Origin of the sequence: Streptomyces kaniharaensis (assembly GCF_009569385.1) — a bacterium.
Taxonomy (GTDB): Bacteria; Actinomycetota; Actinomycetes; order Streptomycetales; family Streptomycetaceae; genus Kitasatospora; species Kitasatospora kaniharaensis.
In genome coordinates this window covers 111,676-338,424 of record NZ_WBOF01000003.1, presented here as the reverse complement: position 1 = coordinate 338,424, position 226,749 = coordinate 111,676, and the positions used below count along the sequence as shown (strand labels likewise).

202 protein-coding genes and 8 pseudogenes (2 of these 210 cut by a window edge) are annotated in these 226,749 nt (G+C 71.9%); 120 read left to right on the top strand and 90 right to left on the bottom strand.

The window, feature by feature from the left end:
- Positions 1-345 carry the end of a CapA family protein gene (locus tag F7Q99_RS32710; protein WP_153468415.1) on the top strand. The gene continues 639 nt to the left of window position 1, outside the view, so only the last 345 of its 984 coding nucleotides appear in the window; its start codon lies beyond the left edge, outside the window; it ends in the stop codon at positions 343-345.
- Positions 346-413: 68 nt separating this feature from the next.
- Here the strand turns inward: F7Q99_RS32710 and F7Q99_RS32705 are convergent, their stop codons facing one another.
- The gene (locus F7Q99_RS32705; RefSeq protein ID WP_153468412.1) at positions 414-1,442 is read right to left on the bottom strand and encodes an MBL fold metallo-hydrolase; all 1,029 of its coding nucleotides are present in this window, start codon (positions 1,440-1,442) and stop codon (positions 414-416) included.
- 118 nt (positions 1,443-1,560) lie between these two features.
- Complete coding sequence (gene bla, locus F7Q99_RS32700) at positions 1,561-2,472, bottom strand: class A beta-lactamase (RefSeq protein ID WP_153468409.1); 912 nt, start codon at positions 2,470-2,472, stop codon at positions 1,561-1,563.
- A 183-nt stretch (positions 2,473-2,655) separates the two neighbouring features.
- Between bla and F7Q99_RS32695 the strand changes: the two genes are divergently transcribed.
- Both F7Q99_RS32695 and F7Q99_RS32690 read left to right on the top strand, forming a co-directional pair.
- Positions 2,656-3,603, top strand: coding sequence for a LysR family transcriptional regulator (locus tag F7Q99_RS32695; protein ID WP_153468406.1), 948 nt, complete (start codon positions 2,656-2,658; stop codon positions 3,601-3,603).
- An 86-nt stretch (positions 3,604-3,689) separates the two neighbouring features.
- A complete protein-coding gene (locus F7Q99_RS32690) occupies positions 3,690-4,544 on the top strand; it encodes a serine hydrolase (protein ID WP_326847480.1) in 855 nt (284 codons plus the stop codon).
- 73 nt (positions 4,545-4,617) lie between these two features.
- On the opposite strand, the gene F7Q99_RS32685 is transcribed toward F7Q99_RS32690, so the two are convergent.
- Complete coding sequence (locus tag F7Q99_RS32685; protein ID WP_230211119.1) at positions 4,618-5,034, bottom strand: Hsp20/alpha crystallin family protein; 417 nt, start codon at positions 5,032-5,034, stop codon at positions 4,618-4,620.
- 250 nt (positions 5,035-5,284) lie between these two features.
- Here F7Q99_RS32685 and F7Q99_RS32680 point away from each other — a divergent pair, with 250 nt between their 5' ends.
- The 4 genes and pseudogenes from F7Q99_RS32680 to F7Q99_RS32665 all read left to right on the top strand — a co-directional run bounded on the left by F7Q99_RS32680 (position 5,285) and on the right by F7Q99_RS32665 (position 10,424).
- Positions 5,285-6,253, top strand: coding sequence for a hypothetical protein (locus F7Q99_RS32680; RefSeq protein WP_153468403.1), 969 nt, complete (start codon positions 5,285-5,287; stop codon positions 6,251-6,253).
- Between the two features lie 210 nt (positions 6,254-6,463).
- Positions 6,464-6,628 (top strand): annotated as a pseudogene (locus F7Q99_RS32675) (Ku protein); the annotation flags it as partial.
- 65 nt (positions 6,629-6,693) lie between these two features.
- Positions 6,694-7,989 (top strand): tyrosine-type recombinase/integrase, encoded by a 1,296-nt coding sequence (locus F7Q99_RS32670; RefSeq protein ID WP_230211118.1) that lies wholly within the window; start codon positions 6,694-6,696, stop codon positions 7,987-7,989.
- Complete coding sequence (locus F7Q99_RS32665) at positions 7,986-10,424, top strand: tyrosine-type recombinase/integrase (protein ID WP_326847417.1); 2,439 nt, start codon at positions 7,986-7,988, stop codon at positions 10,422-10,424. The genes F7Q99_RS32670 and F7Q99_RS32665 overlap by 4 nt, the downstream gene beginning before the upstream one ends.
- Here F7Q99_RS32665 and F7Q99_RS40615 read toward each other — a convergent pair.
- The gene (locus tag F7Q99_RS40615; protein ID WP_195911354.1) at positions 10,421-10,840 is read right to left on the bottom strand and encodes a DUF4145 domain-containing protein; all 420 of its coding nucleotides are present in this window, start codon (positions 10,838-10,840) and stop codon (positions 10,421-10,423) included. The two genes, F7Q99_RS32665 and F7Q99_RS40615, sit on opposite strands and share 4 nt — an antisense overlap.
- 475 nt (positions 10,841-11,315) lie before the next feature.
- Here F7Q99_RS40615 and ku point away from each other — a divergent pair.
- Positions 11,316-12,224: pseudogene (gene ku, locus F7Q99_RS32655) on the top strand (non-homologous end joining protein Ku); the annotation flags it as partial.
- A 127-nt stretch (positions 12,225-12,351) separates the two neighbouring features.
- Here ku and F7Q99_RS32650 read toward each other — a convergent pair.
- Both F7Q99_RS32650 and F7Q99_RS32645 read right to left on the bottom strand, forming a co-directional pair.
- Positions 12,352-12,717: a DUF488 domain-containing protein gene (locus tag F7Q99_RS32650; RefSeq protein WP_153468394.1), complete on the bottom strand. Its 366-nt coding sequence runs from the start codon at positions 12,715-12,717 to the stop codon at positions 12,352-12,354.
- Positions 12,718-12,942: 225 nt separating this feature from the next.
- A complete protein-coding gene (locus tag F7Q99_RS32645; protein WP_153468391.1) occupies positions 12,943-13,989 on the bottom strand; it encodes a YihY/virulence factor BrkB family protein in 1,047 nt (348 codons plus the stop codon).
- 193 nt (positions 13,990-14,182) lie between these two features.
- On the opposite strand from F7Q99_RS32645, the gene F7Q99_RS40610 reads away from it, so the two are divergent.
- From F7Q99_RS40610 to F7Q99_RS32630, 3 genes are all read left to right on the top strand, one after another.
- Positions 14,183-14,506 (top strand): STAS domain-containing protein, encoded by a 324-nt coding sequence (locus tag F7Q99_RS40610; protein WP_195911353.1) that lies wholly within the window; start codon positions 14,183-14,185, stop codon positions 14,504-14,506.
- Positions 14,499-16,901 (top strand): SpoIIE family protein phosphatase, encoded by a 2,403-nt coding sequence (locus F7Q99_RS32635; protein ID WP_195911352.1) that lies wholly within the window; start codon positions 14,499-14,501, stop codon positions 16,899-16,901. Before F7Q99_RS40610 ends, F7Q99_RS32635 begins: the two co-directional genes overlap by 8 nt.
- Before the next feature lie 128 nt (positions 16,902-17,029).
- The gene (locus tag F7Q99_RS32630) at positions 17,030-18,025 is read left to right on the top strand and encodes an iron-containing redox enzyme family protein (protein ID WP_153468381.1); all 996 of its coding nucleotides are present in this window, start codon (positions 17,030-17,032) and stop codon (positions 18,023-18,025) included.
- On the opposite strand, the gene F7Q99_RS32625 is transcribed toward F7Q99_RS32630, so the two are convergent.
- The 3 genes from F7Q99_RS32625 to F7Q99_RS32615 all read right to left on the bottom strand — a co-directional run bounded on the left by F7Q99_RS32625 (position 17,999) and on the right by F7Q99_RS32615 (position 20,047).
- Positions 17,999-18,235, bottom strand: coding sequence for a CDGSH iron-sulfur domain-containing protein (locus tag F7Q99_RS32625; RefSeq protein ID WP_326847416.1), 237 nt, complete (start codon positions 18,233-18,235; stop codon positions 17,999-18,001). The two genes, F7Q99_RS32630 and F7Q99_RS32625, sit on opposite strands and share 27 nt — an antisense overlap.
- Positions 18,219-18,875 carry a HemK2/MTQ2 family protein methyltransferase gene (locus F7Q99_RS32620; protein ID WP_153468379.1) on the bottom strand — a complete coding sequence of 219 codons (657 nt, stop codon included), beginning with the start codon at positions 18,873-18,875 and terminating at the stop codon, positions 18,219-18,221. Before F7Q99_RS32620 ends, F7Q99_RS32625 begins: the two co-directional genes overlap by 17 nt.
- A 284-nt stretch (positions 18,876-19,159) precedes the next feature.
- Positions 19,160-20,047 carry a Rieske (2Fe-2S) protein gene (locus F7Q99_RS32615; RefSeq protein ID WP_153468376.1) on the bottom strand — a complete coding sequence of 296 codons (888 nt, stop codon included), beginning with the start codon at positions 20,045-20,047 and terminating at the stop codon, positions 19,160-19,162.
- A 248-nt stretch (positions 20,048-20,295) separates the two neighbouring features.
- Here F7Q99_RS32615 and F7Q99_RS32610 point away from each other — a divergent pair, with 248 nt between their 5' ends.
- The 3 genes from F7Q99_RS32610 to F7Q99_RS32600 all read left to right on the top strand — a co-directional run bounded on the left by F7Q99_RS32610 (position 20,296) and on the right by F7Q99_RS32600 (position 22,226).
- Positions 20,296-21,024, top strand: a complete 729-nt coding sequence (locus F7Q99_RS32610; protein WP_153468373.1) for a GAF and ANTAR domain-containing protein — start codon at positions 20,296-20,298, stop codon at positions 21,022-21,024.
- A gap of 59 nt (positions 21,025-21,083) precedes the next feature.
- Positions 21,084-21,809 (top strand): GAF and ANTAR domain-containing protein, encoded by a 726-nt coding sequence (locus F7Q99_RS32605; RefSeq protein ID WP_195911351.1) that lies wholly within the window; start codon positions 21,084-21,086, stop codon positions 21,807-21,809.
- A 180-nt stretch (positions 21,810-21,989) separates the two neighbouring features.
- Complete coding sequence (locus F7Q99_RS32600) at positions 21,990-22,226, top strand: DUF6296 family protein (protein ID WP_153468367.1); 237 nt, start codon at positions 21,990-21,992, stop codon at positions 22,224-22,226.
- A 6-nt stretch (positions 22,227-22,232) separates the two neighbouring features.
- Here the strand turns inward: F7Q99_RS32600 and F7Q99_RS32595 are convergent, their stop codons facing one another.
- Entirely contained in the window at positions 22,233-22,457 is a 225-nt protein-coding gene (locus tag F7Q99_RS32595; RefSeq protein ID WP_153468364.1) for a hypothetical protein, read from the bottom strand.
- Positions 22,458-22,621: 164 nt separating this feature from the next.
- On the opposite strand from F7Q99_RS32595, the gene F7Q99_RS32590 reads away from it, so the two are divergent.
- A complete protein-coding gene (locus F7Q99_RS32590; RefSeq protein WP_153468361.1) occupies positions 22,622-23,080 on the top strand; it encodes an SRPBCC family protein in 459 nt (152 codons plus the stop codon).
- Positions 23,081-23,582: 502 nt separating this feature from the next.
- On the opposite strand, the gene F7Q99_RS32585 is transcribed toward F7Q99_RS32590, so the two are convergent.
- From F7Q99_RS32585 to F7Q99_RS32565, 5 genes and pseudogenes are all read right to left on the bottom strand, one after another.
- Positions 23,583-24,203 carry an NmrA family NAD(P)-binding protein gene (locus tag F7Q99_RS32585; RefSeq protein ID WP_407697898.1) on the bottom strand — a complete coding sequence of 207 codons (621 nt, stop codon included), beginning with the start codon at positions 24,201-24,203 and terminating at the stop codon, positions 23,583-23,585.
- A 165-nt stretch (positions 24,204-24,368) separates the two neighbouring features.
- A complete protein-coding gene (locus tag F7Q99_RS32580; RefSeq protein ID WP_153468355.1) occupies positions 24,369-25,013 on the bottom strand; it encodes an HAD-IIIA family hydrolase in 645 nt (214 codons plus the stop codon).
- A gap of 60 nt (positions 25,014-25,073) precedes the next feature.
- A complete protein-coding gene (locus tag F7Q99_RS32575; RefSeq protein ID WP_195911350.1) occupies positions 25,074-25,634 on the bottom strand; it encodes a hemerythrin domain-containing protein in 561 nt (186 codons plus the stop codon).
- Positions 25,635-25,738: 104 nt separating this feature from the next.
- Positions 25,739-27,202: pseudogene (locus tag F7Q99_RS32570) on the bottom strand (aminotransferase class I/II-fold pyridoxal phosphate-dependent enzyme).
- Between the two features lie 35 nt (positions 27,203-27,237).
- A pseudogene (locus F7Q99_RS32565) lies at positions 27,238-27,647 on the bottom strand (DUF6098 family protein).
- Between the two features lie 222 nt (positions 27,648-27,869).
- Here F7Q99_RS32565 and F7Q99_RS32560 point away from each other — a divergent pair.
- From F7Q99_RS32560 to ctaF, 4 genes are all read left to right on the top strand, one after another.
- The gene (locus F7Q99_RS32560) at positions 27,870-28,382 is read left to right on the top strand and encodes a hemerythrin domain-containing protein (protein WP_153468349.1); all 513 of its coding nucleotides are present in this window, start codon (positions 27,870-27,872) and stop codon (positions 28,380-28,382) included.
- A 47-nt stretch (positions 28,383-28,429) separates the two neighbouring features.
- Positions 28,430-28,987, top strand: coding sequence for a hemerythrin domain-containing protein (locus F7Q99_RS32555; protein WP_195911349.1), 558 nt, complete (start codon positions 28,430-28,432; stop codon positions 28,985-28,987).
- Positions 28,988-29,278: 291 nt separating this feature from the next.
- Entirely contained in the window at positions 29,279-30,982 is a 1,704-nt protein-coding gene (gene ctaD, locus F7Q99_RS32550; protein ID WP_153468343.1) for an aa3-type cytochrome oxidase subunit I, read from the top strand.
- Positions 30,979-31,374, top strand: a complete 396-nt coding sequence (gene ctaF / locus F7Q99_RS32545; RefSeq protein WP_153468340.1) for an aa3-type cytochrome oxidase subunit IV — start codon at positions 30,979-30,981, stop codon at positions 31,372-31,374. The genes ctaD and ctaF overlap by 4 nt, the downstream gene beginning before the upstream one ends.
- Here the strand turns inward: ctaF and qcrB are convergent.
- Together qcrB and F7Q99_RS32535 are read right to left on the bottom strand one after the other, a co-directional pair.
- Complete coding sequence (gene qcrB / locus F7Q99_RS32540; protein WP_153468337.1) at positions 31,340-33,031, bottom strand: cytochrome bc1 complex cytochrome b subunit; 1,692 nt, start codon at positions 33,029-33,031, stop codon at positions 31,340-31,342. The genes ctaF and qcrB overlap by 35 nt on opposite strands.
- A 321-nt stretch (positions 33,032-33,352) precedes the next feature.
- Positions 33,353-33,520 (bottom strand): hydrophobic protein, encoded by a 168-nt coding sequence (locus tag F7Q99_RS32535; RefSeq protein ID WP_153468333.1) that lies wholly within the window; start codon positions 33,518-33,520, stop codon positions 33,353-33,355.
- Between the two features lie 156 nt (positions 33,521-33,676).
- On the opposite strand from F7Q99_RS32535, the gene F7Q99_RS32530 reads away from it, so the two are divergent.
- A complete protein-coding gene (locus F7Q99_RS32530; protein ID WP_326847415.1) occupies positions 33,677-34,006 on the top strand; it encodes a helix-turn-helix transcriptional regulator in 330 nt (109 codons plus the stop codon).
- 138 nt (positions 34,007-34,144) lie between these two features.
- Here the strand turns inward: F7Q99_RS32530 and F7Q99_RS32525 are convergent, their stop codons facing one another.
- The 6 genes from F7Q99_RS32525 to F7Q99_RS32500 all read right to left on the bottom strand — a co-directional run bounded on the left by F7Q99_RS32525 (position 34,145) and on the right by F7Q99_RS32500 (position 38,226).
- Positions 34,145-34,651, bottom strand: coding sequence for a cupin domain-containing protein (locus F7Q99_RS32525; RefSeq protein ID WP_153469452.1), 507 nt, complete (start codon positions 34,649-34,651; stop codon positions 34,145-34,147).
- Positions 34,652-34,777: 126 nt separating this feature from the next.
- Positions 34,778-35,200, bottom strand: coding sequence for an SsgA family sporulation/cell division regulator (locus F7Q99_RS32520; protein WP_153468329.1), 423 nt, complete (start codon positions 35,198-35,200; stop codon positions 34,778-34,780).
- Between the two features lie 171 nt (positions 35,201-35,371).
- On the bottom strand, positions 35,372-35,788 hold the full coding sequence (locus tag F7Q99_RS32515) for a VOC family protein (protein WP_153468326.1): 417 nt from the start codon (positions 35,786-35,788) through the stop codon (positions 35,372-35,374).
- A gap of 10 nt (positions 35,789-35,798) precedes the next feature.
- On the bottom strand, positions 35,799-36,218 hold the full coding sequence (locus F7Q99_RS32510) for a helix-turn-helix transcriptional regulator (protein ID WP_326847413.1): 420 nt from the start codon (positions 36,216-36,218) through the stop codon (positions 35,799-35,801).
- Between the two features lie 238 nt (positions 36,219-36,456).
- On the bottom strand, positions 36,457-36,864 hold the full coding sequence (locus F7Q99_RS32505; RefSeq protein WP_326847412.1) for an Imm7 family immunity protein: 408 nt from the start codon (positions 36,862-36,864) through the stop codon (positions 36,457-36,459).
- Positions 36,865-37,005: 141 nt separating this feature from the next.
- Positions 37,006-38,226 (bottom strand): esterase/lipase family protein, encoded by a 1,221-nt coding sequence (locus tag F7Q99_RS32500; protein WP_153469443.1) that lies wholly within the window; start codon positions 38,224-38,226, stop codon positions 37,006-37,008.
- 434 nt (positions 38,227-38,660) lie between these two features.
- Here F7Q99_RS32500 and F7Q99_RS42855 point away from each other — a divergent pair, with 434 nt between their 5' ends.
- From F7Q99_RS42855 to F7Q99_RS32455, 10 genes are all read left to right on the top strand, one after another.
- On the top strand, positions 38,661-38,783 hold the full coding sequence (locus tag F7Q99_RS42855; protein WP_268267690.1) for a hypothetical protein: 123 nt from the start codon (positions 38,661-38,663) through the stop codon (positions 38,781-38,783).
- A 114-nt stretch (positions 38,784-38,897) separates the two neighbouring features.
- Positions 38,898-40,955, top strand: a complete 2,058-nt coding sequence (fusA, locus tag F7Q99_RS32495; RefSeq protein WP_153468323.1) for an elongation factor G — start codon at positions 38,898-38,900, stop codon at positions 40,953-40,955.
- Positions 40,956-41,384: 429 nt separating this feature from the next.
- Positions 41,385-42,287, top strand: coding sequence for a KPN_02809 family neutral zinc metallopeptidase (ypfJ, locus tag F7Q99_RS32490; protein ID WP_153468320.1), 903 nt, complete (start codon positions 41,385-41,387; stop codon positions 42,285-42,287).
- Positions 42,288-42,404: 117 nt separating this feature from the next.
- On the top strand, positions 42,405-42,770 hold the full coding sequence (locus F7Q99_RS32485; RefSeq protein WP_153468317.1) for a hypothetical protein: 366 nt from the start codon (positions 42,405-42,407) through the stop codon (positions 42,768-42,770).
- Between the two features lie 976 nt (positions 42,771-43,746).
- A complete protein-coding gene (locus tag F7Q99_RS32480) occupies positions 43,747-44,841 on the top strand; it encodes a sugar ABC transporter substrate-binding protein (protein ID WP_153468314.1) in 1,095 nt (364 codons plus the stop codon).
- A 45-nt stretch (positions 44,842-44,886) separates the two neighbouring features.
- The gene (locus tag F7Q99_RS32475; RefSeq protein WP_326847411.1) at positions 44,887-45,672 is read left to right on the top strand and encodes an ATP-binding cassette domain-containing protein; all 786 of its coding nucleotides are present in this window, start codon (positions 44,887-44,889) and stop codon (positions 45,670-45,672) included.
- Between the two features lie 518 nt (positions 45,673-46,190).
- Positions 46,191-47,417: a sugar ABC transporter permease gene (locus tag F7Q99_RS32470; protein WP_407697906.1), complete on the top strand. Its 1,227-nt coding sequence runs from the start codon at positions 46,191-46,193 to the stop codon at positions 47,415-47,417.
- Positions 47,418-48,528: 1,111 nt separating this feature from the next.
- Complete coding sequence (locus F7Q99_RS32465) at positions 48,529-48,795, top strand: hypothetical protein (RefSeq protein WP_153468308.1); 267 nt, start codon at positions 48,529-48,531, stop codon at positions 48,793-48,795.
- A 770-nt stretch (positions 48,796-49,565) separates the two neighbouring features.
- Complete coding sequence (locus F7Q99_RS32460; protein WP_326847410.1) at positions 49,566-49,949, top strand: hypothetical protein; 384 nt, start codon at positions 49,566-49,568, stop codon at positions 49,947-49,949.
- A 933-nt stretch (positions 49,950-50,882) separates the two neighbouring features.
- Complete coding sequence (locus tag F7Q99_RS32455) at positions 50,883-51,302, top strand: hypothetical protein (protein WP_153468305.1); 420 nt, start codon at positions 50,883-50,885, stop codon at positions 51,300-51,302.
- A 259-nt stretch (positions 51,303-51,561) separates the two neighbouring features.
- Here F7Q99_RS32455 and F7Q99_RS32450 read toward each other — a convergent pair whose 3' ends face one another.
- From F7Q99_RS32450 to F7Q99_RS32440, 3 genes are all read right to left on the bottom strand, one after another.
- On the bottom strand, positions 51,562-52,176 hold the full coding sequence (locus F7Q99_RS32450) for a hypothetical protein (RefSeq protein ID WP_153468302.1): 615 nt from the start codon (positions 52,174-52,176) through the stop codon (positions 51,562-51,564).
- A gap of 806 nt (positions 52,177-52,982) precedes the next feature.
- Complete coding sequence (locus F7Q99_RS32445; protein WP_153468299.1) at positions 52,983-55,850, bottom strand: AfsR/SARP family transcriptional regulator; 2,868 nt, start codon at positions 55,848-55,850, stop codon at positions 52,983-52,985.
- Between the two features lie 611 nt (positions 55,851-56,461).
- The gene (locus F7Q99_RS32440; RefSeq protein ID WP_326847409.1) at positions 56,462-57,427 is read right to left on the bottom strand and encodes an alpha/beta hydrolase; all 966 of its coding nucleotides are present in this window, start codon (positions 57,425-57,427) and stop codon (positions 56,462-56,464) included.
- Between the two features lie 446 nt (positions 57,428-57,873).
- Here F7Q99_RS32440 and F7Q99_RS32435 point away from each other — a divergent pair, with 446 nt between their 5' ends.
- The gene (locus F7Q99_RS32435; protein WP_326847408.1) at positions 57,874-58,602 is read left to right on the top strand and encodes an MBL fold metallo-hydrolase; all 729 of its coding nucleotides are present in this window, start codon (positions 57,874-57,876) and stop codon (positions 58,600-58,602) included.
- 7 nt (positions 58,603-58,609) lie between these two features.
- On the opposite strand, the gene F7Q99_RS32430 is transcribed toward F7Q99_RS32435, so the two are convergent.
- Together F7Q99_RS32430 and F7Q99_RS32425 are read right to left on the bottom strand one after the other, a co-directional pair.
- On the bottom strand, positions 58,610-58,849 hold the full coding sequence (locus F7Q99_RS32430) for a DUF397 domain-containing protein (RefSeq protein WP_153468296.1): 240 nt from the start codon (positions 58,847-58,849) through the stop codon (positions 58,610-58,612).
- Between the two features lie 418 nt (positions 58,850-59,267).
- Positions 59,268-59,843 (bottom strand): TetR/AcrR family transcriptional regulator, encoded by a 576-nt coding sequence (locus tag F7Q99_RS32425; RefSeq protein WP_153468292.1) that lies wholly within the window; start codon positions 59,841-59,843, stop codon positions 59,268-59,270.
- 130 nt (positions 59,844-59,973) lie between these two features.
- Here F7Q99_RS32425 and F7Q99_RS32420 point away from each other — a divergent pair, with 130 nt between their 5' ends.
- Together F7Q99_RS32420 and F7Q99_RS32415 are read left to right on the top strand one after the other, a co-directional pair.
- Positions 59,974-60,819, top strand: coding sequence for an SDR family NAD(P)-dependent oxidoreductase (locus F7Q99_RS32420; protein ID WP_153468289.1), 846 nt, complete (start codon positions 59,974-59,976; stop codon positions 60,817-60,819).
- Between the two features lie 104 nt (positions 60,820-60,923).
- The gene (locus tag F7Q99_RS32415) at positions 60,924-61,124 is read left to right on the top strand and encodes a hypothetical protein (RefSeq protein ID WP_153468286.1); all 201 of its coding nucleotides are present in this window, start codon (positions 60,924-60,926) and stop codon (positions 61,122-61,124) included.
- A gap of 70 nt (positions 61,125-61,194) precedes the next feature.
- Here the strand turns inward: F7Q99_RS32415 and fabV are convergent, their stop codons facing one another.
- The 3 genes from fabV to F7Q99_RS32400 form a co-directional block, all read right to left on the bottom strand.
- Positions 61,195-62,394 (bottom strand): enoyl-[acyl-carrier-protein] reductase FabV, encoded by a 1,200-nt coding sequence (gene fabV, locus F7Q99_RS32410; RefSeq protein WP_153468283.1) that lies wholly within the window; start codon positions 62,392-62,394, stop codon positions 61,195-61,197.
- Between the two features lie 495 nt (positions 62,395-62,889).
- Positions 62,890-63,099, bottom strand: a complete 210-nt coding sequence (locus tag F7Q99_RS32405; RefSeq protein ID WP_153468280.1) for a DUF397 domain-containing protein — start codon at positions 63,097-63,099, stop codon at positions 62,890-62,892.
- Positions 63,084-63,923 (bottom strand): helix-turn-helix domain-containing protein, encoded by an 840-nt coding sequence (locus F7Q99_RS32400; RefSeq protein ID WP_153468277.1) that lies wholly within the window; start codon positions 63,921-63,923, stop codon positions 63,084-63,086. The genes F7Q99_RS32405 and F7Q99_RS32400 overlap by 16 nt, the downstream gene beginning before the upstream one ends.
- 116 nt (positions 63,924-64,039) lie before the next feature.
- Between F7Q99_RS32400 and F7Q99_RS32395 the strand changes: the two genes are divergently transcribed.
- The 4 genes from F7Q99_RS32395 (at position 64,040) to F7Q99_RS32380 (ending at position 66,126) form a co-directional block, all read left to right on the top strand.
- The gene (locus tag F7Q99_RS32395) at positions 64,040-64,243 is read left to right on the top strand and encodes a hypothetical protein (protein ID WP_153468274.1); all 204 of its coding nucleotides are present in this window, start codon (positions 64,040-64,042) and stop codon (positions 64,241-64,243) included.
- Positions 64,243-64,491, top strand: a complete 249-nt coding sequence (locus tag F7Q99_RS32390; RefSeq protein WP_153468271.1) for a hypothetical protein — start codon at positions 64,243-64,245, stop codon at positions 64,489-64,491. Before F7Q99_RS32395 ends, F7Q99_RS32390 begins: the two co-directional genes overlap by 1 nt.
- 62 nt (positions 64,492-64,553) lie before the next feature.
- Entirely contained in the window at positions 64,554-65,015 is a 462-nt protein-coding gene (locus F7Q99_RS32385) for an NUDIX domain-containing protein (protein WP_153468268.1), read from the top strand.
- A 355-nt stretch (positions 65,016-65,370) separates the two neighbouring features.
- Positions 65,371-66,126 carry an alpha/beta hydrolase gene (locus F7Q99_RS32380; RefSeq protein WP_153468265.1) on the top strand — a complete coding sequence of 252 codons (756 nt, stop codon included), beginning with the start codon at positions 65,371-65,373 and terminating at the stop codon, positions 66,124-66,126.
- Positions 66,127-66,136: 10 nt separating this feature from the next.
- Here the strand turns inward: F7Q99_RS32380 and F7Q99_RS42850 are convergent, their stop codons facing one another.
- Positions 66,137-66,259 (bottom strand): hypothetical protein, encoded by a 123-nt coding sequence (locus F7Q99_RS42850; RefSeq protein WP_268267689.1) that lies wholly within the window; start codon positions 66,257-66,259, stop codon positions 66,137-66,139.
- Positions 66,260-67,097: 838 nt separating this feature from the next.
- On the opposite strand from F7Q99_RS42850, the gene F7Q99_RS32375 reads away from it, so the two are divergent.
- Complete coding sequence (locus F7Q99_RS32375; protein ID WP_153468262.1) at positions 67,098-71,099, top strand: Pls/PosA family non-ribosomal peptide synthetase; 4,002 nt, start codon at positions 67,098-67,100, stop codon at positions 71,097-71,099.
- A gap of 136 nt (positions 71,100-71,235) precedes the next feature.
- Positions 71,236-71,448 (top strand): DUF4287 domain-containing protein, encoded by a 213-nt coding sequence (locus F7Q99_RS32370; RefSeq protein ID WP_153468259.1) that lies wholly within the window; start codon positions 71,236-71,238, stop codon positions 71,446-71,448.
- Positions 71,449-71,610: 162 nt separating this feature from the next.
- Here the strand turns inward: F7Q99_RS32370 and F7Q99_RS32365 are convergent, their stop codons facing one another.
- Together F7Q99_RS32365 and F7Q99_RS32360 are read right to left on the bottom strand one after the other, a co-directional pair.
- Positions 71,611-72,123 (bottom strand): DUF2247 family protein, encoded by a 513-nt coding sequence (locus F7Q99_RS32365; RefSeq protein WP_153468257.1) that lies wholly within the window; start codon positions 72,121-72,123, stop codon positions 71,611-71,613.
- A complete protein-coding gene (locus tag F7Q99_RS32360; protein ID WP_153468254.1) occupies positions 72,120-75,710 on the bottom strand; it encodes an ALF repeat-containing protein in 3,591 nt (1,196 codons plus the stop codon). Before F7Q99_RS32360 ends, F7Q99_RS32365 begins: the two co-directional genes overlap by 4 nt.
- Positions 75,711-76,146: 436 nt before the next feature.
- Between F7Q99_RS32360 and F7Q99_RS32355 the strand changes: the two genes are divergently transcribed.
- Positions 76,147-76,623, top strand: a complete 477-nt coding sequence (locus F7Q99_RS32355; protein ID WP_230211116.1) for a hypothetical protein — start codon at positions 76,147-76,149, stop codon at positions 76,621-76,623.
- 73 nt (positions 76,624-76,696) lie between these two features.
- Positions 76,697-78,157 (top strand): trypsin-like serine protease, encoded by a 1,461-nt coding sequence (locus F7Q99_RS32350; RefSeq protein ID WP_195911347.1) that lies wholly within the window; start codon positions 76,697-76,699, stop codon positions 78,155-78,157.
- Positions 78,158-78,442: 285 nt separating this feature from the next.
- Here F7Q99_RS32350 and F7Q99_RS32345 read toward each other — a convergent pair whose 3' ends face one another.
- Positions 78,443-78,721, bottom strand: coding sequence for a hypothetical protein (locus F7Q99_RS32345; protein WP_153468248.1), 279 nt, complete (start codon positions 78,719-78,721; stop codon positions 78,443-78,445).
- Between the two features lie 73 nt (positions 78,722-78,794).
- Here F7Q99_RS32345 and F7Q99_RS32340 point away from each other — a divergent pair, with 73 nt between their 5' ends.
- Together F7Q99_RS32340 and F7Q99_RS32335 are read left to right on the top strand one after the other, a co-directional pair.
- Positions 78,795-79,664: a helix-turn-helix domain-containing protein gene (locus tag F7Q99_RS32340; RefSeq protein ID WP_230211115.1), complete on the top strand. Its 870-nt coding sequence runs from the start codon at positions 78,795-78,797 to the stop codon at positions 79,662-79,664.
- On the top strand, positions 79,657-79,860 hold the full coding sequence (locus F7Q99_RS32335) for a DUF397 domain-containing protein (protein ID WP_407697897.1): 204 nt from the start codon (positions 79,657-79,659) through the stop codon (positions 79,858-79,860). Before F7Q99_RS32340 ends, F7Q99_RS32335 begins: the two co-directional genes overlap by 8 nt.
- A gap of 105 nt (positions 79,861-79,965) precedes the next feature.
- On the opposite strand, the gene F7Q99_RS32330 is transcribed toward F7Q99_RS32335, so the two are convergent.
- Positions 79,966-80,790, bottom strand: a complete 825-nt coding sequence (locus F7Q99_RS32330) for a BPL-N domain-containing protein (protein ID WP_195911345.1) — start codon at positions 80,788-80,790, stop codon at positions 79,966-79,968.
- A 263-nt stretch (positions 80,791-81,053) separates the two neighbouring features.
- On the opposite strand from F7Q99_RS32330, the gene F7Q99_RS32325 reads away from it, so the two are divergent.
- Positions 81,054-81,785, top strand: a complete 732-nt coding sequence (locus F7Q99_RS32325; protein WP_153468242.1) for an alpha/beta hydrolase family protein — start codon at positions 81,054-81,056, stop codon at positions 81,783-81,785.
- Positions 81,786-81,850: 65 nt separating this feature from the next.
- On the opposite strand, the gene F7Q99_RS32320 is transcribed toward F7Q99_RS32325, so the two are convergent.
- The gene (locus F7Q99_RS32320; protein WP_230211114.1) at positions 81,851-82,648 is read right to left on the bottom strand and encodes an NAD(P)-dependent oxidoreductase; all 798 of its coding nucleotides are present in this window, start codon (positions 82,646-82,648) and stop codon (positions 81,851-81,853) included.
- A 65-nt stretch (positions 82,649-82,713) separates the two neighbouring features.
- On the opposite strand from F7Q99_RS32320, the gene F7Q99_RS32315 reads away from it, so the two are divergent.
- A complete protein-coding gene (locus tag F7Q99_RS32315) occupies positions 82,714-83,604 on the top strand; it encodes a LysR family transcriptional regulator (protein WP_153468238.1) in 891 nt (296 codons plus the stop codon).
- Between the two features lie 60 nt (positions 83,605-83,664).
- On the opposite strand, the gene F7Q99_RS32310 is transcribed toward F7Q99_RS32315, so the two are convergent.
- Both F7Q99_RS32310 and F7Q99_RS32305 read right to left on the bottom strand, forming a co-directional pair.
- On the bottom strand, positions 83,665-84,045 hold the full coding sequence (locus tag F7Q99_RS32310; protein ID WP_195911344.1) for a hypothetical protein: 381 nt from the start codon (positions 84,043-84,045) through the stop codon (positions 83,665-83,667).
- Positions 84,046-84,073: 28 nt separating this feature from the next.
- On the bottom strand, positions 84,074-85,750 hold the full coding sequence (locus tag F7Q99_RS32305; RefSeq protein ID WP_153468235.1) for a nickel/cobalt transporter: 1,677 nt from the start codon (positions 85,748-85,750) through the stop codon (positions 84,074-84,076).
- A gap of 497 nt (positions 85,751-86,247) precedes the next feature.
- On the opposite strand from F7Q99_RS32305, the gene F7Q99_RS32300 reads away from it, so the two are divergent.
- The 6 genes and pseudogenes from F7Q99_RS32300 to F7Q99_RS32275 all read left to right on the top strand — a co-directional run bounded on the left by F7Q99_RS32300 (position 86,248) and on the right by F7Q99_RS32275 (position 92,812).
- Positions 86,248-87,900: a DUF4331 domain-containing protein gene (locus F7Q99_RS32300; protein WP_153468232.1), complete on the top strand. Its 1,653-nt coding sequence runs from the start codon at positions 86,248-86,250 to the stop codon at positions 87,898-87,900.
- Entirely contained in the window at positions 87,897-88,664 is a 768-nt protein-coding gene (locus F7Q99_RS32295) for a class F sortase (RefSeq protein WP_153468229.1), read from the top strand. Before F7Q99_RS32300 ends, F7Q99_RS32295 begins: the two co-directional genes overlap by 4 nt.
- Positions 88,661-89,992, top strand: a complete 1,332-nt coding sequence (locus tag F7Q99_RS32290) for a tetratricopeptide repeat protein (protein WP_153468226.1) — start codon at positions 88,661-88,663, stop codon at positions 89,990-89,992. The genes F7Q99_RS32295 and F7Q99_RS32290 overlap by 4 nt, the downstream gene beginning before the upstream one ends.
- 466 nt (positions 89,993-90,458) lie before the next feature.
- Positions 90,459-90,602, top strand: a pseudogene (locus F7Q99_RS43450) (zinc ribbon domain-containing protein); the annotation flags it as partial.
- 211 nt (positions 90,603-90,813) lie between these two features.
- Complete coding sequence (locus tag F7Q99_RS32280; RefSeq protein ID WP_153468224.1) at positions 90,814-91,797, top strand: aldo/keto reductase; 984 nt, start codon at positions 90,814-90,816, stop codon at positions 91,795-91,797.
- Between the two features lie 169 nt (positions 91,798-91,966).
- A complete protein-coding gene (locus F7Q99_RS32275) occupies positions 91,967-92,812 on the top strand; it encodes a PE-PPE domain-containing protein (protein WP_153468221.1) in 846 nt (281 codons plus the stop codon).
- Positions 92,813-93,173: 361 nt separating this feature from the next.
- Here F7Q99_RS32275 and F7Q99_RS32270 read toward each other — a convergent pair whose 3' ends face one another.
- From F7Q99_RS32270 to F7Q99_RS32245, 6 genes are all read right to left on the bottom strand, one after another.
- A complete protein-coding gene (locus F7Q99_RS32270) occupies positions 93,174-93,497 on the bottom strand; it encodes a DUF1330 domain-containing protein (protein WP_153468218.1) in 324 nt (107 codons plus the stop codon).
- A 102-nt stretch (positions 93,498-93,599) separates the two neighbouring features.
- Complete coding sequence (locus F7Q99_RS32265) at positions 93,600-94,493, bottom strand: NAD(+)/NADH kinase (protein ID WP_326847407.1); 894 nt, start codon at positions 94,491-94,493, stop codon at positions 93,600-93,602.
- The gene (locus tag F7Q99_RS32260) at positions 94,490-95,497 is read right to left on the bottom strand and encodes an SPFH domain-containing protein (RefSeq protein WP_195911372.1); all 1,008 of its coding nucleotides are present in this window, start codon (positions 95,495-95,497) and stop codon (positions 94,490-94,492) included. Before F7Q99_RS32260 ends, F7Q99_RS32265 begins: the two co-directional genes overlap by 4 nt.
- A gap of 83 nt (positions 95,498-95,580) precedes the next feature.
- Entirely contained in the window at positions 95,581-98,298 is a 2,718-nt protein-coding gene (locus F7Q99_RS32255; RefSeq protein ID WP_153469419.1) for a penicillin acylase family protein, read from the bottom strand.
- Positions 98,299-98,518: 220 nt separating this feature from the next.
- Positions 98,519-99,061: a hypothetical protein gene (locus tag F7Q99_RS32250; RefSeq protein WP_153468209.1), complete on the bottom strand. Its 543-nt coding sequence runs from the start codon at positions 99,059-99,061 to the stop codon at positions 98,519-98,521.
- Positions 99,062-99,199: 138 nt separating this feature from the next.
- The gene (locus tag F7Q99_RS32245) at positions 99,200-99,607 is read right to left on the bottom strand and encodes a hypothetical protein (RefSeq protein WP_153468206.1); all 408 of its coding nucleotides are present in this window, start codon (positions 99,605-99,607) and stop codon (positions 99,200-99,202) included.
- Between the two features lie 280 nt (positions 99,608-99,887).
- Between F7Q99_RS32245 and F7Q99_RS42845 the strand changes: the two genes are divergently transcribed.
- Positions 99,888-101,117, top strand: coding sequence for a helix-turn-helix domain-containing protein (locus F7Q99_RS42845; RefSeq protein ID WP_153468203.1), 1,230 nt, complete (start codon positions 99,888-99,890; stop codon positions 101,115-101,117).
- 512 nt (positions 101,118-101,629) lie between these two features.
- On the opposite strand, the gene F7Q99_RS32235 is transcribed toward F7Q99_RS42845, so the two are convergent.
- From F7Q99_RS32235 to F7Q99_RS32215, 5 genes are all read right to left on the bottom strand, one after another.
- The gene (locus F7Q99_RS32235; protein ID WP_326847406.1) at positions 101,630-102,625 is read right to left on the bottom strand and encodes a methyltransferase domain-containing protein; all 996 of its coding nucleotides are present in this window, start codon (positions 102,623-102,625) and stop codon (positions 101,630-101,632) included.
- Positions 102,626-103,106: 481 nt separating this feature from the next.
- Positions 103,107-103,328, bottom strand: coding sequence for a hypothetical protein (locus tag F7Q99_RS32230; protein WP_153468200.1), 222 nt, complete (start codon positions 103,326-103,328; stop codon positions 103,107-103,109).
- 69 nt (positions 103,329-103,397) lie between these two features.
- Positions 103,398-104,615, bottom strand: coding sequence for a putative PEP-binding protein (locus F7Q99_RS32225; protein WP_407697896.1), 1,218 nt, complete (start codon positions 104,613-104,615; stop codon positions 103,398-103,400).
- Positions 104,616-104,650: 35 nt separating this feature from the next.
- Positions 104,651-106,501 carry an FAD/NAD(P)-binding protein gene (locus tag F7Q99_RS32220; protein WP_326847405.1) on the bottom strand — a complete coding sequence of 617 codons (1,851 nt, stop codon included), beginning with the start codon at positions 106,499-106,501 and terminating at the stop codon, positions 104,651-104,653.
- Positions 106,502-106,662: 161 nt separating this feature from the next.
- Positions 106,663-107,661, bottom strand: coding sequence for a helix-turn-helix transcriptional regulator (locus F7Q99_RS32215; RefSeq protein WP_153468191.1), 999 nt, complete (start codon positions 107,659-107,661; stop codon positions 106,663-106,665).
- Between the two features lie 467 nt (positions 107,662-108,128).
- Between F7Q99_RS32215 and F7Q99_RS32210 the strand changes: the two genes are divergently transcribed.
- The 16 genes and pseudogenes from F7Q99_RS32210 to F7Q99_RS32135 all read left to right on the top strand — a co-directional run bounded on the left by F7Q99_RS32210 (position 108,129) and on the right by F7Q99_RS32135 (position 131,454).
- Positions 108,129-108,791 (top strand): LysE family translocator, encoded by a 663-nt coding sequence (locus F7Q99_RS32210; protein WP_326847404.1) that lies wholly within the window; start codon positions 108,129-108,131, stop codon positions 108,789-108,791.
- 264 nt (positions 108,792-109,055) lie between these two features.
- The gene (locus F7Q99_RS32205) at positions 109,056-110,588 is read left to right on the top strand and encodes an AMP-binding protein (protein WP_230211112.1); all 1,533 of its coding nucleotides are present in this window, start codon (positions 109,056-109,058) and stop codon (positions 110,586-110,588) included.
- Position 110,589: 1 nt separating this feature from the next.
- A complete protein-coding gene (locus tag F7Q99_RS32200; RefSeq protein ID WP_153468188.1) occupies positions 110,590-110,853 on the top strand; it encodes an acyl carrier protein in 264 nt (87 codons plus the stop codon).
- 2 nt (positions 110,854-110,855) lie between these two features.
- On the top strand, positions 110,856-111,866 hold the full coding sequence (locus F7Q99_RS32195) for a hypothetical protein (protein WP_326847403.1): 1,011 nt from the start codon (positions 110,856-110,858) through the stop codon (positions 111,864-111,866).
- A complete protein-coding gene (gene trpA / locus F7Q99_RS32190) occupies positions 111,859-112,719 on the top strand; it encodes a tryptophan synthase subunit alpha (RefSeq protein WP_326847402.1) in 861 nt (286 codons plus the stop codon). Before F7Q99_RS32195 ends, trpA begins: the two co-directional genes overlap by 8 nt.
- The gene (locus F7Q99_RS32185; protein WP_153468185.1) at positions 112,700-113,074 is read left to right on the top strand and encodes an ectoine synthase; all 375 of its coding nucleotides are present in this window, start codon (positions 112,700-112,702) and stop codon (positions 113,072-113,074) included. The genes trpA and F7Q99_RS32185 overlap by 20 nt, the downstream gene beginning before the upstream one ends.
- Before the next feature lie 29 nt (positions 113,075-113,103).
- The gene (locus F7Q99_RS32180; RefSeq protein ID WP_153468182.1) at positions 113,104-114,243 is read left to right on the top strand and encodes an acyl-CoA dehydrogenase family protein; all 1,140 of its coding nucleotides are present in this window, start codon (positions 113,104-113,106) and stop codon (positions 114,241-114,243) included.
- A gap of 35 nt (positions 114,244-114,278) precedes the next feature.
- On the top strand, positions 114,279-114,965 hold the full coding sequence (locus F7Q99_RS32175; protein WP_230211111.1) for a transglutaminase-like domain-containing protein: 687 nt from the start codon (positions 114,279-114,281) through the stop codon (positions 114,963-114,965).
- A 50-nt stretch (positions 114,966-115,015) separates the two neighbouring features.
- Entirely contained in the window at positions 115,016-116,377 is a 1,362-nt protein-coding gene (locus F7Q99_RS32170) for a TrpB-like pyridoxal phosphate-dependent enzyme (RefSeq protein WP_326847401.1), read from the top strand.
- Between the two features lie 28 nt (positions 116,378-116,405).
- Entirely contained in the window at positions 116,406-117,743 is a 1,338-nt protein-coding gene (gene trpF / locus F7Q99_RS43445; protein ID WP_153468177.1) for a phosphoribosylanthranilate isomerase, read from the top strand.
- Positions 117,740-119,191 (top strand): UbiD family decarboxylase, encoded by a 1,452-nt coding sequence (locus tag F7Q99_RS32160; protein WP_153468173.1) that lies wholly within the window; start codon positions 117,740-117,742, stop codon positions 119,189-119,191. Before trpF ends, F7Q99_RS32160 begins: the two co-directional genes overlap by 4 nt.
- Positions 119,192-119,235: 44 nt before the next feature.
- A pseudogene (locus F7Q99_RS32155) lies at positions 119,236-128,094 on the top strand (amino acid adenylation domain-containing protein); the annotation flags it as partial.
- Positions 128,095-128,109: 15 nt separating this feature from the next.
- Positions 128,110-128,331: an MbtH family protein gene (locus F7Q99_RS32150; RefSeq protein WP_153468167.1), complete on the top strand. Its 222-nt coding sequence runs from the start codon at positions 128,110-128,112 to the stop codon at positions 128,329-128,331.
- Positions 128,328-129,791: a DHA2 family efflux MFS transporter permease subunit gene (locus F7Q99_RS32145; RefSeq protein ID WP_153468164.1), complete on the top strand. Its 1,464-nt coding sequence runs from the start codon at positions 128,328-128,330 to the stop codon at positions 129,789-129,791. The genes F7Q99_RS32150 and F7Q99_RS32145 overlap by 4 nt, the downstream gene beginning before the upstream one ends.
- Before the next feature lie 47 nt (positions 129,792-129,838).
- Entirely contained in the window at positions 129,839-130,897 is a 1,059-nt protein-coding gene (locus F7Q99_RS32140) for a MupA/Atu3671 family FMN-dependent luciferase-like monooxygenase (RefSeq protein ID WP_326847400.1), read from the top strand.
- Positions 130,894-131,454 carry an NADPH-dependent FMN reductase gene (locus tag F7Q99_RS32135; RefSeq protein WP_195911342.1) on the top strand — a complete coding sequence of 187 codons (561 nt, stop codon included), beginning with the start codon at positions 130,894-130,896 and terminating at the stop codon, positions 131,452-131,454. Before F7Q99_RS32140 ends, F7Q99_RS32135 begins: the two co-directional genes overlap by 4 nt.
- A 79-nt stretch (positions 131,455-131,533) precedes the next feature.
- Here the strand turns inward: F7Q99_RS32135 and F7Q99_RS41950 are convergent, their stop codons facing one another.
- Entirely contained in the window at positions 131,534-132,223 is a 690-nt protein-coding gene (locus F7Q99_RS41950; protein ID WP_326847399.1) for a GntR family transcriptional regulator, read from the bottom strand.
- 192 nt (positions 132,224-132,415) lie between these two features.
- Here F7Q99_RS41950 and F7Q99_RS32125 point away from each other — a divergent pair, with 192 nt between their 5' ends.
- The 4 genes from F7Q99_RS32125 (at position 132,416) to cas3g (ending at position 137,112) form a co-directional block, all read left to right on the top strand.
- Positions 132,416-133,126, top strand: a complete 711-nt coding sequence (locus F7Q99_RS32125; RefSeq protein WP_153468158.1) for a DUF969 domain-containing protein — start codon at positions 132,416-132,418, stop codon at positions 133,124-133,126.
- Positions 133,123-134,091 carry a DUF979 domain-containing protein gene (locus tag F7Q99_RS32120; RefSeq protein ID WP_326847398.1) on the top strand — a complete coding sequence of 323 codons (969 nt, stop codon included), beginning with the start codon at positions 133,123-133,125 and terminating at the stop codon, positions 134,089-134,091. Before F7Q99_RS32125 ends, F7Q99_RS32120 begins: the two co-directional genes overlap by 4 nt.
- A gap of 70 nt (positions 134,092-134,161) precedes the next feature.
- Positions 134,162-134,803 carry a pyroglutamyl-peptidase I gene (gene pcp, locus F7Q99_RS32115; RefSeq protein WP_153468153.1) on the top strand — a complete coding sequence of 214 codons (642 nt, stop codon included), beginning with the start codon at positions 134,162-134,164 and terminating at the stop codon, positions 134,801-134,803.
- 26 nt (positions 134,804-134,829) lie between these two features.
- A complete protein-coding gene (gene cas3g / locus F7Q99_RS32110) occupies positions 134,830-137,112 on the top strand; it encodes a type I-G CRISPR-associated helicase/endonuclease Cas3g (RefSeq protein WP_153468150.1) in 2,283 nt (760 codons plus the stop codon).
- Here cas3g and F7Q99_RS32105 read toward each other — a convergent pair.
- On the bottom strand, positions 137,093-137,650 hold the full coding sequence (locus F7Q99_RS32105; RefSeq protein WP_153468147.1) for a YceI family protein: 558 nt from the start codon (positions 137,648-137,650) through the stop codon (positions 137,093-137,095). The two genes, cas3g and F7Q99_RS32105, sit on opposite strands and share 20 nt — an antisense overlap.
- 201 nt (positions 137,651-137,851) lie before the next feature.
- Between F7Q99_RS32105 and F7Q99_RS40605 the strand changes: the two genes are divergently transcribed.
- From F7Q99_RS40605 to F7Q99_RS32095, 3 genes are all read left to right on the top strand, one after another.
- Entirely contained in the window at positions 137,852-138,175 is a 324-nt protein-coding gene (locus tag F7Q99_RS40605) for a hypothetical protein (protein ID WP_195911380.1), read from the top strand.
- A gap of 152 nt (positions 138,176-138,327) precedes the next feature.
- Positions 138,328-138,627: a GNAT family N-acetyltransferase gene (locus tag F7Q99_RS32100; RefSeq protein ID WP_230211110.1), complete on the top strand. Its 300-nt coding sequence runs from the start codon at positions 138,328-138,330 to the stop codon at positions 138,625-138,627.
- Positions 138,628-138,903: 276 nt separating this feature from the next.
- Positions 138,904-139,545, top strand: a complete 642-nt coding sequence (locus F7Q99_RS32095; protein WP_153468144.1) for an RICIN domain-containing protein — start codon at positions 138,904-138,906, stop codon at positions 139,543-139,545.
- Positions 139,546-139,713: 168 nt separating this feature from the next.
- On the opposite strand, the gene F7Q99_RS32090 is transcribed toward F7Q99_RS32095, so the two are convergent.
- The gene (locus F7Q99_RS32090; protein WP_153468141.1) at positions 139,714-140,022 is read right to left on the bottom strand and encodes a hypothetical protein; all 309 of its coding nucleotides are present in this window, start codon (positions 140,020-140,022) and stop codon (positions 139,714-139,716) included.
- 384 nt (positions 140,023-140,406) lie between these two features.
- Here F7Q99_RS32090 and F7Q99_RS32085 point away from each other — a divergent pair, with 384 nt between their 5' ends.
- Both F7Q99_RS32085 and F7Q99_RS32080 read left to right on the top strand, forming a co-directional pair.
- Positions 140,407-142,041 (top strand): hypothetical protein, encoded by a 1,635-nt coding sequence (locus tag F7Q99_RS32085; protein ID WP_153468138.1) that lies wholly within the window; start codon positions 140,407-140,409, stop codon positions 142,039-142,041.
- A gap of 62 nt (positions 142,042-142,103) precedes the next feature.
- On the top strand, positions 142,104-143,234 hold the full coding sequence (locus F7Q99_RS32080; protein WP_153468135.1) for a hypothetical protein: 1,131 nt from the start codon (positions 142,104-142,106) through the stop codon (positions 143,232-143,234).
- Positions 143,235-143,301: 67 nt separating this feature from the next.
- On the opposite strand, the gene F7Q99_RS32075 is transcribed toward F7Q99_RS32080, so the two are convergent.
- The gene (locus F7Q99_RS32075) at positions 143,302-143,919 is read right to left on the bottom strand and encodes a TetR/AcrR family transcriptional regulator (RefSeq protein ID WP_153468132.1); all 618 of its coding nucleotides are present in this window, start codon (positions 143,917-143,919) and stop codon (positions 143,302-143,304) included.
- 159 nt (positions 143,920-144,078) lie between these two features.
- Between F7Q99_RS32075 and F7Q99_RS32070 the strand changes: the two genes are divergently transcribed.
- Positions 144,079-144,987, top strand: coding sequence for an NADP-dependent oxidoreductase (locus tag F7Q99_RS32070; protein ID WP_153468129.1), 909 nt, complete (start codon positions 144,079-144,081; stop codon positions 144,985-144,987).
- A gap of 91 nt (positions 144,988-145,078) precedes the next feature.
- On the opposite strand, the gene F7Q99_RS32065 is transcribed toward F7Q99_RS32070, so the two are convergent.
- The 3 genes from F7Q99_RS32065 to F7Q99_RS32055 form a co-directional block, all read right to left on the bottom strand.
- Positions 145,079-148,048: an amidohydrolase family protein gene (locus F7Q99_RS32065; RefSeq protein WP_230211168.1), complete on the bottom strand. Its 2,970-nt coding sequence runs from the start codon at positions 148,046-148,048 to the stop codon at positions 145,079-145,081.
- A gap of 396 nt (positions 148,049-148,444) precedes the next feature.
- Entirely contained in the window at positions 148,445-148,867 is a 423-nt protein-coding gene (locus tag F7Q99_RS32060) for a carboxymuconolactone decarboxylase family protein (protein ID WP_153468126.1), read from the bottom strand.
- 444 nt (positions 148,868-149,311) lie between these two features.
- A complete protein-coding gene (locus tag F7Q99_RS32055; protein WP_153468124.1) occupies positions 149,312-149,587 on the bottom strand; it encodes an isoamylase early set domain-containing protein in 276 nt (91 codons plus the stop codon).
- A 502-nt stretch (positions 149,588-150,089) separates the two neighbouring features.
- On the opposite strand from F7Q99_RS32055, the gene F7Q99_RS32050 reads away from it, so the two are divergent.
- Positions 150,090-150,530, top strand: coding sequence for a hypothetical protein (locus F7Q99_RS32050; RefSeq protein WP_153468121.1), 441 nt, complete (start codon positions 150,090-150,092; stop codon positions 150,528-150,530).
- A gap of 34 nt (positions 150,531-150,564) precedes the next feature.
- Here F7Q99_RS32050 and F7Q99_RS32045 read toward each other — a convergent pair whose 3' ends face one another.
- Positions 150,565-151,596, bottom strand: coding sequence for a S1 family peptidase (locus F7Q99_RS32045; RefSeq protein WP_230211109.1), 1,032 nt, complete (start codon positions 151,594-151,596; stop codon positions 150,565-150,567).
- 426 nt (positions 151,597-152,022) lie between these two features.
- On the bottom strand, positions 152,023-153,120 hold the full coding sequence (locus F7Q99_RS32040; protein ID WP_153468115.1) for a YncE family protein: 1,098 nt from the start codon (positions 153,118-153,120) through the stop codon (positions 152,023-152,025).
- A 302-nt stretch (positions 153,121-153,422) separates the two neighbouring features.
- Here F7Q99_RS32040 and F7Q99_RS32035 point away from each other — a divergent pair, with 302 nt between their 5' ends.
- Positions 153,423-156,230 (top strand): response regulator, encoded by a 2,808-nt coding sequence (locus tag F7Q99_RS32035; protein ID WP_153468112.1) that lies wholly within the window; start codon positions 153,423-153,425, stop codon positions 156,228-156,230.
- 31 nt (positions 156,231-156,261) lie between these two features.
- Here F7Q99_RS32035 and F7Q99_RS41945 read toward each other — a convergent pair whose 3' ends face one another.
- Complete coding sequence (locus tag F7Q99_RS41945) at positions 156,262-156,681, bottom strand: peptidoglycan-binding domain-containing protein (protein ID WP_326847397.1); 420 nt, start codon at positions 156,679-156,681, stop codon at positions 156,262-156,264.
- Between F7Q99_RS41945 and F7Q99_RS43440 the strand changes: the two are divergent.
- Both F7Q99_RS43440 and F7Q99_RS32020 read left to right on the top strand, forming a co-directional pair.
- Positions 156,578-157,197 (top strand): annotated as a pseudogene (locus F7Q99_RS43440) (trypco2 family protein). The gene F7Q99_RS41945 and the pseudogene F7Q99_RS43440 sit on opposite strands and share 104 nt — an antisense overlap.
- Before the next feature lie 519 nt (positions 157,198-157,716).
- On the top strand, positions 157,717-158,496 hold the full coding sequence (locus tag F7Q99_RS32020) for an SAM-dependent methyltransferase (protein ID WP_326847396.1): 780 nt from the start codon (positions 157,717-157,719) through the stop codon (positions 158,494-158,496).
- A 91-nt stretch (positions 158,497-158,587) separates the two neighbouring features.
- Here F7Q99_RS32020 and F7Q99_RS32015 read toward each other — a convergent pair whose 3' ends face one another.
- From F7Q99_RS32015 to F7Q99_RS32005, 3 genes are all read right to left on the bottom strand, one after another.
- On the bottom strand, positions 158,588-158,725 hold the full coding sequence (locus F7Q99_RS32015) for a hypothetical protein (RefSeq protein ID WP_153468106.1): 138 nt from the start codon (positions 158,723-158,725) through the stop codon (positions 158,588-158,590).
- A gap of 313 nt (positions 158,726-159,038) precedes the next feature.
- Positions 159,039-159,347, bottom strand: coding sequence for an antibiotic biosynthesis monooxygenase family protein (locus F7Q99_RS32010; protein ID WP_153468103.1), 309 nt, complete (start codon positions 159,345-159,347; stop codon positions 159,039-159,041).
- Positions 159,348-159,554: 207 nt separating this feature from the next.
- Positions 159,555-159,944 carry a VOC family protein gene (locus F7Q99_RS32005; protein ID WP_153468100.1) on the bottom strand — a complete coding sequence of 130 codons (390 nt, stop codon included), beginning with the start codon at positions 159,942-159,944 and terminating at the stop codon, positions 159,555-159,557.
- A gap of 94 nt (positions 159,945-160,038) precedes the next feature.
- On the opposite strand from F7Q99_RS32005, the gene F7Q99_RS32000 reads away from it, so the two are divergent.
- From F7Q99_RS32000 to infA, 3 genes are all read left to right on the top strand, one after another.
- Positions 160,039-160,809, top strand: a complete 771-nt coding sequence (locus F7Q99_RS32000; protein WP_153468097.1) for a TetR/AcrR family transcriptional regulator — start codon at positions 160,039-160,041, stop codon at positions 160,807-160,809.
- 368 nt (positions 160,810-161,177) lie between these two features.
- A complete protein-coding gene (locus F7Q99_RS31995; protein ID WP_153468094.1) occupies positions 161,178-161,975 on the top strand; it encodes a GNAT family N-acetyltransferase in 798 nt (265 codons plus the stop codon).
- A 139-nt stretch (positions 161,976-162,114) separates the two neighbouring features.
- Positions 162,115-162,339 carry a translation initiation factor IF-1 gene (gene infA / locus F7Q99_RS31990; RefSeq protein ID WP_153468091.1) on the top strand — a complete coding sequence of 75 codons (225 nt, stop codon included), beginning with the start codon at positions 162,115-162,117 and terminating at the stop codon, positions 162,337-162,339.
- A 144-nt stretch (positions 162,340-162,483) separates the two neighbouring features.
- Here the strand turns inward: infA and F7Q99_RS31985 are convergent, their stop codons facing one another.
- Positions 162,484-162,972, bottom strand: a complete 489-nt coding sequence (locus F7Q99_RS31985; RefSeq protein ID WP_153468088.1) for a MarR family winged helix-turn-helix transcriptional regulator — start codon at positions 162,970-162,972, stop codon at positions 162,484-162,486.
- Positions 162,973-163,125: 153 nt separating this feature from the next.
- On the opposite strand from F7Q99_RS31985, the gene F7Q99_RS31980 reads away from it, so the two are divergent.
- A complete protein-coding gene (locus F7Q99_RS31980) occupies positions 163,126-163,500 on the top strand; it encodes a DoxX family protein (protein WP_153468085.1) in 375 nt (124 codons plus the stop codon).
- A gap of 500 nt (positions 163,501-164,000) precedes the next feature.
- Here the strand turns inward: F7Q99_RS31980 and F7Q99_RS31975 are convergent, their stop codons facing one another.
- Together F7Q99_RS31975 and F7Q99_RS31970 are read right to left on the bottom strand one after the other, a co-directional pair.
- Positions 164,001-164,414, bottom strand: coding sequence for a nuclear transport factor 2 family protein (locus F7Q99_RS31975; RefSeq protein WP_153468082.1), 414 nt, complete (start codon positions 164,412-164,414; stop codon positions 164,001-164,003).
- A 909-nt stretch (positions 164,415-165,323) separates the two neighbouring features.
- Positions 165,324-166,055 carry a DUF7873 family protein gene (locus F7Q99_RS31970; protein WP_326847395.1) on the bottom strand — a complete coding sequence of 244 codons (732 nt, stop codon included), beginning with the start codon at positions 166,053-166,055 and terminating at the stop codon, positions 165,324-165,326.
- A gap of 169 nt (positions 166,056-166,224) precedes the next feature.
- Here F7Q99_RS31970 and F7Q99_RS31965 point away from each other — a divergent pair, with 169 nt between their 5' ends.
- From F7Q99_RS31965 to F7Q99_RS31955, 3 genes are all read left to right on the top strand, one after another.
- On the top strand, positions 166,225-166,776 hold the full coding sequence (locus F7Q99_RS31965) for an Imm21 family immunity protein (RefSeq protein ID WP_195911341.1): 552 nt from the start codon (positions 166,225-166,227) through the stop codon (positions 166,774-166,776).
- A 160-nt stretch (positions 166,777-166,936) separates the two neighbouring features.
- A complete protein-coding gene (locus tag F7Q99_RS31960) occupies positions 166,937-167,251 on the top strand; it encodes a hypothetical protein (protein WP_153468072.1) in 315 nt (104 codons plus the stop codon).
- Positions 167,248-168,927, top strand: a complete 1,680-nt coding sequence (locus F7Q99_RS31955; RefSeq protein WP_153468069.1) for an MFS transporter — start codon at positions 167,248-167,250, stop codon at positions 168,925-168,927. Before F7Q99_RS31960 ends, F7Q99_RS31955 begins: the two co-directional genes overlap by 4 nt.
- Positions 168,928-169,166: 239 nt before the next feature.
- Here F7Q99_RS31955 and F7Q99_RS31950 read toward each other — a convergent pair whose 3' ends face one another.
- Positions 169,167-169,739: a potassium channel family protein gene (locus F7Q99_RS31950; protein WP_230211107.1), complete on the bottom strand. Its 573-nt coding sequence runs from the start codon at positions 169,737-169,739 to the stop codon at positions 169,167-169,169.
- A 384-nt stretch (positions 169,740-170,123) separates the two neighbouring features.
- Here F7Q99_RS31950 and F7Q99_RS31945 point away from each other — a divergent pair, with 384 nt between their 5' ends.
- Positions 170,124-171,035: a YhjD/YihY/BrkB family envelope integrity protein gene (locus F7Q99_RS31945; RefSeq protein ID WP_326847394.1), complete on the top strand. Its 912-nt coding sequence runs from the start codon at positions 170,124-170,126 to the stop codon at positions 171,033-171,035.
- 316 nt (positions 171,036-171,351) lie between these two features.
- Complete coding sequence (locus F7Q99_RS31940; protein WP_153468066.1) at positions 171,352-172,593, top strand: FAD-dependent monooxygenase; 1,242 nt, start codon at positions 171,352-171,354, stop codon at positions 172,591-172,593.
- Between the two features lie 111 nt (positions 172,594-172,704).
- Here the strand turns inward: F7Q99_RS31940 and F7Q99_RS31935 are convergent, their stop codons facing one another.
- The 4 genes from F7Q99_RS31935 to F7Q99_RS43435 all read right to left on the bottom strand — a co-directional run bounded on the left by F7Q99_RS31935 (position 172,705) and on the right by F7Q99_RS43435 (position 177,780).
- On the bottom strand, positions 172,705-173,613 hold the full coding sequence (locus F7Q99_RS31935) for a hypothetical protein (RefSeq protein WP_153468063.1): 909 nt from the start codon (positions 173,611-173,613) through the stop codon (positions 172,705-172,707).
- Between the two features lie 8 nt (positions 173,614-173,621).
- Positions 173,622-173,981, bottom strand: a complete 360-nt coding sequence (locus F7Q99_RS31930; RefSeq protein WP_153468060.1) for a peptidase inhibitor family I36 protein — start codon at positions 173,979-173,981, stop codon at positions 173,622-173,624.
- 318 nt (positions 173,982-174,299) lie between these two features.
- On the bottom strand, positions 174,300-175,967 hold the full coding sequence (locus F7Q99_RS31925; RefSeq protein WP_326847393.1) for a phospholipase D-like domain-containing protein: 1,668 nt from the start codon (positions 175,965-175,967) through the stop codon (positions 174,300-174,302).
- A 202-nt stretch (positions 175,968-176,169) separates the two neighbouring features.
- The gene (locus F7Q99_RS43435) at positions 176,170-177,780 is read right to left on the bottom strand and encodes a C40 family peptidase (protein WP_195911340.1); all 1,611 of its coding nucleotides are present in this window, start codon (positions 177,778-177,780) and stop codon (positions 176,170-176,172) included.
- 368 nt (positions 177,781-178,148) lie between these two features.
- On the opposite strand from F7Q99_RS43435, the gene F7Q99_RS31915 reads away from it, so the two are divergent.
- The 4 genes from F7Q99_RS31915 to F7Q99_RS31900 all read left to right on the top strand — a co-directional run bounded on the left by F7Q99_RS31915 (position 178,149) and on the right by F7Q99_RS31900 (position 181,655).
- Positions 178,149-179,039, top strand: coding sequence for an SDR family NAD(P)-dependent oxidoreductase (locus F7Q99_RS31915; RefSeq protein WP_153469376.1), 891 nt, complete (start codon positions 178,149-178,151; stop codon positions 179,037-179,039).
- Between the two features lie 66 nt (positions 179,040-179,105).
- A complete protein-coding gene (locus tag F7Q99_RS31910; protein ID WP_153468051.1) occupies positions 179,106-179,681 on the top strand; it encodes a TetR/AcrR family transcriptional regulator in 576 nt (191 codons plus the stop codon).
- Positions 179,682-179,887: 206 nt separating this feature from the next.
- The gene (locus F7Q99_RS31905; RefSeq protein ID WP_153468048.1) at positions 179,888-180,343 is read left to right on the top strand and encodes an SRPBCC family protein; all 456 of its coding nucleotides are present in this window, start codon (positions 179,888-179,890) and stop codon (positions 180,341-180,343) included.
- A gap of 247 nt (positions 180,344-180,590) precedes the next feature.
- Entirely contained in the window at positions 180,591-181,655 is a 1,065-nt protein-coding gene (locus F7Q99_RS31900; protein ID WP_153468045.1) for a class I SAM-dependent methyltransferase, read from the top strand.
- 139 nt (positions 181,656-181,794) lie between these two features.
- On the opposite strand, the gene F7Q99_RS31895 is transcribed toward F7Q99_RS31900, so the two are convergent.
- A complete protein-coding gene (locus F7Q99_RS31895) occupies positions 181,795-182,457 on the bottom strand; it encodes a DUF4097 family beta strand repeat-containing protein (RefSeq protein ID WP_153468043.1) in 663 nt (220 codons plus the stop codon).
- Between the two features lie 237 nt (positions 182,458-182,694).
- On the opposite strand from F7Q99_RS31895, the gene F7Q99_RS31890 reads away from it, so the two are divergent.
- The 5 genes from F7Q99_RS31890 (at position 182,695) to F7Q99_RS31870 (ending at position 188,686) form a co-directional block, all read left to right on the top strand.
- A complete protein-coding gene (locus tag F7Q99_RS31890) occupies positions 182,695-183,450 on the top strand; it encodes a helix-turn-helix domain-containing protein (protein ID WP_153468040.1) in 756 nt (251 codons plus the stop codon).
- 277 nt (positions 183,451-183,727) lie between these two features.
- A complete protein-coding gene (locus F7Q99_RS31885; protein WP_326847392.1) occupies positions 183,728-185,560 on the top strand; it encodes a flavin monoamine oxidase family protein in 1,833 nt (610 codons plus the stop codon).
- A gap of 971 nt (positions 185,561-186,531) precedes the next feature.
- Complete coding sequence (locus F7Q99_RS31880; protein ID WP_153468037.1) at positions 186,532-186,879, top strand: PadR family transcriptional regulator; 348 nt, start codon at positions 186,532-186,534, stop codon at positions 186,877-186,879.
- The gene (locus F7Q99_RS31875) at positions 186,876-187,964 is read left to right on the top strand and encodes a hypothetical protein (protein ID WP_153468034.1); all 1,089 of its coding nucleotides are present in this window, start codon (positions 186,876-186,878) and stop codon (positions 187,962-187,964) included. The genes F7Q99_RS31880 and F7Q99_RS31875 overlap by 4 nt, the downstream gene beginning before the upstream one ends.
- 272 nt (positions 187,965-188,236) lie before the next feature.
- A complete protein-coding gene (locus F7Q99_RS31870; protein ID WP_153468031.1) occupies positions 188,237-188,686 on the top strand; it encodes a hypothetical protein in 450 nt (149 codons plus the stop codon).
- A 696-nt stretch (positions 188,687-189,382) separates the two neighbouring features.
- On the opposite strand, the gene F7Q99_RS31865 is transcribed toward F7Q99_RS31870, so the two are convergent.
- On the bottom strand, positions 189,383-190,270 hold the full coding sequence (locus F7Q99_RS31865) for an endo alpha-1,4 polygalactosaminidase (protein WP_153468028.1): 888 nt from the start codon (positions 190,268-190,270) through the stop codon (positions 189,383-189,385).
- A gap of 655 nt (positions 190,271-190,925) precedes the next feature.
- Here F7Q99_RS31865 and F7Q99_RS31860 point away from each other — a divergent pair.
- On the top strand, positions 190,926-191,432 hold the full coding sequence (locus tag F7Q99_RS31860) for an HIT family protein (protein WP_230211106.1): 507 nt from the start codon (positions 190,926-190,928) through the stop codon (positions 191,430-191,432).
- Between the two features lie 134 nt (positions 191,433-191,566).
- On the opposite strand, the gene F7Q99_RS31855 is transcribed toward F7Q99_RS31860, so the two are convergent.
- The gene (locus tag F7Q99_RS31855) at positions 191,567-192,022 is read right to left on the bottom strand and encodes an Lrp/AsnC family transcriptional regulator (protein WP_153468025.1); all 456 of its coding nucleotides are present in this window, start codon (positions 192,020-192,022) and stop codon (positions 191,567-191,569) included.
- Between the two features lie 131 nt (positions 192,023-192,153).
- On the opposite strand from F7Q99_RS31855, the gene F7Q99_RS31850 reads away from it, so the two are divergent.
- The 3 genes from F7Q99_RS31850 (at position 192,154) to F7Q99_RS31840 (ending at position 195,361) form a co-directional block, all read left to right on the top strand.
- Positions 192,154-193,170: an asparaginase gene (locus tag F7Q99_RS31850; protein WP_326847390.1), complete on the top strand. Its 1,017-nt coding sequence runs from the start codon at positions 192,154-192,156 to the stop codon at positions 193,168-193,170.
- 32 nt (positions 193,171-193,202) lie between these two features.
- Positions 193,203-194,669, top strand: coding sequence for an aspartate ammonia-lyase (gene aspA / locus F7Q99_RS31845; protein ID WP_195911339.1), 1,467 nt, complete (start codon positions 193,203-193,205; stop codon positions 194,667-194,669).
- A 278-nt stretch (positions 194,670-194,947) separates the two neighbouring features.
- Complete coding sequence (locus F7Q99_RS31840; protein WP_153468017.1) at positions 194,948-195,361, top strand: hypothetical protein; 414 nt, start codon at positions 194,948-194,950, stop codon at positions 195,359-195,361.
- A gap of 194 nt (positions 195,362-195,555) precedes the next feature.
- Here F7Q99_RS31840 and F7Q99_RS31835 read toward each other — a convergent pair whose 3' ends face one another.
- From F7Q99_RS31835 to F7Q99_RS31810, 7 genes and pseudogenes are all read right to left on the bottom strand, one after another.
- Entirely contained in the window at positions 195,556-196,254 is a 699-nt protein-coding gene (locus tag F7Q99_RS31835; RefSeq protein WP_153468014.1) for a formyltransferase family protein, read from the bottom strand.
- On the bottom strand, positions 196,251-196,820 hold the full coding sequence (locus F7Q99_RS43925) for an AMP-binding enzyme (protein WP_456114942.1): 570 nt from the start codon (positions 196,818-196,820) through the stop codon (positions 196,251-196,253). Before F7Q99_RS43925 ends, F7Q99_RS31835 begins: the two co-directional genes overlap by 4 nt.
- Before the next feature lie 33 nt (positions 196,821-196,853).
- A pseudogene (locus F7Q99_RS43920) lies at positions 196,854-198,221 on the bottom strand (amino acid adenylation domain-containing protein); the annotation flags it as partial.
- Between the two features lie 1,193 nt (positions 198,222-199,414).
- The gene (locus F7Q99_RS31825; RefSeq protein WP_153468011.1) at positions 199,415-200,452 is read right to left on the bottom strand and encodes an NAD-dependent epimerase/dehydratase family protein; all 1,038 of its coding nucleotides are present in this window, start codon (positions 200,450-200,452) and stop codon (positions 199,415-199,417) included.
- On the bottom strand, positions 200,449-202,419 hold the full coding sequence (locus F7Q99_RS31820; RefSeq protein ID WP_153468008.1) for a fatty acid CoA ligase family protein: 1,971 nt from the start codon (positions 202,417-202,419) through the stop codon (positions 200,449-200,451). Before F7Q99_RS31820 ends, F7Q99_RS31825 begins: the two co-directional genes overlap by 4 nt.
- Positions 202,416-203,384, bottom strand: coding sequence for a beta-ketoacyl-[acyl-carrier-protein] synthase family protein (locus F7Q99_RS31815; protein ID WP_153468005.1), 969 nt, complete (start codon positions 203,382-203,384; stop codon positions 202,416-202,418). The genes F7Q99_RS31820 and F7Q99_RS31815 overlap by 4 nt, the downstream gene beginning before the upstream one ends.
- A gap of 2 nt (positions 203,385-203,386) precedes the next feature.
- The gene (locus F7Q99_RS31810) at positions 203,387-204,436 is read right to left on the bottom strand and encodes a 3-oxoacyl-ACP synthase III family protein (protein ID WP_326847388.1); all 1,050 of its coding nucleotides are present in this window, start codon (positions 204,434-204,436) and stop codon (positions 203,387-203,389) included.
- Between the two features lie 845 nt (positions 204,437-205,281).
- Here F7Q99_RS31810 and F7Q99_RS31805 point away from each other — a divergent pair.
- Both F7Q99_RS31805 and F7Q99_RS31800 read left to right on the top strand, forming a co-directional pair.
- A complete protein-coding gene (locus F7Q99_RS31805; RefSeq protein ID WP_195911338.1) occupies positions 205,282-206,028 on the top strand; it encodes an alpha/beta fold hydrolase in 747 nt (248 codons plus the stop codon).
- Between the two features lie 475 nt (positions 206,029-206,503).
- Complete coding sequence (locus F7Q99_RS31800) at positions 206,504-207,268, top strand: alpha/beta hydrolase family protein (protein ID WP_153467999.1); 765 nt, start codon at positions 206,504-206,506, stop codon at positions 207,266-207,268.
- Positions 207,269-207,462: 194 nt separating this feature from the next.
- On the opposite strand, the gene F7Q99_RS31795 is transcribed toward F7Q99_RS31800, so the two are convergent.
- The 5 genes from F7Q99_RS31795 to F7Q99_RS31775 form a co-directional block, all read right to left on the bottom strand.
- Positions 207,463-207,627 (bottom strand): hypothetical protein, encoded by a 165-nt coding sequence (locus F7Q99_RS31795; RefSeq protein WP_153467996.1) that lies wholly within the window; start codon positions 207,625-207,627, stop codon positions 207,463-207,465.
- A 762-nt stretch (positions 207,628-208,389) separates the two neighbouring features.
- Positions 208,390-208,620, bottom strand: a complete 231-nt coding sequence (locus F7Q99_RS31790; protein WP_153467993.1) for a DUF6458 family protein — start codon at positions 208,618-208,620, stop codon at positions 208,390-208,392.
- A gap of 16 nt (positions 208,621-208,636) precedes the next feature.
- Positions 208,637-208,906 (bottom strand): GlsB/YeaQ/YmgE family stress response membrane protein, encoded by a 270-nt coding sequence (locus tag F7Q99_RS31785; protein ID WP_153467990.1) that lies wholly within the window; start codon positions 208,904-208,906, stop codon positions 208,637-208,639.
- A 241-nt stretch (positions 208,907-209,147) separates the two neighbouring features.
- On the bottom strand, positions 209,148-210,158 hold the full coding sequence (locus F7Q99_RS31780) for a YihY/virulence factor BrkB family protein (RefSeq protein ID WP_153467987.1): 1,011 nt from the start codon (positions 210,156-210,158) through the stop codon (positions 209,148-209,150).
- Positions 210,159-210,404: 246 nt separating this feature from the next.
- Positions 210,405-210,737 carry a helix-turn-helix transcriptional regulator gene (locus tag F7Q99_RS31775; protein WP_153467983.1) on the bottom strand — a complete coding sequence of 111 codons (333 nt, stop codon included), beginning with the start codon at positions 210,735-210,737 and terminating at the stop codon, positions 210,405-210,407.
- Between the two features lie 219 nt (positions 210,738-210,956).
- Between F7Q99_RS31775 and F7Q99_RS31770 the strand changes: the two genes are divergently transcribed.
- The 11 genes from F7Q99_RS31770 (at position 210,957) to F7Q99_RS31720 (ending at position 217,175) form a co-directional block, all read left to right on the top strand.
- A complete protein-coding gene (locus F7Q99_RS31770; RefSeq protein WP_195911337.1) occupies positions 210,957-211,283 on the top strand; it encodes an STAS domain-containing protein in 327 nt (108 codons plus the stop codon).
- A 430-nt stretch (positions 211,284-211,713) separates the two neighbouring features.
- Entirely contained in the window at positions 211,714-212,085 is a 372-nt protein-coding gene (locus F7Q99_RS31765; RefSeq protein ID WP_407697905.1) for a gas vesicle protein GvpO, read from the top strand.
- Positions 212,086-212,087: 2 nt separating this feature from the next.
- Positions 212,088-212,513, top strand: coding sequence for a gas vesicle protein GvpJ (gene gvpJ / locus F7Q99_RS31760; RefSeq protein WP_407697904.1), 426 nt, complete (start codon positions 212,088-212,090; stop codon positions 212,511-212,513).
- 3 nt (positions 212,514-212,516) lie between these two features.
- Positions 212,517-213,230 carry a GvpL/GvpF family gas vesicle protein gene (locus tag F7Q99_RS31755; RefSeq protein ID WP_153467973.1) on the top strand — a complete coding sequence of 238 codons (714 nt, stop codon included), beginning with the start codon at positions 212,517-212,519 and terminating at the stop codon, positions 213,228-213,230.
- A 38-nt stretch (positions 213,231-213,268) separates the two neighbouring features.
- Positions 213,269-213,532 carry a gas vesicle protein GvpG gene (locus F7Q99_RS31750; protein ID WP_326847478.1) on the top strand — a complete coding sequence of 88 codons (264 nt, stop codon included), beginning with the start codon at positions 213,269-213,271 and terminating at the stop codon, positions 213,530-213,532.
- A gap of 35 nt (positions 213,533-213,567) precedes the next feature.
- Complete coding sequence (locus tag F7Q99_RS31745) at positions 213,568-214,149, top strand: hypothetical protein (protein ID WP_153467967.1); 582 nt, start codon at positions 213,568-213,570, stop codon at positions 214,147-214,149.
- Between the two features lie 31 nt (positions 214,150-214,180).
- The gene (locus F7Q99_RS31740) at positions 214,181-215,218 is read left to right on the top strand and encodes an SRPBCC family protein (protein WP_326847387.1); all 1,038 of its coding nucleotides are present in this window, start codon (positions 214,181-214,183) and stop codon (positions 215,216-215,218) included.
- A 30-nt stretch (positions 215,219-215,248) separates the two neighbouring features.
- The gene (locus F7Q99_RS31735) at positions 215,249-215,725 is read left to right on the top strand and encodes a gas vesicle protein (protein ID WP_326847386.1); all 477 of its coding nucleotides are present in this window, start codon (positions 215,249-215,251) and stop codon (positions 215,723-215,725) included.
- Between the two features lie 3 nt (positions 215,726-215,728).
- Positions 215,729-216,544, top strand: a complete 816-nt coding sequence (locus F7Q99_RS31730) for a GvpL/GvpF family gas vesicle protein (protein WP_153467961.1) — start codon at positions 215,729-215,731, stop codon at positions 216,542-216,544.
- On the top strand, positions 216,541-216,777 hold the full coding sequence (locus tag F7Q99_RS31725) for a gas vesicle protein (protein WP_326847385.1): 237 nt from the start codon (positions 216,541-216,543) through the stop codon (positions 216,775-216,777). Before F7Q99_RS31730 ends, F7Q99_RS31725 begins: the two co-directional genes overlap by 4 nt.
- Entirely contained in the window at positions 216,774-217,175 is a 402-nt protein-coding gene (locus F7Q99_RS31720; RefSeq protein WP_153467959.1) for a gas vesicle protein K, read from the top strand. Before F7Q99_RS31725 ends, F7Q99_RS31720 begins: the two co-directional genes overlap by 4 nt.
- Positions 217,176-217,388: 213 nt before the next feature.
- Here F7Q99_RS31720 and F7Q99_RS31715 read toward each other — a convergent pair whose 3' ends face one another.
- Entirely contained in the window at positions 217,389-217,562 is a 174-nt protein-coding gene (locus F7Q99_RS31715) for a CsbD family protein (protein WP_153467956.1), read from the bottom strand.
- Positions 217,563-218,059: 497 nt separating this feature from the next.
- Here F7Q99_RS31715 and F7Q99_RS31710 point away from each other — a divergent pair, with 497 nt between their 5' ends.
- Positions 218,060-218,872, top strand: a complete 813-nt coding sequence (locus tag F7Q99_RS31710; protein WP_153467953.1) for a hypothetical protein — start codon at positions 218,060-218,062, stop codon at positions 218,870-218,872.
- Between the two features lie 195 nt (positions 218,873-219,067).
- Positions 219,068-221,152, top strand: a complete 2,085-nt coding sequence (locus tag F7Q99_RS31705) for a HEAT repeat domain-containing protein (protein WP_153467950.1) — start codon at positions 219,068-219,070, stop codon at positions 221,150-221,152.
- Between the two features lie 56 nt (positions 221,153-221,208).
- On the opposite strand, the gene F7Q99_RS31700 is transcribed toward F7Q99_RS31705, so the two are convergent.
- Positions 221,209-221,967, bottom strand: a complete 759-nt coding sequence (locus tag F7Q99_RS31700; protein WP_153467947.1) for a class I SAM-dependent methyltransferase — start codon at positions 221,965-221,967, stop codon at positions 221,209-221,211.
- 161 nt (positions 221,968-222,128) lie between these two features.
- On the bottom strand, positions 222,129-226,196 hold the full coding sequence (locus tag F7Q99_RS31695; protein ID WP_153467944.1) for an nSTAND1 domain-containing NTPase: 4,068 nt from the start codon (positions 226,194-226,196) through the stop codon (positions 222,129-222,131).
- A gap of 9 nt (positions 226,197-226,205) precedes the next feature.
- Between F7Q99_RS31695 and F7Q99_RS31690 the strand changes: the two genes are divergently transcribed.
- The gene (locus F7Q99_RS31690) at positions 226,206-226,403 is read left to right on the top strand and encodes a hypothetical protein (protein WP_153467942.1); all 198 of its coding nucleotides are present in this window, start codon (positions 226,206-226,208) and stop codon (positions 226,401-226,403) included.
- A gap of 83 nt (positions 226,404-226,486) precedes the next feature.
- On the opposite strand, the gene F7Q99_RS42830 is transcribed toward F7Q99_RS31690, so the two are convergent.
- Positions 226,487-226,749, bottom strand: partial view of a DUF4232 domain-containing protein gene (locus F7Q99_RS42830; protein ID WP_326847477.1) — the final stretch only. It continues 346 nt past the right edge of the window; only the last 263 of its 609 coding nucleotides appear in the window; the start codon falls outside the window, past its right edge; it ends in the stop codon at positions 226,487-226,489.

Genomic DNA, 226,749 nt, shown 5'->3' with positions numbered 1-226,749 from the left:
GCCGCCGGAGCGACGCTGGTCGCCGGGCACTCCGCCCACGTCTTCCACGGCATCGCCGACCGCATCCTGTACGACCTTGGCGACTTCATCGACGACTACGCCGTCGACCCGGTGCTGCGCAACGACCTCGGACTGCTGTTCCTGGTGACCCTGGGCGGTCCGGACCCCGCGCACCCCGTGCCGGTCCGCCTGGAGGCGCTGCCGCTGTTCCTCGACTTCTGCCGCACCCGCCTCGCCCGGGGCAGGGAGCGGGAGTGGATCCGCGCGCGGTTCACCACAGCCTGCGCCGAGCTCGGCACCGACGTGGGCCAGCGGGATGGACGGCTGACGGTCGACTGGCGGTGAGGGAGGATGTCGCCCGCACGGCCACGACCAAGGCGCGACCGCTCCACGGTCGGCCGGTCGTGCCGTACTCACGGCGTGAACGACTCCAGGTGGTCCAGGCGGATGAACCGAGCGGACGGGCTGGCCTGCCGGACGGCCGTCTCGAGTGCGGTCAGGCCGCCCCAGTCGCGGGCGGGCTCGGTGAGCGCGTGGTCGAAGTCGTCCCAGTGGGTGGGGATGACGTACGGAGGGTGGTCCAGGACGTCCAGGAGCCGGGGAACGTAGTCGGGAACCGAGGCTCCGCCGGGCTGCACAAGGAGCACGTCCGGGGCGAGTCCGGCGAGTTGGCGGGCGTCGTAGTTGGCGCCGCCGTTGTCGAGGATGCTGAGCCGGTCGCCGATGGTGATGAGGTAGGCGAGCGTGCCGCCCTCCACCAGGTCCGAGATCACCTGCGGCCGGGGCGGCGGTGAGCCGGGCCGGGTGCCGGGAAAGGGCACCTTCTGGCGGGGCCCGGTCATCGAGTGCAGCGAGTTGAGCACCTGGATGGTGTAGCCGTCGAACTGCAGGTACTCGCCGCCGCGCACCACCGACAGCTGGTCCTTCGGTGCGCCGAGCGCGGTCAGCAGGTTGGCGTGGGTCTCGGTGCCCAGCACCGTCGCGCCGGTGCGGGCCGCGATGTACGGGATGTCGGGCAGGTGGTCGTAGTGGCCGTGGGTCACCAGGATCTGGGCGGCCCGCAGTCGGAGGCTGTCGATGAGGCCGGTGTCCACGGTGATCGGGGTGGCGGGGTCGGCGCCCTGCGGGGTGTAGGTGCCGGTCCGGAAGCGGGTGATCCACGGGTCGATCAGGATCGTCGTGGGCTTGTCCGGATCGCCGAAGGAGATCTCCCAGCCGTTGTTGCCCAGCCAGCGCAGCTGCACCCCGGAGGAACCCGGCGGGCCGAGCCGGCGTCGTGGACCGCCGGCCACCTGCGGGGTGGTGGTGCCGGACGACGCGCCGATCAGGGCGGCGGCACCGGCGAGGGTCGCCGTGCCCGTCGCGGAGGCCGCGAGCAGGTGCCGGCGGGACAACCGGCGTGCGGCGGGCCCGTCCTGACGTGATTTCCTGAGCGGTGACATTCGCGGCGATCTCCTTGAGCGGTACGGGAACAGCCACTTCGGCGGCTGGGCTGGTGAGAGGTGGTGGCGGGTGGGCTGGTTCGGGTTGGGCGGACGGCCTGCTGCGTGCCGGTGTGGATCAGCCGAGGGCGCCGACGGCGGCCCGCGTCGCCTGGGCGATCAGGGCGTCGTCGGAGGTGGCGTCCGGCTTTCCGCGGTCGGACAGGACGACGATGACCAGCGGGCTGCGGCCACCGGACGGCCAGACGACGGCGATGTCGTTCCGGGTGCCGTAACCCGCGTTGCCGGTCTTGTCGCCGACCTTCCAGTCGGCGGGGAGGCCGGCGCGGATGTACGGGCCGCCGGTGGTGTTGGCGACCAGCCAGTCGGTGAGCAGCCGGCGCCGGTCGTCCGCCAGGACGTCACCGAGCACGTAGCGGCGCAGGTCGGCGGCGAGGACGCGGGGCGTGCTGGTGTCGCGGGGGTCGCCCGGGGTGGCCTCGTTGAGGGTCGGCTCGGTGCGGTTGACGTTGGTGGTCGCATCGCCGAGGTCGCGCAGGGCCTGTTGAATGGCCGCCGGGCCGCCGAGCTCGGCCGTGACGAGGTTGGCCGCGGTGTTGTCGCTGTACTCGATGGCGGCGGAGGCCAGGTCGCGCACCCGCATGCCAGTGGCCACGTGCTGCGAGGTGATCGGCGCCCACTTCAGCAGGTCCTCCGTGCGGAAGGCGACCACCTTGTCCAGTTGTTCGTCGGAGGCGTGGCGCAGCAGGGCGCCGGTGGCGAGCGCCTTGCTGGTGGAGGCGAACGCGAACCGCTCGTCGGCGCGGTGGACGATCTCCCTGCCGCTGCCGGTGTCCAGCGCGTAGACGCCGAGGCGGGCGCCGAAACGTTGTTCAAGTTCGTTGAAAGAAGCCGTGATTGGAGCGGTTGCCGTGGGGGAGGGGGCGCTCGCGGGGCTGCTGCCGCTCGGGGTGCACCCGGTCAGCAGCGTGGCCGCGAGCAGGGCCGCGGTCGGTAGCGCGGTACGGGAGCGCCGGAGCGCAGTCGTCATCGGTGATCTCCTCGATGTCGTTGGTCTTGCGTGGGGAAAGCGCTTCGACGCCTCAGGAATCGAGCCGGATCCGTCGATCCGGCAACGGGCCCGGCGCTCGCCCAGCTAAACAGGACGTCAGGAGTCCAGTCCAAGACCATGATGGTGAAGAGATCAATATCGAAATGCCTATGATGGCTGGTCATGGACCTGTTAGGGCATCTTCGCCACTTCCGCGTCGTTGCCGAGGAACGTCACTTCGGCCGCGCCGCCGAACGTCTGCGGATCGCCCAGCCCTCGCTCTCCCAGCGGATCCAGCGCCTGGAACGCGAACTCGGCGTGACTCTGTTCGACCGCGGTCCGCGCGGGGCCGCCCTCACGCCGGCGGGCAGACTGCTGCTCGCGGAGGCCGAGGAACTGCTGGAGTGCTCCGCCCGCCTGCTGGCGACCGCCGCCGACCTGCGCACCGGCCGGGCGGGCACCCTGCGCGCCGCCGTCCCGCCCGACCTCGGGCCGGCCGCCCTGGCCGCGCTGCTCACCGGCTTCGAGACCGCCTCCCCGGGCACCCGGCTCGACCTGCGGGAACTGTCCGTGGCCGCCGTGGTGCGCGAACTCGCCCAGCACACCGTGGACGTCGCCGTCGTCCGTCACCCGTGCCCGGCCCTCGGACTGGCCTTCGGACCGCTGCTGCACCAGCCGCTGGGCGTTCTGCTCGCCGCCGGGAGCCCCCAGGCCGACCGACCGGAGCTGGCCGTGGCCGAGCTGACCGGCCGGCGCCTGGTGCTCTTCCCCCGCCCCACCGCTCCAGCGTTGTACGACGAGATGCTCACCACCCTGACCCGGCACGGCTGCACGCCGGAGGCGGTCGTCGACCCGCCCGGACCGGACGTCGCGGGAGCACTCGTGCTCACCGGGACCGCCGTCGCCCTGGTACCGCGCACCGTACCGCCACCCGGTACGGTTTGGCGTCCGCTGACCGGTACCCCGCTGACCTGGCGCACCTCCACGGCCTGGCCGGCCGGGCGCGGCGGGCCGGCCGTGCGGCTGTTCACCGAGGCCGCCCACCAGGCGCTGACCGAACACGGCGGCCTGCTGCCCCAGTTGCCCGACCGCCCGCTCTTCCCCCGGCCCGCAATGGAGTTCCCGCTGTGACCAGCAACCGCACCGCCAGGACGGGTACCGCGAGCACGGGTACCTCCGGCACGCGCGCGGCCGGCACGCGCGCGGCGCGCGCCCGCATCGCCGCCGCCTTCGCCGATGCCGGAGTCAGCGGATGGCTGCACGCCCGCGACCTCGACACCGGCGCCGACATCGCCCTCGGCGCCGACACCCTGGTCAGCACCGCCAGCGTCCACAAGCTCTGCCTCCTGGTCACGCTGTTCCGGGAGGCCGCCGCCGGACGGATCGACCTCACCCGGCAGCTGGACATCCCCGCCGCCGGCCGCACCGCCGGGCAGACGGGACTGGCGGCCATGCTCGACGCGGCCCGGCTCTCACTGCGCGACCTCGCCTACCTGACCGCCGCGGTCAGCGACAACGCGGCCGCGGACGTGCTCTGGGACGAGGTCGGCCTGGACGCCGTCAACCGCACCATGGCCGAACTGGGCCTGACCCGGACCGTCGCCGTCCACGGGTTCCGCGATCTGATCGCCGCCCTCGCCGACGACACGGGCACCGACTCCCCGGTCGATCCCGCCGTGGTCGCCAGACTCAGGGTCCTCGACCCGACCTTCACCAACCGCAGCACCGCCCGCGAGATGACCGCCCTGCTGGCCGCCCTCTGGAGCGGCGAAGCCTGCCCCGGCGAACCCGGCACCGCGCTGCGCCGCCTCCTCGGCCTCCAGGTCTGGCCCCATCGGCTGGCCGCGGGCTTCCCGTTCGACGACGTCCGCGTCCACGGCAAGACGGGCACCCTGCCGACCCTTCGCCACGAGGTCGGCGTCGTCGAGTACCCCGACGGCGGCCGCTACGCCCTCGCCGTGTTCACCCGCGCCGCCGCCACCAGCATCACCCTCCCCGCCGCCGACGCCGCCATCGGCACCGCCGCCCGCCTCGCCGTCGATGCCCTGCGCGTCATCGCCAACCAAGTCTGAGTCGATCGCGATGCCCGCCCCCGTAGCGGAGGGCGGGCAGCTCTGGGGCCCTTGCGGGCCTTCGCCGGGTTGCTCAGCGGTTGATCTTGATGCGGCGGGCAGCCGGCCGTTCGGTGTCCATGGGCACCGTCACGGTGAGCACGCCCTTGTCGTAGGTCGCGCTGATGTCCTCTTCCTTGGCCTCGGCCGGCAGGCCGATGGTGCGGACGAACGTGCCGTAGTGGAACTCGCTGTGCTGCTTGTCCTTCTTCTCCTCGCTGCGCTGAGCCCGGATGGTGAGGGTGTGGTCCCGGACGGTGATCTCGACGTCCTCGTCGGGATCGACGCCAGGCAGCTCGGCCTGGACGACGTACGCACCGTCCTTCTCGTACTCCTCGATCCGGATCATGTGCTGCCCGGCGCGCGCGCCGAAGGGGAAGCCTTCGAACAGCTCGGACAAGTCCGACCGCCAGGGGGACATGGGCATCCGTCGCATGATGTCGGCAGGCATCGTCGCCTCCTCACGCGGATCACAAGACTGCATATGGGCGGCTACCCTTCCGCGCGCCATCCACACATCGCCTGGCGACGAGGCCGGCCGTGGTCGCACATGGGCGCCAGTGCCGCACCGGACAGTGTTGGTGAAGCACGGGATGCTTCTCTCGTCGGAGAGCGTGGCTTTCGGGGTGTGAGGTGCAGGCAGACGAGGAACTCGACGACCGACAGGCCCAGCGACCAGGCAAGCCGTAGAGTCCGTAAGCGTGGCCGACAAGCCGCCCGACTTCGACGCGATCGCCGGCGAGCTCTACGTACTCGCCCCGCAGGGCTTCACCGCGGCTCGCAACGATCGCGCCGACAAGCTCAAGGAGACCGACCCGCAGCTCGCGAAGCAAGTCCGTGCGCTGCGCCGCCCCACTCTGGCCGCCTGGGCCGCCAACATCCTCACCCACCGGCACCATGACCTGGTCGGACGGCTGCTCGAGCTCGGACAGGCGCTGCGGGACGCCCAGGAACACCTCGCCGGCGAACAGCTGCGCGTCCTCGCGGAGCAGCGCCGCGAACTGGTGCGGGCCCTGACCGGGCAAGCGGAGCGGGACGCAGCGGCGGCCGGTCACCCGCTCGGCGCGGAGGCGGTCGCCGGCCTGGACCGGACACTGAGTGCTGCGCTCGCGGACCCCGACGCGGCACGGGCCCTGGCCGAAGGCCGGCTGACCGCTGCGCTCGAGCCGCCGATCTGGCCGGTCGCCCCGGCCGAGGTCGAAACGGGGCAGGGAGCAGGTGCGACAACAGACGGGCCGCGACGGGCAGCGGGACGGCGGGCGCCCGGGACGGCCGCGAAGCCCGGCAAGCAGGAACGGTCCACGGACCGGGCCGAAGCCGACCGCCGGCATCGACGCGAGCGGGACCAGGCCCGGGAGGCGGTGGCCGCGGCGAAGCGGACCGAGCGGGAGGCGGCCAGGCACGCCGCCGAGGCCGAGCAGGCGCTCCGCGACGCCCGGTCGGCCCGGCGGCGGGCAGGGGACGAGGTCGAGCGGGCCCGGGCCGCGCTCGCCCGGGCGCGGGAACACGAGGCCGACGCCCAGGAGGACCTCGCACAGGCCGGGGAGCAGGTGCGGGCCGCTGAGGACGCCGCGCGCACGGCCCACGACCAGGCTTCCCGGGCAGGGGAAGCCGTACAGCAGGCCGCAGCGAGGCTGCGGGAGCTGGAGGCCGCCGGCCGTGGCGGCTGAGCACGGGCCGGGTGCTGCGGGTTTGAGCGTGCGGATGTCTGTCCAGGAGCCCGGTAGGGCGTCGTCGCCGCCTCCGAGCGGGGCCCAGCAGGCGACGGCGCCCATCAGCCCAGCACCGCGTGCGGAACGGCGGCCCGGCGGCCACGCTGGCGGTGACCCGTCCCGTACCAGCGCGACGGCCGACGTGGTGCGAAAAGGGAGGTGGCCGCCATGACCCGACCCGTATGGACAGGAGTGCTGGCCTTCGGGCTTGTCACCGTGCCCGTGGCCCTCTACACGGCGACCGAGGACCACTCGGTGCGCTTCCACCAGTTGCAACGCGGCACCTCCGACCGGGTCCGCAACAAGCGGGTGAACGAGCGCACGGGCAAGGAGGGTGTGTTGACTGAACTAAAACCGCTATTTGTGCAGGTCAGGGGCGGTTCTGCTACCTTCCCGGCATGGCTGACATGGGGAGTCCCGAGAGGGATCTGAAACGGCTTGTGGTGCCCGATTTGGGGCGGTTATTTGAGACGGGTGATCCTTGGGAGCCCTACTGGGTGCTGGGTCGTGACGGGGGTCGCATCGAGCCCGTCACGGCGTACTTCAAGGACCTTCAGGCGGCTGGGAGCCCAGCAACGACCTTGCGCTCGTACGGAATGGACCTGCTGCGCTGGTGGCGATTCCTGTGGGCGATCGAGATCGAGTGGGACCGGGCGGTCCGCGAAGATGCCCGTGACTTCGCGCTGTGGATGCAGCTTGCGGACAAACCCAAACGGGTTCACTGGCGACACCGCGGCAAGGACCCATCTCAAATCCAGTCGCCAACAACGAAGTTGAGGATTCCTTCGCCCGGAGCGCCGAACCCGGTGACCGGCAAGCCGACCATCGGCACGAAGTACGCGGCCCGCACCCGAGCCCATTGCGAGACGGTCGTACGAGGCTTCTACGACTTCCACCTTGAACGCAACACCGGATCCCTCCTGGTCAACCCATTCCCTCTGGCCCGCCGGCGAGGCACGTACCGCCCGAACGCGCACCACAACCCGGAGCATGACCATCGGCGCGAGCGAACCGGGCGATACCGGCCGAAGATCCCTGAGGGGGCACCGCGGCGGATTCCGGACGAGAAGTACACCGAGATCTTCGCCGGCCTGCGCTCTGACCGTGACCGAGCGTTGCTGGCCTTCTGGGTCGCCTCTGGCGCCCGCGCCGAGGAACTCCTCAGCTCCCGCCAGGACGACGCGTCAGTGGGCCAGCAGGTCATCGGCGTGATTCGCAAGGGAACTCGCGCCCATCAGCAACTGCCAGCCTCGCCTGACGCATTCGTGTGGCTGCGGCTCTACCAGGAGGAGGCCTGGCGCAAGGGGGTTCCCCGAGGCCGCAATCAGCCCCTGTGGTGGACGCTTCGGCGCCCCTGGCGGCCTCTGAACTACCACGCGGCCCGCGCCATGTTCGGGCGCGCCAACGAGCTCCTGGGCGCCAACTGGACCCTCCACGACCTCCGGCACACCGCGTCATTCCGCATGGCCAACGACCCCGAGATGTCGCTGCTCTACGTCAAGGAAATCCTCGGACACCGCCAGCTCTCGACTACTCAGCGTTACCTATTGCCCGCCTTGGACGAGGTGATCGCAGCCGGACTTGCCCACCTGGCCCGCCGGCGGCAGCTCCAGGAGAACCCACCGCCAGCCCCGTCGCCCCCGGCCTACAACCCTGGCGCCCTCGACATCCTGTTCGGAGGTCCGCTCACGTGACGACGCTGGTCAGCATGCCCGCGCCGCCCGTCCCTGCCACGCACCGGGGAGGAGAAGCAGCAGCCCTGCTGCAGTCCTTTCCGCCTCGGACTCCGTCGATCTCGTGGCCACAGACCGAGGCGTCCCGCGAGGAGGTCGTCGACCGGCTGCGGAAACCACCCCTGCGGCCCGCGCGAAAGGAAGCGCACATCCAGAGGATGGTCGGCGTTCACCTGCTGCTGGGATGGCTGGAGAGCCTCCCAGGCACCACCTGGCAGCAGCGGTGGAACGCCAGCCCCGCCTCCGTCTCCTACGACGGCTGGCGGGAGCCGGTCTTCGCATGGGCCGCCGCCCACGGCCGACCCCCGGGCCGAGCCTGGAGTGATGCAGGCCTCCTGGCCCTGATCTGCGCGGACGTCATCCGCCCGAGCATGCAGTGGCTTGCCGGCAACCCGTCGCGACATCTGCGTCCGGCCCTCGCTGCCACCCGCGATCCAGGGGGCTTCGCCCGCCTGGAGTCCGACATCCCTGCGCACGAACGTGCGACCCCAAACGGCTCTCGGGCGATGAAGTACATCGCCCAGATCGTCGCCGCCTGCGGCGGCGTCGACGACATCGTCGTAGGCGATCTACTCGCGCACCCCAAGCTCCAGGAACGAAGTCACGGTGGCTCCGGGCCAGTTCGGCTTGCCTACACCTGGCTGCGAAACCGCGGCCAGTTCCCTCCCACCGCTCCCGTCACTCTCCACAGCATGACCGCCCGCACCGGGCCGATCAGCCCGGCCGGACTGATCGACCGCTATCGGATGCGATGCCGCCCCATTCGCGACCTTCTGGTCGACTACCTCACCGAACGTCAACCATCCGTCGACTTCACCACGTTGAACACGATCGCTTCGCACCTGGGCGGCCTTTTCTGGGCGGACTTGGAACACCACCACCCTGACCTCGACACCCTTCGACTCCCGACCGAGATCAGCGACGCTTGGAAGGCACGTGTCGCGGTGAAGACCGTCCGCCGGCGGGACCCTAACGGCACCATCCAGACAGTGACAGAGCCCCGTCGAAGTGCACCGGGGGTGAAGTCGACAGTGCGGTCCTTCTACCTCGACCTCGCGCAATGGGCTCTTGAGGAGCCCGAACGATGGGGGCAGTGGGCGGCACCCTGCCCGATCAGCGAAGCCGAGTGTGGGACGAAGAAGCTCGAACAGCGGCAGAAGTCATGGTCAGACCAGCGCACCCGCGAACGCCTGCCCGTGCTCCCTGTGCTCGTCCGCACAGCCGAACGCCGGCTCCGAGAGGCCCGAGCGCTCCTCGACTCCGTCGACGCAGTTCCTCCCGGCTCCACCATCACGGTCGACGGCAAGCACTACACCCTCCCGAAGGCCTCCTATCGAGTCGGAGGGCCGGCCTACATCTACGACACGAACGGAGTCCGACGCAGCCCCCGCACAGAAGAAAAGCATGCCTTCTTCGCATGGGCCACCATCGAAATTCTCCGCCATACGGGCATCAGGATCGAAGAGCTGCAGGAACTCAGCCACCACAGCATCATCCGCTACAAGCTTCCCACCACCGGCGAAGTCGTACCTCTCCTGCAGATCGCCCCTTCCAAGACCGATAAGGAGAGGCTCCTGCTCGTCAGCCCCGAACTCGCCGACGTGCTCAGTGCAATCGTAAGTCGCGTCAGGCAGGCGGACGGAGCAATTCCCCCTATCGCGACCTACGACGGGCAGGAGCGAGTCTGGAATGCTCCAATGCCGGTTCTCTACCAATGGGCCGTCAGCGGCGAGCGCCGTCCAATCTCCAGTAACACCATTCGGCGGGCCCTGAATGCGACACTCGAAGCCTCAGGGCTTGTCGACAAGCACGGCAAGCCGTTGCACTTTGAGCCGCACGACTTCCGGAGAATCTTTATCACCGACGCCATCCTCAACGGCCTTCCCCCGCACATCGCCCAGGTCATCGCAGGCCACGAAAGCCTCAACACCACAATGGGATACGCAGCGATCTACCCAGCTGATGCCATTGAAGCTCACCGGGCCTTCATCGCCCGACGTCGGCAGGCCCGACCTGTCGAAGAGTATCGGGTCGTCACGCCGGAAGAATGGGACGAGTTCCTTGGCCACTTTGAGCGCAGAAAGCTCGCTCTCGGAGAGTGCGGGCGAGCATACGGGACGGACTGCATTCATGAGCATGCTTGCGTCCGATGCCCCGTACTCATTGTGAGCCATTCCGAAAGGAGCAGGCTTGAAGAAATCGAGATTAACCTGAGCGATCGGATTTCCGAAGCTGAGCGCGAAGGGTGGCTCGGCGAGGTCGAAGGTCTCCGGGTGAGCCTGGTCGCCCTACAGGAGAAGCTAGCGCAGCTTGACGCACGTCAGCAGCGCAGAGGCTCTCCTGTGTTCCTGGGAGTCCCCACGTTCGACCAGCTTCCGGGGCGTGCAACCATCTAGAAGTTCCATTGCTCCGGAACCTCGGTCAGAACATCGACAGGCTTTCCCTTCCTTGCCGTAATCATGGCGGCCTTATCTAGAATTGCCCGGCTGGAGTTATCGTAGAGCAAGGTGAGTGCCTGATCGAAAATCTCAACCCCGTCCAGGACGCTATGCATGTCCAGGATGCTCTCATGGCTGCCTACATTGCCGATGAATTTGACAGCCAGCAGAAGGTCTCCGACCTCCTTGAGGTTCGGCTTTGCCTTTTGGAAGAGCTCGATTCGGCTGTGAAGGTTCAAGTCGGTTGTCTTGCCCTTCCTGTCGAGGCCCTTGCGCATGATCCCCTGATCGTCCATTAGGGCCTCTGCGGCCGACCTCAGCCTGTTAGCCGCTGAGCTTGGGTCGGCCCACAGCACTGCCGAAGCGATCTTCACTCGCTTTCGGACTTCCTCTGGGCATAGATCGAAACTCTCGATTAGCGGCAGCGAGGGATAAAAGTGAGTCGGGTTATAAAACTCGCAGTACGGGGATTCCTCATAGCTGGATATGGTTGACTTATATCCATAGCTCATCGCCCCGACGACTCGAACAATCTCGCAGGATCGGCCATTGCATTGCAAGATGCAGTGAAAGGCGCCCGAAATACAATCCGGCTCCCAATTGGGATCCGAGTGCAGCGACTCGCTGTCTTTTGACTCCTCCCTGACTAGAGAGTTCTCGACCAGCGTAAGGCCTTTCCTTTTACATGTTGGGCAAGGAATATGGGGCCACAGTGTGACGTCTTCGGGAAGGCCGTGAGAGATGACCCGAAGGTCCTTGATCAACATGTTCGCCATGGCCGCCAGTCTGCCACTCTCGGCGACACGCCGTCAGGCCCCTTTGCTCGCTTAGTTCAGAGAAGTCCCGTTCGGGGAGATCGTCAAGGGGTACGAGCTCACCGAGGGCGAGTACGTGATCGTCGAGCCGGACGAGCTGGAGCAGATCTCGCCGGGCCGGTCGAAGACGATCGACATCTCCGCGTTCGTCGACCTCGACCAGGTCGATCCGATCTTCTTCGACCGCACGTACTACCTCGGGCCGCGCTCGCCGGAGTACGCGAAGATCTACGCGCTGCTGGCGACGTCGCTGGAGCGGACGAACCGGGCCGGGCTGGCGATGTTCGCGATGCGCGGCAAGGAGTACCTGACGGCCGTGCGGGCCGACGGCGGGCTGCTGGAACTGCACACGATGCACTTCGCCGACGAGGTCCGCGACCCGAGGAGGGAGATCGACAGCCTGCCGGGCGAGGACGTGAAACTCACCGCGAAGGAACTCGACACGGCCCAGCAACTGATCGGCATGCTCGAAGTCGACTGGGATCCGGACGCCTATCGCGACACCTACGCCGAGCAGGTCCGCAAGCTCGTCGAGGACAAGGCCGCCGGCCGCGAGATCGCCGTCTCCGAGGGCCCGCCGGCCGAGGCCACCAACGTCGTCGACCTCATGGACGTCCTGCGCCGCAGCCTGGAGGGGGCCCGGGGCGGCAAGGGCGAGGCCGAGCCGGCCGCCGCCGGCGGGCGGAAGCAGAGCCGCAGAGCCACGAGCCGCACGCCCAAGGCCGCGACCGGCACCAAGAGCACGTCGGCGAAGACCGCCAAGGCCGCACCCACGGCGAAGAAGCGGATCACCGCCAAGGAGGACCTCGACCGGCTCACCAAGGCGGAGCTGTACGAACGGGCCACCGACCTGGACATACCGCACCGCTCCACCATGAACCGCGACGAACTCCAGAGCGCTGTGCAGAAGGCCGGCCGAAAGCGTCTGCGCGCCGCGTCCTGACTGTCCGGCGCAAGGCCCTGAGGCTGGGCAGATGTGTCGGTGGCCGTAGGCCAGGTAGGTCGCGCCGCCGGGGCACGACCATACCTGGAGATCCGTCCCGTCCGAGCCGTCGCTGTTGCAGCGTCGATCACTGCTTCTTCCCGGTCAGCCACTCGGCGAGTACGGCGGCCTGGCTGTGGTCGACGTCCTTGGTGGCGGTCAGGAGCGTGAGCCTGTCGTGGGAGGCGAGGTCGCGCAGGTGCCCGGCGGCCTCGTGGTGTGCGGCGTCCCGCAGCTCGGCGCGGTAGCGGCGGCGGAACTCGGTGAAGCGGCTCGGCTCGTGGCTGTACCAGCGGCGCAGTTCGGTCGACGGGGCGACGTCTCGAAGCCACTCGTCCAGGTGTGCGTCCTCCTTGCGCAGGCCGCGAGGCCAGACCCGGTCGACGAGCACCCTCTGCCCGTCCTGCGGCGACGACTCTTCGTAGACTCGCCGGTAGGTGATCTGTGCGGCCATGACGGCGCCCTCCCAGATCGATCGGCTGGTCCGGTTCAGAACCGGCGGGACGGCTCCCGGTACCCCGTAGAAGACGCTTTCGACGCGCCCATTTTATCGAGGGCCGCGGGTCACGTACCCGGGACGTGCGTGAATCGACACACCGTCGAACTGGTTCGAGGAGCGGACCAACGCCGTTACCTGCCAAGGGCGTTGGGAGTTAGGCTGTCGCTCTTCTGTCCACGGTCACGGCTCCGGGCCGGAGCGGCGGTCGGTCTTGCCACCGTCGGCCTGTTCGGCCTGTTCGGCCTGTTCGGCTTGGTCGGGCGGAGCCGTGTCGCCGTCCGTGAACGCGACTTCGACCTGCTCCTCGGGCCGGCGTTCCTCCTGCCGCGCGACCGACTCCAGGACCTGCTCGTCGGCGTCGGTGAGCGGCGGCTGGCGCAGGCTGCGCGGCCACAGGTGCCGGGCGAGCACGACGTTGGCCTCGGCGGCGTACACCGTGATCTGCGCGGCCAGGTAGAGCCAGAACAGCAGGCCGATGACCGTGGCGAAGAAGCCGTAGACCTGACCGGCGTGGCGCAGTTCGTGGGTGACCAGGACGGATCCGAACGCCTGGAGGAGGGTGAAGAGCGGTCCCGCGAGCAGGCAGCCGGGCCACAGGGCGCGGGTCGGGATCCCGCCGGGTGTGAGCACGCGGAAGCAACCCAGGCACAGGGCGGTGTTGAGCATCGCGGAGACGAGCAGGCCGCCGATGCGGGCGGGCAGTCCGGTCAGCGACGTGGCCACGAGCGAGGCCGTTGCGGTGGCCAGCAGCAGCCCGGTGCCGAGAACGGCCAGCAGCAGGAGGCTGCGGACCAGGCGCGGCCAGTAGCCCGGCCGCCGAACGCCCGGGACGTTCCAGATCTCCGCCATGGCGTGCTGGAGCACCTGGGCGATGCCGAGCGCCCCGTAGAGGAGGCCGAGCGCGCCGATGGCCACGGCGAGGCCGTTGCCCTGCAGGGAGTGGACGTTCTGGCGGAGCTGGTCGCCGATGATCGGGAAGTCGGCGAGTGCGGAATCGAGCACGGCCCGCTGCGCGCCGGGGCGGCCGTGCAGGACGAAGCCGAGCGCGGTGCTGAGCAGGAGCAGCAACGGGATGAGCGCGAGGAACCCGTAGTAGCAGATGAGAGCGGCGAGCAGTCCGCCGCGGTCGTCGCCGTACTTCTTGACCACACCGAAGACCACGGCCGTCGGCGTGTGGCGCTGCTGGAAGCGGTCCAGCGAGCGCAGGGTTCGTTCGACCCGGTTCATGCCATCCTCCCTCCAGCGCGGGACGGCCCGGAGGACGCGCCGGGCCGGGCCCGCGTGGTGCGTCTGCCCGCCGAGGCGACGGCTACCACCCCTCGACGGACAGGTTCGCTCCGAGTGGCCTCCCGGACCTAGCCTGGAGAAGGGCCCGGGGCTCACCGGCGAGCGGCCGGGCCGAAGGGCGAGAGTGACCCAGATGAAGGACTTCCCGCAGGTCAACGGCTGGACGGTGATCGCGCTCAGCGGGGACCTCGACGACTTCGCGGCGCACGACGTCCGGCGGCTGCTCGACGCCCTGGTGGACGGTGGAGAGGCCCGCGTGGTCGTCGATCTCGCCGCCGTCGGCTTCGTGGACTCCACCGGCCTCAACGCGCTGCTGAGCGCGGCCAGGCGGGCGCGCGACGGGCGGGGTGCGGTGCGGCTGGCCGGTGCCGTGCCGAGGGTCCGGGACGTGGTGGAGCTCAGCGGCGTGTCGGCGGTGCTGCCGCTCTACCCGGATGTGGCGGCGGCCTGTGCCTGAGCACCCGACCTCCGACCGCGCTGCCCGCGTCGACGAGACGGCCGTACTGCGGGAGGCCGTGGACCGGCTGCGCGCCGAGGCGGAGGGGCTGCGCCGGGCGATGCGGACCCGGGGCGTCATCGAACAGGCGAAGGGCATGCTCACCGAGCGGCTCGGCTGCACGCCGGACGAGGCCTTCGGCCACCTGGTGCGGCTCTCTCAGGACACCAACCGCCGACTCGCGGACATCGCGGCCGGGCTGGTGGGCCTCGCGGTGCCGATCGAGGACACCGCGGGCGACCAGGAGGTTCCGCCCCGCGCCGTCGAGCAGACCCGCCCGGCGCCGCATCCGCCCACCCCGGCGCCGCCGGGTTCGGCGCCCCTCACCCCGGTCCCCGGCCTGGCTGCCCGCTATCACCTGGCCGCCTCGGCCCTGGCCAGCGCCGACACGCCCGAGGAACTGGCCCGGCTGCTGCACGAGGTGGCGATGGCGCCACTCGGCGTCGTCGCCGTGGTGCTGGGCCTGCTGGAACCCGACGGCGCCCTCGTGCTGGTCGGCAGCCACGGGGTGGAGTCCCGCCGGATCAGCCAGTGGCAGCGCATTCCGCCGGAGGTCGGGGTGCCGCTGGTGACGGCGGCGCATGGCGGCGGCCTGGTCTGGGAGTTCGACCCCGACGACGTCGGCGGCCGGCCGCCCGAGACCGGCCGGATCGTCCCCGGCCGGATCGCCTGCGCCGTGCCGCTGCGCCGCGGCGACCGGATCATCGGGGCGATGAGCCTCGGCTGGGGCGGCCCGGCCGACCGGGCCCGCGCGGCCACCCGCTACCTGGACGCGCTGGCCGGCCTCGTGGCGGCACACCTGCTGCGGGTCACCGCCGCCGACAGCACCGAGCCGGGGCTGGTGGTGCCGGGCGGCGAGTACTGGTTCCGGGACGTCCTGGACGCGATGTTCGAGCCGGTGCTCGTGCTCTCCTCGGTCCGCGAGGGCGTCAGCGCCGGCGCGATCACCGACCTGCGGGTCGGCTACGCGAACGCCAGGGCCGCTGCGGGCCCGACGGTCGGCCGTCGGCTCAGCGAGCTCTTCCCCGGGCTGGTCGCGACCGGCGCCTTCGCCGGGATCCTGGACGCGGTGGCCACCGGCGTCCGGTACGAGGGCTGGGCCGAGGACTTCACGGGCGCGGGGAGCGCCGTGATCTTCTCGGTGCGGGCGGTGCCCTTCCTCGACGGCGTGCTGCTCACCTGGCGGCCCCGGAACGGCGCCGCGGAGCGTGCGGCCCGGCTCGGCGAGGTGCAGCGGCTGGCGGGCGTCGGCAGCTTCCAGTGGACTGCCGGGTCGCGGGGCGTCGAGCTGTCGGACGAGGCGCTCCGGCTGCTCGGTCTGGATTCCGGACGCACGAGCCCGGTCACCTCGGCCGAGGCGCTGGCGTGCGTGAGCCCGCCGGACCGCGCCGCCGTCCGGCTGTTCGCCGGTCGGCTGCTGGGCGGGCGGCGATCGGCGGCCCTGGACTTCGACGTCGGGCCGGCGGACTCGAGCGCCCGCACCGTGCGGATCACCGCGGAGACGGTCGTCGATCCGGGCACCGGCCGCCTGCGCGCCGTGCGGGGCGTCCTCCAGGACGTCACGGAGTGGCACCGCACCGAGCAGGTCATGGCCGGGATGCGGGCCCGGCTCGCCGAGCAGCGGCGCCGGGCCGCCGCCGAACACCGCACGACGCGGACCCTGCAGACGGCCCTCATGGCCGCGCCGAGCGAGCCGGAGCCGTCCCGCTCCGGTCTGGACCACGCCGCACGCTACCTGCCCGCCGCGGACCGCCCCCGGGTGGGCGGCGACTGGTACGACCTCGCCGAGCTGCCGGACGACCGGGTCCTGCTCGCCGTGGGGGACGTCAGCGGCCACGGTCTCACCGCCGCGGTGGGCATGTCGGAACTGCGGCACGCCCTGCGTGGCCTCTGCTACACGGGCGAGGGCCCGGCCGGAATGCTCGGACGGCTCAACGCCATGCTCTGCCACCAGGGCAGCCACCGGATCGCCAGCGTGCTGTGCGGCCTGTTCGACCCCGCCGCCCGGGCGCTCACCTGGAGCGCGGCCGGGCACCTGCCACCGGCCGTGATGCGGGACGGCGCCGCTGCCCTCACCGAGGGGCCGACCGGCAGCGTCCTCGGAGCGCTGCCGGAGACCCGCTTCCGCGACACCGTGCTGCCACTGGGGCCCGGCGACACCGTGCTGCTCTGGACGGACGGCCTGCTGAACCGCCGCGGAGGCACCGGCCGTCCGGACCACCTCCTGCGCGCGGCCGAGGAATGCGCCGCATCCGATCTGGCGGACTGCCTCGACCACATCGCCACCCGCCTCGGCGGGCCCAACCCCGCCGACGACAGCTGCCTGCTCGCCGTACGGCTGCGCCCCGGGCGTTAGGCGGCGCCCGTACGGGGAAGCCGCACCGGCGGATCGGGGGACGGCCCTGCGAGGGAGGCGGGCACGATGGACCGACGGGGAGCAGGCGTACGGCGGTGCGGCTGTACCGAGGGCTGTTGGAGCGGACGATGAGCGGCCTGTTCGGCCCGCGCGGGCCGCTGTCGGAGGCGGTCCTGGGCCTGGTGACGGCCGGACCGCCCGGCGCCGGACGGCTGCTCGCACCGCCCGGCCCCTTCACCGATCCGTGGGGCGAGGACCACCAGCTCGCGCTGTACCTCTGCTACGAACTCCACGACCGGGGCCTGCCGGGTGTCCACCCTGGCTGGGAGTGGGAGCCCGAACTGCTGGCCCTGCGGCGCGCGTTGGAGCGCTCCTTCCTTGCCGCGGTGCGCGCCGAGGCGGAGCCCGTGCGGCCGCTGTCCGACGCGCTGGGGCGGCTGTTGGTGGAGCCGTCCGAGGGCACCGGTCCCTCGCACTTCCTGTTGGCCGAGGGCGAGCGCCGGCACGCCCGCGAGTACCTGGTGCACCGCTCGGTCTACCACCTCAAGGAAGCCGACCCGCAGGTGTGGGTGCTGCCGAGGATCCATGGGCCCGCGCAGGCGGTGCTGATGGCGATCGCGTACGACGAGTACGGCGCCGGGCGCCCGGAGCGGGCCCATGCCCTGCTGTTCGCCCGGATGATGGCTGCTTTCGGCCTCGATCCCGGCTACGGGCACTACCTGGACCTGGTTCCCGCGCCGTCCCTGGCTGCGGTCAACCTGATGATGCTCTTCGGCCTGCACCGGGCGCTGCGCGGCGCGGCCGTCGGGCAGTTCGCCACGATCGAGGTCACCTCCTCACCAGGAGCCGCCCGCCTGGCCGACGCGCTGGAGCGGCTGGGCGGCGGGCCCGACGGCACCCTGTTCTACCGCGAACACGTCGAGGCGGACGCCGTCCACGAGCAACTGGTCCGCCGCGGAGTCATCGAGGAACTGGTCGCCGCTGAGCCGGAGTTGGAGCCGGACATCGCCTTCGGCGTGGCCGCCGCCGAGGTGGTGGACGGCCGCTTCGCCGACCACCTGCTCGGCCACTGGCGGGCCGGACGCACGTCCCTGCGCTCACCCCTGCCGGACGGCCGTCCCTGAGTCGCCGCCCGGACGGCCGCGCCGCCGGTGGCTGGTGTCGCAGAACGGGTAGCGACGGCTGCGGCGGCAGGCGCACAGCGCCACCACCGGGCGTTCGCAGACCCGGACCGTGCCGTCCGGCAGAACGATCTCGACAGGACCCTCGATCAGCAGGGGACCGCCCGGGACGACGACGATCCGGGTCGCGGCCCGGTCAGCGTTCCCGGACACCGCGCACCACCACCAGCTCCTCCTCGCGCTCGCCCGGCGCGATCAGCCGCAAGCGTTCGAACAGCGTGGCACGCGCCGTCATCACCGGCCCGAAGGCCTGCCGTCTGCGGGCCACCACCGTCGTTCGCAGTCCGGCGGCACGCAGCGTCGTGAGTGTGGCCGGCACGTTCGCGAGCGAGGACTGCACGACAAGCAGCACGCCGCCGCGGGCCAGCAGGCGAGGGGCCGTCCGGCAGATCCGGTCCAGGAGCAGCCGCCCGTCCGGTCCGCCGTCCCAGGCCAGTGCGGCGCCGCAGCCCGGCGCGCTCGTGCCGGTCCCGGCCGGGACGTACGGCGGATTGGCGGTGATCAGGTCGAAGCGCTGCCCGGCCACCGGAGCCAGCAGGTCGCCCCGGCGCAGCCGGATCCGGCGGTGGTGGAGCCTGGCGTTGAGCCAGGCCGTGGCGACCGCTCGGGCGGACAGGTCCACCGCCGTGACCTGTGCCCCCTTCCCCGAGGCCGCGAGCGCGACGGCGCCCGTCCCGGTGCAGAGGTCCAGCACGCGGCTGGAGGCGTGCAGCGGCTCGCGGCACACACAGGAGACCAGCAAGTGGGTGTCGCCCTGCGGCGCGTACACGCCCGGCGGTCTGATCAGCAGCATGCCGGGCGGCTGCCCCGTGTGGCGCCCTCCACACCCGTCAGGCCCGTCACACCCGTCAGGCCCGGGCGGGCAGCCCGGGTAGATTCCGCGGTCACACCTCGAGGACAGGTACCGCACGTACACGTGTCCAGCGGGGACGGCCGCCACCCGGATCCCGGTGCCGTACGGGTGCTCCGGGACGGCGTGATCGGCCGGTGGGACGACGGCGGTCATGCCTCCTCCTGCGGTGCTCCCGGGCGGCTGCCCGCGCCCGCGGAGGCGGGACGCGTGCCGGGGACGGCCGGTCAGCCGGCCCCGGGCAGCCGCACCTCCAGGTGCCCCGAGAGCACCCGGGTCTCGAACACCGGTTGCGGCGCCGTGGCCGGTCCCTGCACCACCTCGCCGTCCCGCAGCCGGAACTCGCTGCCGTGCCACGGGCAGCGCAGGCAGCCGTCGGCCACCGTCCCCTCGGAGAGCGGACCGGACAGGTGGGCGCAGCGCTCCGCGAGCACATGGCAGCGCTCCCCGTCCCGGACCACGACGACGGCCAGTTCGCCCGCCATCCTGCGGGTGGGCTCCCCGACCGGGAAGTTCTCGACCGGGCCGAGCCCGACCCAGTCCGCCGGTGCCAACCGGGGCACCGCGGCCGCGCGGTCGGGGCCGGCGGCCTGCCGGTAGGACAGGTGCCCACCGAGCGCCGCCCCCGCCGAGACGGCGGCCAGCCCGGCCAGGCCGAGCACCCGGCCGCGGACACGGCGCCCTCGGCTGCGGGCCAGCAGCGAACCGGCGTACAGCAGCACACCGGTGATGTTGGCGGTGGCGTGGACCAGGCCGGTGCGGCGGCGGGGCGGGTCGAGCCGGGCCCAGTCCACCCAGCCGGCGAGCGCGGCGGGCCCGGCGGTCAGCAGTCCTGCCGCCACCAGGACGTCGGCCGACCGGCGCCCGCCCGGGGTGAAGTCCAGCAGACCCGCCGACATCCAGCAGCCGAGCGGCAGCTGGACGAGAGCCGGGTGGAGGGGGTGGCCGAGCCACACGCCACGCAGCGCGTCGCGGTACGGCCCGAGCGGAAGGGATTCCACCGCGTCGGCGAGAGGCCCGGCCGGGATGTCCAGGATTTCCCAGTGCGCCGGTGCGTCCAGCGCGCCGCGCAGGCGCCGGGACCACGGGCGGGTGTGCAGAGATGTGGTGTCCATACCCGTCGGCTAGCCGGGCACCGGCCCCTCCAAACCCGGTTCCGGCCGTGTGTGACGAGCCGATCCGGGTAGACGCGCATCGATGGACGAGCCGTGGCGGCGACGGGGCCGTCAGGTCGCGGCCGGCCATCCTCCGGCACCTATACTGCGATGATCACGCTGCGACGCGATGTGACGTGGTGTGACCACCACGACAACCAGCCACCGCCCGAGGGCGGCGGGAGACGAAAGAAGAACGAGGCGCGGAGATGGCCGATCTGACGCGGATCGCGCAGATCATGGCCGAGGCCGTCAACGGCCCGGGCCGACCGTCCCTGCCCGAACGGCTCTGCCTCGCCTGCGTCGAGGCCCTGACCGTGGAAGCCGCCGCGATCACGCTGATGGCCGACACCGGCCACCGCGCCGGCGTCTGGGCCAGCGACGGACGCGCCCGGCGGATGGAGGAGCGGCAGTTCAGCCTGGGCGAAGGCCCGGGCGTGGACGCTTTCCGCAGCCGGCGCCCGGTGTCGGTCGCCGATCTCCTGTCGCCCGCCGAGATGCGCTGGCCGGTGCTGACGGTCGACCTCGCCTCGGCCGCTCCCGTCCACCACGGGCTGCGCAGCGTCTACGTTTCACCGCTCCACCTCGGAACCTCCAGCATCGGCGTCCTGAGCCTCTACCGTTCCGATCCGGGTGTCCCCGGCACCGAGGAGGTCGCCGACATCCAGGTCGCCGCGACCACCGTGACCCTCGCGATCGTCGGCTCGTTCATGGGGCCGTCCGGCGACGTACCGGCTCAACCCTGGCTGGACGATCCGCCGCTCAACGGCGTGGAGGTGGACCAGGCGGTCGGCATGATCATGGTGCAACTGAGCGTGTCCGCCACGGAGGCCCTGGACCGGCTGCGCGCCCACGCCTTCGCGCAGGACCAGGAGATCGACCAGGTCGCGCGTGACGTGGTGCGGCGGCGGCTGCGCTTCACGGAGGAGGACCGATGACGGATGACCGAGGGCAGGGGGCGGGCGTAGCCTGGCCTCGAGGGGACATGGAGGCTGCCATGACGCGCGAGGCCCGCGTGAACGAGGCGTTCGCCGGGCTCACCGAGACACTGATCGGACCGGGCTACGACACCGTCGAGTTCCTGCACCGGCTCACCGAGGTCTGCACGGGACTCAGCGGGACGGCGGGCTGCGGTCTCGTCGTGGCGGACCGCCGCGGCAACCTGCGCGACATCGCCTACTCCGGCGACCGGGTCCGCCACCTGGCAGCGCTGCAGATCGCGATCGGCGAGGGGCCCTGCCTGGACTGCCACCGCACCGGCGAGCCCGTCGTCGAACGGGATCTCGGCCAAGCGCAGGATCGCTGGCCCCGGTTCGTCCCTCAGGCGCTCGCCCTCGGCTTCCGTTCGGTGCGCGCGGTACCACTGCGCCTGGACGGCCGGACCGTGGGCGCGCTGAACGTCTTCGACGTCCGTACCGGGGTCGAGCCGGGCCAGGACGGCCCGGACATCGTCCAGCCGCTCGCCGACCTCGCCGTGATCGCCCTGCTCCAGCGCAAGCACGGACGGGAGCAGACCGCCGCGGAGGAGATCAGCACCGCGCTGGTGGACCGGACCGCCATCGAACGGGCGAAGGGCGTGCTCGCCGAGGCCGGCGGGCTGGACATGGACACCGCCTTCGAGGTGCTCCGCTCACACGCCCGCCGCTCCGGCACCGGCGTGGCCGACGTGGCCCGCTCCCTGGTGGAGGGAGCCCTGGAGCCGGTCACCGTGCTGGCGGGCTGACCGCCCGGACGTCCGGCCCGCGCTCCTGATCGTCTTGCCGGCCCTGGCCGTCTCGGCCATGCTGGTCGAAATGATCACCGTTCTGGCCTGGTCACGAAGCCCCCGGTTCCCACTACTCGTGTACAAGGAGCCAGGTGGGGAGGACAATTCAGCCAGAGGGTGGGGAGAAGGAGGCCTGTCATGAGAAGCCTCAATCGCCGCTATGCGGTGACCCTACCCGGCCCGATCGGCGGGCACGCTCCGCTGTCCGTCGTCGTCGTTCACGCGACCGACGCCGTGGGGCCCGGTGGAGGCCTTGTCTGGGAGAACGTGGACGGCGACCTCCGGGTCGAGATCTTCGGCGAGGTGGCCAACGTCCTCACCGCTCCCGCGGGCGGCAGCCGGCACCCCTGCCTGCAGGCAGTGCCACTGCCGTGACGGATGTCAACCGTCGGTCGCCGCCATCGCCTCGCGGACGGTGACGAGACAGGGATCGCAGTACCGGTCCGGCAACGCCGGGCCGGTACCGTCGGTCGGGGGCACGACACGCTGGGACGGTTCGAGGAACCGCCCGCACAGGGACGCCGTCGCGTCGTCCTTCGCCACCACGTGCCACACCACGGCGGGCGGGGAGACCGCCGGGTCGTGCTCGGCCCACATCTCGTACACGGCACAACCTCCGGATCGCTGGGGACTCGGTCACTCCATGCAACCCCGGGGCGTCCCGATCGGCCACCGGGCCGGGCCCGGTGGGATGGTTACGCCCACGCTGAGCGGGCAGACGCGCGGTCGGCCGGGAAAGCGCCCGGCCGCAACCCGCGAGGAGGCCCCGGATGAGCATGGTGAAGGAATCGGTCGACGTCGGTGTGCCGCTGCACACCGCCTACAACCAGTGGACGCAGTTCGAGGAGTTCCCGCGCTTCATGGAGGGCGTCGATTCGGTGACCCAGCTGGACGACCGCCACAACCACTGGCGCACCAGCATCGGCGGGGTCACCCGGGAGTTCGACACCGAGATCGTCGACCAGCTGCCTGACGAGCGCATCGCCTGGCGGACCACGGACGGCGACGTCGAGCAGAAGGGCGTCGTGACCTTCCAGCGTCTCGACGACCGGCACACCCGCGTCAACATGGCCATCGACTTCCGGCCCGAGGGCATGGCCGAGAAGGCCGGCGACATGCTGGGCATGGTCGACCGGAGGGTGAAGGGGGATCTGAAGCGCTTCAAGGAGTTCATCGAGCAGCGCGGCCGGGAGGAGGGCGGCTGGCGGGGCCGGATCAGCCCCGGCTGAGCCCGCCTCCGGGCAGGCCCGCCCACGGCCCCGGTCCTGGTCCTCAGGGCCGGGGCCGCGTTCGCTCCGGCCCGGTTGACCCCGGTCGCATGGGGTAGACGCGCGGCATGGAGGACATCGGACCCCCGTCGGACGACCGGTTCGGCTTCGACGCCGAAACGCTCGATCTGTGCGACCACTGCGGCCAGGCCGTCGTCGGCGCGGACCTGCTCAGCGCGCTCGTGCCGGACTCCTCCGCCCTGCACGCCACCGACCCGGACCTGGACGGCAAACGCGTGCTCACGGCCTGTTCCGTCGACCACCTGGCCGCGCTGATCGAGGAGTACCGCCGCCGGCCCTTCGTCCCCGAGGAACAGTGGGCCGCCAAGGTCTGCCGAGCACTCGCCGGCCACGACGAGCCCGTCCCGCTCAGCACGGTCGCCCAGCTGTGCGGCCTCTCCGAGCGCCAGGCCCAGCAGGGTGTCGAGTGGCACAACGCCCGCGCCCGCGAGTGGCGGGCACGCTACGGCCCAGGGCGGGAACTGATCGGAAGAACGAACCCGCGCCGAGCGGGGCTACCCGGCCACGGCGGCGCGCCGTCCTCGCCGCGCACGGGGCCGAACCGGCCGAGCAGGTTCTCCCAGTAGAACGTCGCACGTAGGAACGTGGTCGGCACCCCGGCGTCGGTGAAGTAGCGATCGGCCTCGGACTTGGCATCGAAGTGCGGCACCTTGTAGCGGCCCTGGAGGGTGGGCATCCGGTCGTCGTCGAGCGGGATGCACTCGCGCGTGTCCTCCAGGGTCGACCAGACCGCGTGCTGGATGCCCGCGTGCTCGGCCGCCAACGCCAGCGCAGCAGCCTGGGCCTTCTCCCGCTCGGCCGACATGTGCTCCCAGAAGTTCGTCACGAGGTAGGCGCCGTAGGCCCCGTCGAGCGCCCGCTCCAGGCTCGGCGGGTCGTCCATGTCGGCCTGGACCACCTCGGCGCCACTCTGCTGGAGCGCCCGTGCGGCGGGCGACTCCGGGTGACGGGTGACCGCGCGGACCGTCAGCCCGGCCTCCGGCTCGGTGAGGATCGCCCCGGCCAGGGCACCGCCCTGACGACCGGTGGCGCCGAACACGGTGATGGTTCTGGACTCTGCCACGGTTCTTCCCTCACGGTGCGGCGGGGGGCTCCGGCTCGTCCCGATCGTCCTCGTCACGACCCGCAGCCTGCGCATCGGCGAGCGACGGGCCGGCGTGCGGCGGTGGGCGTTCTCCGTCCTGGGGGGTCGGGGCGGCCGCGCGTTCTGGTGCCGAGACGGCGGGAGTCAAAGGTGCAGCAGCAGATCGGCGGCCTGCGCCGGGCCGTCCGCGGCGCGGCAGCTCGTCAGGGTGCAGGGCGGGCACGGCCCGCTTGCCGGTCGTGCGGCCTCGGGGACCCGGATCGCGTGGACACCGGCCGCCAGGGCGGCGGCGATCACGGCGTCGCTGCAGCCGATCACCGTGACCCGGGCGGGCGGCAGGCCGAGTGCCCGGCAGGCGGCCGTGAGCAGGGCGGGGGCGGGCATGCGGCAGAGGCAGCCGTCGTGCGATCCATGCGGGCAGACCGCCCATACGTCGAACGGCCCCAGCAGTGCCTCGGCCCGGGCCTGGACGGCTTCGACCTGCCCACGCCCGATCAGACCGCGCGCGACGCCCGGCTGGTTGCTCACCACGCCGAGGGCGAAGCCGGCCCCGCGCAACGCCGCGAGGGCGGCCCGGATCCCCGCCATCGGGTGGACCATGGCGGGATCGCCGTTGCAGGAGACGTCCTGGATGAGTGTGCCGTCGCGGCCGAACAGCACGGCACCTGCCGGGCCGTCAGCCGCGACGCAGTCGGGACAGGCGAACAGCCACGGTCCGGACCGGTCCGTGCTGTCGCCGGACGGGCGGGGCTGCGGAACGGTCGGTACGGGATCTCCGAGGTATGCCATACTCCTGCGGGTTGCCGCCGTGCGGAGCGCCAAACGGCCGACGGGCCGGCAGGCCGCCGCTCATGGCGAGTCCCGGCGCAACGAGGTGTCGTGCCCGGTGAGGTGGTCCCGGACCGCGGCGATGGCCCCGGTACCGGGCGGAAGCTCCCAGACCGGCTCTCCCGGCCTCGGCGGCCGGGCCTGGCGCAGGCGCCGGGAGCACCGCCGCAGCTCCTCCGGCGCGACACGGGCGCGCAGCGCGGGAAAGAGCCGCTCCTCCTCACCGCGCAGATGGGCGCGGAGCACGACCAGCAGCGCGGCGGCCGAGCGGCCGCGATCGAGGGAGGCCAGCCGCGTGTCCGTCGCACGGTCGAGCAGCCGGCGGATCGTGGCGTGGGTGCGGGCGGCGGCGTCCGCGAGAGCACCGCCGGACGGGAGGCACCGGCGAACCAGCGGATACAGGTGGTCCTCCTCGGCGGCGAGATGGGCGTCTAGCAGCAGGCGCAGGGAAGTCAGCAGCCGCAGCTCCTCGTCGGGGGAGGGTCCGCCGTGAGCGCGGGCGCAGTCGAGCCGTCGCATCAGGGCCTCCATGGTCCTGTGCTCGGCGCGAAGCGCGCTCGGGAACCCTTCCGCGCCGTTCATGGCCATCTCCGTCCGAAGGTGCGTGGGGGACCGGCGAGGGGTGCGCCTGCCCGGTTCGCGCCCCGGATAACGCACCGACGGCAGTCGACCGGTCGGCGGCGGGATCAGGCGGCCACGACGCGCAAGGAGTCCAGGGTCTCGTCCGCGGCGTCCGGGACGACCATCCCGGCGGCTACGCCCGAACGCAGGTAGTCGACCACCGCGCGGTCCAGCCGCTCGCCGGGCAGGGCGACCGGTACACCCGGCGGGTAGGGCGTCAGTACCTCGGCGGCGATCCGTCCGGCCGCCTGCGTCACGGGCACCGCCTCGGTGGCGCCGAAGAAGGCCTCGCGCGGCGACAGCACCTGGTCCAGCCGCAGCTCGGCCGGGTCGGGGACGTCGATCTCGGCTGCGGGCCGGAGCTCGCCGACGTGGTCGACGAGGTCGCGGAGCGCGGCGACGAGGGCGCCGACCGTGTGGCGGTCGTCGGCGTGGCTGAGCTGCGCGCTGATCCGCCGGTGGTCGGCGAGGTGGAGGTTCATCCGGTGATGGGCCAGCAGCCAGTCGGCCGCCTGGTAACCGTCGGTGCCCAGTGCCGCCACGTCCATGACCAGCTGGAGCGGGTCGAAGTCCGCTGCCCGGTGCAGCGCGCAGAACTCGGACCGGCCGTAGAGCCGCAGTCCCGGGATCAGCGCGATCCGTTGCCGGGTCGTGCCGGCCAGCCGCAGGGCGTGGTCGTACAGCTCGCGGCCGTGCTCGACCATCTGGCGCCGCCAGCCGTCCAGTGCGGCGTACACCAGCACGGAGGGGCTGGTGGTGCCGAGCAGGTCGGCCCGCGCCTTGAGCTCGGCGGGATCGACGAGATCGCCCTGCAGGTGGTACACCGAGCTCTGTTCCAGCCCGGCGCCCATCTTGTGCACCGAGGTCACACAGAGGTCCGCTCCCACGTCCATCGCCCAGGCCGGCAGGCGCGGATGGAACGGCAGGTGGGCACCCCAGGCCTCGTCCACGATCAGCGGCAGGCCGCGGTCGTGGCAGACCTGGACGGTACCGGCGAGGTCCGCGCAGCCGCCGTAGGGGGTCGGGCTGGTGATGAGGGCTCCGGTCGCCTCGGGATGCTCGGCGAGGGCCTTGGCGTACGCCCGCGCCGACGGAGGGTGGGCGAAGTGCAGCCGAGGGTCCCACTCCGGGTCCACTCAGACGGGGTGCACTCCCGAGAGGACGAGCCCGGAGGCGACCGACTTGTGCACGTCGCGGCCGATGAGCAGCCGCTCCCCGGGCCCGGCCACGGCGAGCATGGCGGCCTTGACGGAGAGCGAACTGCCGCAGGTGGAGAAGAAGGTGAGGTCCGCGTGGACGGCATCGGCCATCAGCTCCTCGGCCTGCTGGAGCACCTGGTTGGTCGAGCGCCGGTCGTCGAGCCCGGCGGTCGCGAGGACGTCGGCCCGGAACAGGGCGTCGCCGAGGACGGCCCGGACGCGTGGATCGGCGCCCCGGCCCTGCTTGTGGCCGGGCGGCGTGAACGACAGCCGGCCCTCCTCGTGGTAGGCGCCGAGGGCGTCGAGGACGGGTGCGCGTGAGTGGTCCATGACTCGGCGGCTGCCCGGGCGCAGGGCCGGGAAACTCAGTCGGTGGAGTCCCGGCCCGGGGTGAACCGCGCGCGGTAGCGCCGTGCGGCCTCGTCGAGGACCTCGGGAGCGAGCCAGGCGAGTGGCAGCGGGTCGGCGATCAGCGGCTCGTGGTCCGGTCCGACGCCGACCACCCGGCCGGTCAGCACCCACGGCCGCCGGTCGGGCAACTCGCTGCCAGATCCGCGTACTTCACGACCCGCCGGGCCACCCAGTCGGCGGCCGGGCGGGGCCACCAGGGCTCCGGCCGCAGGGACGTCACGGACAGGCCGGGCAGCCGGACGTCGGCCTCGTAGTCCCGGCTGCCGGCCCGGTCCGCCCGGGGTCCCTTCGAGTACCGCAGGTAGACGTCGAGGTCTCCGGTCGCGAGCGCGGTCAGCAGGGCCAGGTCGTCGATCAGGCCCATTCCGCCGTCGCCGGTCCCTCCGGCGGTCGCATCGCGCATCGCCCGTCCAGCCTCGGTGACGTTGGCGGTCCCGGTGGTCGTTCCGGAACCGGGACGTACCGGGCGGATGCCCGGAACCGGCGGCGCCAGTCCTGCCGAGGGCCGTGGCCCGGCGTTTGGCCGGGGGCCGCCCGGGGACACGCCCGGTCGGGCGGGGAAGCCGTCGACCAAAGGAGACGAGTGATGTCGAACGATGCCATCGTCCTGCTGCGGGAGGACCACAAGGAAGTCCGCCGCCTGTTCCGCGAGTACCGGGGGCTCGCAGGGGGTGACGGGCGCGGCGGCGACCGAGCGCGGCGCGAGACGGTCGAGAAGATCGTGGAGGCGCTGACCGTCCACACCTACCTGGAGGACGAACTGGTCTACCCCCGCATCCGCCAGGAGGTGCCCGGCTTTGCCGCGGACATGGACCGCGCCAAGGAGGAGCACCACGTCGCCGACCTGCTCTGCGAGGAGCTGAGCCGGATGAGCCCCGACGACGAGGGCTACGACGCCAAGACCGCCGTCCTGATCGATGCCGTCGAGCGTCACATCGAGGAGGAGGAGGGCACCTGGTTCCCGAAGGTCCGGGCCGCGTTCGGCCGCAAGGAGCTCCGGGAGATGGGCGAGCGGATGCAGGCCGTGCGCGAGACCGCGCCGCGCCGTCCGCTCGGCGCCGGCATGCTGCACCGCATCGCCGACGCGTTGGAGGGCTGACCGCAGTCCGGAGGCCGGCGCCCCGTGGACCGGAAAGGAAGACGATCGTGCACGACGAAGACCTGCTCGACCAGCTCACCGCCGACCACCAGTCGGTGCTGCTCCACTTCAGCGAACTCAGCGGCCTGCCCAGCGGGGACCCGCAGCGTAAGGAACTGGCCGACCTCGTGGCCGACCAACTGGTCCGCCACGCGCGCGCCGAGGAGGAACACCTCTACCCGCTCGCCCGTGACCGGCTGGCCGACGGACCGGCGGTGGTGGCACGTGAACTCGCCGACCACCACGCGGTGGAGGCCCTCCTGGGCGAACTCCGTCATATCCGTGTCGGGTCGCCGCACTTCGACCGCCTGGTGGCCCGCCTGGCCGAGGAGGTCACCCGGCACGCCGGCGACGAGGAGGCCCGGCTCTTCCCGGCCGTACGCGCCGTGGCCACCGAGGGCGAACTGCGCGTCCTGGCCGCCCGCGCCCGCGAGACCAAGGAGCTCTCCTCCGGGCGTCCCCACCGCCAGCTCCCGAAGGCACGCCCGGCCGACCGCCTGCCGCCACCCGAGCGCTCGCTCGTCGAACGGTTGCGGGACTTCCTGACCCCGGGCGGACCGCACTGACACCGCGGTGCCCGCCGGCTGTTCGGCTCATGACCGGCGCTCAGAATGCCCTCCACCCATGACGTCGGCCGCCCGATCGGCGTGGCGGAGCAGCGCGTCCACGGCTGCCGGAGCCGCGGTGGGCGTCGCCGGATGTCGGCCGGTCGAGGGTCGTGCAGCGTGGCAGCCCGGCGGGCGGGCCGGCCACCGCTAGGGTCGCGATTGGCGTGCGAGGGCTTGTGATCCGCTCGGGAGGGCGACGTGCCGGAGCCGTCTTCGGGGGTGCGTCATCGGCTCCGTCGCGGAGGTTCCATGAGTGTTTCGACCGCCGCGTCGCGGCGTGCCCAGGTCCGGCTCCACCAGGGCAGCACGGTGCTGCGATGGCTGTTCACCACGGACCACAAGGTGATCGGGAACCTCTATCTGGCGACGGCGTTCGGCTTCTTCCTGTTCGGGGGCGTGCTGGCGCTGTTGATGCGCGCTCAGCTGCTGGGTCCCGACACGGGCTTCCTGTCGAACCACCAGTACAACCAGATGTTCACCATGCACGGCACGATCATGCTGCTGCTGTTCGCCACCCCGACGTTCGCCGGGTTCGCCAACGCGATCATGCCGTTGCAGATCGGGGCGCCCGACGTCGCCTTCCCCCGCCTGAACGCCTTCACCTACTGGGCCTTCCTGCTGGGCGGGCTGCTGGTCGTGAGCGGCTTCCTCACGTCGTACGGGGCGCCCGCGTTCGGCTGGTTCGCGTACGCGCCGCTGAACGGACCGGTGTTCTCGCCAGGGGCGGGCGGCGACCTGTGGTCGTTCGGCCTGGTGGTGGCGGGTATCGGCACGATCCTGGGCTCCGTCAACTTCGTCACCACCATCACCTGTCTCCGGGCACCCGGCATGACCCTGTTCCGGATGCCGATCTTCACCTGGAACGTGCTGTTCACGTCGATCATGGTGCTGCTGGCCTTCCCGGTACTCACGGCGGCGCTGCTGTGCCTGGAAGCGGACCGGAAGTTCGGCGCACACGCCTTCGACGCGGCGAACGGCGGGGCGATCCTCTGGCAGCACCTCTTCTGGTTCTTCGGCCATCCTGAGGTCTACATCGTCGCGATCCCGTTCTTCGGCATCGTCAGCGAGATCATCCCCGTGTTCAGCCGCAAGCCGTTGTTCGGCTACTACGGGATGATCGGCGCGACGATCGCCATCACGGCCCTGTCCATGTCGGTGTGGGCGCATCACATGTTCGTCACCGGGCAGGTGCTGCTGCCGTTCTTCTCGATGATGTCGTTCCTCATCGCGGTGCCCACCGGGGTGAAGTTCTTCAACTGGATCGGCACGATGTGGAACGGCTCGCTGTCCTTCGACACACCGATGCTGTGGTCGATCGGGTTCCTGGTGACCTTTCTGTTCGGCGGGCTCAGCGGGGTGCTGCTGGCCGCGCCGCCGATCGACTTCCACGTCACCGACAGCTACTTCGTGGTGGCCCACCTCCACTACGTCCTGTTCGGGACGGTCGTGTTCGCCACCTTCGGCGGCTTCTACTTCTGGTGGCCGAAGCTGACCGGGAAGATGCTCGACGAGCGGCTCGGCAAGGTGCACTTCTGGATCCTGTTCGTGGGATTCCAGGCCACCTTCCTGGTGATGCACTGGCTGGGGGCCCAGGGGATGCCGCGCCGCTACGCGACGTACCTGGACGTGGACGGATTCACGGCCCTCAACGTGCTCGCCTCGGCCGGGGCGTTCCTGCTGGGGATCTCCAACCTGCCGTTCTTCTACAACGTCTGGACCACCACCCGGCACGGCACCCGGATCACGGAGGACGATCCGTGGGGCTGGGGCCGGTCGCTCGAATGGGCCACGTCCAGCCCTCCGCCGCACCACAACTTCCGTGTGCTGCCCCGGATCCGTTCCGAGTCGCCGGCGTTCGACCTGCACCACCCGGAGGTGGCTCCCGCCGAGTCCCGGGGAAGCGCCGCCGACGTGCCGCCCGGCGGCCCGGGCGAGCGGGGAAGTGCGCGATGAAGGCCGAGGGGTGGCTGTTCGGCATCATGACGGTGTTCTTCGCGAGCACGGGACTCGTGTACGGACTCTGGGCCCGGGACCCCGCCGGAAAGGCGATCCTGACCGTGGCGTTCCTGATGTCGGGGCTGATCGCCCTGTTCTGGTTCGTCCAGCATCACCGGCGGGGCGGCGGGCGGGCTCAGGACCGGAAGGAGGCCGAGATCGCGGAGACCGCGGGGCCGGTGGGATTCTTCCCGGCCCGCAGCGGATACCCGGTGCTCGTGGCGGTGGGTGTGACGATCTTCGCGCTCGGCCTGGTGTTCGCCCGGTGGCTGATCGTCCTCGGCGGCCTGGTGCTCGCACTGGCGGTGTTCGGCTTCATCTTCCAGTACCGCGACGACGGCGACGCATGATCCTGCGGACCAGACGACGGACCGGGCCGGTCGTGGTCGGCCGAGGAGGTCGCTCTGCCGGAGTGCGGGGGTGGGCCGGGGCGGTGAGGACGCCCGCGACGCGCTCCAGCTCCCGTTCGGTGGCGGGTAGTTCGACCCGGTCACCGTAGAACCAGGAGCTCACGGCGGCCCGCACCCGCTCCCGGCGCGGCGCCCCGTCCGGGGCCTGCTGGGGCACCGGCACCTCGCGTACGAGCATCACCACGCGCTCGTACTGCCGCACAGGGCGGTGGCGGCCGGTGAAGCCGCCGTCGGGGGACTGATCGATCCGGCCGGTCCGGTCGCCCTCCAGGAGGCGGGTGCGGTCCCTGGCCTGCAACGCCAGGCAGATCCGCCGGGCCAGCATGAACGACACGGGTGGCAGGACGATCAGTGCCGCCCGTAGCACCTCGGTGAGCGTGTTGACGGAGACACCGAAGGTGTACGCGATCACGTCGTTGCCGCCGGCGATCAGCAGCACCGCGTAGAAGGCGATCCCGGCGGCACCCAGCGCGGTGCGGGTGGGCTTGTTGCGCGGCCGGTCGCACAGGTGGTGCTCGCCCGGATCGGGATCGAGCCACCGTTCGGCGAAGGGGTAGGCGTACAGCACCGCGAACAGGAGACCGGGCACGACCAGCGACGGAACGAAGGCGCTCCACGACACCGTGTGCCCGAGCACACGGGTCTCCGCGGCCGGCATCAGCCGCAGGGCGCCCTCGATGAAGCCGATGTACCAGTCGGGCTGGGCGCCGGCCCCGGCGACGTCGGGCCGGTAGGAGCCGTATCGCCAGATCGGGTTGATCTCCGCGAGGAAGGCCGACAGCGCCATGATGCCGCTCAGCGTGAACAGCAGGCCCAGCGTGCGGGTCATGAACTGCGGGAAGAAGGGCATGCCCACAACGTTCCGGTTGGTGCGGCCGGGTGCTGCCCACTGCGTGTGCTTCAGGACGACCACGAGCGTCAGGTGGGCCCCGATCAGGGCCAGCAGCAGGCCGGGCACCAGCAGGATGTGCAGGCTGAACAGCCGAGGGACGATCGTGTGCCCGGGGAACTCGCCGCCGAAGGCGAAGAAGGTGAGATAGGAGCCGACCAGCGGCACCGAGAGCAGTACTCCCTCGGCGATCCTCAGCCCGGTGCCCGAGAGGGTGTCGTCGGGCAGCGAGTAGCCGGAGAAACCTTCGAGCAGCGCGAGGTTGAACAGCGTCACGCCGATGACCCAGTTGAGCTCCCGCGGGCGGCGGAAGGCCCCGGTGAAGAACACCCGCAGCAGGTGCACGCCGATCGCCGAGACGAACAGCAGCGCCGACCAGTGGTGGACCTGACGGATCAGCAGGCCGCCGCGCACGTCGAAGCTGATGCGCAGGGTCGACGCGTACGCCTCCGACAGGCTCACGCCGCGCAACGGCAGGTAGGAGCCGTCGTAGACGATCTCGCGCATGCTCGGATCGAAGAAGAACGTGAGGTAGACGCCGGTCAGCAACAGGACGACGAAGCTGTACAGCGCCAGTTCGCCCAGAAGGAACGACCAGTGGTCCGGGAACACCTTGCGCAACAGTTCCCGGCCCCCCTCCATGACCGGCAGCCGCCCGTCCAGACTGATCGCGGCGCGTTCACCGGCCGACGGCTTCCGCCCGCTCATCGGTTCCGGCCTTCCGCCCGCGTGACGACCTGCCGGTCGGCCCGTGTCGTACGGACGGTGCTGCGCAGGGCCCCTGCCCTGCGCAGAGAACCGGATGGGCGGATGACGCGGCCACGAGGCGAAACCTTGGTTACCTCCACGCCAGGCAACCTAGTGCGGCCACCCCCGTGCAGGGCGGCCGAGCAATGCCGGTTGCTCCTTCACGCGGCGGCAGAACACTCCAACGGCGGAACGTGCAGGGCCGTTCCGTCACCGGCCGGGCGCTACCCGACGACGCCGGGGCCGGTCACAGCCGGCCCCGGCAAGGGATGTGGGTGGTGGTCACCACCGGTACCACCGCCGACGGCCGCCGGCGCCGCCCGCGGTGAAGACGAAGCCGAGGACCCAGACCACCAGGACGGCCAGCGCGATCCACCACAGGACGTGCACGGCGAATCCGGCGCCGCCCAGGATGAGGGCCAGCAGCAGGATGAGGACGAGTAGCAGCATGGGAATCGACCCTCTCATGCGGGTAAACGGGACGTTCGGACACTGCGTGTGCCCGGCTCCGGCGGTTCCATGCGGGCTATCGGGAATCGATGTCGCGAATCTGCTTTCGTGTATTTCCTGACTCCTTCGACGAATCCGGCGCCCTATCCTGGACGGGTGGAAGAGCAGCCGTTGGCCGGGCATCAGTGGACGTTCCTGACCAACCACGCACGCGTCCTGGTGCAGATCGCCCGGGACCCGGGGATCAGGGTGCGCGACATCGCCGCCCGTTGCCTGCTGACCGAGCGCGCCGTCCAGCGGATCATCGTCGATCTCGAAGAAGCGGGATACCTCACCCACCACCGGGTCGGCCGGGCCAACCAGTACCGCGTCATCGCCGCCAAGCAACTGCGCCACCCCGCCGACAGTGGCCCGACCCTGGCGGAGCTGCTGGCTGTCCTGCTGCGGCAACAGGTCGGCGCGAGCTCAGAACAGGATCTCGGCTGAAAGGTCTCGCCTCGTCGGCGAAGGGGCGGGTCCTGGGGCGTAGTCCGGATCACGTAGTCCGTCGCGAGCCAGTCCGTCGAGAGCCAGTCCGTCGAGAGCCTCCGCCACCCGCAACCGCGAGCGCGGGCCTGGTGGCGCTCAGCGGCCGGGCCCCGCAGCCGTCGGCAGGCGCTCGCCGCACTGGCTGCAGAACCGTGCGTCCGCCTCGCCCGCAAGCCGCCCGCAGCGGGCGCAGACCTGGCCGGGCGGAGCCGCCGCCTCGCTGCCCGCCGGTCCGACGGGAGCGGAGCGGATGGCAAGGCCGGGCCGCCGGCGGTGCACGGTGAGGTAGAGCAGACCGGTCGGACCCGCGGAGAGCGACCGTTGTGCACCGTGCGGCAGCCACGCCGTGCACCCCGGCGCCAGGTCCTGCGGAATGCTGTCCGTCTCCAGTCGGCCGCTCCCGCCGAGCACGTGGATGAGGACATCGAGGTCCGGCTCCACGTGCTCGGCGACCGCGGCGTTCGGCAGCAGGCGGATCACGTTCGCGTCCAGTTGCCGCCCCGCCTCCGCGAGCCTCCACAGCGCTCCGCTCCGGTCGGCGGGAGCCTCGCGGACCAGAGTCTCCAGGCGGGCGAGCACTCCTGGCCCCGAGGTGGGAGTCAGCACGGCCTCCTACAGGCGGACACGGCGGGATCGGCCCGTGGATTCTACGGAAGAGCGCACGGCGAGCCGGGTAGCCCGGTCGAATCGCGCCGCACCTCGTCCTCGCCCGTGTGCCCGTGCGCGCGGTCAGTCGGTGGCGAGAAGCCGGTCGAGCGCGGCGTCGACGTCGAGGTGGTCGGACTCCGACCCGGCGGGTACCAGCGCGAAGGAGTCCGAGAGGAAGGCGGTGACGGCATCCTCCGGGGCGCTGAGCACGGCCTCGCCGGTAGGCCCCCGCAGGGTGATGAGGACCTCGCCCTCGGACCCCGGGCAGACTTTCACGTCGCCACTGCCGGTGGGGACACAGCGGCCCTCGCGCAGCAGTTCGCGGCTGAAGTACCAGCACACCTGGGCATCGCGGCCCGTGCACTCGCACGGGGCCAGCGGAAACGCGAGGCATGCCGCGTACGGAAGGCTCGTGTCGAAGCGGAGTTCCGCATCGACCGGGACATCGGGCAGTGCACTGTCGGGGAACGTGACGGGCACCGGGCGGACAGCAGACATCTGCATCGAATCGCCCTCCTGCGATCCTGACGCGTCGACCCCGGGCGGGCCGACGTACCTGACCGCCGCCTACCCGTTGCCCCACCTGCCAGTCGGCAGGTCCGAAAATCTCCACAACTCCCTTGCATACCAGTTGCGTTGCTGCGGGAGCACCCGGTCTGCCGCAGAACGCTCCCGCTACCTGCCGCGCGGCTGGTTGAACCGCAGCATGTTCCCGGCCGGGTCGCGGAAGGCGCAGTCGCGTACGCCGTACGGCTGGTCCATCGGCTCCTGCAGGACCTCACCGCCCGCGGCGCGGATGCGCTCGAACGTCGCGTCGCAGTCGTCGGTCCGGAAGATGACCCCGCGCAGCATGCCCTTGGCCAGCAGTTCGGCGACCGCCTGCCGGTCGGCGTCCGAGGCGTTCGGGTCCGCGAGCGGGGGCTCCAGGACGATTTCCACGTCGGGCTGCGACGGCGAGCCGACGGTCACCCAGCGCATGCCCTCGAAGCCGACGTCGTTGCGCACCTCGAGGCCGAGCACGTCGCGGTAGAAGGCGAGCGCCTTGTCGTGGTCGTCGACGGCGATGAAGCACTGTGAAAGCGTGATGTCCATGCCCCTCACGCTACGGTTCGGGGCTGTCTTTCGCTTCTCCGTTCCTGACCGGCCGGGTGTGGATCTTGGCGATGCAGGCCGGGACGGCGGCGCCGTTCTCGTGGTCGCGGGCCCGGTACGCGCTCGGGGTCTCACCGACCAGCTCCGTGAACCGCGAGCTGAACGAGCCCAGCGACGTACAGCCGACCGCCATGCACACCTCCGTCACCGTCAGGTCGCCACGCCGCAGCAGTGCCTTGGCCCGCTCGATCCGGCGCGTCATGAGGTAGCTGTACGGCGTCTCGCCGTACGCGGCGCGGAAGCTGCGCGAGAAGTGGCCCGGCGACATGAGGGCGACCCGCGCCAGCGCCGGGACGTCCAGTGGCTGCGCGTAGTCGCGGTCCATCGTGTCACGGGCCTGGCGGAGCCGGACGAGGTCGGAGAGGGGCACACGAGGCACGTTACAAACCGTTCGGGTGGGTGCAGGAGGCCGGAACCGGGCCCTGCGCGGCAAGCTTCTCGGCGGCACGGCCGGCCGGGGTGTGGGGGTTCTGGTCGCTCTTGGTCATCGAGGGTGTCTCCCGGGTGCGCGTCCCCTGACTGTGCGGGGTTGCGCCATGGCCGACGTTACCGGGTCGCGAGCGTTTGGTGCCGCCCCAGGGGCGGCGCGCGTGGGGCGGCACGGGCAGCTACTCCGGGAGCGGATCCTCCAGAACCGGGATGCAGGGCGACAACAGCGGCTCCGGGTGCTCGCTCACCCGGCCGCGGACCATCCTGACGACGCGGACCTCGTTCCCGTGAGCGGGGTCTTCGTCGTCGCGCACATGCAGCAGGCCGTACGACCCCGGGGCCCGCTCGCCGACCTCCCGGAAGAAGTCGAGGATCTGATGATCGGGGTGATTCGGCTGACCCCCGAAGTGGATGAAGACCGCGCCGTTCATCCATCGCAGATCGAGGAGATGCGGGCTGTCGACCTCCCGGATCCGCCGCTCGATGCCCTCGGCGATCTGCCGGAGACGAGCATCCACGAGGTGGATGTCGTCGTCATCGTCGGCGGCACTCTCCAGGGCCCTGATCCATCCGTGGTATTCGAACACAACGCCGCAGCCTACCGGCTCGCTGCAGGCCTTTCCGCGTCGCTTCTTGACGATCCATCATCCGGGACCGTCTGCAACCGCACCGCGGCGGCGGGAAGTCCCGCCGCCGCGAATCGGATCACGCGAGTCGGATCAGAGGGTTCAGTCGGGGAGGCGGTCCAGGAGCCACTCGCCGAGTTCGGCGGTGACGGCGGTGTGCGCGGTGTTGGCGCCGGAGCAGACGAAGTCGTCGAGGTCGCTCTCGTCCGGGGCGAGGTCGTCGATGTTCGCGTAGAGGTCCTTGTTCTCGTCGAGGTCGCGGATGGAGACCGCGCTGACGGAGGGCACGAAGCAGACGTGCTCGTGGCGCAGGTCGACCTCGGCGCCGAACTTCTTCAGCATGTCGGCGAGGATGCCGTAGGAGCGCAGCATGCCGCCGGGGGCGGCGTCCAGCTCCGGGAAGCCGCTGGTGGTGATCGTCTTCTCGGCCTTGGGGAAGCGGCGCTTGAGTTCGGCGACGACCGCGTTGTTGCCCTGGGACTGGACGTAGAAGGTGGTGCCGGGGTAGATGCGGCGCACCTCCATCGTCATGGAGCCGGGCTCGATGCCGAGCCCGGTGCCGTCGCCGCGGCCGTTGGCGAGGCCGATCAGGCGCGGAATGCGCGGCCAGCCGCCGGCCTCCTCCAGCTTCTGCAGGAACGCGGTGCGCTCGGGGGCCACGCCGATCTGGCCCGTCTTCGGGTCGTAGTGGCGCCAGAGCATCTGCCGGGCGGCGGGGCTGTTCATCTGCCGGGCGAAGTCGTTCGGCAGCGGGATGAAGTGGGCGAACGCCTGCAGGCCGATCGGCACGACGGCGCCGCGGTGCGGGGTGTCGTAGGAGAAGTAGACGCGCGTGCGGTGGTCCATGCGCATCATCTCCAGCCGGGCGAGCGCATAGCGGGTGACCATGCCGCCCATGCTGAAGCCGCCGACCGTCAGCGGGGCGTCGCCGAACTGCTCGGCGAGGGTGCGCTGGATGGCGGCGATGGCGGCCTGCGCGTTGTCGAGGATGGAGGCGGAGCGCTCCTCGAAACCGAGCAGGATGACGTCGCGGCCGCGCCGGCGCAGCTCGCTCAGCAGCGGGAAGTCGCGGTCCAGGCCCGCGTACAGCCACTGCAGGTCGCTGCGGCCGAGGTTGAAGCCGTCGGCCATGATGACCGGGCGCGTGATGCCCTGGTTGCGCTCGCCGTAGAAGACGTGGGCGAAGCCGTTCGGCAGCTGCCACTGCTCGTCGGGCTCGGGTACCGGGTAGGGGAGCGGGGTGGGGGCGACGATGTCCAGGGGGCCGGCGAGGGTGAACGAGCCGACGCTCTGCTCCGCCTTCTCGGCCTGCTTGTCGTCCAGTTCGGACACGGGGGTCTCTCCTCTGGTGGGGATGCGCGCCCCCGGGCGGCCGGATGGTCCGTGCTCGCGCGGGCGGGCGCGGCGTATACGGGCATCATCGGCGAGCGGGCGCCGGGCGTGCGGTATCCACTCGAGCTGTTCGCTCCAACGGCGGACTGGTCGGCTTGCCGCTGATCGCACCGCCGGCCCCGGCCCGCGCCGCGTCGTCGACCGGGCGCCGGCAGGCAGGGCTCCTGCCCAGCCTGCTTGAGCACCGGCCGCGTCACGGAGTGGGCCGCTGTCATTCCCGTGGCCGGCCGCCCTTCCGCAGGAAAATCCCGGTGCGGGGTGGACGTTGTCGTGCCTAGACTCACCCGCAGACGCGCGCCGCCGCCCCGAGAGGGGGCCCCGGGCGCGCACCGTGACGCCGAAAGAGGAGAGGGAGGGCAAAGGCCATGGTCGTGCAGCGCATCGCCGTGCCCGTCTCTCCCGCGTCCCGGTACGAGGTGATCCTGGTGTCCCCGTCCTTGCGGTGCCCGCTGCGCGGCCGGCACCGCTGGAGTACGACGACCGCCTGACCACCGGTGCGGCGCACGGGCAAGCCGTGTCCCCGCACACACTTCTGACGTGTCGTCAGTGAATCGCGCGCCCCTTTTCGATCGCCGGATCATCTCCGAAAGGCATCTCGGGCCATGCGCACCGACACCACCAGCAGCACCATCGCCGCCGTCCGCAACCTCGGCATCCTCGCCCACGTCGACGCCGGCAAGACCACCGTCACCGAGCGGATCCTCTACCTCACCGGTGCCATCCACAAGCGCGGCGAGGTCCACGACGGCACCACCGTCACCGACTTCGACCCGCAGGAACGCGACCGCGGCATCACCATCTTCGCCGCTGCCGTCAGCTGCGCCTGGGCCGGGCACCGGGTCAATCTCATCGACACCCCCGGCCACGTCGACTTCGCCGACGAGGTCGAGCGCTCGCTGCGTGTGCTGGACGGCGCGATCGCGGTGTTCGACGCGGTCGCCGGCGTCGAGCCGCAGAGCGAGTCGGTGTGGCGGGCCGCCGAGCGCCACGGCGTGCCGAGGATCGCGTTCGTCAACAAGCTGGACCGCTCCGGCGCCGACCTGGATGCGGCGCTCGCCTCCATCCGCGAGCGCCTGCACCCGCATCCGCTGGCCGTGCAGCTGCCGATCGGTGCCGAGGGCGAGTTCGTCGGAGTCATCGACCTGCTGCGCCTGCGCGCCCTCACCTGGAGCGGCGGCGAGGAGGGCATGCGGGAGGGCCCGGTGCCCGTGCACCTGGCCGCTGAGGCCGCGGCGCGTCGGCGCGTTCTGGAGGAGGCGGTCGCCGAGCTGCACCCCGGCGCGCTTGAGGAGTTCTGTGCCGACGGGACGCTCAGCATCGCCACCCTCACCGCCGTCCTGCGGGAGCTGACCCTCAGCGGCGAGGCAGTGGTGGTGCTGTGCGGATCCGCCTACCGCAACCGCGGCATCGAACCGCTCCTGGACGCCGCCATCGCCTACCTGCCCTCCCCGCTGGACGTTCCGGCGGTCCGGGGCGCCGCAAGCCTGGCCGACGACACGCCGCAGCAGCGCGCCGCCGACCCCGAACAGCCCTTCACCGCCCTGGCGTTCAAGGTGAACGCCGCCCCCACCGGACGCCTCACCTACCTGCGCGTCTACGCCGGCCGACTGGAGAAAGGAGACACCGTGCTGGATGCCACCACCGGCCGCACCGAGCGCATCGCCCGCATCCTGCGCGTACAGGCCGACCGGCACAGCGAGTTGCGCCACGCCCTGGCCGGCGACATCGTCGCCGTGATCGGCCCCAAGGCCGCCCGCCCCGGCGCCACCCTGTGCGCACCCGCCGCCCCCATCCTGCTGGAGGCCCCGGTCAGCGCCGAACCGGTCGTCACCGTCGCCGTCGAGGCCCGTCGCGCTGCCGACACCGACAAGCTGGCCCAGGCCCTGGCCCGCCTGGCGGAGGAGGACCCCTCGCTCAGGCCCCGCACCGACCCCGAGACCGGGCAGCGCACGCTGTCGGGACTGGGGGAGCTGCACCTGGAGGTCGCGGTGGAGAAGATCCGCCGCGACCACGGGGTCGACACGGTGGTGGGCCGCCCGCAGGTCGCCCACCGCGAGCGCCTGGTGGAGGGCGTCTCCGGCTTCGTCCACCGGCATGTGAAACAGGAGGGCGGCGCGGGCCAGTTCGCGCACCTGGTGCTCGATGTCCAGCCCCTCGAAGACAGTTGTGAGGAGGATTTCGTGTTCACGTCCACCGTCACCGGCGGACGGGTGCCGCGCGAGTACGTGCAGGCCGTCGAGGAGGGATGCCGCGAGGCTCTTTCCACGGGCCCGCTCGGCGGCCATCCGGTCACCGGCGTGCGCGTGACCCTCACCGACGGGGCCACTCACTCCAAGGACTCCTCCGAGCTGGCCTTCCGCACCGCCGCACGCCAGGGTCTGCGTGAAGCGCTGCGCGCAGGCCGGCTCCAGCTCCTGGAGCCGCTTGCGCAGGTGACGGTGAGCGTGCCCGAGGATGCCCTGGGCACAGTGCTCGGCGACCTCGCGGCCCGCCGCGGCAGCGTCCAGGCCACCGCCATCGCGCAGGCCGCCGCCACGGTGACGGCCCTGGTGCCGCTGGCCGAGCTGTTCGGCTACGCGACCCGTTTGCGCTCGCGTACCCAGGGCCGCGGCACGTTCACCACCCGCCCGGCCGGCTACGCCCCTGCGCCTATGGTGTGACCCACCCGCCTGCCCCTGCCCGGCAACCCCGGCAGGGGCAGGCGCCGCCGCTGCGGGTCACAGCGCGCCCGCCTCCGCGGCAGCCCACGCCGACGGGTACAGCGGACGCCACCCCAGATCCCGCCGTGCCGCCGCCGTCGACATCTGACCCTCCCACGGGTCGAAGTCATCCTTCCCCGAACCCCTGGGGTGTGTGAGCCTGTTGAGGACGTGCAGGTCCCAGGCCGTCAGCGGCGCGTCATCGCATACGTTGTAGGTACGACCCTCGATCCCCGCCGTCGTCACAGCCCGCCACAGCGCCTGCGCCACGTCGGCGTGGTGGACGACCGCCAGACGCTGGTGAGCCGGCCACCGCCGGCCCCGTAGGCTGTGCGGGCCGTCAACCGGCGCACCAGGACAATCTTGAGACAGAAGCGGGCAGGCAGAGGTATGCAGTTCGACGAGCAGGCCGATCTCGACACCTCACAGGTGGAGGACCGGCGTGGGATCCCGGGCGGGAATCTCGCCATCGGCGGCGGGGCGGTGGGCCTGATCGTGGTGCTGGTCGCCGTCCTGCTGGGCGTGGACCCCAAGCTGCTGGGCCTGTCCTCCGGTGGTGGCACCAGTTCCTCCTCCAGCGGCGTGCACACCGCGGGCGAGGTGCAGTCGGCCTGTAAGACCGGCGCGGATGCGAACAAGCGCCAGGACTGCCGGATCGTGGCGGTCACCAACAGCCTGCAGGAGTTCTGGCGTGCCGAACTGCCCAAGCGGAGCATCGCCTACAAGCCCGCGGACACGGTGCTGTTCACCGGCCGGGTCAACACCGCCTGCGGCCTGGCGACCTCCGCGGTGGGCCCGTTCTACTGCTCGGGCGACCTGAAGGCCTACTTCGACCTCGGTTTCTTCGACGAGCTGTCGACCCGCTCCGGCGCCAAGGGCGGCCCGTTCGCCGAGTCCTACGTCGTCGCCCACGAGTTCGGCCACCACGTGCAGACTCTGACCGGCGCGATGCAGAAGGTCGGCGGCGACCGGCAGGGTGCTGCGAGCGCGTCGGTGCGTCTGGAGTTGCAGGCCGATTGCTACGCCGGGGTGTGGGCGCACCATGCCACCACCACCCCGCAGCCGTCCACCGGGCGGCCGCTGATCGCCTCGATCACCGATCAGGACATCGCGCAGGGCCTGGATGCGGCTTCCGCAGTGGGTGACGACCGGATCCAGAAACAGGCCACGGGCAAGATCAACCCCGAGGCGTGGACGCACGGTTCTTCCGAGCAGCGCAAGGCCTGGTTCACCACTGGCTACCGGACCGGTGACATGGCTCAGTGCGACACCTTCTCCGCGACCAGACTCTGAGCCACCGACGGTGTGGCTGTGGTCCCTGTCGGGTGTCAGGGACTGGTGTGGTTGGTGTGTTTCTAGGCTGGTGTGTGTTGGTGGTTGGTTCAGCGCTTTGGTGAGGGAGGACGATTCATGCGTGGGTTGGTGCGTGCTGTTGCGGTGGTGGGTTTGGCGGTTGGGGTGGTGGCGGGTGTCGGGGTTGGTGGTGCGGGTGCGGTGGGTGGTTCGTGGGCGGGTTGTCCGTGGGGTGCGGTGTGTGTCTATCCGCAGGGTCAGGATCCGGCGGTGAGTCCGAGTGAGGTGTTCTGGAGCTACGGTGCTCACAATCTGAGTAATCAGTTCGGGAGTCACTGGGTGCTGAACAATCAGTCGGGTGGTGCTCATGCGCGGCTGTGTCGGGGGTCGGGTGGTGTCGACTGTGTCTATGACATGGCGGCGCAGAACGGGGTGTGGTTCGACCTGGGTCCGGTCAATTCGATCACGCTGGATCGTCCTTGATATTCGGCAACTCGGTGTTGCTGAATGGTTTCTGACGTTTCATCACTGAGGCCTGGTGGCTGTGGTTGAGGGGTGTCCGTCGCTCGGGGGGGAGCGGCGGGCGCCCCTTGTTTCGTGTGTTCGGGCGCGTGTCTGGGTGTGTGGGCCGGGTGGTGTCGTGTGATCTGACGTTCCGTCAGGTTGTGAAGGGGTGTCCCGGGCTGTTCCTGCAGCCTCCCTTCCGCCTCCCGGTCGCCCCTTTCGCCTCCGTCTCTCTTCCCCCTCTTTCGTGTCCGGTCGCCTTCCGTCGCGCTGTCCTGTCGGTCTTTTCGTCCCTTTGGTCTGTCTTTCACGGTCTTGTGGCGTTCCTTGTGTCTCGCTGTGCTCTTCGCCCCTCCTCCTTCCGTGGTCCTGTCGTCTTTCTGTGTCTTCCTGTGGTCTCTGTCCCGCCGCCTCCGTGTGTTGTCCGGTTGTCCTGGTGCCCGGTCGTCTTCCTGCGTCTTCCTGCGTCTTCCTGCGTCTTCCTGCGTCTTGTTGTGTCTTGTTGTGTCTTGTTGTGGTTGTCGTGTGTCTTGCGGCGGTTCCCGCTGGCCCTCTTCTGTTGTGCTGTCGCGGTTCTGCTGGTGTCGTGTCGTGGTGCTTCGGTGGTCGTCGTCGCCGTCCTTGTGTTGTCGTGTTGTCTTCCGCTGGCGCTGCCCTGCCGTCTTGCTGCCCTGCTGTGCTGCTGTGTTGCCGTCTTGCTGTGTTGCTGTGGTGCTGTGTTGCTGTGGTGTTGCTGTCTTCTTCCTGCTTGTCGTGTCGTGCTGGTGGGGTGGTGGGGGGTGGGTGTTTGGAGGTTTCTCCAGGTTTGGGTTTCGGGTGAGCGTTCGGGAAGATAACGAATGGAGGTGGATTGGGGGCTGGTTGGTTTTACTTGTTGACGTCATGGGTGTGGGCGGGTTTAACTCCCCCCACTCCGCCGCAGTGTCGCGGCGATGTCTGGGAGAGGGACCTGTTCATGAACGCTTCGATGCGTCGTGCTGTTATCGCCGTTACGGGTGTTTCGCTGGCGTTGTCCATGGCCGCGTGTGGTAAGGCGGGGGGTGACAAGGCGGGTGCGGCGGCTTCGGGGGACAGTAAGTCGATTGGTCTGCTGCTGCCGGAGAACGCCTCGTCGACGCGGTATGAGTCGTTCGACCGGCCGTTCATCGAGGCGAAGGTGAAGGCGCTGTGTGCGGACTGCAACGTGTTGTACAACAACGCGGAGGGTAGTGCCGCGAAGCAGAAGCAGCAGTTCGACACTCTGATCGCGCAGGGTGTGAAGGTGATCGTGCTGGATGCCTTCGATGCGAAGTCGACGCAGAGCTGGGTGCAGGAGGCGGCGGCGAAGGGTGTGAAGGTGGTCTCCTATGACCGTCTGGCCACCGGTCCGGTCGCGGCCTACGTGTCGTTCGACAACGAGAAGGTCGGCGAGCTGCAGGGTCAGGCGCTGGTGGACGCGCTGGGCGCGCAGGCCGCGGACGCGAACATCGTCATGATCAACGGTGATGAGGCGGACCCGAACGCGGGGCAGTTCAAGGCGGGGGCGCACAAGGTCCTCGACGCGAAGGTGAAGAAGGTCGTCTACGAGCAGTCGGGTGAGTGGAAGCCGACGGTCGCGGGTCAGAAGATCGGGGCTGCGGTCACCCAGCTCGGTAAGACGGGTTTCCAGGCGGTGTACTCGGCGAACGACGGTATGGCGGGTGCGATCATCACGCAGCTGCAGGCCGCGGGGATCAAGGTTCCGGTCGGTGGGCAGGACGCGGGTCTGGACGCGATCCAGCGGATCGTGAACGGTGACCAGGCGTACACGATTTACAAGGCGTACCGGCCGCTGGCGGACAGTGCCGCGGAGCTGGCGGTGGATCTGCTGCAGGGCAAGGACGTGAAGTCGGTCGCCTCGGCGAGTGTGGACAGTGCCACCGACAAGGGTATTGCGGCCAAGCTCCTGGAGCCGAAGGTCGTGACGAAGGCGAACATCAACGACACTGTCGTCGCCGACGGCCTGTACAAGGCGGCGGACATCTGCACGGCCGACTACGCGGCCGCGTGTGCCGGTGCGGGTCTCAAGTAGGGCCGTCCGGCCTTGAAGTCCCCCTCCCCCGAGAAGAAGGTTCATGTGACAGGCGCACCCGTCCTGCAGCTGCGCGCGGTCTCCAAGCGCTTCGGTGCCGTTCAGGCTCTCACCGATGTGGATCTCACGGTCCACGCGGGTGAGGTCGTTGCCCTGGTGGGTGACAACGGTGCCGGGAAGTCCACTCTCGTCAAGACGATCGCGGGTGTTCACCCGATCGACGAGGGCACCATCACCTGGCACGGTGACCCGGTGCGTCTGACGCGTCCTCAGGACGCGCAGACGCTCGGTATCGCCACCGTGTATCAGGATCTCGCCCTGTGTGACAACCTCGATGTGGTCGCCAATCTGTTCCTCGGCCGTGAGAAGCGGTCGCGGGGTCTGCTGGACGAGACGGCGATGGAGCAGCGCGCTCGTGAGCTCCTGGACACCCTGTCGATCCGGATTCCGAGTGTGAGGATCCCGGTGGCGGCGCTGTCCGGTGGGCAGCGTCAGGTGGTGGCGATCGCGCGGGCGCTGGTGGGCGACCCGTCGATCGTCATCCTCGACGAGCCGACCGCGGCGCTGGGTGTCGAGCAGACCGCTCAGGTCCTCGATCTCGTGGAGCGGCTGCGGGCCCGGGGGTTGGGGGTCATTCTCATCAGTCACAACATGGCCGACGTGCGGGCGGTGGCCGATACGGTCGCCGTGCTGCGTCTGGGCCGTAACAACGGTGTGTTCTCCGTTGCCGACACCACTCAGGAACAGATCATTTCCGCGATCACCGGTGCGACTGACAATGCTGTCACCCGTCGCCAGGCCCGCCTCACCGAGGAGGAGGACGCCGCATGAGCACTCCCGCCACTCCCGCTGGAGCCACCACGGCGGCCGAGGCCGCCACTTCGGCTGAGGCCACGGCCTCCGTCCCGGTCCAGGCTGCCACCTCCGCCGAGGCCACCACCTCTGCCGAGGCCGCCGCCTCCGCCGAGGCCGCCGCCTCCGCCGAGGCCGCCGCCCCGGCTGGGGCCACCGCCCCGGCTGGGGCCACCGCCCCGGCTGAGGCTGCTGCTTCTGCCGAGGCGGGCGTCGCGGCGCCTGCTGGCGCCGAGGACACCTCCGCGACGCTTGCTGCCGAGGCCGCCGCCCCGGTGGAGGCCGGTGCCTCCGCTGAGGCTGCCGTCTCTGGTGAGGTTGCTGTTCCGGCTGAGGCTGCCGTCTCTGTTGAGGCCGGTACGTCGGCTGAGGCCACCGCCTCGGTCAAGGCTGCTGTCCCGGCGAAGGCCGGCGCCTCCGCGGCGCCCGCTGCCGCCTCCGCTGAGGCTGCTACCTCTGTTGAGGCTGCTGCTTCGGCTGGGGTTGCTGGTTCTGGGGTGTCTGCTGCTGATCCGCGTTTGTTGGTGCGTTCGGCGGGTCTGAAGGGTTATCTGGATGAGCTGCGGCGGCGTTTGTCGGGGGGTGAGCTCGGTTCTGCGCCGGTGGTGATCGGTCTTGCGCTGATCGCGGTCATTTTCCAGAGTGTCACCGGGCATTTCCTTCAGGCTGACAACCTTACGAACATCACGAAGTACATTGCCGGGCCGGGGTTGATCGCGGTCGGTGTGGTGTTCGTTCTTCTGCTGGGTGAGATCGATCTGTCGCTCGGTTCGCTGGCCGGTGTGTGTGCGGCGGTCTCATCGGTGCTTGCGGTGCGTCAGGGTGTGAACGAGTGGCTTGCGGTTGCCGCGGGCCTGGCTGTGGTGTGTGCGATGGGCGCGCTGCACGGTTTCTTCTTCGCTCGTGTCGGTGTGCCGGCTCTGGTGGTCACGCTTGCCGGCATGCTCGCGTGGAGTGGTCTGCAGGATTACGTTCTCGGGGATCTCGGCACGATCAACAACCGTCATGACGGTCTCATCGCTTCCCTCGACACCGCGTTCCTCGGCGATGGTGATGTCGCCTACGCGTGGGCGTTGGCGGTCCTGGCCCCGGCCCTGTACGTGCTGGCGCAGCTGCGGACCGCTCGCCGGCGTGCGGCGGCCGGTCTCACCGCCCGCCCGGTCGGTGACATCGCGCTGCGGACGGGGGCGCTGGCGGCGCTGACGCTGCCGCTGGCCTACACGCTGAACCAGGACCGCGGTCTGCCCCTGCCGCTGGTCGTTCTGGTCGGTGTCGTCGTCCTCACGGACTTCGTGCTGCGGCGTACCGCGTACGGGCGGCAGGTTTTCGCGGTCGGTGGTGGTGTGGAGGCGGCTCGTCGTGCGGGTATCAACGTCGCGTGGGTGCGGATCTCGGTCTACATGATCTCCGCGGCGCTGGCGGGGCTGGGCGGTCTGTTCATCGCCTCGCAGCAGGGTTCGGCCGACAAGATGCTGGGTGGTGGCAACGTGCTGATGAGCGCGATCGCCGCGGCCGTGATCGGCGGCACGAGCCTGTTCGGTGGGCGCGGCAAGACGTGGTCGGCGCTGCTGGGCATTCTGGTGATCCAGTCGATCACCACCGGTCTGGACATGGTGCATGCCGCGCAGGCCATCCAGTACATGATCACCGGCGCTGTGCTGCTGGCCGCGGTCGTCCTCGACTCGGTCTCGCGCCGCACCCGCGCCAGCGCCGCCCGCACCTGAGGCACCAACACCTGAGGCACCTCGCCTGAGGCGCCTGGCGTCTGGATGGTGCAGCGGTGGCGTAGTGGGCCCGTCCGATCTCTCGTGGATCGGGCGGGCCCGGTTGCGTTTTCGCGCTTTGGCGGGTGTCTGCTGTTCGTGTTCCCGGCGGCTTCTGGGAGCGCATGGCCCGGCTGCTTTCGGAGCGGTCGTCCCGCGGTCGTCGTCGTCCCGGGTGGCTGCCGGTGCCGGACGGGTGGCTGCCGGTGGCGGACTGGGTGGCTGCCGGTGGCGGACTGGGTGGCGCTGGCGGGCATTGTGTGCGTGCTGCGCGGGGCAGTGGTCTGGTGTGACGGTCCCGGTTTAGGTGGTGGGCTGCTCGGGGGTGAGCGTCTGGCGTGGGTTGCGGGACTGGGCCGGGGCCGGCCAACGGTGGCGCTCGATGTGACATCGTCGCCCGGGGTGATGCGTCGGGCGTTCCTGTGATGCGGGGCGCCGCGCACTCGCGGTGGCACGTTGGCTGGTCCCCGCTGCGCGCTTGCTGGCTCGACCGGGTCGAGCTGTTCTTGGGTCGTCCGAGTAGGCCTTGAGCCGACCACGGGTGGTGACGGCCTGTTGACCGCCTCGCGGAGTCCGTGTCCGGACCATATCGGGTTGTTGACGCCCGCTGCCGGGCCGTGCTGGCGTCCGGGGACGCCTGATGGGTCACCAGGGCGCTGGTGGGGGCGGCGGTGTGCGGGTCGGGCGTTGACCTGTCATCCGTCGGCGTGGAATCCCGGCGTGGTACGGCTCGTCGACAGGCGGTCAATGCGGCTCGGTGCCGCGTGGAGGTTCACCTGGTTCCAGGCCCGCGCGGGGCAGCAGGGCGCCGCGCGGCCTGGCATCGCGTCGGGTGGGCGGCCGTCGCGGTATCCGCTGGGATGATTGTCGCGAAGGACGTCGAACGCTGGAGCGTGTCTGGCAATTGATCGTGTGCTCCAGTGCGGGACGGGCCGGCAGGTGACGGCCGTGGCACGTCGGTTGAGCCGTGCGGCTCTGCGGAAGGAGCGGTGAGGTGGCGCGTGTGGGTCCGGGGCACTCTGAGGTCCTTTGGTCGGGGCAACTCGGCCGGCTGCCCGCAGTGCTACGAAATGTGGACGGTCAACAGGTCCTGCAGATCGCAGACCGGTCCGTGGTCGTGGACGCCCGGACCGAGGTCCGCCACCGCAGCGATCTGCTGAGCCGGTGCATTACGGTTCGCCGGCCCGGCCGGCGCCCGTTCGTGCACCGCTACCGGCTGCCGTGGATGACCCAGTTGGCCCCACTGTGGGAGGCCGCCTACGACCGATGGTCGGCCGAGGCCGATGATCCCGGGCTGGACCTTGTCGCACTGCTGGGTGGAACGGACGACTGGACATAGTCGATCGTGTGACTGGTCGGGGTGAGTTGACAGGCGCGGCGTGGGGAGGCGGATTGGGTCCCCGCTGCGGATGCTCCGACCGGCGACGTTCACCGGCGTGCGAGCCGCGCTGGGACCTGAGCTACGGTGAACGCCGGGCGGTGGTAGTGGTATTCGGACGGGAGGCCGGCATGGCGGCCGTCACCGTTTTGGGACCTGAGCCGGACGGGGAGACAGCTCCGTCGTACCAGGGCGGGAAGCGCGACCTTGTGTTCCAGCACGGCATGGGGGAGTTCGCGGCCGGCTCGTTTCATGTGGTGGCGGGTTGCAGCCGTTGCTGGAGGCGCTCGCGGCGTGGTGGCGACTGACCGTCGAACGAGGCCGGGATGACATGCCGGGGCGTTGACGCCCGTTGCAGAGCCGTGTCGGCGTTCGGGACGCCCGCTTGGTCACCGGGGGCCGCCGGTGGGGGCGGTGTGCGGGTCGGGCTCGGCCCGTCGTCCGCCCGGCGTCAAAATCCGGCGTGGTACGGCTCGTCGACATACGGCTCGACATACGGCCCGGTGCCGGAGGTGGAGGTTCACCGCGCCGTGTCGCTGGCGGGGTTTGCTTGTCGCCGGTCAGGTCCGCCCCCGGATTCGCCACGGTTCCCGGGGGTTTCGGCCGTGGATCCGGCTCCTGCCGGAGCCACCCGCCGCCGGTGGTGGCGGCTTGCTGGGGGCGTGCCTCGGTAGCAGTGTCTGTTCCGATGCCTGTTGGGTCGGCCGTGGCGTGTTCGGAAGGGGTGTGACGTGGCAGGGGCGATTTCGGGACCGGAGGCGGCGACGCCGGCTGATGTGGTGCGGGCGCGGGCCGAGACCGGGATGGGTTTTCCGGCTCCGCTGGTGGCCTTGTGGGGTGTGCAGGGCGGCCTGCTCACCGAGTCCGGTGTCGCGGTGTACTCCACGGGGTGTATCGGCGAACGCAACGCCACCTATGAGGTCGCGCAGTGTGCGCCGGGTTTCGTCCTCGTCGGCGATGACAGTGGTGGCCGTGGATTTCTCGTGCGTGCCGGTGATCCGGACGGCGCCGTGTTCTCCTCCGATCTGGGTGATCTGGATCCCGCGGACTTCGAGTTCGTGTCCGCGCACTTCGCGTCCTGGCTCGAGTCGCTTTCCCCTGACTCCTCCTGCTGACCTGCACCCCTTGGGGCCGACGTCCTGTCCCTGGGCGGCCGGGCGGGCGGGCGGTCGGTCGGGCGGGCCGGCTGAGGCGAGCCGGTCGTAGGGCTACGCGCAGAGGCGAACATCTCGCCCAGTGCGGGTCTTCTCGGTGGGGATGGTGCTGAGACGGTCGTACGTGACGCAGGTCCAGGCGCGGGCGTTCTCGCACCAGAAGCCGCTCGCCGGGGGCTGCCGCCGTTCTGACCCGCGAAACGGCCCGCAAACGCGGGCGAGGCCCGGCACCCCTGGTGGGTGCCGGACCTCGCCCGACGGTGGAGCGCCAGGCCCGGGTTGCACGGACTCTCCCTACTGAAAGTAGGACGTGCTCTGGTAGCACCGCTGACGCCTGGCGAGGAATCATCTCCCTCGCGACGAGAAGAATATTAGCAGGTCAGCGGACCGCCCTCGACGCCGGCCCGCAAGTCCCGCAAGTCCCGCGCCCGGCGGCCGGGCGTCTTGCCCTCGAGAGCCGTCCACGGCATCTCGGCCGAGATGCCGTGGACGGCCTTGTCCCGTGATGCGGTGTCGTGGCCGTGTGCGAACCGTCGTGTGGTGGAGGGAAGTTCATCGCGGAGGTGCTCACCGGGGGGCCTGGTCCATGCGTCCCTCAGCCAGGTGGCGGCAGGGGCGGGGCCCTCCCTTCGTTCCGCTCTCCGACACCGCTGTCCGGCTCGCCGCGTTGTTCGGCTTGTCCACCCTTGAAGCGGGCGGATCGACGCTCTGCATTGAGCGTCACCCTGATCATCGACGGCGTGATCAAGCACGCGTCTACTATCCGATCTTCGTGGTGAACGGGCATGCCCGCCGGGTGTGCGCCGGCTGACGCACCGTCCCGCCTGACCCGGTTCAAGGGCAGGCGGAAAATTGCGTTCGCCGGCGGCGGCGGCCGCCGTTAGGCTGCGCGCTGTGACGGGGGAACATGAGCTGCGGACGTTTCAGGTGCGGGACATGTGCGTGGAACTGCGCGAACTGTGCATGTCGGACGACCTCGAAGGGATGATCGAGGGGACGCCCCACCTGCATCGCCGGTTCAGGATCATGCAGTTGGACAAGCAGCTCGCCACCAGGTCCGGTCTGTACATCCATGACCTGGACGGCATCCGGGCCGATGCGGCCGCGCGGGTGGACACCTGGCTGCCTCGGGCCAGGGTGCATGCCCGGCTGAGCGCGTCCTGGCGCCCCGCGGGAGTGACCGATCCCGGCCACAGCGAGCTGTCCGTGGTGTGGTTCCAACAGCCGAGTGAGGACCCCTTCGGCCGGCTGGCCGAGATCGTTAGACCGCTGGACTGGACTGCCCTCGCCCGGTTCGAGCCGGACGATGACTAACGGCCCGACCCAGAGGCGGAGTCGGCACGAGCGCGCTCAGCCGACAAGCGGACCCTCGACCGGGCCGGACCCTCGACCGGACTTGCCGCCGGCGCCGCCGGGCCCCCTTGCGGTCGATTGCCGTGCGGCCGGTCCGGCACGGTGTCGAGGGCCTGCCCGGGGCTGCGCCGAGGGTTCGGGTTCCCGGCTCAGCACAAGCCGCCCCCTCACCCTCACCCCACCCCTCATTCGTTACGCGTCGGATGTCACGCGTCGGATGTCACCCGTCGAAGTTGGACCAGAAGATCCCCACGCCCGTGCCGTTGTCGTCCCGGCCGACCAGGATGCTGCTCGCCGTGAAGTCGCAGGTCGGGAAGACCAGGGCGTTCGCGCCGCTGGCCGGGTCGACGACGACATCGAGCAGCGGGGTGCGGGAGCCGGCCTCCTGCTGCGCCTCGAACTCGGCGACGGCATGGGCCACGGGGTCTTCGGCCTGCGTGAACCCGGCGCTGCGGTGGAGGGCTGCGCCGATGGCCAGGTTGTCGGGGGTGCTGGAGTAGATCGCCGAGGCGTCCTCGCTCAGCTGGTTGACGTCGTCCGACGCCTCCTCCCAGCTCGCCTCCACCAGCGCCTGCGCGGTGGTGGCGCCCGCGACCAGCGCGACCGCGCAGACGGTGGCGCCCCGCTCGTCGTCCCAGTCGTACGCCAGATACACCTCGTGCAGTCCGTCGGCGACGTCGTCGAAGGTGTAGTGGTCCCCGCCGTCGAGTCCGCACACCGCGATCTGCCCGCGGCTCAACAGCCGCCCTGCGAGCGTGAACTCGCCGAGGTACCCGGGCTCGCCGTCCGGATCGTTCGCCTTCAGGACCGCTTCGATCGCTTCGATCATCGTCATGCCGGCGAGTGTGCCACCCCCCTACGACAGGCCCGGCCCCGCCATCCCCCCCGGGTGCGGGCGACGCCATGACCCGGGTCGTCACGACCGCCCTGTGCACGCACCGAGCCGCCCCACACCCCGGTGGCCCTGCGCTCCTTCCCCCTCGGGGCGAGCGCCTCGCTGATGCCGGCACCCAAGGCAGCCGCCCCCGGGCCGCGAGCCGGCCCCGATGGCCCCATGACGACCGTGATCGCGGCCATGACGGTGGCCGCTTCGCCGACCCGCCCGTCCGGCCTGCGGGCGCGGGCGATCATCCACCGTCGACCGCGCGCCGCCCAGGACAGCAGGGGGTAGGCGTCCACAGGCCACGTTCGGAAAAATGAACGCCTTGATCCAAGGGCCGATCCGGTGGCCCCGCCCGGCCCCGCCCGGCCCGGCCCCGCCCAGCCCGGCCCGGTCCGGCCGGGCATGCTCGCCGTCGATGTCCTACCCGGTCACCCGGTTGTTGCGCTCGCGCCACTGCACCGCGCCGGCGTCGTCGAGCAGTTGCTCGCCGGCCCGCCGGCGCCGCTGGGCACCCAGCTGCCCCCTTGGGGCGAAAGCGCGGCTTGCCGTGGCCGCGTGACGGGCCTCGGTCACGCGGATCCCGGCGCAGCGGGCGAGGCGCTGGGTGGGCGGGACGCCGGGCTTGTGGAGGTCATGGGTGAAGGCGGCGCCCGCCGGGACGACGCGGGCGAGGGTCAGCGCGGGACCAGGCCGGGGGGCGGCTGCATAAGCGACTCTTCACAGATCTGACTGTTCGTCACATTGCGGCCCCTGTCGGGCTACCTGTGGCGGCTCGTGTCCTCAGGGCGGCGCCCGCGCAGCCGGTCGATTTCGGCGAGGCCTTCGCGGGCCTGCGCGCTCAGCGCGCGCAGGTCGTGTTCGCGGGCGAGGTCGGCGGCCCGCTGGAAGCAGACCGCCGCGTCGTCCCACTCGCCGAAGTGGCGGTGGGTGCGGCCGGTGACGACCAGGCAGTCCGCGAGGGCTTCGTGGTTCCTCGTCCGCTCGTGGATCTGGCGGGCCTCCTCCAGCGCGGCGAGGGCTTCCTCGCGTCGGTCCAGGCCCCGCAGGGTGTCGCCGAGGTTGGCCAGGGTGACCGCGGTGTTGTGAAGGTTGCCGTGGTCGCGCCAGATCTGCAGTGCGCGCCGGAACCCGGGCTCGGCCGCGGCGTAGTCCTGCATGTGCAGGTGGGAGAAGGCCATGGTGGCCACCGTGAAGCCCTCCTGCGCGATCGCGGGGTCGTATTCGATGGCTCTCTGCGCGTAGGCGAGGCCTGCCGCGCCGTCCAGCGCGTGGTTGTGGGCGACGGCGAGGTTTCTCAGGATGTCGGTGACGAGGTCCGTGCGGTGGGTCCTCTCGGCCGCTTCGAGGGCGGCTTCCAGTGCCTCGATGGCCTCCCGGTTGCGGTAGGCCATGCCGTGGACGACGCCGATCCGGGCGAGCATCCGGGTCTGGCCGACCAGGTCGCCGTGCTCGCGGGCCGCTCTCAGCGCCATGGCCTTGAGGTCGTCGGTCTCACCGGTCCAAAAACACAGGGTGTCGTATCCGGAAAGGCCGAAGGTGATCCGCCAGGCGAGATCGGGCCGCGACGATGTGGCCGCCTGGCGCACCACCTCCTTGATGTTGGCCAGCTCCCGGGTGCACCACCACGTGGCCTCCTGCGCGCCCGCGAAGACGGGCAGCGGCGCGGCCGGGGTGTCCTCCAGGACGGCGCTGAGCGTGTGGCCGGAGAGGATCGCCGCCCTGCTCCGCTCCAGCGCCCCGAGGTACCAGACCATGAGCCTGACCCGTGCCGCATCACGGTCCTCGGGCCTCTCCTCCTCACCGGCGCGTTCGGCCGCGTACTCGCTCAGCAGGTCGTGGAAGCGGTAGCGCCACGGCTGCGGGCTCTGAAGCAGGTGGTAGTCCACCAGCAGCTCCAGCAGATCGGCCGCGTCCGCAGTGGAACGCTGCACCAGCGCGGCGGCCTGCTCCACGCCGAACACCAGACCCGGCCACAGACCCAGCAACCGGAACAACCGGGCCGCCTCACGCTCCACCACATCGCCGCCGTCGCGCAACGCCACATAGCTGGACGCGAAGGTGTCCCGCACACTCAGACGCCCCGCCGCCAGCGACCGCAGCCGCCGGCCGTCATCGCTCACGCACTGCGCCAACGTGTCCAGGGACCACACCGGACGGGCGGCCAGCCGGGCCGCGACGATCCGCAACGCCAGCGGCAGCCCGCCACAGGCCGCCAGCAACCGCAGGGCGCTGTCCGGGTCGGCACACACCCGCTCGGCGCCGCACACCGCCGACAGCAGACGCCGCTGGTCCTCCACATCCAGCGGCTCCAGCCGGATCTGAACCGCGCCCGGCAGGTCACCGAGCGTGTTGCGGCTGGTCGCCAGCACGGCACTGCGCCCGTCGCCGGGCAGCAGCGGCAGCAGGTGCTGCGCGTCACGGGCGTTGTCGAGCAGCAGCAGGACCCGCTGGTCGGCGAGGGCGGCGCGCAGCTGGGCGGCCCGGTCGTCGGTGTGTGCGGCCGGCAGTTGGCCGTGCTGTTCGGCGCCGAGGTCGGACAGGAAGCGGGCCAGGACCTCGTGGGCCTGGCGCGGCTCGCCGTTGCCGAAGCCGCGCAGGTCGACGTAGAGCTGCCCGTCCGGGAACAGGTCCTTGGCCTGGTGCGCGGCCCGGACGGCGAGTGCGGTCTTGCCGACGCCGCCCATGCCGCAGACGGCCAGCACGGACGGGCCGCTGCCTGTGGCGGCTGCCGCGAGGTGGTCGCGGAGTTGTCCCAGTTCTGCCTCGCGTCCGGTGAAGTCGGTTGTGTCGGAGGGGAGTTGTCCAAGGCGCGCGGGTTCTGGTGCGGACGGGGTCTGCGGCGCCGGTTCGGGCGCAGGTTCGGGCGTCGGTGTGGGTGCCGGTTCGGGCTCGCCGGCGGAGAGGATGTCCTGGTGGATCTTCTGGGCGGCGCGTCCCGGTTCGACGCCGAGTTCGTCGCGCAGGGTCCGGTGCAGGCGCCGGTAGGCGGCCAGGGCCTGGGCGCGGCGGCCGGCGCGGTGGAGGGCGAGCATCAGCTGCTGGTGGAAGGTCTCGCGCAGCGGGTGTTCGTCGACGAGCCGGGTCAGTTCGGGGACGAGCCCGGTGGATCGGCCCAGGTGCAGATCCGCGTCGAGGCGCCATTCGAGGGCCTGCAGTCGCGCCTCCTGCCACCGCTCGCGCGCCGGGCCGGCGTCGGCGAGGTCGGGCAGTTCGGCGAGCGGGGCGCCGCGCCACAGTGCCAGGGCGGCGGACGTCTCCCGGTGGACGGACTCCCAGTCGCCGCCGAGTACGGCGTCCCGGGCCGCATCGAGGTGGCCTTCGAAGAGCCGGCTGTCGAGTTCGTCGTCGGCGACGTCGAGCCGGTAGCCGAGCGGTGTGGCCGTGAGCCGGCCGCCGTCGCCGTCGGACAGCGTGCGGCGTAGCCGCGCCACCAGGTTGTGCACCGCCGCCGCCCCGGACTCGGGCGGTTCCTCTCCCCACAGGGCGTCCTGGAGCCGGTCGGTGGTGAGCGGCTGGTTCGGGTGCAGCAGCAGGACGGCCAGGAGCGAGCGCAGCCGCACACCCCGGACGGCGCGGTCCCCGGTGCCGTCCTCGACTTCCAGCTCGCCGAGTACGCGAAAAAGCATCTGTTTCCCCCCGGTCGGCCGTGGCTGACAACCCCGGCCGGAAATGATCTTCGGTCGATGATAGGGCCGCGACGGGCGCCACCGTGATGCTTGTCCACGGCGCGGCGCGAGGGGAATTGTGGCGAAGCCTCCGCCTGCCGGTCACGTCCTGGCGGCGGTCCGGCGAAGCGCCGGGCCGCGCCAACGCGCCGTCACATCGACCGCGCCGCACCCGTATCCCGCGAACCCGGACGTGTTCGGGAAGATCTTCTTCATCGACGTCCAGGGGAGGCGACATGTGGGCTCCGGGACGGTGGTGGCGCTGCCCGGGTGCCGCGAACAAGGTCAACCGCGGTCCGTACCTCGACGAGGTGGCCGCCGGTGCCTACGAGTTCATCGCGACGAAGGGCTGACCGGCGCCAACCCGCACCAGGGGAAGCGAGCGTGGATGGATGGACGGGGCGGGACGGAGCCGTGGGTGCTCGGTCCTGACGAGGTGCGGGATGCTTCGGGCTTCCTGAACCCCGTCGTGGTAGTCGACCTGACGAACAGTGCGGACGCCGCGCTGGCGCGCGAGGATGTGTCCCTCTGTACGTGGCTGCCACCCCGTGGGCCGCCGGCCCGGGGCGGGGTCAACGTTGGAGGATGCGCCGCAGCCAGCGGGTGCGGGCGTCGTGGGCGTCCTGGGTGATGACCGCGTGCGGGGCGAGGGTGTCGAAACCGTGGCAGGCGCCGGGCCACACGTGCAGTTCGGCCTCGCCGCCCGCCCGCCAGATCGCGTTGGCGTAGGCGACGGCCTCGTCGCGCAACGTCTCCGCGGACCCCACGTCGACGTACGCCGCAGGCAGCCGGGACAGGTCGGTGGCGCGGGCCGCAGCGGCGTAGGGCGAAACGTCGGCGGCGCCGTACCGGCTGCCGAGCAGGGCCCGCCAGGCGGTGGCGTTGGAGGTGCGGTCCCAGGTGTCGTGGCCGGCCATCTGGTGGCTGGAGAAGGTGTCGCCGCGGTCGTCGAGCATCGGGCTCAGCAGCAGCTGACCGACCGGCGCCGCAGCGCCGCGATCACGGGCCAGCAGGGCCAACGCCGCGGCGAGCCCGCCACCGGCGCTCTTGCCGCCGATGACCACGCGCCGCGCGTCCACACCCAGCACGCCCGCGTGCCCGGCCGCCCACACCAGTGCGGCGTAGCAGTCCTCGACGGCCCCGGGGAAGCGGGTGCGCGGCGCCAGCCGGTACTCGACGGACACGACCGCCAACCCCAGTGGCAGCGCCCACGCGCGCAGCAGCCGGGGCAGGACCGACCACGCGTTGCCCGTCACCATCCCACCGCCGTGCAGGTAGTACAGCAACGGCAGTGCCTCGCGAACCCCGGCGGGCCGCGCGCTGACGAGCGTCACCTCGCCCCCGCCGCCGGCCCGCGGCACACGCACCTCCTTCACCTCGAACCGGCCGCCATCGCGCAACTGGTCGAGCGTCGGGCGGGGCCGGGCGGCGACGTCCCGCTCCTGCCACGCCGCCAGGCCCTGCGGGGTGAGCACCTCCCGCGCCCGCTCACCGGCCGCCGCCACCGCGGCCCGCACCTGCGGATCCAGGGCAGGCACACGACGAGCCGCCGATCCCCCCACCACCACAACCCCCTCGCCCAGAGGCACCCGGCAGCGCCCCGACCGGCCCAGCTTGCCAGCCCCACCCGTGCCGGCGCGCAGCGCCCCCGAGTTCTGATCCAAGATCAGGGCCACGCCCGCAGCTCGGTGCCGCGATCAACCTGACACTGCATCAGCTGTCCGACAACGACACCAATCCGGCCGCGAGTCCGCGCACCGTCGGACAACCCCGGCCGAACAGCCTCACGGACTCCCGGCAGCAAGAGCCGCGCACCAGCCGCACCGATCCGGGCGACAACAGGAACAGCCGGTTTGCCGGCGGCCTCTGAAAGCCTGGCCGAGGGACCTGACAGCACCCGGTCGTGCGGCAAAGACGCCACCCACGCACCCGCCCCGGCTCCGGGCCCCTGCCCGCGCGCGGAAGGGCATGCGATCATCACCCGGTGCGCACGCTCACCGTCCTCGGAACCTGCGGAGCCTGGCCGGAGCCCGGACGCGCAGCCAGCGGCTTCCTGCTCGACTACGACGGATTCCGCCTCGCCCTCGACCTCGGCTACGCGACCTTCCCGCGCCTGGCCGCCCACGGCGACCCCGCCCTCCTCGACGCCGTCGTGATCACCCACGAACACCCCGACCACTGCGCCGACCTCAGCGCCCTCGCCCGCTCCCGCTACTTCGCCCCACAACGCGGCCCACGCCTGCCGCTGTACTGCCCACCCGGCGTCATCGCCCGCGTCCAGGCGATGGAACCCACCGAGAACCTGAACGACGTCTTCGACATCCACCCGCTCCCCGCCGCCACACACCGGATCGGACCGCTGCGCCTGGACACCGCGCGCCTGCCCCATCACGTCCCGCACGCGGGCGTGCGCCTGAGCGCCCCGGGCCTGGTCCTCGCCTACAGCGGCGACGCCGGCCCGGCCCCGGCGCTGGCCGAACTTGCCGCCGGAGCCGACCTGTTCATCGCCGGCACCACCCTCCCGGACCAGAGCGACCCCGATCTGCTGAGCGCCGCCGACGCCGCCGCATGGGCCGAGCGCGCCGGCGCCCGCCGCCTGCTGCTGACCCACTTCTGGCCCGGCAGCGACCGCACCCGCCCGCTCGCCCTCGTCCGCGCCCGTTTCACGGGTGAGGTGCTCGCCGCCGAGGAGGACATGACGCTCGCCCTCTGACGTCCGGCTAGCGCCCGGCCGGGGTGTCGAACTCTCCGGCGCGCACCGCGGCCACGAACGCGCGCCAGGCGGGGGAGGGGAAGTGCAGGACGGGCCCGCCGGGGTCCTTGGAGTCGCGCACCGGCAGCACGCCGCCGACACCGCAAAGGCCGGCGGCGCCAGGGTCGCCGGCGACCTCCACGCAGCCGTCGGACCCGCCGCTGTAACTGCTCTTGCGCCACGCCCCGGCGCCGGCCGTCACGTCCATCACCCACTCCTTTGAGAGGACACGGTCAACCGGCCACCACCGTACGGCCCCACCGCGAAACCGGCGAGACCACCGTTCCTCAAGCCCGAGCGGGAGTGATTCCTGTTGCCAGAACTCATGCTCAGCCGAACACCCCGAACGGTCTTGGGCGTTCTGGTTCGGCGTGCTGACGGGGCGCCCGGAAGAACCGCACGTCAGCCGATCCCGGCAACCACGGGGAGACCCCGGCGTTCGAACCGGACAGCTCCGTGCGGTTCTTCACCCGCCGCCTGGGCTGACACCTTCGGTCGTTCGCGGCGCGCGCCGACCGGGGACCCGCTCCCGATCGATGCGCCGCGGCGCAGCGTCGGCCGCCCTCGGCGGAGCCGGGGGCGCCCACCACCGGTACGGGCCGCAGCGCGGAAGCCGGCGAGGCGGGTTATCGGTCCGCTCCGAAGCGGAGCCCGTCGAGGAGCAGGTCGAGGAGGCGGCCGGCCCGTTCGTGTTGGGCGGGGGCGCTGGTGATCAGTGCGACGCCGCTGAGGCTGAGGCCGACGTCGATGGGGTCGATGTCCGGGCGCAGGAGACCGGCCTCGGCGCCGGCGCGCAGCAGCGTGTCGACTGCGGTGGCGAGCTTGTCGAGGGTCTCGGCGAAGGGGTCCGCGCCGGAGGCGACGGCGGCCCGCAGGGCGTCCGCCATGCCCTGCTTGGCGGCCAGGTAGTCGATGAAGTCGTCCATCCACAGGCGCATCGCCCGGTCCGGCGGGTTGTCGGCCAGCAGTTCGGCGGCGCTGTCGCAGACCCGGGCCAGCTCGTTGCGGTAGGCGGCCTCGACCAGTGCCTCGCGGGTGGGGAAGTGGCGGTAGAGCGTGGCCGAGCCGACGCCGGCGGCCTTGGCGATCGCGTCGATCGGCACGTCCGCGCCCTTCTCGGAGAAGGCGCGGACGGCCGCTTCGAGGATGCGCTCCCGGTTGCGGCGGGCATCGGCGCGCAGCGGGCTCGGCTGGGTGGTCAAGGTTGCTCCCTTCGTCGGGGACCAGTCTAGCTGGACAACCGGGGAGTTCCCCGATTACGGTGGAAGGGAACCGGGGAACTCCCCGCTTACGGGTTGCGCCCGTTACGCCCCACAGGCAAGGAAGACCCGCATGACTGCCCCGAAGACCGTCCTGATCACCGGCACGTCCTCCGGCATCGGCCTGGCCGCCGCCCTTGGCGCCGCGCGGGCCGGCTGGAGGACCATCGCGACCATGCGCGACACCGGCAAGGCCGAGGCCCTGCTCAAGGCCGCCGCCGAGACGGGTGTGGCCGACCGCATCCACGTCCGGCGCCTGGACGTGACCGACCCCGAGAGCATCGCCGCCTGCCTGGACGAGGTGATCGCCGAGCACGGCCGCCTCGACGCGCTGGTCAACAACGCCGGCGCCGCCCAGGTCGGCACCATCGAACAGAGCAGCCTCGACGACGTCCGCACCGCCATGGAGGTCAACTTCTTCGGCGTGGTGGCCACCACCCGCGCCGCCCTGCCCCACCTGCGCGCCGCCCAGGGCCGGGTGATCACCGTCACCAGCGTCGGCGGCGTCGTCGGCCAGCCCTTCAACGAGGCCTACTGCGCCGCCAAGTTCGCCGTCGAGGGCTTCATGGAGTCCCTCGCCCCCGTCGCCGCCACCGTCGGCGTCGACGTCACCGTGATCGAACCCGGCGCGGTCGCCAGCGAGTTCGTCGCCAACCTCGGCCTGGACGTTCCCGCCCTGCTCACCGCAGCCGGGCCCTACGCCCCCGCCCTTCAGGCCTACATCGCCCGCACCCAGCAGTCCTTCGGCAACGCCCAGACCCCGGCCGAGGCCGCCGCCCCGATCATCGACGCCCTGAGCGCCGAGCGTCCCGCCTTCCGCGTCCAGACCTCCCCGTGGGCCCGCGACTTCGTCGCCACCAAGCTCGCCGACCTCGACGGCTCCGCCGTCCAGGACCTCACCCGCGCCTGGGTCCGCTGAACCGGCCCGGAACAGGACCACCGACCGTGCCCGAACCCACCGCACTCGACACCCTCCGCGCCGCCCTCGCCGCCGACTCCTAGGAGCACCGCGCCCTCACCGTGGTGCACCGCTGGTACGCCGGCCACGAGAGGGACCACCGCACCCTCGACCACCACGGCGAACTCGTCACCGAGGACTTCGTCCTCCACCGCCCGCCGCAGGGCCAACTGCCCGACGTCCACGGCCGCCAGGCCTGCCTGGACGGCCTCGCCACCGCCTTCCAGGGCACCACGGCCGCCGCTTCCCCCGGGCGCCCGGCATGAGTCTCCGGGGCCCCGGGCGTGGCAGTCGCCGCGCCCGGGGCCCCACCGCCACCGGCCAGCACGTGCCGGCTCAGCTCGTGGCCGGCCAGGCAACCGTGGTCCGGGCCGGGGCGTCGTAGTCGGTTCCGGGCACGTCCCACCCATAGAGCCGGCCGACCTGCGCCCGGAACCAGTCGGTGTCCGCGAGTTCGGCCAGCGTGTCGGTGGTCGCGGCGGCCCAGCGTTCGTGGACGGCGCCCTGAACCTTCTCGTCCATCTCCCAGCCGTCGAGGCGGATCCGCTGCTCCTGGTCGAGCTGGAGCGGCACCGCGCCGGTGAGCTGCTGCCACAGGGCGGCGGCCTGCCGGTCGGTGCTCTGGAAGTCGTCGCCGAGGACGGCACGCAGCAGGCTGGTGTAGAGGGCGATGGACGGGATGGCGGTCGAGGCCTGGGTGACGGCCGCGCCGGCGACCACGGTGTGGGCCTGTCCGCCGAGCGGGGCCAGGTCCCGCTGAAGGCGGCGCGCGGTGTCCTCCAGGTGCTGCTTGGCCGCGCCGATGGTGCCGGCCCGGTAGATCGGCGCGGTCAGGTCGGAGCCCACGTAGGAGAGCGCCACCGTGTGGAAGCCGTGGCGGACGAGGCCACGGTCCGCCAGCGCGTCGATCCACAGCTTCCAGTCGGCGCCGCCCATGACCTGCACGGTCGCCTCGCGCTCCCCGTCGTCGGCGGGCTCGAGTTCCAGGGAACCGACGAGCGGGGTGTCGCCGTCGAACTGCAGGGTCTTGGCCCGGTAGGCGGATCCCAGGGGCTTGATCACCGAGTGGTGGACCTCGCCGGTGACGGGGTCGGTGCGGCGGGGCGCGGCGACGCTGTAGACGAGGTAGTCGACCTTGCCGTACCGGGCGGCGAGGTGGTCCAGCGCCTGCTCCTTGGCCGCGACGGAGAAGGCGTCGGCATTGAGGAACGCGAAATCGCCGGCCGGTCCGGCGAGTTCCGCGGTGCGGGCCGTCCGGTACCAGCCGCCGGAGGCGGTACGGCGCTCGGTCTCGGGAGCCTCGAATGCGATACCGAGTCCGCGCATGCCGTAGGTGCGCAGCGCGGCCACGGTGGCGGCGAGGCCGTAACCGGCACTGGAGCCGATGATCAGGGCAACCGGCCCCGCCGCGACGGCCGGGCCGGTGGGTGCGGGGGTGCGCTGCCACAACTCGTCGACGACGGCAGCGCAGCCCTCGGGGTGGGAGTTGACGTAGAGGAAGCCACGGTTGCCGGGCTTGATCTGACGGAGAGTCATCGATTTCCTTCGTGCTGGGGAGTCGTCGCCCCGGTGAAGAGCGTGCGCCACCGACGCCGGGCGGCGCTCCGACGGCTTCGTCGGGGGCGACGACGCCACGAGCCGCTCCAGGCCGGCCAGGCCTCCATCCTTGTCCGGTCAACCCGTAGGGGGATGTGGCGACATGTGCCAGGGTCCGCTCGGGAATCTTGTCGATGTCGTCCTCACCCACGCGGGACCTCCGCACAGCGGGTGCCGGGCACGGGACGGGTGCGCGCCGGCAGCCCACGGCTCCGGCGATCTGACGCGGCAAGAGTGGGGAGTCGCCAAGCTATGCGGGTCGCAGAACGAGTACGCGTCTTTGCGAGATCGATGACGAGGGGCAGCACCTGCTGCCGATCGTTCGGAGGGGCACCGGGTCGGTGGTGCCTGGCCCGGCTCCCGCCCGAGCGGCGGGTCCGCGACAAGGCTTACGGACCCGCCACCGACCAGCCGCCTACAGGGCCACCAGCAGCCCTAGTTGGCGTCGAACTCGCCGGTGCGGACGGCGGTGACGAAGGACTGCCAGGCGGAGGAGGAGAAGAGGAGGGCGGGGCCGTGCGGGTCCTTGGAGTCACGGACGGGCATGACGCCGGTGAAACCGTCGGCGACCTCAACGCATGCGCCGCCGCCACCGCCACTGTGTGAACTCTTCCGCCAGGAAGCGTTAGTCAGGTCGACATCCATTCAAAATCCCTCCGTGCCGAGCGGATCAAAGTAAGCGATTCGGCCTGGCCAAGGGCCTCGACCGCGAGCCGATCGTAGCTCTTGGTCAGCGCGGCAACCGACTGGGAATCACGGTCGATGTAACCGCGCTGCTCAATCTCGCCGTACGCGAGAATTTTGCGGTTGGGCATGGTAAGGAGGTGCGCCACGCGAGTGAACGGCCGGTTCTCGCCCAAGGAGTACGGCGCCACCTGGATGACCACGTTGGGTCGTTTGGCCATCTGTTCAAGGTGGAGCAACTGCCCGACCATGACGTCCCGCCCGCCGACGATCCTCCTCAGGCAGCTCTCGTCGAGCACCGTATGCAGAAGCGGAGTCGGGATCCGTTCCAGGACCTGTTGCCGGGCGAGTCTGAACTCGATGCGCTCCTCGGCTTGTTCCAGCGTTGCACCACCCTGCCTGGCGTATCCCATCTCGATCGCGGTCGCGTATGCCCGGGTCTGCAGGAGCCCGGGGATGACGTCGATCTCGAAGATCCTGATCTGCTCCGCGAGAGCCTCGTAGCGGGCGTACTCCGGGAAGCCCTCCAAGATCGCGGTGTGCTTGAGCTGCCACCACATCAGCATGAGGGTGCCGCCGGTCTGGAGCGCCTTGTCGGCGAGTTCGGCGAGGCTCCGGCTCGGAGGCCGATGCGCAAGTTCGACGTAGGAGAGGTGCGACGGGGAGCATTCGCACAGCGGCGCCAGCTCCTCCTGCTTGAGGCCGGCGGCCTCGCGTGACCTGCGGAGTTGGATCCCGAAAGGGGCCCAGGGAGATGACGTCGGGTCAACAGTCTTCTTGTTCATGAAAACCCTCAACTTCCGGCTGCCCCAATGGCAAGTCGCAGCTCGCTTCCGATCCTAGGTGACGTTGCGCCACTATGAGCACGGAACGTAAAAGCTCGATTGCGGAGGGTTCTCCCATGGCCCATGCCCAACTCCCTGCCGGCCGGCTCCACGGCTACGGGGTGCGGTGGGACTCCGACGCCCGGTGCTACCGGGTGCGGAACGAGATCACGGGGGAGTGGCTGCACACCTCCCCCGGTGAACTCGCCTCGTTCAGCTCCTTCTGCGCGGCCTTCTCGGCGTGGCGGGGCTTCGAGGTGCACCCGCGGTTGGGGGAGTGATGGGCACGATGCTGAACCGGGCCACCGCCGAGCAGCGCCGCGAGGCGGCCTCCGTCGTCGACGACCTCACCACCGTCCTCGCGCTCGGCGGGGCGAAGTTGCCCTCCCTGGAGGTGGATTGGGAGTACGGGCGGCTGACCGGATGCTACCTGATCAACCTCGGCTCCGCCCGCACCCGCGAGGTGCTGCGCATCGTCGACCTGCTCCGCAAGGGGCTGCGCTACGAGCGTCTGACCTATGACGACTGACCTCGCCGCTGCCCTCCTCGCCGGTGTCAACTGGCGTGCCAGGAACAGGAAGTAGCCCCCCGATGCGCGATGCCCGTCTGCTCGCCAAGCCGCCCGTGTGCCGGCTCGGCTGCCTCGTCCTCGTCCGCAACCCGCGTGGCGAGGTCCTGCTCGTCGACCCCGACCACCTGGACGGCCTGATCCTGCCCGGTGGTGCCGCCCGTGCGAACGAGCCGCCGCACGAGGCCGCCGCCCGGCACCTGTTCTTCGAGACCGGGTTCAACTTGCGCCTCACGCACCTCCTCGCGGTCGACTTCACCCCCGCCGACCGCTACCTGGAGCGGCTGAACCTCGTCTTCGACGGCGGCACCGTCACCGGCCACCCCACCGTCCCGCCCCGGCGCCGCAGCGGCCTGTTCGGCGCCCACTTCGTCCCCGTCACCGAGATTCCCGCCGTCATGGCGCCCGCCCAGGCCGCCCGCGTCAACGAAGCGCTCACGAAAAGGGCCGTCCCGCTGCTCCTCCACGGCCAGCGCGCAGCCTGACCCGGTCTGACCAACCGTGAAGGGAAAGCACATGCCCGCGTTCGACGACGGCAAGCACGGCGGGGCTGCGGCTCCGGTGGCGGCCAGGTCCCGGGCGGCGGGTCGCCGACGAGAGGGTGAGCAGCGCGAAGCGGGGGCCGGCTGAGCGTGACCGCCTCCGCGGCGGGCCGCGGAGCCTGCGCAAACCCGTTGGCCGACCACGGCGACCACTGCTACTTTTCCGCAGGCCGTGCGAGAGAACGAGGAGGTGGTACCCGTGAACGCAGTATCGACATGGGTGCTCCCCTCCGGGGTCACGGTCGGGCGATAGGTCGTCCGGGAGCGCCGTCTCTGAGCACTCCCGAAAGGCACGACCATGCACTTCACTTCCGAACAGCGCCTCGACGACGGCGTCCTCGAACGCGAATTCACCCTCGGCGAGATCCCCGGCATCCTGTGGACGCCCGCGCCCGCGCCCGCGCCCGCGCCCGCGTCCGCACCGGCGCCGCTAATCCTGATCAGCCCTCCCCCGCTCGGCCTGCGCAAGGTGTACCCCCGGCTGGCGGGGCGGGCCCGGTACTACGCGGCGGAGTACGGCTTCGCCGCGGCCACCATCGAGCTCCCCGGCAGCGGTGACCGGCCCCGTTGGGCCGCCGCCGAGCAGGCCCGCGCCGACCTGCGCCGGGTGATGGAGGCCGGCGAGCCGGTCGGCGACGAGATCATCGACGCCCTCATCCTCCCGCTCGTCGAAAAGGCGGTCCCGGAATGGCAGGCCGCCCTCGACGCCCTCCTTGCGCTGCCCGAGATCGGCGGCCCCGTCGGGTACGAGGGAGGAGTGATCTCCATCGGCATCCGGCTGGCGGTGGTCGAGCCGCGCATCGTGGCCGCCGGCTTCTTCGCCGGGAGCCTCGTGCCGGCCGCCATGTTCGAGGAGGCCCGCCAGGTCACCATTCCGCTGCACGTCCTGCTGCAGTGGGACGACGAAGGGAACGACCGGCAGGCGGCCCTCGACCTGTTCGACGCCTTCGGCACCCAGCAGAAGACGCTACACGCCAACATGGGCGGGCACACCGGCGTCCCGCAGTTCGAGCTCGACGCCGGGGCCCGGTTCTTCGCCCGGCACCTGAAGTGACGGCGGGCCGTCAGACCGGCAGTAGACGGTAGCGGTCGGCCAGGATGCCGCTCATCGAGGACAGGTCCCGGCCCTCCTCGACGGCGGTGGCCGGCAGATGCACGACCGCCCCGATCGCGGCGGCACCGGCCATCGGCGGTACCGGCCGGTCGGGGCGGCAACGATCACGGGTCCGGCGCGGTCGGGGCGGTGTCGTGAGCCGTAGGCAGACACCCAACCCGCCAACTGAAGCGCTCAGCGTGGGTGGAACAGACCCGGCCCGGGGAGTGATCGTCGCACCGCGGGGGCCCGAGTACGGCGGGGAGACCGTGGTCCGGCTCACGGCCGGCGATAGTCGCACGGCGAGCGGGCGCTTCGCCGGGCCGCCTCGCCCCGGGGGCGGGGAAGCGCCGAGGCGTGACGCCGTTCGAGTGAGGACGGCCGGCACACCCGCGCACACCTCGACGGCGGTCCAGACCAGGCGGATGACGCCGTCCACGGCACCGGCGACGGTTCCCACGCCGAATACACGTGCGCCCACCAGGACCGCACGGCCCCCGAACCCGCCGCCCCCACCGTCGAGCACACGCCCCGCCCCGAGCCGCCCTGGCCCCGACCCGGCGCCTCGGCCGGGCGGCGCCGCACGGCTGCTGCCGGTAGCGTTCCGGTCGCATGGCGTTCATCACTCTTCCCACGGCCGTCACCGCCGCGACCCCCCTGAGCCCGCTACGCCCGCTACCCTTCACCAGCGAAAACTTCCCCAAAGCCCACATCGGCATACGAATCATTCCTCTGCCGGTCCCAACGGCACAGATCATGAGAATCTCCTTTGACTGCACCCCCACTGCATCCACCGGCCTCCTGGCCGAGTCATGGTGGGTGGGCGCATCACCCCAGGTGACACCCGTCCGCGCCCCCACGTGCCGATGCGCACGCATCACCCCCTGACCAGGAACCCCGCCCAGGACACCGGAGCCGAGGAACAACCCCCCATGGACGTACGCCAGGACACGGCCGGCCCAGGCACGCTGCACCGCCCCCATCCGGGGTGGGCGGCCGGCTGGCCGGTGGCCCAGCCCGCCCACCCGCGCACCCTGCTCGACATCATCGCCGCCACCGCCGACGCCCACCCCCACGCGCCCGCGCTGGACACCGGCACCGCCGTGCTCGACTACCGCACCCTGCTGCACGAGGTCGACACCCTCGCCGGCGTCCTCGCCGGCCACGGCATCGGCCCCGGCGACCGGGTCGGCGTGCGCATCCCCTCCGGCACCGCCGACCTCTACGTCGCCATCCTCGCCGTGCTGCGCTGCGGCGCCGCCTACGTGCCCGTCGACGCCGACGACCCCGACGAGCGCGCCGAGATGATCTGGAACGACGCCCGGGTCTGCGCCGTCATCGGCGCCAACCTCCAGCTGACGGCCGGCCCCGCCGCCCGCCCCGGCGGCCGCCCGGCCTGGCCCGCCCCGACCGACGACGCGTGGATCATCTTCACCTCCGGCACCACCGGACGACCCAAGGGCGTGGCCGTCACCCACCGCAGCGCCGCCGCCTTCGTCGACGCCGAGGCCCGCCTGTTCCTGCGCCACCGCCCCCTGGGCCCCGGCGACCGCGTCCTGGCCGGCCTGTCGGTCGCCTTCGACGCCTCCTGCGAGGAAATGTGGCTGGCCTGGCGCCACGGCGCCTGCCTGGTGCCCGCCCCCCGCTCCCTCGTCAAGGCCGGCACCGACCTCGGCCCCTGGCTGGTCGAGCGCCGCATCACCGTCGTCTCCACCGTCCCCACCCTGCTCGCCCTGTGGCCCCAGGAATGCCTGGACGCCGTACGCCTGATCATCGTCGGCGGCGAAGCCTGCCCCGCCGAACTCGTCGAGCGCCTGGCCACCGGCCACCGCGAGTTCTGGAACACCTACGGCCCCACCGAGACCACCGTCGTCGCCACCGCCGCCCGCATGCTCCCCGGCGAACCGGTACGCATCGGCGCACCCCTGGACGGCTGGGAGATCGCCGTCGTCGACGCCACCGGCCAGCCCGTCCCCTGGTACGAGACCGGCGAACTGCTGATCGGCGGCGTCGGCTGCGCCCGCTACCTCGACCCCGCCAAGGACGCCGAGAAGTACACCACCCACCCCTACCTCGCCTCCCCCCGCGTCTACCGCAGCGGCGACCTGGTGCGCAACGACCCCGAAGGCCTGGTCTTCATCGGCCGCGCCGACGACCAGATCAAACTCGGCGGGCGCCGCATCGAACTCGGCGAGATCGACGCCGCCCTCCAGGCCCTGCCCGGCATCCGCGCCGCGGCCGCCGCCGTCCGCAAGACCCCCGCCGGCGCCGACCTGCTCGTCGGCTACCTCGTCCCACAGCCCGGCACCCGGCCCGACCTGGCCGCCGCCCGCCACCAGCTGCTGGAACACCTGCCCGCCCCGCTCGTGCCGGTCCTCGCCCTCCTCGACTCCCTGCCCACCCGCACCTCCGGCAAGGTCGACCGAGGCGCCCTGCCCTGGCCGCTGGCCACCACCGGCACCCAGGAGAGCGCCGACCGCACCCCGCTGGAAGGCACCGCCGGCTGGCTCGCCGGCCACTGGGAACGCCTGCTCGGCATGGCCCCCGGCCCGGGCGACGACTTCTTCGCCCTCGGCGGCTCCAGCCTCACCGCCGCCCGCCTCGTCTCCGAACTGCGCACCCGCCACCCGGGCGTCTCCGTCGCCGACCTGTACGCCCACCCCGTCCTCAGCGCGCTCGCCGCCCACCTGGACACCCACACACCCCCACAGCCCGGGACCGGCCCCCGCGAACAGGCCCCCGCCGCCGAACGCACCGTGCGCCGCACCCCCGCCAGTGCCGGCCTGTGGCAGACCCTCGCCCTGCTCGCCCTCTTCACCCTCGCCGGCCTGCGCTGGGTCCTCGTCCTGACCGCCCTCGACAACCTCACCGGCGCCCACCTGCCCTGGGCCCCCCACTCCCCGTGGTGGCCCGTCGCCGCCGGCCTCCTCCTCTTCTACAGCGCCCCCGGCCGCACCCTCCTCGCAGCCGGCGCCGCCCGCCTGCTCACCACCGGCATCCGCCCCGGCAGCCACCCCCGCGGCGGCCACGTCCACCTGCGCCTGTGGGCCGCCGAGCGCACCGTCGCCCTCTTCGGTGTCGGCGCCCTCACCGGCACCCCCTGGGCCACCCGCTACGCCCGCGCACTCGGCTGCCGCGTCGGCCCCGGCGTCCACCTGCACACCCTGCCCCCCGTCACCGGCCTCGCCCGCCTCGGCGCCGGCGCCGTCCTCGAATCCGAGGTCGACATCGCCGGCTGGTGGCTGGACGGCGACATCCTCCACCTCGGCCACACCGAGGTCGGCGAAGGCGCCCGCGTCGCCACCCGCGCCACCCTCATGCCCGGCGCCCGCATCGGCGCCGGCGCCGACATCGCCCCCGGCTCCTGCGTCACCGGCACCGTGCCCCCGCACGAGCACTGGCACGGCTCCCCGGCCCGCCCCGCCCCCGACACCCCCACCACCCACTGGCCCGCCCCCGGCACGGCACCGCGCTCGCGCGGCTGGGGCCTCGCCTACGGGATCGGCCTGACCCTCTTCGGCCTCCTGCCGATCATCGCCGCCCTGCCCGCCCTCGCGATCATCTACCCGATGATCGACACCGACCACAGCCTCGGCCAGGTCCTCTTCCAGCTCCTGCCCGCCACCGTCCCCCTCACCGCCCTCACCCTCGCCTGCCACGCCGCCCTCATAGCGCTGACCGTCCGCCTCCTCTCCCTGCCCCTGCGCCCCGGCCACCACCCCGCCCACGGCAAGGTCGCCTTCTGCGCCTGGGCCGTCCACCGCCTCAGCGACACCGCCCGGCGCACCCTCTTCCCCCTCTACGCCAGCCTCTTCACCCCGCTGTGGCTGCGCCTGCTCGGCGCCCGCATCGGCCGGCGCGTCGAGGCGTCCACGGTCCTGAGCCTGCCCGGGTTCATGCGCGTGGACGACGGGGCGTTCCTCGCCGACGACACCCTCGTCGCCCCCTACGAGGTCCGCGGCGGCTGGCTGCACCTGGGCCCCTCCCACGTCGGACGGCGCTCCTTCGTCGGCAACTCCGGCATCGTCGGCCCCGGCCGCCACCTGCCCGACAACTCCCTCGTCGGCGTCCTGTCCGACACCCCCGCCCACGCCCCCGAAGGCTCCTCCTGGCTCGGCCGCCCCGCCTTCGCCCTGCCCCGCGTCGCCGACGCCGGCGGCGAGGCCCGCACCTACGACCCGCCCCGGCGCCTGATGTGGGCGCGCGCCGGCGTCGAACTGTGCCGCCTGCTGCCCGTCATACTGGCCGCCCTCCTCGGCGACCTCGTCCTGCTCGCCCTCCAGGAACTGCGCGACGACTACGGCCTCGCCGCCGCCCTGGCCGCCGCCGGCCTCATCCTCGGCGCCGCCGCCGTCATCGCCTGTGCCGTCACCACCGCCGCCAAGTGGCTGCTCGTCGGACGCTTCCGCACCGCCGAACACCCGCTCTGGTCGTCCTTCGTCTGGCGCAACGAGCTCTACGACACCTTCGTCGAAGAACTCGCCATGCCCTTCGGCGGCTCCAGCATCACCGGCACCCCCTACCTGAACGTCTGGCTGCGCAGCCTCGGCGCGCGCATCGGCCGCGGCGTGTGGTGCGAGACCCACTGGCTGCCCGAGAGCGACCTGGTCACCGTCGAGGCCGGCGCCAGCGTGAACCGCGGCACCGTCCTGCAGACCCACCTCTTCCACGACCGCGTCATGCGCCTGGGCACCGTCCACCTCGGCCCCGGCTCCACCACCGGCCCGCACTCCATCGTCCTGCTCAACTCCTCCCTCGGCGCCGGCACCACCGTCGGCCCCGCCTCCCTGGTCATGCGCGGCGAGAACGTCCCCGGCGCCACCCGCTGGCTCGGCAACCCCGTCGCCGCCTGGAGCGCCGACCCCACCCCGCCCGCCGGCCGCCGCGCCGCCCGGGCACGACGCCGCGCCGCGGCGGGGCGCACGACGGTGTGACGCACGTCACCTGCGCGGAGCGATGAGTGCGCGGTGCGGCCACGGTCTCAACCCGTGACCGCACCGCGCACTCGCGTGTGCGCTCCGAAAGAGCCGCGAAGATCATCGCGGACGCGACCGATGGGACACTGTGATCATGACCGCACCCGTGAAGGGCCCCGCCAGCTACTTCCCGTCCATCGAGAAGAAGTACGGCCGCCCCATCGCCGAGTGGAAGGACCTCATCTGCTCCTCCCCGCTCACCAAGCACATGGAACTCGTCGCCTGGCTCAAGACCGAACACGGCCTCGGCCACGGCCACGCCAACGCCCTCGTCGCCCACACCCTCGCCGAGGACACCACCCCCTGACCCGCCGGCCCCGGCGTTTTCAGGCAGCGGGGCTTTCGGGGGGACGGGACGTCACGCCCGGGCGGGCTCCTGAGCCCACAGGAAAGGGCTGCTTCCGCAGTCCTGCGGAAACAGCCCAGACCTGACCGATGTCGGATGGACCGGTGTCAAAGACCGGTGGCCTCAGCCGGTTTCGGACTCCCGATCACGACCTCGGTAGAACTCTCCCTCGCTGCGGACGAATTCCTCCCACCGCGACATCAGGGCGTCGATGCCCGTCTTCTGCCCGGGCTGCGCCGGCATGTAGCGAACGAAGCCGTCCATCTCGGACGGGTAGTCGAAGTCCGCGTACAGCATCTCGACCACCCCCAATGCGTCACCCAGACCCTCGCGGTTCTCGTAGGCCCAGGCGAGCGCCAGATATCGCCACACCGGCCGCACGTCGTCCACGGCACGGCCCGCGTCAGCGCCCTCCAGAATTCCGGCCACCTGATCGGCCTCGTCGGACAGCAGAAGCGCGATCGTCTCCTCCAGCTGCGATGCGTGGCCCGCAACGAGGCGTCGCGTACAGAGACCGATGACGCCGTCGGCGTCGATCCAGCCCTCGCGGTGCCCGTACTCGAGCTCCGCAAGGCTCAGATGGACATGCGGTTCGATGAAATCCGCCGGGATCTTGAATTTCAGTAGGTCGCTCATGGCTTATTGGGAATACCGTTGATCGTTCCGCCGTCGATGAATCCTTGGTGGGATACTACCTGGGTTCCGTCCTGGTCTTCAATGAGCCACTCAAAGCGTCCCGCCTTGCCGTTCACCTCACCGGGCATCTGGACGAGAACACGGTGCTTTCCGTCACCGCCGGTGATCGTGAAGACCTTGCCCTTGGCGGATATGTCCTCGGTCACCAGGTTGGGTGCCAGGTGCCTCACGTCCCGCTTCGCCCCGGAGCTCCAGCGCGGGAGGTTCTCGATCGCCAGCTGCGCTTCCTTTGGCGTGGGCAGGCAGTCGATCTTTCCCACGCATTTGATCGCAGAGCTCGTTACCCTGGCAATCTCCTCGATGGTTTTGGCTTTGTAGGCAATTTCTGCGAGCTTGGCGGCTTTCCCGGCCGGGAAGAAGGTGACGGCGAGTTCTGCGCAGGCGCCGACGTTCTTCTGCTTGATGCACTCTTCGGCGCTGTCCACGCCGAGGATGGACTTGGTGACATTCTTTAGGAGCTGCACCTCATCGAGGGACCCCCAATAGCTGAGAGTTCCGATTATGGTGCCGGGTGCGAACACGCCGCCTGGCCCGTATGTGCCGTTCACCTTGGCCATATTGCATCGGGCGATGAACTCCCGCGGCGTGTCGGGAGTGATGAAGAAGCAGTTGAACTGGCTAAAGTATATTTCCTTCTGAATTTCAGCCCGGATCTGTGCTTCCAGCTCCTTCGTGAATTCTTCCTCGAGTTTCTTGGCATCGGCCTGGATGCCCGGATCCTCGGCGTTCAGTTCGGCCTGGCGTTCCTGGATCTGCTTCTCCGCGGTGATGCTCCAGGCTTCGTCGGCGGCCTGCTGGGCAGCTCCGGCGTCCTGTCCCGCCGCGACGGCGGAGGTGTAGGCCTGGTTCGCGGCGTCGCGGGCCGTGTTGGCGGACCGGCGGGCCTGGGCGGCGGAGGCCTGTGCGCGGTTGGCGGAGGCGGTGGCCTTGCCGGCGTCGTGGGCGGCGGCCTGGGAGGCTGTGCGGGCGGTGGTGGCGGACTGGGCGGCGCGGGTGGCGGAGGCTTCGGCGTCCTGGGCGGACTTGCCGGCGTCAGCGGCGAATCCGGCCGCCTGGTCGGCGGAGGCGCGGGCCTGGTTGCGGGCGTTGTCGGCGTCGCCGGAGGCGCCGGCGGCGACGGCCGCGGCCTCGGTGGCCTCCCAGGCGTCCTGCTGGGCCTTGGCCGCGGTCTGGGAGGCCTCGGCGATCAGGCGGCGCATCTGCGCGGCGTGGGCGGTGGCGAGTTGGTCCTTGCGGTCGGCCATGTACTGGCCGGTCTTGAGGAAGGAGCTGACGAGATCGGGCGTGCCGGCGAGTGCGAACTTGGCTGCGGCCTGGACCTCCGGGCCGCCGCTGGCGAGCAGTTGGGTGGCCTGGACGCGTTCGTCGATCTGGCGGGCCGTGTACTGGCCGGTCATCAGGAAGGCGGCGACGGCCTTGGGCGAGCCGTCCCGCAGGGCCTTCTCGCCGGCTTCCTTGACGCTGGTGCCGCCGGTGGCGATCAGCTGATAGGCGCGGACGCGGTTGTCGGTGACCGCGGCCTCGTGCTGGCCGGTGGTGTAGAAGGCCTCGATCTGCTGGGCGTCGCCCTTGAGCGCGGCGGTGGCGGCGGTGCGGACGGCTTCGTCGGGGCTGTCCTGGGCGATCTCCTGCACGTTCTGGCGCATGTCGTCCAGCTCGGCCTTGTGCCGGCCGGTGCGCACCCAGTTCAGGACGGCGTCGTCGGTGCCGGCCAGGGCGACCGTGGCGGCTTCCTGGCTCCAGGGGCCGCCGGTCTTCATGGCCTGGAGTGCGGCCTTGCGGCCCCTGGCGGCAAGTGCTTTCGGGTCCGCGCCGGGGCGAGCGGCCTCGGCGGCCAGGGCGGCGGCTTCCTGGTCCTGGGCCCGCCAGTTGGCGAGGAGGGTGCCGATTCCACCGATGGCTTCGTCGTCGGCCTTCTTCGTGTCCCGGGCGGTCTCGACGGCAGCGGCGGTGCGGGCGGTCAGGTCCTCGGCCTCGGTCTTGCGGGCGAGTTCGTAGACGCCGCTGGCGGTCTTCACCGCCTCGCTCGCCGCCGCCGCAGCCGTGCGTGCTTCGCCGGCCTGCCGGGCGGACTCGGCCGCCGAGACGGCGGACTGGCCTGCGTGCTCGGCGGCCTGGTCCGCGGCCGTCGCCGCGTTCTGGGCGTGCGTGGCCGCCGTGTGCGCGGCGTCGCGGGCCTGGAAGGCGGCCTGGGCGGACTGGCCGGCCAGCGCCGCGGACGCGTCCGCGGCCCGGTTGGCCTCGTTCGCCTGGCGGCGGGCCTGTTCGGCCGCGGCCTGCGCACGGTTGGAGCCGGCACCGGCGGCGCTCGCCAGACGGCCGGCCTTCTCCGCGGAACCGGCGGCCGCGTTCGCGTTACCGCTGGCGCTCTTGGCCGCAGCCGAGGCCTCGCCCGCCGCTTGGGAGGCGGTGCCGGCATTGTTCGCGGCGTCCGCGGCCCGCTGGGCGTCGTTCGCGGCGTTGCGTGCTTCTTCGGCTCGCTGGCGGGCCTCGGCGGCCTTGCCCGCGTCCGAGGAGGCGGCGGCGGCGGCCTTGCGGGCGTTGCCCGCCGCGAGGGCTGCGCCACTGGCCGCGCTGGCGGCCTGGGCCGCGGCGCTGGAGGCGATGCGGGAGGCCTGGTTGGCGGCACCGGCTGCGGCGACTGCCTGCTGGGCGGCGGTCGCCGCGCCCTGGGCCGCATCGGCCGCGCGCGTGGCGGCTTCCGTGGCGCGGGTCAGGTCCTGGCCGGCTGCCTCGGTCTCCTTCGCCGCGGTCTCCGCGGATTCCTTGGCCTGCTGTGACGCGTCGACTGCGCGCGCGGACGCGGCCTTGGCGGCGTCCTTGGCGGCCTGCGCCTGGGCGCCGGCCTGTTCGGCCTGGTCGGCCAGCTGGGAGATCGTGGCGCGTTCCTGGTCCCGGGCGCGGGCGACGAACTGGCCGATGTTCAGGAACTCGGCGATGTCGGAGGGCGTGCCGCGCAGAGCGACCTTGGCGGCTTCCTTCATGGCCGGGCCGCCGGAGCCGAGGAGCTGCATCGTTCGTGCGCGGTTGTCGACCTCGAGGGCGTCGTACTGGCCCTGCTCGAGGAACTTCTTCACGTCCTCGGGCGTGCCCTTGAGCGCGGCGGTGGCCTGCTCCCTGACGCTCACGCCGCCGGTGGCGACGAGCTGGAAGGCCTCGACCCGCCGGTCCTGCTCCAGCGGGGTCCGCCAGCCGTCCCTGAGGAAGGCGCGCAGGTCGTCCGTGGAACCCTTCAGCGCCTTGGTGGCGGCCTCGCGCACCCCGGGCCCGCCGAGGCTGAACATCTGGAACGCCGACACCCGGTCGTCGTGGTACTCGGCGTCGCCCTTCTCGACCTCGAGGAAGCGCTTGACGTCCTCGTCCGAGCCAGTCAGCGCGGCCTCGGCAGCCGCCTTCACGCCGGGACCACCGATGGTCCACAGGCCGACGACACGGCCACGGTCCGTCAGCACGGGCATGTCCGGGTCGGCGTCAGAGTCTGCCGCGAACGCGGGCGTTGTGCCGAGCATGCCGGCAGCGAGGGCCACGGGCAGCAGGACCGCGCATGCACGGCGCAATCCCGCTATCCGGCTTCCCGGGGGTCGCTTCTTCCCGGCGGTTCCCGGCGCTCCCAAGGAGCGCAAGGGGTGTTTCACAAGACATTCCTCTCTCTTGGGACATGCGTCATCGCGCGTCCCGGATCACCTGGCGCCCTGGCACCGCACACGGACGCGCGAGGGACATTCGTGACCACGCGATCCGGTCGCGGGAATGTCCTTGTCGCAGCTCGCCGCAAAGTTGATCCCGTGCGAACGGCGATTGGTTCGCAGGCGAGTGATTGCTGCTATCTTACGCATGACTTACTCGTGAGTAGTAGTCATGCAGTCACTCAACAAGCTGTGTTGATGCAGCATCAGGAAGAAGGGTCCACCCGTGCTGATATCCCGCTCCCGGACGGCAGTTCTGGCCTGTGCCGTCGGCGCCTTGACTGCGGCAGGCATCGGATTCGCGTCCCTCACGACCGCACAGGCCGCCTCCGGCGCGGCATCGGCGGACGCCGCCATGCCCTCCGCCGTCGAGGACTTCCAGCACCCCGGGGCCGACCGCATCTTCAAAGAACGGAAGATCTCGCTGAAGCAGGGCGACGGGCACATCCGGCTCAAGGAGGGCCCGGACAACAGCGTGCCGACCGACTGTCAGGCATCGAACGAGATCTTCATCGAGTCCCGACTCGACAAGCGCGGCTACTGCTTCACCGTCTCCGGCACGAGCGGCTACCTTGCCATGGAGCTGCCGGACGTCTACGGCATCTGGACCGAGGAACGCGCCGTCAGCGCCAGGCTGGTCGCGGGCGGCGAGGAGAAGAAGGTCGACGTCAGCCCGAACTCAACCGCGCCCGTCGGTGAAAGCCTGCCCGGCGGAAAGCGCTCCGTCCTCGTCGAACTGCGTGTCACCGGCTGAGCCGGACACTCGGGCCCAACTCAACGACAGGATTCGAGCAATGCTTCACAGAACTTCGTCCCGCTCCCGTCGGGTGGGCGCGCTGACTGCGGCTGCGGCTGTCGGCGCGCTGACCCTCTTCTCCACCGTCCCGGCCGGCGCCGTCGTCGGGGACGCGGCCACCGACGGGGCGTACGCGTTCACAGCCAAGCTGACCATCGGCGACACCTTCCGCACCTGCACTGGTGCACTGGTGGACCGCAACTGGGTGATAACCGCCGCGAGTTGCTTCGCCGATGACCCCGCCCAGCCGCAGGCGCTCGCTGCCGGGGCGCCGAGGTGGAAGACCATCGCCACCATCGGGCGCACCGACCTGACCGGAACGGCCGCCGGCCGGGAGGTCGGCGTGACCGAGCTGGTGCCGCGTCAGGATCGCGACCTGGTGCTGGCCCGCCTGGCCACGCCGGTCGACGGCATCGCCCCGCTCGCGGTGGCGACAACGGCGCCGACGGCGGGTGAGAAGCTGCGGGTGCCCGGGTACGGGCGCACCAAGGACGAGTGGCTGCCGGCCAAGCTCCACTCGGGCATGTTCACCCTGGATGCGGTCGCGCCCGGTGGCATCGACACCACCGGCATCGCCGGCGCGGCGATCTGCAAGGGCGACACCGGCGCCCCCGCCGTCCGCGAGACCAACGGCCGGGCCGAACTCGTCGCCGTCGCCTCCCGTTCCTGGCAGGGCGGGTGCCTGGGCAGCCCCGAGACACGCACCGGCGCGTCCAGCGCGCGGGTCGACGACGTGGCCGCATGGGTCAACGGTGTCGTCCACCGTCGAAGTGTGCGCGGCGATGCCAATGGTGACGGGCGGGCCGACGGGCTCATGGCGTACTACCACGCCGACGGTTCGATCGGTTTCTTCACCTCGCTGACCGATACCAGCGGTCAGTTGGGCGAGTTCACGAGCGGCTATGTCGTCCCGCCCGGTGGCGGTTGGGACCGTAACTCGATGAAGCTGGTCGCGGGAGATTTCAACGGTGACGGTCGTACTGACCTTGCCATGCTCTACCGGCGTGCCGACGGTTCGATCGGCTTCTTCACTGGTCTTGCCGACGCCAGTGGTCACATCACCGGTTTCCAGAGCTCTCCCAAGTCCGTTCCCGCCGGCGCCAACTGGGACTGGAACGCCATCCAGCTCTTCTCCGGCGATGCCAACGGCGACGGTCGTGACGATGTCATCATGGCGTACTACCACGCCGACGGTTCGATCGGTTTCTTCACCTCGCTGACCGATGTCAGCGGTCAGTTGGGCGAGTTCACGAGCGGCTATGTCGTCCCGCCCGGTGGCGGTTGGGACCGTAACTCGATGAAGCTGGTTGCGGGAGATTTCAACGGTGACGGTCGTACTGACCTTGCCATGCTCTACCGGCGTGCCGACGGTTCGATCGGCTTCTTCACTGGTCTTGCCGACGCCAGTGGTCACATCACCGGTTTCCAGAGCTCTCCCAAGTCCGTTCCCGCCGGCGCCAACTGGGACTGGAACGCCATCCAGCTCTTCTGACCCACTGAGCGGCGATCCTGCACCTGCGGCCGCCTACCGCGCTGGCCGGTCAGCAACTCCGACACCGACGGTGTCCAGAACTCGCCCCGCCACGTCCCCCAGCTGATCCCGGACCACATCCGCCCCGCCGCCCCGGTCGCCACACAGGCTGCCGGGCGGCGGGGCGTCCTCTTGTCCCTTAGGGGCCTCCCGCAGTCGCGCCGAGCTTCGAGGCCCCAGCGGGTGGGCCCGACCTGGCCGTACTGGCGGGCGGCCGGGCCGGGCGTCCGACGTCCGGCGGAAGGTTCAACCGGTTGGTCCGCCGGCGCGGTAGCGACCCGACGTGCGGGGCTCGGACGGCACCGAGACGATGGCCACCGTCGGGTGTTCGCCCGGGAGGCATTCGACATCGGCGGGCCTGGCCGACCACTCGATGCCGCCCTCGGGCCGGCGGAGGTAGTACTCCCCGCGCACTTCGCCCATGTAGGCGCCGAGCCGGCCGGTGGCGCGGTCCTTGACGATCTCGCCGACCCGCGGGCGATACGGCCTGCCGGCCGGGGACTTGGGTGATCTCTGGCGCGCCAACGTTCGCTCCACTCCGTAGTGCAATGACGACCCGCGGCAGCCAACTGTCCTCTACGCTCGGAGGCTCTTCAACTTGTCGATCAGGAAGGAAGAGTCACCGGCGATCATGAACCGCAAGGAACTCGACCCCGACGCCTCGCGTACTGCCGAGTTCGGCGTGTGTCTACGCGCGGCTCGCATGGACCATGGGTGGACGCAGGAGGGCCTGGCGGAGCGGATCGGGTACTCGGGTGTCCATGTGTCGGCCGTCGAAACCGATCGCAAGCCTCCAACTCTTCTCTTGGCCAGAAGGATTGACCTGGCGTTCGGAACGCCCGGGCGCTTCGAACGGATGTGGCGCAGGTCTCGACGGGGCGTCCTGTTCGAGGGGTTCGAGGAGTACCTGCGCAGTGAGGCCGAGGCCGTGGCGCTGCGCCTGTTCGAGATCAACATCATTCCGGGTCTTCTCCAGATCCCCGCCTACGTGTGCGCCTATCAGGGGGCGTTGGTGCGCCGGGGCGCCTCGACCCGGCAGCAGGCCGACGAGCGGACGGCCGTTCTGCTGCGCAGGCAGAAGTGCCTCGCGGAGAAGGACCCGGCACCTCTCTTACACGCCGTCATGGACGAGGGATGCCTGCGGCGATCCATAGGGGACCGGGAGGTGATGATCGAGCAGCTCCTGCATCTGGAGGCGCTTGCCGCGCAGCCGAGGGTCATTCTCCAGGTCAGCCCCTTCTCGCTCGGTGAGAACCGGCCGTTCGCTCACCCGATGACGTTGCTGACCATGCCGAACAGGGCCATGGTTGGCTATAGCGAGACCCAGAAGCGGGGGTTCCTGGAGCGTGAGCCGGATACCTTGGCGGAGTGGGCAAATGAGTACGATCAACTACAGGTCGAGGCGTTGCCGCGGGCGGCGAGCGTCGAGTTCATTCGAGACGTGCGAAGAGGGATTGAGCATGGATGACCTGAGCGGCGCCACGTGGCGCACCAGCTCGTACACCGCCCAGCAGGGGCAATGCGTCGAGGTGGCGGACGGGCTGCCCGACACCGTTCCCGTGCGTGACTCCAAGGACCCCCACGGGCCGGTGCTGGTCTTCGCGGCGGACGCCTGGTCGGCGTTCGTCACGTCGGTCCGGGCCGGCGAGTTCGGCACCGTCTGACACCTCCCCAGCAGGCGAGAGCGCCCCTGTGCCGGCCGCGCGCCGGTACAGGGGCGCGGCGCTGTCCGGGCTCGGCCTCGGGGACGCGGACGACGAGGGCGCTCGTCAAGACGCCTGCATCAGGGTGCGGAGCAGGTCGTCGCCAAGGCTCAGGCCGGTCTGGGAGACGTCGGTCAGGTGGTAGCCGGCGTACCAGTCGGCGGGGGCCTCGGGGTGGGGGCCGCTGACGGCGACGCGGCCGGTGCCGTAGGGGGCGACGACGGCGGCGATGCGGTCGTTGGTGTAGCGGGCCAGGACGTCGGCGCCGGGGGCGTCGACGTCGAAGTAGGGGCCGTCCTGGAAGTACATGGGCTGGGGCTGGCCGCGCCAGGTGACGGGGACGAGGTGGTCCTGCTCGTCGGTGACGCTCGCGCCGTCGGTCTTGATGTACTCGCCGGAGTCGCCGGGCAGGAGGTCGTAGCCGGGGTTGCCGGCCAGGTAGCCGCCCATGCACAGGCCCAGGTAGCGGCCGCCGCCGCGGACGTAGTCGCGGACGAGTTCGGGGCGGAAGCCGCTTTCGTGGCGCAGCAGGTTCCAGGCGGTGGTCACCTCCTGGCCGTTGGTGCCGCCCGGCTGGACGTACAGGGCGGCGCCGGCCAGGGCGCCGGGGCCGAAGTGCAGCGGCTCGTCGGGGCCGATGAAGCGGACGGTGAAGTGGTTGCGTTCCAGCAGGTCCTGCGCGGCCTCGGGGCAGCCGTCGCAGGCGGCGGGGCCGCGGTAGACGACGGCGAGGGGGTGGGACGGGTCGACGGCGGCCGGGGCGGCCGCCCCGGCGGTGTCCTCGGGGCGGGACTGGGAGGCCGACGGGCCGCAGCCGGCGGTCGCCGCCAGCAGCACCGCCGCCAGCCCCAGCACCGCCGCACCCCGGACCGGGCGGCGCCCGCGCGTCATGACCGGAACTCCTGCATGGCTGCTGCTTTCCCCCAACGCTCCTGTGCCCGGCGGCCGATGCGACCGGCCGCGCGGTGTGCGACGACGACGCTACGGGGTGATCGGCTCGGGCGCACAATCCGCCCGGCCGCGCGGCCGACCGGCCCCGCCATGCAGCTGTGCCGGCGCGGACCCGGTGGCGGCGGCGGGCGCCGTCGGCTAACGTCGCCGGACGCCGCGCACCCGGAGCGCGCCGGGAGCCGCCTACCTGTGTGAGGGATCAGATGCAGACACGCGAGGTCGTGCGCTACGGAGACGCGCCGAGCCAGTTCACGCAGATGTGGGAGCCCGAGGGCGGGCGGCCCGCCCGGGGCCTGGCGGTGAGCGTGCACGGCGGCTGGTGGCGCGACCGCCACGACCTGCACCTGATGGACGCCCTCGCCGCCGACCTGGCCGGGCGCGGCTGGTGCGTGGCCAACGTCGAGTACCGGCGCACCGGCCACGACGGCGGGGGCTGGCCGCAGACCCTCGCCGACGTCCTCGCCGCGGTCGCCGCCGTCCGCGGGGCTCGCCCGCACCTCGCCGACCTGCCGTCGGTGGCCGTCGGGCACTCCGCGGGCGGGCAGCTGGCCCTGCTGGCCGCGGAGGCCGGCGCCGTGGGCTCCGCCGTGGCGCTCGCCCCGATCACCGACCTGGCCCGCTGCGCGGCGGAGGGCCTGGGCGAGGGGGCGACCCCGCTGTTCATCGGCAGCCCGTACGAGGACGACCCGGCCGCCTACCGCGACGCCTCCCCGCTGAACCGCCTCCCGCTCCACCGCCCGTACCTGGTCGTCCACGGCGACCGGGACCAGCGCGTCCCCGTCACCCACAGCCGCGCCTACATTGAGGCCGCCACGGCCGCCGACGACCGCGTCGCCTACGCCGAGCACCCCGGCGCCGACCACTTCGACGTCATCGACCCCGCCCACGCCAGCTGGGCCCATGCCATCGCCTGGCTGGAGACCCCGGCCGGCTGAGCCGCCCGGGCCTACCCACCGGCCCGGGCCCGCCGAGCAGGCCCGGGCCGGCGCCCCGCAGGCGCTCAGCCGCGGATCGCCGCGACCACCCGCGACAGGTCCTCCTCCGCGATGCCCGGGTGTGCCAGCAGCACCTCACGCGCCGCCGTGAGCACCGGACCGCCGCCGCCCAGGGCGAGGTCCTTGGCCGCCAGACGCACCGGGAAGTCCGACTCCTCACTGCGGGCGCGGGCCACCACCCCCGCGAGCGGCCCGCCGCCCAGGGCGCCCAGCGCCAGCTCCTCCGGCACACCCAGCGCGTCCGCCACCGCCAGCGCCTCGCCCACCACCGTCACCCCGGCCACGACCGCGCCCATCACCACCACCTTCAACGCCGCGCCCAGACCCGGCCCGCCGCAACGCAGCACCCGCCCCAGGTGCTCCAGCACCGGCTGCGCCCGGTCCAGGTCCTGCGGCTCACCGCCCGCGTAGACGACCAGGTCGCCGGTGGCGGCGGGGCCGACGCTGCCCAGCACCGGGGCGTCCACCAGGCCCACCCCGTCCGGAAGTCGGTCACGCAGGGCGGCCACCGTCTCCGGTCCGACGGACGACATGTCGATCCACAGCGCGCCCGGCGCCAGGTGCTCCAGGAACTGCCCGGCCACCTCCTGCACCGCCGCCGGATCGGACAGCATCGTGATGACCACCTCCGCACCCGCGACGGCCTCGGCCGGGCTCGCCTCGAAGGCCAGGCCCGCCGAGGCGGCCCGGGCCCGGCTGCGGTTCCAGACGGTCAACGGCAGGCCGGCGGCGGCGAGGCGACGGGCCATCGGCAGACCCATCCGGCCCAGCCCGAGAAACGCGATCTTGTTCATGGGTTCCATGGGCACCACGCTAGGCAGCCCGAAGCCACGCGACAAACGAATGTCTCGCATGATAGCCATGCCATATGGACATGGTTTGGCTGGACGTCTTCCGCACCGCCGCCCGTCTGGGCTCCTTCACCGCCGCCGGCGAACACCTCGGCTTCACGCAGTCCGCGATCTCACGTCAGATCTCCACCCTGGAAGCAGAACTCGGCGCCCCGCTGTTCGACCGCCTCGCCCGCGGCGTCACCCTCACCGAACACGGCCGCACCCTGCTCCCACACGCCGAAGCCCTGCTGGAACGCCTCGACTCCACCCGCCGCGACCTCTGCGCCCTCACCGAACTGAACGCCGGCCGGCTACGCGTCGGCGCCTTCGACAGCGCCAACGCGGCCCTCGTCCCCGGCGCCCTCGCCGCCTTCCGCACCGCCCACCCCGCAGTGGCCGTCTCCCTCACCGAAGGACTGTCCGCCGACCTCCTGACCCGCCTCGCCGACGCCACCATCGACCTCGCCGTCGTCGCCTCCTACCCCGAACAGCCCCACGACAGCGACCAGTTCGACCTCCACCCCCTCGTCGACGACCCCATCCTGGTCGCCCTGCCCCGCGACCACCGCCTCGCCCGCCGCCGCCGCGTCCGCCTCGTCGAACTCGCCGACGAACCCTGGATCGCCGCCAGCCGCACCATCGAGACCACCCTCCTCGCCGCCTTCGCCCGCAACGGCCTACGGCCACGCGTCGAGTACGAGGTCGCCGGCTGGACGGCCAAACTCGGCCTCGTCGCCGCCGGACTGGGCCCCGCCCTCATCCCCTCCCTCGCGGCCCGCGCCGCCCGCCCCGACATCGCCCTCGTCGCCCTGCATCCCGACGACACCCCCGTACGCCGGGTCTGCACCGCGCTGCGCCGCGGCCACCGCCCGTCCCCGGCCACCACTGCCTTCCTCGGCCACCTGCGCGAGGCGGCACACGCCTAGCGGCGGGCGGGCCCGTCGGGGCGGAAACCGTTGCTCTGGGCGGAAGTTCGCGCCGCCGGTTCACCGCACCGGCCGGGCGCCGCTGCGATGCGAGCCTTCTCGGTCCGACGAGGTGACCGGGGTGCCGAGGTGGGTGGGATCGCCGCCGAGGGTGGTGTAGAGGCCGGTCCAGTGGCGGTCGGTGCCGGTGGGGGGTTGGCCGTCGCAGTAGGCCTTGGTGCCGTTGGCCGTGTAGTAGCGCATCATCTCCAGGACGGCGCGGGGGGCGGCGCTGTTGCCCGCGGTGTAGCGGTTGCCGGGATCGCGGGTCTGATGGACCAGGCACGTCGGCGACGGGGTGGCGCTCTGGGCGTCGAACCCGGCGTCCGACGGGTGGGAGCATCCGCTCAGGAGGACGGCCCCGAGCAGCGCGGCGGCGGTGGTGAGCGTGAGGCGGTTCATCGGTCGGGGCTCCCGTTCGGAGAGTTCGTCAAAGGACTGTCGGCAGGCTACGGACGATGAGGCCGAGGCCGACGAGGAGCACCAGGACCGCGGTGAGCGCGGCCGTGTGCGGGGCGATGCGGCGGGCCAGGACGAAGGCGGGGCGGTCGGCGGCCCTCGCCAGCCGGTCCTGGAGGCGGACCAGGAGGAGGCCGATGGCCGTGAGGGTGATGGTCATGCCGAGGCCGTAGGCGACCACGAGGGCGACGCCGAAGACGGTGCGCCCCAGGGCGACGGCGCCGAGGAGCACGACGAGCGCCGACGGGCTGGGGACGAGTCCGCCCGCGATGCCGAGGCCGACGAGGCCCTTGGTGGTGAACGGCTGGTCGGCCACGTCGTGGTGGTGGGTGTGGTGGTGGCCGAAGAGCCCGTGGCGGTGCGGCTGGGCGTGGTGGTGCCCGTCCCCGTCCGCGTGGGGATGCTCGTGGTGCCCGTCCCCGCCGCCCGCGTGGGGACCGGGGTGAGCGTGGGAGTGGTGGTCCGCGCCGGCCCGGGCGGCGGCCGTCAGGGCAACTGCCGGTTCGGTCACCGCCGTCGGGCCGGTCTCCGGGCGGCCGCGGCGGCCTGGGCGGGACGAGGCCGCGTGGCGTGAGCGGCGGACGGCGTCGGTGAGCAGGTTGACGCCGATGGCGGCGACCAGGGCGCCGCTGGCCACGCCCAGCCAGCCGAGCAGGGTGTCGCCGGCCAGGGAGGAGAACGCGCTCAGACACAGGCCGACGACCAGGACGCCGGCCGTGTGGGTGAGGGTGACGGTGGCGCCGACGGTGACGGCGTCGCGGGTGCGGCCGCGCCGTCCGGCGAGATAGGCGGCCATGACGGTCTTGCCGTGGCCGGGCAGCACCGCGTGGCCGGCGCCGAGGACGGTGGCCAGCGCGACGGCGAGCAGGCCGACGGGCAGGGTGAGCCGCCCGGTTCCGACGAGCGCGGCGAGTTTCCCCGACAGGGCCTCGATACGGGCCGACAGTCCCGTGCCGGGGTTCGCCGCAGTGGTGGTGACGCCGGCGGGCGCCGGTCTGCCGTCGTCCGGTGCGGCCGTGATCTCGGCCCGGGTGTCTCCGCGCGGGGTGGTGAGCATGTCGCGGGGGTAGTCGCGCAGTTCCTTCGAGGAGGAGACGTCCGGGACGGTGGAGCGGTCGAGCCGCACCCCCTGGCCCCGGGCGGTGATCTCGTTCCAGCCGACGCGGGTGGGATCGGCGCCGGTGTCGACGTGCAGGGTGAGCCGACCGGCCGTCAGGTCCACCGGCGCCTCCAGGCGGCATTCGAGGCGGCTGGTGCGAAGCCCGGCCTGGCCCGGCTGGTAGTCGAACGCGGCCGAGCGGACGGTGAAGGCCAGGCGCTCGGGCACGGTGACGGCCAGGTGGGCGGCGGTGTCGGCGCACCGGGCGTTCGCCCAGGCAGCCCGCTCGGCGTCCCCGGCCGGGTGGCCGTCGGCGACGCGCGGGGCGTCCTGGAGGGTGGGGATCTCGGCGGCGTCGGTGACGGCGAGGACCTCGACCCGGTCCGGGTGGAGCGTCAGGCCGGTGTAGTGGTTGACGGAGAAGTTGCCGAGCGGGTGCGCCCGGGCCTGGGGCGCCGCGGCGACGAGCCACAGGACGCTGCCCGCCGCGGCCGCCCACCGGGCGGGGCGGGGACCGGCGGATCGGACGCGTCCGAGTACGGCGTTCATCGGTCTCGCTTCCTGTCGGGCGGCAGTACGCGCACACGGTCCGGCACTCGTCGCGGACCCTCCAGGACGATGGCCGCACCGCCGACCGGATTCCCCGCCCGCGCGCGGGGCACCAGGGCGCGGCCACCCGCACGGACCACCGCGCTCACCCGCTCGGCCCCGCACGGCCCAGGCCGAGACCGAGGCCGAGACCGAGGGCGGCGCCGGCGTCGGATGCGCCGCGCGCGCCGTCGGTCCGTCCCGGCGGCCGGGCGGCCGCCCAGCGCCCACCCGGACGAACGGCGACCCCGGTCGGCCGAGCCCACCTCGCGATCTTGTCCCGGTTCGTGGTGATTCTCATGAGAGCTCACGTCGCACGACGGACGGGCCGGCGGAGCACCGACCGCACCGCCGGGTGACCCCCGGTCCTCCGCGTGGGACCGCGAGCGCACACACCGCTTCCCTCTGCCCCGGCCCCTGACGGCGCAGAGCGGATCTCACCCGGAAACGGATGGCAGATGCAGCATCTCCGCTCGCCCCGCCGAAGGACCGCCACTCGGGCGGCCGAGCGCGCCCTCGCGGCCCTCGGAACCCTCTCCCTGGTGTCCGTCGGCGTACTCACGGGCCTGGCGCCCCAGGTCGGTTCCGCCTCCAGCCACCGCGAGGCCCCGCTCATCGCGGGCGACCCCAAGGCGGACAACACCGACGTCTACGCCTTCACCAGCCCCGACAAGCCCGACACCGTCACCCTCGTCGCGAACTGGATCCCCTTCGAGGAACCCAACGGCGGCCCGAACTTCTACCCGTTCGCCACCGACGCCCGCTACAACATCAAGATCGACGGCAAGGGCGACGGCAAACCCGACCTCACCTACACCTGGCAGTTCACCGACCACATCCGCGACGACGCCAACCAGTTCCTCTACAACACCGGCGTGGTCAAGTCCCTGGACGACACGACGCTGAACTTCCGCCAGACCTACACGCTGACCGTCACCGACGGCGGCGGCACCACGAAGACCCTGGTCAAGGACGCGCCCGTCGCACCCTCCAACGTCGGCAAGGCGTCGATGCCCGACTACGGGGCGCTACGCCAGCAGGCCCTCGTCCAACTCCCCGGCGGCGGACAGAGCTTCGCCGGACAAGCCGCCGACCCGTTCTTCCTCGACCTGAGGATCTTCGACCTCCTGTACGGCGGAAACCTCAAGGAGACGGGCCACGACACCGTCGCCGGCTACAACGTCAACACCATCGCCCTCCAGGTCCCCAAGAAGGACCTGGCGCTCAACGGCGACCCCCAGCACAACCCCGTGATCGGCGTCTGGTCCACCACCGACCGCAAGGGCGCCGTCGTCGGCGACAAGGGCGGCGAGAGCAAGGGCGGCGAGTCCGGTCACGACAAGGGCGGCGAAGGCAAGGGCGGCGAGGCCGGGTTCCACCAGGTCTCCCGACTGGGCAACCCGCTGGTCAACGAGGCCGTCGTCCCGCTCAAGTTCAAGGACGCCTTCAACGCCCTGCCGCCCGACCAGGACCACACCGTCACCCCGGTGGTCGACAAGGTCAAGGACCCGATCGTGCCCAAGCTCATCCAGAGCATCTACGGCATCCCCGCCCCCGCGGCCCCGCGCAACGACCTCGTCGAGATCTTCCTGACCGGCGTGTGCAAGACCTGCGGACCGATCCAGGCCGACCTCAACTCCCAGCTCCTGAACGCCGACGTGAACAAGGAGAAGTTCACGCCCGCCGAGGAACTGCGCCTCAACATGGCCGTGCCCCCGGCCGCCAAACCCAACCGGCTCGGCGTGCTCGGCCAGGACCTGGCCGGATTCCCCAACGGCCGACGCCTCAACGACGACGTCGTCGACATCGCCATCCAGGCCCTGGAAGGCGCCGCCCAGACCGGCAAGCTCGTACCGGCCCTCGCCGCCGGCGACGGCGTGGACAAACCGTTCCGCCAGCCCGGCGCGAACTTCCCCTACGTCGCCCTGCCCAACACCGCGGCGGTCAACCAGGCCGACTCCGACAACCCCAGCGGCGGCATCGGCGCAGGCCTCGGCGGCACCGCCCTGGCCGGCCGCTTCCCCGTGGTCGCGGCGACCGCCCTCGGCGGCGGCGTCCTCCTGGCCGCCGCGGGCATCCTGGCCCTGCGGCGCCGGCGCGCCGAGCGGTGACCAGCCCCACCACACCCGGCCGTCCGCCCTCCTCCAGCGAGGAGGGCGGACGGCCGGCGTCCACGCCGGCGATCCGGCCGGCGCCGCCACGGCGGCCCGCCGCACTCCTCGCCGTCGCCGCCGGCCTGGCCCTGGCCAGCGCGGGAAGCATCGCGCTCACCACCTCCGAGCCCGGCCCCCGCCCACGCACCGACATCGGCACACTCCCGGCGCTCAGGAACACCGCCAGCCCACCCGCGCAGACGGACAGCACCGCCGCCGAACCCGAAGGCATCCACATCCCCGCGATCGCCCTCGACAGCCCCCTGACCGACCTCCAGGTCACCCCGGACGGCCACCTGCCCGCACCCGACGACCCCGACCAGATCGGCTGGTGGAGCGCGGGCCCGCGCCCCGGCGGACCGGGAGCCGCGGTCGTCGTCGGCCACGTCGACTCCCGCACCGGCCCCGCCGCCTTCTACCGCCTCTCCGACCTGCGCCCCGGCGACCTCATAACCATCGACCGCCAGGACCGCACCCACGTCGACTTCACCGTGAAGGCCCTGCGCCAGTACGACAAGGACCACTTCCCCGACGACCAGGTCTACACCACCGCCGGCACCCCGCAGCTGCGCCTCATCACCTGCGGCGGCACCTTCGACCAGCAGCGCCACGAGTACCGCGACAACCTCGTCGTCTACGCCACGCTCACACCCACCACCGCCGCGCAGCCGTCCACCCCACCCCCACCCCCACCACCCCCGACCGACCGGAGCGGCAATTGAACCTCCCCGGACACCGCCGCACACTGCTGCGCGCCGCCGTGGTCACCGCCCTGGGGCCCGCCCTGCTCCTCGCCGGCGGCCTCGGCCTCGCACCCTGGCCCGCGCAACGCACCGACCCGGCCCCGCCGATGCCCCGAACCGCCGCTTCCGACCGCGCAGATGACGCGCTGTCCGCCGACATCGCGGCCCTCCAACGCCGCCTGCACGAGACACCCGAGGACGCGCAGGCCCTCGCCAGGCTCGGCCTCGACTACGTCCAGCAGGCCAAGAACACCGCCGACCCCACCTACTACCCCAAGGCCGAGGAGGTGCTGCACCGCTCGCTGCAACTCGACGGCGAGGACAACTTCACCGCCATGGGCGCCATGGCAGCCCTCGACAACGGCCGCCACGAATTCACCCGCGCCCTCGACTGGGCGCAGCGCGCCATCGCCGTCAACCCGTACAACTCCACGCTGTACGGCACACTCGCCGACGCCTACACCCAGCTCGGCCGCTACCCCGAAGCCGCCGACGCCGTCCAGCACATGGTGGACCTCAAACCCGGCACCCCCTCCCTCGCCCGCGCCTCCTACGTCGCCGAACTGCGCGGCGACACCACCACCGCCCGCACCCTCATGCAACGCGCCCTGCAGGACGCCGCAGGCCCCGCCGACCAGGCCTTCGCGCACTACTACCTCGGCGAACTCGCCCTCAACACCGGCGATGCGGCCACCGCACTGCAGGAAGCCGAACACGGCCTGGCCGCGGCCCCCACCTACACCCCGCTGCTCCAGGCCAGGGCCCGCGCCGAGGCGGCCCTCGGCGACACCGACGCCGCCGTCGCCGACCTCGCCCTGGCCGTCCAACGCCTCCCGCAACCGGAGTTCGTCCTCCAGCTCGGCGAGCTCTACCAGCGCCTCGGCCGCAGCCAGGACGCCGAGCAGCAGTACCAGCTGTTCCGGGCGGAGGAGAAGCTCCTCACCGACAACGGTGTCGCCCTGGACGCGGATGCCGCGCTCTTCGAGGCCGACCACGGCGACCAGGCCCTCGCCCTGACCATCGCCGAGAACGGCATCCGCAGCCGGCCCTTCCTCGACACCCACGACGCCCTCGCCTGGGCCCTGCACGTCAACGGCCACGACCGGGAGGCACTCGCCGAATCCGACGAGGCGCTCGCCCTCGGCACCCGCAGCGCTCTGTACCACTACCACCGGGCGATGATCCAGACGTCCCTCGGCGACGCGTCCGCCGCGCGTGCGGACCTGACCACCGCGCTCGCGATCAACCCCCACGCTGGGGCCCTGGTCGCCGGGTTCCCCTCCGAGATCCCCTCCGAGGTCCCCTGACCGAACCGCCCAGGACCGGGGCGGGCGCTCTCGGCGGGCCGGGGGCGGCGGGGTGTGGAACGGTGGGACGAGGGGGTGCCCCCGGAAGGAGAGGAGTGGCCATGTCATCGAAGCGGCGCCGCAAGAAGAAGGCGCGGGCCAGGCGCGGGGCCAACCACGGCCGCCGCCCTCAGTGCTGAGAGCCGGTGACGACGGCCCCGCCGCGGCCGAAGCGGCCGCGGCGGGGCACTCTGGGGCTGAGCCCGAGAGCCGGAAAGCGGCCTGGAACCGTTCCCCCGGTGGCTGTTGAGCGCGCGCGGGCGGCGACATGGTGTTCGGCCTCAGCCCGCCGGTGTGCGCGGTCGGCGTGATCACCTGCATCGTCCTGTTCGTCCGCTACCGCCTGTACTACCGCCGTTGAGGCTCGCCATCTGAACGTGCGCGGCCTCGCCCGAGGCCGACTCGCCAAGTGCGTCCACGACGCCAGATGGGCCACCTTCGCAGGCTGCTCGAAGAGAAGGCGGCCCGGTACGGGCGCCACGTCGGCATCGTGCACCGCACGTACCCGTCCTCCCAGCTCTGCTCGGAGTGCGGACACCGCGACGGACCCAAGCCCCTCGCGGTCCGCGAGTGGACCTGTACGGCGTGCGGTGTCCTCCATGGCCGTGACCTCAACGCTGCTCGCAACATCCTGGCCGCCGGGCAGGCGGACCTGACGCCCCGTTGCCCCTGCGCCGCAGGGCGTCGGGGCCCGGTCAGCTGGCCGGATAGGGTCCCGGGGGAGCGGGACGCGCCCCTGCTCCCGCCGTCGCGCCGACCCCGACCCCGAGGAGTGCCCCCCCATGCCGAACCCGTTCTTCACCGGCCCGGCGATCACGAAGTTCGGCCTGGGCACGGCCGCCGTCGGGCGGCCCGGGTACATCAACCTCGGGCGCGACGGCGACCTACCCGCCGAGCGCACCGTCGAGGCACTGCGCGAGCGTACCTACCGCCTCCTCGACGCCGCCCACGCCGCCGGGGTGCGCTACCTCGACACCGCCCGCTCCTACGGGCGCGCCGAGGAGTTCGTCGCGCAGTGGCTGACGGAGCACCCCGAGGCCGCGGCCGACACGGTGGTGGGCAGCAAGTGGGGCTATACCTACACCGCCGACTGGCGCACCGACGGGGTTCCCGCACACGAGGTGAAAGAGCACTCGACCGCGGTGTTCGACCGTCAGATCAAGGAGACGAGGGCCCTGCTGGGCCGCCACCTGGACGTGTACCTGGTGCACTCCGTCACCCCGGACAGCCCGGCACTCACCGACCCGGCCCTGCACGAGCGCCTGGCCGCGCTCGCCGCCGAGGGCGTACGGGTGGGCCTGTCGACCAGCGGCCCGGCCCAGGCCGCCGCCGTCCGCGCCGCCCTGGAGGTGACGGTCGACGGCCGGCCGCTGTTCGCGGCCGTCCAGGCCACCTGGAACGTGCTGGAACCCTCCGCCGCACCGGCCCTGGCCGAGGCCAACGCGGCCGGGTGGCTGGTGGTCGTGAAGGAGGCCATGGCCAACGGCCGCCTCGCCGACCGCAACGCCACCGGCCCCGACACCGCCGCGCTGCGCGCCCTCGCCGCCCGCACCGCCGCCTCCTGCGACGCCCTCGCCCTGGCCGCGGCCGCCGCCCAGCCCTGGGCGGACCTGGTGCTCTCCGGCGCCGCGACCGAGCGGCAACTGGCCTCCAACCTCACCGCCGCCACCCTCGACCTCACCCCCGCCGACCTCGCCGCCCTCACCCCGCTCGCCGAGCCCGCCGACACCTACTGGCACACCCGGGCCGCCCTGCCCTGGTCCTGAGCCGGCGACGCTTTCCATCCCGTCAGATCCCCGGCAGAACACGGATTCCGGCGACCGGCCACATATGGCCGGTCCCTGACCTGGTCCGCTGACCGGCGCGAACTCCACGATGGGCACCGGTCGCCGTACCCGATGCGGCGCTCACCCCGACCCGAGGGAGCTGACCGGAATGTCCGCGCAGAACGTTCAGAACGTGCAGAACCTGCCGAACACCGAGAACGCCGAGAACGCGCCGCAGCCGAAGCAGGGCAGGTTCGCCCGCCGCCTCAAGGCCGTCCTCGCGTCGACGGCGCTGGCGCTGGGGGCCGGCGTCGCCGCCGTGCCGACCGCCGCGCACGCCGACACGGCCGCGCCGCACCACTACTACATCGAGATCGGCGGCACCGGGACGGCCCTGGACGCGCCCAGGTGCACCTACACCTTCGACCTCGCCAACCAGCGCCTCGCCGCCGGCAGCACCGCGATCCCGGTCTGCTACCCCGCCAGCGGCGGCCCGTTCGTCGGCAGCCACAACGAGATGCCGGCCCCGCTGTTCACACCGAGCTTCGGCGACAGCGTCAACGCGGGCTACTGGAACGCCAAGGCCGCCTTGGAGAACGCATACAAGGCCGACCCCACCGCCCGGTTCACCATCGCCGGCTACTCGCAGGGTGCCTGGGTCGGCGACCTGCTGCTGCAGACCATCGCCAACAACGGCACCGCCGTGCCCCGCGAGCAGGTCGACGGCATGCTCTACTCCGACCCGATGCAGCCGGGCACCGGCTTCTGGCGCCTCGTCCCGCAGGGCACCCTCATCCCGTTCGTGGCGTACTCCCCGGGCACCGGCCCGGAGAACTTCCCCGGCGGCATGCCGGTCCAGCGGTTCTGCATCAAGACCGACGGCGTCTGCGACGCGACGTCACTGGACTCCTTCGGCGGCTTCCTCGCGCAGCACCCGCGCTACCCCGCCACCGTCATCGCCGACACCCTCGCCGCCACCGGTGGCAACGGCACCGTCTGGTACCCGGCGGCCTGACCCGGCCGCCCGACAAGGGGGAAAACGGCGTCGCGGCCCGGTCGGGGGACGGGCCGCGGCGCCACACCCGCATCTGTGACATCAACTCTGACGCCCACCACCGGGACGCGGCCGCCCCCTCGCGAGAAACAGCGAGGGGGCGGCCGCGCATCAGGGGCGGGCGCGGCGCTCAGGCCGTAGGGTGGGCGACTCATCGCCCGACCATTACGGTTTGCTGACGTTTCCTCCTCAAGATGCCCGCACACCTGAGGCCCGCCTCCACACCGCCGACACCACCCTGCCCGCCCCTGGGATCACCGACCACGCTCGCCACCCTCCGCAGCCGTACGCTCTCGGCGATCCCCTTGAATCCCGGGCCCGCTCAATGCGCGAGCGCGTCCGCACCCCGGTAGCCCGCCGGCACCCCGCGGGCGAACACCACGTCGGCGGCCATGTGCCGGGTGCGCAGCGGCAGGATCTCCCGGTATGCGGGGGAGTCGTACCAGGCGCGCACCCGCTCGTCGTCGGGGAACTCGATGACGATCACGTCCTGCCCCCAGGAGCCCTCGACGGCTTCCACCTGTCCGCGGTGCACCAGGAACCGGCCCCCGAACGGTTCCAGGGTGGCGTCGATGCGCTCCAGGTACTCGACGATGTCCGGCCCGAACTCCACCGAGTGGACGTGGGCGATCGCGTACGCGGTCATATCTGCTGCTCCCTGGGCTCGCTGCGCTGTCGTCGCCTCCGACGGTAGGGCGAGCCGGGGCGCGCCCGAATCAGTCACGGATCGGTAGCCCCGACCGGCCCGTCAGCCCAGCAGCCGCAGACGAGTCGCGGCCACGCCCACGCGCACGCTCTGGCCCCAGGCGAGTTCCAGGACGTCCGTCTCGATGCCGTCGCCGAAGGCCACCAGGTGCTCGGACTCCACGGTCAGCGCCAACTGCCGCCCGCCGCCCAGCAGTCCGTGCACCCGGCTGGTGCCGGTGGCCGGCGACGGCCACGCCTCGCGCACGAACCAGGCCAGCGCCGGGACGTCCGGGGCCGGCAGTGCCAGCGGGGCGCCGCGCTCCAGCCACGCCGAGCGGCACCACCCGGTGGCGCCCGTCCCGGTGCCCACCAGCACCCCGGACGACGCCTGCGCCTCGGCGCCGTCCTCACCCACTGACAGCCGGTAGCGGGCCGTCTGGTGGCCCGGCTGCCCGACGTACACCTCGTTGAGCGCCAGCAGCCGCTGGCCGTCGTCCGCGACCGCCTCGACCATCGTCCGTTCCTCCACGGCCCCGCCTTTCGCGGCGGCCGCCTGCAGCAGCGCCGGCAGCGCATCCACCCGGTGGCGCACCAGCACACCCGGATTGCGCCCCGGCTCGGCGTCCACACCGATCACGGGCTGCCCGTCCAGGTACTTGGCGGCGTTCGCCACCAGCCCGTCCTGACCCACCACCGCCACCACGTCCCCCGGCTCGAACAGGAACCGCGGCAGATCCGCCCGCTCCACCCGGCTGCGCCGCCAGTCCAGCGGCACCGCGGCCGCCGCCTCGGCCAGCGCCGCCGCCTGCCGTCGGTGGCGCCCCTCCACCTCCGCCGCCGAACGGCCCCGCGAGGCGAGGAAGAACGCCGCCTGCCCCGGCGTCCCGTGACGGGCCACCAGCTCCTCGTACTCGCTGCGCCGGTACACCAGCACCACCCGCGGCGCGAGCGTCACCGTCCCGCCCCCGGAGCGCCGAGGCGGGCCAGCAGCCCCGTCAGCACGTCCGGGGTGAGCGTCACGCTGTCGATCCGTGGCAGGTGCTCGGCCAGCCGCATCAGCGCCAGCGCCCGCAGCACCGCCGGATCCGCCTGCTGATGCGCACTCAGCCATGCTGCCTCCGCAGCCGCCCGCGCCTCACCCAGCTCTCGCGCGGCCTCGGCCTCGGCGGCGGCCAGCCGGGTGCGGCGCTGCGCCTCGGCGTCCGTGCGGATCCGGTCGGCGACCGCCTCCTCCTCTGCCTGCAGCCGGCCGTTGGCGCCCTGCTGGGCGAGCAACTGCTCCTCGCGGCGGGCGAGTTCGATGCGGTTGGCGAGCTCGTTCTCGGCGATGCCGCGCTCGTGCTCGACGGCGACCGCGCGGCGCTCGAACGTCGCCCGGTCGGCATGCTGCTGCACCAGCTCGCGGGCCGGGGTGCGCAGCGCCCGCTCCACCTCCGGCTCGGGCCGCAGCGCCACCACCCGCACGGCAATCACGGCGAGCCCCGTTTCCGTGATCCGTGGCTCGCCGGCCAGCCCGTTCGCCATCTGCTCGCGCACCGCGTTCACGCCGTCCGCCAGTGCGGTGGCGAGCGGGGTGCGGGCGAGCAGGCCGAGCGCGTGCTGCTGGGCGGTCTCGGTGAGCAGCGTGGCGAGCTGGTCCAGCGGTGCCGCGCGCCAGGCGCCGGTGTCCGGGTCGATGCCGAAGTCGACGCGGGTGGTGGCGGTCGCGGGCTCGGTGATCCGGTACGTGAGCGTGGCCTGGACGGTGACGTCCTGGAAGTCCGAGGTGCGGGCGTGGAACAGCATCGAGAGTTCCCGGTCGTCCACCGGCACCTCGGAGATCGCCGCGGTGAGCGGCCGGAACCAGAACGCCAGCCCCGCCCCGTCGTGGGCGACCCGGCCGCGTCGCAGGTGCCGGATGTGCGCGGTGGGCACGGCGCGCAGGTGACGCAGCCCGAACCGCCTGGTGATGTCGGCCATCATGAACCCCTTCTCGTCGGGTTGACGATATAGAGCCGCCCCACTTTTCGTCAAACGGACGAGAAGTGGGGCGGCGGGGCCCGTCAGCGATGGGAGGGGAACTGGACCACCTGCTGGTACGTCGGCCGGTTCTGCCAGGTGGTCTTGGCGTCCGTGATGCCGCCGAGGGGACGCTGGACGATGGTGTCGGCGCACCACTGGTCGCCGGCGGCGCAGTCGCCGTCGCCCGGGTAGACCTGGGCGGTGGTGAGGGTGGTGGCCTGCTTCAGGGTGGCGAGCAGGACGCTTCGGCAGGCGGCGAGGTCGCCGGCACCGCAGAAGGGCCGGGCCAGGGGGCCGGCGACGGGGTCGCCGAGAACGGCGCGCAGGTCCTTGTCCAGGTAGCTCCACCAGCCGTACTGGAAGGCCGAACCCTTGTGCGGGATCGACTCGTTGGCGCTGGCCGGGCCGGTGCCGCCGGTCTGGCCGGAGGGGGACTCGTTGATCTGCAACGCCCCGGTCAGCGCGGTGAACAGCGCATCGCCCAGGCCCGGCCGCATCACGCCCTCCGCCAGCAGCGGCCACCAGGCGTCCATCACCCGGATCGCGTCCGCGTCGGCGTAGGCATGACTGCCGGCCGACGTCTCGTGCCGCCCACCGCCGTTGGCGAGCCACGCCTCCAGCTGCTGGAGGGCCGTGAGGGCGGCCGGGTCGGTGACCGGGGCGCTGCGCAGGACCCGGATCAGGTCGGGTAGTACGTCCTCGGCGCGCAGGTCGGCGAGCGCGGCGCTCTCCATGGCCCGGGTGAGGGAGACCCGGCTCGCCTTCCCGCCGTCCTTGAGCAGGGCCTTGACCCGGTCGTCGAGCAGGTTGCCGCGGTGCACCGAGCCGTTGCCGAAGCCCGCGGTGGTGTATGCGGTGGCCTGCTTGTTGTTCCAGGAGATGTAGTAGTCCTGGTTGACGGACTGCGGGTGCTCGGCGGCCGGGGTGTAGCGGGCGGTGTTGGCCGCCGGGTCGAAGTCGGCCCACTCGTAGGCGGGTTCGGCCCGTACCGGAAGCCCGGGGTCGACGCCGGGGGCGCGCACCGGGTTGGTGCCGGAGTTGTAGTACGCGATGTCGCGGGAGTCGGCGTAGAACCAGTTGAACGTGTAGTTGATGTCCTGCGCCGCCTGCTGGAAGCTCGCCGCGTCGTGCACCGCCGTCGGGTCGTTGAGCTCCTGGAAGCCGATGATGGAGTCGGCCTCGTGCCGGTAGGTGGAGCGCAGCGAGGTGAACGCCACCGGCGCGCCGCCGACGGTGCCGCGGGCCGTCACCAGCCCGTACTTGGAGCGGTACATCACCAGCGTGTAGGAGCCGGCCGGTGTGGAGTCGGCGGTGGTCGGGCTCCACGCGTTCTTGCGCTCCAGCCGATCGAACGGCACGCAACTGCCGTGCCACATGTACGCGTTGGCGGCCGTCGTCACGGGCGAGCCGTCGGTGGTGCACAGTGGCACGGTGTAGGTGTCGGTGATGTCCTGCCCGGCCGAGGTGGCGCTCCACGCGTAGTCCTGCCCGCGCCCGAGCTGCACGTAGAAGCTCAGGCCCGCGAACGCCGCGCCGCGCGCGCTGATCCCGGGGCCCTGCAACTCCTCCAGCATCAGCAGCTGCGGCGCGAAGTACCCGGTCTGCGGCCCGAACACCGCCACCGGGTGGCCGTCGTCGGTGTGCGCGCCGGAGACCAGCAGCGCGTTCGACATGCCGTGCCGGGCGCTGAGCAGGTTGCCGGGCAGCACCCCCGGCGCGCCGGTGGCGACGGAGCCGGCCGAGCCGGTGGCGTCGTAGACCATCCGCTCGGGCACCACCGACCCCGGGTCGGGCAGTGCCGCGCCCTGCGGGTCGTCGGGCACGCTCGCGTATGGGAAGCGCTGCCCGTCGTGCAGGGTCTGGACGGCCTCCGGGTCGTCCGCCTCGCGCAGCGACTTCCACACCGCGTCGCCGGCCTCCTTGCCGTAGCGCGCCTCGGCGGCCGATCTGACCTGGGCGGAGGCGAGTTCACCGCCGCCGCCGGAGCCGAACAGCGCGCCGACCACGGAGGCGAGGGCGACCAGGTCGGTGAGCTTGAATGGCTCGATCGTGCCCGCGTTGGTGATCGGGTCGATGTGTCCGGTCAGGTCGTACTCGCCGGGGAAGTACCGGCCGTCGTAGGCCGCCTTGACGTAGCCGTTGACGCCGTCGAGGTAGGCGGAGGCGTCGGCGAGCGCCTGCGCGGCCCGGCCGCCGTGCCCCGCGAGGACGTCGATCTGCTGCTGGAGCTCGGCCTCGGTGTACGGCGCGGCCTGCCAGGACGTCTGCTCCAGCTGCCGGTTGGCGGCGGCGCCGCCGGCGAAGCCGGACAGCTGCCCGCGCCCGACGTGCCGGAACAGGTCCATCACCCACAGCCGGTCCTGCGCGGCGGCGTAGCCCGCGCCGAACTCGGTGCCGTAGCGGGTGGTGCCGGTGATGTGCGGGACACCGGTGGCCTTGTCGCGCACGATGGTGACGTCGGCGCGCGGGCTGGTTGTGCTCGCCACCTGGTCGGCCGGCACGCCGAAGGACGCGTCGTTGAAGAAGTCGCGCAGCCCGGCCTCGGTGAGGCCCGGGTAGCCGGCCGCGAGGGCGGCGTAGGGCCCGAGTTGGTCGTCGGTGTGGGCGGGGCGGGTGCCGAACATCCGGTTGAGGATGATCTCGGCGAGGGTGGCGTTGCCGTTCTCGCCGGGCGGCAGGATGTCGAGGCAGCGCCCGCCGCAGTAGTCGTTCGCGGCGGCCGCCGAGGCGGGCCCGGTGGTGGTGAACGTCGCGGTCATGAGAAGGGCCGCCGAGAGGACGGCGGCCGCGAGCCTGGGGGAGTGGGGGCGTCGTTGCACGGCGTGCTCCTCCGTAGAAGCCACGGGGAGTCGACGGTAGAGGGGCTACCGGCCGGTTGCCTAGGGGCGTGCATGACACTTCCCGTACAGCAGGCGGGATATGACGTGACGCCAGGCCGATCGGCCCGGCCCGGGTGGGCGTGGCAGCGGCGGCCGGTCGTCAGTCCTCGCCGGTGGCCACGATCACCACGGCGTGCCCGCTGCCGATACCGACGACGGCGGCGTCGAAGGTGGCCTCGGTGACCGGCTTCCAAGAGACGTTGCCGCGGGCGCCCTCCCGGTAGGCGGCGCACCCGTTGGCGCGCCACCGGGCATCCGGGCCGAGCAGGTCCACGAGGGCGTCGCCGAGGGCGTCGGCCACCGGACGCATCGGGCCGTCGCCGCTGCGGAAGACGAGATCGCGGATGAGGGTGGCGGCGATCCACGGCGACGCCTCCTGCGGCGGGACGGGGCTGCCCAGGGCGGCTGCCATCTCCCGTGCGTCCCGCGGGCCGCCGTGCCCGTGTGTGCAGTGGCCGCAGTGCGGGCGCAGCAGGCCGGTGGGCTCCAGCACGTCCCAGCACAGCTGCCCGTGGTCACGGCCGTCGTCCGGCCCGAGGTGGACGATCCGGTCCGTCTCCCGGGCCCACTCGGTCAGCCACAGCCCGAGGTCCGGGTCCGGCCCGAGGTCGTACGGGGGTGGCGGTTCGAACGACAGGTTCACGGCTCTCCCGGCGGTTCCTGCCGGCCGGTCGGCCGACGGGCCGTCACCTTACGCGGTGGCCGGCAGGTCGAAGCCCCCGGCCGCCGGCGCGCTGTGGCCCGCCCCCCGAGGCGGGCCACAGCGCGGGTGCCCGTCAGCTCAGCACGGGCGGATCTGGCCGCTGTGGAAGAGCCAGTTGCCGTCGGTGTACGCCCCGTACACGTAGGCCGTTCCGCTCGCGTAGCCGTAGCTCGCGGAGTCCACCGCGGCGACCTGGTACCAGACGTTGCCCTGGTTGTTGATGTTCTCGCCGCGCGTCCAGCACGTGTAGTAGATCGAGTCCCCGGACCAGGAGAAGGACCAGAGGTCCCCGGCCGTCTTGCCCGACCACGAGTAGGGGCTGGCGTATACGCCGACTCCGTGGCTGGTGGGGTGGGAGTTGAGGTAGTACCACCCGTCGGCGGACGCGCTGCCGGTGGCCAGGACGACGCCGCCGGCGGCCATCGCCACCACGGCCGTCGCGGTCGCCCCGCGGCGTCCGAGCCTGCGGAGGATGCCCTTGCGCATGCTGATTCTCCTGTCGAGGTCCAGCTGTCGGTGCGCCGTCGCCACGGCGGCGGACGGCGTGGACAGCTGACCCGACCGCCCGGGCCGTCCGCTACCGCCTGACGGAAACCGACAACACCCGACAGGTGGGGCAACGGGCGTCTGGACAGTTCCCCGGCCCGCCACCCCCGCCCATCGCTATGATCCGTACGCGACAAGCGCGTTGGGGTCGGCGCGGGATCTGACACCGTCCGACCGGCCTGACAACGACCTGACACCGTCCGACAGCAGGGGGAGCGTCATGGCGGAGCGAGAACCGCGACCAACCGGGCCCGAGACGGACGCCACCCCGGCCGCGGCCGAGCTCTTCGCCGCCGACCTTCGCCGGCTGCGGCGCGACGCGGGCCAGCCGTCCTTCCGGACCATGGCGAAGACGGCCGGCTCCATCTCCCACACCACCCTCCACGAGGCCGCCTCCGGCACCCGGCTGCCGTCGTGGCCGACCACCAGGGCCTACGTGCAGGCCTGCGGCGGCGACGAGGAGGAATGGCACCGCCGCTGGCTCGCGACCACCGGCCACGCCGACCCGGCCCCGGCGGCAGCGGCCGCCGACCACCGGTCACCCGCGCACACCCACACCCACACCGACACCGAGGCCCGCACCGCACGACGCACGCGCCCCCTGTGGACCCACGCCGTCGCCCTGCTGATCGGCGTGCTCCTCGGGGCCGTCGCGACGCTGGGCACCCTCTCCTTCCGCACCGCCACCGCGGCCCCGCCGCAGCTCCAGGAGTGCCCGGCCGGCGACGGCCCCGCAGCCCAGTCGGCACCCCGCCTCGCAGCCCACCCCGCCGCCCTGGCCCACCCCGCAGCCCTGGCCCGCCCCGCCGCCGCCCAGGCGGAGCCGCCCGCGGCCGCCCCCGCCTGGATCAGCCGCCCGGCCTCCGACCAGGAGATCGTCACCGGCACCGGGTTCGTCCTGCCGATCACCACCCCGGTCACCCAGGGCGACGCCCTGATCGTGACCCTCATGCTGACCAGCACCTGCCCCGGCGCCGTCACCGTCAACGACTCCCGGGGCGACCACTACGAGACCGTCGGGGACGAGACCGACACCCGCCGCCACCGCGTCCTCGTCCTCGCCTCGTACCACACCAAGCCCCTGACGACCGCGGACACGATCCAGGTCTCCTACACGCACGCCAGCAAGTACCACATCGCCGTCGACGAGTTCCGGGGCGTCACCGCCGTCCGCGGATCCGCCCGCGCCCACGGCGAGTCCGGCGGCACCGCCTTCACCACCGCCACCACCCCCCTCACCTGCGACGCCGGCGACCTCCTGGTCGCCGCCGTGGGCACCAACACCGGCACCGGCCCCGAGTTCGGCACCGACTGGACCACCCTGCCCCAGCTCAAGATCTCCTCCTACCGCCTCACCACCGCCTACCAGATCGCCACCGCCACCGCGCCCTGCGCCGCCACCGGCCAGACCACCGCCCAATGGGGCGCCGTCCTCGCCGTCTTCCACTGACCGTTCCTAAACAGTGTCCAGAAGTGACATTTGCTGCCGGCTCCCGGAACTGCGCGCATTCCGAACGGCCGCCGTTCGTGGAGGAACTCGCCGCAGACATCTTCCTGGGCAGCTTCACGCCGAAGTACCTCGCGGCCGCACGCATCGCCGCCGAGCTGCTCGAAGGGACGCTCTACGCACGGTACTTCGGCATCGACTACGCCGCCGTGCACACCCTGGAGAACGGTTCGCCCTTCTCCGACCTGTGCGCGCAGCGGGCCGCACGGACCGGCCCGGGCTGGTCGGTGGCCGGCAACGGCACGGTGATCGAGCAGGCGCAGATCCTCACCACCCACAACCTCGCCACCCTCGCCGGCCCTCTCGCCATCACGCCGCCCGACGGCTGGGACGCCCTCGCCCTGCGCTCCTTCGCCACCGTCTGCCGCCTGACCACCCAGGCCGAACACGTGCCCCGGCCGCCGCCATCGCGCGCCGCACCCCCCTCGGCAACCGCCCGGTCCGACTTTCGGCGGTCAGCGCCGGGCGGGGGAGAGTCCTCCGACAGGCCAACGCACGCCGTCCGGATTGCCCAGCCACACCCACTGATCGAAGCGCGTGACGGTGATCCCGTAGTCGTACGGCGTCGGCCGGCCGCGGGCCTCCCAGTCGGACCAGGCGGTCAGGATCTCGTCGCCGACGCACCGCGGACCGCCTTGGTGCAGCACGGCGGTTCCGTCGCCGCGGGCCGACAGGGCCGCCCAGGACGAACAGCCGTCGTGCACCCACGCCGATGTGCCGTCCTCGTCGCGCCCGGTGATGACGACGGCGTCCGGCACGGCGACCCGGACGGCGAACCTCAGGTCCCAGTCGTCGCCGAGGGGGGCCAAGTCGCGTTCAACGATCCGCTCCGTGCCGGGGGAGCCGGTGCCGCGCACCCCCGCGTAGCCGTCGAAGTCGGCCGACGCCGGGACCGGGCCGGAGCGGTCGGCCATGAACTGCCCAAGGCCCTGCACCCAACCGGTCGCACTGCGCCCGTCGGCCGCCACGGTGAGGGCGACGTGCCCGAGCCGACCCCACGGGTAGACGATCCGCCCGCCCGGCCTGACGGCCTCGATCCACTCGAACGGGAGCGTCTCGACCGCGTAGGTGACGTGGACGCGGTCGAACGGGCCGCCGGGCGCCACACCGCATGTGCCATTGGCGACGAGCACCACCGCGTCGATGCCCGCGGCGGCCAGCCTGCCGCGGGCGAACGCTGCGAGGCCTTCGTCGATCTCGGTGGAGACGACCAGACCGGCACCGGCCCGCCAAGCCGCAAGCGCCGCCGTCCAGCCCTGCCCAGTACCGATGTCCCACACCCGATGGCCCGGCTCCAGCACCAGGCTGTCCAGCATGTCCGCCACGACCCCGGGCGCCGACAGACTCGACGACGGCAAGCCGCCGGTGACCTGGGTGACCGCCGCCGCGTCCGGGTCGGCGTACAACTCGCCCGCCCACGCGGCCGGATCGGTCCCTCGATCGACGGGCACGTACTCCTGCCCGCCCCACCGCCACAACCGATCCGGCGCGAACGCATCCCGCGGCAGCTCGACCATGGCCCTGCGCACCCACGGAGAGTCCTCCGGCCACACCCCGCGCCGCTCCATCACGGCATCGAGCTGTGCCCGGCGACCACCCAGGTCCTCAGCTGTCACTTCTTTTTGTGCTTTCCGTTCGACGCACCCTGGTCAGGGACCTTGCCGTCGGCGTTGCCCGGCGGCGGGTTCCCCTGGCCGGGGTCCGGTGGTGGCTTCTCGTGCTCGCCCCTCGACGGCATGCTGCTCCCCTTTCGCGTACGGGACATGACCGGCCGTTCATCCTGGCGCGGCCCCGGCTCGGGCGGAAGGCGGCGCGGGGGGCGGTTTCGAGGCGTGCACCAGCCGCGCACAACCTGGTCGGGGGAACGTGCCGGTTCCCCTGGGCCGGCGACCCAGGGAAACGGTTCGCGCTTTCTCCGCTCGTGGTGGACAGTCAGGCGGCCGGGGCGGAGGCCTCGCGGCCCCGGCGGGTGCGCCGGTGGAAGGTCTCCGTGAACGTCTCGCGCCTACCGCTCGGGTCGTTGTAGGACATGGAGATCGCGGCCGCGATGATGGCACCGACCAGGTCGTTCTGGACCTGGTTCCAGTTGTGCGGCTCCGGCCCGCACTCCTCGGCGCAGGTGGTGAGTCCCTTGAGGCCGTGCAGTGCGTGCATGGCCTGGACGGATACGCGCGACTGTCGAGGTTCTGCGCACGCACCCTCTCTCGCTCGCCGCGGCCCTGTTCACCCGAAAGCGACTGAGGGATTCCGCCCGGCGAGGAGTACCTGCCGCAGTTCGGCGGTGCACATCATGTAGCCGTCCGGGGCCGGCAGGCGTTCCAGGTAGTGGGCGAGGTCCTCGCCGAGCGCGAACACCCTCACCGGCGTGCCCGCGGCGCGTGCGGACTCCACCACCCTCTGCACCCCGTCCAGGACGGCCGGGTGGCGGGTCCGGTAGGAGCCGGCCACCAGGTGGTTGCTCCGGTCCGCGGCGAGATAGAACTGCACCAGGTCCTTCGTGCCGAGGAACAGCTCGCTGGCGCCCGCGGCGCAGATCGCCGTGGCGGCGTGCACCGCGGCGGGCGTCTCGATGAACGCGGCGAGGGGCACGCCGACCGGCAGCTCCAGGTGCGCCCTGAGCCGGGTGAACTCCTCCTCGTCGTTGAGGAACGGAACCGAGAGGTGCACCAGTCGGCCCGCATCGTCCGCGAGCCGCTCCTGAAGGGCCCCGAGCACGGCGTGCAGCGCGTCCCGGTAGGTGGTGGAACGCAGTAGCCAGCGCGCGCCGTGCAGGCCCAGCTCGGGGTTGGGCTCGACCGCGACCGGGGCCAGCTCGGTCACGCCGGCGGCGTGGTCGGAGCGCAGGTCGAGGAGTCTCAGGACCAGTCGCTGGCCGGGCAGGAGCGCCTGCGCGAGTGTGCACAGCCGGTCCGCGACGGCCCGCCCGTAGGCTGCGATGTCGGCCGGGCCGCCGGCCAGGGCGTCGAGCGGACGCAGGCCCGCCGCCAGACAGAGGAACTCCTCCCGGATGAAGAAGCAGTCGACCCGCTGTGCGTTCGGCCCGCACGAGTTGACCGTGTGGATGTCCTGGAGGTCGGCGATGACCGCACACGCCGAGCCGAGATCGGCCGGCGAGGGCTGCCCGGCCGAGGGTCCTCGCTCCCCGGCAGCCGCGTCGGACCCGATGACGATCGACTCGCTCTCCAGGTGCAGCGTCACCTCCCCGACCAGGTCGGCGAGATCCGCCTGGTCGACGCGAAGCACCGGGATGCCCCGGCCGCGGCACAGGGACTGCATGTGGCCGGTCGCCCCGCCCATGCCGCAGACGACCGCGCGGGCCGCCACGATCGCGTCGTACAGGCCCGCTTCGAGGGAAGGGACGACGAGGATGGATCCCGCGAGTGGCCTTCTCGTGCGGTTGCAGGTGCCGCGCAACACGCTCTGCGTCCCACCGGTCAGCAAGGAACCCTGAATCCGTCGCCCGTTCAACTGGCCTCCTATTCCTCGGCGTTCGCTAGTCCCAGGTGTCGACGCAGCTGCCGTGGCGTCACGGAGACGTCGGTGAGCCGCTGGACGGCGGCCCGTCCGACGAGCGCCCTCATCACGCCCTCGTGCCGGGAGGCGTCCGCGGGAAGGACCGGAGGTCCGCCCATGGACCGGATACGGGCGTCCAGCCGGGAACCGAGCAGTTCCCTTTCACGCCGGGCCCGCGCGGCCAACCTCCTCACCTCCAGGACCACAGCCTCCTCGAATCCGGCCCGGCCCGCTTCCTCGGCCTTGCTGACATGGCCACGCTCTTGGGCCGTACCGAGAGCCAGGTCGCCGTCGCCCAGCTCCAGTTGCTCGATCACGTGGGCGGCGACTGCGATCGACTGGTTCTTGATGGCGGCGAGATTGAACGCGAACGCGCCGGTGCGGCCGTTGCGCACGATCTCGTCGCCCTCCCTCGGTACGCCGACCGCGAAGACCGGGCCGGCCGGCTTCCCGTCGGGGCCCAGCAGCGCCCCCTGCCCGTCGACCTCCACACCGCGCCCCGTGCGTTCATGGGGTACCGCGATTCCCCGCCCAAGGAGGTTCCTCCAGAGCGGCCGCTCGACCCTGCTGTAGTCCCACTCCCTGGCGACGTTGCACACCACCAGGTCTGCCTCGATGGCGTGCCCCTGCCCCGGTTCCCGCGGGGCCGTGACCGAGACGGTCAGCCGCCCCGATGTCGCCGGCGTGACCTTCTCCACCTTGCCGACGACCAGGCCCACCATCCCGTCCGGCGGCTGCATCGCACGCTCGATGACCGCCATCGTGTACTCCACCGCGCCGACCCGCAGAGAGGCGATGGCGGTACCGAAATCGTCCAGAAGGCACCGTAGTTCAGCGGAGGGAATCCGCTCGATGGCCTCGGGAAGATGCGGCTCCCACGCCTTGGCCACCCGCTCCGCGACCACCCTCGGGTCGACGTCGGGGTGGTCCCGGACGACCACCGCGCACGCCCGCTCCCATTCGGCCCACACTCGGGCGAGAAACTCCTCGCGGTTGCGGTACGGTTCCAACAGCGATGTCGGGCAGGGAAGTTGCAGCACTCCGTGTGCGTGGCCGGCCGGATACGCGCGGAAGATCGTCCCGGTCCCGGAGATCAGGTGGATCTTCCCGGTGTGGCCTCGGCGCAGCAGGAGGCCTGCCGAGTCGTACGCGCTCAGTACGGAGCCGACGATCGTGACGGTGGCCTCGGGCGGGAGCGCCAGGAGCTTGCGGACGCCGGCGGCTGAGTACGGGTTGCGCACGAAGGACGGGTGTTCCAGGACCTCGGAGGCGAAGGGCGGCTGTCCGAGTTCGAGGCCGGTCGCGAGAACGACGTGGTCGGCGGACAGCGTCGCCGGCCCCGGGCCCCGCACCGTCACCTCGACCCCTGCGGAGTGAACCTCCAGGTCGACCGCCTCGCCGTCCGCCTCGACGAGCACGACACCGGGACAGGCCTCCCGTCCGGCCTCGGCCAGGCGGTCGGTCAGGTAGTCCTGGAAGATCCGCCGCGGTGCCGGGCCCTGCTCGACGAACTCGAACTCCTTCCAGGGCGCCGGCCACTTCCGTCGGTCGGCCTCGCGATTGGCCCAGCGGACGAAGTCGAGGACGTCCTCCCGGAACACCGACATCCGGCCCGCCTGGATGTTGAACACATGGTCCCAGGGGTTGCCGTCCCGGTGATAGGCGATGCCGGCGGACCGGTAGTCGTAGCGCCGTTCGAGCAGGACCACCTCCAGCGGCCTGCGTGCGAAGCGCAGCAGCCGGATCGCCGTGGCGGTGCCGGCCAAGCCCGCTCCGACGATGAGCACTCTTGGGCACGTACCTGTTCGACTCACGGTGAGATCCTCCCCGGTTGAGCGATGGGAACCCGGACCTGCTGACTCGCGCCGGGGCAAGCATTTCTGGCGGATCGTCACTCGGAACGAACGGGTCGTCGTAGGTGGACCCCGTCCTCAGGGGCGCACCTGGCCTTCTCGGTACGCCCTCGACCCCGAGGCTAGTTCAGCCAGCCCAGCTGGCCGGCGCGCACGCCGGCCTGGAAGCGGTTGTCCGCTCCGAGCTTCTCCATCAGGTCGTAGATCAGCCGTCGCAGCGTGCGGATCGACACGCCCAGTTCGCGGGCTATCGCCTCGTCCTTCAGGCCTGCGTTCATGAGCCGCAGGATCCCCGACTGCTGGCGGCTGAGCGGGCTTTCGGCGGGTTCGCGGCGGGGCGGGGTGTCGGCGCCGAGTTCGACGGCGGACTGCCAGCAGTGCTCGAAGACGCGCCGCAGCAGCCGGGTGATCACCGGGCCCCGGGTGACGAGCGCGGACGGCTGGGAGTGCTCCGGGTCGAAGGTCGGGGTGAGGGCCATCACGTCGTCGATGACGATGAGGCGGAAGGGGATCGTCGGGGCCAGCCTGACCCGTACCCCGCCGGCCTGCATGTCCTCCAGCAGGGCCAGGCCGTGCGGCATTCGGGCCGTGGAGGCGAGGTGGATGGTGCGCATCCCGACGCCGCGGTCGACGACGCGCTGGTTGCGCTCCAGCCGCGCCTTGGAGCGGCTCTCGACCACCGGCCCCGGGTGCATGCTGAGGATCTCGTCGCGCGCGAGGTCGGTGCAGTCCTCCAGGATGGCGGAGATCCGGTCCAGGCCGACGATCACCTCGACGGGGGCGAGGCTGGCCTGCTGCTGGTACTGGTCGGCGAGTTCGGTGGCGAGTAACCGGATCGCCTTGCGCAGCCACACGGCCTCGTGCGCCCAGCGGGAGGCGGCCTGTTCGGCGCGGGTGGCGAGGTCGTTGAGGGCCCGTTCGGTCGAGGTGACGGTTAACTGGTCGGCCGAATCGGGCGAGTTGGCGACCAGCCCGATCGCGACCAGCAGGTCTCTGGCCTCCTCGTACTGGGCGGGGTCGAGCCCCGCCTGGGCGCCGAGACTCGCCGGTTCGAGCTCGGGTTCCTTGCGGAGTCTGCGGTAGAGGTCGGCGATGACCTTTCGGTCCGATTCAAGATCCATCCCTGGCTCCAGGCACACTTCAGCTGCTCGGTGGTGGTGCTTCGTGGTGCTGACCGCTCGATGCCGCGCATCGTCCGCGTTCCGTGTGGAGGGGAACTCGGCGACGTCAACTGGCCCATTCCTGTCACGGCACTGTTGGGACAGGTGGGTTTACTTTACAGGTTTCCGCCCCCCAAGCAGGATCGGGGTAGTCGCTGAACAGGGCGAAGACCGCAAGGCATCGCACAGCATCGACTACCCAAAAATCGGTCAATACTGGGGGGACGTACGCAAATGGCTGACCTCAAGCATTCTTTACGCCGCGAGCCCGCTGTTCAGGGCCTCCTTCCCGCCACTTCCCTGACGCGCGCCTGCCGGCTTGCTAGGGTGGCAACGCCCGACGGAACGTCAGAAGTGTTCCCGTGGGAGACGGATGACGACCTGGAGTGGGGCTGAGCCTCGGCTTCGCGTCCAGAGGGGGAGGCTCGGTGGAGCTGACGTTTCCATCCGGGGCGGCGCTCGGGGTGTTCGTACCGATGGTGATGGCCCTGGTGGCCGTTCCCGGCCCGAACATGCTCTTGATCCTCAGCCGTGGGATCGGGCAGGGCCGCCGGGCCGCCTTCGCCTCCGCCGTCGGAGTCGAACTGGGCACCATGGTCCACGTGTTGGGCACGGTGATCGGGGTGTCGGCGCTCATCGCGACGTCCGCCCTCGCCTTCAACGTGGTCAAGTACGCGGGCGCCGCCTACCTGGTCTACCTGGGGGTGCGCACGCTGCTGGCCAAGGCGGAGGGACCGGCCGGGCCGGCCGCCGCCACCGAGCCGCTGCGCGTGCTGACGCTGCTGCGCCAGGGCGTGCTGGTCAACGTGCTCAACCCCAAGGTGGCGCTGTTCTTCCTGGCGCTGCTGCCGCAGTACGTCAACCCGTCGCGGGGTTCGGTGGCGAGCCAGACCCTGGTGCTCGGGCTGGTGTTCTTCGTCATCGCCCTGGCCATGGACCTGGTGTACGCGGCGGCCTCCGTGGGGGTCGGGGCCTTTCTGGCACGGAGTGCACGCTTCGTGAGCGCACAGAAGTACGTCACTGGCTGTACGTATCTCGTGCTGGGTGCCAGCGCGGCGTTCGCGCAGCCTGCCGGGCACCGGGCGAACTGACCGGCGCATTCCGCTCCGCTTCTCTTTTTTGTTCACCACTCAACTCACGCTGAGTGTTGTCCGGCGCTGCTGCCCGACTTCCATCAGGTTCACGAATCAACCTTTTTCAGGTCGATCCAGCGGTGTTCGGTGCGCGGTGGTGCGAATTCACCTGCCCGCGTTGAAACCGTCCGCTGATGCGACATCGGCCGTTCACGGTCATCCCCCGTTCACACTGCCCTGGCGCCGTGCTGTTCCGGCACGGTGAGAAGGAAGGCGTGTCCGTTGTTATCGAGTTCCCTTTCCGACCGCATCGCCGAGCAGGCGCGAATGCGCCCGGAGGCCGCGGCCCTGCTCTGGCACTCGGGCGAGGTGAGCTACGCCGAGCTCCACGCCCTGGCCGGCGCCGCCGCCGCCCGGCTCACCGCGCTCGGGCTGCCGCACGGCAGACCGGCGGCCCTGGTCGCCAAGAAGTCGCCCGAGGCGATCGCCGTGGTGCTCGCCTGCCTGAGGCTCGGTCAGCCACTGCTGCTGCCCTCGCCGGAGCTGGGCGCCGAGACGCTGTCCGCCCTGCTGGAGCGCTGCGACGCCGTCCGGCTGCCGGCCCCGGCGGAGCTGACCGGCGGCGAAACCCAGGCCGACACCCAGGCCGGCAGCCAAGAGGCCGACAGCCACACCGCCGGCAGCGGGCCCGACCCGCAGCAGGTCGCGCTGCTGCTCACCACCTCCGGCTCGACCGGCCTGCCCAAAGTCGTCCCCCTGACCACGGGCGCGGTGGACCGCTTCACCGACTGGGCCGCCGGCCACTTCGGCATCGGCCCGGACACCACCGTCCTGAACTTCGCGCCGCTCAACTTCGACCTGTGCCTGCTGGACATCTGGACGACGCTCAGCCGAGGCGGCTGCGTGGCCCTCGTGGACCAGGACCTGGCCACCAACCCGGCCCACCTGCTCGCGCTGTTCCAGCAGCGCCCGGTCGACGTGGTCCAGGGCGTCCCGATGCTCTACCAGCTGCTCACCCGGGCCGCCCGCACCGACGCGGCGACGGCGGCCCTCGCCGAGGTCCGCCACGCCGTCGTGACCGGGGACGCGATCAGCGAGCAGGCCTTCGCCCCGCTGCCCGCACTGCTGCCGAAGGCGAGCTTCCACAACGTCTACGGCTGCACCGAGACCAACGACAGCTTCATCCACCCGATCGACCCCGCCGACCCGATGCCGCACGGCGCGATGCCGATCGGCCGGCCCATCGACGGCGTCACCGCGCTGCTGCTCGCCGAGGACGGCAGCGAACTCGCCGGCCCGGGCCTGGGTGAACTCGTCGTCCGCACGCCCTTCCAGACCACCGGCTACCTGGACGCCGACCTCGACCGCGGCGTGTTCACCGAACGCGCGGACGGCCGCTACTACCGCACCGGCGACCTGGTGCGGCGCCACCTCGACGGCGTGCTGACCCTGGAGGGCCGCCGGGACTTCGTGGTGAAGGTCCGCGGGGTGCGGGTGAACACCACCGAGGTGGAAGCGGCCCTGTGCAGCCACCCCGAGGTCGTCGAGGCGGCCGTCCTGGCGGTGACGGACGAGGCGGCCGGCACCCGGCTGCACGCCGTGGTCCAGCGCGCCGCCGGGAGCCCGCTGGACGGCCTGACGCTGCGCCAGGCAGTCGCCGCCCTGCTGCCCAGGGCGGCCATCCCGACCACCGTCGAGCTGGTGGACACCGCCCTGCCCAGGACCGGCACCGGAAAGCTCGACCGCAAGGCCGTCCTGCGCGCCTCCAAGTACGCGCAGGGCCAACGCCCGACGACCACGCCCGCAGGAGGCTGACATGGCGCGCACCGACGACATCAAGAAGTACCTGATCGAGCAGTTCCTCCTCGAGACCACGGTGGAGGACCTGGCCGACGACTACGACCTGCTGGCCAACGGCGTGGTCGACAGCCTCGGCCTGCTGACCCTGGTCAGCTGGCTGGAGACCGAGTACCGGCTGGACATCGACGCGCTGGACATCGCGCCGGAGAACTTCCGCACGGTCGCCGCCATCGACGCCTTCCTGAAGCAGGCCGACGCCGTCGCGGACGGGACGCGGTAGCCGTGTCCGACGTGCTGCAGACCCTGGTCCGGCGGGACGCCCCCGTGGACCGGGCGGCCTGGGCCGACTTCTGGGACCGGCTCCACGGGCGCCGCCTGCGCGGCGGCGAGGCCCTGGCCGTGCTCGCCTCGCTGTCCACCCGCATCCCCGACACCGCCACCGTGGCCGCCTTCCTCGGCTCGCTGGAGGACCGCGCCGAACCGCTGCCGGCCACCTGGCCCGCGACGGTCAACCCGGTCGGCACCGGGGGAGGCCCGGCCACCTTCAACCTGACCACCGCGGCGGTCCTGGTGGCGGCCGCGACCGGCGTGCGGATCGTCAAGACCGGCTCGCGCGGCTACCGCAGCCGCTACGGCTCGATCGACATCCTGGAGCGGCTCGGCATCCCGACCGCCCGCTCCTACGCCGCGTGCGAGGACCACCTGGACCGCTTCAACGTGGCCTTCGCCGGCGGCTTCGTCTACCCGGTCGAGCTGACCGAACTCGCCAGGGCCGTACTGCCGTACGGCTTCAAGCAGGTCGGACGGTTCGTGAACCTGCTCGGCCCGTTCCTGGCCGCCGTCCCCGCCCAGCGCCGCCTGATCGGGGTGTCCGACCACGAAATCCTCGGCCCGTTCCAGGAGTTGGCGCTCACGCGGCCGGTGTGGCTGCTGCACAATCCGCTCGGCATCGACGAACTGGTCAGCTTCACCGAGAACACCGTCCACACCGGCGAGACCGAACTGACCATCGGCCCCGGCGACCTGGCGCTGACCGGGCGCGGCACCCTGGCCGACCTGCGGCCCGCCGCAGTCGACGAGGACCCCGCCGAGCACCTGCTCGCCCTGCTGGGCGGCCGCGGCCCCGAGGCCGCCGTCGAGAGCATCTGCCTCAACGCGGCCTGCGCCGCGCTCGCCTCGGGCCTGCGCACCGACTGGGTCCAGGCCTACCGGGCGGCCCGGGAGGCCGTGGCGGCGGGCGCGGCGCTCGACCTGGTCGAGCGGCTGCGGCGCGAGGTGCCGGCCGGTGTCTGAGTTCTTCCGCGGCCGCGGCCCGGCCGACCCCGGCCTGGCGCTCTTCCTCAATGCCGGCGACCCGGGACTCGACCTGCTCGCCGACCTGGTGACGGCGCTGGACGAGGCAGGCGTGGACTGCCTCGAACTCGCCGTCCCCTTCCCCGACTCGCCGACCGACGGGCCCGTGGTGCGCCGCTCGGCGAGGCGGGCCCTGGACACCGGCGTCGACCTGGACGCCGTGCTGGCCTTCGTGGCCAGGGTGCGCCCCGCCCTGCGGCACACCCGCATCGCACTGCTGGCCGACTGGGGCCACTCGGTGCGAGCGGTGGGCCTGGAGGAGTTCCTGCGGCGGGCCCAAGGCGCCGGCGCGGACGCCACCTTGCTGCACGGCCTGCCGCCGCTGGCCCGGCCCCGCTACCTGGAGGCCGCCGAGCGGATCGGCCAGCCGGTGGTCACCACCTGCTACCCGGGATCCGCCCCCGAGGTCCTCGCCGAAAGCGCCCGCTACGCCTCGGCGTACCTCTACCTGGTCGCCCACTACGGCCGCTCGGGCACCGCGCCGCCCGACCGGGCCCACCTGGCCCCGGTGCTCGCACGGCTGCGCGAGTCGGCCCGGGCACCGCTCGCGGTCGGCTTCGGCGTGCGCACCGCCGCCGACGTCAAGGCCATGGGCGCCCTGGGCGCGGACGCCGCGATCGTCGGCAGCGCGCTCGTCGCGGAGGTCGAGCGGTCGCTGGACAGCGGCCGCGACCCGATCGAGGCGCTCGTGTCGTTCACCGGCGGGCTACGACCCGCTCCCGCCGGCCGGGGCGACGAACAGTCACTCACGCACACACACCAAGGAGAAAGCGATGCTGGTTCGCAAGCTTGAGGACGTCAAGACGGTCGAGTGGGGCAACGGCCTCAGCCGCCGGTTCCTGCTCGCCAAGGACGGCATGGGCTACTCGGTGACCGACACGGTGGTCAGCGCCGGCACCAAGTCCCTGCTGGAGTACAAGCGCCACCTGGAGGCCTGCTACTGCATCTCGGGCCGCGGCGAGGTCGTCGACATGGCGGGCAACAGCCACGTCATCGAGCCCGGCACGCTGTACGCGCTCGACCAGCACGACGCGCACTGGCTGATCGCCTGGCCGGAGGAGGACCTGCGCCTGGTCTGCGTGTTCACCCCGGCGCTGGACGGCGACGAGGTGCACTCCCTCGACGGCGACGGCTCCTCCCACTACTGAGCCGACCGAACCGACCGGGGGATGACGAGATGATCGACTGGTCGGCCGACCAGCGCGACCTGCGCGACGGCCTGGCCCCGTGGTTCGAGAAGTTCGGCGCGGACCACCTGCGGCACGACAAGGCCGCCAGCTTCCCCGAGGAAGCCTGGCAGGCCGTCAGCGAGTCCGGACTGCTCGGACTGCCCTTCGACGAACAGTACGGCGGCCTCGGGCAGGACCTGCCCACCACCATGTACGTCCTGGAGGGCCTCGGCCACGGCTGCCGCAACGGCGGACTGAACTTCTCCGTGACCACCAGCATGGTCGGCGTCGGGGCGCCGCTGCACCGCTTCGGCTCGCCCGAGCTGAAGGAGCGCTACCTGCCCGGGATCGCGACCGGCACCCTCATCGGGGCCCACGCGATCAGCGAACCGGACGCCGGCTCCGACGCCCTGGCGATGCGCACCACGGCCGTGCCCGACGGCGACGCGTACGTGCTGAACGGCAGCAAGACCTTCGTCAGCAACGGCCCGATCGCCGACGTGATCGCGGTCTACGCCAAGACCGACCCGAGCGCAGGCCCGCTGGGGGTGACCACCTTCCTGGTGGACCGCGACACCCCCGGACTCGGCGTCGGCCGACCCGTCGAGAAGATGGGTCTCAAGTCCTCTCCCATGACGGAACTGTTCTTCGACGACTGCCGCATCCCGCGCAGCCAGGTCGTCGGCCGCGCCGGCACCGGCTTCCTGATCCTCGACCACGTGATGAAGTGGGAGATCCTCCTCTCCTTCGCCGTCACCCTGGGCGAGATGCAGCGCCGCCTGGAGGACTGCCTCGCCTACGCCAAGCAGCGCTCCGCGTTCGGCAAACCGATCGGATCGTTCCAGGCGGTCGCCAACCGGATCGTCGAGATGCGCATCGGCGTGGACACCTCCCGCAAGTGGCTCTACGACACCGCCGAGAAGCTGACGGCAGGGCAGAACATCACCGTCGACCTGGCCGCCGCCAAGCTCGTGGTCAGCGAGGCCAGCCTCGCCTCCGCCCTGCACGCCGTGCAGATCTTCGGCGGCAACGGCTACATGTCCGAGTACGGCATCGAGCAGGAACTGCGCAACGCGGTCGCCGGGACGATCTACTCCGGCACCTCCGAGGTCCAGCGCGTCCGCATCGCCACCATGCTCGGCCTGTGACCATGGCCGACACCCCTTCCCGCAATGGAGCAGCCATGCCCGAGTCGCTGGAACACGCCCTGGCGGCAACCGAGTTCATCGACCACGCGAGCGCCGAGGTCGGGCAGTTCGTCGCCGACGTCCTGCCCGACGGCGGCCGGGACGACAAGGACCGGGCCGTGCGCCTCTACTACGCCGTCCGCGACAAGATCGGCTACGAGATCTACGGCGCCGACCTCTCCCGCCGCGGCCTGACCGCCAGCCGGACCCTGCGCCTCGGCCGCGGGCTGTGCATCCACAAGTCCCTGGTGTACCTGGCCGCGCTGCGCTCGGTGGGCATCCCCGGCCGCCTGGTGCTCACCGACGTGCGCAACCACCTCGCCTCGGACCGCATCCGCACCTACATCGGCGGCGACGTCTTCCACTACCACGCACTGACCTCCGTCCACCTGGACGGACGCTGGGTGCGCGCCACCCCCGTCTTCAACAAGCTGATGTGCCGCCTGTACGGGATCGAGCCGCTGGAATTCGACGGCACCGCCGACAGCGTCCACCACCCCTACCGCGGGGACGGCGCCCGGCACATGGAATTCCTGCACGAGCACGGCGAGTTCGACGACCTGCCCCACCAGCAGGTGCTCGACGGGATGCGCCACCACCACCCCGACATCATCGTCGGCCCCGACCGGGACCGGTTCGCCCCCGGCTCCCTGGTCGCCGACGCCACCGGCCGCAGCGCCTGAGCCGCCCACGCACCGCCCACCTCTTCCGTCCGTCACCCGGAGACGACACCGTGGACACCATCAAGTACCAGCTGACCGACAACCAGATCCCGACCTCCTGGTACAACCTGGCCGCCGACCTGCCCGAGCTCGCCCCCGCCCTGCACCCCGGCACCGGGCAGCCCGCCACCGTGGCCGACCTGGTCGCCATCATGCCCAAGGAACTCGCCGAGCAGGAGCTCAGCACCGAGCGGGAGATCGAGATCCCGCCCGTGGTCCGCCAGATCTACGCCCAGTGGCGCCCCTCGCCGCTGTTCCGCGCCCGGCGCCTGGAGCAGGCCCTCGGCACCCCCGCCCGCATCTACTACAAGTACGAGGGCGGCAGCCCGGCCGGCAGCCACAAGCCCAACACCGGCATCGCTCAGGCCTTCTACAACAAGGAAGCCGGCATCCGCCGCCTCGCCACCGAGACCGGCGCCGGCCAGTGGGGCTCCTCGCTCTCACTCGCCGGAGCGTTCTTCGGCCTCGAGGTCAAGGTCTTCATGGTGAAGGTCAGCTACCACCAGAAGCCCTACCGCCGCGCGCTGATGCACACCTACGGCGCCACCTGCGTCGCCAGCCCCAGCACCGAGACCGCCGCCGGGCGGGCCATCCTCGCCGACGACCCGGACTGCCCCGGCAGCCTCGGCATCGCCACCTCCGAGGCGATCGAACTGGCGATGAACGACCCGTTCACCAACTACGCCGGCGGTAGCGTCCTCAACCACGTCGCCCTGCACCAGACCGTGATCGGCCAGGAGGCGCTGCGCCAGCTCGACATGGCCGAGGACTACCCGGACATCGTGATCGGCGCCGCGGGCGGCGGCAGCAACCTCGCGGGCCTCGCCTTCCCGTTCCTCGGCGAGCAACTGCGCGGCGGCCACCGGGTGCGGGTGATCGCCGCCGAGCCGGAGGCCTGCCCGAGCCTGACCAAGGGCCGCATCGCCTACGACTTCGGCGACACCACCGGCCTGACCCCGCTGCTCAAGATGCACACCCTGGGCCACTCCTTCATCCCGCCGGCCATCCACGCCGGCGGCCTGCGCTACCACGGCATCGCCCCGCTGGTCAGCCAGGCCCTGCAGGACGGCCTGCTGGAGGCCCGCGCCGTCGCGCAGACCCGCTGCTTCGACGCCGGACTGACCTTCGCCCGCACCGAGGGCATCGTGCCCGCGCCGGAGTCCACCCACGCCATCCGGGTGGCCATCGACGAGGCACTGCGCCTCAAGGAGGAGGGCCGCTCGCAGGCCATCCTGTTCGGGCTCTCCGGGCACGGCCACTTCGACCTCGGCGCCTACGAGCGCTACCTGGCCGGGGAACTCGCGGACGAGGGCTACGACCAGGAGCGGGTGGAGCGCGCACTGGCCGACCTCCCGACACCGGCAGGGAGCTGATCCGACCGTGCGGCTGAAGGTGTGCGGGGTGACCCGCGAGGATCAGTTACGGGTGCTCGGCCAGACCTCGATCGACCTGGTCGGCCTCTGGTACGGCGTGCCGGGCGGGGCGTCCGACCTCCCGATCGGCGCACTCGCCCGGCTGGCCGCCGCCGCCCGGGCGGCCGGCGGCCCGGCCCCGGTGCTGGTCACCCTGCTCGCCGACCCGGCCGCGCTGCGCGAGGCAGTGGACGCGTCGGACATCTCCCGGGTCCAGCTGCACGGCTACACGACCCCCGCGCAGGTACGGGCGATCCGGGACGCACTGCCGGCGGTCGAACTGATCAAGGTGCTGCACGTGCGCCAGGGCAAGGTCCTGGAGGCACCCCTGATCGGCGCCTACGAGAAGGCCGGCGTGGACGTGTTCCTGTTCGACTCGGTCGGCGCCGACGGCCGCATCGGCTCCACCGGGATCCCCCTGGAGGCCGCCCCGGTGGAGGCCCTGCTCGGCCGCATCGAGCGGCCGTTCATGCTCGCCGGGGGGATCGGCGCCGACCAGGCCGCGGTGCACCGCACGGCCCGCTGCCACCCCGACTTCCTCGGCATCGACGTGGACAGCGGCGCCAGGGGCGGGGACGGCCGCTTCGACTCCGGCCTCATCGACGAGATCCGCACCGCCTGGGAACACCCGCCCTGCGGACTGGTCTCCGCGCTGCTGGCCGCCCGCCGGCCGGTCATCATGGAACTCAAGGCCCGCAGCGCCCACGGCACGGACCTCTTCCAGGACCGGCCGGTCGCCGAACTCGTCGACCACTACACCCGGTTGGGAGCCCCGGCGCTGTCGGTGGTGACCGGCTCCTGGTTCGGCGGCAGCCGCGCCCTGCTGGACGACGTCGCCGCCTGCACCCAACTGCCGATCCTGGTCAAGGACTTCTTCACCAAGGAACGGCAGCTCGCGGAGATCCGCGCCGCCGGCGCCACCGCCGCCCTGCTGACCGCGACCGTGCTGCCGCGCACCGCCCTGCCCCAGCTCATCGAAGCCGCCCTCAGCCACGGACTGACCCCCTTCGTCGAGATCACCCGCAAGGAGGAACTCGCGAACCTCGTCCACCCGCAGTCCTGCGTCATCGCCGTCAACAACAAGGACATCCGCCAGCGCGAGCAGGACACGCCCGACCTCGGCCGCAGCCTGCGCCTGCTCACCGCCGTCCGCGCCACCGGCACCCCGACACCCGTCAGCGCCAGCGGCATCGAAACCCCGCAGGAGGCCGCCCGCCTGATCGGCGCCGGATACCGCGGCCTGCTGATCGGCACCGGCCTGCTGCGCTCGGCCGACCTGGACGACTGGTTCACCACCCTGGACCGCACCCTGGCGGGCAACCGATGACCGCCCCGGGCCTGTCGCTGCGCGCCGCCCTGGCCCACCTCGCCAAGGCGCACCCGCACGCCACCCTGACCAGAACCGACCCGATCGCCCGCGATCAGGTGGCGGCCGACTTCGCCCAGCGCTACGCCGGCATCCCCGCCGTCCCCGCCGCCCGGCCCGAACCGGCCGTGCGCTACACCGCCGTCGGCGACTCCCCACTACCCGTGCTGCTCGGCCTCTACGGGGACGAGTCGCGGCTGTACGACTGGCTGCCCGGACTGCCCGCACGCACCGCCCCCGACACCGTCGCCGCCCTGCTGACCGCCGCCGCCCAGCCTCGCACGGCGCCGCACCCGCCCTGCCGGCAGGTGGTCGCGGCCGGGGACGAGGTGGACCTACGCCACCTGCCGGTGCTCACCGTCACCCCGCGCGACGCCGGACCGTACCTGACGGCGGCCCTCATCCACGCCCACGACCCGCACACCGGCCTCAGCTCCCTGTCCTCCCACCGGATGCTGGTACTGGACCGAAACCGGCTGACGGTCTGGATGGTGCCCGGCCGCCACCTGGAACTCATGCACCGCCAGGCCCTCGCACGGGGAGAACGACTGCCGGTCACCGTCAACATCGGGGTGCCGCCGGCGGCGATGGTGGCCTCCGCCGTCAACAGCCGCTTCCTGCCGCCCGGGGTGTCCAAGCCCGCCCTGGCCAGCGCCCTGGCGGGCGAGCCGCTGACCCTCGCCCCGGCCACGACCCAGCCCGCCCAGGCGCTGGCCGAGGCCGAGATCGTCCTGGAAGGCCACCTCGGCGAGGAGAGCGCCGACGAGGCGATCGGCACCGCCGAACCGCACCTGTCGCTGCCGGAGTTCCTCGGCTACGACGGCCGGGCCAGGGCCGGCCTGCCGGTCCTGACCGTCACCGCCGTCACCACCCGCCACAACCCCCTCTACCAGGCCGTCCTCGGCCCCGGCCGGGAACAGTCCCACATCCTCGGAGCAGCCGGCGCCCTCTCGGTGGCGCTGTCACTGCCCCCCACCCCCGGCCTCGACGTGCACGACCTGCACTTCTCGCCCGCGGGCGGCGGCATGCTGCTGCTCGCCGTCGCCGTCCGCAAACACCACCCGGACGCCGACCGGGCGCTGGCACCACTGGCCCGCCAGATCCTCCACCAGCACCCGTTCGTCAAAACGGTCGTCCTCACCGACGACGACGTGGCGATCCGCTGCGCCGAGGACCTGCTGTGGGCCGTCACCACCCGCTCCAACCTCGCCCGCGACTGCACCGAATGGACCGACCTGACGCCCGTCCCGATGGACCCGTCCCAGACCCCGGCCTGGGCCCGGGCCCGGCACGGCCAACCGGACCCGCCCGGCCGCGTCGTCGTCGACGCCACCACGCCCTACGCGCTCCGCGCCCACACCACCCGCAGCCTGGCTGCGCACCATGCCATTTCGAGGGGAACGTCTTGACCGGACACGGGACACAGCAGACCACCGGGCGTCAGGACGTCCCGGCGCAGTGGAACGACACCGGGCACCCGCTGCCCGACCCCGAGGCCACCCTCACGGCGCTGCTGAGCGCCCGGGCCGCCGAGCACCCGCAGCGCACCGCCCTGGTCTTCGACGGCCACACCCTCAGCTACGCCGAACTCGACGACCGGGCCGGGCGACTGGCCGCCCTGCTCGCCCGCCACGGCGCCGGCCCCGACCGGATCGTGGCGCTGACCGTGCCCCGCTCGCTCGACCTGGTCATCGCACTGCTCGCCGTACTCAAGGCCGGCGCCGCCTACCTCCCGGTCGACCCGGACTACCCCGCCGACCGGATCGACTACCTGCTCCAGGACGCCGCCCCCGTCCTGCTGCTCAGCCACAGCTCGGTCACCCACCCGACCGAACACCCGATCCCCACCCTCGTCCTCGACACCCTGACGCCCGACACCCTGACGCCCGACGGGCCGGCGCAGCAGAGCGACCTGCCCGCGCCGCGGCCCGACGACGCCGCCTACGTCATCTACACCTCCGGCTCCACCGGCCGCCCCAAGGGCGTCGTCGTGCCGCACCGCGGCATCGTCAACCGCCTGGAGTGGATGCAGGCGCAGTACCGGCTGACCGCCGACGACCGCGTGCTGCAGAAGACCCCCTCCGGCTTCGACGTGTCGGTCTGGGAGTTCTTCTGGCCGCTGATCACCGGCGCGACCCTCGTCGTGGCCCGGCCCGACGGACACCGCGACCCCGCCTATCTGGCCGAGGTGATCCGCGCCGAGCGCATCACCACCGTCCACTTCGTCCCGTCGATGCTCCAGGCCTTCGTCGACGAGCCCGCCGCCACCGGCTGCACCAGCCTGCGCCGGGTGATCTGCAGCGGCGAGGCGCTCCCGGTGGAACTGGCCGCCCGCTTCCGCACCGTCCTGCCCGGCGTGCCGCTGCACAACCTGTACGGGCCGACCGAGGCCTCGGTGGACGTGACGTACTGGGAGTGCGTCGCCGAGCCCGGCGCGCTGTCCGTGCCGATCGGCCGGCCGGTGTGGAACACCCGCCTGCACGTCCTGGACGCCGACCTGCGGCCCGTCGCGGTCGGCGAGACCGGCGAACTCTACCTGTCGGGCCTCCAGTTGGCCCGCGGCTACCTCAACCGGCCCGCGCTCAGCGCGGAGCGCTTCGTCGCCGACCCCTACGGCCCGCCCGGCAGCCGCATGTACCGCACCGGCGACCTGGCCCGCTGGCGCGCCGACGGGGCCCTCGACTACGCCGGGCGCGCCGACCACCAGGTGAAGATCCGCGGCCTGCGCATCGAACTCGGCGAGATCGAGGCCGTCCTGGACGCCCACAGCGGCGTCGGCCAGTCGGCCGTCCTGGCCCGCGAGGACCGGCCCGGCACCAAGCAACTGGTCGCCTACCTGCTCCCCGCACCCGGCGGGCGGATCGACCCGGACGCCGTCCGGGCCGGCGCCGCCGCCACCCTGCCCGACTACATGGTGCCCGCCGCCTTCGTGGTGCTGGACGCCTTCCCCCTCACCCCCAACGGCAAGCTCGACCGCAAGGCGCTGCCCGCACCCGCGCTCACCCCCTCCGGCGAGCGCACCGCCCCCCGCACCCCGCGCGAGGCCCTGCTGCACGACCTGGTCGCCGAACTGCTCCACCTCCCGCAAGTCGGCGTCGACGACAGCTTCTTCGACCTCGGCGGCGACAGCATCCGCTCCATCCAGCTGGTCAGCCGCGCCCGCCGCCACGGCCTGACCTTCACCCAGCGCGACGTCTTCACCCACCGCACCATCGCCCGCCTCGCCGCCGCGGCCCACGAGCAGGCGCCCACCACCCAGGCCCTGCCCGCCCTGCCCGCCGAGCGCCTCGCGACGCTTCGCGCCGCCCACCCCGACGCCGTCGACTTCTGGCCCACCACCGCCCTCCAGCAGGGCCTGCTGTTCCACTCCGAACTCGCCAAGGACTCCCTCGACGTCTACGCCGTCCAGGTCAGCTTCGAACTCGACGCCGACCCCGCCGAACTGCGCACCGCCGTCCGCGCCCTGATCGAACGCCACCCCAACCTGCGCGCCGCCTTCACCCAGGACGGCGCCGACCAGCCCGTGCAGTTCGTCACCGCCCAGGCCGAACCCGAGTTCACCGTCGTCCAGTTCGTCGGACCCAACGCCAGGCGCAAGGCGGCCGAGCACTTCGAGGCCGAACGGATGCGCGGCTTCGACCTGTCCGCACCACCCCTGCTGCGCACCACCGTCGCCGACCTGGGCCCCCAGGGCCGCCGGGCCGCCCTGACCTTCCACCACATCGTCGTGGACGGATGGTCGCTGCCGATCCTCCTGGACGACCTGCAGACGCTGCTGCGCGGACAGCAGCCGGGCCCGGCCGCCCCCTACACCGACCACCTCGCCTTCCTCGCCAACCACGACCACGAGGCCTCCCGCACCGCCTGGCAGGGCCTCCTGGACGGGCTGGACGAACCCACCCTGCTGGCCCCCGGCGCCCACACGACCACCACCCTGCCGGCCGACCACTGGCTGGAACTGCCCGGGCACCTCACCGCCGAACTCGAAGCCCGGCTGCGCGAACGCGACCTGACCCTCAACACGGCCGTGCAGGGCGCCTGGGCGCTGCTGCTGGCCCGCCAGAGCGGCCGCACCGACGTCGTCTTCGGCACCGCCGTCTCCGGCCGCGCACCCGAGGTCCCCGGCATCGAGGCCATGGTGGGCCTGTTCATCAACACCGTCCCGGTCCGGGCCCGCGTGTCGCCGACCACACGGCTGGCCGACCTGCTCGCGCAGGTGCAGGACCAGCAGACCACCATGGCCGCCCACCAGTACACCGGCCTGGCGGACATCCAGCAGGCCGCCGGCCACGGCGAACTCTTCGACACGCTCGCGGTCTTCGAAAGCTTCCCGACCGCGCTCGCCGCCGGCGCTGAGACCCACTACGCCGTCCACTACCCGCTCGCGCTGTTCGCCCACCCCGGCGAGCGGCTGCGGCTGCGGCTCAGCTACCGCCCCGAGCGCTTCACCATCGGCGAGATCGAGCGCCTGGGCGAGCGCCTGCTGCGGGCGCTCACCGCCCTGGCCGAGGACCTCGACCAGCCGATCCACGAAGCGGACCTGCTCTCCCCGGCCGAGCGCGCCCAACTGCTGCACGGCTGGAACAACACCGACCACCCGCTGCCCGAACACGGCCTCGTCGAACGCTTCGAACACCTGGCGGCCGCCACCCCGGACGCCGCCGCCGTGATCGCCGAGGACGCCCGGCTCGGCTACCGCGACCTCAACGAGCGGGCCAACCGCCTCGCCCACCTGCTGGCCGCCGAGGGCGTCGGGCAGGGCGACCTCGTCGCCGTCGCCCTGCCCCGCACCAGCGACCTCGTCGTCGCCCTGCTCGCCGTCCTCAAGGCCGGCGCCGGCTACCTCCCGCTCGACCCGGACTACCCCTCCGAGCGGATCGCCTACATGCTCGCCGACGCCGCGCCCGCCGCGGTCATCACCACCGCCGACACGCCCACCGGCGAACAGATCCCGCGCCTGCTGCTCGACGAGACCCGCCTGGCCGCCCAGCCCGCCACCGACCCGGGCATCCACGTCCCGCCCGCCACCGCGGCCTACGTCATCTACACCTCCGGCTCCACCGGCCGCCCCAAGGGCGTCGTGGTGCCCCGCTCGGCCCTCGACAACTTCCTCGCCGCCATGCGCGAGCAGTTCCCGATGACCCCCGAGGACCGGCTGCTGAGCGTCACCACCGTCGCCTTCGACATCGCCGGCCTGGAGATCCACCTCCCGCTCACCAGCGGCGCCGCCGTCGTCCTCGCCGCCAAGGAGACCGTCCAGGACCCCGCCGCCCTCGCCGACCTGATCACCGGCACCCGGGCGAGCATCCTGCAGGCCACCCCCTCGCTGTGGCAGTCCCTGATCGCCGGCCACCCACAGGCACTCGCCGCACTGCGTACCCTCGTCGGCGGCGAGGCCGTACCCGCCGCCCTGGCCGAGCAACTGCGCACCCTGTCCACCTCGGCCACCAACATGTACGGCCCGACCGAGACCACCATCTGGTCCACCACCGCCCGCCTCACCGCCCGCCCCGGCGCCCCCACCATCGGACGCCCGCTGCACAACACCCAGATCCGCATCCTCGACAGCCACCTCGGCCTGGTGGCGCCCGGCGTGACCGGCGAGCTCTACATCGCCGGCGAAGGCCTGGCCCGCGGCTACCTCAACCGCCCCGGCCTCACCGCCGAACGCTTCACCGCCGACCCCTACGGCCCGCCCGGCACCCGCATGTACCGCACCGGCGACCTCGCCCGCTGGGGCGCCGACGGCAACGTCGAATACCTCGGCCGCGTCGACCACCAGATCAAGCTCCGCGGCTTCCGCATCGAACTCGGCGAGATCGAGACCGTGCTCACCACCCGCCCCGAGGTCGCCCAGGCCGTCGTCCTGGTCCGCGAGGACCGGCCGGGCGACACCCGCCTGGCCGCCTACCTCGTCCCGGCCGCCGGCCACCGCATCGACACCGCCGAACTGCGCCGCCACGCCGCCACCGAACTGCCCGACTACATGGTGCCCTCGACGCTGACGGTGCTGGACAAGCTGCCGCTGACCCCCAACGGCAAGCTGGACCGCGCCCAACTGCCCGCCCCCGCCTTCGAGGAGGAACCGGGCCGCCGCACCGGCCGATCCGCCCGCACCCCCCAGGAACAACTGCTCGCCGAACTGTTCGCCGAAGTCCTCGGCGTGCCGTCCGTCCCGCTGGAGGAGAGCTTCTTCGAACTCGGCGGCCACTCCCTGCTCGCCATCCGCCTCATCAGCCGCATCCGCGCGACCTTCGCCACCCAGCTCAAGCTGCGCCACCTCTTCGACCACCCGAGCGTCGCGGCGCTGTCCGGCCACCTGTCCGGAACCGACGGATCCCGCCCCGCCCTCACCCGCCGCACCCGCCCCCACCTGCTGCCGCTGTCCTACCAGCAGAGCCGCCTGTGGTTCCTCAACCGCTTCGAAAGCGACTCCGCCCTCTACAACATCCCGCTGGCCCTGCACCTGGACGGCCCCCTGGACCGCACCGCGCTCACCGCGGCACTGGCCGACCTGACCGACCGCCACGAGATCCTGCGCACCGTCTTCCCCGAACGGGACGGACAGCCCCACCAGCTCGTCCTCGACACCGCACCACCCCACCTGAACGAGCGGACCGTCACCCGCGACGAACTCGACGCCGCCCTGCGCACCGCCTCCTGCGCCGGCTACGACCTCACCGCCGAACCACCGCTGCGCGCCCACCTGTTCGAGCTCTCCGAGCACGAACACGTCCTCCTGCTCGTCCTGCACCACATCGCCGGCGACGGCCCGTCCACCACCCCGCTCACCCGCGACCTCTCCCGCGCCTACACCGCCCGCACCACCGGAAAGGCCCCCCAGTGGGCCGAACTTCCCGTCCAGTACGGCGACTACGCCCTGTGGCAGCGCGAATCGCTCGGCGGCGACGACGACCCGAACAGCCAGCTGTCCCAGCAACTCGCCTTCTGGCAGCAGACCCTCGGCGACCTGCCCGACCAGCTCGACCTGCCCACCGACCGGCCCCGGCCCGCGATCGCCTCCTACCGCGGCGGCGCGGTGCCCCTGCACATCGACGCCGAACTGCACCGCCGCCTCCACGAGACCGCCACCGCCCACGGCGCGACCGTCTTCATGATGCTCCAGGCGGCCCTGGCCACCCTGCTCACCCGCCTCGGCGCGGGCACCGACATCCCCATCGGCAGCCCCATCGGCGCCCGCACCGACGAAGCCCTCGACGACCTGGTCGGCTTCTTCGTCAACACCCTGGTGCTGCGCACCGACACCTCGGGCGACCCGACCTTCGCCGAACTCCTGGGCCGCATCCGCGAGACGGACCTCGCCGCCTGGGCCCACCCCGACCTGCCGTTCGAGCGGCTGGTCGAGCTGGTCAACCCGACCCGCTCGCTGGCCCGCCACCCGCTGTTCCAGGTGATGCTGGCCTTCCAGGAGACCCTGCGCGCCGAACTGGACCTGCCCGGCCTGACCGCCCGCGCCCAGACCCCCGCCCTCGACCTCGCCAAGTTCGACCTGGCCGTCGACCTGCTGGAGCGGCGCGGATCGGGCGACACCCTGGACGGCATCGACGGCATCGTCGAGTACAGCACCGACCTGTTCGACCGCGCCAGCGCCGAACGCTTCGCCGCCCAACTGCTGCGCCTGCTCCAGGCCGCGGTGACCGACCCGACCCAGCCGATCGGCCGGATCGACCACCTCGCCCCCGCCGAGCGCGAACAACTGCTGTACGGCTGGAACGACACCGCACACGAGGTCCCGGCCGCCACCCTGCCCGAGCTCTTCCAAGCGCAGGCGGCCCGCACCCCCGACGCCGACGCGGTCGTGTTCGGCGACACCGTGGTCTCCTACCGGGAACTCAACGAGCGCGCCAACCGCCTCGCCCACCACCTGATCGGCCTCGGCGTGGGCCCGGAACAATTCGTCGCCCTCGCCGTGCCGCGCTCCGTCGAGATGGTGGTCGCGCTGCTCGGCGTGGTGAAGTCCGGCGCCGCGTACCTGCCGATCGACCCCGGCTACCCGGCCGACCGCATCGCCTACATGCTCGCCGACGGCGCGCCCGCCCTGGTCCTCACCACCACGGCGGCCGCACCCCACCTGCCGCCCACCGACCGGCCGGTCCTGGCCCTGGACGACCTCGACCTCGCCCACGGCCCCGCCACCGACCCCACCGACACCGACCGCACCGAGGCGCTGACCCTGGCCCACCCCGGCTACGTCATCTACACCTCCGGCTCCACCGGCCGCCCCAAGGGCGTCGTCGTCTCGCACGCCGGCATCGCCTCGGTCGCCGGCGCGCACATCGACCGGCTCGGCCTCGACGGCGACAGCCGCTTCCTGCTGGTCGTCTCCATCAGCTTCGACGTCTCGATGGCCGACATCACCATGACCCTCGCCGCGGGCGCCGCGCTCGTCCTGCCCGGCCCCGACCAGCAGGCCGCCGGCCAGGAACTGTACGACCTGATCGACCGGCACCAGGTCACCCACACCGACCTGGTGGCCCCCATGCTGATCTCCCTGCCGGACGGCGACCTGCCCTCCCTGCGCGGCTTCGTCGTCGGCGGCGAGGCACTGCCCGCCGAGATGGTCGAACGCTGGTCGCCCGGCCGCCGGGTGATGCAGGTGTACGGACCCACCGAGGCGACCGTCGTCGCCACCATGAGCGACCCGCTCGCGCCCGACCCGAAGGCACCCCCGATCGGACGGCCGATCTGGAACACCCGCACCCACGTCCTGGACGCCGCCCTGCAACCGGTGCCCGTCGGCGTCGCCGGCGAGCTCTACATCGCCGGCTCAGGCCTCGCCCGCGGCTACTGGCAGCGCCCGGCCATGACCGCCGAACGCTTCGTCGCCGACCCCTACGGCCCGCCCGGCACCCGGATGTACCGCACCGGAGACCTGGTGCGCCGCCGCGCCGACGGCAACCTGGAGTTCCTCGGCCGCGTCGACCACCAGGTCAAGGTACGCGGCTTCCGGATCGAACTCGGCGAGATCGAGAAGGCCCTGGCCAAGCACCCCGCCGTCGCCGCGGCCGCGGTCGTGGTCAGCGCCGGCACCGGCGGCGTCAACCGCCTGGTCGGGTACGCCGTCCCCGCACCGGGGCACATCCTCGACCCCGGCGAACTGCGCGGATTCCTCGCCGGCCTGCTGCCCGACTACATGGTCCCCACCATCGTCGTCGTCCTCGACGCCCTGCCGCTGACCCCCAGCGGCAAGCTCGACCGCAAAGCCCTGCCGGCACCCGACTTCGCCACCCAGGCCTCCTCCCGCAGCCCGCGCACCCCCGCCGAGGCCGTGCTCTGTGAACTGTTCGCCGAGGTCCTCGACCTGGACCGGGTCGGCATCGACGACAACTTCTTCGACCTCGGCGGCCACTCCCTGCTCGCCGCCCGCCTGATCGGCCGCCTGCGGGCCGCCACCGGCACCGAACTCGGCATCAGGGCACTGTTCGAGGCCCCGACCGTCGCCCGCCTCGCCGAACTCACGGCCACCGGCGGCAGCCACGGCGACGACTTCGCGACCCTGCTCCCGCTGCGCGAGGACGGCGACCTGGCACCACTGTTCTGCGTCCACCCCGCCGCCGGCATCGCCTGGGTCTACTCCGGCCTGCTGCGCCACCTCGAACCGCAGCGACCGCTGTACGGCCTCCAGGCCAGGACCCTGACCCAACCGGACACGCCACCGGCCGGCCTCGGCGAGATGGCCGCCGACTACCTCGACCTGATCCGCAAGGCCCAGCCCGAGGGCCCCTACCACCTCCTCGGCTGGTCCCTCGGCGGACTGGTCGCCCACGAGGTCGCCGTACGCCTGCGCGAACAGGGCGAACAGGTCGCACTCCTGGCCCTGCTGGACTGCTACCCCCAATCGGACGGCTCCGCCGGGCCGCTGACGGACCAGCAGGCGCTGGCCGCACTCCTTGACTCCCTCGGCCACCCGGTGCAAGCTGACGAAGTTGAAGCGATCACGCCAGAACGCGCGGTGGAACTGCTGGGAGACGGCCCGCTGACCGGAACCACACCGGAACGCCTACGGGCCCTGGCCCGGGGATTCGCCCACCACCTCCACCTGGCCGAGGAGTTCACCCCCGGCCGGTACGACGGCGACCTGCTGTTCTTCACCGCCACGGCCGGCAAGGCCCCGGCCGACCCCACCGCCCTCGCCTGGACACCGCACGTCACGGGCCAGATCCACGACCACACCGTGGACTGCGCCCACGGCGCCATGACGCGCCCCGAACCGATCGCGCACATCGGCGAGGCCCTGGCCACGGCGCTGCGCCGCACCACGGGCGACCGACCCGGCCCGCACCACCTCTGAGAGGACCAAAAAGCCATGAGCACCAACCCGTTCGAGAACGCCGACGCCAGCTACCTCGTCCTGGTCAACGGCGAGGGCCAGCACTCGCTGTGGCCGGCCGCCGTCGCCGTGCCGGCCGGCTGGGACACCGCCCACGGGCCCAGCCCCCGGCAGCCGGCGCTGGAGTACATCGAGGCGAACTGGACCGACATGCGCCCGCGCAGCCTGGCCGCGGCGACCGAGACCGGGACCCGATGAGCGCCGGCACCACCGACCTGCGCACCCGCCTGCAGAGCCCCTGGGCGGCGATGTTCGCGATCTGCTTCACCCAGGCGGTGGTCCTGCTGGACACCACCGCGGTGAACGTCGCCGTCCCCTCGCTCGGCACCGGCCTGAACGCCAGCGTCGACCAGGTGCTCTGGATGATCAACGCCTACCTGCTCTCCTACGCCGTCCTCCTGGTCACCGGAGGACGGCTGGGCGACCTCTACGGGCCCCGCCGGATCTTCATGATCGGCCTGGTGGTGTTCGTGGCCGCCTCGGCGGCCTGCGGTCTCGCGCAGACCCCCGGGCAGGTGATCACCGCCCGGGTGGTCCAGGGCATCGGCGGCGCGCTCCAGACCCCCCAGGCGATGGCGATGATCACCCGGATCTTCCCCGCCGAACGGCGCGGAACGGCCATGGGCGTCTGGGGCTCCTTCGCCGGGATCGTCGCCGCCGCCGGACCGACCCTGGGCGGATTCCTCGTCTCCTGGTTCGGCTGGCGGGGCATCTTCTACCTCAACATCCCCGTCGGGGTCCTCGGTTCGGTGCTGACCATGGCCCTGGTGCCCCGCCTGGAGTCGGGCGTCAAACAGCGCCTCGACGTCCTGGGATCGGTGGTGCTCACCCTCGCCATGCTCGGCGTCGTCTACGCCCTCCAGGAAGGCGAGTCCCACAACTGGGGCACGCTGTGGGGCCCGGTGAGCGTGCCCATGCTGGCCGTCGCCGGCATCGCCCTGATCGGCGTGTTCCTGCTGGTCGAACGCGGCCGGCAGAACCGCGACCCGCTGGTGCCGTTCGTCATCCTGCGCGAGCGCAACTTCACCGTGATGGCCGTCGTGGTCGCCGCCCTTCCCTGCGGCCTGGGCGGCATGCTGCTGCTCACCCCGCTCTACCTCCAGCAGGTCCGCGACTTCAGCGCCTTCCAGGCCGGCCTGCTGATCGCCGTGGCGCCCCTGGTGTCGATCTTCGTCGCGCCCTACTCGGGCCGGCTGTGCGACCGTCTCGGCGGCAAGTGGGTCATGTTCGCCGGCCTGCTGCTGTTCGCCGCCGGCATCGGACTGCTGGCCGCGCTCATCAGGCCCGACTCCCCGTGGTACGCCCTGCTGCCGGGCCTGTTCTTCCTCGGCCTGGGCATGGGCGTCGCCTACGCGCCGGCTGGCGTGGTCGCGTTCGAGAAGATCGAGCCGGCCATGTCCGGCGCCGCCTCGGGCCTGTTCAACACCACCCGGCTCTGCGGCAGCCTGCTCGGCAGCGCCTCGGTCGGCGCCGTCCTGCAGACCCGGCTGGAACACGGCACCGTCACCGACGCCGTCCGCTTCACCTACCTGCTTCCGCTCGCCGTCCTGCTCGCCGGGGCACTCGGCACCCTCCTGGCCCGCCACCGGCCCGCCGACCGGATGCCCCGGGCCAGCACCGCACCCGAGCGCGAGGCCTCCGCCGCGGCCAAGTCCTGACCGCCCCTCGACCTGACCACACCTCAACACCCGATCGGGGACACGACGTGCACTTCAGTCTCTTCTACTTCGCCGACGGCCGGGGCGAGGGCCGCGACCAGTACCGGCTGCTGCTGGAAGGCGCCCGCTTCGCCGACACCCACGGCTTCAACGCGGTCTGGACCCCCGAGCGGCACTTCCACGAGTTCGGCGGCCTCTACCCCAACCCCGCCGTCACCGGCGCCGCCCTGGCCGCCCTGACCGAGCGGGTGGCCATCCGGGCCGGCAGCGTGGTCGGCCCGCTGCACCACCCGGTGCGGATCGCCGAGGAGTGGTCGGTGGTCGACAACCTCTCCGACGGCCGGGTGGGCCTGTCGTTCGCCCCCGGCTGGCACGCCAACGACTTCGTCCTGCGCCCGGAGAACTACGCCGACCGCCGCAAGCTGCTGATCGACACGATCGAGACCGTCCGCACCCTGTGGCGCCGCGACAGCGTGGAACTGCCCGACGGCGAGGGCAACCCCGTCCAGGTGCGCAGCTTCCCGGCCCCGGTCCAGGCCGACCTGCCGATCTGGCTGACCAGCGCTGGCAGTCCCGACACCTTCCGCCAGGCCGGCGAGCTGGGCCTCGGCCTGCTCACCCACCTGCTCGGCCAGGAGGTGGAGGACCTCGCCAAGAAGATCGGACTCTACCGCGACGCGCTGCCGGTCGGTGCTTCTCAGGGCGCCGCCGGAAACGTCGTCCTGATGATGCACACCTTCCTCGGCACCGACCGCGACAAGGTCCGCGAGACGGTCCGAGAGCCGTTCTCCGACTACATCCGCAGCTCCATCGGCCTGATCATGAAGGCCGCCGGCGACATCCTGCCGGGCGTCGACCCCGACGAACTGGACGAGGACGACCTGGAGTTCCTGGTCGCCCGCTCCTTCGACCGCTACTTCGAGACCAGCGGACTGTTCGGCACCGTCGAGGACGGCCTGAACACCCTGGAACGGCTGGAGGGCCTCGGCGTCGACGAGGTGGCCTGCCTGATCGACTTCGGCGTCGACCCCGACGAGGTGCTCGCCGCGCTGCACCACCTCGACGAGCTGAAGAACGCCTGGCAGGCCCGCGGAGCGGGAGCGTGAACCTGCTGCTGGTCGCCGGCACCACCGCCCGCGCCTCCAGCTGCCGCCGCCTCACCGCCCTCATCGCCGAACGGGCCGACCAGACCGGCCGGTTGACGGTCGGCGAGCTGGACCGCTCGCTGCTCGCGCTGCCCGTCCTCGACCCCGACCGCTACGTCAGCGGCGAACTGCTGGAGGACCCGGCGGTCGCCCATCTCCTCAAGGAGGTCGCCGCCGCCGACGCCGTCGTGCTCGTCACCCCGGTCCAGCACGGCAGCCTCTCCGGCGCGCTCAAGAACACCCTCGACCACCTCCCGGACACCGCGCTCGCCGACCGGCCCGTCCTGATCGCCGCCACCGCCAGCGCCCTGCACAACGCCTCCGGCACCTGCGACCACCTGCGCGCGGTGGTCAGGGCCCTCGGTGGCTGGGCCGTCCCGACCCAACTCGTGGTCCAACGCGCCGACTTGACCGAACCCGGCAGTCTCACCGCGCTGACCTCCCGGATCGACCAGGCCCTGGACGAAGTGCTGCGCTTCGCCACCGCCCTGGGCCCGGCCGCGCACCTGGGCTCCTGACCGCCCGAACCCCCGCCGGTGCCCCTGCGGGCACCGCGCGCCGGCGGGGGAGGGGGACGGTCAGGCGGCCCGGCCCCTGTCACCACCCGTCCTGCGTCATCGCCCGGACGATCACCGCGCGCGCGTCGTCCAGATACCGCGTCAACTCGACCTCGGCGTCGTCGATCTCGCCGGACTCCAGCAACCCGGCCAGCGTCTGGTTGCGGCGAAGGAACGGCTCGTGGAGCCCGCGCGCCGAGGCCACCGCCGCGAACGCCAGGCGCAGCTCCGCCACCAGACGCGCCATGCACTCGTCGATCCGCTCGCTGCCGGCCAGTCCCGCAACCGCCTGGTGGAAGTGCAGGTCGGCGGTGCCGACGGCGACCCAGTCGCCGAGCGCCTCGGCCGCCTCCGCCCGCGCGAGCGCCGCCCGCAGCGCGGCCAGGCGCTCCGACGCCGCACTGCGCAGCGCGCGCACGCCGGCCATCTCCAGCGCGAGGCGCAGCGTGTAGATGTCGGCGACGTCGCCGGGGTCCAGGATCTTGACGAACACGCCGCGGTTCAGCTCGTGCACGACCAGGCGTTGGTCGGCCAGCAGCCGGAACGCCTCGCGCAGCGTGTTGCGCGAGACCGAGAGCGCCTCGCCGAGCGACTCCTCCGACAGCCGCGTGCCCGGGGCGAGGCGGCCCTCGGTGATGTGGTCGCGCAGCACCTCGGCCACCCGCTGGGCGATGCCGGCGCGTTCGAGCCGGCTCCGATCGGCCGCGAGTGCGTCGAAGACTCCCGTCACCGTCGCGTGCACCTCCTGCCGTTGCGTCAGAACCTCACGCCGTATGTGCTCTTGTCGGATTGTTCCACAATCCCCTAGCCTCGCGGCAATCCCCGCACGGTCGCGGCCCAACCCGGCCGGGACCTCGTCCACCCCGGGGCGTGGCAGACGGCCACCCGCGAGGCGGACACCCTGCGAAAGGCGGCCCGGAGCATGATCGTTCTTGTCGGCATCCTCGTCGTGGTGGCCGGATTCGCCACCCGGCGACATCCGCTCCTCGTCGTCGGCGCCGCCGGCGTCATCACCGGCCTCCTGGGCGGACTGAGCCCGACGAAAGTCCTGGAGGCGTTCGGCACGGGCTTCGCCTCCAGCCGCTCGGTCACCCTCTTCGTCGTCGCCCTGCCCGTCATCGGCCTCCTGGAACGCCACGGCCTGCAGGACCAGGCCCGCACCCTGATGAACCGGCTCGCGAAGGTCAGCGCCGGCCGCCTGCTCGCGATCTACCTGGTGATCCGTCAACTCGGCGCCGCCCTCGGGCTCACCGCCCTCGGCGGGCACGCCCAGGCGGTGCGGCCCATGATCGCGCCGATGGCGGAGGCCGCCGCCGAGCGCCGCCACGGCCGCCTGAGCGACCGGGCCCGCGAGCGCCTGCGCTCCTTCGCCGCGAGCACCGACACGGTGGGCCTGTTCTTCGGCGAGGACTGCTTCCTCGCCGTCGGCTCGATCCTCCTGATCACCGGCTTCGTCAACGCGACCTACCACACCGATCTCGAACCGGTCCGCCTCGCCCTCTGGGCCGTTCCCACCGCGATCTGCGCCACCCTCGTCCACGGCGCGCGACTGCTTCACCTGGACCGTGCCCTCGCCCGGGACCTGCCCGCCCCCGGCGCCGCCGACAGCCGCGTCGCGGAGGTGGGCAAGTGATCAAGGTGGAGTGGCTGTACTGGCTGCTCGGCGCCGTCTTCCTGGCGATGGCCGCGCAGATGGCGGCCGACCGCAGCAACCCCAAGCGACTGGGCAGCGCCGCCTTCTGGGGCCTGCTCGGCGCGAGCTTCGTCTACGGCACGTGGGTCGCCGACAAGAGCGCACCCGCCGCGCCGCTGGGCGCCGCCGTCCTGGCCATGATCTGCCTGGCCGGCTTCGGCTTCACCGGACGCGGCACACCCGCGACCACCACCCCCGAGCAGCGGGCCGCCTCCGCCGCCCGCCTCGGCAGCCGGCTGTTCATCCCCGCGCTGATCCTCCCGCTCGTCGCGCTCGCCTGCGCCACCCTCCTCAAGGGCGTGCACCTGGGCGCCGGCCCGCTGCTCCAGCCCGGCAGCGAGACGCTCCTCGGGCTCGGCCTCGGCGTGCTCGCCGCCCTGGCCGTCGCTCTGCCGCTCACCCGCGAGCGCAACCCCGCCGTCGCCCTGCACGCCGGCCGCGCACTGGTGGAAGCCATGGGCTGGACGCTGCTGCTGCCCCAACTCCTCGCCGTGCTCGGCTCGATCTTCCAGAGCGCCGGCGTCGGCACCCAGGTCGGCAGGCTCACCACCCACTTCCTGCCCGACGGCAGCCGGTTCGCCGCGGTGGTGCTCTACTGCCTCGGCATGGCCCTGTTCACCGTCGTCATGGGCAACGCCTTCGCCGCGTTCCCCGTCATGACCGCCGCCATCGGCTGGCCCGTCCTGATCACCCGGCTGCACGGCCACCCGCCGGTCGTCCTGGCCGTGGGCATGCTGGCCGGCTTCTGCGGCACCCTGGCCACCCCGATGGCCGCCAACTTCAACCTGGTCCCGGCCGCCCTGCTCGAACTCAAGGACCAGTACGGGCCGATCAAGGCCCAACTGCCCACCGCGGGCGCCCTGCTGGTCTGCAACATCGCCATCATGTCGCTCTTCGCCTTCTGACCGCCCGACAGGTTCCGACCGGCCGGCAGACCCCTTCGACCACCACCGACCGCGAAAGGCGCCGCCGCTGATGACCAGGATCCTGCTCACCGGCTTCGAACCCTTCGACGGCGCCACCCGCAATCCGTCCTGGGAGGCCGCCCGTCTCGTCGCCGACCACCCTCCCGCCGGACTGGAGGTCACCCCCGCCCGGCTGAGCTGCGTCTTCGGACGGGCGGCCGACGAACTGCGCGCGGCGGTCCGCGACACCGACCCGGACGTGGTGGTCTGCCTCGGCCAGGCGACGGGCCGCCCCGACGTCAGCGTCGAGCGCATCGCCGTCAACATCGACGACGCACGCATCCCCGACAACGCGGGCCGCCGACCCGTCGACTGGCCCGTCGTCCCCGGCGGCCCCGCGGCCTACTTCGCCACCCTGCCGGTCAAGGCCTGTGTGGCCGCCGTCCGGGCGGCCGGACTGCCCTCCTCCCTCTCCCACACCGCCGGGACGTTCGTCTGCAACCACGTCTTCTACGCCCTCATGCACCTGATCGCCACCGAACGGCCCACCACCCGCGGCGGCTTCGTCCACCTGCCCGCCCTGCCCGAGCAGGTCCTCGACCGGGCCGAACCCGCCCTGCCCGCCGCCACCGCCGCCCGCGCCCTGCGCGCCCTGCTCACCGCCTCGACCCGCCCCACCGACCTGCACACCCCGGAGGGAACCACCCACTGACCGGCCATCCGTCGTACGTTGGCCCGATGACGGCCGACTTCGAGACCTTCGTACGCACCGCGACCGGCTACACCCCCTACCCCTACCAGTCGAAGCTGGCCGCCGAAGGCCTGCCCACCCTCCTCAAGGCCCCCACCGGCGCCGGCAAGACCGTCGCCGCGGTCCTGCCCTGGCTGCACCGCCGCCTGGTCACCGCGCCCGAGGCCACCCCGCGCCGACTGGTCCTCGTCCTGCCCCGGCACAGCCTCGCCGACCAGACCTCCGCCCGCATCCGGCAGTGGCTGGACCGCCTCGCGCCCACCGGCGAGGTCGGGCTGCACCTGCTCGCCGGCGGCGCCGCGCAGGACGGCGCCTGGCGGCGCGGGCCCGAGCAGACCGCGATCCTGGTCGGCACCCACGACGTGCTGCTCAGCCGTGCGCTGATGCGCGGCCACGCGGAGCGCCGGACGATGACGCCGGTCTCCTACGCCCTGCTGCACACCGACACCCAGTGGGTCTTCGACGAGCCGCACCTGCTCGGCCCCGCCCTGTCCACCGGCGTCCAACTCCAGCGGCTGCGCGACCGGTTGGGGACGGCGGCGGCGACCCGGACGATGTGGATGTCGTCGACGTGGGACGGGGCCGGCCTCGACGGGCCGGTGCTGCACGCCTCGGACGGCCCCGCGACGCTTCGCCGGATCGCCCGCCTCCACCTCGGGCCCGGGCACTACCCGGCCGCCCTCGCAGGCGCCGCCACCGCCGCGCACGTGCCCGGCACCCGGACCGTCGTGGTGCTGGGCTCCCTGGAACGGGCCCGGGCCGTGCACGCCGCCCTGGCCGCCACCGGGCGCGAGACGATCCTGCTGCACCCTCACTTCCGCGCCGCCGACCGCCACCGCGTCCTGCGCGCCGCCACCGAGGACGAGCGCGACCTCCTCGTCGTCGCCACCGCGGCCGTGGAAGCCGGACTCGACCTCTCCAGCCGCACCCTGGTCACCGAACTCGCGCCCTGGGCCTCGCTCGTGCAACGCGCCGGCCGCTGCAACCGGCACGGCGAGCACCCGGGCGGCGGCGACCTGCTCTGGTGCACGCCCCCGGAGGGCGGCGACGCGGCCACCGCGGCATGGCTCACCGCCCACGAGGGCCGGGCCGTCACCCCCGCCGAACTGCAGGCGGCCCGCATCGACGAGCCACTCCCACCGCCCGGCCCGGGCCGCGAGGACCTCCTCGCCCTCTTCGACTCCGCCCCCGACGACGACACCCCGGCCGCCACCGCCGACCGCTGGATCTGCGAGCCGTCCGAACACGCCACGCTGCCCGCGCTGGTCGCCTGGCGCACCTGGGAACCCGCCCATGTCGGGCCGGGCGATTCCGTCGGGGCCGCCGATTCCGTCGGGCCCGCCGAGGACGAGCCCGATCCGGCGAGCGACGAGCTCTGCCCGGTACCACTCGGCGACCTCCGCGCGCTGCCCGCCGGCCGGGCCTGGCTGCGCGAGGAACTGGACGGCCGGTGGCGACCCGCACGGCCCTCAGACCTGCACCCCGGCACCCGCCTCCTGCTCGACGCCCGCTACGGCGGCTACCTGCCCGACCGCGGCTGGACCCCGGCCAGCACGGCCCCCGTGCCACCCGAGGCCGCCGCCCCCGAACGCCCGCCCTACGGTTGCACCTCCTGGATCGGCCTCGACCAGCACCTCCAGGAGACCGCCGAGGAGGCGCGCCGGCTGCTCGCGGCCCTGCCCGAACTCCCCGCCGACCTGCGCGAGGCCGTCATCCGGGCGGCCCGCTACCACGACCTCGGCAAGTGCCACGACGCCTTCCAGGCGAAGCTGCGCGCCGGCCGGGCCGACCCGCCGGACGGCCTGCTCGCCAAGTCGAGGAACGGCGCAGCACCGCTACCGCCCCACCGCCCGGCCCGCCCCCACTTCCGGCACGAGCTGGTCAGCGCGCTCCTGCTCCGGCACGGCGGCCACGACGCGCTCGTGACCTACCTGGCCGCCGCGCACCACGGCCACGTCCGGATCACCGTGCACCCGCGCGGCGAGGAGGCGCCCCTGCTGCTCGGCGTCGCGGACGGGGACCGCACCCCGCCCGTCGAGCTGTCCACCGGCGAGCGCTTCCCCGCCCTGACCCTGCACACCGCGGCCTTCCCGGCGGCCTGGACCGAACGGGCGCTCGCCCTGCGCGACCGCCCCGACCTCGGCCCGTTCCGGCTCGCCTTCCTGGAAACCCTGGTCCGGGTCGCCGACTGGCGCGCCAGCGCCCGCCACGACGGCCCGCTGCCCCCGGTCCCGGTCCCGCCCGATGGGCCTACTCCTGGCTCTGCCTGATCGCCGAGACGTCGAACTCCAGGACGACCTTGTCGCCGACCAGGACGCCACCGCCCTCCAGCGCCGCGTTCCAGGCCACGCCGAAGTCCTTGCGATTGATCGTCACCGAACCCTCCAGGCCCACCCGCAGGTTGCCGTAGGGGTCGACGGCGTTGCCCGTGTACGCGAAGTCGATGACGACCGGGCGGGTGGTGCCCTTGATGGTGAGGTCGCCGGTGACCCGGAACTCCGAGCCCCCCAGCGGCTCGACCGCCGTCGTGGTGAAGGTGATGTCCGGGTGGTTCGGCGCGTCCAGGAAGTCGTTGGTGCGCAGGTGCTGGTCACGCTGCTGGACGCCGGTGTCGATGCTCTCGGCCCGGATCGTCACCCGGGCGGTGGAGCGGGCCGGGTCCTCGCCGTCCAGATGGGCGATGCCCTCGAATTCGTGGAAGGAGCCGCGGACCTTGGTCACCATGGCGTGGCGTGCCACGAAACCGATCCGGGTGTGGGCGGGGTCGAGGACGTAGTCCCCGGTGAGCTCGGAGAGTTCGGCGGCCATGGTCGGCGGGCCTCCTGCGGGGTCGCGGACCCCGGGCGGCGGTCCGCCCGGGTCGTTCCCGGACCACGCTAGGACGGTGGTCGCGCCCCCGCCCGTCGGGCCGCGGCCCACCCCCGGACGGACGCGTCGGGGGAGTGCCGCCGAGGCGCGCTGGGAAGGCTCAGCCGGACACCTGAGACGGCACACGACCAGAGGGCCGAGATGGACACCGACATCGCAGCGATGGCCTACGCCCTTCGCGAGGCCGCCACCCGGATCCGCGAGAACGCCCTCCCGTGTGCCCGCGCGCGCCGCGACGAGGTCGGACCGGGCGACGAGGCCGCGCTGCTGGGCGCCCTCGCCGCCATGGTGGAGAACGCCGGGGAACTCGCAGAGGCCCTCCACGACCGGATGACCACGCCCGACGCCCGCGCGGCGTACCGCTGGGCCGGCAGGCGCCTGCGCGAGCAGGCCGAGAACCTGCGCGTCGACGAACGCAAGGTCGCGGCGAACGCGGCACGCCGGCAGGCGTCGAGGACACCCTGACACCCGTTCGGCCGGCCTCACGGGGCGGCCGGGGCGCTGTCGGCGGTGCGTGCGACGGGAGCGGCGGCGATCCGACGGCGCCGGAGCTCGTCCGCGAGCGCCACCTGCCGAACATCCTTGCCGGCTACGAGAAGTGCGGCGGCGACCTCGGATTGTTCGCCGCGCACGAGAAGGACGGCGGAGCGTTCATCGGCTGGTTCTGCCTGCGTCCCGAGCCGGAGGGCCCGCGGGCCCTGCTGGGCAAGGCGTTCACGGAGCTCGGTGTGCGCATGGTCTGGGCTGCGACGATGTCCGTGAACCTCGGTTCGCGCAACATCATGGAGAAGCTCGAAATGACGCTCGCGGACACCATCCCTACTCCCTCCGACATGTTGATGGCCGAGGGCTCCGATCACGGAGGCGTACGGTATGAGATCACCAAGGAGCAGTGGGAGCAGCGGCGGCGGCGCTGACAGTGGTTCGGCCCGGTGAGAGGCTCGTAGACAACCTGGCGCCCGACTCCGGGAATCATCAACTCGGGCAGCAGCGCGCGAAAGTGCGACGTGACGATGCTCGAGATCAATGTCGAAGAATCCCTCGCCGTCGCGGTAATTATCTGCCGGTCCCATCATCGTTAGTTCTCATACTGTCGTTCTTTTTTGGAACGTCTTGCCGTGCTCCTCTCCGAGCCAATAAGGTCGCGCACGGATCGCCATTGTGGCGGAGTGTCAAGGAATCGAGGAGAGCGCATGCGTCAGAACCGTATCGGATTCGCCGTGCTCGCCGGGTTGAGTGCCCTCGCCCTGAGCACGGCGGCCCAGGCCGCCCCGTACGAGGCCCCCGCGGCGGCCGGTGCCGGCGCCGGGCCCGCGGCCGGCCGGCTCGTCGTCGACCTGGACTCGCCCTCCCAACTCCCGCACGCAGGCCAGAGCGGCCCGCCCGTCTTCACCCAGGCGGCGCCCATGGTGACGTACCGCACCCCGGCCTTCACCAACAACCACGGCGGCAAGTGCCTGGACGGGGACCTCAACACCATCAACTACGACGGGGCGAAGGTCCAGCTCTGGGGCTGCAACGGCTGGGACAACCAGAGCTGGTACTGGACTCCGGCCCCGGGCCTGCCGGTCGGCTACTACACCATCCAGAACGGCCACGGCTGGAAGTGCCTGGACGGGGACCTCAACACCATCAACTACGACGGGGCGAAGGTCCAGCTCTGGGGCTGCAACGGCTGGGACAACCAGACGTGGGTCTGGTCCGGCAGCACGCTGCAGAACTACCACGGCTGGAAGTGCCTGGACGGGGACCTCAACACCATCAACTACGACGGGGCGAAGGTTCAGCTCTGGGGCTGCAACGGCTGGGACAACCAGAGCTGGACCTGGCACTGAGTCACGTCCGGTCGGGGCCGGAGGATGCCCCGCCCGCTTGGCCGGCGAGGAATCCGGTTCACCGCCGGCATTGAGTGCGCAGGAGCTGGCCGCCCGTAGGGCGGCCATGCGGCACGAGTCGGAATTCGCCAGACGAACCTGGAATCCAGCCTTCACCCGGGGGATCAGTCACTCGCCCCAGCCTGCGGCGATCCGTTCGTCCCAGGTCGACACCGGCACGGACGACGCCTTCTCCCTGACCACGTCGCCGACGGCCGAGCCGAGGACGCGCTTGCGCCGGTCGCCCTTGACCTGGTCGACGATGGCATCGGCCAGCGCGGTGCCGAGGCCGAGCCGAGGCAGCTCCTGGTGGGCCTTCTCGGCGTATCCGGGCGGCAGCTGCTCACGGTTGATGGCGAACACGTCGGCGACGATGCCGGCCTGGGCCAGGGCGACCTCCGGCCGTTTGCGGTTGGCGATGCCACCGCTGGTGTGCAAGTTCGTCGTCGTAGTCGATTCCCGCGTGGACTCCGCGATGCTCGCCGAGTGCCCGCGCGAAGGGGTAGCCGCGCACGCTGTGGTTGAAGAGGAAGGCCGGCTGCCTGCATTGGGCGAGGTCGAGTGCCGCACGCGCCGATTCGGTGGCAGGCAGGTACCACGTTTCGAAGCGGTCGGACATGGTCCGACCGTAGGCGATCCCGGCGGTGTGCGGTGCCAGGCGCGGCCCGGGAGTGAACGCGCTCCGAACGCGCAGGTCGTTGTAGCTGGGCCGTGCGAGTGGTGTGCGGTGGCGCTCCGGCGAGGTGATGCGGCAGCGGCGGGGACCCACCTAGCTTCGTAGGCGTCCTGTTGCACGTGCCTGCCGGAGACCTGGGTGTGGTGATGGACTTTCACGAGCGTCGGCGTGCCACGGCCTGGATGAGGCCGTCCTTCGAACACGCCGCGGCCGCGGCCGACGACCTGCAGCCACGGAACGAGGAGCCGGACGACGGGTGCGGCGCGGGGCCGACGACGCTGGAGGCCGGGCGTCTCTATCGCAGGGTCGGTGGTGTCGACGAGCAGGCACGCCCGGTCACCCCCGAGGAACTGGCCGCCCTGGGCGACCCGATGGCGGTGCTGTTCTTCCGCCGGGGCGTGTTCCCCATGACCGTCCACGACCTGCTCGCCCGCCTGCCCCAACCCCCGGGGGGCCTGCCGAACGCGGTGTACCTCATCGGCGAGGCCGGGCAGATCCCGCTGGACGCCTCGCCCGCCCCCTTCCGCGACTTCCGGTTCGCCATCACCCGCACCGCACTCCAGAACAAGGACGTGGACCTGCTGGTCAGCACCGGCGCGGGCGACGATCCCACCACCACGTTCCTGCAGGTCGCGGCCTGGGACCCGGTCGCCGGGGTGTTCAACTACTACTCGCGGATCAGCCCGAGCTGGGTGTGGGCCGGGGACTCGTGGCGGGCGCTGGCGCAGGAGTCACGGGGGAGGGGCTGCTTCGACAGCCACATCAACGGCAGCGTCGTGATGAAGGAACTGAACCTGCCGTGGAGCAATTGGCAGTCCCAGGCGGCGACGATCCACCTCGCCCCGGACAGCCCGGTGCGCTCCGATCCGCTGTTCGCCCAGGTGGTGGGGGCGGAGAACCTGGAGCTGACGGTGCGTGCGCTGGTCTCCCGGTGGACGGCGGCACGCCTCAAGGCGGTCACCGGGACGGGGACGGTGGAGCAGCCGGACCACCTCATGCGGCAGTTGTTCACGACGACCTCGGTCAACCTGGCGAGCAGCGCCGTCCAGAGCGCGACCGTCACCGCGACGAGCGGCGACTTCGCCCTGCCGCTCGGGTTCTGGCTGAACCGCGAGGCCCTGATCGACGACCTGGCGCTGCCGGTCACGGCGTCCCTGCCGCGGGTCCCCGCGGCCGAGTACGTGGCCAGCCTGACCGAGTTCGGCTTCCGCCTGGAGGAGGGTGCCAGCGGTTTCTCCCAGCCCGGCGACACGTTCTTCGCGTTCACGGCGCCGGAGGCCGCCTTCGAGGACAACGACGTGATCCGCCAGATGGTGCAGACCGGGCTCGTCCCGGCGAAGTTCGCCGCCTGCGCGTTGATGGTCGACTTCACCAACCCGGTGTTCAGTGCCGACCGGGCCCGGCTGATGGCGTACGTGCCGACGGGGGCCACCGCGGTCGGCGCTCTCGCCGGGCAGATCGCCCAGGCGATCACGGAGGCCGCCGAGAAGCTGCCGGCCACCAGCCCGGAAGCGCGGTTCGCGGCGGACTGGGCCCTGGCCGACACCGACTGGCCGAAGATCTTCGCCGAGCGTATCGACGCCTATCTGGGGCGGGTGGCCGCCCGCATCGGCACGCCGTCGGGTTTCCGGGACTACGTGCGGCTGGCGGAGTCCCGCCGCCGGGACTTCAAGCGGATGAGACTCGACGAGTTCGAGCTCACGCTCCCGGCCACCGACATCCCCGCCGACGCGCCCCGCCTGAAGATGCTGGACGACGCCACCGTCGTGCCCGCTCCCTGACTCCGGCCCGCCGTCCGGCGAAGCGCCGCCCCGGGGGCCGGATCACCGGAAAGGAACCGCCCATGAGCAAGCTCACCACCTACGCTCCTCCCGGCAACCTCACCGACCTGGACCCGACCGGGAAGAAGGCCTGGGACGCCTTCATCAGCGAGAGGGTCGACGAGGCCGTGCAGGGCCCGGATCCCAGCCAGGTGCGCCACGACAGCCCGCGCAGCCAGTTCTACAACCTCACCAAGACCGACACCGCCGCGGACGCCACCGAGGCCACCGTCACCTGGACGGGGTTCCCCCGCATCATCAAGATCAACTCGATCTCGGACGTCCAGCGGTGGCAGCGCGCGGACGCCAGCCGCGACGTCCAGGACGAGTACTGCGAGTGGAGCGTCACCCGCGACACCGCCGGGAAGATCACCAGGGTCACCTTCACCTGCGAGGGCCCCGAGTACTGGTCGCTCCTGGCGCAGACCGACCCGGACACCGTCCTGAGGCTCTACCAGACCTTCGTTAGCCCCGACGTCCAGCGCGGCGACCTGTTCGGGCTGGACGGCACCTACCAGCCCCGCAACCGGTGGAACGACTCCACCTCGCACGGCGCGATGCACCTCATCCAGATCAACAACACGCTCGCCGCGGAGATCGAACTCGCCGCCGCGGCCACCATCGTGCGGGTGATCAACGGTCAGGAACTGGTCACCGAGCAGCAGCTGATCCAGTGCAGCAAGTACGGCCAGCCGGAGCGCAACAGCGACCCGCACATCGGCGGCGCGGTGAACGCGCTCGCCCGCCAGAAGGCCGACATCTCGCTCGTCGACCCGGTCGGCCTGTACTTCAACGACCTGTCCACCGATGGCTGGGCCACCCCCGACGGCTCCGACCCGAAGAGCTACTGGACGTACGTGCGCGGCGACGCCGGCCACCCGGTGCGCGCCGTCTACGAGGTGCCGCAGGGCCGGGGCTTCACCGTCGGCGACATCACCATCGGCGGCAAGCCCATCCAGTACGGCGCCCAGATCGCCGACTTCATCACCATCAAGCTCACCGCCGTCGCCTGCCGCTTCGGCCAGAGCACCACGGCGCCGCAGAGCGCGTGCGTCGAGTTCGCGCAGACCGCCGCTGCCGCGGATGCCGTGTTCAGCGCCGGCCGGCCGGCCGGATACCGCGCGGCGCCGCCCACCTCCACCGTCCGCCGCTGACCGGCACCCGGTGCGGGCGGGCCGCGGCGCCGAGGTCGGCGCCGCGGCCCGCCCGTTGTGCTTCGGGTCAGCTGCCGGCCGGGTCGTCCGTCGCCGGCAGGGTGCCCGTGTGCCGCAATGTGGTGAGCCACTGGGTGACGACGGTGTCGATGAAGGCGTCGGTGGCCTGGCCGCGGTCGAGGAACAGGCGGGCGAGGACGGGCCCGTAGAGCAGGGTGTGCTCGTCGCCGGTGATCTGGACGCCGGAGGGTTCGAGGAGCTCGTTCAGGGCGGCGCGGCGGTCCTCGCCGATGCGGACCAGGGCCTGGGCGCTGTCGGGGTCGTGGTCGGCCTGGGCGGTGACGGCGAGGACGGCGGTGCGGATGGCGGGGTCGCTGATGCCGTCGCGCAGGCTCTTCAGCCAGGCGGTGGCCACGGCGCGCACGTCGCTGCCGGGTCGGGGGTAGGTGCCGAGGTCGGGGCCTTCGAGGATGAGGTCGAAGAGCAGGGCGGCGCGGCTGGGCCAGTGCCGGTAGAGGGTCTGGCGGGTGACGTCGGCCCGTTCGGCCAGCAGCGCGTACGTCAGCCCCGCGGGGCCGACCTCGGGCAGCAGTTCGCGCGCCACCGTGAGGATCCGGGTGCGGGTGCGCTGGACGCGCGGGTTGCTCAGGGCCGGCTGGCGGCGATGAACGGGCGTGGGCGGCATGCGGCCCATCCTACCCAAAAATCATACGCAATGTGTGATGTGCGCCACGGTTGCCGCCGTTCGCGAATCACACTCTCTGTGTGATACACCGGAAAGGGTAATCACACGTTCTGGATGATTCAGGGCCGTGTGCGGTTCCCCTTCCTCCTGGAGTTCCCGATGTCCACTGCCATCACCTTCTCCGAGTACGGCGCGCCCGAGCTGCTGCGGCTGTCGGACGTCGCCACGCCGCAGCCGGGCCCCGGCCAGGTCCGGATCAGGGTCCGGGCGGCCGCCGTGAACCCGATCGACGTGCGGATCCGCGCCGGGATCATGCAGGGCTTCTTCCCCGTGGAGTTCCCGCACGTGCCGGGCTGGGACGTGGCCGGTGTGGTCGACGAGGCCGGCGAGGGCGCGGGCTTCGCGGTCGGCGACGAGGTGTTCGGCGTCGCCTCGGCCGGCGGCTACAGCGAGTACGCGCTGCTCGACCACCCGGTGGCCAAGCCGCAGGGGCTGTCCTTCGAGACCGCGGCCGGCATGATCACGGTCGGCGAGGCCGCCTACCGCGGCCTGCAGCACCTCGGCGCCGAGGCGGGCCGCACGCTGCTGGTCCACGGCGCCGGCGGCAGCGTCGGCACCATCGCCGTCCAACTGGCCGTCGCCCGCGGCATCACCGTGATCGGCACCGCCGCCGAGCAGGACCTGGAGCGGCTGGGCGGCCTCGGCGCCACCGCCGTCCGCTACGGCGAAGGCTGGGTCGAGCGGGTGAAGGCCGCCGCCCCCGACGGGGTGGACTTCGTCTTCGACGCCTCCGGTGCGGGCGTGCTCGCCGACTCCGTCGCCCTGGTCGGCGACGCGGGCAGGGTCATCACCATCGCCGACCCGTCGTTCGCCCAGTACGGCGTGCGGTTCACCGGCATGGACCCCGAGGACCGCTTCCCCGAGGCCCTGCCGCAGCTGGCCGACCTGATCGTCGCCGGCAGGCTCGACGTCCCCGTCTGGCGCGCCTACCCGCTGGCCGAGGCCGCGACGGCCCACGCCGACATCGAGGCCCGCCGCAACCAGGGCAAGATCGTCCTCCTGCCCTGACCCCGATGCCGCCACCTCGCGCCGCCGGGCGGTACCGCGGCGGCCCGGACGCCGAGGAACGGCATCCGGGCCACCCTGCCGTGGCGGCCGGTCAGAGCGCGCAGCAGCCGTCGCGCCGCATGGCCTGGCCCACCGCATGCCAGTCCTCGGCTCGGACCGCCGACCGCCCCGCCACCGTGGCGGCCTGGTCGCCGCCCACCAAGTCCTGGCGGCGGTGGACGACACCGTCGCGCATCACCCACGACGTGCGGACCAGATCCGCGAAGTCGCGGAACGGATCACCGTCGACCACCATCAGGTCGGCCAGCTTGCCGGGCTCCACGGTGCCCAGGTCGTCCTCGACACCGAACAGCCGGGCCGGCGCCACCGTCGCCGTGTGCAGCGCCTGGGCCGCGGACAGGCCGGCGTAGCGGTGCAGGGCGCGCAGTCCGAGGTGGACCTGCAGGCCGATGGGGGTGAGCGGGGCGTCCGTGCCCAGGGCCAGGGCTCCGCCGTCGGCGAGGATCTTCCGGTAGACGGCCATCTCCCTCTGGACGGCGCGCAGTTGCTCCGGCGTGGCCGCGGCCTTGGCCTGGCGCTGCACGGTGGCGCTGTCCCACGGGGGCATCAGCACGGTGACCCGGGAGTCCTCGGCCAGCGACGGGTCGTCACCGAGCAGGCACAGCGCGGAGAACGGGGTGATGATGATGGCGAACTCGCCGCCGCGGTAGATCTCGTGGACGTCCTGGTAGGCGCGCCCGGTGGGGGAGACCGCCCGGCCGTACTCCTGCCGCTGGGTCGCCGACAGATGGGTCGTCAGGTCCTGCCCCAGCTGGACCCCGGGCGTCAGCAGGTGGCTGCCCGTCGGGACGCCGAGGCGCTCGTGCGCCGTCCGGGCCGCCTGCGCCATGGTCCGGCCGGGCGCGCGGACGTAACTCTTGACGAAGTCGTAGTCCAGCGCCACGGCGCGCTCCAGGCTGCGCCGCACGCCGTCCTCGGTGCGGTGGGCGCGGCCCATGCTGTAGGCGACGCGGCTGCCGTCGATCAGCTCGCCGGTCGTGAGGAAGCGGGGCCCGTCCATCACGCCGGCGTCGACGGACTCGCGGAGGCGCGCCTGCTCGTAGGCGAAGCCTCCCAGCGAGACGTTGCCGGTGATGCCGTAGGCCAGGTTCAGTCGGCTCTGGCGGCCGCCGTAGGTGTTCTGGTACGGGTGGGTGTGGGCGTCCCACAGGCCCGGCAGGACGGTGCAGCCGGTGGCGTCGATCAGCCGTTCTCCCGCGCGGCGTGCGCCCGAGCGGTGCGGTTCGACGGCGGTGATGCGGTTGCCGCTGATCACGATGTCGACGTCCTCGCGCACGCCCTCGCCGGTGCCGTCCCAGAGCCGGGCGGCGTGGATGCGGGTGACGTCGGAGCGGGGCGGCAGGCTGCGGAAGGTGCGCAGGGGGACGGGGACGGTGCGGCGCTCGGTGCCGTCGCGGCCGATCAGCCGCAGCTGCCCGTTGGAGAGGTGGAGCAGCCGGAGGGAGTCGCCGGACCAGGACGGGTGGTCGGCCGCCTCGTCGGTGATCTGCCGGGGCTCGCCCGCGGGCGAGCCGTCCGGGGCGACCGGTAGGACCCACAGGGCGGATTCCACGACGAGCGCCAGCCACGCGCCGTCGGGCGACCAGACCGGTCCGCTGTCGCAGCGGTCGGCGACCGAGGTGTCGGGCAGCGGCAGGAAGGCCCTCGAAGAGCCGTCGCGGGTGTCGATCACGCGGATGACGTTGTAGCCCTCGCGGAAGCGGTGGTTGAGGCGGTTGCGGTCGCACAGTGCGAGGTAGCGGCCGTCGGGTGACCAACTGGGCCTTCCCGGAAGGCCGTTGCCTCCCAGGGGCGTCGCGAGTTTGGTCTCCGTCCCGGTGGCGAGGTCGACGACGAGGAGGTTGCCGGTGACGTCCTGGCAGGCCAGCCTGGTGCCGTCGGGCGAGAGCGCCGGGTTGAAGCGGCCTCCCCTGGCGAGGACCGTGTCGGTGCCGCCGTCGGGCGTCAGACGGTGGACCGCGGCCAGGCCGTCGCCGTCACCGTCCCCGTCGTACACGTAGAGGATGCTGCGGCCGTCCCTGCTCCACGAGGGCATCTGCACGTAGTGGGAGGGGGCCGCCTGGAGGAGCTTGCGCGGCTGCCCGCCGATCGGCATCAGCCACAGGGCGTTGAGCGCGCAGAAGGCGATGGAGCGCCCGTCGGGGGAGAGTGCGGGCAGGTGGACGCCGCGTACGTCCCGCTCGGCGGTGGAGCCGAAGTCCCGTGCCTTGCGCCGGTATCGGGGCCGCGGCACGTCGAGCCGGGCGGTGAACGGGATCGTCTCGGCCGTGTCCAGCGTGGGGGAGCGGTCGGTGATCCGGCCGTCGGCGAAGTAGACGATGCCGCCGTCGGGAGTCCAGCAGGGCGGCAGCGGTGAGACGTCCTCGCCGCCCGATACCACCTGGCCGTCGACGACCAGCGAGGCGCTTCCCGCCGTGTAGGAGTTGGCGGCGGACGTGTCGCCGACCCACACGTAGGCCAGCCGGCCGTCCCGGGACACCGCGGGGCAGACCACCGTGCCGCTGTCCACGGTGCGTTGGACGCTCACCTGGCCGCCCGCGGCGGGCACGGAGGCGACGGTCCGGCCGCCCGCGGTATCCGCCCGGACGAAGAGGATCCGGTCGCCGTCCGGGTGCCACGAGGGGTCGTAGTCCTCGACCCCGCTCCGGTCGGTCAGGCGCGTCAGCCTGCCGGTGGCGACCTCCACCGTCCAGATGTCGTACGAGCTGCCGGACACCGCGTCGCCCGCGCGCTCGGAGGAGAACGCGAGGTGCCCCCCGTCCGGGGACCAGGCCACGCCCCGGTCGTCCCACGGCCCCGAGGTCAGCTGACGCAGGTTCGACCCGTCCGGGGCCATCGCCCACAGGTGGAATCCGCCGTCCTGGTAGGAGCAGAAGGCGATGGTCGAACCGTCCGGCGACCACGCCGGGCGCGTCGGCTCCAGCCCGGGGGCGGTCAGCGCGGTCGCCGTACCGCCGCTGCGCGGCAGCGCCCACAGGATGCCCTGGACCTCGACGACCATCCGCTCACCGTCGGGCGAGAGGGCCACGGCGGCATTGGTGCCCTCCGTGAACTCCACGGTCCTTAACCGGTGACCGGCCGGCGCGTCCCCCTCCTCGGCGGCCGCGGCCGCCGGGACCGGCCCGAGCGCGGCCCCGGCGCCCGCGAGCGCCGCCGCCCCGATGAAACCCCGCCGACTGAACTCCCGTGCCTGCCCACTCCTGGGAATTGACACGCCCTCTCCTTCCAACAAACGTGATCGGAACCTTTCACCGACGCGACCGGAACCGCCCCCCACACGGCCGAGCAGCAGCCCCCGAAGCCCCGGCACTCGAAGCTTTCCACACCGGTCCGGGCCGCCCGTCGCCTCACGTCCCCACCAACGCGGCGAGCCGCACCCGCCGGGCGTGACGGATCGTCAGTCGGCCGTGACCGGCAGGAGGCCGCGCTCGCCGAAGACCTTCTTGGCGACGAAGGTGGCATTGAGGGCCTTGGGGAACCCGCAGTAGGCGGAGGAGTGCAGCAGTGCCTCGACGATCTCCTCGGGGGTGAGGCCGACGTTGAGGGCGGCGTTGATGTGGACGTCCAGCTGGGGCTTGCAGCCGCCGAGCGCGGTGAGCATGCCCAGGGTCACCAACTGCCGGTCGCGCGGCGCCAGTCCGGGCCGGTGATAGATCTCGCCGAAGCCCCACGAGACGATCTGGTGGGCGAGCTCGGGGCTGATGTCGGCCAGCGAGTCGACCACCCGCTGCCCGGCCTCGCCGTCGACGCGGGTGAGCACCTCCATGCCGCGGTCGAAGCGGTCCTGGCGGGTCTCGGCGCTGTTCGTGGGGGTGTTCATGGTGGTGATCCGTTTCTTCCGGCCGTGCGTCAGCGGCTTCTCGTCGTGACCGGTCGCCCGGTCCTGTCCTGACCGCCGACCCGGCGGCCGAAGATCATGACAGGACCGTAGACCTTCGAGTGCACTCAAACTCAAGCCCGGCGCCGCCCCGCGATCCTCGACATCCGACATCCGACAGCCGCCGGTCGCGGCCGCCTGCCGCCGGCACGCGGGGTCACCTGGACCGATGCACCGGAGCCGGCCCGCCGGTCAGCGCCCACCACCGCTGCGCCGTGGAGTCCGCCGCCGTCGCCGCCGAACTCGCTCCCCACCGCACCCGCGTCGCCCGCCTCCTCCTCGCAGGCTAGGGCCCCCTCCTCGCGGATCAGTCCTGTGACGGACACACCGCCGCGCCGCTCCCGTGGTGTTGTGCGGAGGGAGCGGCGCGGCCGGGGGAGTCGGGTGTCAGGTGTGCAGGACGCTGTTGCGGCCGTCGTGGGAGTCCGCCGTCTCCTCGTCGAACCACCAGCCGTCGTGCGCGAGGTAGCGGAAGGCGACCTTCTCGCCGGGCGGCATGGCGATCGTGACCGTCCGGGCGCCGTCCCCACGGGCGACGAGCGGGTGGGCGCCGGGCTCCCAGTTGTTGAAGTCTCCGACCACGCTGGTCTCGCCGGCCGGGTGGCCGGCCGGCAGCATGAACGTGATCTCGGTCATCTTCTTGCTGCGGGTGCGTTCCAGCATGGGTGTCGGCTCCTTCACTGCCAGTGGATTGGTCTCTGTCTGGGCCGATCCTGGCGTCACGGACCGGCGGTATGCGGGCGGCGGGGCGACATTGCCGCCCGTGCTCACCCGAACGGGCCACGGGCGGCGGTGCCGGGGCCCGGCGGGCGCGGTCGGCCGCCGCGACCGTGGATCTACCGTGGGGGCGGACGGGGCAACGGGTCCGGCCCGGCCGTCTCCCGTGGTTCCCACGACTGGTTCTCGCGGTCAGGAGCAGGCCGTGTCGCCGCGCTCGGATAGCCTCGGAACGAGCCCCGGTGCTCGGCCGGAACCCGGTGGGCGCCTGCCGCGTCGAAGGCCCAGAGGTCGGATCCCCGAGAGGGTGGTGACCATGGCGGATCGCCGAAGGAACGCCGGCTGGGCCGTGCCGCTCCTGCTCACCGCAGTCCTCGCCGCCGGTTGTGGTTCCGGCGCTCCGGGTGGAGCGCCGGAACCGGAGGCGTCACCCCAGAAGAAGGTGACCGTGAACCCCACGCCCAGCACCGGTACCACCGCCGTCGAGTGCGGGCGGCCGTTCCGGCCGCCGGCCTCGGGCGCGCTGGGCCTGACCGGGAGTTTCCCCTCGACGGCGGAGGCCGGCGCACGGGTGGTCGCCGGCACCGTCGAGGCCACCAGCCGCGTGGCCCTGCGCGGCGTGGTGACACCGGCCGCCGAGGTGTTCCTGGTCCGGCAGGGCCGCGTGGTGACCGTGCCGGTGCCGCAGGACTCGCTCGGCGTGCGGTGGGACCTCTCCCCGGGACAGACCGAGAGGCTGCCCGGCGAGGCCGCACTCACCTCGTGCGATCCGGGCGGCGGGCCGGTGCCCCCCGGGAGTTACGAGCTGTACGCACGGGTGGTGGTCAGGCCGGACGACGGGCCGGCGGTGGAGTCCTTCGGCGGGCCCTGGCCCCTTGAGGTGCGGTGACACCGCGACAGGGCCCGCCGCAGCGACGGCCGGATCAGCCCGTCACGATGCTGACCCCGAGCGTGGGGGCCACCACCGTCCACGGCTCGACGTAGCCCGTGGTGCTGTTGCTCGCGATGACGTGCCCGCGGATCCACGCGCCCGAGGCGTTCTTCGCGTAGAAGGTGCCGCCCGAGTCACCGCCCTGCTGGATCACGCCGCCCGTGTAGACGATGACGGGCGACTTGCAGCCGGTCTGGGTGCACACCTGGCCGTTGATGCTGGTGGCCGTGTGACCGCACTGCTCGCCGGTGGTCCGGCCGCTGTGGCAGTAGTCGCTGTAGCCGACGTACGCGGTGCCCGCCGCCACGACCGGGATGCTGGTGCTGCTGTAGACCCCGCCCGTGTAGATGCGGCCCGCGTAGGACTGCCCGCCGATCGCCTCCATGTCCACGGGCTCACCGGTGACGGTGGGCAGGTGCCGGTTGGAGACGCTGCCGACCGTGTACGCGCCGGACTCGGTGGTCACGGTCGAGCCGGTGGAGAAGCAGTGGCCGGCCGTGACCGTGAACCTCGTCCCCGAGCCGTTCGCCACGGCGTACCCGGTTGAGCACAGGGCGCCCCCGGACTGGATGCCGGCGCCGCCCCAGAACGGCGGCGAGTCGTCCCGGCGGTTGAACGCGTCGGTCGTGGTCCGGGGGCGCACCTGCACCTTGCCGGCCGCCTGGACCAGCGCGGACTCCGTACCGGAGAGGTCCGTCAGCATGGCGACGACGTTCGCGGGCGCGTCGGTGTCGAGAACGATCCGGTCGGTGGCGGGGTCCAGGTAGCTGCCGAACGTGTGCGCGGTGCCGTGCGACGCGACGTAGCCGGCGATCCGCTCCTGGATCATCGCGAGCGCCGCCCGCGAGGCGGACGACGCGGGGACCTTGTCCTCGGCGGCCCAGTCCGGGGCGGCGGTGTTGTCCTGCGCCGCGATCGCCCGCACGGTCTCGTTGCCCTTGCCCCCGCCCGACGCGCTCTGAGCCGGAGCGGCGCTCAGGACCGTCAGGGCGACGACGACCGCGCCGACCACGGTTCTCTTCATCTTGGGCATTGTGGATCCTTTCTGCGCATGTCCACGGCCTCGCCGTGGACATGCGATCTGACAGTCAGACAGGAAACGCCCCACCCGGACCCATTGCGCTTCTTTGCGAGTGGAAATCCGAGGAACCAGCACGGACACGGAACGGGCGCGAGCACATTCTCCGCAGCCGAGACCCAGGACTGCGGGACATGTGTGTTCGCGCCCAAATCAAATGGAAGCACTGGGGGCGCACGGGATCTTCACATGCCGTCCCCAGCCTGTTGCCTCGAATCCGCCGCCGAAACGGTTCGTCAACCTCCGCGGACAGTCGCCCTTTGCGGCCCGCTCACGCCGGTGCGGGAGCCTGGCCGTCGCCGCCGCTCAGCCGGCGATGTCCAGGTGCGCCACCGTCAGCGGGCCGCAAGCCCCTCCTGCGGCTACGCGCTGCTACTGCGGCAACGAGACGATCTGCAGGTTGGCAGTCGAGGCGACCGTGCCGCCGGCGTACAGGGTGTGGCCGTCCGGACCGACCACGAAGCCGTTCAGCCCCTCCTCGTTCAGCGGCTGCGCCTCCTCCGGGACGACCGTGTCGGTCGCGGTGTCGAGGACGAACACCGAGGGACCCTTCTCCATGCTGTTGTCGACGGCGTAGAGCCGCCGGCCGTCCGGGCTCACCTGCGGGAACGCGAGGAGGGCACTGCCGCCGGTCAGCGTGAAGTGCCGGGTGACGGTGTCGGTGGCCGGGTCGATCTCGTCGCCCGCGCCGCCGTACGCGCCGTTGAGGGCGAACAGCCGGCGGCCGTCCGGGCTGAAGGCCAGCTGCGAGTCCTGGCCCGTCGCGGTGCCCGCCACCACGCGGGTCACGACGGGCGCGGCCCCGGCGACGTTCAGGTGCATCACGCCCGCCTCGCTGCCGACGTACAGGTCCCGGCCGCCCGGGCGGACGACCAGATTGCCGGGGATGGAGGCCGGGAACTCGACGGAGGAGGTGAACACCCGCTGCGCGGTGGAGAAGGCCAGCACCCGGCCCTTCCCCAGCCGGCCGGCCGTCAGCGACCCGGACTGGGACACGTACAGGGTCGACCCGTCGGGGCTGAGCGCGATCCCGGCGGGCCAGCCCACGCGCGAGTCGGCCGGACGCGGCTGGTCCGGCAGCGCGACCGTGCCCAGCAGGGACATCGACGGGACGTCGATGACGCTCAGGTCGAGGTAGTCGAGCACGTACAGCCGCGAGCCGTCCGCGCTGAGCGCCGCATGCACGAACCAGCGGTTGGGCCCGAGAGCGAGCCGGGCGGAGGCCGCGCCGCTGCGGGTGTCGACCGTCGTCAGGACGAGGTTGCCCTGCGGCGTCGCCGTCACGACGTAGGCGGTGGCACCGTCCGGGCTCACCACCGGGGCGGCGAGCTCGTTGCCGACGGCGATGACCGCCTCGGTACCGGAGACCGGCCCGGACGCCTGCGCAACACCGCTCGTCAGCGCCAGAAGCGCTCCGGCGGCGGCCAGTGCGACGCCCAGGCGCGCCGCTGCCAAGACCTTGACGGGCATGGAGGACCCCCCTCTTCGCACCGCGTCGTGCGGTGTGGTGGGCAGACTAACGGCAAGGTTTGACCCGGGCATGACCGCGCCCCGTTCCGAACACACGACGCCATCGACTTTCGGACAGGCCCGGACACCCGCCACCCGCAACCGGATCACCCGATCGCGCGGCCGCCCCGGCCACCGATCACTCCGGTTGCACGGGGTGCGTCGATGAGGTCCCGTGGAAGCTGGAAGACCACGAGTCCAGGCGAGGTGGAACGGGGCGCGCCGTCCCACGGGAGCGCCCCGCCCAGGTGGGAGGCGGAACGATGGACGAGCGGGAGCACATCGCCCGTGCGCAACAGATCCAGGACGCCGCCGAGGAACGGTTCCGGCTGCTGGTGAAGAACTCCGCCGACATGGTCTTCCGCCGGACGGTGGACGGAACCTTCCTGGAGGTGTCCGCCCCGGGGCGGGCCCTGCTGGGCCGCCCCGTCGACGAGATCGAGGGCACCGCGCTCAGCGACTGGGTCCACCCGGCCGACCGCACCGACCTCCACGCCGCGGAGCGCGACCTGGAGAGCTGGGGCCGGGCCGTGGCCGTCCTGCGACTGCGGCGCGCCGACGGGAGCGACGTCTGGACCGAATCGACGACCTGGCTCGTCCGCGACGACGGCGGCAGAGCCGTCGAGGCCCGCGGATTCTTCCGCCGGACCGAGGAACAGGGCCGCGGCGAGCTGATGCGCGCGATGCAGCAACGCGCCCGCTCGGTCATCGACAGCGCCCGCGACGCGTTCATCTCCATCGACGCCCAGGGCCTGGTCATCGACTGGAACTCCCAGGCCGAGCAGCTGTTCGGCATCACACGCGAGCACGCGATCGGACGCCCGCTCACCGAGACGATCATCCCCGAGCGACACCGCGCCGCACACGTCGCCGGCTTACAGCGCGTCCTGGCCGGCGGCGAACCCCACGTCGTCGGCCGGCAGATCGAGATCACCGCACTCCACGCGGACGGCCACGAGCTGCCCGTCGAGCTCGCCGTGTGGTCCATGGAAATCGGATCGTCCCGCTACTTCAACGCCTTCGTCCGCGACATCACAGAACGCCAGCGGGCCGCGAAGGCCCTGGCCGACGCCCGGGACAGCGCCCTGGCGGCGGCCCGCGCCAAGTCCCAGTTCATGGCCACCATGAGCCACGAGATCCGCACCCCCATGAACGGCGTGATCGGACTGAGCGAACTGCTCCTGGAAACCAGGCTCGACACCGTCCAGCGGCGCTACGCCGAAGGCATCCACAACGCGGGCACCGCGCTGCTCTCCCTGATCAACGACATCCTCGACTTCTCCAAGCTCGAAGCCGGCAAGCTGATCCTCGACGAGACGCCGTTCGACCCCCGCGTGCTCGTGGAGGAGGTCGTCGCCCTGGTCGCCCAGTCAGCCGCGGCCCAGGACCTGGAACTGCTCGCCGACTGCGACCCCGGCCTGCCCCCGGTGCTCCACGCCGACGCCGCCCGGCTGCGCCAGATCCTGCTCAACCTGGCCTCCAACGCGGTGAAGTTCACCCACCAGGGAGAGGTCGTCGTCCGGGCCCGCGCGGACGCGGGCCGGCTGCGCTTCGACGTGGTCGACACCGGCATCGGCATCGCCCCCGAAAACCAGGAGCGCATCTTCGACGCGTTCTCCCAGGCCGACGCCTCCACCACCCGCCGCTACGGGGGCAGCGGACTCGGGCTCGCGATCTGCCGCCGCCTCGTCGAGGCGATGAACGGCGACATCGGGCTCCACAGCGCGCCGGGCGAGGGCAGCACCTTCTGGTTCGCCGTGCCCCTGCGCCTGCCACCGGACGGCCAGGCCCTGCCGATCCCGCCCCAACCCGCATCGCTGCGCGGACTGCACGTCCTGGTCGTCGACGACAACGAGACCAACCGCCTCGTCCTCGACACCCAACTGCGCAGCTGGTCCATGAAGACGACAGCCGTGGAAAGCGGCGCGCTCGCCCTGGTGGAACTGCACCGGGCCGTGGCCGAGGGCCGCGCCTACGACCTCGCCATCATCGACCACCACATGCCCGACATGGACGGCCTGGAACTCGCGGGCCACATCACCGCGGACGCCACCCTGGGCCGGGTCCGGCTGCTCCTGCTCACCTCCGGCATGCCGGTCGAGCCGGCCGAACTGCGCGCCGTCGGAATCCGCGTCAGCCTGCCCAAACCGGTGCGCCAGTCCGAACTCCACGACTGCCTGGCCCAGGTGATGGCCCCGGAAGCCACCGCCCCCGCCCCCGAACCCAGCGCCCCCGGCACCGCCACGGCCCCGCACCGGGCGCACCTCCTGCTCGTGGAGGACAACGAGATCAACCAGACCGTGGCCCTCGGCGTCCTCAACCGCCTCGGCTACAGCGCGGACGTCGCAGTCGACGGCATCCAGGCGCTGGAGATGACGGCCTCCGGCTCCTACCAGGCGGTGCTCATGGACTGCCGCATGCCGCGCATGGACGGCTACACCGCCACCCGTGAGCTGCGTGCCCGGGAGGGCGAGGGCGGGCCCCGCCTACCCGTCATCGCCATGACCGCCAGCGCCCTGCCCGAGGACCGCGAGCGCTGCCGGGAGGCGGGCATGGACGACTACGTCTCCAAGCCCATCGACGCCAAGGAGCTCGAACAGGCCCTGGCCCGCTGGACCGACGACGACGCCGACGCCGCCGACGCCGCCGACGCGGACGGGGCGGACCGGGCGGACGGCGCGGATCGTGTGGACGGATCCGAAGGCGCGCGAACCGACCCCCGCGCCGCCATCGAGAAGAGACTGAGCGACCTGCTCGACGACAACAGCCCCGCCGCCAGGGAACTGGTCGACCACCTGATCGACTCCTTCCTCACCCACGCCTCGCCGCTGGTCACCGCCCTGGCCGACGCCGTGCGCAGCGGCGACGCCGCCGACGTCGAGGACCACGCGCACACCCTCAGCGGAGCGGCCGGCAACATCGGGGCGCGCGACCTCGCCGAATGCGCCGCGAAGCTGGAGGCGCTCGCCCGTCAGGACAACCTGGCCGAGGGCGCGCAGGAGGCGGCCCGACTGACCGGCCTCCTGGACGACGTGCGCCGCGCCCTCGAAGCCATCCGGTCCCGGTCCTGACCCGCGACCACCGGCGCGCCGCTACGGAGGGTCACCCGCCCTGCGCAGCACGGGTGCGCAGCAGCTGCCAGGTGGACGGCCCGACGATCCCGTCCACCGCGATCCCGGCCAGCTGCTGGAGCGAGCTGACGGCCTGCTGGGTGTAGCTCCCGTACCGGCCGTCGATCCCGCGCGCCCCGAGGAGGTAGCCCAGGCGCTGGAGCAGGCACTGCGCCTCGGCGACGTCGTCGGTGCCGGACGTCCCGGGCTCCAGGCGTGCCGAGGCCTTCCTCGCGGCGGTGCATGGTGACCCCCCGACGATGGCCGTGCGCCAACACCGCCGCTCCCGACATGCCCTCCCAGGGCGAGTGGCGCGGGTCCGGGTCCCGCTCGGGCTCCTGGACCCGCAGCTCCAGGGTCCGTTCCCGGCGGTCGGCCAGCGGCGCGATCTCGCCGCAGGCGTGGCGGACACCGACCGGCGGTTCCTCAACTCCGAGTTGTCACACCTGCTTGAGGGCGCTCTCACCACCATCTCTCCCGGGACGCCGGACCGCCTTGACGGCGATTCGGCTATCCCTGCCCTGGCTACGCGGGAAACCGAATTCCCCCACCGGCTAAAGCCGGTGACACCCTCCGGTTTCACTGGTGGGCTTCTTCGTCCATCACCCGAGCCACCCTGGGGGCGACCAGTGATCGAGCTGTCGGACGTGATCCGTGATCTGCGGGGCCAGTTGGAGCAGGCCGTCGCCGACGGCGTCGGCCGGGCGGTGCAGTTCGAGCTGGGCGAGATCGAACTGGAGGTCTCCCTGGCGCTGGAGCGGTCGGGGGAGGGGGTGCGAGGGTGCGCTTCTGGGTCGTGGAGCTGGGCAGCGAGGGAAAGCGCGCGCAGACCGACACACAGCGCATCAGGCTCACACTGCATCCGCGGATGGCCGCCACCGGCCTGCCGCCGACGGTCTCCGGTCAGTCCCGGCGGGGCGAGCGGTGACCGGTTCGACGAGGCCGGCTCTGGTGATCCCGAAGTACCGCTCAGGAAACGGCCGGTGAGTGTGCGGTGAGAGACCAGGGAGCCGCCCACAGCGGAACGACCCGGACACGGTTGTGGGCCGCGCGCTCCTGATCCGGGGTGGTTCGGCCCGGCGCGGACGTGACGCTGAGGGAAGAGTCGCCGGGCTGCTGCCGAGAGGCCTTGGCGGTCAAGGAAGTCATGCCTCGGAACCTACCTCCCCGCACTGACAGCCACCGTTGGCGGCCGGACGCACCGCACGGGCGGGCCTGACACGGCGACGCAGGCCCTGGTAGCCGCTTCTGTGTGGAGCACGGCGGACGAGGGCCGCCGGGCGGTCCACTGTTGTTGCCTGCGGCCACCCCGCCCACGCTGATACGGTGGGAGCCGTCAACGTTCTACGGGCCGGGCTGGTCCGTCGCGACACCCGCCAGGGTTAGCGAGAAGCCCCCGGCTTCAGCCGGGGGAGGAGCCACGACGACCTCGCAACCGCTGAGCGCCGTGTCGAAGACGGCGCTGGCCGTGGCCCGGGTCCGTGCCCACGAGAGCGCAGCCGGGAACGCCCTGTTCGACGACCCGTACGCCGCGGCCTTCCTGGCCGCCGCGGGGGAGCAGATGCGCAAGCCGACCAGCCCCGGTCCGCTGGCGACCGCCCTGAGGTTCCAGACGGTGATCCGGACCCGCTTCTACGACGACGAGCTCATCCGGTCCGGCCACGCGCAGGTGGTCCTGCTCGCCGCCGGACTGGACACCCGCGCCTACCGGCTGCCCTGGCCGTCCGGGACCCGCCTCTACGAACTCGACCTGCCGCCCGTCCTGGAGTTCAAACACGGCGTGCTGGCGGCGCAGTCCGCCGCGCCGCGCTGCGACCGCACCGCCGTGGCCGCGGACCTGCTACGCCCCACGTGGGCCGACCGGCTGGTCGACGCCGGGTTCGACGCCACCCGGCCCACCGCCTGGCTGGTCGAGGGCCTGCTGGTCTACCTCACCGCCGAGGAGGCGGCCACCCTGCTGACCACCGTCGGCGACCTGTCCGCCCCCGGCAGTCGGCTCGCCCTGGAGCGGGGGCGCAGCGGACGGACCCGTCTCGACGACCCGTCCGTCGCGCACATCACCGCGCTGTGGAAGGGCGGCCTGGGCGCCGGCACCGCCGACTGGCTCGACGCGCACGGCTGGCGCAGCGAGGCCCATCCGCTCGACACCGTCGCGGCCTGTTACGGGCGGCCGATGGGCAACCCGTCCGGCACCGGCTTCATCACGGCGGTGCGGACCTCGCGCTGACCGTTCGCGCGGTTGGGCGAGGATGCGTTCGACGGCCTTCGGCCCGGCATCCGTTGTGGGATGTCCGGCCGGTACGGTTTTTGAGTGAGGGTCAGGCGCCGGGCGGGCTGACGTAGCCGGAGATGTGGTGGTCGTTGGCGAGGGCTTCGGCAGGCTTCAGGTGTGTGCGGTGGGTGACCTTGTCCGAGTAGTTGCCCTGCGCCGTCGTGGACGCCCGCGGCACCGCCAACGCCCCTACTCCCGGCGGCAGTCCGTGATCAGGCACGACGTTCGAGCGCGGTCCGCGCGAGGCTGACACGACAGGGAGACGCAGGTCACATCCGCCCATGTCGCAGACGGCCGCGCCACACCGTCTCAGGGTGTAGCAACCGACGACCCACAGGGAGCGCGCCATGGGTGCCCGCCTGAACTCCGGCTGCGGCAGCCGTCCTGACGCCGGCCGGAGAACGCCATACCGGGCCGCCCCCGCAGCCAGGCCGCGTCCGGCGACCGGCCTGGCCTGGGCGGTCGCCGGACCTGGCGAGGTGTGAGGCGGTTCAGGTTCAGATGTCGACGCTGAGCTCGTAGCCGCCGGCCTGCACGTCCTCGCACAGGGCGCGGCAGGCGCCGAAGTGCTCGGCGAAATCCGGGTTGCCCTGCCAGGCGCGCATGGCGTCGATGTCGCGCCAGGTGGCGAAGGAGACGAAGTGCTGCGGGTTCTGGATGTCCTGGATCAGGCGGGCTCCGAGGAAGCCGTCGTTGGCGTCCTTCGTCCAGGTCAGGAAGGCCCTCCAGGCCTCGACGAACTCCTCCGCCTTCCCGCTGCCGACCTGCCAGTTCCCGGATGACCAGTACTTGTTCTCCTGAAGCATGGCGGACACCTCGATTCGGTGATGCGGCCCTTCTTCAGGTTAAGCCGAGGCCGGGCAGCGTTCCCGGGGACGGGGGAGGGGAGCTCCACGCCCGCCGCGCAGCGGCTGCCGCCCCTCCCGACGCGCCGAGGCCCCGCCGGTTTCGTCCGCCCGGCGGGGCCTCGGCGCCGATGTGGGTCGTTGTCGACCGTTCGGCTCTCGATCAGGTCACTTCGCGGCCGGGACGACCCACTCGACCAGCTGGATCACCACGCCGTTGGGATCGGTCACCTGGAACAGCCTCTCGCCCCAGGGCTCCTCGCGCAGCGGCATGGTGATCTCCACGCCCTGCGCCTGCAGCCGGGCCTCCTCGCCGGCCAGGTCGTCGACGGTGAAGGCCAGGATCAGGCCGGCGGCGTGCTGGTCGCGGAAGCCTTCCGGCAGGACTTCGAGGCCTCGGCGCAGGTATATGACGTTCAGTCCGGCGTCCTCGCGGCCGAGCGAGACGAAGCCGTCGGCCGCCGTCTGCTCCTGGAAGCCGAAGTGCTCGGTGAGGAACGCGGCAGAGGCCGTGACGTCCTCGACGGTCAGTGCGACGGCGGAGCTGTTGATCTTCAAGAGTGGGTCCTCTCCGATCGGGATCCGGGTCCGCGATTCTCCGTACAGCGTATACTGTACACAGTACGGAGAATCGTCATGGCAAGATTTCCGCATGGCGACGAACCGGAGCGGAGCGGGAGACCCGGCGCGCACCCTCGCTCTGCTGTGGGGAGAACCGACGACCGCGGCCGGCCGGCGCGGCCCCCGCCAGGCACACTCGACGGCGGAGATCGCCACGATGGCCGTCAAGCTCGCGGACGCCGAGGGCGTCGAGGCCGTCACCATGCGGCGAGTCGCCCAGGCGCTCGGCCTCTCGCCCATGGCGCTCTACACCTACGTCCCCGGCAAGGCCGAGCTGCTCGATCTGATGCTGGACACCGTCTACGCCCGGATGCCGCGCAGCACGCCCGCCGACGACGGCTGGCGTGCCCGGGCCGCCGCCGTCGCCGACGACAATCGTGCGCTCTACCGCGCCCACCCCTGGGTGGCGGCCGTCTCCACCAGTCGCCCGCCGCTCGGCCCCGGCCTGATGGCCAAGTACGAGTACGAGCTACGGGCACTGGACGGCACGGGCCTGGACGACATCGAGCTGGACGCCGCGCTGACCCATCTGCTGGGCTTCGTGCAGACCTGCGCCCGGATGGCCGCCGACGAGCGGGCCGCCCGGCAGGACAGTGCGATGAGTGATGAGCAGTGGTGGGCGGGCAACGCCGAGTTGCTCGCCCGCGTCTTCGACCCGGAGCGCTACCCGACCGCGGCACGGGTGGGTGCGGCAGCGGGGGAGGCCCACGGCGGCGCGTGCAGCCCGGCGCACGCCTACGAGTTCGGCCTGAGCCGAGTCCTGGACGGCCTGGCGGCCCTGATCGAGAACCGGACGCGCTGAACCTCCCCTGACCCTGGTCAGGCCACAGAGGCACGGTCACAGACGGCGAGCCGGCCTTGAAGTGCCGCCTGCTGCCGGTGCGTTCCTGCGGGTACTCGGTCAGCTGCCCGGCCGCCCAGTCCGCCCACCCCCGGCGGACTCGGAGCCGCGGATCCCGGACGGCGGTCGCGTCCGTCGGCCGCCGGAAAAAGAGTTGGGCCGGCCGATGCCCGGCTGGTACCGTCTGCGCAGCCGTGAGAGAACGCGAGGAGGTGAGACCCATGAAGGCTGTATCCGTGTGGGTGCTCCCCCTTGTCGTCACGGTGGGCGATTGACGTAGGTGTCGCCCGGGAGCGCCTCAGGCAAGGCACTCCTGAGAGGCAACACCTATGAACTCTGTGCATTCCACCCCGGGCACCGGCAACCACGCGGTCGTGGTCACGCGGGTCTCGGACACGCAGTGGCACGCCGTCGAGGACGACCGGATGGTCGGCTGCGGCGACGCTTCGCGCCGGCCCGACGGGCGGCTCTTCATCAGCATCGACGCATGGCACGGCGCGGTCTTCGACCGCATCGCCGACGCGATGCTGGCGGACCTGCCGACACCGCTGTACACCGTGGTCGACGAGGCCGACCACGACTCGACGTCCGCCTGGGAGCGGGCCGGCTTCACCACCGCACGCCGCGAGTGGGGCTACCGCGTGCCCACCGACCCGCAGGTCACCGGGCTCGACTCGGTGCGCACCCCGTCGGGCGTGACGATCGTGCCCGCCGGCGAGGCGGAGGAGGGCCCGCTGCGCGCCCTGGACCGCGTCATCCGCGACGAGGTCGAGGCCGCCGTCGGCTGGCAGGCGATGCCGGCCGAGGTGCTGCCCCGCCCGGCGGGGACCACCGTGGTCGACCCGTCGAAGTACGCGGTGGCACGGCAGTCGGACCAGTACGTGGGATTCGTCCGCGTGGCGCCGCTGACCCGGCAGCCGCGGATCGGGCTGATCGCCGTCCGGGCCGACCGGCACCGCCGCGGCATCGCCCGGGCGCTGCTGGCCCACGCGCTGGGCTCGCTGCACCGCTCCGGGACCGCTTCGGCATGGGCCGAGGTGAACGAGTCCAATGCGGCGGCCACCGCCCTGTTCGAGGGCATCGGCGCCCGGCGCGCGGGCAGCACCCTGGAGCTCGTCCGCCGCTGACGCTCCGCCACACCGCGCCGAGCGGCCGAGCCGAGGCAGGTTCTGCTCTCGCCGCTCGGCAGTCGGCACCGCGAGCGACCGCGCACCGCATCTGCTTTCCTACCGACCACACCGTCACCGAACGGAGAAGTGAGCGACCATGACCAAAACAGCAGGGGGCATAGAAGTCGAGGGCACCGTCCTCGAGTGCCTGCGCAACGCCACCTTCAAGGTGGAGCTCCAGAACGGGCACACGGTGCTCGCCCACATCAGCGGGAAGATCCGGAAGAACTACATCAAGATCCTTCCGCAGGACCGGGTGCTCGTGGAACTCAGCCCCTACGACCTCACCCGCGGCCGGATCCGCTACCGCTACAGGTCGTAGCGGAAGAGGCCGGCCGGACCCTGCCTCGCGGCCCGGGGAGCCTCCCCGGGCCGCGGGACCCGGCAATCTTCGCGGGGCGGTGAGGTCCGCGTGGGCCGTGGGGGCCGTGCCGCGTACGGGGTGGGTCCGCCGGTGGGCGGGAGTTCAGGTCTGGCTGGGAGGCCAGGGCCGGGTTGGTCCGATCGCGGTGTTGATGCGGCGGCTGATCTCCCGGAGCTGCTTGTGCTGGGCCTTGGTGAGGGGGTCCACGAACAGGCGGCGGACTTCGGCGACGTGGCCGGGCGCGGTGGCCACGACCTTCTCCCAGCCGTCGTCGGTGAGCGTGGCGAGGGTGTAGCGGCCGTCGGCGGGATCGGGCGTGCGGTACAGCCAGCCCTTGGTCTCCAGACGCTTGGCGGTGTGGGAGAGCCGGGAGAGGGAGCTCGCGGCGAACTCGGCGAGGTCGCTCATCCTCAGCGTCCGCTCGGGGGCCATGGAGAGCCCGGCGAGGACCTGGTACTCGAAGTGGGAGATGCCTGCGTCGCGTTGGAGCTGGGCGTCCAGAGCGGCGTTGAGCCGCACGGACACGGTGGCCATGGCGAGCCAGGTCTCCTGTTCCTCGTCGTCCAGCCAGCGGGGCTCTTCTGCGTTCATGCCTGCCACCTTAGCTTGATCGTTCAACCGGGACCGTCCGCACCACTGACTTGAACGGTCAAGCAATCCGCGGGATCGTTTCACTTGACTCTTCAACCAAATCTCGCTTACGTTCAAGTTGACGGTTCAAGTAATCGAGCAGAGAAGTCCCTGATGAACATCACCTTGTGGATCATTTCGAGCGTCCTCGCCGCCGCCTTCGCCGGCGCCGGACTGATGAAGATTTCCCAGCCCCGCGAGAAGCTCGCCGCATCCGGCATGGCCTGGGCGGGAGACTTCCCGCCCGGTGCCGTCAAGGCGATCGGCGCGATCGAGGTCCTGGGCGCACTCGGGCTGATCCTCCCGGCGGCGCTGGGCATCGCCCCGGCCCTGGTCGCCTGGGCGGCCACCGGCCTGGCGGCCACCATGCTCGGCGCGGCCGTCGTACACCTGCGCCGAGGCGAGGCCAAGGCGGTCCCGGTCAACGCGGTGCTGCTGATCCTGGCCGCCATCGTCGCCTGGGGCCGATTCGGCCCGTACCACTTCTGAGCGGCGACGCGTGCAGGTCGCGGGCGGCATGGCATCCGGTGCGGGTATCGGGCTCGGTTCCCGGCGCGGTGCCCGAGCCCGGTCCGCTCCGTCGTTCCGTGCACCGGACGAGGTACCGGCGCTCGTCCGCGCCTGGGAAGTGGCCGCACCGCGGCTGGAGGAACTCCGCGAGCCCTTCGACACGGAGGCCAGCGGCTGGGCGGGCCGGCCCGACACCTTCGACGACGCCGTCGCTCATGCGCGAGTGGGGCGAGGTGGTCACGCAAACCGAGGCGCGAGGCTGGGGCCTGATCGAACTCCCGTAGTGATCACGCTCCAGCCCTGGTCGCCGAACGCGGCCGGGAACTCCCTTCCTTGGGCTGCCCGTTCGAGTACGGCGGCCAGGGCGTCGACGACATTGGCTGACACTGACAGTCAGTTGGTCTCTGGCCAGGGCCCGTGCCGCGCCCGGCCCCGTTCGGCGAGCCGCGGGTCGGTCTTCTTGAGCCCGTCGGCGATCCTCAGCTCATCAGCTCGGGCGCAAAGTAGTCGCGCAGTCGAGCGATCTTCCCGTCGCGGATGCGAAAGATCTGTACCAGCGAGACAGTCACGTCCTCCGCGTCCCCGTCCCCGTCGAAGACCGTGTCGATCTCGGCGATGAACACGTCGGGATCGGAGGTGGTGTGCAGCACGTATCCGGACTTCTCGAAGTTCGGCGAGCGGTCATCCTTCGCTTGGTGCTCGTAGTACGCCGCCATCGAGCGACGGATCTCCTCGCGACCCACCAGCCGCCTCGGGAAGGTGGCACCGGTGGGCATGAGCGGCGCCTCGAAGACACCGTCCACGGTGAAGGTCTCGGCAAGAGCGTCGGCATTCCGGGTCATGGGACCGGCGTAGACGTAACTTTGGAAGATTTCCTGCGGCGTTCGGGACATGACGGCCTCCCTGGACTTGGACACAAGAGGCCACACAATCACGGCCATGCTTCCGGGAAGGCCGTTTCCGCAGAGATACGCCTGACCGCCTGGCGCTGACCGGTCCAGATCGACGCCGGTAGCGGGCTCAGCGTCGACGCCGGGATCGACCTCATGACGGCCGGGACCCGCAGAAGCGTCCGTGGCCCGGCTCTCGATGGCATCGAGTTGGAGAAGTGGGCAGGAACGCCTGCGGCCTGTAGGGCAGCTCAAGGCCGTGATCATCGGCTACGAGGAGGCCTCGGCATCGAGGGCGACGGAGTGATCCCCATGCTGCCGGCGCAGCCGCGTAAGACCCGCATCGGCAAGCACAGGAAGCCCTGACGACGCCCGGCCGTCCGCACGGCAATGCGGCTGGCCAGGCTCCACTCCGTGAAGTACCGCCCAGCCGCTCGGTAAGCGCGGGCGGCCTCTACCAGCCGTACTGGAAGCGCGAGAGGACCCGGGAGCGTAGCCAGCTCCCGGGCCCCTGTTTGCCGCCCAATTGCGCACACCGGCACGTTTAAGGGTCGCGGATCAGATTGAAATCGACGCGTTCTACCTTTGAACTACCGTGCCACGGAGCGGCACAGACAGGACTTGAACCTGCATTCGTCGATATTCGTCCGCACCCGGTCGATCCGGCGTTCGGCGGCGAATGCTGAGACTGGAGCGAGAGTCTGAGTTTGACGGGGTCTGCCTCTGCCTGGCTTGGGCTACCCCGGCCGGTGGTGCCGGGGGGAGGATTCGAACCTCCACTGTGACCCCTGGTCAGCTTCAACATCAGTGTCAGCTTTTCGCGCCGCGCAGCGCACCCGCCCCGGTTTCCCGGAAGGGGTTCTTGGCGCGCTCGGCGCACCCGCCCGGCTCCCCGGGCGGGCGATCATGAGGCTACCGGAACAGGTAGCCGAAGACGGCGTCGCCCACCCGCTGGTCGGTGACCTCCACCGCGTTGGCCTCCTCACGGGCGAACTTGACCGCCTGCTGGAGCTTCTCCACGCGCTCGGCGAGCTCGTTCACCCGGCGGGCCGGCAGCGCGCCGGAGAACTTGACCGTGGTCCAGTAGCCGACCGCGACGTCCTCGTAGTAGACCTCGACCTGGGCCGGGTGCTTCTCGGTGGCCTCGGCCTTGACGTGGTTGCGCGGCACCTTCTTGGTCCGGATGGTGCGCACCGCCTCGGTCTTCCACGAGTCGGTGGACGGGTCGAGGTTCCAGGACTCGGAGGCGTCCAGCACCGGGAGCTTCTTCACGAAGGTGAAAAGGTCGGTGAGCTGCTTCTCCAGGAAGAGCAGGTACGGCACCGGCACCTGGGCGAGCAGCACCTGACCATCCACCACCACGTCCGCACGGGCGTCGACGTTGGCCCAGTCCTTGGTGGCCGTCACGTCGAACAGCCGGGTGAGGGTGGCCGCGGTGGACCGCAGGATGTCCTCGGCCTTCAGCTGCACCCGGGTCGACTCCGGCGGCAGCTGCTCGCCCTCCTCGTCCTTGGGCTGGTACGTGCGGGATATCCCGGCCAGCAGTGCGGGCTTCTGCAGGTCCTGGTGGGCCTGAGTCAGCTCCTGAAAGGACTTGGACTTGACGCCCTTTTCAACGGCGATGATCTGGTTCAGCTTTGCCACGTCGGGGACGCTACCAGTCCCGAACTGATCGGCGACACTCAATTTGTTGACCGAGAAGCTGTCCCGTGGTCCTTCAGTGCAGCGACAGGAAGGTCATGTCCCGGTCGCCTGCCTTGAGGAAGACCCGCTGCTCGGTGTCGTGTCGGCGGCGGGTGCGATGATCCGGCACATGAACAGTGATCCCCGCTCGACGGACGAGCCCGCGGCCCGGTTCGACTGGCCCCGGGCCGAGCCGGTCGACGGGTGGCTCGAATCGACCGACATCGCCCGGTACGCGCTGGTCCCGGAGAGGGCCCTGGTTGGGTGGGACGGCATGGAACAGGCGCTGCACCACACCTCGGAGTACGCGGACGCCTTCCCGCTGCCCGGGCACGGGGACGTGCTGACGCTCGGCGGTGAACCACTGGCCGTCACGTGGCTGCCCGACCATCTCGTCTTCGCGCGATGGTGCCACGCGGACGACGACACGGGCCTCGCCGCCGCCGTCGCGCAGGCGATCGTCTGTGACGAAGGCTGGGAGGACGCGCTCACCGTCGACCTGTGCTGCGGGCGGTACCTGCTGACGGACGCCTCGTACGAGGGCGAGCGGATCACCGGCAGCGGCGAGTACCTTCCAGTGGAGCTGACACCCGGGCGGTACCGGGCCCAGTCCATGACCGTGGAGCCGGACGAGAACACGGCCTTCCTGCTGGTGAGGCTGCTGCCCCTGCCGGCGACGTGACCACGATGTCCATGAGCAGCGACACCTTCGCGCCGGGGTCGCACAGTACCAGGTCGGCGAGCAGCGCACGGCGGTCTGGCCGACGCCGGCCCTCGGTGTGCAGATGTCAGGCGGCGCACCCGGCACTCACCGGTACAGCCCGGCTATGCGATCGGGGGGCATGCTGTTTCTGGTGATCCGGGAGATCACCGCCGCTCAGGTCGGGCGGATCACAGGGGGGCGCAGTTCTGGAAGCACCGGCCGCAGCGGCCTGACTCGCAGCGAGGACCCGTGCCCCGTCGCGTCGGGGAACAACCCGGCCGACCTGATCAACATCGCTTCGGAGAAGCTGGTCGAAGCCGGGCTGGAGATCCCGGTGTCGACGTGGTCCGTGGGCTGCAGGTCGAGGGCGGCAGACGGGTTGATCGGTCTGCCGTCTGAGCTGCGGCGGGGCGTGCGGGCGCCGTGCCGGCCGGGCGGGAAGATGCGCTCATGACGGAGACAAGCAGCGCAGCGATCGGCTCGTCTCGGCCGGACGGTGCCACGAGGCTGGTCCTTCTCACGCTGGCCTCGGGGCAGTTCGTCATGGCGCTCGACAGCTCCGTGATGAACGTGTCGATTGCGACGGTGGCGCAGGACGTGGGCACCTCGGTGACCGGGATCCAGGGGGCCATCACGGCCTACACCCTCGTGATGGCCGTGCTGATGATTCCCGGTGGCAAGGTCGGGGCGGTCGTCGGCCGCAAGCGCGCGTTCGTGATCGGGTGTGTGATCTACGGGTGCGGCTCGCTGACGACGGCGATCGCTCCGAACCTGTCGGTGCTCCTGCTGGGCTGGTCGTTCCTGGAAGGGGTCGGCGCCGCGTTGATCCTGCCGGCGATCGTGGCGCTGGTCGCCGGGAACTTCGCCGAGCGGCAGCGTCCGGCCGCGTACGGGCTGGTGGCAGCCGCCGGGGCGATCGCGATCGCGCTCGGCCCGCTCATCGGGGGCACCGCGACGACGTACTTCTCCTGGCGCTGGGTGTTCGCGGGAGAGGTGCTGGTGGTGCTCGGCATCCTGGTGCTCGCCCGGCGCGTGACGGACGCACCGCCAAGCCGGCGCCCCCGGATCGATGTGGTCGGCGCGGTCCTGTCGGCGCTCGGGCTCGGTGTCTTCGTCTTCGGTGTGCTCCGCTCCGGCGAATGGGGCTGGTTCACTCCGAAGCCGGGCCAGCCCTCCTGGTTCGGGATCTCCCCGGTCGTCTGGCTGATGCTGATCGGCCTGCTGCTGGTGTGGCTGTTCCTGCGCTGGGAGGACCGTCTGGTGAAGCGGGGCCAGGAGCCGCTGGTCGATCCGGCCATGCTGCACAACCGGCAGCTCTCGGGCGGCCTGACGATGTTCTTCTTCCAGTACCTCATCCAGATGGGCGTGTTCTTCGTCGTCCCGCTCTATCTCTCGGTTGCGCTCGGGTTGTCCGCGCTGGAAACGGGCGTACGGATCATGCCCTTGTCGCTGACGCTGCTCGCGGCGGCGGTCGGAATCCCCCGACTGCTCCCTGAGGTGTCCCCGCGGGCCGTCGTACGGATCGGCCTCCTGTCGATGATCGCCGGCGCCGTGATCCTGATGGCAGCCCTGGACCCCGGCTCGGGAGCGGAGGTCACCACGATTCCCCTCCTCCTGGTCGGCCTGGGCATGGGCGCACTCGCCTCCCAACTCGGCGCGGTCACCGTCTCCGCCGTCCCGGACGAGCAGAGCGCCGAGGTCGGGGGCATCCAGAACACCGTGACCAATCTCGGCGCCTCGATCGGCACGGCACTCGCCGGCTCGGTCATGATCGCGGTGCTCACCACCTCCTTCCTGAGCAACGTGGAACAGAGCCCGGTGATCCCCGCCGAGGTCAAGAGCCAGGCCACGGTGCAGCTTTCCGGCGGCGTCCCGTTCCTGTCGGATGCCCAGCTCCAGGACGCTCTCGCCAAGGCCGGGGTGAGCGCGGAGACGACGCAGGCGGCACTCGACGCCAACGCGCACGCACGCATCGACGGCCTCAAGGTCGCCCTGGCGATCCTCGCCCTCATCGGGCTCGTCGGACTGTTCTTCGTACAACGCATCCCGCCGAACCAGCCCGGATCCGCCCGTGGTCCAGATGACCAGCCTGCGAGCGCGGGCCCTGACGCGGGCCCAGGACAGGTGTAGGCGCTCGCGTCCCGCGCCGCTTCATCAACGGCGGGACACCGCGCCCCACCTCGGCTTGCGCCGCACCATGGGCGACTGCCCCCGGGGCATCGTCCCAGGACGAGCGAACCCACCGCGATGCCCGCGACGCCTGGGGTGACCGCGATCCCCGCAGCGACCGGCGCGAGGCCGAACCGCGCATCCGCCCCGGGTGCATGTCCGCCGGCAGCCGGCACGGCCCAGCGACCTTCGATCCGGCTTCAGCCCTCCTGCTCCGACAACCGCTTCCTCGCCACGCCGAGCAACAGCTTGATCACCACGCCGATCACCACGAGGTCCAGCAGCATCTGGACGCTCACCACGATCCGCGCCGTCTCGCTGACCGGTGTGATGTCGCCGAAGCCGACGGTCGTGAACACCGTGATCGCGAAGTAGAGGGCGTCGACCCGGGTGAGCGGCTGGGAGAAGTCGCCAGGACCGGCCAGCGACTCGGAGGCGTAGGAGCTGGCGAAGAGCACCAGGAACAGGCTCACCGACATGGTCAGCGCACGGACCACCCGGAGCATGGGGAACGGGGAGCGCAGCAGCTGGCGGGCCTGCCAGGCCACCATCAACCCCGCGCCCAGGACCGAACCGAGCAGGCCGAGCACGGCCGACACCGAGCCGAAGCCCCGCAACGGCACGACGGCGTAGAGCACCAGCAGGCCGGTCAGCGCCAGCGCCGTCTCGACGACCACACGCGACAGCATGGCCACGCGCCTGCGGCGCGGCAGCTTCGACCAGCCCGCCGCGGCCCGCGCCGGAAGGGCGGGGCCCGGCTCTCCCTCTCCCATGCATCCTCCCGCCGGCCGGCCCGCACGCCGGCTCACCACAGTCACGGACGCCGCCGGCCGCGGGCACCCCGGGCCAGGGGCCGTCCGCAGCGGCCGGCGTCACCCGCACGGGCCGCCCGAGCTCTCGCCCAGACGGCGGGGCGTCGACCGGCGCGGTCCTGTCCCGGTCCAAGCCCCGCCGAAACCGACCGTCCGGCATATCCACGTCACCGTCTCACGTCGTGGCCGCGGCACGGCCGCGGCCACGACGACAACCCCGTTCATGGCGATCGAGCCGCCGCCGGTGGCGCGCCGCGAGCGGAGACCACAGGTCACCGCGTTAAGCTCGGCCCGCCGAGTCGTGGAGTGGAGGGCCCCACGGTTTCCCTGCCACCCAGCCGCCTGGTGAGGACCCTGACGTTCTGGCTCCGCCCGGCGTTCGCGCTGCGCGTCGTCAACCGCTTCCAGCGGATCGTGGGCTTCGACCGGTCCACCGCGCTGGCCTCCAGTGCCTTCACCGCGCTGATCCCGCTGGCACTGCTGGTGACCTCGATCCTCGGCCGGAGTCGGGACCTGGCCGGCCAGATCATCAGCCGCTACGGCCTCACCGGCGGCGGGGCCGACGCGGTCCGCGCACTGTTCTCGGTCACCAGCGGCCAAGACAGCGGCCTGAGCGTCTTCGGGAGCCTGTTCCTGCTGGTGTCGGCCCTGAGCTTCGCCCGTGCGGCCCAACGCCTGTTCGAGCAGAGCTGGGAACTGACGCCGCTGAGCGTGCGCAACACCGCGAACGGCCTGATCTGGCTCCTCGCGCTCGCCGCCTACGCCATCACGGCCGGCCTCCTCCACAGCCTCCTCGACGGTGGAAGGCTCGGCCTGGCCGCGGCAGCGTGCCAGCTGCCACTGACCGCCGTGTTCCTGGTCTGGAGCGGCTGGATGCTCACCGCCCGACGCGTCGCCCGACGCGACCTGATCCCCTTCGCAGTCCTCGCCGCGCTGCTCAGCGCCCTGTACTCGCTCGCGGCAGGCCGCTACCTGCCCCGCCTCTTCGACTCCTACGCCACCCGCTACGGCACGCTGGGAGCCGTCTTCGCGTTGATCACGGCGCTGTTCGGCGCGATGCTCACCGTCGTGGGCTCGTGCGCCGTCGGCCGGGAGGTGCACGACGAACTCGACCGGATCGCCCAAGGGCAGGTGCCGCCCGAAGACGAGATCCGCCAGGAGTGGACCAACGTGGTCGACCAGGCGCGGCAACGCTGGCAGACCGCGCGCAGCGAACTGACCCGCCGCCGCCAGGCCCACGGCGGCGACCCGCGCTGAGCCACCCCGACGGCGACTCCGGGAACTTCCCGAGGCCGCTCGCCCCACGTGACCACGCCGAGCCCATGAGATCCGATGGTGATTCAAGATCATCCCGTGGCGGCTTCGGGCTCGTCCTGGCCGAACCCCGAGCACGCGAGCGATGAACCGCACCGTCACCGGCACCGACCGCGACGGCGTGCACCCGTGCGAGGTGTGTTGGCGCCCTGTCAGCGTCCTGCCGGTGACGTGTCGGCGGAGTCAGCGGTCTGTCCGCGTCCTGCAGGCGGCCCGTCCGAGGCTGGTGCGCACAGCACCGACCACGGGAAGGTCCACCATGCCGAACAGCACCCGACCGCACGACTCACGTACGACCTCGGTCCTGATCTCCGGCGCCGGAATCGCCGGCACCGCCCTCGCCTACTGGCTGGAACGCTACGGATTCCGCGTCACCGTCGTCGAGCGCGCTGCGTCGCTGCGCGGCGGCGGCCGGGCGGTGGACGTGCGCGGCAGCGCCCTCCAGGTCATCGAGCGCATGGGCCTGCTGGAGGAGGTCCGGGCCAGCCGCACCGGCCTGCGCGGCATGTCCCTGGTCGACGAGGACGGCCACGAGCTGAGCCGCACCACCGAATGGACGGCCAGCGGCGGCCCCGTCGACGGCCCCGACGTCGAGATCCTGCGCGACGAACTCGCCGATCTGCTCGCCGGAGCGGCCGGGCCCGGCGTCCGGTACCGCTTCGACGACGCGATCGACACCCTCGTCCAGGACCAGGACGGCGTCCAGGTCCGGTTCCGCAGCGGCACCGAGCAGTCCTTCGACCTCGTCGTGGGCGCCGACGGCCTGCACTCCCACACCCGCCACCTCGTCTTCGGCCCCGAATCCGACTACCTGCACCCCATCGGCACCTACATCGCCGGCTGGAGCGCCCCCAACCACCTCGGCCTCGACCACTGGGAGGTCCTCCACCAACCCGCCTCCCGAACCGCCTGGAACTGCCTGGCCATGACCGTACGGGACAACACCGAGCTCCGCGTCTTCGTCGGCTTCCACTCCGACGAACCGATCGACCACCTGCTGCCCCGCGACCCCGCACAGCAGCGCCGACTGGTGGCCGAACGCTGCGCCGACCTGCGCTGGGAGGTGCCGCGCTTCCTCCAGGCCATGTGGGAGACCGACGCCTTCCACTACGACGCCGTCGCCCAGATACGGATGGACCGCTGGTCGCACGACCGCGTCGCACTGCTCGGCGACGCCGGATACTGCTGCTCCCCGCTCACCGGCCAGGGCACCAGCGTGGCCCTGACCGCGGCCTACGTGCTGGCCGGGGAACTGCACGCGGCCGACGGCGACCACCGGGTGGCCTACCCCGCCTACGAGCGGCGGCTGCGCGGCCACGTGGCCGCCAACCAGGCCATCCTCGACCTGACCGGCCGCCGACCGGGCGGCGACACCGTGCCCGCGGGAACGAAGGACGGCGCGGAGCCCGGCGCCGAGGCCATGGCAGGCTTCGAGCGGCCCGGCCCGGAGATGGAGGCGGTCTTCCACGCCGCCACCGTCTTCGACCTGCCCGACTACTGACGGCCTGCCCCGCCGGGAGGGGGCGGACATCGCCCGCCCCGGCGACTGTGCCGGGCGGCCCGCCGAGCGTGGGGCTCGGGCGGGCCGGGTGCTGCCGCCAGGGTGTTGCCGTCAGGGTGTGCCGGTCGGGGCCGGGTGGCTCGCGCGGGCGAGCGCCTGCTGCTGCAGGATGCGTAGCTGGTCGAGGAGGGGCTGGTTGGTCCCGATCACGGTCTTCTCGACGTCGGACTGGATCTGTTCCACGGTGGCGGCGAGGCCGGCCTGGTCCTGGCAGCGGGCGGAGGTCTTGGCGAGGGAGAGCTCACGGCCGATGAGGTCGTGGGTCTTCGCCGGGTCGGAACCGTCCTGCCTCACCCGCTGGTCGATCGAGGCGATCGGGCCGGCGAGGTGGTCGGAAGGTTCTCCGGCCGCGGCCATGCAGTCGTGCCAGCGCTTCTCGGCGGCGGCGAAGCGGGCGTCGGCCTGGACGCCGGTGACGACCTTGCTGCTCAGCACCTGGAAGGTGTTGAAGGCACGGAAGTAGTCGGGGCCGTAGAGGGAGTCTTCGGCCTGGCTGAGGCAGGAGTCGCTGTTGTAGAAGAACTGCTGGCCGTCGGGCAGGTCGACGGTGACGCGGTGGGCCTCGGTCCCCAGCAGTGCGGCCTTCCACGCCTCGTTGGCGGCCTGGGCCTGGTTGGGGTCGTCGAGGTGCTTCATGTTCAGCGCGGTGCTGATCAGGCCGAATCCGTCGTTGGCGGCCTGGGCGACGGTGAGCAGGCCGTAGGGGTTGGCGTCGGCCCGGTGGTCGCCGGTGGCGAGGCCCTGCGGGCGGTAGTCGAAGCCGCGGCCGCGCATGCAGCCCGCGATGAGGCCCTCCTCGGCGTTGTGCAGGGCGAGGCGCTGCGGCTCGTCGTAGTGGGTGACGCCGCCGAAGGGTCGCGGTTGGGGGCCGGGCGAAGTGGTGCCGCCGGACGAGGAACATCCGGCGGCACCGATGCCCAGGAGGACCGCCGCGAGGGCGAGGGTGATCCTGGTCTTCATGGGGTGGGTCAGACCGTGCACCAGCGGTTGGAGAGGATCTTCGGCAGGTTGTCCTTGATCTCGGTCCAGCCCTGGCCGCGGTACAGGATCCAGCCCTGGCCCTGGGCGTACTTCTGGGCGTAGACGACGACGTTGCAGCTGTTGCCGTTGTTGAACGCCGAGCCACCGAGGCTGTCGTTGAAGTTCGAGTACATGCTGAGGTCGTCGTTGTCCTGGTACACGGTCTGGACCCGGCCGTTGTAGTTGGCGTCGTAGTAGACGCACAGGCCACCGGCGTTGCAGTTGGACGGCGCGGCCTGGGCGGCGGGGGCCATGGTGAGGGCGACACCCGCGGCGACCGCGAGCGCGGCGACAGTCTTCTTGAACATGTCTGGGATCCTCGAAATCGTAGGACTTGTCGTGTACCGAAACGGGCCTGATGCCACGTAGTACCAACGGGCCTGAGGGTCCGTCGTATCGAAACGGGTCTGATGCTCCGTCGGCTGGTGGCAAGCCTGCCTCGTGTTCCGGGCTGCGGCCACCGTCCCAGACCGCGGTGAGACGCTGAGACGCCGTCCCACAGTCGTGACCTGCACCTTCGCCCGGGATTTCACAACATGTCTGAGACGTGGGACTCGGGTGGGACACCCGGGCGGTAGTCGCCGGACAGACGGAGTCCGGCGGCTACCGGGCCGGGTGGCGCGGCGTCAGCCCTGGCAGAGGCCGCGGCTGTAGTCGAACGTCGCGGCGGCCTGCGAGTACTGCCACTGCGGGGCGAGCAACTGGTCGTTGAGCTGCGCCGCGGCGGTGCGGTCCTCGACGACGTAGCCGAAGTCCTGCAGCCAGGCCGGGTAGAGGTTCTTGGAGCCGATGAAGAAGGCGGATCCGTCGACCGAGACCAGCTTGTGGTGCAGCGCGTAGGGGTGGCCGTCGGCCCAGGTCGAGGTGGGGGCGGCGCGGTACGGGGCGAGCTGGAGGTTGTGGCACATCGCCGCCTTCGCCTTCGCCGGGTCGCCGAGGCGGGCGGTGAGGCGGGAGGCGAGGGTGTCGCTGATCTCGTTCAGGGACTTGATCTGTGAGTAGCCGCCGCTGCCGACCGTGCCCCGGTTGCCGGGGTCGCTGACCACGATGCGGACCTTCACGCCGTCGGCGAGCTTGGTCGCGAGCAGGTCGAAGAGCCGCACGTCGTAGCGGGGCAGTGGCGGGCAGGTGCCGGTCACGTCCTGCTGGGAGATGTCGATGCGGCTGTTGGCGCTCGCGATCAGCGCGCGCAGGGCGTTCTCCTCCGGGTTGACCGTCTCGTAGTCGCGGTCGCCGTTGGTGTTGTCGTGCAGGCGGATCGGGCCGCACCTGAAGTCGGCGCCGGGCAGCGGGCCCGGACGGTAGGCGGAGGCGTGGTCGGTGTTGCGGATCCCGACGCCCAGGCCGCCGACGGCGATCACCGGCAGGCCGCCGGTGCGGGGCGCGCGGTCGGCCGGCGGGTTGAGGCGCTTCTCCAGGTCGGGGGTGCAGGTGGCGCCGTGGGAGGAGGCGAACCACGCGGCGGAGAACGTCCCGGTGTTGCGGCAGGTCCAGTCCCACAGGGTGTCCAGGTAGGCCCCGGCGGAGGCGGCGGCCGGACCGTTCAGTGCGAGGTCGACGTCGGTGACCGGGTGCGCGGTGTCGAGGTAGTCACCCTTCCAGTTGTTGATCCCGCCGGTGATGACGCTCTGCCCGTCGACGACCAGCAGCTTGGAGTGGTTCCAGGAGAACGCGGTCTTGGCGGTGGTCATCGAGGCGACCTCGACGGTGACGCTGCCGGCGGAGTCGCCGAGCTTGGCGACCAACTCGTCCCGGTACTTCGACGGGACCGCGGTGATGTTGAGCAGCGGCGCGGCCCCGGCCAGGATCCGCACGTGCGGGGTGTTCCCGGCGGCCACCGACGCCTTGAGGCCGTCCACGATGGCGTCGTGGAACGCGCCGTCCGGGAACGGTGCGAGGGTCGAGATGTCGACGGTGCGGGTGGCGCGCGAGATGTTCTCGCGCATCTTGTCGAGCAGGTGGCGGGTGCCGGTGCGCTCGGTGCAGGAGGGGTCGCCCCAGCAGCCGGGGGTCTGCAGCAGCCAGCGGCCCGGATCGCCGGCCGGTGCGTCGAGCCGGTTGCCCGCCGTGCGCTGCCACACCGTTCCCTCGAGGCCGGGGGAGACCTGACGCAGCGTCTGCTCCACCGCGTCCAGGTGCGGTGTGCCGTCGGCTTCCACGACCGGGCCCGGGGCCGGGACGGGAGCCGGGTCGGCGAACGCGGGGGCGACGGGCAGCGCGCCGACGGCAGCGACGAGGGCCAGCGCGGAACCGGCAAGACGGCGGCCGGAACTTCGGGACTGGTGATCGAGCACGTACGAGTCCTTCATGGGAGGCCGGGGATGTTCACCAGGACGGCACCGTTAAATTACCTCAAAGTAACCTGATGTGATGTCAGGGTCTCGTCAAGGCCGGCGTCGCGGTGTTGAGGGCCGACGCCCATACGGGCGTGGCCGGCCCGGGACAGGTCCCGGGCCGGCCACGAGGATGGGTCAGCCAGATGTGTCAGGCGGTGCGTCAGGCCACGACGTGGTACCAGTAGCCGCCGGTGCGCAGGCCGACGTAGTGGACGTTGGTGCCGGTCTGCTCCGCCTCGTACATCATGTCCGCGCCGGTGCTCGGGTCGGTTCCGGCGTAGATGATGACGTGGTGGGTGGAGTGCGGGCCGTCGCCGAAGTACTCGACGTCGCCGGGCTGGCGCTGGGACTGCGAGATCGGCAGGGTGTGCCGGTCCCGGGTCTGGTCGTTGGTGTTGCCGCCGTTGCCGAGGTCGATCCCGGCGCCGAACCAGTAGGCGGCGCGGACCAGGCCGGAGCAGTCCAGGCCGACGGTGGAGTTGGCCGGGCAGGGGATGATCGAGCCGGTGTAGCCGTCGCAGGTGCCGAGCGACGGGCCGGGGCCCTCGCCGCGCAGTGAGTGCCCGCCGCCCCAGACGTACGGGTAGCCGATGAAGGACTTCGCGGCGTTCAGGACCTTGGTGTAGTCGACCGGGCCGCTGGACGGCGGGGTGCCGGTGGAGCCCGGGCCGGTGCCGCCGCCGTACAGGGCGTTCTTGGTCGCCGGGCCGACGATGCCGTCGGCGGTCAGGCCGTGCGAGGACTGGAAGTTGCGGACGGCGGTGTCGGTGCCGGGTCCGAACTGGCCGTCGACGGTGAGGCCCGCGCCGAGGTTGTTCAGGATGGCCTGGAGGGTGGAGACGCAGTTGCCGGTCGCGCCGCTCTGCAGGAGGCCGCACTGGGTGCGCAGGTCGAGGTTGGTCGACGAGCCGCTGCCGGAGCCGCCGGTGCTGATGTTGTACAGGGCGTTCTTGGTGGCGGTGCCGACGATGCCGTCGACGCCCAGGCCGTGCGAGGACTGGAAGTTGCGCACCGCGGTGTCGGTGGCCGGGCCGAACTGGCCGTCCACGCCGATCCCCGCGCCGTAGGCGTTGAGCAGGTTCTGCAGGGTGGAGACGCATCCGCCCTGGCTGCCCGACTGGAGCTGGCCGCAGTCCCGGAGCAGGTCGAGGTCGGAGGAGCCACCGGACCCGCCGTACAGGGCGGTCTTGGTGGCGGTGCCGACGATGCCGTCGGAGACCAGGCCGTGGCTGGACTGGAAGTTGCGCACCGCGGTGTCGGTGGCCGGGCCGAACTGGCCGTCCACGCCGATCCCCGCGCCGTAGGCGTTGAGCAGGTTCTGGAGCGTCGACACGCACGCGCCGTTCGACCCCAGGGCCATGGTCGCGCAGGACGTGTTCAGGTTGACGGTGCCCGAGATGCCGGCCGCGATCGAGTCCAGCGTGTTCTTGGTGGCCGGGCCGGCGATGCCGTCGGCGGTGAGGCCGTGCGAGGACTGGAAGTTGACGACGGCGTTGTACGTGGCCGGGCCGAACTGGCCGTCGGCGCCGATCTGGGCGCCGGCCAGGTCCAGCTCCATCTGGAGCTGGGTGACGCAACCGTCGGTCTCGCCCTGCTGCATGTTGGTCGGGCAGGCGGCCGACTGGATGCTGATCGGGCTGCTGACGGGCGGGGCGGGCACGGCGGCGGCCGTGCCGGTGGCGGTGGCGGTGAACGCGCCGACACCGGTCAGCACGGACGCCAGGCTCAGGCCCAGCGATATCCGGCGCCGGGCAGGGAGGGATCGGCTCAAGGGTGTGGCTCCGGGGGAGGCGGTGGGTGAGGGGAGCCGCCTGCGCCGGTCCTGGCGAGGACCGGCGGCAGCCGGTGGACCCACAGTCTGCGTGTACGCGGACCCGGCCAGGTGACGGTGGGCCGTCCCAACAGCGCCCCCGGGCCGTCCCACCGCCATCTCCCGTCGTTGACCTGCGGGTTGAGACACGGTGGAAACCGGAAGTGGAGACGTCTCCAGCGCCGTGCGGCTGTCTCACCGGCGGGTTCGGGTTCACCCGTGACCTCACCGAGCGATAAGCGGATAGCTCATCCGAATGTGTGCTACCGTCCTGTCAACCGGATGGCCTATCCGGATCTTCCCCGGAGTTGGAGGAGCACATGAAGCACATGAGGAAGACGGCGGTGGTCACGGCCGGAACGGCCGGCATCGGCTTGGAGACGGCGCTGGGGCTGGCTGCTGACGGGTTCTCGGTGACCGTGGTCGGACGCAACGCCGACCGGGGCGCCCGAGCAGTCGACCGGATCAACGCGACGAACCCGGCGCAACCCGGGCGGTTCCTGTCCGCCGACCTCGCCTCGCTCGACGAAGTGCGCGCGCTCGCCGACCGGATCGCCTCCGACCACGCCGCCTCGGGCGAACCGCTGACCGTGCTGGTCAACAACGTCGGGGCGATGTTCCCCGAGCGACGAACCCTGGACGGCGTCGAGGCGTCATTCGTCGTCAACCACCTCTCGCCGTACCTGCTGACGGAACTGCTGCTGCCGACGCTGACGGCCGGGGCACCGAGCAGGATCGTGAACGTCACCTCGAGCGCGGTCAAAGTCGCCAAGCGCGTTTTCGACGCCGCCGAACCACCCGGCGGCTACTACGGCTTCCACTGGTACGGCCGCGCCAAGCTCGCCAACCTCGCCTACACGCTCGACCTCGCCACGCGACTCGACGGCACGGGCGTATCGGTCTTCGCCGCCGACCCCGGAGGCGCGGCGACCGACATGACCAACGGCACCCTGACCGACCCGAAGATCGTCTCGCCCCCACTGCGGCTGCTGTGGCCGCTGGTACGCCGCACGTTCGAACGCTCGACCTCGGGCCCGGCGTCCGTGGCCGCGAGGCCTTCGATCGTCGCCGCCACCGATGACGCTCTGACCGGTCGGACCGGCATCGTCATCGGCGCCCAGGCGTGCCCGGTGGCGCCGTTCCGCGCGGCGACAGACCCTCGCGTCGCCGAGGCGGTGCGCCGACTCGGCGAACGGCACGCGCCTCTCGCGACCGCCTGACCGTTCACGCCGCGCCGGCACGGCGACGGGCAGCATCCGGATGGGCCATCCGATTAACATGTCCCCATGACGACCCTGCGTAAGGACGCGGCCCGCAACTGGGACCAGATCGTTGCCGTCGCCCGCGCCCTGGTCGACCAGGGCGCACCGTTGCAGCTCAACGACGTCGCCCGCCGCGCAGGACTCGGCGTCGGCACCGTCTACCGGCACTTCTCCACCCCCGAAGCGCTGCTGGAGACCGTCGCCGCCCCCTGTCTGGAAGCCCTGGCCGCCCACGGCGAGCAGGCCCTGGCCGACACCGACCCGTGGCGCGCGCTGGAGGGCTTCCTGTTCCGCACCGTCGAAGCACAGGTCACGGACGCCTCCCTGGCCCCGGTCGCCGCCGCAGCCACGGACACTCTGCCGCGCACCACGGAACTCAAGAGCGCGCTCCGCTCGGCCGGCACCGCACTCCTTGACCGGGCCCGCGAAGCCGGAGCGGTCCGCCCCGACCTGGCCTCCGCCGACCTCGTCCCCCTCATGTGCGGCATCGCCTACGCCGTGAACGTCCACGGCGGCAGTCCCGCCGACCGGATCGACACCGCACATCGCTACCTGGCCACCCTGCTCGGGGGCCTGCGCGCCGCACCACAACGCGCGTGAGATACCTCCCGCATCGCCGGAAAGCGATGCGGGCGGCCCGGCCGGCATGGTTGCGGATCCCCAACGGCCCCGCGCGCCCGAGCTGCTGGTGTGCCGGTTGCCGCTGCTCGGTGGAGGGCCCAGATTGAAAGTGCTGCCGTCCGCGGATCCTCCGCCCGGCGGTCGTGCGCGGGCCGGCCGGCGGGACGGCGTGGAGAGGTGTGGCGATGAGTACGGTGGAGGAGTCGATCGACGTGGACGTGCCGGTCCGCGTCGTCTACGACCAGTGGGCGACCTTCGAGGACTTCCCGCAGTTCATGGAGGGCGTGGAGGAGGTCAGGCAACTGGACGACCGCCATGCCCACTGGCGGACGAAGATCGCCGGGCTGTCCCGGGAGTTCGATACCGAGATCGTCGAGCGGGTGCCCGAGGAACGGGTCGCCTGGCGCACCACCGGTGAGAGCGTGAAGCACACCGGCACGGTCGACTTCGAGCCGCTCGGCGCCGCCCGGACACGGGTGAGGATGACCATGGCCTTCCAGCCCACCGGCCTGGCCGAGAAGGCCGCTGACAAGCTGGGCATGCTCGACCGTCAGGTGCGGGGCGACCTGCGTCGCTTCAAACGGTTCATCGAGGACCGCGGCACCGGGTCCGGCCCCCGTCCGGCGTCCGGGGGCGGCTGACGACGGCGAAGCAGCCCTTCGGATCCGGCCCGCCGCATCCTTCCCGGTGCTCGCCGGCCGGGTTGGTCTCCGTCGAGGCGGGGGCGAGGCGGGGCACGGGGCTCGACGCGCCGGTCCTCATCCCGGCGGCTACGTTGGCTGAAGAGACCAATCGCCGTAGCCCCACCGGGCCGCTCGCCACGTGAGAACGGGGTCGGTTCCGGCCCTGCCGCCCTGCGCCGGTGGCCGGGCGGCGGGAGGAGGAGTGATGTCCGTTGCGGAACTGGATGAGGCCAAGCAGGAACAGTTCGCGGGCCGTATGGTCCAGGTGATCAACGACTCCTGTCTGGGGCTGATGGCGGGCCTGGGGCACGAGACCGGTCTGTTCGACGTGATGGCGGGCATGGAGCCGGCCACCAGCGAGGAGATCGCCCGGGCGGCCGGGCTGAGCGAACGTTATGTTCGCGAGTGGCTGGGCGCGATGGTGACGGGCGGTGTGGTCGACTACGAGCCACAGCGACGGACCTATGCGCTGCCCCCGGAGCACGCGGCCTCGCTCACCCGGGCGGCCGGCCCGAACAACATGGCGAGGATCGCCCAGGACCTCTCCATGCTGGCGGAGGTCGAGCAGCAGGTGCGGGAAGCGTTCCGGACCGGGGGCGGGCTGCCGTACTCGGCCTACCCGCGTTTCCAGGCCCTGCAGGCGGAGGAATCCAAAGAGGTCTTCGACGTCGCCCTCGTGGACGGGATCGTGCCGCTGGTCCCCGGTCTCGTGGACAGACTGCGCGCGGGCATCGACGTGCTGGACATCGGCTGCGGGCAGGGCCACGCGGTCAACGTCCTGGCCGGAGCGTTCCCGGCCAGCCGCTTCCACGGCCTGGACAAGTCCGAGGAGGGCATCGCCGCCGCGCGCGCCGAGGCCGCCGACCGGTGCCTGGACAACGCTGACTTCCAGGTCGGCGACAGCGCCGAGCTGACCGGCTCCTACGACCTCGTCACGGCGTTCGACGTCATCCACGACCTGGCCCGACCCGCCCGCACGCTCGCCGCCGTCGCCGGGGCCCTGCGCGCGGACGGCGTGTTCCTGATGGGCGACATCGCCGCCTCCAGCCGTCTGGAGGAGAACATCGGTCACCCGTTGTGCCCGGCGCTGTACACCTTCTCGGTGTTCTACTGCATGAGCGTCTCGCTCGGGGAGGGCGGCGAGGGCCTGGGCACCGTCTGGGGCGAGCAGACCGCCCGACGGATGCTCGAGGAGGCCGGCTTCCGCCACATCGACGCCCAGCGAGTGGAGGGGGACGTCCTGAACGTGTACTACGTGGCGCGTCGCTGAAACACCGTCACCACTTCCGTGGCCAAGGCGGACTCAGATCGCAGGCCCGTTGGGACGGCCGTCCGGCCGGGTCGTCGGCGACGACCCGGCCGGATCTCGATCGCGGTGGGCCCGGCCGGCGGGTCCTGGTTCTGCTCTTTCAGAGGCTGCGGGCGGTGATGTCGCCGGCGGGGGTGGTGGCGCGGATGTCGAGTTCGGAAGTGCCGTCGTTCCGGAGGGAGTTGCTGATGCGGCCGTGGCTGGTGCCGGCGTCCAGGGTGGCCGAGACGCTGGCGGCGGCGCCGACGGTGATGTCGCCGGACTGGGTGCTGAGGACGACCGTGCCCCGCCGGGCCTCGGTGATGCGGATGCCGCCGCGTGCGGTGCTGATCTCGGCGGAGCCGCCCAGCCGGCCGACCTCGACGTCGCCGTCGACCGCGGTGAGGCGCACGCTGGCGGCCTCGTCGATCTTGATCTGGCGGTACGCGCCGTCGAACACGATGTCGCCGAGGCGGCCGACGCTGCGCAGCTCGCAGGCGGCGGCCTTGGCCTCGATGCGGGAGCCGGCGGGCAGCTTGACGGTGACCTCCAGTGACCCGGAGCCGAAGAGCTGGTTCTTGGGCTCGGGGGTGTGGATCCGCAGGACGCCGTCGGCGTAGGCGACGGTGGTCTGCTCGGCGGTCTGGACGTCGCGGCTCTTGGAGGGGTTGGCGGGCAGGACCTCGACGATGGTGTCGGCGCGGTCGGCGGCGATGAGCTGGATGCGTCCGGCGGGGATGTCCAGGACGGCGGCGATCGGGGCGGGGGTGTCGAACTTCTGCATCGTGCTCTCCTGTGCTCGCTCGTTGTTTCTGACTCCGGAAACGCTACGTTGCTTTCCGCAAGTCGGCAACATGCTCGTTGCGCAAATTGTGCATCTGTGCAGGTGGAGCCAGGGAAAGTGTTGCAACGGTGCTGAAAGGAACGCAACGATCGCTGCTTCGATCATTGCAATGGGGGGGAAGTGAACGCTATGGTGGGGGAGCAGGGACCACCACGCAGGATCACCGAGGAGATCGCGATGCCGGGAGGCAGGCTCACCCAGCAGGAACGCCAGCAGATCGCGCTGGGGCTGGCCGACGGCCTCGCCTACGCCGAGATCGCCCGACGCCTGGAGCGTCCGACCTCGACGATCACGCGTGAGGTGATGCGCAACGGCGGCCCCACCGCCTACCGCGCCGACCTGGCCCACCGCGCCACCGAACGCCGCGCCCACCGGCGCCGGCCCACCACTGCCCGAGGGCCGGAGTCGGTTCCCCAGCCCCACGGGCGCGACGCCGACGCCGTGTGCGAGTACGAGGAGGCGCTCGCCACCGTCTTCATGGTTTCGGGCCTGCCCAAGATGACGGCCCGGGTGCTGGCCTGCCTCTACACCACCGACGCGGGCAGCCTCACCGCGTCCGAGCTCGCCCAGCGCCTCCAGGTCAGCCCGGCGTCCATCTCCAAAGCGATCACGTTCCTCGAGAGCATGGAGCTCGTCCGCCGGGAACGCGACGAACGCCGCCGCGAGCGCTACATCGTCGACGACGACCTCTGGTACCAGTCGATGATCCGCAGCGCCCGATCCAACGACCAAATCGTCGAAACCGCACGGCAGGGCGTCGGCATCCTCGGCCCCGGCACCCCGGCCGCCACCCGCCTGGAGAACGTCGCCCGCTTCCTCGACTTCGTCTCCGAGAGCATGATCCGTGCCGCGGAGCAGGCCCGCGAGATCCTCTACACCAGAACCGAAACGGCCTCAGGCGGCACCGCCGAGCCGAGCTCGGACCACGGATAGGCGGCTGTACCGGTTCTCGCGTGGGTGCGGGCCCCGAACACCAGGGGCCCGCACCCGGGGGTAACGGCAGGTGTCTCAGGTCGTCCGGGATCTCGGCGGCCGCCAGGCGCTGGACGGTGGCGGTAGGTCATGCCGAGTTGTTGTGCCCTCACCCGCCGTTGAACGCAGCGGTGTTGGGTGTGACCGGTGCGGGTGATCTTCGGGCGGTCGGCGTTGCGGCGTGCGGTGGTTGGGCGTTGCTTGGGCGGTGTCCCAACTGCCTTCGTCAGGAGAGAACGTGAGTCAGCCCACTGTGAGCCGGTCCGGCGAGTCGAGCGCCGTCCCTGGGCAGCCCCCGCTGGGGAGGCGCGCCCTTCTCGGGTCGGCCGCCGCGGCCGCGGTCGGCGCGGTCGGTCTCGGCACCCGGGCCGTGGCGGCCACGGTGCCCGCGTATGCGCCGAGCGTCGGCCCGGCGGCCGACGAGGCGGTCAGCCGCGAGCTGGCCCGCGAGATGCTCATGGTCGGTGCGGACGAGCAGACCGACCTGACCCTTGCATACCTGCGCATCCTGATCGACGGCCAACTGCCGCCCCGCACTGGCCGGAAGCGGGTGCTGGTGGTGGGTGCGGGTGTCGCCGGGCTGACCGTCGCGACGCTGCTCAAGCAGGCCGGTCACGAAGTGACCGTCATCGAGGCCAACGCCAACCGGGTCGGCGGGCGGATCAAGACCTTCCGCGGCATCTTCGCCGACCCCCGGCTGCACGCCGAGGCCGGCGCCATGCGCCTGCCCGACTTCCACCCGCTCGTCCTCGCGCTCGCCGACAAGCTCGGCCTGAAGCGGCGGCTGTTCTACAACGCCGACGTCGCGCCGGGTGCCGGCCCGACCGGCGACGTTCCGCCGGTGAAGTACCGCTCGTTCACCGGGGAGACCTGGAGCAACGGCCCGGACCGGACGTTCACCCCGCCCGCGGCCCGCTTCCGCAGTCTGATCCACGTCAACGGCACCCGGACCACCCGTGCCGCGTACGCCCAGTCGCCGGCCGTGGTCAACCGCTCCTTCGGCGCCCGGTTCGACTCCACCACCGCCGGCGCCCTCGACAAGGCGTTCGAGCGGGTATCCGTCCGGGACGGTGACATCCGCCAGCGGCTGGACGCCTGGACCGACATCTTCTCCACCTACGGCTACCACTCCACCCGTCGCTTCCTGCGCGAGGAAGCCGGCTGGGACCCGGCGTCCGTCCAGGCCGCCGGCACCCTGGAGAACCTCACCTCCCGGCTGCACTACTCGTTGATCCCCACCCTGATCGACCACGCGGTGATCAGCCCCACCAACCGTTACTGGGAACTGGAGGGCGGCACCGCCGTGCTCACCGACGCGCTCGCCGCCCCGCTCCGGGACGACCTGCGCCTCGGTCACCGGATGACCCGCCTGGTGCAGGACGCCGGCAAGGTCACCATCGAGACGGTCGCGGAGAGCGGCGACGAGGAGTCCTGCGACGGTGCTCCCGTCGCTCCCACCAAGACCTTCGAGGGCGACTACGCGATCGTCACCGTCCCGTTCAGCGCGCTGCGGTTCTGCCGGATCGAGCCCCTGATGTCCTACCCCAAGCGCCGGGCCGTCGCGGAGCTGCACTACGACTCGGCCACCAAGGTCCTGCTGGAGTTCCACCACCGGTTCTGGGAGGAGGGCCCGGACGGCGTCACCGGCGGCGGCTGCGTCAGCGACAGCCCCAGCCGCTTCACCTACTTCCCCTCGCATGTCCCGCAGGGCTCCTCGGGCGGCGTGGTGCTCGCCTCGTACACCTGGTCGGACGACGCGGCGCGCTGGGACTCGCTCACCCCGGGTGAGCGATACGCCTTCGCCCTCGACGACCTGGAGCGGCTCCTGGGGCCGCGTGTGCGGCGGGAGTTCACCGGAGTCGGCGCCACCCAGTCCTGGGCACGTGCCCGGTACGCCCTCGGTGAGGCCGCCATCGTCACCCCCGGCCAGCTGCACGAGCTCCACCCGGCCACCCGGATCCCGGAGGGCCGCGTCCACTTCGCCGGCGAGCACACCAGCCTCAAGCCGGCCTGGATCGAGGGCGCCCTCGAGTCGGCGGTCCGCACCTTCCTGGAGGTCCACCACCGCTGAGCGCGGTCCGGGCGCTTCCGAACCTCCCACCAACGCCACCTGCCGGCCGTGACAGCCGCGCCTGGGTCCCGGCACGCCAGGCGCGCCGGGACCCAGGGCCTGACGGTGGACCCGATCAGAACGGCGGCAGGTGGCGGACGAAGACGTCGGGGACCTTGTTGGTGTCGCCGGGCACCAGGTTCTCGGCGTCCGAGGTGAAGACGACCCACCGGCCGTCGAGTCCCATGGCGCCGTGCTGCGGCGAGCGCCTGGTCGCTGCGCGACCTGCCCGCCGGGTTCGGGCGGCGGCTCCCGCCCTCGGCGGCCCACCAGCGGGCCAGCGGCAGCCGGTCCGCCCAGCCGTCAATCCGTCATGGATCCTACAAAGCGTCGGGTGTGGCAGCGGACCCGTGCCACCTGATGAGCCCCAGGATCCCGTCGTCAGGGTGACCGGTGATCAGGAGGGTGGTTACCTCGACGACCGAGGAGTGCCGGGAGCAGGACGCCCGCGTCCGCGTGGACGTCCCGACGGGCACTCTCGGGGGCATCACCCGGATCCGCCGCTATCCGACCCCGTTCGGCCCGCAAACGCCGGCGAGGCCCGGCACCCAGTGGGCACCGGACCTCGCCCGACCGTGGAGCGCCAGGCCCGGGTTGCACGGACTCTCCCTACTGAAAGTAGGACGTGCTCTGGTAGCACCGCTGACGCCTGGCGAGGAATCATCTCCCTCGCGACGAGAAGAATACTAGCAGGTCAGCGGCCCACCACCGAACGGACCACCCAGCCCGCCGCGCCCACACCCAGCGGGCTCGCTGGGTCAGCGGACCTGCTGGCGGACCGGATCCAGATGCGGGCGCCGGCCGGCGACTTCGCGCGGCCAGGGCGCGCAGCCCGGCGGGCCATCGGGCACGGAACGACCCGACGCGAGCCGGCATGCGAGGAGCATGGCTAAGCAATCGACATATCTTGATGGTAAACCTATGATCGTCATATGGCAGACCGTCACCTACAGGAGCCGACCCGTCTCGTGCTCACCGCGCTGGCCGATGCCCCCCGGCACGGCTACGCGATCCTCCAGGAAGTCCTGGCCATGTCCGGGGGCCGGACCAAGCTGCTCACCGGCACCCTCTACACCGCCCTGGACCGCCTGCTCCAGCAAGGACTCATCCGCGTCGACCACGAGGAGGTCGTCGCCGGAAAGCTGCGCCGCAGCTTCGCCCTGACCGACCAGGGCCGCAGCACCCTCACGGCGGAGACGGAGCGTCTGCGCGCGGGCGTGGCCGAGGCCGAACGCCGCCTCGCGCTCGGCCGGCTCCAGCCGAACAGGGGGACGGTATGACCGCCCCGCTCCCGACCGCGCCCGCGAGCCTTCCGCTGCCCGCGACACTGCCCCTCGCGGCGAGGCTCCCGCTGCTCGGCCTCTACCCCGCCAAGTACCGTGCCGCGCACGGCGAGGAGATCGCGACCGTCTTCGCCGAGGCCACCGAGGGCGTGAGCCGCGGGACTGCCCTGCGCGAGTGGGCCCACCTCGCCGCGCACGCGCTGCGGCTGCGCACCCGGCTCAGCTCCTCCGACCCCGCCGGCCGGATCGCCGCTGGCGCCGCGCCGTTCATCCTCGCGGGCGGGGCGGGCCTGAGCATGGTCCACCTGCTGATCGGACTCTTCCTGCCCGACCACGTCGAGCAGCTGCACGGGGGGCACCCCGCCATCCGGACCGCCCTGGTAGCGGCGGCCAGCCCCTGGATCCTCGCCCTGGCCTGCGCCTCCCTCGGCCGCTGGACGCCGGCCCGGATCCTGGTCCTGCTGGGAATCCTCGGGAGGATCGGCGCCACGCTGGCATTCGCCCCGCATTACTGGCAGCTCGGCACCAATTCCTTCCTGGAGCCGCTGCCGTTCGGGTTCGTGCCCGGCGCGGTGCTGCTGCCGTTCGGGCTCGTGCCGGGCACGCTGCTGCTGATCGCCCCGCCCGACGCCGTTGACCTCTCCCTGCGCGGCCGCCGCGCGACCGTGCTCACCGCCCTCGCCATCGCGGTCCCGATGAGCGCCCTCGCCATCCGCTGGTCCCCGCCGGATCCCGGCGACATCATCTTCTCCATCTTCTCGCCCAGCGTGCTGCTCGAAGTGACCATCGCCTGGCCCGCCGCCGTGATGAGCCTCGCCCTGCTCGTCCATCTCGGCGCTCGTCGACCTGACATCCTGAGCGCCGTGGGCATCGCGCTGGCCGTCCTCCCCTGGACAGCCATGTTCCCCCCGGCCCCCTTCCAGGGGTTCACCGCGCCCCGCTTCTGGTCGGTCCCGAACATGCCGGACACGTTCGACTACTTCCCGCGCAACGTCGCAATCGTCCTCGCCTTCCTCGCGACCGCCACCCTCCTCGCCGCCCTCCACCGCTCCCGCCACACCGACACACCCGAGCCGGCGTGAACGTCCCTGCTCCAATGCCTCGTTGACAGCGCCAAGCACGCAACCGCTACGCGGAAGCTCCCACCTCCTCGGTGGGAGCCTCCGCGCTCTCTCCAGCTCCTCACCCCCACGGGACCCCGGTGCTCACGCAGGTCCCGCACGACCTGCTGTCGCCGACACGCCGCGCCTGCCTTCCTTCGACCAGGCCGAAGGTCGATCACACATGCCGAGAACGCTTCAGGAGCCGGTAGGTTTCTGCTACAACGCCTGGATGAAATAGGTGAGTTGACCGCATGTGGCAATCCAGTGGGATTCTGGGAACGGTGGTCGTCGTCGCTACCGCGGTTCTTGCGACCGCGTGTACCGACAACGGAGCGGCAGCCCAGGAGGAGCAGGGTTCTTGGGCGCTGAACGGCATGGCCGCCGCCTCGGCGGACCCTGCCGTCCAGCGCAGTATCGACGCCCCGCCCGCCAAGGGCACGGCCAAGATCCTGGGCATTGCCGAAGTGCCGGGCGCCAGCGTCGTCCTCGCCGTCAGAAACGGCACCTGCCAGGTGGCATTCCTGCCGGACGGGCTGTCTGCGCCGACGGCCACCGCCCCCGTCTCCGTCGGATCGCAGCGCCCTACCGCCGGCTCCTTCGTGGGCACTGACCTGGAATTCCCGGGAAGCGTTCTCATCGGGAAATCACCCAGGCCACCGCCAGCTGCACCCCTTCAAGTTCGCAACTGTCGGCTGCAGTGAAAACGCAATGGCAGTCAGAATAGAAGGAGTAGGTGACTCTGCTGAGGTGCGGAAGAGATCCGGTGACTCGCTGCGATTCTGGCGGATGGGGCCTGACGTGGTCTTGACCGTCGGAGCCCACGACGCGATCCGCCAGACTGCCCCGAGCTCCGACGTCTCCTCCTGAAACGGAGTTCGAACTGAGGGCCCCAGGAGGGCGCCCTCAATGGCCATCGTGAGTTCCTCGTCCGCGGCCAGGCGCCCCGGACTGTCCGCCGAACGCCTTGCTCGGGTTGGACCTGCGCTCCGGCACGGCCGCCGCAGACACGCGAGGGCATGCTGCAGGTCACCGGCCGCGCGCGGTCGGCTGGTCTCTGGCCCTGACGGGCTGCGGTCCCTGTTGCCGCGAGGCTGCGTCAGCGCGCCTTCCGGGCTTGTCGGCTTGGAGTAAGAGTTCTGGCCGCTGACATGCTCGCGGCCGGAAAATGGCAGGTCAAAGCCCTGTTCACGGTCATCGAGCAGGTCTAGCATTCCCGGCACAGCAGCCCCACCACTCCCCATGGCGGGCTGCTGACGGTCGCGGTTGGAGCGGCCGTCGTCTCCCACGGCCGGGACCCGGGCATCCCCCCTGTCCCCGCGGTCCCGGCCGGCTGACACGGGTCTACCTGCTGCTCGCCGCCGGGCGGCCGGCGCGACCCCCCGGACGACGAAGCGGTGTCAGCAGGTGTGGCGCACATAGCCGGGGCTGCCCGCCGGCACCACGTCCAGGTCGCGCTGCACGATGCTGATCCGGTCGCCCCAGCCCGAGCAGGCCGCCGCCAGGCCCCGAGCGGTGTACTCGACGTCGAAGACGCTGCCGCCGAACGCGTCGATGTACAGGCCGCATTCGCTGTACTGGCCGCACTGCTCCGCCACCGCGAAGTCGAGCCCGACCCGCTGACGGTCCGGCGCCAGCTCCACCGCGTTCTTCTGGGCGATCGCCAGGTTCTGCTGGTGGGAGCACGCGACGAGCATGGACTCGAACGTCTCGGCGTCGGCCGCGCTCAGCAGGTCTTCCGACCGCGTGTAGCTGTCGTAGTTGTCCGGCTCGACCGCGTTGAAGCCCTTGGCCGCGCACTCGTTGAACCAGCCGTTCACCTTCTGGGCCACCCGGCCGCGCTTGGCGTCCGTGCTGATGTCCAGCAGCGCCTCGTTCCAGTTCGGGTCGTACACGATGTCGCCGTTCGCGTCCCGGAGCAACAGGTCCGCGTCCCATTCCTGCTCCGCGCCCGACTGGACCTGGAAGGCGTTGACGTAGCAGATGGTGTAGATCCCCGGGGCCGGGGAATCTCCGTGGTCGCGGCTGACGATGGACACCCCGGCCGGCGGCGGGTAGGACCCGCCGATCTGGTAGTCGAACCCGGCGTGCACCGGGGGCAGCGTCACGGCGGACGGCGCCTTGGGTGTCGCCCGGTCGGAGGAGCTCTTCGCGGGTGACGATGCCGACGGCGTGGACGTTCCATCGGTGGTGCTGCACGAGAAGACGGCGAGAACCGCCGCCGAAGCCGTCAGCGCCACTGCGATCCTGACGGGCAGCCTAGCGGCGCGAACATGGGGGATTGGCATCATCGAACTCCAGGGGAAACAGAGGTACGTCCCCCGGGGTGCGGCGCCGCGGCCAGCCTAACCGCAGGTCCTACCGCGCGCTCGCTGATCATCCGCCGCCCGGAGCACACCGGACCTGTCCGTCTACCACCTCTCCCAGCGGATCCTCACCCGGCTGCGCATCCGCTACGCCGGAGGCCGGGGTCGCGCGACGGCGTCGTGGGTGCGGGCAATGGGCTGCTGCTCACCCTGCTCGCTCACCAGGACGCCTCGATGGCGGCCTCCGCCAGACGTCCTCGTCCACACTCGCCGGCCGCTACGGCGAACCGGCCGCAGTTGGTCGGGACCGGGCCGGCCGCAGTGGGCAACCAACAAGTAGCGCGTTGTTCCAGCAGGTGGGCGGCCGGGTTGCAGCGGTGGGGGCGGAACCGGCGCAGCATCTCGTGGATGCGGTCGTCGCAACGGCCCTGACTGGACGGACAAGTAGTTGGCGCGGGTCCTGGTGCCCGTCCATGGCGGCGGTGTCCGGCAGTCGCAGCTCACCGGAGAGGCTGACGGACGCTCCCACACGCCGTTGACGGACCGTCATCTGTGGGTGGAGCGTCGTGCAAAACTGCGCAACCGACTTGGTACGGGAGGGCATCATGACGCGAGCACCAGCAGGAAGGGGAACCGCATGGAACACCGGCCGATGGACCTTGCCACCTACAGCGAGCACGCCCAGCACGGGCCCTGCTTCATCTGCCGCCTGGTCGAGGGCGACCCGGCCTACGCTCACGAGATCGTCTACGAGGACGAGCAGCACCTGGCCTTCCTTGACAAGTGGCCCGTCCTGCCCGGCAAGCTCCTGGTCGTCCCCAAGCGGCACCTGGAGCACGTCGTCACCGACCTCCCCGAACAGGACTACCTCGCCATGATGGCCACTGTGCGGCTGGTCGCCCTCGCCGCCGAAGACGTCCTCGGCGGCGAACGCACCTACCTGTTCTCCCTCGGCTCCCAAGCTGGCAACAGCCATCTCCACTGGCACATCGCCCGCCTGCCCCACGGCATCCCCTACGACCAGCAACAGTTCGAAGCCCTCGCCTTCACCAACGGCGTCCTCACCTACACCCCAGCCGAACGAGCCCACCTCGCCGACCGGCTGCGCCGGGCCATCACCGCCCGTGCCGCCGCGGCCGCCTGACCTTCCCGTGGCCCTCACCGGCCGCCCGGTCGTTGGCGCCCAGCGGTGTCCGCTCCCGCTCCCGCTTGGAGGCAGAAGAGATCTCTGCACTACTTCCGGGACGCGGCGAAAGGAACCCAGGCGGGCCCGGATCCTCAGTGGTCGACGGGCAGGCCGCGAGGTTCCTTGATCCGCTTCATGATGATCTGCGAGTTGACCTCGGTGACACCGGACAGGGTCGTGAGGCGTTCGAGCCAGAGCCGCTCGTAGGCGGTGATGTCGGCGACCGCGATGCGCAGCAGGCAGCCCGGGCTGCCGAACAGGCGGTATGCCTCGATGACGTCGGGGATCTCCTGGAGCGCGGCCTCGAAGGCTTCGACCGCCTCGCGGTCCCGTCGTACCTCGACGGAGACGAGCACCTCGAACCCCCGCCCGACGGCCTCCGGGTTGATGACCGCCCGATAGCCCTGGATGACCCCGTCGTCCTCGAGCTGGCGGACCCGGCGCATGCACGGCGAGGCGGTCAGGCCGACCCGCTGGGCGAGTTCCTGGTTGGTCAGTCGGCCGTCCTTCTGGAGCTCGCGCAAGATATCCCTGTCGATTCGATCCATGGCGCGATTATCAACCACAGATCGCTCCTGTCGCGCCCAAAGAGGCGATCCTATTGCGCCCGATTCGCCCTATCGTTGCTCGCGCATGGTCGGCCGCAGGCAGTACCGGCCCGAAGAAGAAACGAGCAGACGTGGGACGGATCGTCGTCATCAGCACCGGCGGGACCATCGCCAGCCGCTGGCAGGGTTCCGGGTTCGCCGCCGATGCGCAGGGCACGGACGTGCTCGCCACGGCGTCGGTGCCCCGGGGAGTAACGGTGCAGGTCGTCGACCTGTTCAGTGTGAACAGCGCCCGGCTGACCACCGCGCACCAGCTCACGCTGCTACGGACAATCCGCGAGGTCCTGGCCGACCCCGGCGTCGACGGCATCGTGGTGACGCACGGCACGGACACCCTGGAGGAGTCGGCCTTCCTGCTGGACCTGTACCACGACGACCCCCGGCCGGTGGTCCTCACCGGTGCGCAGCGCCCGCTCGATGCGCCGGACGGCGACGGCCCCCGCAACCTCCACGACGCACTGCTGACCGCGGCCTCGGTCCGCGACCGCGGGGTGCTGGTGGTCTTCGCCGGGCAGGTGCACGCGGCCCGCGGCACGGTGAAGCTGCAGACCCTGGCCGTCGACGCCTTCGGTGATCCATCCGGCGCGCACATCGCGAAGGTGGAGGCCGGCAGGATCGTCGCGCGCCGGCAGCCCGAGCGTCCCGCCCCGCTCTCCTTTCCCGAGATCCCCGACGCGCTGCCCAGGGTCGACATCGTCATGCACCACTGCGACGGGGACCCGCTGCTGCTCAACGCCTCCGTGGCGGCGGGAGCCCAGGGCATCGTGCTGGTGGCGACCGGCGCGGGCAACGCGACCCCCGAGATCGTGGCCGCAGTCGCCTCCGCCGTGTCCCGTGGTGTGCTGGTCGCCGTGACCACGCGGGTGCCCGCGGGGCCCACGGCCGAGATCTACACCCACGGCGGCGCCGTGGACCTCGCCGCGGCAGGCGCGGTGCTGACCCGCACCCTGCGCGCCGGCCAGGCCCGGATCGCCGTGCTCGCCGCAACCCTCGCCACCACCGAACCGGCCGAGCGCGCCGACGTGCTGCGCCATGCGCTCGGCGGCCCGGTACCGGCTCTGACCACCGCGCCGCTCGCGCGGGCCTGACCATCCCTCCCCACCTCATGATCGGAGCCCCCATGTCGGCATCCGCCCCCGGCACTTCCGGCGCCCACCCCCGCATCGAGCACGACCTGCTCGGCGAGCGGGAGGTCCCACACGACGCCTACTACGGCATCCACACCCTGCGCGCGGTGGAGAACTTCCCCATCACCGGCACCCGGATCTGCGCCTACCCGGACCTGGTGACCGCGCTCGCCGCCGTCAAGCAGGCGGCTGCGCTGGCCAACCGTGATCTCGGCCTGCTGGACCAGGACAAGGTGAGCGCGATCGTGCGGGCCTGTGAGGAGATCCGTGCCGGGATGTTCCACGACCAGTTCGTCGTGGACGTGATCCAGGGCGGCGCCGGCACCTCCACCAACATGAACGCCAACGAGGTCATCGCCAACCGGGCTCTGGAACTGCTCGGCCACCACCGGGGCGAGTACCGGCTCCTGCACCCGCTGGAGGACGTCAACGCCGGGCAGAGCACCAACGACGTCTACCCGAGCGCGGTCAAGCTGGCCCTGCAGCTTGCCGCGCACCGCCTGCTGGAGGCCATGGAGGAGTTGCGGATCGCGTTCGCGGCCAAGGCCGAGGAGTTCGCGGACGTGCTCAAGATGGGCCGCACCCAGCTCCAGGACGCGGTCCCGATGACGCTCGGTCAGGAGTTCGCCGCGTACGCCGTCATGCTGGCGGAGGACCAGGCGCGCCTGAACGAGGCGTGCACGCTGGTTCAGGAGATCAACCTCGGCGGCACCGCCATCGGCACCGGACTCAACGCCCACCCGGACTACCCAGAACTGGCCTGCCGTCACCTGAGCGCGATCACCGGCATCCCGCTGACGGTCGCCGGCGACCTGGTGGAGGCGACCCAGGACGCCGGGGCGTTCGTCCAGCTCTCCGGTGTGCTCAAGCGGATCGCCGTCAAGCTCTCGAAAACCTGCAACGACCTGCGGCTGCTCTCCTGCGGCCCCCGCGCGGGCCTCGGGGAGATCAACCTGCCCCCCGTGCAGGCCGGTTCCAGCATCATGCCGGGCAAGGTGAACCCGGTGATCCCCGAGGTGGTCAACCAGATCGCCTTCGAGGTGATCGGCAACGACCTGACCGTCACGTTCGCCGCCGAGGCCGGGCAGCTCCAGCTCAACGCCTTCGAGCCGGTCATCGCGCACAGCCTTCTCAAGAGCCTCACCCACCTGCAGGCAGGCTGCCTGACGCTCGCCCAGCGGTGCGTCAGCGGCATCACCGCCAACCGCGGACACCTCGCCCACCTCGTCGGGCGGTCCATCGGCCTGGCCACCGCGCTCAACCCGCACATCGGGTACGAACAGGCCACCGCCGTCGCCCAGGAGGCACTCGCCACCGGGGCCGGCATACGCGAACTCGTCGTGGCCAGAGGTCTGCTGAGCACCGAACAGCTCGAGCACATCCTCCACCCGGACAACATCGCGCGCCCGCACACCCGAGCCATCGCAACGGGCGGCTCGTTCTCCGGCGCGACCTCGTGATCGGTCCTACGTCTCCTCGGCACAGGCACCGCAGCCGCCCTCGTCGAAACTGACTCCGCACGTGATCGGCCGGACGCCCGAGACAGGCGGACGCCCGCCCGGTGGGGCAGCACGTATGTGCTGCCCCACCGGGCGTATGAAGAGGGCAGCTCTCGGTGAAGTAGCCGAAGAGGTCGACGACGGCGTGGCTGGGGCCGCCGAGGGTTGGCGAGGTCCACCAGCTGGTTCTGACCCGAAGGGACCGTGGGGTGGTCAGTGGGAGTTGGTAGGTTCCGCGCATGGCTGTTTTCACCAATCGCCGCTCGATCACGTCGGCGGATTCCCTCACCCCCGTCCAGGCGGAGCAGGTCGCACTGAGCGGCACGCTGTACGACGGCGAAGACCTGCCGGCCGAGCGGAGGCTGTCCGCCGACGGCGACGACGAGGCGGTGCTGAACCTCTGCGAGCTCTGGGACGTGGTGGCCGACGGAGTGCCGCTGTACGAGGCCTGGTTCTACCAGGTGGACAGCGGTTCGATCTTCCTGGCCGGGACGACGGAGGTGGTTGCGGAGATCATCCAGTGCGGGCTGGAGTGCTCCGACCCCGAGCGGCGGCTGGAGCTCGGCGCGGCGATGGTCCGGGCCGGCCTGCTGCCCGCGTCGGACTCGGCCTACCAGGAGTTCCGCGAGGCGACGGGGGACGCCCCGGCCTAAGTCGTGTCCCACCTGGTGGCGGAATCTCCATGCACTGACATTGCGTCGGGGTGAGGTTCCGAACCGGGATTCGCGGGCGCCCCGCTGCCGAGGTGGAGCGGGGAAGCCCTCCGGACCGGAAGATTCCCGAGGGCCCGGCCGGTGTCTACCGGCCGGGCGCTGCGACGGGTTTGCAGAGCGGCACCGCAGGGCCGTCAGGCCAGTGCCTCGGCGAGCTCGGGGAGGTACCCGGCGAGGAAGCCCAGGTCGGTGGCACGGGCGAACCTCGGGTGCTTTCGGTACCGGGGGAGCCGTCCCAGTGCCGTGCGGCCGAAGTAGCCCCCTCCCCGCGCTCCCGGGGAGGCGCCCGGGGAGGGGGCCGGGTCGCCGGGCCAGTCGGGGTCGGCCGCCACGAGTGGCAGGCACCGCTCGAAGAGCCGGTGACAGACCTGCAAGCCCCGGCGCATCACCACGTGGTACGGCTCCTCGGCACCGATCGGATAGGGATCGGAGGCCAGGACGGGACCGGTGTCGATGCCTTCGTCGACGAGGTGGAGCGTGGCGGCGAACTCCGGCTCGCCGCCCAGCATGGCGTACACCAGTGCGACTTCGGGCATCCCGCGGTAGGCCGGGAGAGGGCCGTGGTGGACGTTGAGGACACGCAGCCCGGTGGACAGCACCGGAGCACGGAAGATCATCCGGTTGTTGACCGACCAGACCAGCCCGTCCGTGCAGGCCGCCGCCAGCTCGCCGGCGACCGCGTTGACGTCCGCGGTGCCGAGGAAACGGACGCCGGACGGCACCGCGGCGGCGCCGTCCACGGCCGGGCCGCAGACCAGGTCCACCGGCAGCCCGCTGTCCAGCGTGTGCCGTACGGCGCGCCACAGCAGCGCGCCCTCACCGACGAAGATCATGCCTCGCTCCGCACGACGTTGACGGCAGCGACGACGCGGCCCAGGGTCAGCTCGCCGCTCAGCGGTCCGAGCCGGTCCAGCAGCCGCCGCTCGGCCGACCCGCCGAGCAGCTCCTCACCGAGGGCCGACAGCATCTCCAGCACGGCGAGCGAATCGCCGCCCAGCGCGTGGAAGTCGGACGAGGCGTCGAGGCCCGCGGCCTCGCAACGCAGGACCCGCGACCAGATCTCCGCGGTCACGTCTGCCACGGCGTGACCAGAGCGCGCATCGGAGCCCGCATCAAAGCCCGCCCCGCCCGGTGAGCCGTCCGCACCCGCCGTGGCGGCCTCGAAGGGATCCGGCAGCGCCTTGCGGTCGGTCTTGCCGCTGGCGGTCTCCGGCAGCGCCGGGAGAACGCGTACCACGGTGGGCACCAGGTGCGGCGGCAGCGACCGGGCCAGCTCGGCCCGTACGGCGGCCTCGTCGATGGCGGTGATGTCCTGGGCGAGGACGACGAACGCGCACAGGGCCCGTACCTCCTCGGTCCGGCCGCGGGCGACCACGGCGGCCTGGGCGATGTCCGGCATCCCGGTCAGCGCCGCCTCGACCTCGGCCGGTTCCACCCGGTGGCCGCGGATCTTCACCTGGTCGTCGACGCGTCCCGTGTACTCCAGCTGTCCGTCGGGCAGCCGCAGCACCAGGTCCCCGGTCCGGTAGGCACGGCGGCCGTCCGGCAGGAGGACGAACCGTTCGTCGGTGAGGTCGGGGCGGCCCAGGTAACCGCGGGCCAGCTGCACGCCAGTGACGTACAGCTCGCCGAGCCGGCCGTCCGGGACCTCGCGCCGCCGCTCGTCCAGCACGCTCACCCCGGTGCGGTGCACCGGAACGCCGATCGGCGCCGACCCGCGGGAGATGCCGTCCTCGACGACGGCGACCGTACAGGCGAGCGTGGCCTCGGTGGGGCCGTAGGCGTTGACGATGAGACAGTCCGCTCCGAAGTCCTCGCGCGCCCGTCGGGCCGTGGCCGCGGTGAGGTTCTCGCCGCCCAGCTGCAGCGCGCGGATGCCCGTCGGTCGGACACCGAGCCGTGCCGCGAGGTCGAGATGGGTCGGGGTGAGCGACAGGGTGTTGGCGAGCCGGCCCGAGAACATGTCGCGGAGCTTGAGGTGGTCGAGCTCGCCGGGTACCGGCACGATCGCTCCGCCGTGCAGCAGCGGCGGGAAGATCTGCATCAGCGACAGGTCGAAACCGGGCGAGAAGGAGTACGCGGCACGGGTCCCCGCGTCGCACCGCATGAGCGGGGCCAGCCAGCCGACGGCGTTGACCAGGCTCCGGTGCTCCACCTGCACGCCCTTGGGCCGGCCGGTGGACCCCGAGGTGTAGATGACGTACGCCAGGTCGTCCGGGCCCGGCGCGGCGGTGGCGAGTGCCTCCCGCGCCCGCGCGTCGAGCGGACCGCCGTCGGTGGCGACGGTGGCGACGTCCTCCAGCAGGATCGTCGTACCGTCAAACCCCCGGGCGAGATCCGCCCAGGCGGCCTCCGCCAGGCAGAACCGGGCCTGCGCGTCACCCAGCAGCTCCGCGACGCGCTGCGCCGGATTGCGGACGTCGACGGGCAGGAACGCCGCGCCCGCCTTGAGGACGCCCCAGACGCCCGCGAGCCCGTACGCCGTGCGGTCGGCGACGACCCCGACGACCTCACCGCGCCGCACGCCCCTGGCGAGCAGTTCGGCGCAGACGGCGTCGGAGCGCCGGTCCAGTTCGCGGTACGACCAGTGCGCGGCGTCACCGGTCACCGCGGGGGCCTGCGGGGAGCGGACGGCCTGCGCGCGGAACAGCTGGACGACCGTGGTGTCCAGCGGCGGCAGCCCCTCGGGCCCCGGGGCGAGGAGCCGCTCGGCGGCGCCGGGCTCAAAACGCGGTCGCCGCAACTCCTGCGAACCCGCCGCCGGCAACTCCCCGGAACCCGCCGCCGGTTCGCCCGTCATGAGCGCCCCGGCGATCCGGTCGATCAGCGCGTCGCAGCGCTCACCCACGTCCGCGGCCCCTCGGGCGGAGACCACCAGCTCGGTGTGGCCGGGCAGTTCGAGCAGCACGACGCTGAAGGGCACCAGGGGGGCGTGGACGGGCAGGGCGTAGACCGTGGTCGCGGCGAACCCGTCGGCGCTGAACTCCGCGGGATCCAGCCGGCCGGCGTGCGAGACGATCGCCGAGGCGAGGTGGCGCTGCCGTGCCAGGCCCGCGGTCCTGGAGGCGCGGACGAGGGCCGCGGCCACGGGCAGCGGAAGCCCGGCGAGCGACGCCTCGGCTCCGGCCGCCAGTTCCCGCCGGTCCGCGAGGGCGTCCAGCAGCCGGCGGTGGACGGCGTCCGGACCCTGGCCGGGCGGCACGTCGAGGAACACGGGCAGGGTGAGGTTCGCCGTGGCGGACGAGGCACGTGCGTGTCGTCGCAGGTCGACCGGCACCATGATCCGGGCCGGGGAGCCGACGGCTTCGGCGAGCGCCGCCGAAACCCTCGCGGTCGCGGCCGCGGGCCGGCCGGGCACGGTCCGCCGCCGCCACACGGCGGCCATGCCCGCCTGGCCGCCCAGCGGAGAACGCTGGTCGAGCCCGAGGCGGGGACGCTGCCCGGTCCTGCCCAGTGAGTCGAGGAGCCGGTAGTCCGTCAGCGTGTCCGCGGCGTCCTGCGGCGGCTCGCCCCGGAGGGCGCGGAAGACCTCGGCGGCCCAGGTCCGCAGGCCCTTGAGGTCCATCACCGCGTGCGCGGCGCGGAAGACCACGGTGGACGGCTGCCCGGTGAGCAGCAGCACCTCGCACGCCGGACGGTCCTCGGCCTGCGCCAAGTGGCCGGTCAGCTCCGGCAGTCCGGTCAGCGCGGTGCGGTCGAAGGAGCCGGCGTCCACGACCACGACCCTGGCCGGCACCCCGCTGTCGGTCCACGTCCGGCCGCGGCGCACGACCCGGGAACCGGGGCAGGACCGGGAGGCCCGTGCCACGGCGCGGGCCAGTGCCTGGGCGGCGATCTCCCCGTCGCCTTCGACCACGAGCTGGATCACCATCATCTCGCCGAGCCGGGCGGCGGCGAGGTAGGACCACTCGGTGGGCGAGACGGGCCGCCGGAAGACGCAGGCGCTTCCACTGACGGACCCGGTACCGGACCCGGTGGTTGTGTCGTGCACGGTCAAGGCTTCACCTTCCTGACGAACTCGCCGACTCCGCCGATCTCGTCGATCCAGGCCGCCAGCCGGGCCATCCCGGTCTCGTGGTCCACCACCGGCGCCCCGAGGTCGCGGCGCGCCGCCGAGGTGTCGTACGTGGCCGACCGGGTCAGCAGTGCCAGCGAGTAGCGGGACAGGGACGGGGATGTGTGCCTGGCGAGCGGAGGCAGCTTGCGCGCCATGTCCGCCGCGAAGGCGGCGGCACGCAGCGGTCCGAGGGGGACCCGCCCGGTCGGGGGCGTGCCGCCGAAGCGTTCGGCGAGGTCGGCGAGGGTGCTCCACACCTCCACCGGCTCCGGGTCCGCGACGAAGTAGGCCCGGCCGCCCACTCCTTGGGCCCGGGCGGCCCGGACACTCGCCTCGGCGGCGTTGTCGCAGTGGCACAGCGAGGCGTGGACGGGCCTTCCTCCGGAGAGGTCGGGCAGGCGCGCGGCCATCATCTTCGCCAGCAGACGCGGCATGAACCCGGAATGGTCGCGCGGGCCCCACACGGCGCGCGGCCGCAGCGCGACCGTGGTGAAGTCCGGCCGGTCGGCGGCCAGGACGAGACGTTCCGCGGCGGCCTTGGTCTCCGAGTACAGGTTGAGGAAGCGCTTCGGGTAGGGCTCGCTCTCGTCGATGCCGAGCCGGTCGCCGTCGCGCACACCCATCAGCGCGCTGGGACTGCCGATGAACACGAACCGCCGCGCCCCGGCGTCGCGGGCCGCCGTCATCAGCCGCCGCGTGCCGTCGACGTTCTCGTCGCGGAACTGGGCCCGGGTGCCCCGGTCGGTGACCCGGGCGGCGCTGTGGTGCACCGCGTCGATCCCGTCCACCGCCGCCCTCAGCGCGGCCGGGTCCCGCAGGTCGCCGTAGGCGAACTCGATGCCCGCCACGGTGCGCAGATGGCTGAGGTCGCTTCCCTCGCGCACCAGCACGCGGACCTCGTCGCCGGCCCGCAGACAGGCGTCGACGATGTGACTGCCCAGGAATCCGGACGCGCCCGTCACCAGGACCTTCATGGCGAAACACCCTTCCTGCCGGCGCGGGCCGTCCGCCACCACGTCGCCCCGAAGAGCATCGTGAGAGCGGCGGTGGCCCACGGCCTGCGGCCGGTGGCCAGTTCCCGCTCCGCACGCAGCGCGGCCGGTATCTGCGCCGCGTGGACGACGACGCTGAGGAAGACGTCGAGCCACCACAGCGCGGTGAGCACCGGATGGTCCCAGGGCAGCAGCGGCCAGGCGGCCACGTACGCCCAGCCGGCCAGCGGTACGGCGCGCAGCGCCAGGCCCGCGGCCGTCGGGCGCCGGCTCCCGGTGAGCCGGTCCTCGGCCCAGCCGGCCAGCAATTCCCGGCGGATCTTGGCGTTGTGGCGCACGTCCACCGGGAACGCCGGGTGCGGCAGGAAGTCCGCGATCGGCTTCGTCATCGGGCTGGTCGCACCGAGGGCCCGCAACTCGTCCGAGATGCGCGGCCATTGGTCCCGGCCGGTGCCGGGCGCCAGCTCCACGCACAGCACCGGCCGCTCCCGCCCGCGCGGCCCGACGCCGACCAGGGCGGTGCGCCGCACCCGCGGATGGGCGTTGAAGACGCTTTCGCAGCGCACCGTGTGCAGGTCGCCGTCGGGTGTGCGGACCCGCTGGCTCTTGCGTCCGCAGAACCAGATCCGGCCCGCCTCGTCGATCCATCCGACGTCACCGGTACGGTGCCAGCGGGTGACGCCGTCCTGGATCTTGTGGTCGGCGTCGGCCTGCGCCGTCCGGAAGTAGCGGGGGCTGACGGCCCGCCCGCTCACCACGATCTCGCCCGGCTCACCGGGCGGTACGGCCAGGCCAGGCTCCCACCGGGGCACCGGCCCGTCACTGATCGCGACGGTACGCACCGCCATGCCCGGCGCCGGGCGGCCCAGGCAGACACCGAGTCCGGCGGCCGGACCGTCGGCGAGACCGGCCAGCGCCTCACGGCTCTCCAACAACGCCATGGGCAGGGCCTCGGTCGCCCCATAGGTGCTGAACACGCGTGCCTCGTCGGGCAGTACGGCGCGCAGCGCGCCCATCAGAGCGGGGCTCACCGGGGCGCCGCCGGAGATGACCAGGCGCAGCGAGGGCACCGGCGTCCCGGTCGCGGCCAGGTGGGAGACGAAGGGGGCCAGCAGCGCCGGGGAGGCGAACATCGCGTCCACCCCGAAGCGCCGGATGGCGTCGGCGAGCGGCGCCGGGTCGGCGGCGCCGACCCGGGCCATGTCCATCCTCGGCACGACCACGGTGCGCCCGGCCAGCAGGTCGAACACGCCCATGAGCGGCATGGTGACCAGGGTGGTCGTCTCGTCGTCCGTGAAGTGGCTCTCCTCGGCCCCCTGCGCCATCGCGCGGAGCATGCCGACGGTGACCTCCACCGGCTTGGCCGGACCGGTGCTGCCGGTGGTGTAGCCGATGAGCGCGAGGTCGTCCGGGCCGGTTCGCGCCGGGGGCGGCGCCGGCCGGCCGGCGCCGGCGGCGATCAGCTTGCGCAGGGCGGTGCCGTCCGCGCCGCCCACCGTGACCGAGCTGCGCACCCCGGCGAAGGCGCGCGGGCGCAGCCGCCGCAGCACCTGGGCCTTCGGGACGCCGATGAAGGCCTCCACGCGGACCCGCCGCAGGCAGTCGAGCATGCGGTCCAGGCCCATGCCGGGGTCCACGACGACCGGCACGGCGCCCACGTGCATCATGGCGAGGACCAGGGTCAGCAGGTCGCCGCCGGGCGGCACCAGCAGGGCCGTGCGGGTGCCGCGGCGGATGCCGTGCGCTTCCAGGCCGGCGGCGCAGGCCGCGACCCTGGTGGCGAGTTCGGCGTAGCCGACCATGGTGTGGGCGGCGCGGCCGTCCGGCCCGGTGCGCTCGGCGTCGGGGTGGATGAGCGCGGTCCTGCCGGGTGTGCGGGCGGCGTGCCCGGCGAACAGTTCCGCCGGGGAGGCGGGCCGGTCCCGGGGGAGGGAGGGGGCGGGCGTCATCGGGCGGTCCCGTCGCCGGTGTCGGGCAGCCGGTAGAGCGAGGCCGCCGAGGTGAGTCCCGCGCCGACCGTGAGGAAGAGCACCCGGTCGTGTCCGGCGAGCCGGCCGGTGTCCAGGGCCTGGCGGTAGCCGTGGACGAGCGCCGAGGTGTGCGGGTCGCCGTGGACGCCTTCGACGGTGACGGCGGCGTCGGAGGCGAGGCCGAGGCGTTTGGCGAGGCGCGCGGCGAACGCGGGTGACGGCTGCGAGGTGACCAGCAGGGTGCGGTCGAGGGCGACGTGCGCCCGGCCGGCGTCATCCGTGCCGTGGGCGCCGTCCTCGGCGTTCAGCACGGTGTGGACGGAGTCGACGGCGAGGGCCAGCATCCGGTCCAGGACGTCGTCGTCGCGGTCCACGACGATGCTGTTGCGTCCGTCGGCACCGACGTCGGGCAGCGGCAGGTAGCCGTTGACGCCGTGTCCGCCGGGCAGGGACCGGTGGTGCACACGGCCGAAGCCGAGGGCGTCGCCGGTGTGTTCCAGCAGCAGGGCCGCTCCGGTGCTCGCGTAGGGGAAGGCGGTTGTGCCGGCGCGGGAGGGGTCCGTCGAGGGGTGGGTGTCGGCGCAGACCACCATGACCCGGCGGGCGCCGCCGGTGGAGAGCAGGGCGCCGGCCGCCTGGACGGCGTTGAGCACGCCGCAGGCCCCGTTCATCAGGTCGAAGGAGAACGCGGCCCGCCGGTCGGGGGAGCGGAGGTAGTCGAGGTTGATGCCGATGCTCTTCTGGATGAGCGCGGCGACGGACGGTTCGACGATGTTGGAGTCGCGGTAGACGCCGACGTTGATGAGGACGTCGACGTCGGCGGCGGACAGCCCGGCCTGTTCCAGGCAGGCGCGGCCGGCCGCGGCCGCGTGGCCGATGGAGCTGCCGGAGCTGCCGGAGCCGTGGGCCGGGGCGAGCGCGGCCGAGGTGATGACGGTGGCCATGGTCACACCTCCAGGGAGGAGACGGTCGCGGACAGGAAGCCGGTCACGACACCCGAGGCCGCGGGCACCATCAGCACCTTCGACCCTTCGGGTATGCGGCCCTCGGCGAGCGCCTGGTGCAGCACCAGGTAGTGCGACGTGGTGGCGGTGTTGGCCAGCCGGTCGACGACCGAGAGGGACGGCGGCATGGGTGCGGCGAAGCGGCTCTCGCCCGTGGCGTTCATGAAGTCCACGAACCGGGTGCCGACCTGGTGGTGGATGACGAAGTCGTATCCCTCGTCGGCGAATCGGCGGCCCTGCTCGGCCAGCCGGTCCCCGTGGAAGGCCGGCCACAGCGAGAGCCGGTCCTCGGCGTGCATCTCCTTGTTGTTGGTGTACATGGCCATGCCGCCGGTGCCGTCACTGGGCATGCCGAGGCACAGGTGCGAGTACTCCGAGCACGTCATCAGCTCGATGTCGTGGATCACGTCCCGGTCGTCCGTCGCGCGGTCCATCACCAGGGCGACGGCGGAGTCGCCTACGGACATCGACGCGAACTGGGGGTCCCTGCTGTCCTCCATCTCGCGCGCGGCGGTGAAGGCGATGGGGGAGATCTGTTCCCCGCTCAGCACCAGGCCGTTGCGCACGGTGCCGGCGCGGATCATCCGGTCCAGCAGGAGGACACCGGTCATCATGCCAGCGCAGGCGTTGGAGACGTCGAAGTGGACGGCGCGGTCGGCGCCGATCTCCTTGGCGATGCGGTGCGCGAACGAGGGCTCGAACTGCAGACGCCCGCCGTCGGTCATGCGGCTGATGGAGCAGGAGATCACGGCGTCGATCCCGTCCGGTGCGTAGCGGGACCGGCTCAGACAGTCGCGGGCCGCCGAGACCGCCATCGTGAGGCTGTTCTCGGGGTTCTGCGCGGTGTCGTCCGCCACCCGCCGTTCCGTCGTCCCGGTGATCTTCACGAGGTCGAACTCCGGGGCCTTCTCCAGGCGGTCGAGGAGCTCCCGGGTGGTCATCACCGTGGCGGGGAGGTAGGCCCCGATGGCTTCTAAGCGAGTCTTGTTCACGACACCCTCTTTCTTTCTTGCGCGGGTCCGGCTGATTAAAGCCACGTAAAATCACGCGAGGTGAATCGTCATCACCTTCGTGCACGCCGGAACTCGATGCGCCCATGGCTACTGTGCGGACTTCTCCCTGGTCGTGGGAGTGCCGCATGGCGTGGGCGCGTCAATCACTATCGGAGACTATCGTATTACCCAAAGCGACTTGCCCTGTGGGGATGTGACGATCACCACCCGCCATTTCCGGCCTCGCGTGCGCAGCCGCGGCAAGGAGCTCGGAGCGACCGGACGCCGCGGATCCCTCCTGCTCGGAGGCGTAGGGGCGAACGGCCGTTGCACCGCCGGAGATTGATCAGCCGTCGGGAGGTCGGCGAAAGAGAGCCTGATCCGTCCCGGGATTCGACGCCGCCTGCGAAGGGGCCTCCTCGGAGCGCCTACTGTCCTCTCTGTACAGATGGTTCGGCCCGGCAGGCGGTGATCAGGAAGAGCAGAGACCCTGCCCTTCATTCCCCGGATTCCCGCCGCCGGAGCGCACCGCCCAGGTACGGAAACCCGCCCTCTCCCGACCCCCGGCCCTACCATCCCGGCCGTGACCACCGACTCCGCCGCGATACTCCCGATCGCAGCGCCGGTCAACGCCGAGCCCACCGCCCTCGCCACCAGCACCTGCGGGCATGCCACGCCCTGATCGCCCAGGCGCTCACCCCAACGGCGACCGCGACCGCGCAGCGCCGTTCCACCGCGAGGCGGCCGAGCCAGCCCGGCTCCCCGAAGCCAGGACTGGAATCTCCCGCAGGAGGAGGTCCTACGTTCGGACCGGCAGCACAGCCGAGATACCGAAAGGGTCGATCATGACGACATTTCTGCTGGTCCCCGGGCTCTTCATGGGCGGTTGGGCCTGGGACGCCGTGGCCGCCGAGCTGTCGGCGCGCGGACACCGGGCGATCGCGCTGACCCTCCCGGGGCTCGGCGAGCGGGCCGGCGAGGACGCCGCGGCGATCGGCCTCGCCGCACACACGGACGCGGTGAGCGAGGCGCTCGCCGCCCAGGACACGGGGGTGGTGCTGGTGGCGCACAGCTACGGCAGCTTCCCCGCCCTCGCGGCCGCCGACCGTCAGCCCGAGAAGGTCGAGCGGGTGGTGTTCGTGGACACCGGCTTCCCGGAGTCCGGCGAGGCGGTGACCACGTCCATGCCGCACCTCGCGGAGATGGCGGAGGACCACGTGATCCCGGTCCCGCCCGGGATCGACGCCGTCCACGGCGTACCGGACGACGAACTGGCGCGCCACCGCCGCCTGGCCACCCCGCACCCCTTCCGGACCGTCACCGAACCGATCGAGCTGACCGGCAACTGGCGCACGATCCCCACCACGGGCGTCTTCTGCCTCGCCAACGGTCTGAGCCTGGAAGTCGCCCGGTTCCTCCACGGGACCGGCGCGCCCCAGTACGCCAAGCTCGCCGAGCCGGGGGTCACCTACTTCGAGCTCAACACCGGCCACTACCCGATGCTTTCCACGCCGCACGAGCTGACCGACGCCCTGGTGCGGGCGTCGGCGGGGGAGGGCCTGGACCTGTGGGGGAAGGAGGTCGGGAGCTAGGCACCACATCGGCCCGCAGGCCAAGGAGTTCCTGCCGCAGTGGTCAGCCGGCTCCACCCCTCGGCGGCGACCTGTACGCCGCGAACCGGACCGACGATGGGGTCCGCGTGATGATCGGTGACGTGCGGGGCAAAGGCTTGTCCGTCATCGGCGAGGCCGCCCTGCTGTTCGGCGCCTTCCGAGAGAGCGGGGCAGTACACCGGCCTGGCCGACCCCGCCGGACAAAACCTGGCAGCCGGGCGCTGAGCGCTCCAGATACTCGGCCTGTCCGGAGTTGGATCACGGGGCGGGGAAAGGCTTGAAGAGATGATGATCAAGCTGATAGCTTCCAGTCGACCGTGACACCGCTCGAGGAGGTGAGACCCATGAACGCTGTACCGACGTGGGTGCTCCCCCTTTCCGTCACGGCCGGCGATTGACGTAGGTGTCGCCGGGAGCGCCTCGACAACAGGGCACTTCCGAAAGGCCACACCTCATGCACTCTCTCGAGTTCACCGCCGAGTCGTCCTCGAACGGCATGGTCGAGCGCGACTTCACCATCGGTGACGTTCCCGGCGTTCTCTGGTCGCCGGCGTCCGGCGCGGACCGTGCTCCCCTGGTCCTGATGGGGCACGGCGGGGGCAACCACAAGAAGCACCCGGCGATGTCGGGCCGCGCACGGCTCCTCGTGAACGGCTGCGGTTTCCACGTCGCGGTCCTCGACGCGCCCGGTCACGGCGACCGGCCGCGCACGGCACACGACGAGGCGGAAATCGCCGAGCTGTTCCGGGCGAGGGCGGCCGGCGAGCCGGAGGGCCCGATCGTCGTCCGCTACAACGACCACCTGGCCGAGCTCGCCGTGCCCGAGTACCTGGCGCTGCTGGACGCCCTCCAGCAGCTTCCGGAGATCGGCGCCGACGGGCCGGTCGGCTACTGGGGCATCAACATGGGCACCGCGATCGGAATACCGTTCGTGGCGGCCGAGCCCAGGATCACCGCCGCGGTCTTCGGTCAGCACTGGCCCGACGTCCTGGCCGAGAAGGCGAAGCAGATCACCATCCCGATCGAGTTCGACCTGCAGTGGGACGACGAGCACATCTCACGCGAGGACGGTCTCGCGCTGTTCGACGCCTTCGCCTCGAAGGAGAAGTCGTTGCACGTGAACTCGGGCAGGCACAAGGAACTGCCCCGGTTCGAGGCCGACAGCGCGGTCCGGTTCTTCGCCCGGCACCTCGGCCGAGCGGTCACCTCGTCGGGCTGACATGCGTGGTAGCGGCGCCCGGCTGGCAAGCCGGACGCCGCGACCAGGCCCCAGGTCGAGGGTGCGTATCCACACGATGGATCCGCCGAGGCGCACCCACGGCGGCACCCACACCGCCGAGCTGCTCCTGCCCGACGCGCAGGGCCAGGTCGGCCGTCCCGCCGAGCTTGTCTTCGAGCGCGTCCCCGGGTTCGTCACGGTGCCTGGGCATCCGCCGCCGGCGGCTCGGCCTCCTCGTCGTCCTCGGCCTTGGCCCGAACGTCCTTCGGGGTGGGTACCGGGATGTTCCGCTGCTCCGCGGACCGCTCCCGTGTCTCCTCATCGACCTGCGGGGTGTCGCTCTCATCGGGGGTGTTCACGGCATCGTCCTTCCTCCAGGCTGATGCTCCTCGCCGACGGCGTGGGAAGTACCAGGGCGACTGCCCCGCCCACCGGCTCCCAATCGGTGGAGCGAGCGAATCATGGGGACCGTAGACAGGTACGCGAAAGGGCTGCGATCCGCGTCGACCAGACCGGGCGGACCACCCGATCGTCGGCTCGGAGAGGGCCGCGCCGGTGAACATCGCGCTGCGCATCGCGCAGCAGCCCGAGGCCGACGCCCTGCTCTCGCGCAGTGCCGGCGCCGACCGACCGACGGCACCTCACTCCCTGACTGGTCGTTACATGCGATGAGGTCGCAGCCCACGAAGTTGGGGCCTTGTCGCGGGTAAACACCCGTTCAGTAAGGGAGCGGGCGGCCCGACGGTGACCGCAGATCGAGCGGCGGCAGCGGGCGCTGCGGAGTGGGGCGCTTCGTTACCTTGATCCCGGGCATCTCCGTCACCTCCTCGATCCAGAGGGACCCACCGGACGTCTGCCCGTCCTAGCCGCTTTCTACCGGACCGGCGGGCACGAGCACGGACGCGGGTGCGGCCGGTGTCGACTCGCCGAGTGGCCGGGCAGGTCTTGGGCCGACCGCACCCGGTCCAGGCCGGACACCCGGCCTGGACCCGTTACCACGAGCGCCCACACCATTGGCACCGGCGCGCCCCTGCGGTCAGCTTGATCGGTCATGCGCTGCACAACGGCAGAGTCGTTCTTCCCGTCGTTGGCGAGGTCTCACCTTCCGTGGTTGCGAAGCCTCACAGACGTTCGTCGCGGCGACGCTCCACCGGAGGCTCATCGACTATGTGGTCCCGGACCATGTAGCGGCCCCGGTACACCAGGCCGAGGAACAGGATGACTCCCAGCGCTCCGACCGCCATGAGGATGATGCCGACCATGTGGAGGTCGACTGCCGAAACATCACGCTTCACGGCAAAGGCGAGTATCACACCGGCCGCGAGCAAGAATATGGAAACTCCTAGTCCCATGGTTGTTTCTCCTGACCTACCGTCGGGCGCGCGAGCGGTGCCACAGCGGTGCGGCGAGTGCCACGACGACTACGGCGAAGCCCACCTGGAGCAGGTGCCGGATCCAGTCCACGCCACCGGTGTGGCGGACACCGATCCAGCCGGCAGCCGCGTTGCCGAGCAAGGCGGCCGCTGCTCCGAGGAGCATCGTCAGCCACCACGGGATGGCCTGCCGCCCTGGCAGGATCAATTTTGCGAGTATCCCGAGCACGAGTCCGATGAGAAGTATCCACAGAATCTGGAACATCTGTCCCACCTCGCGATCATGGCTCGCCGACCGGGTTGAAGAACGATCCTGCGGAACCCTTCTTTCCGTATGTGTGATTTTTAGACGTGTCGTGGAATAGCGGCGAGGGATATTCTCGGACGGAAGCTGCGGGTGCCGGGGACGAAACCGTGGGTGACGACAAGAAGATCACACTGTCGTCCGTCATCCGCACCGAGCCAGCGGCGCCGGGATGCTGGTCCCGTCCTGCCCATGCCTGGTCTCAACCCTCCGGGTCGGGTGTCGTTTCGGTGCGGCCGCTCGTCCCTGGGGGTGTGCTGTCGTCTTTGAACTCGACGTCGACGTGCTGCTCGGGACGGCGTTCCTCCTGGTTCGCGATGGATTCCAGCACTTCCTCGTCCGCCTCGGTGAGCGGTGGCTGCAGGATGCTTCGCGGCCACAGTCGCCGGTGCAGAACCACATTGGTCTCGGCCGCGTACACGGTGATCGTCGCGGCCAGATAGAGCCAGGAGAGCAGGCCGATCACGGTTGCGAAGAACCCGTAGATGGCTGTGGCATGGCGCAGTTGGTGGGTCACCAGGAGGGCGCCGAAGGCCTGCAGGATGGTGAACAGGGGGCCGGCGATCGCGCATCCGGGCAGCAGGGCGCGGATGGAGACGGTCTTGGGGGTCAGGATGCGGAAGCAGGCCAGGCACAGGCCGGAGTTGATCACGGCGGACAGGATGAGGGCGCCGATGCGTGCGGCCTGCCCGCCAAGGGTGGTGGCGACGAGAGTGGCGGCGGCGGTGGCCAGCAGCAAGCCCACGGCGAGCGTGGTGAACAGCAGCAGGCTGCGGGCCAGGCGCGGAAAGTAGCCGGGGCGGATCACTCCGGGCACGTTCCAGACTTCGGCCATGGCGTGCTGAAGGACCTGGGCGATACCGAGCGCGCCGTACAGCAGGCCGAGGAGGGCAACGACGAGGGCGAGGCCGCTGCCCTGGACGGTGTGGACGTTCTGGCGGAGCTGGTCGCCGATGATGGGGAAGTCGGCGAGCGCGGAGTCGACGATGGCCTTCTGGGCGCCTGGGTGTCCGTGGAGGATGAAGCTGAGGATGGTGCTGAGCAGGAGAAGCAGCGGGATGAGGGCGACGAACCCGTAGTAGGCGATGAGGGCTGCGAGCAGACCACCGCGGTCGTCTCCGTACTTCTTGACCACGCCGACGACCATCCCCGGGGCAGTGTGCCGTTGTTGGGCGCGGTCGAGAGCGCGGAGGGTGCGTTCGACAGGATTCATGCCTGGGCTCCCTTGTCGTCCGGCCTCAAGCCGGGGGCTTGTCCACGGCGCGTCTACCCGTCGCGCGGCCGACTACCGACCGACCCCGGGTGGTGGACGCGCGGCTGGGGGGAGTCCGCGGGCCGGCCCTGGCTATCTGAAGGTCACTCGTCCCAAGCGGCTGCTGAAGCAAGTCGTCCTGACGAGTGCGGCGTGCGCTATCAGCATGAAGCGCTGCCCGGAGCCGCCCGCCTCGTTCCTGAAGTCCTACTCCTGCACGCTCCCGACCGGCGGCCGGAACGTTTGCACCGCTGGCGAGGTCAGAAATGCAAGGAGAGCGGCCACGGAAAGCTCGCCGTCGGCGGGGTGGCGCAGGCGGGTGTCGGGAACGATCTCGTATCTGTTGCGGCGGCCGGTGCGGGTGTGCGTGAGATAGCCGGCCGTCTCCAGGTCCGCGACGATCGCCCGGACAGCACGCTCGGTCAGATCGCATTGCGCGGCGATGTCGCGCAGCCGGATTCCGGGGTCCCGCGCGATGGTCCCCAAGACCCGAGCATGGCTGGTCAGGAAAGTCCAGTTCGTCCTCGATCGCTGGGGCATGGGCCTCTCCACGCTCCCATCGTAGGTCCGGCCATTCCGGTATCACAAAAGATGATTTTCGATTCAGGTTTTGCTTGACCTATGTGGGGAAGTCGCTCACGCTAGCAGTACAGCCTTGATTCGCCAGCATTCCGGGAGCCCGCCATGTCCGGGTGGCCACAGCAACGAAACACCGTCGAGAGACGGATGGTCCAGCCGCCAACCGCCTACCGGCCCGGCTTGATCGCGGCCACGAACAATCACATGTACGTGCGGCTCGCCGGAACCGCGCAACAGCCGGTCGCCGCCGTCACCGGTGACATCGATCAGGACAGTGGCGCCGATCTCCAGCGCGCTCTGACAATCGCCCTCGATGCCAGCCCCCGAAGGCTGACCATCGACATGACCGGCGTCGGTTTCACCGACAGCAATGGCTTGAACGTCCTGCTGCGGATGCGCGAGCGAGCCCGCCACGCCGGCAAGATCCTCTCGCTGCGCCCGGGGCGCTGTCTGGCGCGGCTGCTCGAGGTGACCGAGACCGGCAGCCTCTTCACCATCGAACCGTAGTCGGCCGAGCCGGCTGTGTAAGCGAGAGCCACCGGAAGAATCGCTCTGACATGCCGCACCTGCACAGGGCCCCCATAGTCGTGGGCCACCTGGTCCGGCAGGACCTCCTGGCCGCCCGCCCAGGCGAGCGCGGCCTTCCACACAGGCTGTCCACCGGCGGCCCGGCGACGATGCTCCACCCCGCAGGCAGCAACCTGACAGGGGATCGGCCGCGCCAGCGCTGCCACCGCCGGGTCAGGTCGGACGACGCGGCGGATCGGCGGCAGTCGGTTGCCCCTTCGCGGTTCGGCCCTCGCCCCGGTCGGTTGTCTGGTGAGCGCAGCCCCTCGGCGCCACGCGAGGTTTGGATGCGATCGCGATTCGCCGCATGGGCGACCTGTATCCGGGTAGCCGGACGCAGTGAATCATTCGTAACGAGTTGGTCAAGGCGGTGAATGTCACGGCTGAGCACGAGGCAAAGAAATCGAGCGCGCCGCGGAAGCGGGCGACCCCACCCCGACGGGTGACGGCCACCGAGGCTCTGGAGAGCGCGGCGAAACAGCTGACAGAGCTGCTCGGCAGGGCGCCGGAGTCGGTCTCGGGGCTGAGGCCGACGGAGCAGGGCTGGGAGGCTCAGGTCGAGGTCGTGGAGCTGGAGCGGATTCCGGAGACGGCCAGTGTGATGGCCAGCTACCAGGTCATCCTCGACCCGGAGGGCCAACTGCTGGCGTACCAACGGGACCACCGGTACTCGCGCGCACAGGTCGACAGGGGCAACGCCACTGGGCGTGGCCCTCTTCATTCGGAAGGACAAGGGCCGTGACTGTGATGCCACAGGGCGGGGGCGCCGTGCCCTCGACAGGAGGCTCCGGGAACCTCTACGACGTGTTGGAGCTCGTCCTCGACAGGGGGCTGGTCATCGATGCGTTCGTCCGGGTGTCCCTGGTGGGCATCGAGATAGCGAAGATCGACGCACGAGTCGTCGTCGCCAGCGTGGACACCTATCTGCGCTTCGCCGACGCATGTAACCGCTTGGATCTGGAGACGGGTCGCAAGGCCCCTGCCAAGCTGACGGACGTCGTGGGGGAGACCCTCGAAGGAGGGGCCAAGGGGAAGGCCAAGGGCGCGCTGGAAGGCGCGGTCGAAGCCTTCGCCGACTCCTTCCACAAGGGGCGCGACGAGGACGCCGAGGCTGAACCCTCGCGACGCCGTTCCTCGCAACGTCGCTCCTCGCAACGTCAGGAGGAGTAACCGATGTCTTTGTACGTGTATGCCATTACCAAGGCATCCCACCCGCTGCATCTCGACGAGCTCCGGGGAGTAGGGGATCCTCCGGCCAAGGTCTATGCGGTACGCGGTGATTCCCTCTGTGCCGTCGCCAGTGAGATGCCTGAGGACCTGGCGGCCAGGCGCCGGGACCTGGAGGCCCACCACGGGGTTCAGGAGAGGCTGTGGGCCGACGGTGCCACGCTGCCGTTGAGCTTCGGGTTCGTCGCCCAGGACGAGGACATGGTTCGGGCCCTCCTCGAAGAGCGAGCCGAGGAGTTCACCCAGCGCATGGAAGAGCTCACGGACCGTGTGGAGTTCAACGTCAAGGCGACTCAGGACGAAGAGGCGATGCTGCGCGAGATCCTCGAGGAGTCGGACGAGCTGCGCCGCCTGAACGAAGCCACCCGTGAAGGCGGCGGCTCGTACGAGGAGCGGGTGGCCTTCGGTCAGATGGTGGCCGAGCAGGTGCAGAGCCGTCAGAACGTACTGGAAGGCGAGATCGTCGCGGCCCTGAAGCCGCTCGCACGCGCCGAGCGACTCTCGCCGCCTTCCTCGCAGTACGCCCTCAACGCCTCCTACCTGGTGGACCGCGGCAAGGCCGAGGAATTCGTCGAGGCCGGTCGGAAGCTGGCCAAGCGCTACCAGGACCAGGCCGAACTTCGAGTCCTGGGCCCGTTGCCGCCCTACAGCTTCGTCTGATCAGCTCCGCAGTCACAGCAAATCGCACAGGAGGCGTGGTGGGAGTACTGGTTCAGTTCCTGACCTTTCCGCTCGCCCCGGTCAGGGGCGTGGTCTGGGTGGTCGACAAGGTTGTCGAGGCCGCCGAGCGCGATTACTACGACCCCGAGCCCGTGCAGGCGCAGCTGGCGGAGTTGGAGAGGGCGCGGGCCGAAGGCCATATCGAGGAGGAGGAGTTTGAGCGGCAGGAGGACGAACTCCTGGCGCGGCTTGAGGAGAGCAAGGCATATCAGCTCAGACGAGGCGCACAGGGCGGGGCCTGAGATGGAACCCCCGCGCCGCAGGAGATGAAGACGACATGATGACCAAGGCCAAGATCGGCGCCGCCGTACTCGGCGGCTACGTGCTCGGCCGAAGGAAGAAGGCCAGACTTGCCCTCGGGCTGGGCGCGCTGCTCGCCGGAGCGAGGGTCAAGCCAAAGCAACTCGCGGACGCGCTCACCAGTTCGCCGCTTCTCAGCGGCGTCAGCGAGCAGGTGCGCGGGGAACTGGTGAATGCTGGCAAAGAGGCAGCCACCTCCGTGCTGACGACCAGGGCCAACAGCCTGGCCGACTCGCTCCACGAACGCACCCGTGGTCTCCGGGAGAAGAGCCGGGCGGACGATGAGGCCGAAGAGCGCGAACGGCACGAAGAGCACGAGGGGCACGAGGAGGAGCGCGGGCACAAGGAGCGCGAGGAGCGCGAGGAAGAAGAACACGAAGAGGCGGCGAGCAGTCCGGCACGCTCGGTTTCACGTGCTGCCCGGGCGCCGGCGCGGAAGGCGGGCGAAGCCGCGCGGAAGACGGCCGACAGACCTCGCCGTGACAAGGCGTCCACCGGCCGGCCCCGCTCTTCGAGCGGAGCTTCCGGGGGGCGGAGCAGGAGGCCGGACGATGGCTGAGACGAAGTCGGCGGTTGGGGCGCTGGAAAGAGTGCGCGAGCAGGCGCAGGCCAATCCGGGGACAAACCGGCTGATGGAGGAACTGGAGCACTACCTCGAGACGCGGGCGGAGCTCGCGGTGGCTGGTCTCGGCCATCGCCTCGGCCGGGCCGCGACCCGGCTGGCACAGCCGGGCGGCGGCACCGGCGGGCTCGTCGAGGCCCTCTCCAAGGGGGGCAAGAAGCTCGGAGTGCGGGCTTCGCCGGGCAAGGCCGTGCTGCTGGCGGGCGCTTCCCGGGTGAAGGACGCGGCCCGCAAGGCCGTGGAGACCATCGGGAAGGACGGCGGGCAGAACGCGGGTGGCCAGCCCGCCGGGACCAGGACGCTGACCGTCATCGAGGACATCGATGTGGGCGTTCCGGTGCGCGAGGCTTACAACCAGTGGACCCAGTTCGAGGAGTTCGGCAGGTTCGCCAAGGGCGTGCTCGCCGTCGAGCAGCGCGACGACGCCACAACCGACTGGCGGGTGAAGGTCGGCAAGGCCAAACGCAGTTGGCGTGGAAAGATCACCGAGCAGGTGCCCGACGAGAGGATCGCCTGGGCCTCCGAGGGCGAGAAGGGCACGACCAGGGGTGTGGTCACCTTTCACCCCTTGGGCGAGAACCTGACCAAGGTGCTGCTCGTGCTGGAGTACTTCCCCAAGGGCATGGTCGAGAAGACCGGGAGCCTGGTGCGGGCCCAGGGGCGCCGCGCCCGACTGGATCTGAAGCGCTACCGCGCGTTCCTCATGCTGCGCGGCGAGGCCACCGGCGGCTGGCGCGGAGAGATCCACGAAGGCCGAGTGGTCGGCGAGCCGGCGGAATCCACCAGTGAGGAGGAGACCCCGCACGACGACGAGCAAGAGGAAGAGCCGTACGACGAGGAGGAAGAGGAGGAAGAGGAGGAGCCGTACGACGAGGAAGAGGAGGAAGAGGAGGAAGAGGAGGAGCCGTACGACGAGGAAGATTTCGACGAGGAAGAGGAGGACGACGAGGAAGAGGAGCCAGCCGAGGAAGAGCGCCCGCGGCGCAGGTCTGCGGCGAGGCGCTGAGTCGCGCTACGAATCGAGGTCGAGCACGCCGTGACCGGACCCAATCCCTCCGGCCCCGCCCCGGCACGACCGCTTTATCCCTACGGCGGGGAATCCGGGGCGAACCTGGCCGACATCCTCGAACGGGTACTCGACAAGGGAATCGTCATCGTCGGGGACATCAAGATCAACCTGCTCGAGATAGAACTTCTCACGATCAAGCTCCGGCTCCTGGTCGCCTCCGTCGACAAGGCGAAGGAGATCGGCATCGACTGGTGGGAGCGCGACCCCGCCCTGTCCTCACGCGCCGACGAGTACCACGCCGTGGAACGGGCGGACGAACGCGACGCGTTGGAGGAGGAGAACGAGCGCCTGCGAGCCGAGGTGAAGGCGCTTCGCGGACGCGCTCGGAAAGCCGAGACCGAGCTGCCCTCGGCCAGCCGTCCCCGTCAAGGCGCCAAGCGAGAGGTCGACGCCGCCCCACGGCGCCGGAAGCGGGCAGCAGAGCGTGAGGATCCCGGGAGTTGAGCCATGGCCAATCGCCTCAGGTATACCTATGCGGTGGTCCGGCCGTCCTCCGCGCTCGAACACGTGCTGTCCGATGTGCGCGGGGTCGCCAACGCATCCGTCGCCCTGGTGCGCTCCACGACGGTCGCCGCGGCGGTGAGCTCCGTGCCGGAAGAGGAGTTCTCGGAACAGGCTCTCAAGGACCGGTTGGAAGACCTCGACTGGCTTGAGACAGTCGCAAGGGCCCATCACTCGGTCGTCGAGGTCCTGTCCGCTCACACGACCGTGCTCCCTCTCCGGCTGGCCACCCTGTACGCGGACGACGCCCATGTCCGCGAGATGCTGGGTGAGCGCCGACAGACCTTCACGGCGCTGCTGGACCGGCTCGCCGATCACGTCGAGTGGGGCGTGAAGATCTATACGGAGCCATCCAACGAGACCGCCCCCTCCGAACCACCGGTCGGCGGCGACCTGTCGGCGCAGTCCCGCCCCGGACGTGCCTATCTGCAACGTCGCAGCGACCAGCGCCGCGCCCGGGAAGACGTCTGGCGGGCGGCGGAGGAAATGATCCGCCGGATCGACGCCGAGGCCCGCGATCTCGCCGTGGAGCATGCCCGCCACCGACTCCAGCAGGGACGCCTGGCCGGCGGCCCCGGGGAGAACGTCGCCAATGACGCCTATCTCGTCCCCCGCCACCTCGCCGAGGAGTTCCGGGACCGCGTCCTCCGGTCGACCGAAGGCCTGCCGGGGCTGCGGGTCGAGGTCACGGGACCGTGGGCGCCATACTCGTTCGCCGAACCCGCGGCGCCCGATACGCGGGAGGGGGCGCCCCCGCAGTGACCACGGAACGGGACCGCGACCTCCCCGACCGCCGCATCGCACTGATCGACCTGCTCGACCGCCTCCTGAGCGGCGGAGTGGTGCTCACCGGCGACCTCATGCTGTCGATCGCGGACGTCGACCTGGTCCGGATCTCCCTGCGCGCCGTCATCGTCTCCGTCAGCGGACAGATGGAAGAGCTCTGGACGCCCGTCGTCCGGGCGCCTCTGTCCGAGGAAGGACGGACGCAATGACCTTCCCACCCGGCCAGCCGGCGCCCGACCGCTTGGCCGAGGTGACCGAGGCGGCGACACGGGCGTTCTCCCTGCTCCCGGCACGACCGGACGACATGGCACCGCCCCGTCGGCGGGGACAGCGCGTCGTCGGCCACCTTCGTACCGACCCGGACACGGTCGAACGGGACCTGGTCAAGCTGGTGCTCACACTTGTCGAGCTGCTGCGCCAGTTGATGGAGCGACAGGCCCTGCACCGGGTCGACCAGGGCGACCTCACCGAGGAACAGGAAGAGCGGCTGGGCCTGACCCTGATGATCCTCCACGACCGTATGGTCGAACTGTGCGGCCGCTACGGTCTGACGATGGAGGACCTCAACCTCGACCTGGGGCCGCTGGGACCCCTGTTGCCACCGTGAGCCCGCGCGGCCGCCGTATCGGCGCTCCAGTGCGGTGAGGGTCTCGCACCACGACAGCCGGTCCTCGACATGCCCGGCACCGTACTGGTGGATTCGCCGGATGAGCGCCACCGTTCGTCGCGACGATGGCGGCACCGGCGGGGTCGGACGACCGCTGGGCGGGGCCGTGCCCTCCGCTGGCGCAGGGCACGGCCCGCCGTGCAAGCAACGACGTCAGTGCTTCATGGCATCCTTCGTCTTCTGGCCCGCCTGCGCGACATCCCCCTTGATCTGTTCCGCCTTTCCCTTGGCGATGAGGCGCTCGTTACCAACCGACTTACCGGTGGTTTCCTTGACCTTGCCCTTGGCAGTCTCAGCAGTGTGCTTGATCTTCTTTCCGGCACCCATCCTCTTCCTCCTTGGACGAGGTCCTTCCGGATTCACCTCCGCGTGTGCCCGATTGCCTGGATTTCATGCCTCTTGCGAAGTCCTCCATCCCATCCACGAGGTCTGGGTGACCGTCGGTACGCCGCACAACATCGAACCGTGGTCGACTGGCACGCGACCCCGGCGTGACCACGGACCCCAGGGCCCTTCCGGCCGAGCGGGGCGGACATACGCAATAGGCCCGTACCGGGATCGATCCATACGGGCCCGTCGCCGGGACGGCGCAGCCCGGGCGCTTTCGACTCGCCTCGGACGGCATGTGGGTGAACACCGCGTGGTTCTCCGCCCCGCCCGGCGGCCGATCGGCGATAACGGGAGGCAGTCCGGGTCACCGCCACCCGCACGTTCAGCCGAGAGGACGGCAGGTGCACGGCGTCGCCTACACCAGGAAGCAGGCGTCCGTCGCAGGCCAGACCCTCACCTTCTGAGAGCCCGCCCGCAGCCCGGGAGCATAACCGTTGCGCATCACCGACGCCCGAACCGGGCACCGCACCGAAATCCACCCGCACCGAGCCGGACTGCTGCGGGTGACCGTCCAGGCCGGGCAGCCCGGCCGGCCGTTCGAGCTCGCGGACCTGCGGGCCCTGCTCACCGCCGACGTACTGGCCCGCATCGCCGAGCTCCAGGGCCTTCAGGTGATCACCCGGCTCTCGCTTCCCGACGCACCGGCCGAACAGATCGAGGCCCTGCTGCGGAAGGCCGCCAGGCTCGGGATCCACCCGCCCGCGGGCACCACCGCGTACCCGGATCCGGCGGCGGACCTGCACGTCACCGCCCACCCGCACCCCGACATCCCGCCCGTGCCGCTGATGACCGTCGGGCGCGTGCTCGCACCACGGGCCGGCGAGTGGGACGCCGAAGCGGCCGAGCCCGGCGCTGCCGGGCCGGCCGAACCGGATCCGCTGGCCGTGCGGTTGGCCCTGCTAGGCCACGCCTACCGGGCCCCCGCCCGGCTCACCGGGCAGGACCTCACGGACGCCCGGGCGACCCTCGCCCGGTGGCGGAGCCTGGTCGCCGAGCTGGCCCGCGAGCCGTCCCGGCCGCTGGTCGCCGAGGCCGCCCGGACGGCCTTCGACGGCCTCGCCGACGACCTGGACACCGCACCCGCGCTGCGCGCGCTGCACGTCTTGGAGTCCCGCACCGACCTGCCCGCGGGCGCCCGTTTCGAGACCTTCCTGCGCGTGGACCGGGTCCTCGGCCTGGAGCTGGAGCGCGACATCGGCCGAGGCCCCCGGCAGCTCCCGGGGGAGCCCGTGCGCCCCGGCGCATGACGGCTGCTTCTCCGAGTGCGTGTGCGCCTTGGACCGTACGGGTGTCCCGGCCTGGACGGCCGCCTCAAGCGGCAGGGGAGGCTGCGGCCGGCGGGCGCTTGTGCGACCGGGCGTCAACATCTCGCGGCCGCAGGACGGTCAGGAGGTCAGCACACCCTGACCGTCCTGTCGGAACCGGCTGCGAAGATCACGCCCATGGATCTCGCTGACGCCCTCGCCGGCCTCGACGCCCACCCCTGGGCCTCCGTCTCGCACGCCTACGGCCCCGCCGAGGACCTGCCCGACCTGCTGCGCGCCCTCGCCGAGGGCGGCGGGGACGCCGAGGAGGCGATCTCCGAGCTGTACTCGTGCATCCTCCACCAGGGCACGGTGTACTCCGCCAGCGTCGACGCAGTCCCGTACCTCGCCCGGATCGCCGCTGCCGCCCGGCCCGGCACGGTCGAAGTCCTCTGCCTGCTCGGCGGGTTGGCCGAGAGCGATGACGAATTCGAGATCGCGCCGGGCGCGGTCCGGGCCGCCGTTGCCACCCAAATCCCGCTGCTGATACCGCTGCTGGCACATGAAGACGTGGACGTCCGGCTGCTCACCGCCTGGACGCTCGGCCACACCCGGGACACCGAGGCCGCCCCGGCCGCCCTGCGGAGCCGGTGGACGGCCGAGGCCGACCCCGGCGTCCGGGCCGAACTGCTCATCGCCCTCGGCCGGGTGGACCTCTCCGACGCCGCCGACGAGGCCCGCGCGCTGCTCGGCGCGGACACGCCCGCGCCGCTGCGACTGGCCGCGCTCCTCGTCGCCCTGACCGCCGAGGAACCGTGGACCGACGCCCACCACGACGCCGCGCTCGGCCTGCTGCCCGCCCGCGAATCCACCGTCGACCGGTACAGCATGCACCACCGCGACCCGCTGCGTGCGATCGTCGACAGCCTGCTGGGCCGCGAGACCGAGGCAGACCGCGAGAGCGTCTTCGCCCTGCTGGACGCCGCCCTGCGCGACGGCCGCCCCGAGGTGCGGACCGAGGCGCTTTCCGCGGCCGACCGCGCCTGCCACCTCTCCCGCAGCGCACCCCGGCGACTCCTCCCGGCCATCGTCGCACTCGCCGCCGAGTACCCGGCGGCGGCCCTGCTCGGCAAGCTCGGCTTGGCCGCCGCCGAGGCCGCGCCCGTCCTCGCCGAACTCGCCGCCCAGCCTGACGACGAGGCGGCCGACCAGGCACTGGCCGTGCTTGTCCGGGTCGCGCCCCGACAGGCCGCCCCGCTGCTGGCCAGGGACCTCGACCGGCGCCCCCGCGCGCTCGACGCCGCAGGCGGCTTCCAGGCCCCTGCCTTCCCCTTCGACCCGGCCCTGCTCGCCGCCGTCCGCGCACGGCTGACCGCGGACGGGCTCGGCAACAACGAGACCGCCGACCTGGTCCATCTGCTGCGCCAGTGGGGCCCGCAGGCCGCCGCCGCCCTGCCCGAGCTGTACGCGGTGCTGCCCCGCTTCCAGTACGCGGCCACCGCCATCGCCGCCGTGGCCGCCGCCGGCCCGCAGGCCGAGCGCGAGCAGGCCGGCGCCGTGCTGCGGTCCGCCGTCGGGCCGCTGATGGTGGCGCGGGCCCACCACGACCTCACCGGCGAGACCGACGTCCTGCTCGACGCCGTCGCCAAGGCGCTCGCCGCCGGCCCGCGCGTTTTTGTCGCCGAGGCCGCCCAGGCCGTCGCCGCCCTGGGCGCGACGGCCGCCGGACTGCTCCCCGTCCTGCGGGCAGCCGTCAGCGAGGACGCCGAGCCGACCACCCCGCAGCTGGACTGCGACATCGCGATCGCCACCGCCGTGTGGCAGATCGACGGCGACGCCGAGGAAGCCGTCACGATCCTGGCCTCCGTCCTCGACCGCACCGCCGGCAACCAGCTCTGGTACCGGTGGACCGTCGTCCGCGCCATCCACGCCACCGCCCTTCTCGGCGCGGCCGCCCGGCCCCTGGTCCCGCGCCTGGAGCACCTGCTCGCCGACCCCGAGAAGGCCCCCGCCGCCGCCCTCGCCCTGCTGGACATCGCGGACCCCGACACCGTCGACCTCGGCCGACTCGCCGAGGCGGCCCTCCACTCCGCCGAAACGGGAGCGGACGTCTCAGGTGCCTGTGAGGCCCTCCAAGCCCTCGGCGCGACCGCCCTGAGCACCCACCAGCGCCTGCGCGTCGCCGAACTCGCCGAGCAGGACCGGCGCATCGTCGGCTCCGGCGTCGCGAACAGCATCATCCACGAGGACGAGCGGCTGCGCGCCATCCTGGCCGCCGTCTGATCCCTTGGCCGGGGACGACGATAGTCGATTCGCCGCCCGACCCGTCCCCGCGCTTATCAGGTGGCGCGGGCGACGCGGATCTTGGACTGCTTGTGTGGCAGCTCTTCCCAGTCGTCCATCAGCTTCGCGGCCAGCCCGTGCCGCTCGGCCATGGCGATGAGGGTCTCGGCCCGGTAGTAGAAGTCCTCCCGCAGTACCTGGTGATCCGGGCCGTCGGTGCGGTCGAAGGTGAAGTCGAAGAAGCCGTCCGGGTGCAGGATGCGTCCGACGTGGGCCAGACATTCGTCGATGACGTGCCGGGGGGAGTGGGAGAACACGCTGTGGGCGTGGACGACGGTGAAGTGTTCGTCGGGCAGGAAGTCGAAGGTCAGATCCCGTACGAGGGCCAGGTTGGGGAGCTTGTGCTGGAGGTCGTACTGGACCACGGTGCGGCGGGCCGCGTGCAGGATGTCGGGCGAGATGTCGATGCCGTGGTAGTGGCCGGTCTTGAGATGGCCGATGAACCGCCAGCCGGCCCGCAGGTTCCCACAGCCGATCTCCAGCATCCGGTCCGTGGGCTTCAGACCGTGTCCGACGAGGTAGTCGTACTGCATCCGGCCCAGCGCCAGCCAGCTCTCCCGCGTTTTGCTGCCGACGGCGGCGTCGGCGCTGCGGGCGGTGTCGGAGCGCATGACGGCGCGGTAGTAGGCGACGTGGTCGGTGGTGGTCAGCCTTAGCCGGGTGTCGCGGGCGAGTCGTCGCAGGTGCGGGACGATCTTCTCGGGGTGGCGCAGGGCGTAACGTGCCTGGTAGGCCAGGCTCGATCGGTTCGGCATCCGAAGGTGCTCCGTCCATGGCCGCCGTCTGACGAGTCGGCCCCGACTGTCCGTTCCAGCGAAACGTAACCGTGATGAACGGTGGGTGCGCGCCTGGATCGTCCGCCTGAGTGTCCGCTGCTGGCGGCGGGGCGGGGCGGGGCGGGGCTCGGCCGGGCGGGTCAGGGGCAGGGCTTGCGGTACGGCGTTCCGCCGGGGACGTAGCGCTGCCACTGGTCCTGGGTGATGGTGTCGCCGACGGACTGGCAGATGATCTGGAGTGTGGTGGGCTGGTCCGTGTTCCAGAGGTCCACGGTCGCGTCGATCGTCGCGATGAGCTTCCCGTCGGGGCTGTACGCGAGCTCGGAGCCCCGGATCCCGCTCGTCTGGCTCGTGGACACCACGGCCCGGAGCGTCGGGACCTGCGGGTTGTCGACGTCCCACAGCTCGATGTGCGGGTATCTCGGGCCGACGTTCGCGTAGCTGTCGCCCATGCTCGTCTTGGCGAGGGTCCGGCCGTCCGGGCTGAACGCGATCCCGGGGCCGGAGGCCGGCGACTGGAAGACCGCCGGGTCGCTGTCGCTCACCCGGCCGCCGGCGACCGGCCACAGCCTGGTCGCGCCGGTGGAGTCGGCCACCGCCAGCCAGCGCCCGTCCGGGCGGAACGCCGGCTCGGAGACGACCGCACCCGCGGTGAGCGGTCTCGACGGCAGGGCGACCGGGTGCCGCGGGTCGGTGATGTCCCAGAGCAGCAGCGAGTCCGAGCCGCCCCCGGCCAGCAGGCGGCGGTCGGGGGAGAGGGCCAGGCGCCAGACCACGCCCGGCAGGGCGGCGATCCGCTGCGGGTGCACCGGATCGGACAGGTCGTACAGCTTCACCGTCGGGGCGAGGCGGCCATCCAGGTTGTCGTTGTTGTCGGCCACGGCCAGCGTCCGGCCGTCCGGACCGAACGCGAGGTCGGCGGCGGAGTTGTCGAGGCCGTCGATCGTGGACAGCACCGGGACGCCCGGCTGCTCGGTGCTGCGCAGGCGGACCACCGGGGTGCCGTCGGGTCCCAGTTCGCCGGTGGCCAGGACGCGGCCGTCGGGGCTGAACGCCGCGCCGCCCGCGCCCAGTTGGCCGCTTCCGGGCAGGGTGGCGAGCCGGTGGTGCGGCGGGTCGCCACTCAGATCCCACAGTGCCCCGTCGCTCTCTCCTTCCCAGGCCACCAGCCGCCGTGAGCCGGAACTGAACGTGACGGGCACGACGAACCCGCTCGGCGACCGGCCCAGGCTGGCCACGGCGCCGGACTGGAAGGGGTTGGTCACATCGGTCAGGTGGACGCCCCGGCCGGTGGCGGTGAGCAGCAGACCGCCCACCGGCTTGGCCAGCAGCGGGTTGCCTGCGGGTACGAACAGGGCGCCGCCGCCGGTGTCGGTGTACTCGTCGATCGGTGGCTCCTCCAGCGTGTTGACGGCGAGCGGATCGGCGCCCATCTGCCACAGCACGGTGGAGCGCTGACAGACGGTGGCGAGCAGACCGCCGTCCGGGCTGAACGCGACCGAGACCAGGCGCACCCGGCAGTCCGGCAGGTCCTTGTCGGCGGTCTTCGCAAGGCGCGGTTGGGCCGTGTTCCGGACATCCCAGAGCCGGAGCGCATTGTCGTCGCCGTCCCCGGGCCCGACCAGCAGGTGCCCGTCCGGGCTGAACGCCAGCCGGTGCAGCGGCTTGTGCTGGAGATCGCCGCGCACCGGGCCGCCGTCCAGCTTCGGCAGGGCGACCGGCTGGGCGGGCGCGGCGAGATCCCACAGGTGCACCGACCTGTCGGCACCCGCACTGGCCAGGGTGCGGCCGGACGGAGCGAAGGCCAGCGAGTCGACGAGCCCGGCGTGGCCGGTCAGCGCCGGGAACGGCTTCGGCGCGGCCGGGGTGGACAGGTCCAGGAGCCGGATCGCGCCGTTGTCCGTACCGGCGGCGAGCAGGTGCCCGTCCGGGCTGACGGCCAGTGCGGTGACGCCGGACGGATCGGCCGCCGCAGGTACGGCGAGCTCCCGGGGGTGGGCGGGGTCGCCGATGTCCCACAGCCGCACGGCCTGACCGGCGGCCGCGGCGAGCAGCCGCCCATCCGGGCTCAGGGCGACCGCGCCGACGCCCGGGAGCCGGACGCGCCCTTCTTCGCCGACGCCCGCCGTGCTCCACAGCGCGACCGCGTTCCCCGTCGAGACGGCCAGGCGGCGCCCGCTCGCGCTCTGTGCCAGGTCCGCCACACGGTCCTGGCCGTCGAAGACGCCGTCCGTTCCGAGTGCGGCGAACAACGCGGCGCTGTTCGCCCGAGGGTCCAACCTGTAGGCCGTCACCGCGAGTTGCTTGGCCAGACCGGGCTGGCTGCCGCGCAGGTCGGCGGCTTCGGCCGCGACCAGCTGGGCCACTGCGCGCTGCCGCTGGGTATCGGCATCCCGCTGGAAGGTGACCGCCAGGCCGGCGGCGCTCACCGACAACAGGGTCAGCACGACCAGGGACGCGACGGCCGCCCGGGTGCGCCGGATCCGGCGCCGCTCGTACCGCTCGGAGCGGTCGAGGAACTCGGTCATCGGGGAAGGCAGTTCGTCCACCGCGGCGCCTTCGCGAGCGGAGACCAGCCGGGTGCCGCGGTACAGCAGCGAAGGGTCCCGGCCGGCCTCCAGCCAGGCCGCGGCGTCGGCGGCGAGCCGCTGGCGGACGCGCAGCCAGTCGCGGTCCGCATCCACCCAGGCGCGCAGCCTCGGCCAGCTGCGCAGCACGGCGTCATGGCTCAGCGCGACGCTCCGCTCGTCCACGACCAGCAACCGGGCCTCGGCGAACCGGTGCAGAGCCCGCTCGGCCGCCTCCTGCTCGGGCAGCCCGTGCAACAGGCTGTCCCGGTCGGCCCGTTGGGCGGTGTCCACGCTCTGGTCGTCGACCCGTACCAGCCGGGGCAGCATCCGGCGGAGGGCTGTCCGGCCGGCCTCGTCCAGCCGGTCGTACGCGTCGTCGGCGGTGGCGGCGATCGCCCGGGTGATCCCGCCGGTGGCCCGCAGGCCGGCCACGGTCAGCCGGGCGCCGCGACGCCGCTGCCAGATGGCCCACAGGGTGTGGGAGAGCATCGGCAGCGTGCCGGGCTCCGGGCCGGTGGGCCGGGTGGCGCCCAGTTCGTGCATCAGCAGGTCAGCCAGGCCCTCGTCGAGAGTCAGCCCTGCCAGGGCGGCAGGCCGTTCGATCGCCGCGCGCAGTTCCTCCGGCCGCATCGGCGCGGCCTGCACCTGGTGGTCCCGCAGCGCAGCGGCCAGCTCCGGATACTCCAGGGCCTGGCCGTAGAAATCGGCCCGCAGCGCCAGGACCACCAGGGCCGCCGAGCCGGCGGCGAGGGCCGAGAGCGCGGCCAGGAAGGCCGTCCGCTCGGACCGGCTCCGGCAGACGGTGAACAGCTCCTCCAACTGGTCGACCACCAGGACCAGCCGTTTGCCGGACTGCTTCGCGAGCGCCTCGGCGGCCAGCGCGGCCGCCGAATCCGGGTCCGCACGCAGGGACTCGGTGCCGGCGGCGCCGTTCGGGTGCAGCGCGGCGGCCAGGCCCCGCAACGGGTGCGCCCCGGGCCTGAGCAACAGACTGGGCCACCCGGCCGAGCCGGGCAGCTCCGGCACGCCCCGGCGCAGCGTGGCGACCAGTCCGGCGTGCAGCACCGAGGACTTCCCCGCGCCGGACGGCCCGACCACGATCAGCGGCTGCCGCTCGGCCAGTGCCTTTGCGCAGGCCCGTACCAGAGCGTCGACCAGCTGCTCCCGCCCGCAGAAGAAATCCGCGTCGTCCACGGCGAAGGACTCCAGGCCCAGGTACGGGCAGCGGCCCGGGGACGGCTCCGGCTCGTCCTCGCCCACCGGCTCGGGCTGGGCCGGGTTGACGGCGAGTACCAGAGTGCCCGAGCGGTCTCCGGCCTGGCGGCGGGGCAGCGGGCCGTGCCGGGCGCGCAGGGTGCGGAACAGGTACTCGTACGCGGCGTCCAGGGTCAGCAGGCGCGGGCCGCGCGGATCGCCCTCGTCGAGCAGCTTGATCAGCGCGCCGGTGAAGGTGGTGTACTGCTCGTCCTCCGGCGCCAGGGCGAGCTGTTCGGTTGAGCCGAGCAGATACATGCCGTGGGCGGGCGGGAGCGTGAACTGCTGCGGCGATCGGCTTCCGAGTTGCGCCCGGCCGGAGAAGCAGCAGTCGAGGACCACGACCACCGAGGAGGCCCGGCAGGCGCTCAGCGCTTTTGCCATGTCGGGCGGATGGCATGCCTCCAGGAGGCCCACGGCTACCGGACGTACCGCAAGGACGGCACCTGCTACCTCTGCCGCGCCAGGCGCAAGGCCGAAGCCGCCCACCGCGAGGGCCAGGAACGCCTGCGGGCAGCCCGCACCGCCCACGCCGAGCGCGGCCGTCCTGCTCGACCCGCCCGCGAGGAGGAGGACCTCGGGCCGCTGTGACTGCCCCTGCCCACCGACAAGGAGCGCGGGCAGCACCGGCCGCGGCAGCTCGCCGACTCGAGTCAGCGGGTTCCTTGCGGGCCTCAGGAGGCGAAGACCACGCCCTGGCTGATCGGCTGGAGGGAGCCGACCGTGAAACCGGCGGCGGAGACGGTCAGCACTTGCTGGACCGGCTTGCCGTCGATGCCGATGAGGTTGGCGGTGAGCTGGGTGGTCTCGTCGGGCGGGGTGACGGTGATGCCGCCCAGAACCTTGCAGGTCGGCTCGGCCTTGTCACAGGAGGACCACTTGAGGCCGGAGAACGCCGAGACGCCCGGCTTGAGGGTGACCTCGACCGGCTGGCCGG

What these genes read in the sequence shown, in the direction of transcription:
- F7Q99_RS32705 (WP_153468412.1), bottom strand. Translation starts at nt 1,442, where the DNA reads ATGTCACCGCTCAGGAAATCACGTCAGGACGGGCCCGCCGCACGCCGG.
- bla (WP_153468409.1), bottom strand. Translation starts at nt 2,472, where the DNA reads ATGACGACTGCGCTCCGGCGCTCCCGTACCGCGCTACCGACCGCGGCC.
- F7Q99_RS32695 (WP_153468406.1), top strand. Translation starts at nt 2,656, where the DNA reads ATGGACCTGTTAGGGCATCTTCGCCACTTCCGCGTCGTTGCCGAGGAA.
- F7Q99_RS32685 (WP_230211119.1), bottom strand. Translation starts at nt 5,034, where the DNA reads ATGCCTGCCGACATCATGCGACGGATGCCCATGTCCCCCTGGCGGTCG.
- F7Q99_RS32670 (WP_230211118.1), top strand. Translation starts at nt 6,694, where the DNA reads ATGGCTGACATGGGGAGTCCCGAGAGGGATCTGAAACGGCTTGTGGTG.
- F7Q99_RS32650 (WP_153468394.1), bottom strand. Translation starts at nt 12,717, where the DNA reads ATGGCCGCACAGATCACCTACCGGCGAGTCTACGAAGAGTCGTCGCCG.
- F7Q99_RS32645 (WP_153468391.1), bottom strand. Translation starts at nt 13,989, where the DNA reads ATGAACCGGGTCGAACGAACCCTGCGCTCGCTGGACCGCTTCCAGCAG.
- F7Q99_RS40610 (WP_195911353.1), top strand. Translation starts at nt 14,183, where the DNA reads ATGAAGGACTTCCCGCAGGTCAACGGCTGGACGGTGATCGCGCTCAGC.
- F7Q99_RS32630 (WP_153468381.1), top strand. Translation starts at nt 17,030, where the DNA reads ATGAGCGGCCTGTTCGGCCCGCGCGGGCCGCTGTCGGAGGCGGTCCTG.
- F7Q99_RS32620 (WP_153468379.1), bottom strand. Translation starts at nt 18,875, where the DNA reads ATGCTGCTGATCAGACCGCCGGGCGTGTACGCGCCGCAGGGCGACACC.
- F7Q99_RS32615 (WP_153468376.1), bottom strand. Translation starts at nt 20,047, where the DNA reads ATGGACACCACATCTCTGCACACCCGCCCGTGGTCCCGGCGCCTGCGC.
- F7Q99_RS32610 (WP_153468373.1), top strand. Translation starts at nt 20,296, where the DNA reads ATGGCCGATCTGACGCGGATCGCGCAGATCATGGCCGAGGCCGTCAAC.
- F7Q99_RS32605 (WP_195911351.1), top strand. Translation starts at nt 21,084, where the DNA reads ATGACGCGCGAGGCCCGCGTGAACGAGGCGTTCGCCGGGCTCACCGAG.
- F7Q99_RS32600 (WP_153468367.1), top strand. Translation starts at nt 21,990, where the DNA reads ATGAGAAGCCTCAATCGCCGCTATGCGGTGACCCTACCCGGCCCGATC.
- F7Q99_RS32590 (WP_153468361.1), top strand. Translation starts at nt 22,622, where the DNA reads ATGAGCATGGTGAAGGAATCGGTCGACGTCGGTGTGCCGCTGCACACC.
- F7Q99_RS32580 (WP_153468355.1), bottom strand. Translation starts at nt 25,013, where the DNA reads ATGGCATACCTCGGAGATCCCGTACCGACCGTTCCGCAGCCCCGCCCG.
- F7Q99_RS32575 (WP_195911350.1), bottom strand. Translation starts at nt 25,634, where the DNA reads ATGAACGGCGCGGAAGGGTTCCCGAGCGCGCTTCGCGCCGAGCACAGG.
- F7Q99_RS32560 (WP_153468349.1), top strand. Translation starts at nt 27,870, where the DNA reads ATGTCGAACGATGCCATCGTCCTGCTGCGGGAGGACCACAAGGAAGTC.
- ctaD (WP_153468343.1), top strand. Translation starts at nt 29,279, where the DNA reads ATGAGTGTTTCGACCGCCGCGTCGCGGCGTGCCCAGGTCCGGCTCCAC.
- ctaF (WP_153468340.1), top strand. Translation starts at nt 30,979, where the DNA reads ATGAAGGCCGAGGGGTGGCTGTTCGGCATCATGACGGTGTTCTTCGCG.
- qcrB (WP_153468337.1), bottom strand. Translation starts at nt 33,031, where the DNA reads ATGAGCGGGCGGAAGCCGTCGGCCGGTGAACGCGCCGCGATCAGTCTG.
- F7Q99_RS32535 (WP_153468333.1), bottom strand. Translation starts at nt 33,520, where the DNA reads ATGCTGCTACTCGTCCTCATCCTGCTGCTGGCCCTCATCCTGGGCGGC.
- F7Q99_RS32520 (WP_153468329.1), bottom strand. Translation starts at nt 35,200, where the DNA reads ATGCAGATGTCTGCTGTCCGCCCGGTGCCCGTCACGTTCCCCGACAGT.
- F7Q99_RS32515 (WP_153468326.1), bottom strand. Translation starts at nt 35,788, where the DNA reads ATGGACATCACGCTTTCACAGTGCTTCATCGCCGTCGACGACCACGAC.
- F7Q99_RS42855 (WP_268267690.1), top strand. Translation starts at nt 38,661, where the DNA reads ATGGTCGTGCAGCGCATCGCCGTGCCCGTCTCTCCCGCGTCCCGGTAC.
- fusA (WP_153468323.1), top strand. Translation starts at nt 38,898, where the DNA reads ATGCGCACCGACACCACCAGCAGCACCATCGCCGCCGTCCGCAACCTC.
- ypfJ (WP_153468320.1), top strand. Translation starts at nt 41,385, where the DNA reads ATGCAGTTCGACGAGCAGGCCGATCTCGACACCTCACAGGTGGAGGAC.
- F7Q99_RS32485 (WP_153468317.1), top strand. Translation starts at nt 42,405, where the DNA reads ATGCGTGGGTTGGTGCGTGCTGTTGCGGTGGTGGGTTTGGCGGTTGGG.
- F7Q99_RS32480 (WP_153468314.1), top strand. Translation starts at nt 43,747, where the DNA reads ATGAACGCTTCGATGCGTCGTGCTGTTATCGCCGTTACGGGTGTTTCG.
- F7Q99_RS32450 (WP_153468302.1), bottom strand. Translation starts at nt 52,176, where the DNA reads ATGACGATGATCGAAGCGATCGAAGCGGTCCTGAAGGCGAACGATCCG.
- F7Q99_RS32445 (WP_153468299.1), bottom strand. Translation starts at nt 55,850, where the DNA reads ATGCTTTTTCGCGTACTCGGCGAGCTGGAAGTCGAGGACGGCACCGGG.
- F7Q99_RS32430 (WP_153468296.1), bottom strand. Translation starts at nt 58,849, where the DNA reads ATGGACGTGACGGCCGGCGCCGGGGCGTGGCGCAAGAGCAGTTACAGC.
- F7Q99_RS32420 (WP_153468289.1), top strand. Translation starts at nt 59,974, where the DNA reads ATGACTGCCCCGAAGACCGTCCTGATCACCGGCACGTCCTCCGGCATC.
- fabV (WP_153468283.1), bottom strand. Translation starts at nt 62,394, where the DNA reads ATGACTCTCCGTCAGATCAAGCCCGGCAACCGTGGCTTCCTCTACGTC.
- F7Q99_RS32405 (WP_153468280.1), bottom strand. Translation starts at nt 63,099, where the DNA reads ATGGATGTCGACCTGACTAACGCTTCCTGGCGGAAGAGTTCACACAGT.
- F7Q99_RS32400 (WP_153468277.1), bottom strand. Translation starts at nt 63,923, where the DNA reads ATGAACAAGAAGACTGTTGACCCGACGTCATCTCCCTGGGCCCCTTTC.
- F7Q99_RS32395 (WP_153468274.1), top strand. Translation starts at nt 64,040, where the DNA reads ATGGCCCATGCCCAACTCCCTGCCGGCCGGCTCCACGGCTACGGGGTG.
- F7Q99_RS32390 (WP_153468271.1), top strand. Translation starts at nt 64,243, where the DNA reads ATGGGCACGATGCTGAACCGGGCCACCGCCGAGCAGCGCCGCGAGGCG.
- F7Q99_RS32385 (WP_153468268.1), top strand. Translation starts at nt 64,554, where the DNA reads ATGCGCGATGCCCGTCTGCTCGCCAAGCCGCCCGTGTGCCGGCTCGGC.
- F7Q99_RS32380 (WP_153468265.1), top strand. Translation starts at nt 65,371, where the DNA reads ATGCACTTCACTTCCGAACAGCGCCTCGACGACGGCGTCCTCGAACGC.
- F7Q99_RS42850 (WP_268267689.1), bottom strand. Translation starts at nt 66,259, where the DNA reads ATGGCCGGTGCCGCCGCGATCGGGGCGGTCGTGCATCTGCCGGCCACC.
- F7Q99_RS32375 (WP_153468262.1), top strand. Translation starts at nt 67,098, where the DNA reads ATGGACGTACGCCAGGACACGGCCGGCCCAGGCACGCTGCACCGCCCC.
- F7Q99_RS32370 (WP_153468259.1), top strand. Translation starts at nt 71,236, where the DNA reads ATGACCGCACCCGTGAAGGGCCCCGCCAGCTACTTCCCGTCCATCGAG.
- F7Q99_RS32365 (WP_153468257.1), bottom strand. Translation starts at nt 72,123, where the DNA reads ATGAGCGACCTACTGAAATTCAAGATCCCGGCGGATTTCATCGAACCG.
- F7Q99_RS32335 (WP_407697897.1), top strand. Translation starts at nt 79,657, where the DNA reads ATGGATGACCTGAGCGGCGCCACGTGGCGCACCAGCTCGTACACCGCC.
- F7Q99_RS32330 (WP_195911345.1), bottom strand. Translation starts at nt 80,790, where the DNA reads ATGACGCGCGGGCGCCGCCCGGTCCGGGGTGCGGCGGTGCTGGGGCTG.
- F7Q99_RS32325 (WP_153468242.1), top strand. Translation starts at nt 81,054, where the DNA reads ATGCAGACACGCGAGGTCGTGCGCTACGGAGACGCGCCGAGCCAGTTC.
- F7Q99_RS32320 (WP_230211114.1), bottom strand. Translation starts at nt 82,648, where the DNA reads ATGGAACCCATGAACAAGATCGCGTTTCTCGGGCTGGGCCGGATGGGT.
- F7Q99_RS32315 (WP_153468238.1), top strand. Translation starts at nt 82,714, where the DNA reads ATGGACATGGTTTGGCTGGACGTCTTCCGCACCGCCGCCCGTCTGGGC.
- F7Q99_RS32310 (WP_195911344.1), bottom strand. Translation starts at nt 84,045, where the DNA reads ATGAACCGCCTCACGCTCACCACCGCCGCCGCGCTGCTCGGGGCCGTC.
- F7Q99_RS32305 (WP_153468235.1), bottom strand. Translation starts at nt 85,750, where the DNA reads ATGAACGCCGTACTCGGACGCGTCCGATCCGCCGGTCCCCGCCCCGCC.
- F7Q99_RS32300 (WP_153468232.1), top strand. Translation starts at nt 86,248, where the DNA reads ATGCAGCATCTCCGCTCGCCCCGCCGAAGGACCGCCACTCGGGCGGCC.
- F7Q99_RS32280 (WP_153468224.1), top strand. Translation starts at nt 90,814, where the DNA reads ATGCCGAACCCGTTCTTCACCGGCCCGGCGATCACGAAGTTCGGCCTG.
- F7Q99_RS32275 (WP_153468221.1), top strand. Translation starts at nt 91,967, where the DNA reads ATGTCCGCGCAGAACGTTCAGAACGTGCAGAACCTGCCGAACACCGAG.
- F7Q99_RS32270 (WP_153468218.1), bottom strand. Translation starts at nt 93,497, where the DNA reads ATGACCGCGTACGCGATCGCCCACGTCCACTCGGTGGAGTTCGGGCCG.
- F7Q99_RS32260 (WP_195911372.1), bottom strand. Translation starts at nt 95,497, where the DNA reads ATGGCCGACATCACCAGGCGGTTCGGGCTGCGTCACCTGCGCGCCGTG.
- F7Q99_RS32255 (WP_153469419.1), bottom strand. Translation starts at nt 98,298, where the DNA reads ATGACCGCGACGTTCACCACCACCGGGCCCGCCTCGGCGGCCGCCGCG.
- F7Q99_RS32245 (WP_153468206.1), bottom strand. Translation starts at nt 99,607, where the DNA reads ATGCGCAAGGGCATCCTCCGCAGGCTCGGACGCCGCGGGGCGACCGCG.
- F7Q99_RS42845 (WP_153468203.1), top strand. Translation starts at nt 99,888, where the DNA reads ATGGCGGAGCGAGAACCGCGACCAACCGGGCCCGAGACGGACGCCACC.
- F7Q99_RS32230 (WP_153468200.1), bottom strand. Translation starts at nt 103,328, where the DNA reads ATGCACGCACTGCACGGCCTCAAGGGACTCACCACCTGCGCCGAGGAG.
- F7Q99_RS32215 (WP_153468191.1), bottom strand. Translation starts at nt 107,661, where the DNA reads ATGGATCTTGAATCGGACCGAAAGGTCATCGCCGACCTCTACCGCAGA.
- F7Q99_RS32200 (WP_153468188.1), top strand. Translation starts at nt 110,590, where the DNA reads ATGGCGCGCACCGACGACATCAAGAAGTACCTGATCGAGCAGTTCCTC.
- F7Q99_RS32185 (WP_153468185.1), top strand. Translation starts at nt 112,700, where the DNA reads ATGCTGGTTCGCAAGCTTGAGGACGTCAAGACGGTCGAGTGGGGCAAC.
- F7Q99_RS32180 (WP_153468182.1), top strand. Translation starts at nt 113,104, where the DNA reads ATGATCGACTGGTCGGCCGACCAGCGCGACCTGCGCGACGGCCTGGCC.
- F7Q99_RS32175 (WP_230211111.1), top strand. Translation starts at nt 114,279, where the DNA reads ATGCCCGAGTCGCTGGAACACGCCCTGGCGGCAACCGAGTTCATCGAC.
- F7Q99_RS32160 (WP_153468173.1), top strand. Translation starts at nt 117,740, where the DNA reads ATGACCGCCCCGGGCCTGTCGCTGCGCGCCGCCCTGGCCCACCTCGCC.
- F7Q99_RS32150 (WP_153468167.1), top strand. Translation starts at nt 128,110, where the DNA reads ATGAGCACCAACCCGTTCGAGAACGCCGACGCCAGCTACCTCGTCCTG.
- F7Q99_RS32145 (WP_153468164.1), top strand. Translation starts at nt 128,328, where the DNA reads ATGAGCGCCGGCACCACCGACCTGCGCACCCGCCTGCAGAGCCCCTGG.
- F7Q99_RS32125 (WP_153468158.1), top strand. Translation starts at nt 132,416, where the DNA reads ATGATCGTTCTTGTCGGCATCCTCGTCGTGGTGGCCGGATTCGCCACC.
- pcp (WP_153468153.1), top strand. Translation starts at nt 134,162, where the DNA reads ATGACCAGGATCCTGCTCACCGGCTTCGAACCCTTCGACGGCGCCACC.
- cas3g (WP_153468150.1), top strand. Translation starts at nt 134,830, where the DNA reads ATGACGGCCGACTTCGAGACCTTCGTACGCACCGCGACCGGCTACACC.
- F7Q99_RS32105 (WP_153468147.1), bottom strand. Translation starts at nt 137,650, where the DNA reads ATGGCCGCCGAACTCTCCGAGCTCACCGGGGACTACGTCCTCGACCCC.
- F7Q99_RS40605 (WP_195911380.1), top strand. Translation starts at nt 137,852, where the DNA reads ATGGACACCGACATCGCAGCGATGGCCTACGCCCTTCGCGAGGCCGCC.
- F7Q99_RS32095 (WP_153468144.1), top strand. Translation starts at nt 138,904, where the DNA reads ATGCGTCAGAACCGTATCGGATTCGCCGTGCTCGCCGGGTTGAGTGCC.
- F7Q99_RS32085 (WP_153468138.1), top strand. Translation starts at nt 140,407, where the DNA reads ATGGACTTTCACGAGCGTCGGCGTGCCACGGCCTGGATGAGGCCGTCC.
- F7Q99_RS32080 (WP_153468135.1), top strand. Translation starts at nt 142,104, where the DNA reads ATGAGCAAGCTCACCACCTACGCTCCTCCCGGCAACCTCACCGACCTG.
- F7Q99_RS32075 (WP_153468132.1), bottom strand. Translation starts at nt 143,919, where the DNA reads ATGCCGCCCACGCCCGTTCATCGCCGCCAGCCGGCCCTGAGCAACCCG.
- F7Q99_RS32070 (WP_153468129.1), top strand. Translation starts at nt 144,079, where the DNA reads ATGTCCACTGCCATCACCTTCTCCGAGTACGGCGCGCCCGAGCTGCTG.
- F7Q99_RS32065 (WP_230211168.1), bottom strand. Translation starts at nt 148,048, where the DNA reads ATGGTCGTCGAGGTCCAGGGCATCCTGTGGGCGCTGCCGCGCAGCGGC.
- F7Q99_RS32060 (WP_153468126.1), bottom strand. Translation starts at nt 148,867, where the DNA reads ATGAACACCCCCACGAACAGCGCCGAGACCCGCCAGGACCGCTTCGAC.
- F7Q99_RS32055 (WP_153468124.1), bottom strand. Translation starts at nt 149,587, where the DNA reads ATGCTGGAACGCACCCGCAGCAAGAAGATGACCGAGATCACGTTCATG.
- F7Q99_RS32045 (WP_230211109.1), bottom strand. Translation starts at nt 151,596, where the DNA reads ATGAAGAGAACCGTGGTCGGCGCGGTCGTCGTCGCCCTGACGGTCCTG.
- F7Q99_RS32040 (WP_153468115.1), bottom strand. Translation starts at nt 153,120, where the DNA reads ATGCCCGTCAAGGTCTTGGCAGCGGCGCGCCTGGGCGTCGCACTGGCC.
- F7Q99_RS32035 (WP_153468112.1), top strand. Translation starts at nt 153,423, where the DNA reads ATGGACGAGCGGGAGCACATCGCCCGTGCGCAACAGATCCAGGACGCC.
- F7Q99_RS32010 (WP_153468103.1), bottom strand. Translation starts at nt 159,347, where the DNA reads ATGCTTCAGGAGAACAAGTACTGGTCATCCGGGAACTGGCAGGTCGGC.
- F7Q99_RS32000 (WP_153468097.1), top strand. Translation starts at nt 160,039, where the DNA reads ATGGCGACGAACCGGAGCGGAGCGGGAGACCCGGCGCGCACCCTCGCT.
- F7Q99_RS31995 (WP_153468094.1), top strand. Translation starts at nt 161,178, where the DNA reads ATGAACTCTGTGCATTCCACCCCGGGCACCGGCAACCACGCGGTCGTG.
- infA (WP_153468091.1), top strand. Translation starts at nt 162,115, where the DNA reads ATGACCAAAACAGCAGGGGGCATAGAAGTCGAGGGCACCGTCCTCGAG.
- F7Q99_RS31985 (WP_153468088.1), bottom strand. Translation starts at nt 162,972, where the DNA reads ATGAACGCAGAAGAGCCCCGCTGGCTGGACGACGAGGAACAGGAGACC.
- F7Q99_RS31980 (WP_153468085.1), top strand. Translation starts at nt 163,126, where the DNA reads ATGAACATCACCTTGTGGATCATTTCGAGCGTCCTCGCCGCCGCCTTC.
- F7Q99_RS31975 (WP_153468082.1), bottom strand. Translation starts at nt 164,414, where the DNA reads ATGTCCCGAACGCCGCAGGAAATCTTCCAAAGTTACGTCTACGCCGGT.
- F7Q99_RS31965 (WP_195911341.1), top strand. Translation starts at nt 166,225, where the DNA reads ATGAACAGTGATCCCCGCTCGACGGACGAGCCCGCGGCCCGGTTCGAC.
- F7Q99_RS31960 (WP_153468072.1), top strand. Translation starts at nt 166,937, where the DNA reads ATGCTGTTTCTGGTGATCCGGGAGATCACCGCCGCTCAGGTCGGGCGG.
- F7Q99_RS31955 (WP_153468069.1), top strand. Translation starts at nt 167,248, where the DNA reads ATGACGGAGACAAGCAGCGCAGCGATCGGCTCGTCTCGGCCGGACGGT.
- F7Q99_RS31950 (WP_230211107.1), bottom strand. Translation starts at nt 169,739, where the DNA reads ATGGGAGAGGGAGAGCCGGGCCCCGCCCTTCCGGCGCGGGCCGCGGCG.
- F7Q99_RS31940 (WP_153468066.1), top strand. Translation starts at nt 171,352, where the DNA reads ATGCCGAACAGCACCCGACCGCACGACTCACGTACGACCTCGGTCCTG.
- F7Q99_RS31935 (WP_153468063.1), bottom strand. Translation starts at nt 173,613, where the DNA reads ATGAAGACCAGGATCACCCTCGCCCTCGCGGCGGTCCTCCTGGGCATC.
- F7Q99_RS31930 (WP_153468060.1), bottom strand. Translation starts at nt 173,981, where the DNA reads ATGTTCAAGAAGACTGTCGCCGCGCTCGCGGTCGCCGCGGGTGTCGCC.
- F7Q99_RS31915 (WP_153469376.1), top strand. Translation starts at nt 178,149, where the DNA reads ATGAGGAAGACGGCGGTGGTCACGGCCGGAACGGCCGGCATCGGCTTG.
- F7Q99_RS31910 (WP_153468051.1), top strand. Translation starts at nt 179,106, where the DNA reads ATGACGACCCTGCGTAAGGACGCGGCCCGCAACTGGGACCAGATCGTT.
- F7Q99_RS31905 (WP_153468048.1), top strand. Translation starts at nt 179,888, where the DNA reads ATGAGTACGGTGGAGGAGTCGATCGACGTGGACGTGCCGGTCCGCGTC.
- F7Q99_RS31900 (WP_153468045.1), top strand. Translation starts at nt 180,591, where the DNA reads ATGTCCGTTGCGGAACTGGATGAGGCCAAGCAGGAACAGTTCGCGGGC.
- F7Q99_RS31895 (WP_153468043.1), bottom strand. Translation starts at nt 182,457, where the DNA reads ATGCAGAAGTTCGACACCCCCGCCCCGATCGCCGCCGTCCTGGACATC.
- F7Q99_RS31890 (WP_153468040.1), top strand. Translation starts at nt 182,695, where the DNA reads ATGCCGGGAGGCAGGCTCACCCAGCAGGAACGCCAGCAGATCGCGCTG.
- F7Q99_RS31880 (WP_153468037.1), top strand. Translation starts at nt 186,532, where the DNA reads ATGGCAGACCGTCACCTACAGGAGCCGACCCGTCTCGTGCTCACCGCG.
- F7Q99_RS31875 (WP_153468034.1), top strand. Translation starts at nt 186,876, where the DNA reads ATGACCGCCCCGCTCCCGACCGCGCCCGCGAGCCTTCCGCTGCCCGCG.
- F7Q99_RS31870 (WP_153468031.1), top strand. Translation starts at nt 188,237, where the DNA reads ATGTGGCAATCCAGTGGGATTCTGGGAACGGTGGTCGTCGTCGCTACC.
- F7Q99_RS31865 (WP_153468028.1), bottom strand. Translation starts at nt 190,270, where the DNA reads ATGCCAATCCCCCATGTTCGCGCCGCTAGGCTGCCCGTCAGGATCGCA.
- F7Q99_RS31860 (WP_230211106.1), top strand. Translation starts at nt 190,926, where the DNA reads ATGGAACACCGGCCGATGGACCTTGCCACCTACAGCGAGCACGCCCAG.
- F7Q99_RS31855 (WP_153468025.1), bottom strand. Translation starts at nt 192,022, where the DNA reads ATGGATCGAATCGACAGGGATATCTTGCGCGAGCTCCAGAAGGACGGC.
- aspA (WP_195911339.1), top strand. Translation starts at nt 193,203, where the DNA reads ATGTCGGCATCCGCCCCCGGCACTTCCGGCGCCCACCCCCGCATCGAG.
- F7Q99_RS31840 (WP_153468017.1), top strand. Translation starts at nt 194,948, where the DNA reads ATGGCTGTTTTCACCAATCGCCGCTCGATCACGTCGGCGGATTCCCTC.
- F7Q99_RS31835 (WP_153468014.1), bottom strand. Translation starts at nt 196,254, where the DNA reads ATGATCTTCGTCGGTGAGGGCGCGCTGCTGTGGCGCGCCGTACGGCAC.
- F7Q99_RS43925 (WP_456114942.1), bottom strand. Translation starts at nt 196,820, where the DNA reads ATGCCGGACATCGCCCAGGCCGCCGTGGTCGCCCGCGGCCGGACCGAG.
- F7Q99_RS31825 (WP_153468011.1), bottom strand. Translation starts at nt 200,452, where the DNA reads ATGAAGGTCCTGGTGACGGGCGCGTCCGGATTCCTGGGCAGTCACATC.
- F7Q99_RS31820 (WP_153468008.1), bottom strand. Translation starts at nt 202,419, where the DNA reads ATGACGCCCGCCCCCTCCCTCCCCCGGGACCGGCCCGCCTCCCCGGCG.
- F7Q99_RS31815 (WP_153468005.1), bottom strand. Translation starts at nt 203,384, where the DNA reads ATGGCCACCGTCATCACCTCGGCCGCGCTCGCCCCGGCCCACGGCTCC.
- F7Q99_RS31805 (WP_195911338.1), top strand. Translation starts at nt 205,282, where the DNA reads ATGACGACATTTCTGCTGGTCCCCGGGCTCTTCATGGGCGGTTGGGCC.
- F7Q99_RS31800 (WP_153467999.1), top strand. Translation starts at nt 206,504, where the DNA reads ATGCACTCTCTCGAGTTCACCGCCGAGTCGTCCTCGAACGGCATGGTC.
- F7Q99_RS31790 (WP_153467993.1), bottom strand. Translation starts at nt 208,620, where the DNA reads ATGGGACTAGGAGTTTCCATATTCTTGCTCGCGGCCGGTGTGATACTC.
- F7Q99_RS31785 (WP_153467990.1), bottom strand. Translation starts at nt 208,906, where the DNA reads ATGTTCCAGATTCTGTGGATACTTCTCATCGGACTCGTGCTCGGGATA.
- F7Q99_RS31780 (WP_153467987.1), bottom strand. Translation starts at nt 210,158, where the DNA reads ATGAATCCTGTCGAACGCACCCTCCGCGCTCTCGACCGCGCCCAACAA.
- F7Q99_RS31775 (WP_153467983.1), bottom strand. Translation starts at nt 210,737, where the DNA reads ATGCCCCAGCGATCGAGGACGAACTGGACTTTCCTGACCAGCCATGCT.
- F7Q99_RS31755 (WP_153467973.1), top strand. Translation starts at nt 212,517, where the DNA reads ATGTCTTTGTACGTGTATGCCATTACCAAGGCATCCCACCCGCTGCAT.
- F7Q99_RS31745 (WP_153467967.1), top strand. Translation starts at nt 213,568, where the DNA reads ATGATGACCAAGGCCAAGATCGGCGCCGCCGTACTCGGCGGCTACGTG.
- F7Q99_RS31730 (WP_153467961.1), top strand. Translation starts at nt 215,729, where the DNA reads ATGGCCAATCGCCTCAGGTATACCTATGCGGTGGTCCGGCCGTCCTCC.
- F7Q99_RS31720 (WP_153467959.1), top strand. Translation starts at nt 216,774, where the DNA reads ATGACCTTCCCACCCGGCCAGCCGGCGCCCGACCGCTTGGCCGAGGTG.
- F7Q99_RS31715 (WP_153467956.1), bottom strand. Translation starts at nt 217,562, where the DNA reads ATGGGTGCCGGAAAGAAGATCAAGCACACTGCTGAGACTGCCAAGGGC.
- F7Q99_RS31705 (WP_153467950.1), top strand. Translation starts at nt 219,068, where the DNA reads ATGGATCTCGCTGACGCCCTCGCCGGCCTCGACGCCCACCCCTGGGCC.
- F7Q99_RS31700 (WP_153467947.1), bottom strand. Translation starts at nt 221,967, where the DNA reads ATGCCGAACCGATCGAGCCTGGCCTACCAGGCACGTTACGCCCTGCGC.
- F7Q99_RS31695 (WP_153467944.1), bottom strand. Translation starts at nt 226,196, where the DNA reads ATGGCAAAAGCGCTGAGCGCCTGCCGGGCCTCCTCGGTGGTCGTGGTC.
- F7Q99_RS31690 (WP_153467942.1), top strand. Translation starts at nt 226,206, where the DNA reads ATGGCATGCCTCCAGGAGGCCCACGGCTACCGGACGTACCGCAAGGAC.